Source organism: Rhizobium sp. WYCCWR 11152, from assembly GCF_013087615.1.
GTDB classification, from domain to species: domain Bacteria; phylum Pseudomonadota; class Alphaproteobacteria; order Rhizobiales; family Rhizobiaceae; genus Rhizobium; species Rhizobium indicum.
In genome coordinates this window covers 392,319-615,225 of the sequence record NZ_JABFCP010000011.1, presented here as the reverse complement: position 1 = coordinate 615,225, position 222,907 = coordinate 392,319, and the positions used below count along the sequence as shown (strand labels likewise).

Annotated in this window: 227 protein-coding genes, 1 tRNA gene and 3 pseudogenes (2 of these 231 only partly in view); 93 read left to right on the top strand and 138 right to left on the bottom strand. The window is 62.1% G+C overall.

What is annotated here, in order from left to right:
• The 7 genes from G9X67_RS24635 to G9X67_RS24605 form a co-directional block, all read left to right on the top strand.
• Positions 1-440, top strand: the final stretch of a protein-coding gene (locus tag G9X67_RS24635; protein ID WP_171599908.1) for a type II and III secretion system protein family protein. It extends 1,060 nt beyond the left edge of the window; 440 of the gene's 1,500 nt are visible here — the last part of the coding sequence; its start codon lies beyond the left edge, outside the window; its stop codon occupies positions 438-440.
• Positions 437-1,189, top strand: a complete 753-nt coding sequence (locus G9X67_RS24630; protein ID WP_138388463.1) for a CpaD family pilus assembly protein — start codon at positions 437-439, stop codon at positions 1,187-1,189. Before G9X67_RS24635 ends, G9X67_RS24630 begins: the two co-directional genes overlap by 4 nt.
• A 14-nt stretch (positions 1,190-1,203) precedes the next feature.
• On the top strand, positions 1,204-2,481 hold the full coding sequence (locus tag G9X67_RS24625) for a CpaE family protein (RefSeq protein ID WP_138332151.1): 1,278 nt from the start codon (positions 1,204-1,206) through the stop codon (positions 2,479-2,481).
• 133 nt (positions 2,482-2,614) lie between these two features.
• On the top strand, positions 2,615-4,090 hold the full coding sequence (locus tag G9X67_RS24620) for a CpaF family protein (RefSeq protein WP_012759732.1): 1,476 nt from the start codon (positions 2,615-2,617) through the stop codon (positions 4,088-4,090).
• Between the two features lie 5 nt (positions 4,091-4,095).
• Positions 4,096-5,103 carry a type II secretion system F family protein gene (locus tag G9X67_RS24615; RefSeq protein ID WP_171599907.1) on the top strand — a complete coding sequence of 336 codons (1,008 nt, stop codon included), beginning with the start codon at positions 4,096-4,098 and terminating at the stop codon, positions 5,101-5,103.
• Between the two features lie 15 nt (positions 5,104-5,118).
• Positions 5,119-6,105, top strand: a complete 987-nt coding sequence (locus tag G9X67_RS24610; protein WP_138332153.1) for a type II secretion system F family protein — start codon at positions 5,119-5,121, stop codon at positions 6,103-6,105.
• Between the two features lie 199 nt (positions 6,106-6,304).
• Positions 6,305-6,937, top strand: a complete 633-nt coding sequence (locus tag G9X67_RS24605; RefSeq protein WP_138332154.1) for a LysE family translocator — start codon at positions 6,305-6,307, stop codon at positions 6,935-6,937.
• A 46-nt stretch (positions 6,938-6,983) separates the two neighbouring features.
• Here the strand turns inward: G9X67_RS24605 and G9X67_RS24600 are convergent, their stop codons facing one another.
• Positions 6,984-7,820 (bottom strand): tetratricopeptide repeat protein, encoded by an 837-nt coding sequence (locus G9X67_RS24600; RefSeq protein WP_171599906.1) that lies wholly within the window; start codon positions 7,818-7,820, stop codon positions 6,984-6,986.
• Between the two features lie 144 nt (positions 7,821-7,964).
• Here G9X67_RS24600 and G9X67_RS24595 point away from each other — a divergent pair, with 144 nt between their 5' ends.
• From G9X67_RS24595 to G9X67_RS24585, 3 genes are all read left to right on the top strand, one after another.
• Complete coding sequence (locus tag G9X67_RS24595) at positions 7,965-9,356, top strand: M17 family metallopeptidase (RefSeq protein WP_138332156.1); 1,392 nt, start codon at positions 7,965-7,967, stop codon at positions 9,354-9,356.
• 178 nt (positions 9,357-9,534) lie between these two features.
• A complete protein-coding gene (locus G9X67_RS24590) occupies positions 9,535-9,885 on the top strand; it encodes a MarR family winged helix-turn-helix transcriptional regulator (protein ID WP_064247479.1) in 351 nt (116 codons plus the stop codon).
• 11 nt (positions 9,886-9,896) lie between these two features.
• Positions 9,897-10,754 (top strand): NlpC/P60 family protein, encoded by an 858-nt coding sequence (locus tag G9X67_RS24585; protein WP_171599905.1) that lies wholly within the window; start codon positions 9,897-9,899, stop codon positions 10,752-10,754.
• Here the strand turns inward: G9X67_RS24585 and G9X67_RS24580 are convergent, their stop codons facing one another.
• The 12 genes from G9X67_RS24580 to G9X67_RS24525 all read right to left on the bottom strand — a co-directional run bounded on the left by G9X67_RS24580 (position 10,755) and on the right by G9X67_RS24525 (position 26,516).
• The gene (locus tag G9X67_RS24580) at positions 10,755-12,146 is read right to left on the bottom strand and encodes an amidase (RefSeq protein ID WP_138332158.1); all 1,392 of its coding nucleotides are present in this window, start codon (positions 12,144-12,146) and stop codon (positions 10,755-10,757) included. It lies immediately after the preceding gene.
• Between the two features lie 36 nt (positions 12,147-12,182).
• On the bottom strand, positions 12,183-13,046 hold the full coding sequence (locus G9X67_RS24575; protein ID WP_138388456.1) for an ABC transporter permease: 864 nt from the start codon (positions 13,044-13,046) through the stop codon (positions 12,183-12,185).
• Between the two features lie 3 nt (positions 13,047-13,049).
• Positions 13,050-13,997, bottom strand: a complete 948-nt coding sequence (locus tag G9X67_RS24570) for an ABC transporter permease (RefSeq protein ID WP_138332160.1) — start codon at positions 13,995-13,997, stop codon at positions 13,050-13,052.
• Positions 13,998-14,271: 274 nt separating this feature from the next.
• The gene (locus G9X67_RS24565; RefSeq protein WP_171599904.1) at positions 14,272-15,798 is read right to left on the bottom strand and encodes an ABC transporter substrate-binding protein; all 1,527 of its coding nucleotides are present in this window, start codon (positions 15,796-15,798) and stop codon (positions 14,272-14,274) included.
• A gap of 149 nt (positions 15,799-15,947) precedes the next feature.
• On the bottom strand, positions 15,948-16,868 hold the full coding sequence (locus tag G9X67_RS24560; protein WP_171599903.1) for a LysR substrate-binding domain-containing protein: 921 nt from the start codon (positions 16,866-16,868) through the stop codon (positions 15,948-15,950).
• A gap of 56 nt (positions 16,869-16,924) precedes the next feature.
• The gene (locus G9X67_RS24555) at positions 16,925-17,920 is read right to left on the bottom strand and encodes a P1 family peptidase (protein ID WP_138332163.1); all 996 of its coding nucleotides are present in this window, start codon (positions 17,918-17,920) and stop codon (positions 16,925-16,927) included.
• A 227-nt stretch (positions 17,921-18,147) separates the two neighbouring features.
• A complete protein-coding gene (locus G9X67_RS24550; protein ID WP_003544544.1) occupies positions 18,148-18,342 on the bottom strand; it encodes a hypothetical protein in 195 nt (64 codons plus the stop codon).
• A 521-nt stretch (positions 18,343-18,863) separates the two neighbouring features.
• Entirely contained in the window at positions 18,864-21,785 is a 2,922-nt protein-coding gene (locus G9X67_RS24545) for an aminotransferase (RefSeq protein ID WP_138332165.1), read from the bottom strand.
• A gap of 113 nt (positions 21,786-21,898) precedes the next feature.
• Complete coding sequence (gene purU, locus G9X67_RS24540; RefSeq protein WP_138332166.1) at positions 21,899-22,783, bottom strand: formyltetrahydrofolate deformylase; 885 nt, start codon at positions 22,781-22,783, stop codon at positions 21,899-21,901.
• Positions 22,784-22,999: 216 nt separating this feature from the next.
• Positions 23,000-24,019, bottom strand: a complete 1,020-nt coding sequence (locus G9X67_RS24535) for an acyltransferase (protein WP_171599902.1) — start codon at positions 24,017-24,019, stop codon at positions 23,000-23,002.
• Positions 24,020-24,180: 161 nt separating this feature from the next.
• Positions 24,181-25,464 (bottom strand): hypothetical protein, encoded by a 1,284-nt coding sequence (locus tag G9X67_RS24530; protein ID WP_171599901.1) that lies wholly within the window; start codon positions 25,462-25,464, stop codon positions 24,181-24,183.
• Between the two features lie 2 nt (positions 25,465-25,466).
• A complete protein-coding gene (locus tag G9X67_RS24525; RefSeq protein WP_171599900.1) occupies positions 25,467-26,516 on the bottom strand; it encodes a glycoside hydrolase family 5 protein in 1,050 nt (349 codons plus the stop codon).
• Positions 26,517-26,651: 135 nt separating this feature from the next.
• Here G9X67_RS24525 and G9X67_RS24520 point away from each other — a divergent pair, with 135 nt between their 5' ends.
• Complete coding sequence (locus G9X67_RS24520) at positions 26,652-28,262, top strand: GumC family protein (RefSeq protein ID WP_171599899.1); 1,611 nt, start codon at positions 26,652-26,654, stop codon at positions 28,260-28,262.
• Between the two features lie 60 nt (positions 28,263-28,322).
• A complete protein-coding gene (locus G9X67_RS24515; RefSeq protein WP_171599898.1) occupies positions 28,323-28,655 on the top strand; it encodes a hypothetical protein in 333 nt (110 codons plus the stop codon).
• Positions 28,656-28,661: 6 nt separating this feature from the next.
• On the opposite strand, the gene G9X67_RS24510 is transcribed toward G9X67_RS24515, so the two are convergent.
• The 10 genes from G9X67_RS24510 to G9X67_RS24465 form a co-directional block, all read right to left on the bottom strand.
• Positions 28,662-29,336, bottom strand: a complete 675-nt coding sequence (locus G9X67_RS24510) for a GNAT family N-acetyltransferase (RefSeq protein ID WP_171599897.1) — start codon at positions 29,334-29,336, stop codon at positions 28,662-28,664.
• A gap of 22 nt (positions 29,337-29,358) precedes the next feature.
• Positions 29,359-30,117 carry a CmcI family methyltransferase gene (locus G9X67_RS24505; protein ID WP_171599896.1) on the bottom strand — a complete coding sequence of 253 codons (759 nt, stop codon included), beginning with the start codon at positions 30,115-30,117 and terminating at the stop codon, positions 29,359-29,361.
• 32 nt (positions 30,118-30,149) lie between these two features.
• Positions 30,150-31,298, bottom strand: a complete 1,149-nt coding sequence (locus tag G9X67_RS24500) for a DegT/DnrJ/EryC1/StrS family aminotransferase (RefSeq protein ID WP_171599895.1) — start codon at positions 31,296-31,298, stop codon at positions 30,150-30,152.
• 76 nt (positions 31,299-31,374) lie between these two features.
• Positions 31,375-32,613 carry a glycosyltransferase family A protein gene (locus G9X67_RS24495; RefSeq protein WP_171599894.1) on the bottom strand — a complete coding sequence of 413 codons (1,239 nt, stop codon included), beginning with the start codon at positions 32,611-32,613 and terminating at the stop codon, positions 31,375-31,377.
• Positions 32,610-33,152 carry a dTDP-4-dehydrorhamnose 3,5-epimerase gene (rfbC, locus tag G9X67_RS24490; protein ID WP_138332175.1) on the bottom strand — a complete coding sequence of 181 codons (543 nt, stop codon included), beginning with the start codon at positions 33,150-33,152 and terminating at the stop codon, positions 32,610-32,612. The genes G9X67_RS24495 and rfbC overlap by 4 nt, the downstream gene beginning before the upstream one ends.
• On the bottom strand, positions 33,149-34,384 hold the full coding sequence (locus tag G9X67_RS24485) for a class I SAM-dependent methyltransferase (RefSeq protein ID WP_171599893.1): 1,236 nt from the start codon (positions 34,382-34,384) through the stop codon (positions 33,149-33,151). Before G9X67_RS24485 ends, rfbC begins: the two co-directional genes overlap by 4 nt.
• Positions 34,381-35,445 carry a CDP-glucose 4,6-dehydratase gene (gene rfbG, locus G9X67_RS24480; protein ID WP_171599973.1) on the bottom strand — a complete coding sequence of 355 codons (1,065 nt, stop codon included), beginning with the start codon at positions 35,443-35,445 and terminating at the stop codon, positions 34,381-34,383. Before rfbG ends, G9X67_RS24485 begins: the two co-directional genes overlap by 4 nt.
• The gene (gene rfbF / locus G9X67_RS24475; RefSeq protein WP_171599892.1) at positions 35,436-36,209 is read right to left on the bottom strand and encodes a glucose-1-phosphate cytidylyltransferase; all 774 of its coding nucleotides are present in this window, start codon (positions 36,207-36,209) and stop codon (positions 35,436-35,438) included. The genes rfbG and rfbF overlap by 10 nt, the downstream gene beginning before the upstream one ends.
• A 547-nt stretch (positions 36,210-36,756) precedes the next feature.
• Positions 36,757-37,047, bottom strand: coding sequence for a poly(hydroxyalkanoate) granule-associated protein (locus G9X67_RS24470; RefSeq protein ID WP_171599891.1), 291 nt, complete (start codon positions 37,045-37,047; stop codon positions 36,757-36,759).
• 238 nt (positions 37,048-37,285) lie between these two features.
• A tRNA-Leu gene (locus G9X67_RS24465) sits at positions 37,286-37,372 on the bottom strand.
• A gap of 168 nt (positions 37,373-37,540) precedes the next feature.
• Between G9X67_RS24465 and G9X67_RS24460 the strand changes: the two genes are divergently transcribed.
• On the top strand, positions 37,541-37,960 hold the full coding sequence (locus tag G9X67_RS24460; RefSeq protein ID WP_138332179.1) for a BA14K family protein: 420 nt from the start codon (positions 37,541-37,543) through the stop codon (positions 37,958-37,960).
• 4 nt (positions 37,961-37,964) lie between these two features.
• Here G9X67_RS24460 and G9X67_RS24455 read toward each other — a convergent pair whose 3' ends face one another.
• Complete coding sequence (locus G9X67_RS24455; RefSeq protein ID WP_003544579.1) at positions 37,965-38,258, bottom strand: SelT/SelW/SelH family protein; 294 nt, start codon at positions 38,256-38,258, stop codon at positions 37,965-37,967.
• A 203-nt stretch (positions 38,259-38,461) separates the two neighbouring features.
• Between G9X67_RS24455 and G9X67_RS24450 the strand changes: the two genes are divergently transcribed.
• From G9X67_RS24450 to G9X67_RS24440, 3 genes are all read left to right on the top strand, one after another.
• Positions 38,462-39,238 carry a type 1 glutamine amidotransferase gene (locus G9X67_RS24450; protein WP_171599890.1) on the top strand — a complete coding sequence of 259 codons (777 nt, stop codon included), beginning with the start codon at positions 38,462-38,464 and terminating at the stop codon, positions 39,236-39,238.
• Between the two features lie 11 nt (positions 39,239-39,249).
• The gene (locus G9X67_RS24445) at positions 39,250-39,798 is read left to right on the top strand and encodes a sugar O-acetyltransferase (RefSeq protein WP_138332181.1); all 549 of its coding nucleotides are present in this window, start codon (positions 39,250-39,252) and stop codon (positions 39,796-39,798) included.
• A 192-nt stretch (positions 39,799-39,990) separates the two neighbouring features.
• Positions 39,991-40,443: a GFA family protein gene (locus G9X67_RS24440; RefSeq protein ID WP_138332182.1), complete on the top strand. Its 453-nt coding sequence runs from the start codon at positions 39,991-39,993 to the stop codon at positions 40,441-40,443.
• 1 nt (position 40,444) lies between these two features.
• Here G9X67_RS24440 and G9X67_RS24435 read toward each other — a convergent pair.
• From G9X67_RS24435 to tenA, 3 genes and pseudogenes are all read right to left on the bottom strand, one after another.
• Positions 40,445-40,555 (bottom strand): annotated as a pseudogene (locus G9X67_RS24435) (type II toxin-antitoxin system CcdA family antitoxin); the annotation flags it as partial.
• 329 nt (positions 40,556-40,884) lie between these two features.
• A complete protein-coding gene (gene lepA, locus G9X67_RS24430; RefSeq protein ID WP_138332183.1) occupies positions 40,885-42,717 on the bottom strand; it encodes a translation elongation factor 4 in 1,833 nt (610 codons plus the stop codon).
• Between the two features lie 76 nt (positions 42,718-42,793).
• Positions 42,794-43,492 (bottom strand): thiaminase II, encoded by a 699-nt coding sequence (tenA, locus tag G9X67_RS24425; RefSeq protein WP_138332184.1) that lies wholly within the window; start codon positions 43,490-43,492, stop codon positions 42,794-42,796.
• 138 nt (positions 43,493-43,630) lie between these two features.
• Between tenA and G9X67_RS24420 the strand changes: the two genes are divergently transcribed.
• Both G9X67_RS24420 and G9X67_RS24415 read left to right on the top strand, forming a co-directional pair.
• Entirely contained in the window at positions 43,631-44,197 is a 567-nt protein-coding gene (locus tag G9X67_RS24420) for an XRE family transcriptional regulator (protein WP_138332185.1), read from the top strand.
• Positions 44,198-44,221: 24 nt separating this feature from the next.
• Positions 44,222-44,740 (top strand): GNAT family N-acetyltransferase, encoded by a 519-nt coding sequence (locus G9X67_RS24415; RefSeq protein WP_138332186.1) that lies wholly within the window; start codon positions 44,222-44,224, stop codon positions 44,738-44,740.
• 15 nt (positions 44,741-44,755) lie between these two features.
• Here the strand turns inward: G9X67_RS24415 and G9X67_RS24410 are convergent, their stop codons facing one another.
• The gene (locus G9X67_RS24410) at positions 44,756-45,367 is read right to left on the bottom strand and encodes an HAD-IA family hydrolase (protein ID WP_171599889.1); all 612 of its coding nucleotides are present in this window, start codon (positions 45,365-45,367) and stop codon (positions 44,756-44,758) included.
• 133 nt (positions 45,368-45,500) lie between these two features.
• On the opposite strand from G9X67_RS24410, the gene G9X67_RS24405 reads away from it, so the two are divergent.
• The 3 genes from G9X67_RS24405 to G9X67_RS24395 all read left to right on the top strand — a co-directional run bounded on the left by G9X67_RS24405 (position 45,501) and on the right by G9X67_RS24395 (position 48,095).
• Complete coding sequence (locus G9X67_RS24405; RefSeq protein ID WP_138332188.1) at positions 45,501-46,526, top strand: histone deacetylase family protein; 1,026 nt, start codon at positions 45,501-45,503, stop codon at positions 46,524-46,526.
• A gap of 9 nt (positions 46,527-46,535) precedes the next feature.
• On the top strand, positions 46,536-47,111 hold the full coding sequence (gene recX, locus G9X67_RS24400) for a recombination regulator RecX (RefSeq protein ID WP_138388427.1): 576 nt from the start codon (positions 46,536-46,538) through the stop codon (positions 47,109-47,111).
• Positions 47,112-47,183: 72 nt separating this feature from the next.
• Positions 47,184-48,095 (top strand): EamA family transporter, encoded by a 912-nt coding sequence (locus G9X67_RS24395; protein WP_138388426.1) that lies wholly within the window; start codon positions 47,184-47,186, stop codon positions 48,093-48,095.
• Between the two features lie 45 nt (positions 48,096-48,140).
• On the opposite strand, the gene G9X67_RS24390 is transcribed toward G9X67_RS24395, so the two are convergent.
• A complete protein-coding gene (locus tag G9X67_RS24390; protein WP_138388425.1) occupies positions 48,141-48,608 on the bottom strand; it encodes a truncated hemoglobin in 468 nt (155 codons plus the stop codon).
• A gap of 172 nt (positions 48,609-48,780) precedes the next feature.
• Here G9X67_RS24390 and mbfA point away from each other — a divergent pair, with 172 nt between their 5' ends.
• Positions 48,781-49,764: an iron exporter MbfA gene (mbfA, locus tag G9X67_RS24385; protein WP_138388424.1), complete on the top strand. Its 984-nt coding sequence runs from the start codon at positions 48,781-48,783 to the stop codon at positions 49,762-49,764.
• Positions 49,765-50,235: 471 nt separating this feature from the next.
• Here the strand turns inward: mbfA and G9X67_RS24380 are convergent, their stop codons facing one another.
• Entirely contained in the window at positions 50,236-50,835 is a 600-nt protein-coding gene (locus G9X67_RS24380; protein ID WP_171599888.1) for a transglutaminase-like cysteine peptidase, read from the bottom strand.
• A gap of 138 nt (positions 50,836-50,973) precedes the next feature.
• The gene (locus G9X67_RS24375) at positions 50,974-51,840 is read right to left on the bottom strand and encodes an alpha/beta hydrolase (RefSeq protein WP_171599887.1); all 867 of its coding nucleotides are present in this window, start codon (positions 51,838-51,840) and stop codon (positions 50,974-50,976) included.
• Between the two features lie 177 nt (positions 51,841-52,017).
• Between G9X67_RS24375 and infC the strand changes: the two genes are divergently transcribed.
• The 5 genes from infC to pheT all read left to right on the top strand — a co-directional run bounded on the left by infC (position 52,018) and on the right by pheT (position 57,199).
• Positions 52,018-52,554 (top strand): translation initiation factor IF-3, encoded by a 537-nt coding sequence (infC, locus tag G9X67_RS24370; RefSeq protein WP_072640862.1) that lies wholly within the window; start codon positions 52,018-52,020, stop codon positions 52,552-52,554.
• A 325-nt stretch (positions 52,555-52,879) separates the two neighbouring features.
• A complete protein-coding gene (gene rpmI / locus G9X67_RS24365; RefSeq protein ID WP_012759782.1) occupies positions 52,880-53,083 on the top strand; it encodes a 50S ribosomal protein L35 in 204 nt (67 codons plus the stop codon).
• Positions 53,084-53,121: 38 nt separating this feature from the next.
• Complete coding sequence (rplT, locus tag G9X67_RS24360; RefSeq protein WP_003544622.1) at positions 53,122-53,526, top strand: 50S ribosomal protein L20; 405 nt, start codon at positions 53,122-53,124, stop codon at positions 53,524-53,526.
• 150 nt (positions 53,527-53,676) lie between these two features.
• Positions 53,677-54,759 (top strand): phenylalanine--tRNA ligase subunit alpha, encoded by a 1,083-nt coding sequence (gene pheS, locus G9X67_RS24355; RefSeq protein WP_138332195.1) that lies wholly within the window; start codon positions 53,677-53,679, stop codon positions 54,757-54,759.
• 16 nt (positions 54,760-54,775) lie between these two features.
• The gene (gene pheT / locus G9X67_RS24350; protein ID WP_171599886.1) at positions 54,776-57,199 is read left to right on the top strand and encodes a phenylalanine--tRNA ligase subunit beta; all 2,424 of its coding nucleotides are present in this window, start codon (positions 54,776-54,778) and stop codon (positions 57,197-57,199) included.
• 54 nt (positions 57,200-57,253) lie between these two features.
• Here the strand turns inward: pheT and G9X67_RS24345 are convergent, their stop codons facing one another.
• Entirely contained in the window at positions 57,254-57,613 is a 360-nt protein-coding gene (locus tag G9X67_RS24345) for a nuclear transport factor 2 family protein (protein WP_171599885.1), read from the bottom strand.
• A 107-nt stretch (positions 57,614-57,720) separates the two neighbouring features.
• A complete protein-coding gene (locus G9X67_RS24340) occupies positions 57,721-58,716 on the bottom strand; it encodes an aldo/keto reductase (protein ID WP_138332198.1) in 996 nt (331 codons plus the stop codon).
• 234 nt (positions 58,717-58,950) lie between these two features.
• Between G9X67_RS24340 and G9X67_RS24335 the strand changes: the two genes are divergently transcribed.
• A complete protein-coding gene (locus G9X67_RS24335; protein WP_138332199.1) occupies positions 58,951-59,859 on the top strand; it encodes a LysR family transcriptional regulator in 909 nt (302 codons plus the stop codon).
• Between the two features lie 45 nt (positions 59,860-59,904).
• On the opposite strand, the gene G9X67_RS24330 is transcribed toward G9X67_RS24335, so the two are convergent.
• Positions 59,905-60,402 (bottom strand): ferritin-like domain-containing protein, encoded by a 498-nt coding sequence (locus G9X67_RS24330; RefSeq protein ID WP_072639965.1) that lies wholly within the window; start codon positions 60,400-60,402, stop codon positions 59,905-59,907.
• Between the two features lie 113 nt (positions 60,403-60,515).
• Between G9X67_RS24330 and G9X67_RS24325 the strand changes: the two genes are divergently transcribed.
• Positions 60,516-61,169 carry a hypothetical protein gene (locus G9X67_RS24325; RefSeq protein ID WP_171599884.1) on the top strand — a complete coding sequence of 218 codons (654 nt, stop codon included), beginning with the start codon at positions 60,516-60,518 and terminating at the stop codon, positions 61,167-61,169.
• Positions 61,170-61,177: 8 nt separating this feature from the next.
• On the opposite strand, the gene G9X67_RS24320 is transcribed toward G9X67_RS24325, so the two are convergent.
• A complete protein-coding gene (locus G9X67_RS24320; protein ID WP_171599883.1) occupies positions 61,178-61,621 on the bottom strand; it encodes a GNAT family N-acetyltransferase in 444 nt (147 codons plus the stop codon).
• A 14-nt stretch (positions 61,622-61,635) separates the two neighbouring features.
• Entirely contained in the window at positions 61,636-62,583 is a 948-nt protein-coding gene (locus tag G9X67_RS24315; RefSeq protein WP_138388417.1) for an aldo/keto reductase, read from the bottom strand.
• A gap of 178 nt (positions 62,584-62,761) precedes the next feature.
• Between G9X67_RS24315 and G9X67_RS24310 the strand changes: the two genes are divergently transcribed.
• Positions 62,762-63,748: a Gfo/Idh/MocA family oxidoreductase gene (locus G9X67_RS24310; RefSeq protein ID WP_171599882.1), complete on the top strand. Its 987-nt coding sequence runs from the start codon at positions 62,762-62,764 to the stop codon at positions 63,746-63,748.
• Here the strand turns inward: G9X67_RS24310 and G9X67_RS24305 are convergent, their stop codons facing one another.
• Together G9X67_RS24305 and G9X67_RS24300 are read right to left on the bottom strand one after the other, a co-directional pair.
• The gene (locus tag G9X67_RS24305) at positions 63,749-64,126 is read right to left on the bottom strand and encodes a GtrA family protein (RefSeq protein ID WP_171599881.1); all 378 of its coding nucleotides are present in this window, start codon (positions 64,124-64,126) and stop codon (positions 63,749-63,751) included.
• Positions 64,123-65,130 (bottom strand): glycosyltransferase, encoded by a 1,008-nt coding sequence (locus G9X67_RS24300; RefSeq protein ID WP_171599880.1) that lies wholly within the window; start codon positions 65,128-65,130, stop codon positions 64,123-64,125. The genes G9X67_RS24305 and G9X67_RS24300 overlap by 4 nt, the downstream gene beginning before the upstream one ends.
• A gap of 160 nt (positions 65,131-65,290) precedes the next feature.
• Between G9X67_RS24300 and G9X67_RS24295 the strand changes: the two genes are divergently transcribed.
• The gene (locus tag G9X67_RS24295) at positions 65,291-67,159 is read left to right on the top strand and encodes a hypothetical protein (RefSeq protein WP_171599879.1); all 1,869 of its coding nucleotides are present in this window, start codon (positions 65,291-65,293) and stop codon (positions 67,157-67,159) included.
• 119 nt (positions 67,160-67,278) lie between these two features.
• Here G9X67_RS24295 and G9X67_RS24290 read toward each other — a convergent pair whose 3' ends face one another.
• Positions 67,279-67,524: a hypothetical protein gene (locus tag G9X67_RS24290; protein ID WP_138332207.1), complete on the bottom strand. Its 246-nt coding sequence runs from the start codon at positions 67,522-67,524 to the stop codon at positions 67,279-67,281.
• Between the two features lie 340 nt (positions 67,525-67,864).
• On the opposite strand from G9X67_RS24290, the gene xseA reads away from it, so the two are divergent.
• Together xseA and G9X67_RS24280 are read left to right on the top strand one after the other, a co-directional pair.
• On the top strand, positions 67,865-69,445 hold the full coding sequence (gene xseA, locus G9X67_RS24285) for an exodeoxyribonuclease VII large subunit (RefSeq protein WP_171599878.1): 1,581 nt from the start codon (positions 67,865-67,867) through the stop codon (positions 69,443-69,445).
• A 1-nt stretch (position 69,446) separates the two neighbouring features.
• The gene (locus G9X67_RS24280) at positions 69,447-70,040 is read left to right on the top strand and encodes an NAD(P)H-dependent oxidoreductase (protein ID WP_138332209.1); all 594 of its coding nucleotides are present in this window, start codon (positions 69,447-69,449) and stop codon (positions 70,038-70,040) included.
• Positions 70,041-70,043: 3 nt separating this feature from the next.
• On the opposite strand, the gene G9X67_RS24275 is transcribed toward G9X67_RS24280, so the two are convergent.
• On the bottom strand, positions 70,044-70,544 hold the full coding sequence (locus G9X67_RS24275) for a MarR family transcriptional regulator (protein ID WP_171599877.1): 501 nt from the start codon (positions 70,542-70,544) through the stop codon (positions 70,044-70,046).
• An 81-nt stretch (positions 70,545-70,625) separates the two neighbouring features.
• Here G9X67_RS24275 and G9X67_RS24270 point away from each other — a divergent pair, with 81 nt between their 5' ends.
• Positions 70,626-71,537 (top strand): EamA family transporter, encoded by a 912-nt coding sequence (locus tag G9X67_RS24270; RefSeq protein WP_138388412.1) that lies wholly within the window; start codon positions 70,626-70,628, stop codon positions 71,535-71,537.
• Here G9X67_RS24270 and G9X67_RS24265 read toward each other — a convergent pair.
• Positions 71,485-72,738 (bottom strand): aminopeptidase, encoded by a 1,254-nt coding sequence (locus G9X67_RS24265; protein ID WP_171599876.1) that lies wholly within the window; start codon positions 72,736-72,738, stop codon positions 71,485-71,487. The genes G9X67_RS24270 and G9X67_RS24265 overlap by 53 nt on opposite strands.
• Before the next feature lie 127 nt (positions 72,739-72,865).
• The gene (locus G9X67_RS24260) at positions 72,866-73,549 is read right to left on the bottom strand and encodes a glutathione S-transferase family protein (protein ID WP_171599875.1); all 684 of its coding nucleotides are present in this window, start codon (positions 73,547-73,549) and stop codon (positions 72,866-72,868) included.
• Between the two features lie 83 nt (positions 73,550-73,632).
• On the opposite strand from G9X67_RS24260, the gene G9X67_RS24255 reads away from it, so the two are divergent.
• Positions 73,633-74,076 (top strand): helix-turn-helix domain-containing protein, encoded by a 444-nt coding sequence (locus tag G9X67_RS24255; RefSeq protein WP_138332213.1) that lies wholly within the window; start codon positions 73,633-73,635, stop codon positions 74,074-74,076.
• A 50-nt stretch (positions 74,077-74,126) separates the two neighbouring features.
• Here the strand turns inward: G9X67_RS24255 and ybaK are convergent, their stop codons facing one another.
• The 4 genes and pseudogenes from ybaK to G9X67_RS24235 all read right to left on the bottom strand — a co-directional run bounded on the left by ybaK (position 74,127) and on the right by G9X67_RS24235 (position 76,907).
• Positions 74,127-74,600, bottom strand: a complete 474-nt coding sequence (ybaK, locus tag G9X67_RS24250; RefSeq protein WP_138332214.1) for a Cys-tRNA(Pro) deacylase — start codon at positions 74,598-74,600, stop codon at positions 74,127-74,129.
• Positions 74,601-74,630: 30 nt separating this feature from the next.
• A complete protein-coding gene (locus tag G9X67_RS24245) occupies positions 74,631-74,981 on the bottom strand; it encodes an ArsC family reductase (RefSeq protein WP_138332215.1) in 351 nt (116 codons plus the stop codon).
• 160 nt (positions 74,982-75,141) lie between these two features.
• Positions 75,142-76,203 carry a succinylglutamate desuccinylase/aspartoacylase family protein gene (locus tag G9X67_RS24240; protein ID WP_138332216.1) on the bottom strand — a complete coding sequence of 354 codons (1,062 nt, stop codon included), beginning with the start codon at positions 76,201-76,203 and terminating at the stop codon, positions 75,142-75,144.
• A 103-nt stretch (positions 76,204-76,306) separates the two neighbouring features.
• A pseudogene (locus G9X67_RS24235) lies at positions 76,307-76,907 on the bottom strand (2'-5' RNA ligase family protein).
• 272 nt (positions 76,908-77,179) lie between these two features.
• Here G9X67_RS24235 and G9X67_RS24230 point away from each other — a divergent pair.
• A complete protein-coding gene (locus G9X67_RS24230) occupies positions 77,180-77,743 on the top strand; it encodes a methylated-DNA--[protein]-cysteine S-methyltransferase (RefSeq protein WP_138332217.1) in 564 nt (187 codons plus the stop codon).
• Positions 77,744-77,776: 33 nt separating this feature from the next.
• Here G9X67_RS24230 and G9X67_RS24225 read toward each other — a convergent pair whose 3' ends face one another.
• Together G9X67_RS24225 and G9X67_RS24220 are read right to left on the bottom strand one after the other, a co-directional pair.
• Positions 77,777-78,511, bottom strand: coding sequence for an SDR family oxidoreductase (locus tag G9X67_RS24225; protein ID WP_138388406.1), 735 nt, complete (start codon positions 78,509-78,511; stop codon positions 77,777-77,779).
• A gap of 141 nt (positions 78,512-78,652) precedes the next feature.
• Entirely contained in the window at positions 78,653-79,027 is a 375-nt protein-coding gene (locus G9X67_RS24220; protein ID WP_171599874.1) for an Atu4866 domain-containing protein, read from the bottom strand.
• 105 nt (positions 79,028-79,132) lie between these two features.
• Here G9X67_RS24220 and G9X67_RS24215 point away from each other — a divergent pair, with 105 nt between their 5' ends.
• On the top strand, positions 79,133-80,029 hold the full coding sequence (locus G9X67_RS24215) for a LysR family transcriptional regulator (protein WP_171599873.1): 897 nt from the start codon (positions 79,133-79,135) through the stop codon (positions 80,027-80,029).
• A gap of 46 nt (positions 80,030-80,075) precedes the next feature.
• Here G9X67_RS24215 and G9X67_RS24210 read toward each other — a convergent pair whose 3' ends face one another.
• The gene (locus G9X67_RS24210; RefSeq protein WP_171599872.1) at positions 80,076-80,600 is read right to left on the bottom strand and encodes a hypothetical protein; all 525 of its coding nucleotides are present in this window, start codon (positions 80,598-80,600) and stop codon (positions 80,076-80,078) included.
• A 78-nt stretch (positions 80,601-80,678) separates the two neighbouring features.
• On the opposite strand from G9X67_RS24210, the gene G9X67_RS24205 reads away from it, so the two are divergent.
• The 3 genes from G9X67_RS24205 (at position 80,679) to G9X67_RS24195 (ending at position 83,225) form a co-directional block, all read left to right on the top strand.
• A complete protein-coding gene (locus G9X67_RS24205; protein WP_171599871.1) occupies positions 80,679-81,623 on the top strand; it encodes a LysR family transcriptional regulator in 945 nt (314 codons plus the stop codon).
• Positions 81,624-81,789: 166 nt separating this feature from the next.
• A complete protein-coding gene (locus G9X67_RS24200; protein ID WP_138332221.1) occupies positions 81,790-82,641 on the top strand; it encodes a helix-turn-helix domain-containing protein in 852 nt (283 codons plus the stop codon).
• Between the two features lie 38 nt (positions 82,642-82,679).
• On the top strand, positions 82,680-83,225 hold the full coding sequence (locus G9X67_RS24195; RefSeq protein WP_138332222.1) for a YbhB/YbcL family Raf kinase inhibitor-like protein: 546 nt from the start codon (positions 82,680-82,682) through the stop codon (positions 83,223-83,225).
• Between the two features lie 106 nt (positions 83,226-83,331).
• Here G9X67_RS24195 and G9X67_RS24190 read toward each other — a convergent pair whose 3' ends face one another.
• Positions 83,332-83,802: a GNAT family protein gene (locus G9X67_RS24190; protein WP_210258965.1), complete on the bottom strand. Its 471-nt coding sequence runs from the start codon at positions 83,800-83,802 to the stop codon at positions 83,332-83,334.
• A 309-nt stretch (positions 83,803-84,111) separates the two neighbouring features.
• Between G9X67_RS24190 and G9X67_RS24185 the strand changes: the two genes are divergently transcribed.
• On the top strand, positions 84,112-84,993 hold the full coding sequence (locus G9X67_RS24185; protein WP_171599870.1) for an AraC family transcriptional regulator: 882 nt from the start codon (positions 84,112-84,114) through the stop codon (positions 84,991-84,993).
• A gap of 212 nt (positions 84,994-85,205) precedes the next feature.
• The gene (locus G9X67_RS24180; protein WP_138388401.1) at positions 85,206-85,736 is read left to right on the top strand and encodes a dihydrofolate reductase family protein; all 531 of its coding nucleotides are present in this window, start codon (positions 85,206-85,208) and stop codon (positions 85,734-85,736) included.
• A 207-nt stretch (positions 85,737-85,943) separates the two neighbouring features.
• On the opposite strand, the gene G9X67_RS24175 is transcribed toward G9X67_RS24180, so the two are convergent.
• A complete protein-coding gene (locus tag G9X67_RS24175; RefSeq protein WP_171599869.1) occupies positions 85,944-88,808 on the bottom strand; it encodes a winged helix-turn-helix domain-containing protein in 2,865 nt (954 codons plus the stop codon).
• 280 nt (positions 88,809-89,088) lie between these two features.
• Here G9X67_RS24175 and G9X67_RS24170 point away from each other — a divergent pair, with 280 nt between their 5' ends.
• From G9X67_RS24170 to G9X67_RS24145, 6 genes are all read left to right on the top strand, one after another.
• On the top strand, positions 89,089-89,520 hold the full coding sequence (locus G9X67_RS24170) for a heme-binding protein (protein WP_171599868.1): 432 nt from the start codon (positions 89,089-89,091) through the stop codon (positions 89,518-89,520).
• Positions 89,521-89,531: 11 nt separating this feature from the next.
• Positions 89,532-90,587, top strand: a complete 1,056-nt coding sequence (locus G9X67_RS24165; protein ID WP_171599867.1) for an NAD(P)-dependent alcohol dehydrogenase — start codon at positions 89,532-89,534, stop codon at positions 90,585-90,587.
• A gap of 121 nt (positions 90,588-90,708) precedes the next feature.
• Positions 90,709-91,392, top strand: a complete 684-nt coding sequence (locus G9X67_RS24160; protein ID WP_171599866.1) for a DJ-1/PfpI family protein — start codon at positions 90,709-90,711, stop codon at positions 91,390-91,392.
• Positions 91,393-91,501: 109 nt separating this feature from the next.
• Positions 91,502-91,801 carry a putative quinol monooxygenase gene (locus G9X67_RS24155; protein ID WP_018485256.1) on the top strand — a complete coding sequence of 100 codons (300 nt, stop codon included), beginning with the start codon at positions 91,502-91,504 and terminating at the stop codon, positions 91,799-91,801.
• 25 nt (positions 91,802-91,826) lie between these two features.
• Positions 91,827-93,203 (top strand): aldehyde dehydrogenase family protein, encoded by a 1,377-nt coding sequence (locus tag G9X67_RS24150; protein ID WP_171599865.1) that lies wholly within the window; start codon positions 91,827-91,829, stop codon positions 93,201-93,203.
• Positions 93,204-93,260: 57 nt separating this feature from the next.
• On the top strand, positions 93,261-94,487 hold the full coding sequence (locus tag G9X67_RS24145; protein ID WP_171599864.1) for an MFS transporter: 1,227 nt from the start codon (positions 93,261-93,263) through the stop codon (positions 94,485-94,487).
• A gap of 132 nt (positions 94,488-94,619) precedes the next feature.
• Here G9X67_RS24145 and guaA read toward each other — a convergent pair whose 3' ends face one another.
• From guaA to G9X67_RS24130, 3 genes are all read right to left on the bottom strand, one after another.
• Entirely contained in the window at positions 94,620-96,182 is a 1,563-nt protein-coding gene (guaA, locus tag G9X67_RS24140) for a glutamine-hydrolyzing GMP synthase (RefSeq protein WP_017962899.1), read from the bottom strand.
• Between the two features lie 92 nt (positions 96,183-96,274).
• Positions 96,275-96,913 carry a 5'-methylthioadenosine/S-adenosylhomocysteine nucleosidase gene (locus G9X67_RS24135; protein ID WP_138332231.1) on the bottom strand — a complete coding sequence of 213 codons (639 nt, stop codon included), beginning with the start codon at positions 96,911-96,913 and terminating at the stop codon, positions 96,275-96,277.
• The gene (locus G9X67_RS24130) at positions 96,910-97,359 is read right to left on the bottom strand and encodes a PaaI family thioesterase (RefSeq protein ID WP_003544704.1); all 450 of its coding nucleotides are present in this window, start codon (positions 97,357-97,359) and stop codon (positions 96,910-96,912) included. The genes G9X67_RS24135 and G9X67_RS24130 overlap by 4 nt, the downstream gene beginning before the upstream one ends.
• A gap of 267 nt (positions 97,360-97,626) precedes the next feature.
• Between G9X67_RS24130 and G9X67_RS24125 the strand changes: the two genes are divergently transcribed.
• Positions 97,627-98,703, top strand: coding sequence for a DUF2252 family protein (locus G9X67_RS24125; RefSeq protein WP_171599863.1), 1,077 nt, complete (start codon positions 97,627-97,629; stop codon positions 98,701-98,703).
• Here G9X67_RS24125 and G9X67_RS24120 read toward each other — a convergent pair.
• The 9 genes from G9X67_RS24120 to G9X67_RS24080 form a co-directional block, all read right to left on the bottom strand.
• On the bottom strand, positions 98,700-99,779 hold the full coding sequence (locus G9X67_RS24120; RefSeq protein WP_171599862.1) for a DUF1513 domain-containing protein: 1,080 nt from the start codon (positions 99,777-99,779) through the stop codon (positions 98,700-98,702). The two genes, G9X67_RS24125 and G9X67_RS24120, sit on opposite strands and share 4 nt — an antisense overlap.
• 4 nt (positions 99,780-99,783) lie before the next feature.
• Positions 99,784-100,884: an imelysin family protein gene (locus G9X67_RS24115; protein WP_171599861.1), complete on the bottom strand. Its 1,101-nt coding sequence runs from the start codon at positions 100,882-100,884 to the stop codon at positions 99,784-99,786.
• The gene (locus G9X67_RS24110) at positions 100,884-102,422 is read right to left on the bottom strand and encodes a di-heme oxidoredictase family protein (RefSeq protein ID WP_171599860.1); all 1,539 of its coding nucleotides are present in this window, start codon (positions 102,420-102,422) and stop codon (positions 100,884-100,886) included. The genes G9X67_RS24115 and G9X67_RS24110 overlap by 1 nt, the downstream gene beginning before the upstream one ends.
• 47 nt (positions 102,423-102,469) lie before the next feature.
• Complete coding sequence (locus G9X67_RS24105) at positions 102,470-103,747, bottom strand: imelysin family protein (protein ID WP_138388393.1); 1,278 nt, start codon at positions 103,745-103,747, stop codon at positions 102,470-102,472.
• A 214-nt stretch (positions 103,748-103,961) separates the two neighbouring features.
• Positions 103,962-105,251, bottom strand: a complete 1,290-nt coding sequence (locus G9X67_RS24100) for an RsmB/NOP family class I SAM-dependent RNA methyltransferase (protein ID WP_138388392.1) — start codon at positions 105,249-105,251, stop codon at positions 103,962-103,964.
• Positions 105,252-105,395: 144 nt separating this feature from the next.
• The gene (locus G9X67_RS24095) at positions 105,396-105,758 is read right to left on the bottom strand and encodes a septal ring lytic transglycosylase RlpA family protein (protein WP_003544717.1); all 363 of its coding nucleotides are present in this window, start codon (positions 105,756-105,758) and stop codon (positions 105,396-105,398) included.
• A gap of 406 nt (positions 105,759-106,164) precedes the next feature.
• The gene (locus G9X67_RS24090; protein ID WP_171599859.1) at positions 106,165-107,037 is read right to left on the bottom strand and encodes an SDR family oxidoreductase; all 873 of its coding nucleotides are present in this window, start codon (positions 107,035-107,037) and stop codon (positions 106,165-106,167) included.
• Positions 107,037-108,194, bottom strand: coding sequence for a tRNA epoxyqueuosine(34) reductase QueG (gene queG, locus G9X67_RS24085; protein ID WP_171599858.1), 1,158 nt, complete (start codon positions 108,192-108,194; stop codon positions 107,037-107,039). The genes G9X67_RS24090 and queG overlap by 1 nt, the downstream gene beginning before the upstream one ends.
• A gap of 12 nt (positions 108,195-108,206) precedes the next feature.
• The gene (locus G9X67_RS24080) at positions 108,207-108,899 is read right to left on the bottom strand and encodes a glutathione S-transferase family protein (protein ID WP_003544722.1); all 693 of its coding nucleotides are present in this window, start codon (positions 108,897-108,899) and stop codon (positions 108,207-108,209) included.
• A gap of 232 nt (positions 108,900-109,131) precedes the next feature.
• Here G9X67_RS24080 and G9X67_RS24075 point away from each other — a divergent pair, with 232 nt between their 5' ends.
• Complete coding sequence (locus G9X67_RS24075; protein WP_138388389.1) at positions 109,132-109,929, top strand: undecaprenyl-diphosphate phosphatase; 798 nt, start codon at positions 109,132-109,134, stop codon at positions 109,927-109,929.
• 245 nt (positions 109,930-110,174) lie between these two features.
• Here the strand turns inward: G9X67_RS24075 and G9X67_RS24070 are convergent, their stop codons facing one another.
• From G9X67_RS24070 to dnaN, 8 genes are all read right to left on the bottom strand, one after another.
• Positions 110,175-110,327 (bottom strand): hypothetical protein, encoded by a 153-nt coding sequence (locus G9X67_RS24070; protein WP_003544729.1) that lies wholly within the window; start codon positions 110,325-110,327, stop codon positions 110,175-110,177.
• Between the two features lie 284 nt (positions 110,328-110,611).
• Entirely contained in the window at positions 110,612-111,592 is a 981-nt protein-coding gene (locus G9X67_RS24065) for a complex I NDUFA9 subunit family protein (RefSeq protein ID WP_138388388.1), read from the bottom strand.
• Between the two features lie 218 nt (positions 111,593-111,810).
• Entirely contained in the window at positions 111,811-112,098 is a 288-nt protein-coding gene (locus tag G9X67_RS24060) for a DUF1330 domain-containing protein (RefSeq protein ID WP_012759832.1), read from the bottom strand.
• Between the two features lie 28 nt (positions 112,099-112,126).
• Positions 112,127-112,834, bottom strand: coding sequence for an orotidine-5'-phosphate decarboxylase (gene pyrF, locus G9X67_RS24055; RefSeq protein ID WP_138332241.1), 708 nt, complete (start codon positions 112,832-112,834; stop codon positions 112,127-112,129).
• A gap of 6 nt (positions 112,835-112,840) precedes the next feature.
• Positions 112,841-113,422, bottom strand: coding sequence for a histidine phosphatase family protein (locus G9X67_RS24050; protein ID WP_138388387.1), 582 nt, complete (start codon positions 113,420-113,422; stop codon positions 112,841-112,843).
• A gap of 1 nt (position 113,423) precedes the next feature.
• The gene (pmtA, locus tag G9X67_RS24045; protein ID WP_017990040.1) at positions 113,424-114,023 is read right to left on the bottom strand and encodes a phospholipid N-methyltransferase PmtA; all 600 of its coding nucleotides are present in this window, start codon (positions 114,021-114,023) and stop codon (positions 113,424-113,426) included.
• A 95-nt stretch (positions 114,024-114,118) separates the two neighbouring features.
• Complete coding sequence (locus G9X67_RS24040) at positions 114,119-115,030, bottom strand: DUF72 domain-containing protein (RefSeq protein ID WP_171599857.1); 912 nt, start codon at positions 115,028-115,030, stop codon at positions 114,119-114,121.
• Between the two features lie 54 nt (positions 115,031-115,084).
• Positions 115,085-116,203: a DNA polymerase III subunit beta gene (gene dnaN / locus G9X67_RS24035; RefSeq protein ID WP_003544738.1), complete on the bottom strand. Its 1,119-nt coding sequence runs from the start codon at positions 116,201-116,203 to the stop codon at positions 115,085-115,087.
• 259 nt (positions 116,204-116,462) lie between these two features.
• On the opposite strand from dnaN, the gene rsmI reads away from it, so the two are divergent.
• From rsmI to G9X67_RS24010, 5 genes are all read left to right on the top strand, one after another.
• Positions 116,463-117,380 (top strand): 16S rRNA (cytidine(1402)-2'-O)-methyltransferase, encoded by a 918-nt coding sequence (gene rsmI, locus G9X67_RS24030; RefSeq protein ID WP_138332244.1) that lies wholly within the window; start codon positions 116,463-116,465, stop codon positions 117,378-117,380.
• Positions 117,370-117,738, top strand: a complete 369-nt coding sequence (locus G9X67_RS24025) for a YraN family protein (protein WP_138388384.1) — start codon at positions 117,370-117,372, stop codon at positions 117,736-117,738. The genes rsmI and G9X67_RS24025 overlap by 11 nt, the downstream gene beginning before the upstream one ends.
• A gap of 113 nt (positions 117,739-117,851) precedes the next feature.
• Complete coding sequence (locus tag G9X67_RS24020; protein ID WP_171599856.1) at positions 117,852-118,358, top strand: cupin domain-containing protein; 507 nt, start codon at positions 117,852-117,854, stop codon at positions 118,356-118,358.
• A gap of 90 nt (positions 118,359-118,448) precedes the next feature.
• Positions 118,449-119,396, top strand: a complete 948-nt coding sequence (gene gshB, locus G9X67_RS24015; RefSeq protein ID WP_171599855.1) for a glutathione synthase — start codon at positions 118,449-118,451, stop codon at positions 119,394-119,396.
• A 221-nt stretch (positions 119,397-119,617) separates the two neighbouring features.
• Positions 119,618-121,150 carry a YifB family Mg chelatase-like AAA ATPase gene (locus G9X67_RS24010; RefSeq protein WP_171599854.1) on the top strand — a complete coding sequence of 511 codons (1,533 nt, stop codon included), beginning with the start codon at positions 119,618-119,620 and terminating at the stop codon, positions 121,148-121,150.
• 230 nt (positions 121,151-121,380) lie between these two features.
• On the opposite strand, the gene cysK is transcribed toward G9X67_RS24010, so the two are convergent.
• Together cysK and G9X67_RS24000 are read right to left on the bottom strand one after the other, a co-directional pair.
• On the bottom strand, positions 121,381-122,343 hold the full coding sequence (gene cysK / locus G9X67_RS24005) for a cysteine synthase A (protein ID WP_003544751.1): 963 nt from the start codon (positions 122,341-122,343) through the stop codon (positions 121,381-121,383).
• 145 nt (positions 122,344-122,488) lie between these two features.
• Positions 122,489-123,106, bottom strand: coding sequence for a LysE family translocator (locus G9X67_RS24000; RefSeq protein ID WP_171599853.1), 618 nt, complete (start codon positions 123,104-123,106; stop codon positions 122,489-122,491).
• A 273-nt stretch (positions 123,107-123,379) separates the two neighbouring features.
• On the opposite strand from G9X67_RS24000, the gene G9X67_RS23995 reads away from it, so the two are divergent.
• The gene (locus G9X67_RS23995) at positions 123,380-123,898 is read left to right on the top strand and encodes a DNA starvation/stationary phase protection protein (RefSeq protein WP_171599852.1); all 519 of its coding nucleotides are present in this window, start codon (positions 123,380-123,382) and stop codon (positions 123,896-123,898) included.
• A 62-nt stretch (positions 123,899-123,960) separates the two neighbouring features.
• On the opposite strand, the gene G9X67_RS23990 is transcribed toward G9X67_RS23995, so the two are convergent.
• Positions 123,961-124,875, bottom strand: coding sequence for a DMT family transporter (locus G9X67_RS23990; RefSeq protein WP_171599851.1), 915 nt, complete (start codon positions 124,873-124,875; stop codon positions 123,961-123,963).
• A gap of 99 nt (positions 124,876-124,974) precedes the next feature.
• On the opposite strand from G9X67_RS23990, the gene G9X67_RS23985 reads away from it, so the two are divergent.
• Positions 124,975-125,439: an Lrp/AsnC family transcriptional regulator gene (locus G9X67_RS23985; protein WP_012759850.1), complete on the top strand. Its 465-nt coding sequence runs from the start codon at positions 124,975-124,977 to the stop codon at positions 125,437-125,439.
• Positions 125,440-125,511: 72 nt separating this feature from the next.
• Here the strand turns inward: G9X67_RS23985 and G9X67_RS23980 are convergent, their stop codons facing one another.
• Together G9X67_RS23980 and dut are read right to left on the bottom strand one after the other, a co-directional pair.
• Entirely contained in the window at positions 125,512-126,411 is a 900-nt protein-coding gene (locus G9X67_RS23980) for a GNAT family N-acetyltransferase (protein ID WP_171599850.1), read from the bottom strand.
• Positions 126,411-126,881, bottom strand: coding sequence for a dUTP diphosphatase (gene dut, locus G9X67_RS23975; RefSeq protein ID WP_171599849.1), 471 nt, complete (start codon positions 126,879-126,881; stop codon positions 126,411-126,413). Before dut ends, G9X67_RS23980 begins: the two co-directional genes overlap by 1 nt.
• Before the next feature lie 91 nt (positions 126,882-126,972).
• Between dut and G9X67_RS23970 the strand changes: the two genes are divergently transcribed.
• Positions 126,973-128,556 (top strand): peptide chain release factor 3, encoded by a 1,584-nt coding sequence (locus tag G9X67_RS23970; RefSeq protein WP_072639896.1) that lies wholly within the window; start codon positions 126,973-126,975, stop codon positions 128,554-128,556.
• Between the two features lie 3 nt (positions 128,557-128,559).
• On the opposite strand, the gene G9X67_RS23965 is transcribed toward G9X67_RS23970, so the two are convergent.
• Positions 128,560-129,450, bottom strand: coding sequence for a LysR substrate-binding domain-containing protein (locus tag G9X67_RS23965; RefSeq protein WP_171599848.1), 891 nt, complete (start codon positions 129,448-129,450; stop codon positions 128,560-128,562).
• 114 nt (positions 129,451-129,564) lie between these two features.
• Between G9X67_RS23965 and G9X67_RS23960 the strand changes: the two genes are divergently transcribed.
• The gene (locus tag G9X67_RS23960; RefSeq protein ID WP_171599847.1) at positions 129,565-130,272 is read left to right on the top strand and encodes a glutathione S-transferase family protein; all 708 of its coding nucleotides are present in this window, start codon (positions 129,565-129,567) and stop codon (positions 130,270-130,272) included.
• A gap of 45 nt (positions 130,273-130,317) precedes the next feature.
• Here G9X67_RS23960 and G9X67_RS23955 read toward each other — a convergent pair whose 3' ends face one another.
• Positions 130,318-130,704, bottom strand: a complete 387-nt coding sequence (locus G9X67_RS23955; protein WP_171599846.1) for a RidA family protein — start codon at positions 130,702-130,704, stop codon at positions 130,318-130,320.
• 26 nt (positions 130,705-130,730) lie between these two features.
• Between G9X67_RS23955 and G9X67_RS23950 the strand changes: the two genes are divergently transcribed.
• Positions 130,731-131,312, top strand: coding sequence for an Lrp/AsnC family transcriptional regulator (locus G9X67_RS23950; RefSeq protein WP_171599845.1), 582 nt, complete (start codon positions 130,731-130,733; stop codon positions 131,310-131,312).
• A gap of 26 nt (positions 131,313-131,338) precedes the next feature.
• On the opposite strand, the gene G9X67_RS23945 is transcribed toward G9X67_RS23950, so the two are convergent.
• The 4 genes from G9X67_RS23945 to G9X67_RS23930 all read right to left on the bottom strand — a co-directional run bounded on the left by G9X67_RS23945 (position 131,339) and on the right by G9X67_RS23930 (position 135,408).
• Complete coding sequence (locus tag G9X67_RS23945; RefSeq protein ID WP_138332255.1) at positions 131,339-131,740, bottom strand: GFA family protein; 402 nt, start codon at positions 131,738-131,740, stop codon at positions 131,339-131,341.
• A 67-nt stretch (positions 131,741-131,807) separates the two neighbouring features.
• Entirely contained in the window at positions 131,808-133,340 is a 1,533-nt protein-coding gene (locus G9X67_RS23940) for a carboxypeptidase (protein ID WP_171599844.1), read from the bottom strand.
• Between the two features lie 101 nt (positions 133,341-133,441).
• On the bottom strand, positions 133,442-134,734 hold the full coding sequence (locus G9X67_RS23935) for an MFS transporter (protein WP_138332257.1): 1,293 nt from the start codon (positions 134,732-134,734) through the stop codon (positions 133,442-133,444).
• Positions 134,731-135,408 carry a FadR/GntR family transcriptional regulator gene (locus G9X67_RS23930; protein WP_171599843.1) on the bottom strand — a complete coding sequence of 226 codons (678 nt, stop codon included), beginning with the start codon at positions 135,406-135,408 and terminating at the stop codon, positions 134,731-134,733. Before G9X67_RS23930 ends, G9X67_RS23935 begins: the two co-directional genes overlap by 4 nt.
• Positions 135,409-135,933: 525 nt before the next feature.
• On the opposite strand from G9X67_RS23930, the gene G9X67_RS23925 reads away from it, so the two are divergent.
• Positions 135,934-136,746 (top strand): class II glutamine amidotransferase, encoded by an 813-nt coding sequence (locus tag G9X67_RS23925; RefSeq protein WP_138332259.1) that lies wholly within the window; start codon positions 135,934-135,936, stop codon positions 136,744-136,746.
• A 29-nt stretch (positions 136,747-136,775) separates the two neighbouring features.
• On the opposite strand, the gene coaBC is transcribed toward G9X67_RS23925, so the two are convergent.
• From coaBC to G9X67_RS23910, 3 genes are all read right to left on the bottom strand, one after another.
• Positions 136,776-137,981 (bottom strand): bifunctional phosphopantothenoylcysteine decarboxylase/phosphopantothenate--cysteine ligase CoaBC, encoded by a 1,206-nt coding sequence (gene coaBC / locus G9X67_RS23920; protein ID WP_171599842.1) that lies wholly within the window; start codon positions 137,979-137,981, stop codon positions 136,776-136,778.
• A gap of 177 nt (positions 137,982-138,158) precedes the next feature.
• Positions 138,159-138,908 carry an SDR family oxidoreductase gene (locus G9X67_RS23915; RefSeq protein ID WP_138388363.1) on the bottom strand — a complete coding sequence of 250 codons (750 nt, stop codon included), beginning with the start codon at positions 138,906-138,908 and terminating at the stop codon, positions 138,159-138,161.
• Positions 138,909-139,043: 135 nt separating this feature from the next.
• Entirely contained in the window at positions 139,044-139,808 is a 765-nt protein-coding gene (locus G9X67_RS23910; RefSeq protein ID WP_171599841.1) for an SDR family oxidoreductase, read from the bottom strand.
• 126 nt (positions 139,809-139,934) lie between these two features.
• On the opposite strand from G9X67_RS23910, the gene G9X67_RS23905 reads away from it, so the two are divergent.
• Entirely contained in the window at positions 139,935-140,840 is a 906-nt protein-coding gene (locus tag G9X67_RS23905; RefSeq protein ID WP_171599840.1) for a LysR family transcriptional regulator, read from the top strand.
• Between the two features lies 1 nt (position 140,841).
• On the opposite strand, the pseudogene G9X67_RS23900 reads toward G9X67_RS23905, so the two are convergent.
• Positions 140,842-141,685, bottom strand: a pseudogene (locus G9X67_RS23900) (LysR family transcriptional regulator).
• A 91-nt stretch (positions 141,686-141,776) separates the two neighbouring features.
• Between G9X67_RS23900 and G9X67_RS23895 the strand changes: the two are divergent.
• Positions 141,777-143,027: an MFS transporter gene (locus G9X67_RS23895; RefSeq protein ID WP_138388359.1), complete on the top strand. Its 1,251-nt coding sequence runs from the start codon at positions 141,777-141,779 to the stop codon at positions 143,025-143,027.
• Positions 143,024-143,410 carry a VOC family protein gene (locus G9X67_RS23890; protein WP_171599839.1) on the top strand — a complete coding sequence of 129 codons (387 nt, stop codon included), beginning with the start codon at positions 143,024-143,026 and terminating at the stop codon, positions 143,408-143,410. Before G9X67_RS23895 ends, G9X67_RS23890 begins: the two co-directional genes overlap by 4 nt.
• A gap of 27 nt (positions 143,411-143,437) precedes the next feature.
• Here G9X67_RS23890 and G9X67_RS23885 read toward each other — a convergent pair whose 3' ends face one another.
• From G9X67_RS23885 to ubiE, 10 genes are all read right to left on the bottom strand, one after another.
• Entirely contained in the window at positions 143,438-143,830 is a 393-nt protein-coding gene (locus tag G9X67_RS23885; RefSeq protein WP_171599838.1) for a type II toxin-antitoxin system VapC family toxin, read from the bottom strand.
• The gene (locus G9X67_RS23880; protein ID WP_018495663.1) at positions 143,827-144,069 is read right to left on the bottom strand and encodes an AbrB/MazE/SpoVT family DNA-binding domain-containing protein; all 243 of its coding nucleotides are present in this window, start codon (positions 144,067-144,069) and stop codon (positions 143,827-143,829) included. The genes G9X67_RS23885 and G9X67_RS23880 overlap by 4 nt, the downstream gene beginning before the upstream one ends.
• A gap of 53 nt (positions 144,070-144,122) precedes the next feature.
• Complete coding sequence (locus G9X67_RS23875; protein WP_171599837.1) at positions 144,123-145,784, bottom strand: urocanate hydratase; 1,662 nt, start codon at positions 145,782-145,784, stop codon at positions 144,123-144,125.
• 18 nt (positions 145,785-145,802) lie between these two features.
• Positions 145,803-146,132 carry a TfoX/Sxy family protein gene (locus G9X67_RS23870; protein WP_138388356.1) on the bottom strand — a complete coding sequence of 110 codons (330 nt, stop codon included), beginning with the start codon at positions 146,130-146,132 and terminating at the stop codon, positions 145,803-145,805.
• A gap of 4 nt (positions 146,133-146,136) precedes the next feature.
• Positions 146,137-147,234, bottom strand: coding sequence for a DUF917 domain-containing protein (locus tag G9X67_RS23865; protein WP_138332270.1), 1,098 nt, complete (start codon positions 147,232-147,234; stop codon positions 146,137-146,139).
• Positions 147,215-148,495: a Zn-dependent hydrolase gene (locus tag G9X67_RS23860; protein ID WP_138332271.1), complete on the bottom strand. Its 1,281-nt coding sequence runs from the start codon at positions 148,493-148,495 to the stop codon at positions 147,215-147,217. The genes G9X67_RS23865 and G9X67_RS23860 overlap by 20 nt, the downstream gene beginning before the upstream one ends.
• Entirely contained in the window at positions 148,492-149,871 is a 1,380-nt protein-coding gene (locus G9X67_RS23855; protein WP_138332272.1) for an amidohydrolase family protein, read from the bottom strand. Before G9X67_RS23855 ends, G9X67_RS23860 begins: the two co-directional genes overlap by 4 nt.
• 23 nt (positions 149,872-149,894) lie before the next feature.
• On the bottom strand, positions 149,895-151,481 hold the full coding sequence (locus G9X67_RS23850; protein ID WP_138332273.1) for an aromatic amino acid lyase: 1,587 nt from the start codon (positions 151,479-151,481) through the stop codon (positions 149,895-149,897).
• An 89-nt stretch (positions 151,482-151,570) separates the two neighbouring features.
• Positions 151,571-153,145 carry a 2-polyprenylphenol 6-hydroxylase gene (gene ubiB / locus G9X67_RS23845; RefSeq protein ID WP_138332274.1) on the bottom strand — a complete coding sequence of 525 codons (1,575 nt, stop codon included), beginning with the start codon at positions 153,143-153,145 and terminating at the stop codon, positions 151,571-151,573.
• 218 nt (positions 153,146-153,363) lie between these two features.
• On the bottom strand, positions 153,364-154,140 hold the full coding sequence (ubiE, locus tag G9X67_RS23840) for a bifunctional demethylmenaquinone methyltransferase/2-methoxy-6-polyprenyl-1,4-benzoquinol methylase UbiE (protein WP_138332276.1): 777 nt from the start codon (positions 154,138-154,140) through the stop codon (positions 153,364-153,366).
• A gap of 149 nt (positions 154,141-154,289) precedes the next feature.
• Between ubiE and mutM the strand changes: the two genes are divergently transcribed.
• The 5 genes from mutM to G9X67_RS23815 all read left to right on the top strand — a co-directional run bounded on the left by mutM (position 154,290) and on the right by G9X67_RS23815 (position 160,108).
• Complete coding sequence (gene mutM / locus G9X67_RS23835; protein ID WP_138332277.1) at positions 154,290-155,195, top strand: bifunctional DNA-formamidopyrimidine glycosylase/DNA-(apurinic or apyrimidinic site) lyase; 906 nt, start codon at positions 154,290-154,292, stop codon at positions 155,193-155,195.
• 39 nt (positions 155,196-155,234) lie between these two features.
• Positions 155,235-156,008 carry an enoyl-CoA hydratase gene (locus tag G9X67_RS23830; RefSeq protein ID WP_171599836.1) on the top strand — a complete coding sequence of 258 codons (774 nt, stop codon included), beginning with the start codon at positions 155,235-155,237 and terminating at the stop codon, positions 156,006-156,008.
• 192 nt (positions 156,009-156,200) lie between these two features.
• On the top strand, positions 156,201-156,479 hold the full coding sequence (gene rpsT / locus G9X67_RS23825; protein ID WP_003544819.1) for a 30S ribosomal protein S20: 279 nt from the start codon (positions 156,201-156,203) through the stop codon (positions 156,477-156,479).
• An 858-nt stretch (positions 156,480-157,337) separates the two neighbouring features.
• On the top strand, positions 157,338-158,888 hold the full coding sequence (gene dnaA, locus G9X67_RS23820; protein ID WP_138332279.1) for a chromosomal replication initiator protein DnaA: 1,551 nt from the start codon (positions 157,338-157,340) through the stop codon (positions 158,886-158,888).
• A gap of 137 nt (positions 158,889-159,025) precedes the next feature.
• Positions 159,026-160,108 carry a saccharopine dehydrogenase C-terminal domain-containing protein gene (locus G9X67_RS23815; RefSeq protein WP_138332280.1) on the top strand — a complete coding sequence of 361 codons (1,083 nt, stop codon included), beginning with the start codon at positions 159,026-159,028 and terminating at the stop codon, positions 160,106-160,108.
• Between the two features lie 62 nt (positions 160,109-160,170).
• Here G9X67_RS23815 and hemW read toward each other — a convergent pair whose 3' ends face one another.
• Genes hemW through rph form a run of 4 tightly spaced genes read right to left on the bottom strand, consistent with a single transcriptional unit; the run spans position 160,171 to position 163,169 of the window.
• On the bottom strand, positions 160,171-161,373 hold the full coding sequence (gene hemW, locus G9X67_RS23810) for a radical SAM family heme chaperone HemW (RefSeq protein ID WP_171599835.1): 1,203 nt from the start codon (positions 161,371-161,373) through the stop codon (positions 160,171-160,173).
• Positions 161,374-161,382: 9 nt separating this feature from the next.
• Positions 161,383-162,027 carry an RdgB/HAM1 family non-canonical purine NTP pyrophosphatase gene (gene rdgB / locus G9X67_RS23805; RefSeq protein ID WP_129417677.1) on the bottom strand — a complete coding sequence of 215 codons (645 nt, stop codon included), beginning with the start codon at positions 162,025-162,027 and terminating at the stop codon, positions 161,383-161,385.
• Positions 162,028-162,453 carry a VOC family protein gene (locus tag G9X67_RS23800; protein WP_138332282.1) on the bottom strand — a complete coding sequence of 142 codons (426 nt, stop codon included), beginning with the start codon at positions 162,451-162,453 and terminating at the stop codon, positions 162,028-162,030.
• Positions 162,450-163,169 carry a ribonuclease PH gene (gene rph / locus G9X67_RS23795; RefSeq protein ID WP_011650181.1) on the bottom strand — a complete coding sequence of 240 codons (720 nt, stop codon included), beginning with the start codon at positions 163,167-163,169 and terminating at the stop codon, positions 162,450-162,452. Before rph ends, G9X67_RS23800 begins: the two co-directional genes overlap by 4 nt.
• 128 nt (positions 163,170-163,297) lie before the next feature.
• On the opposite strand from rph, the gene hrcA reads away from it, so the two are divergent.
• Positions 163,298-164,386: a heat-inducible transcriptional repressor HrcA gene (gene hrcA, locus G9X67_RS23790; protein ID WP_003544833.1), complete on the top strand. Its 1,089-nt coding sequence runs from the start codon at positions 163,298-163,300 to the stop codon at positions 164,384-164,386.
• Positions 164,387-164,496: 110 nt separating this feature from the next.
• Positions 164,497-165,129 carry a nucleotide exchange factor GrpE gene (grpE, locus tag G9X67_RS23785; protein WP_065281958.1) on the top strand — a complete coding sequence of 211 codons (633 nt, stop codon included), beginning with the start codon at positions 164,497-164,499 and terminating at the stop codon, positions 165,127-165,129.
• A 42-nt stretch (positions 165,130-165,171) separates the two neighbouring features.
• Here the strand turns inward: grpE and G9X67_RS23780 are convergent, their stop codons facing one another.
• On the bottom strand, positions 165,172-166,116 hold the full coding sequence (locus G9X67_RS23780) for a nucleoside hydrolase (protein ID WP_138332283.1): 945 nt from the start codon (positions 166,114-166,116) through the stop codon (positions 165,172-165,174).
• A gap of 279 nt (positions 166,117-166,395) precedes the next feature.
• Here G9X67_RS23780 and G9X67_RS23775 point away from each other — a divergent pair, with 279 nt between their 5' ends.
• Positions 166,396-166,821, top strand: a complete 426-nt coding sequence (locus G9X67_RS23775; protein WP_138332284.1) for an Hsp20 family protein — start codon at positions 166,396-166,398, stop codon at positions 166,819-166,821.
• 47 nt (positions 166,822-166,868) lie between these two features.
• Entirely contained in the window at positions 166,869-167,126 is a 258-nt protein-coding gene (locus G9X67_RS23770) for a DUF1150 family protein (RefSeq protein ID WP_003544838.1), read from the top strand.
• 214 nt (positions 167,127-167,340) lie between these two features.
• Here the strand turns inward: G9X67_RS23770 and G9X67_RS23765 are convergent, their stop codons facing one another.
• A complete protein-coding gene (locus G9X67_RS23765; protein ID WP_138332285.1) occupies positions 167,341-167,829 on the bottom strand; it encodes a GNAT family N-acetyltransferase in 489 nt (162 codons plus the stop codon).
• A 95-nt stretch (positions 167,830-167,924) separates the two neighbouring features.
• Positions 167,925-168,191: a DUF2277 domain-containing protein gene (locus G9X67_RS23760; RefSeq protein WP_011650185.1), complete on the bottom strand. Its 267-nt coding sequence runs from the start codon at positions 168,189-168,191 to the stop codon at positions 167,925-167,927.
• 282 nt (positions 168,192-168,473) lie between these two features.
• Between G9X67_RS23760 and G9X67_RS23755 the strand changes: the two genes are divergently transcribed.
• The 3 genes from G9X67_RS23755 to G9X67_RS23745 all read left to right on the top strand — a co-directional run bounded on the left by G9X67_RS23755 (position 168,474) and on the right by G9X67_RS23745 (position 170,842).
• On the top strand, positions 168,474-168,875 hold the full coding sequence (locus tag G9X67_RS23755; protein ID WP_171599834.1) for a transposase: 402 nt from the start codon (positions 168,474-168,476) through the stop codon (positions 168,873-168,875).
• A complete protein-coding gene (tnpB, locus tag G9X67_RS23750) occupies positions 168,866-169,225 on the top strand; it encodes an IS66 family insertion sequence element accessory protein TnpB (RefSeq protein WP_138332287.1) in 360 nt (119 codons plus the stop codon). Before G9X67_RS23755 ends, tnpB begins: the two co-directional genes overlap by 10 nt.
• 69 nt (positions 169,226-169,294) lie before the next feature.
• Positions 169,295-170,842: an IS66 family transposase gene (locus G9X67_RS23745; protein WP_138332288.1), complete on the top strand. Its 1,548-nt coding sequence runs from the start codon at positions 169,295-169,297 to the stop codon at positions 170,840-170,842.
• A 34-nt stretch (positions 170,843-170,876) separates the two neighbouring features.
• Here the strand turns inward: G9X67_RS23745 and G9X67_RS23740 are convergent, their stop codons facing one another.
• Positions 170,877-171,155, bottom strand: a complete 279-nt coding sequence (locus G9X67_RS23740) for a contact-dependent growth inhibition system immunity protein (RefSeq protein WP_171599833.1) — start codon at positions 171,153-171,155, stop codon at positions 170,877-170,879.
• 335 nt (positions 171,156-171,490) lie between these two features.
• Between G9X67_RS23740 and G9X67_RS23735 the strand changes: the two genes are divergently transcribed.
• Complete coding sequence (locus G9X67_RS23735) at positions 171,491-171,886, top strand: hypothetical protein (protein WP_246697901.1); 396 nt, start codon at positions 171,491-171,493, stop codon at positions 171,884-171,886.
• A gap of 99 nt (positions 171,887-171,985) precedes the next feature.
• Here G9X67_RS23735 and G9X67_RS23730 read toward each other — a convergent pair whose 3' ends face one another.
• The 16 genes from G9X67_RS23730 to G9X67_RS23655 all read right to left on the bottom strand — a co-directional run bounded on the left by G9X67_RS23730 (position 171,986) and on the right by G9X67_RS23655 (position 186,077).
• Positions 171,986-172,687, bottom strand: a complete 702-nt coding sequence (locus tag G9X67_RS23730; RefSeq protein ID WP_138332290.1) for a tRNA (guanosine(46)-N(7))-methyltransferase TrmB — start codon at positions 172,685-172,687, stop codon at positions 171,986-171,988.
• 8 nt (positions 172,688-172,695) lie between these two features.
• Complete coding sequence (metK, locus tag G9X67_RS23725) at positions 172,696-173,934, bottom strand: methionine adenosyltransferase (protein WP_018485328.1); 1,239 nt, start codon at positions 173,932-173,934, stop codon at positions 172,696-172,698.
• A gap of 178 nt (positions 173,935-174,112) precedes the next feature.
• Positions 174,113-174,529, bottom strand: coding sequence for a helix-turn-helix domain-containing protein (locus G9X67_RS23720; RefSeq protein WP_003544853.1), 417 nt, complete (start codon positions 174,527-174,529; stop codon positions 174,113-174,115).
• Positions 174,530-174,681: 152 nt separating this feature from the next.
• Entirely contained in the window at positions 174,682-176,286 is a 1,605-nt protein-coding gene (lnt, locus tag G9X67_RS23715; protein ID WP_171599832.1) for an apolipoprotein N-acyltransferase, read from the bottom strand.
• An 80-nt stretch (positions 176,287-176,366) separates the two neighbouring features.
• Positions 176,367-177,500: a hemolysin family protein gene (locus G9X67_RS23710; RefSeq protein ID WP_138332292.1), complete on the bottom strand. Its 1,134-nt coding sequence runs from the start codon at positions 177,498-177,500 to the stop codon at positions 176,367-176,369.
• Entirely contained in the window at positions 177,497-178,012 is a 516-nt protein-coding gene (ybeY, locus tag G9X67_RS23705) for an rRNA maturation RNase YbeY (protein WP_029873916.1), read from the bottom strand. Before ybeY ends, G9X67_RS23710 begins: the two co-directional genes overlap by 4 nt.
• On the bottom strand, positions 178,012-179,061 hold the full coding sequence (locus tag G9X67_RS23700) for a PhoH family protein (protein ID WP_003544862.1): 1,050 nt from the start codon (positions 179,059-179,061) through the stop codon (positions 178,012-178,014). Before G9X67_RS23700 ends, ybeY begins: the two co-directional genes overlap by 1 nt.
• 18 nt (positions 179,062-179,079) lie before the next feature.
• Positions 179,080-180,501, bottom strand: coding sequence for a tRNA (N6-isopentenyl adenosine(37)-C2)-methylthiotransferase MiaB (gene miaB / locus G9X67_RS23695; RefSeq protein ID WP_138332294.1), 1,422 nt, complete (start codon positions 180,499-180,501; stop codon positions 179,080-179,082).
• A gap of 49 nt (positions 180,502-180,550) precedes the next feature.
• Positions 180,551-181,348, bottom strand: coding sequence for a 1-acyl-sn-glycerol-3-phosphate acyltransferase (locus tag G9X67_RS23690; RefSeq protein WP_138332295.1), 798 nt, complete (start codon positions 181,346-181,348; stop codon positions 180,551-180,553).
• A gap of 27 nt (positions 181,349-181,375) precedes the next feature.
• Positions 181,376-181,804 carry a Fur family transcriptional regulator gene (locus G9X67_RS23685; RefSeq protein WP_003544875.1) on the bottom strand — a complete coding sequence of 143 codons (429 nt, stop codon included), beginning with the start codon at positions 181,802-181,804 and terminating at the stop codon, positions 181,376-181,378.
• Between the two features lie 82 nt (positions 181,805-181,886).
• Positions 181,887-182,387 carry an N-acetyltransferase gene (locus tag G9X67_RS23680; RefSeq protein ID WP_003556053.1) on the bottom strand — a complete coding sequence of 167 codons (501 nt, stop codon included), beginning with the start codon at positions 182,385-182,387 and terminating at the stop codon, positions 181,887-181,889.
• Complete coding sequence (gene tsaB / locus G9X67_RS23675; RefSeq protein WP_138332296.1) at positions 182,384-183,046, bottom strand: tRNA (adenosine(37)-N6)-threonylcarbamoyltransferase complex dimerization subunit type 1 TsaB; 663 nt, start codon at positions 183,044-183,046, stop codon at positions 182,384-182,386. The genes G9X67_RS23680 and tsaB overlap by 4 nt, the downstream gene beginning before the upstream one ends.
• Positions 183,047-183,134: 88 nt before the next feature.
• Complete coding sequence (locus G9X67_RS23670; protein WP_012755783.1) at positions 183,135-183,701, bottom strand: NifU family protein; 567 nt, start codon at positions 183,699-183,701, stop codon at positions 183,135-183,137.
• A gap of 162 nt (positions 183,702-183,863) precedes the next feature.
• The gene (locus tag G9X67_RS23665) at positions 183,864-184,355 is read right to left on the bottom strand and encodes a universal stress protein (RefSeq protein WP_003544884.1); all 492 of its coding nucleotides are present in this window, start codon (positions 184,353-184,355) and stop codon (positions 183,864-183,866) included.
• A 128-nt stretch (positions 184,356-184,483) separates the two neighbouring features.
• Entirely contained in the window at positions 184,484-185,548 is a 1,065-nt protein-coding gene (gene trpS / locus G9X67_RS23660) for a tryptophan--tRNA ligase (protein ID WP_017995867.1), read from the bottom strand.
• A gap of 130 nt (positions 185,549-185,678) precedes the next feature.
• Complete coding sequence (locus G9X67_RS23655; RefSeq protein WP_171599831.1) at positions 185,679-186,077, bottom strand: VOC family protein; 399 nt, start codon at positions 186,075-186,077, stop codon at positions 185,679-185,681.
• Between the two features lie 187 nt (positions 186,078-186,264).
• Between G9X67_RS23655 and G9X67_RS23650 the strand changes: the two genes are divergently transcribed.
• A complete protein-coding gene (locus G9X67_RS23650) occupies positions 186,265-186,693 on the top strand; it encodes a D-Ala-D-Ala carboxypeptidase family metallohydrolase (RefSeq protein WP_138388346.1) in 429 nt (142 codons plus the stop codon).
• 82 nt (positions 186,694-186,775) lie between these two features.
• Here G9X67_RS23650 and G9X67_RS23645 read toward each other — a convergent pair whose 3' ends face one another.
• A complete protein-coding gene (locus tag G9X67_RS23645; protein WP_246697178.1) occupies positions 186,776-187,369 on the bottom strand; it encodes a TetR/AcrR family transcriptional regulator in 594 nt (197 codons plus the stop codon).
• A gap of 108 nt (positions 187,370-187,477) precedes the next feature.
• Here G9X67_RS23645 and G9X67_RS23640 point away from each other — a divergent pair, with 108 nt between their 5' ends.
• A complete protein-coding gene (locus G9X67_RS23640) occupies positions 187,478-188,530 on the top strand; it encodes an aldehyde reductase (RefSeq protein ID WP_171599829.1) in 1,053 nt (350 codons plus the stop codon).
• Between the two features lie 36 nt (positions 188,531-188,566).
• Complete coding sequence (locus G9X67_RS23635) at positions 188,567-188,971, top strand: nuclear transport factor 2 family protein (protein ID WP_138332300.1); 405 nt, start codon at positions 188,567-188,569, stop codon at positions 188,969-188,971.
• A gap of 27 nt (positions 188,972-188,998) precedes the next feature.
• On the opposite strand, the gene murJ is transcribed toward G9X67_RS23635, so the two are convergent.
• The 4 genes from murJ to mutS all read right to left on the bottom strand — a co-directional run bounded on the left by murJ (position 188,999) and on the right by mutS (position 196,674).
• A complete protein-coding gene (gene murJ, locus G9X67_RS23630; RefSeq protein WP_171599828.1) occupies positions 188,999-190,579 on the bottom strand; it encodes a murein biosynthesis integral membrane protein MurJ in 1,581 nt (526 codons plus the stop codon).
• A gap of 39 nt (positions 190,580-190,618) precedes the next feature.
• The gene (locus tag G9X67_RS23625) at positions 190,619-193,525 is read right to left on the bottom strand and encodes a [protein-PII] uridylyltransferase (RefSeq protein WP_138332302.1); all 2,907 of its coding nucleotides are present in this window, start codon (positions 193,523-193,525) and stop codon (positions 190,619-190,621) included.
• 134 nt (positions 193,526-193,659) lie between these two features.
• On the bottom strand, positions 193,660-193,935 hold the full coding sequence (locus G9X67_RS23620) for a hypothetical protein (RefSeq protein ID WP_003544896.1): 276 nt from the start codon (positions 193,933-193,935) through the stop codon (positions 193,660-193,662).
• A gap of 12 nt (positions 193,936-193,947) precedes the next feature.
• Positions 193,948-196,674: a DNA mismatch repair protein MutS gene (gene mutS, locus G9X67_RS23615; RefSeq protein WP_138332303.1), complete on the bottom strand. Its 2,727-nt coding sequence runs from the start codon at positions 196,672-196,674 to the stop codon at positions 193,948-193,950.
• 113 nt (positions 196,675-196,787) lie between these two features.
• On the opposite strand from mutS, the gene G9X67_RS23610 reads away from it, so the two are divergent.
• The 3 genes from G9X67_RS23610 to G9X67_RS23600 all read left to right on the top strand — a co-directional run bounded on the left by G9X67_RS23610 (position 196,788) and on the right by G9X67_RS23600 (position 199,918).
• Positions 196,788-199,070: an NADP-dependent malic enzyme gene (locus G9X67_RS23610; protein ID WP_138332304.1), complete on the top strand. Its 2,283-nt coding sequence runs from the start codon at positions 196,788-196,790 to the stop codon at positions 199,068-199,070.
• Positions 199,071-199,289: 219 nt separating this feature from the next.
• On the top strand, positions 199,290-199,532 hold the full coding sequence (locus G9X67_RS23605; protein WP_062943825.1) for a type II toxin-antitoxin system prevent-host-death family antitoxin: 243 nt from the start codon (positions 199,290-199,292) through the stop codon (positions 199,530-199,532).
• On the top strand, positions 199,529-199,918 hold the full coding sequence (locus G9X67_RS23600) for a type II toxin-antitoxin system VapC family toxin (RefSeq protein ID WP_138332305.1): 390 nt from the start codon (positions 199,529-199,531) through the stop codon (positions 199,916-199,918). Before G9X67_RS23605 ends, G9X67_RS23600 begins: the two co-directional genes overlap by 4 nt.
• Positions 199,919-199,949: 31 nt before the next feature.
• On the opposite strand, the gene G9X67_RS23595 is transcribed toward G9X67_RS23600, so the two are convergent.
• From G9X67_RS23595 to G9X67_RS23565, 7 genes are all read right to left on the bottom strand, one after another.
• The gene (locus G9X67_RS23595; protein ID WP_171599827.1) at positions 199,950-200,582 is read right to left on the bottom strand and encodes a VOC family protein; all 633 of its coding nucleotides are present in this window, start codon (positions 200,580-200,582) and stop codon (positions 199,950-199,952) included.
• A 183-nt stretch (positions 200,583-200,765) separates the two neighbouring features.
• Entirely contained in the window at positions 200,766-201,644 is an 879-nt protein-coding gene (locus tag G9X67_RS23590) for a GNAT family N-acetyltransferase (RefSeq protein ID WP_017958720.1), read from the bottom strand.
• A gap of 108 nt (positions 201,645-201,752) precedes the next feature.
• Positions 201,753-204,035, bottom strand: a complete 2,283-nt coding sequence (locus G9X67_RS23585; protein WP_171599826.1) for an ATP-binding protein — start codon at positions 204,033-204,035, stop codon at positions 201,753-201,755.
• Positions 204,036-204,090: 55 nt separating this feature from the next.
• Entirely contained in the window at positions 204,091-204,594 is a 504-nt protein-coding gene (gene lspA / locus G9X67_RS23580; protein ID WP_062943821.1) for a signal peptidase II, read from the bottom strand.
• Positions 204,591-205,451 (bottom strand): RNA methyltransferase, encoded by an 861-nt coding sequence (locus tag G9X67_RS23575; RefSeq protein WP_138332309.1) that lies wholly within the window; start codon positions 205,449-205,451, stop codon positions 204,591-204,593. Before G9X67_RS23575 ends, lspA begins: the two co-directional genes overlap by 4 nt.
• Positions 205,448-206,545, bottom strand: a complete 1,098-nt coding sequence (locus tag G9X67_RS23570) for a class I SAM-dependent methyltransferase (RefSeq protein WP_138388337.1) — start codon at positions 206,543-206,545, stop codon at positions 205,448-205,450. The genes G9X67_RS23575 and G9X67_RS23570 overlap by 4 nt, the downstream gene beginning before the upstream one ends.
• Positions 206,546-206,736: 191 nt before the next feature.
• On the bottom strand, positions 206,737-207,327 hold the full coding sequence (locus tag G9X67_RS23565) for an NUDIX hydrolase (RefSeq protein ID WP_171599825.1): 591 nt from the start codon (positions 207,325-207,327) through the stop codon (positions 206,737-206,739).
• Between the two features lie 114 nt (positions 207,328-207,441).
• Here G9X67_RS23565 and G9X67_RS23560 point away from each other — a divergent pair, with 114 nt between their 5' ends.
• Positions 207,442-207,897, top strand: a complete 456-nt coding sequence (locus tag G9X67_RS23560; RefSeq protein WP_171599824.1) for a carbon monoxide dehydrogenase subunit G — start codon at positions 207,442-207,444, stop codon at positions 207,895-207,897.
• A gap of 36 nt (positions 207,898-207,933) precedes the next feature.
• On the top strand, positions 207,934-208,368 hold the full coding sequence (locus G9X67_RS23555) for a GNAT family N-acetyltransferase (RefSeq protein WP_062943816.1): 435 nt from the start codon (positions 207,934-207,936) through the stop codon (positions 208,366-208,368).
• 52 nt (positions 208,369-208,420) lie between these two features.
• Here the strand turns inward: G9X67_RS23555 and G9X67_RS23550 are convergent, their stop codons facing one another.
• The 3 genes from G9X67_RS23550 to sppA form a co-directional block, all read right to left on the bottom strand.
• Positions 208,421-208,753 carry a LapA family protein gene (locus tag G9X67_RS23550; RefSeq protein WP_003544923.1) on the bottom strand — a complete coding sequence of 111 codons (333 nt, stop codon included), beginning with the start codon at positions 208,751-208,753 and terminating at the stop codon, positions 208,421-208,423.
• A 160-nt stretch (positions 208,754-208,913) separates the two neighbouring features.
• Complete coding sequence (locus G9X67_RS23545; protein WP_062943815.1) at positions 208,914-209,213, bottom strand: integration host factor subunit beta; 300 nt, start codon at positions 209,211-209,213, stop codon at positions 208,914-208,916.
• Positions 209,214-209,242: 29 nt separating this feature from the next.
• Entirely contained in the window at positions 209,243-210,193 is a 951-nt protein-coding gene (sppA, locus tag G9X67_RS23540; protein ID WP_138332313.1) for a signal peptide peptidase SppA, read from the bottom strand.
• A 225-nt stretch (positions 210,194-210,418) separates the two neighbouring features.
• Here sppA and lptC point away from each other — a divergent pair, with 225 nt between their 5' ends.
• The 7 genes from lptC (at position 210,419) to ptsN (ending at position 216,745) form a co-directional block, all read left to right on the top strand.
• Complete coding sequence (gene lptC, locus G9X67_RS23535) at positions 210,419-211,084, top strand: LPS export ABC transporter periplasmic protein LptC (protein WP_138332314.1); 666 nt, start codon at positions 210,419-210,421, stop codon at positions 211,082-211,084.
• A gap of 15 nt (positions 211,085-211,099) precedes the next feature.
• Positions 211,100-211,738, top strand: a complete 639-nt coding sequence (locus G9X67_RS23530) for an LptA/OstA family protein (RefSeq protein ID WP_138388335.1) — start codon at positions 211,100-211,102, stop codon at positions 211,736-211,738.
• Between the two features lie 16 nt (positions 211,739-211,754).
• A complete protein-coding gene (gene lptB / locus G9X67_RS23525; RefSeq protein WP_343228801.1) occupies positions 211,755-212,555 on the top strand; it encodes an LPS export ABC transporter ATP-binding protein in 801 nt (266 codons plus the stop codon).
• A gap of 173 nt (positions 212,556-212,728) precedes the next feature.
• Positions 212,729-214,288 (top strand): RNA polymerase factor sigma-54, encoded by a 1,560-nt coding sequence (gene rpoN, locus G9X67_RS23520; protein WP_171599823.1) that lies wholly within the window; start codon positions 212,729-212,731, stop codon positions 214,286-214,288.
• A 130-nt stretch (positions 214,289-214,418) separates the two neighbouring features.
• On the top strand, positions 214,419-215,342 hold the full coding sequence (locus G9X67_RS23515; protein ID WP_171599822.1) for an EamA family transporter: 924 nt from the start codon (positions 214,419-214,421) through the stop codon (positions 215,340-215,342).
• Positions 215,343-215,634: 292 nt separating this feature from the next.
• The gene (gene raiA / locus G9X67_RS23510; RefSeq protein WP_011650214.1) at positions 215,635-216,210 is read left to right on the top strand and encodes a ribosome-associated translation inhibitor RaiA; all 576 of its coding nucleotides are present in this window, start codon (positions 215,635-215,637) and stop codon (positions 216,208-216,210) included.
• Positions 216,211-216,280: 70 nt separating this feature from the next.
• Positions 216,281-216,745: a PTS IIA-like nitrogen regulatory protein PtsN gene (gene ptsN / locus G9X67_RS23505; RefSeq protein ID WP_017995882.1), complete on the top strand. Its 465-nt coding sequence runs from the start codon at positions 216,281-216,283 to the stop codon at positions 216,743-216,745.
• 88 nt (positions 216,746-216,833) lie between these two features.
• On the opposite strand, the gene G9X67_RS23500 is transcribed toward ptsN, so the two are convergent.
• From G9X67_RS23500 to G9X67_RS23490, 3 genes are all read right to left on the bottom strand, one after another.
• Positions 216,834-219,173, bottom strand: coding sequence for a methyl-accepting chemotaxis protein (locus G9X67_RS23500; protein WP_171599821.1), 2,340 nt, complete (start codon positions 219,171-219,173; stop codon positions 216,834-216,836).
• Between the two features lie 243 nt (positions 219,174-219,416).
• A complete protein-coding gene (locus tag G9X67_RS23495; RefSeq protein WP_171599820.1) occupies positions 219,417-220,316 on the bottom strand; it encodes a ribokinase in 900 nt (299 codons plus the stop codon).
• Between the two features lie 104 nt (positions 220,317-220,420).
• On the bottom strand, positions 220,421-221,647 hold the full coding sequence (locus tag G9X67_RS23490) for a DNA recombination protein RmuC (RefSeq protein WP_138332321.1): 1,227 nt from the start codon (positions 221,645-221,647) through the stop codon (positions 220,421-220,423).
• A 206-nt stretch (positions 221,648-221,853) separates the two neighbouring features.
• Between G9X67_RS23490 and G9X67_RS23485 the strand changes: the two genes are divergently transcribed.
• On the top strand, positions 221,854-222,907 hold the 5' portion of the coding sequence (locus tag G9X67_RS23485; RefSeq protein WP_171599819.1) for a globin-coupled sensor protein. The gene runs 431 nt beyond the window's last position; 1,054 of the gene's 1,485 nt are visible here — the first part of the coding sequence; its start codon is at positions 221,854-221,856; its stop codon lies off the right edge, out of view.

The window sequence follows — 222,907 nt, the reverse complement described above, 5'->3', positions numbered from 1 at the left end:
CGGGACGCATCAGCCTGCAGATCAAAACCAATGTCTCCGAACCGGTGGCCGGCAGCGGCAACGCCACCTATCAGCGCCGCTCGGCGGAGACCTCGGTGGAGCTGCCTTCGGGCGGTTCGATCGCGCTCGCCGGCCTTATCCGCGACAATGTTTCCCAGACGATGGGCGGCACGCCCGGCGTTTCGAAGATCCCGCTGCTAGGGACCCTCTTCCGCCAGAAGGGGTTCGAGCGTCAGGAAACCGAACTCGTCATCATCGCAACGCCCTATCTGGTGCGCCCGGTGGCGCGCAACCAGCTCAACCGGCCGGACGACAATTTCAGCCCTGAGAACGACGGTGCAACCTTCTTCCTCAACCGTGTCAACAAGGTCTATGGCCGCCGCGAGGCGCCCGTTGCCGATGCGCAGTTCCACGGCTCGATCGGGTTCATTTACAAATGAGCGGGGCGCGAGCGGCAGCGATGGCAGAAAACAGAGATCAGGCGATGGCCCATATGAATGCGACGACACCCCGCCTCGGAAACTCGAAGGCGCTTTTTGCCACGGTCGCCATGTCGGTGGCGATACTTTCCGGATGCGCCGGCCCGCATGACCAACTGACGACCGGCGGCATTCCGGACGATTACCGTGCCCGCCACCCGATCATCGTGACGGAAGCGGAGCAGACGGTGGATATACCTGTTGCCTCCACCGATCGCCGCCTGACCATCGCCCAGCGCGATCTCATCCGCGGCTTTGCCGCAAACTATATCTCGCGCGCCTCGGGCCCGGTTTACGTGCTGTCGCCACAAGGCTCGCCCAATTCGGCGGCCGCCTATCAGCTGCGCAATCAGGTTCGTGCCGAGCTGACATCGAGGGGGATTGCAAGCTCGAAAATCGTCAACACCTCCTATGCCGCCGTCGGTCCCGGTGATGCGGCGCCCATCCGGCTGAGCTTTACCGGCACCACCGCGGTCACCACGCAATGCGGTCAGTGGCCAAAGGACATATCGAACGATTTGACCAACCAGAACTACTATAATTTCGGCTGCGCCTCGCAGAACAACCTTGCCGCCCAGATCGCCAATCCGGAAGATCTGGTGGCGCCCCGCGGTATGACTCCGATCGATGCGCAGCGGCGCAACAATGCGATCCAGGAATACCGGACAACAACGACGACGATCGAAGATGCTGGCGACAGCGGATTCTGAGGCGGAACGGAACGATGAGCGCGATCGAATACGAAATCAGGAATCCCAGCGAGCTTCGCAACGCCGAGGAGGCGGTGCGCATGGCGGATCTGGAAAGCATGCGGCCGCTGCCGCGCATCTCCGTCCATGCTTTCTGCGAGAGCGAGGCCCTGCAACAAGTCATGGAACGCTGCGCCAATGATCGGCGCGTCGCGAAGGTCAGCATGCGCATCACCAGCGGCGGCATCGCCGCTGCCGCCAATATGTTTTCCGGCGCCCCGACGCCGAACCTCATCATCCTTGAGACCAAGGCGAATGCCGCGAATCTGCTCGGCGAACTCGCGCCGCTCGCCGCCGTCTGCGATCCGACGACCAAGGTCGTCATTATCGGCTATTACAACGATATCGGGCTTTATCGCGAGCTTATCCGCAACGGCATTTCCGAATATATGGTCCAGCCCGTCGCCATGCCCGATATCCTTACGGCGATGGCCTCGATCTTTGTCGATCCGGACGCCGAGCCGCTCGGCCGCAGCATCGCCTTCATCGGCTCGAAGGGCGGCACCGGCGCTTCGACCATCGCGCATAATTGCGCCTTCGGCATTTCCAATCTCTTCTCTACCGAGACGATCCTCGCCGATCTCGACCTGCCTTTTGGCACGGCGAATATCGACTTCGACCAGGATCCGGCCCAGGGCATCGCCGAAGCGGTCTTCGCACCCGATCGTCTCGACGAGGTCTTCCTCGACCGCCTGCTGACGAAATGCTCCGAGCATCTGTCGCTGCTTGCCGCACCCTCGCTGCTCGACCGTGCCTATGATTTCGACGGCCAGGCCTTCCAGCCGGTGCTCGATGTCCTGCAGCGCAGCGCGCCCGTCACCGTGCTCGACGTTCCGCATGCATGGTCGGAATGGACGCGCTCGGTGCTGTCGAGCGTCGACGAGGTGGTTATCGCAGCGGTTCCCGATCTCGCCAATCTGCGCAACGCCAAGAACATGCTGGACGCGCTGCGCAAGATGCGGCCGAACGACAGGCCGCCGCATCTCATCCTCAATCAGGTCGGGATGCCGAAACGGCCGGAGATTTCGCCGTCGGATTTCTGTGAGCCGCTGGAGATCGATCCGATCGCGATCATCCCCTTCGACATCAATCTTTTCGGCAACGCCGCCAACAGCGGCCGGATGATTTCCGAAGTCGACCCGAAGTCGCCGACAGCGGAAACCTTTTCGCAGATATCGCATATCGTCACCGGCCGTGTCGCGATCAAGAAGGCGAAGAAGGGCGGCCTGCTAGGCCTCCTGAAGCGCAAGTAGACGATGAGCAATTCCAGCAAAAGCGGGCAGCGGTTTTGCCTCCGGAATTGCGTGAAAACAAAAAGATAGAGCATTTCCGTGGCTCGGGAGAGATCGGGAAATGCTCTAGAACGAGCAGATTGGATCGAGTGGCATGTTTGGAAAACGCGGAAATGAAGGTTCCGGAAAGGTGGGAGGGGCGATTGCTCCTCCGCCGCCGGCTCCGGCGGCCGCCCCTGCGGCCTCTTCCCCCTCCATTCTGGTCGAACCCTCGCGCGAGTCCGCACGCCAGCAGGTGACGCCACCGCCGATGCAGACGCCGCAGCGCAAGCGCCCGGCCCGCACCGATGAATATTACGACACCAAGGCGCAGGTCTTTTCCGCGCTGATCGACACGATCGATCTCTCGCAACTTTCCAAGCTCGACGGCGAAAGCGCGCGCGAGGAAATCCGCGACATCGTCAACGACATCATCACCATCAAGAACTTTGCGATGTCGATCTCCGAGCAGGAAGAACTGCTCGAGGATATCTGCAACGACGTCCTCGGCTACGGCCCGCTGGAGCCGTTGCTGGCGCGCGACGACATCGCCGACATCATGGTCAACGGCGCCGGCCAGACTTTCATCGAAGTCGGCGGCAAGACGATCGAATCCGAGATTCGCTTCCGCGACAATGCACAGCTTCTCTCGATCTGCCAGCGCATCGTCAGCCAGGTCGGCCGCCGCGTCGACGAATCGAGCCCGATCTGCGACGCCCGTCTGCCGGACGGTTCGCGCGTCAACGTCATCGCGCCGCCGCTGTCGATCGACGGGCCGGCGCTCACCATCCGCAAGTTCAAGAAGGACAAGCTGACGCTCGATCAGCTCGTCCGTTTCGGTGCGATCACGCCGGAAGGCGCAACCGTGCTGCAGATCATCGGGCGCGTGCGCTGCAATGTCGTCATTTCCGGCGGCACCGGCTCGGGCAAGACGACGCTTCTGAACTGCCTCACCAACTATATCGACAGGGACGAACGCGTCATCACCTGCGAGGATACCGCCGAACTGCAGCTGCAGCAGCCGCACGTCGTCCGTCTCGAAACGCGCCCGCCGAATATCGAAGGCGAGGGCGAGATCACCATGCGCGATCTGGTCAAGAATTGCCTGCGTATGCGTCCCGAGCGCATCATCGTCGGCGAAGTGCGCGGACCGGAAGTCTTCGATCTGCTGCAGGCGATGAACACCGGTCACGACGGCTCGATGGGCACCATCCACGCCAATACGCCGCGCGAATGCCTGAGCCGTATCGAATCGATGATCGCCATGGGCGGCTTTACCCTGCCGGCAAAGACGGTGCGCGAGATCATTTCCAGCTCGGTCGATGTCGTCATTCAGGCGGCACGCCTTCGCGATGGTTCACGCCGCATCACCCAGATCACCGAGGTGATCGGCATGGAAGGCGACGTCATCATCACCCAGGATCTGATGCGCTACGAGATCGATGGCGAGGATGCGAATGGCCGCCTGATCGGCCGGCACATGTCGACCGGCGTCGGCAAGCCGCATTTCTGGGATCGCGCCCGCTACTTCAACGAGGAAAAGCGTCTTGCCGCCGCCCTCGACGCGATGGAAGCGAAAACGAAGGAATAGGCGAGATGTTCGGGTTCGATCCGATAGTGCTGGCAATCGTCGTCCTCGCCGCCGTCTCCGCGGCGGCGGTCGCCTATGCCCTGTTGTTTTCGAAGATCGAGGCCGACAAGAAATCGGCAAGCCGCATCAATCGCGTCAAATCGGCCGAAAGCGACCGGGTCAAGGTCAAGGCCGCCCGTGACCGCGTGCAAGAGCTGTCGAAGCGCCGCAAATCCGTGCAGGACAATCTGAAGGATCTGGAAAAGCGCCAGCACGAAAAGACCAAGAAGACCGTGTCGATGAAATCGCGGCTGGTGCAGGCCGGCCTGACGATCACAGCGGCGAAATTCTATCTCATCAGCGCCGTCTTCGCCTCCGTGCTGCTGCTTGTCGCCTTGGTCGTCGGCGCATCGTTGATGGTCATGGTCGGTATCGCTGTCGTTGCCGGTCTCGGTCTGCCGCGTTGGGTCGTCGGCTTCCTGATCAAACGCCGCCAGACCAAATTTTTGAACGAGTTCCCCAATGCGCTTGACGTCATCACGCGCTCGATCAAATCAGGCCTGCCGCTCAACGATGCGATCCGCCTTATCGCGACCGAAGGCACCGAACCTGTCAAGAGCGAGTTCTTGCGGGTGATCGAGGCTCAGCAGGTAGGCCTCAGCATTCCCGACGCCTGCGCCCGCATGACGATCCACATGCCGCTCCAGGAAGTCAACTTCTTCGCCATCGTCATCGCCATCCAGTCGCAGGCCGGCGGCAATCTGTCGGAAGCGATCGGCAACCTCTCCAAGGTGCTGCGCGAGCGCAGGAAGATGAAGGCCAAGGTCCAGGCGCTCTCGATGGAAGCCAAGGCGTCGGCCGTCATCATCGGGGCTCTGCCCTTCATCGTCGCGACCCTCGTCTACATGACGTCGCCGAATTACATGATGATCCTTTTCACCGATCCGCGCGGTCATTTCATTATGGGTGTCTCGGCAATCTGGATGTCGATCGGCATCTTCGTCATGCGCAACATGGTCAATTTTGACATCTAGCAGGAAGGAAGCACCATGTCGCAGGATCTTGCCGCAACGCTGACCAATCCGAGCATGCTGATTGCCCTTCTCGTCGCGATCGCCGTCTTCGCCACTTTTTACACGATTGCCGTTCCCTTCTTCGAGCGCGGCGATCTGAACAAGCGCATGAAGGCTGTTTCCACAGAGCGCGAGCAGATCCGTGCCCGCGAACGCGCCCGCATGAACACGGAAACCGGCGCCGGCAAGGCCTCGCTCAGGAGCCAGAATAACCGCTCGGTCCGTCAGATCGTCGAGCGCTTCAACCTGCGCAAGGCGCTGGTCGACGAAAACACGGTCAACAAGCTGCGTGCCGCCGGTTTCCGTTCGGAGAATGCGCTGAATACCTTCCTGGTGGCGCGTTTCCTGCTGCCTTTCCTTTTCCTGGCGCTAGCTGCCTTCTGGGTCTTCGGCCTCGGCAATCTCGCCGAAAAGGGCACGCCGATCCGCCTCTTCGCCGTCATCGGCGTCGGTTATCTCGGCTTCTACGCACCGAACATCTATATCTCCAACCGCATGGGCAAGCGCCAGCACTCGATCAAGCGTGCCTGGCCGGATGCGCTGGATCTGATGCTGATCTGCGTCGAGTCCGGTATCTCGATCGAGGCCGCGATGCGCCGTGTGTCGGAAGAACTCGGCGAACAGTCGCCGGCGCTCGCCGAGGAGATGGTGCTGACCACGGCCGAACTCTCCTTCCTGCCGGATCGCCGCGCGGCGCTCGAAAATCTTGCCACGCGCACCCAGATCGAGTTGGTGCGTTCGGTAACTCAGGCGCTGATCCAGGCCGATCGCTACGGCACGCCGGTCGCGCAGGCGTTGCGCGTTCTCGCCCAGGAAGGACGCGACGAGCGTATGAACGAGGCGGAAAAGAAGGCGGCCGCGCTGCCGCCGAAACTGACGGTGCCGATGATCCTGTTCTTCCTGCCGGTGCTGATCGCCGTCATTCTCGGTCCGGCCGGCATTCAGGTGGCAGACAAGTTCTGACGGTTGCCCCGGCCCGGAAAGCGGATGCCGCTTTCTGCAGAAGACGATGTTGCCTCAAAGACCATTGATCCGATCTGCAGCCTTCAATCACGCGTGACCGCCGCTGGCATAGCTGGTAAACGGGATCGACAACCATTGGCAAGCGCGCGGATGCAGCCGCAATGCCCCTGGCGCTCGTTCAATCCAAGAGAGGTTTCCGATGTCTTCTGCCGGCATTTTCATCAGCATCATGGCAGCCTTGGCCGTCGGCGCGATGAGCCCCGGCCCGAGCTTCGTCGTCGTCTCCAGGATCGCTATCTCGCGTTCAAGGCTGGATGGCCTTGCGGCCGCACTCGGCATGGGCGCCGGCGGTGTCGTTTTTGCCGTGCTGGCGCTTGCCGGGCTGACGGCGCTGCTGTCTCAGTTCGAATGGCTCTATGTCCTGCTGAAGGTCGCAGGCGGCGCCTATCTCGTCTATATCGCGGTCAATATCTGGAGGAGCGCCGGTCAGCCGCTCGAAGTCTCTGACGCCGTCAACGGCAACCGCGCGCTGAGATTGAGCTTCATGACTGCGCTGCTGACCCAGATCAGCAACCCGAAAACCATCATCGTCTATGCCAGCCTCTTTGCGGCACTCCTGCCGAGGACGGTGCCGCTCGATCTCATCGTCGCGCTGCCGCTCGGCGTCTTTGCCGTGGAGGCCGGGTGGTATTCGATCGTGGCCTTCGCCTTTTCGGCCCGCCATCCGCGGCGTCTCTATCTTGCCGCCAAGGGCTGGATCGACCGGGCCGCCGGTGCCGTCATGGGCGGCCTGGGTTTGCGTCTCATTCTTTCAGGCCTGAGCGCCCGCTAAGATCAGGACCTCTCCGAAAGCGTAGCCTTTCGACGACATGATTCGGTCAGTTGGTGCTGCTGTCGCCTGCTCCTTGCGGCGTCTTGTCCTTGGCGGCGAGTTTCTGCCAGGAATTCTGCTGCGAGAGCATGCCTCTGAGATAGGCGACATTGGCATCGGCCTGCTGCGGCGAAAGTTCGCGCCTAGCGATCTGTTCGGCTTCCGGGAAACGCCCCTGCAGACCGACGACCAGGGCAAGGTTCTGCCTGACGCGGCTGTCGGCGGTCGGCTGGTTGGCGGCGGAGCGCAGGTAGGTTTCGGCCGTGCGCAGATCGCCGGTCAGCACGTAGGACATGCCGAGGTTGGAAAGGATGGAGGGCTCGTTCGGCTGGATGTCGAGCGCGTCGCGGTAGCGCTGCCGGGCATCGCTTGCTCGACCCATCTGGTCGAGGATAGCGCCTTGGGCCGAGATCAGCTTCCAGTCCGGACGGTCCGGCGTCTGGGCGCGGCCGATCGTGTCGAGCGCCTGCTGAAACTGGCCGGCCGCCGCCTGCGCCTTGCCGTAGGCGGCCAGCACGTTGCGGTCGCCGGGATTGGCGATCGCCACCTGCTGCATGACGGCGAGCGCCTGCGTGTCGCGACCGTTCATGCGCAGCAGATTGGCGTAGTTGACGCCGGTGACGGGATCGCGCGGGTTCTTTTCATAGGCCTGGCCGAGCCGGTCCGTCGCCGAGCGCAGCTCGGTCGCGTCCATCTCTTCGACCGGCTTGGTGAGTTTCGGTACCGAGCCCGTTGTCATCCGGTCCTTGGTCGTCGAGCAACCGGCAAGTGCCAGGACCAGCAGCGATGCCGCAGCGCCCTGCAGGATACGATTCGTGAATGTGGTGGTGAGCGAGGCAGGCATGGCGCGTTCCTGGATTCCGAAATCGGCGCCTGACCTCGAAGCGGAACAGGGAAAGGTTTGACGCGTAATCTTCGCTCCAGCAATAGTCTGTTAACCCTAACAGACCGTTAAGGAACGATTCCTTGCGACCGCCGAAGGACAATCATGGCCCCCTATCAGTTTATCGAGAGACCGACTCCTTTCAACACGAAGGGCGGTTCGACGCTGCCGATCTTTGCCGTTACGCCTGCCCATATCGAGACCGGCACGATCGATCCGATCGCGCTCAATTGGGCGCGCAGGGCAGGCTACAAGGCCGAAAGCGGGTCGCTGCTGCTGATTCCGACGGCCGAAGGCCATCTCGGCGGCGCGCTTTACGGCCTCGGCACCAATCCATCGGAGCAGCCTTACATTACCGGCAGGCTCGCCCGTGCGCTGCCGGCCGGCGACTGGCACATTGAGACCGCGCCGCTGACGGCAAATCGCCTGGCCCTCGGCTTTGGGCTCGGCAGCTACCGTTTCGACCGTTACAAATCCGAAAAATCGCCGGCGGCGACGCTGATGATCCCCCGCGATGCCGACGCCGCCGACATCAAGCGCCAGCTTGCCGGCGTCTTTCTCGCCCGCGACCTGATCAATACGCCGACGAATGACATGGGGCCGAACCAGCTCGAGGCCGTTTTCCGTGGCCTGGCCGAACATTACAAGGCGGAGATATCGGTTATATCGGGCGACGATCTGCTCAAGCAGAACTTCCCGCTGGTCCATACCGTCGGCCGCGCCAGCGCCGATGCGCCGCGCCTTCTCGAGTTGCGCTGGGGCAAGAAGGGCCATCGCAAGGTGACGCTCGTCGGCAAGGGCGTCTGCTTCGACACCGGCGGTCTCGACATCAAGCCTGCCGCCTCCATGCTGCTGATGAAGAAGGACATGGGCGGGGCGGCGAATGTCATGGGGCTTGCCCTGATGATCATGGACGCCAAGCTGAAGGTCGACCTGCGCGTCATCGTCCCTGTCGTAGAAAACGCGATCTCGTCCAATGCCTTCCGGCCCGGCGACATCTATCGGAGCCGCAAAGGCCTGACCGTCCAGATCGACAATACCGACGCCGAAGGCCGTTTGATCCTTGCCGATGCGCTTGCCTATGCCGACGAGGAAGAGCCCGATCTGCTGATCGACATGGCGACGCTGACCGGCGCTGCCCGCGTTGCCCTTGGCCCGGATCTCCCGCCCTTCTTCACCGATGACGCCAATCTGGCGCATGACCTGACCGAAGCGAGCCTGGAAACCGACGATCCGATCTGGCGCCTGCCGCTCTATTCCGGCTACGAAAAGGATATCCGCACCAAATTCGCCGACCTTACCAATGCACCCGCCGGCGGCATGGCGGGGGCGATTACCGCAGCCCTCTTCCTTAAGCGTTTCGTCAGCAAGGCGAAGAGCTGGGCGCATTTCGACATTTACGGCTGGGCTCAAGCCGAACGACCACATTCGCCGGGCGGCGGCGAGGCACAGGCGATCCGCGCGCTCTTTCACCATATCCGCGAAAGCTTGCGCTGACGCCCTGTCAGAAATAAGCGTTGAGGCGCATCGCATGATCTCTGTTCACGCACTGCGCCTCGCTGCCGATCGTTAGAATTTTATTCACCCTGCCGGGCGGCAATTTCCAGCGCCTCTTGCATGTGCATGGCAACTACCGGAAAATGAAACGTTAGCGTAACGATCTTCCGGAGGGGCCGTGCCGATCGAACTGACCGCCTCGCAGGCGCTGGGGCTCTGGCATGGCGCGGCGCTCGATCAGGTCCGCCACGACGATCGCGATTTGACGTTGCGCCAGATGGCGATCCTGCTGCATATTTATCTGGTGCCGCCGCCGCACACGGTGCGCGGGCTTGCCGCCACGCTTGAGGTCACCAAGCCGGTCATTACCCGCGCCTTGGACACGATGGGCGAGATGGGCCTGGTCGATCGCGTGCGCGACGATGCCGACCGGCGCAACGTGATCATCAAGCGCACCGTCGGCGGCGCGCTTTACCTGGAAAAGCTCGGCGATCTCATCCGAGATCAGGCCCGCCGGCTGCCGATCTGAAAGGAATGCGAATGACGATGCTCGACCGCCGCCTGCATGCCTACAGACCTGATCTCGCGGAAGCGGGGCTCGAAGGCAAGGTCGAGGCGCCGCGTTTTACGGAAGGCACCCCGGCCCGCGTCGCCGTTCCGGTCCTGGCCGTGCGCCCTGAACCGGACCTTGCCCGCGGCATCGATACGGAACTGCTTCTCGGCGAGGATGTGACGGTTTTCGATCGCGCCGACGGCTGGTGCTGGGTGAAGGCGGCCTCGGACGGTTATGTCGGTTATGTCGCGGCGGACGCGCTCTTAGAAAGCAGCCCGGCGCCGACTCATATCGTCACCGTCCAGCGCACCTTCCTCTATCCCGAACCGGAACTGCGCAAGCCCCACCAGGCGATCCTGTCGATGGGAAGCCGCGTTCATGTCGCCGGCGAGGCGGAAGCGCGCGGCAATCGCTACGTCGTGCTCGAGGACGGAACGGCGATCTTTGCCAAGCACGTCCAGCCGATCGGCGCTCTCGATGGCGCCGATTACGTGGAGATCGTCGCCCGTTTCCTGGAAACGCCCTACCTCTGGGGCGGACGTTCCGGCCTCGGTATCGATTGCTCCGGCCTCGTCCAGCTGGCGATGCTGATGACGGGCAGAGCCGCGCCGCGCGATGCCGACCTGCAGGCGGCAGGTCTCGGCCAGCCGATCGCTCGCTCCGAAGTCCGCCGCGGCGACCTGGTATTCTGGAAGGGTCATGTCGCCGTCTTCGAAGATCAGGAAACCATTCTGCACGCCAACGGCCATAGCATGACGGTAGCGCGCGAGAATTTCGAGGCCGCGGTCGAGCGCATCGGTTGGCTCTACGAGCAACCCACCGGCTATCGCCGCCCGATCAGCTGATCAGCCGATCGGAGGCTGCGGCCACGATCTCACTCCACCCGTCCAATCCTCGAAGGCCTTCGACAGTCTGAGCACCCGCATGTCGTCGAAGCGCGGCCCGACGATCTGCAACCCGATCGGCATGCCCGAGCGGGAGAAACCGCAATTGATCGAGGCGGCCGGCTGCTCCGACATGTTCCACGGCACCGTGAAACCGATATGTTCGAACGGCAGGGCCGGATCATTGGTCGGAGATGCCCATTCGGCCGGATAGGAGATGATCGGATTGGTCGGCGAAAGCAGGGCGTCGACCTCGGTGAACAGCCGTCCGCAGCTCTTGCGCATCTCGATCGTCTGGTTGAAGCCTCTGACCGCATCGATGCCGCGGATGTCGGCGCCGCCCTTCGCCCAATCCCTGATATAAGGCAGGATGCTGTTGCGCCTGTTGTCGTCGAGATCGGCGATATCGCCCCAGAGCCGGGATCGCCAGAAATTGTCGAGCCCATCCAGCATCGCGCGTGTCAGCACTGGCTGGACCGATAGAATCGACGCGCCGGCCGCCTCGAATTGTTTCGCCGCCGTTTCGACCGCGGCCCTGATCTCGTCGTCCACCGCAAGCCCGCAGCCGGCATCGAGCATCAACCCGATCTTCATGCCCGACAGGTCGATGTCGAGATCCATCCAGTTGAAATCGTTCGGCGGCAGGCTGGTGCCGTCGCGCCAGTCCGGCCGTGACAGCGTCGCCATCGAAAAGGCCGCATCCTCGACCGTGCGCGCCATCGGCCCGACGCAGCGCCCGACATAATAGGGATCGGCCGGAATGCGTCCATGGCTCGGTTTGAAGCCGAAGATGCCGGTCCAGCCGGCGGGAAGGCGCACCGAGCCGCCGATATCGGTGCCGATATGCAGCGGCCCGTAGCCGGCCGCCGCCGCCGCGGAAGCCCCAGCACTCGATCCGCCGGGATTCTGTGTGGTGTTCCAGGGATTGCGGCTGAGAGGATGAAAGCTCGAAAGTCCGGAGGAAAGCATGCCGTAATCGGGGCAGGTGGTCTTGGCGAAGATCACCGCGCCGTCTTCCCGCAGCCGCGCGGCGGCCGGTGCGTCGGCCTCTGCCGGCTTCAGTTCCACTGCCCTCGTGCCTGATGGCACCGGCTGGCCCTTCGTGGCGATCAGTTCCTTCAGCGTCACCGGGATGCCGTCCAGGGCGCCGAACGTTTCTCCCTTCGCCCAGCGCTCCGTCGACGCTTTCGCCTGGGCGCGCGCCGATTCCGGATCGTAGAGGTAGAGCGCCGAAATCGACGGCTCCCAGGCGGCGATATGGTCTTCGAGGGCGAGCCAGTAGTCGAGAGGGGAGAGGCTTTTATCGGCGAAGCGCTGCCTGAGTTCGCGGATGGTAAGATCGGTTTCGGTCATGGCATGGTCTTTCGGGCTTTTCGTCTTGGGAGGACATCAGCGGCTCGCCTCGCGCGGGTCGAGCAGATCGCGCAGACCGTCGCCGAGCATGTTGAAGCCGAAGACGGTGAGCGCGATGGCAAGGCCGGGCAGGATCGCCAGCCAGGGGGCGAGCGCCAGATAGGTTTGCGCATCGGCAAGCATCCGGCCCCAGGTCGGCGCCGGCGGCGCCATGCCGAGTCCGAGGAAGCTGAGACCCGCTTCGGTCAGGATCGCCAGCCCCAGCTGAATCGCGCCATGCACGATGATCTGGCTGGCGATATTCGGCAGCACATGGCGCAGCGAAATGGTCAGGCGCGTATTGCCGATCGCGCGCGCCGCCGTCACATAGTCGCGGCTCCAGGCCTGCAGCGAAGTCGCGAGTGTGACGCGGGCAAAGACCGGGATCATGAAGACGGCGATTGCGGTGATCGCGGTGAACCGCCCTGGCCCGAGAAAGGCGCCGAGCACCATGGCCGACAGGATCGGCGGCAGCGCGAAGATGACGTCGCAAATGCGCATCAGCAGCGCTTCGAAGGGACCGCGGATTGCCGCCGCCGAAATGCCTGATATCGAGCCGAGCGTCCCGCCGATCGTAACCGCTGTGATGGCGATCGACAGCGAATTCCAGCAGCCCGCCATCAGCATCGAAAGCACATCGCGGCCGAACTGGTCCGTGCCGAGCAGACCGAAGGCAAGCGGCGGCTGCAATTTGTGGATGATCTGCATTTTAGCCGGCGGCAGCGGCGTCCAGACGAGCGACAGCAGCGCAACGGTGGTGAGCAGGCCGATGATCACAGCTCCTGAAATCAGATTCATTCGCCGGCTAAGTATAAAGACCCGACGGCGGCTGGCAATTGCGGTGGATGCGATCGGTGCCATGCGTCAGGCCGCCTTTCTCATCCTGGGATCGATCGCCAGATAAGAGAGATCGACAATGAAATTCATCACGATGACCAGGCCTGCGAAGAACAGCACGACATCCTGCATCACGATGATGTCGCGCTGGGAGAGCGCCTGAAGCGCGAGCCGTCCGAGGCCGGGCAGGTTGAAGACGTTTTCCACCAGCACCGCGCCGGCGACGAGAAAGGTGAATTGCAACCCGATCATCGTCAGGATCGGGATCAGCGCATTCGGCACGATATGGCGCCAAAGCACCGCACTGCGTGACAGCCCTTTGGCGACCGCGGTGCGGGCAAAATCCTCGTGCATCGTGTCAAGCACAGCCGAGCGCGCCACCCGCGTCAACACGCCCGCCTGCGGCATCGCTAGCGCGACGGCGGGCATAACCAGCGCCTGCAATGCCGGCATCAGACCGGAGCTCCAGCCCGGGAAGCCGCCGGCCGGCATCAGCCCGAGCATCGTCGAAAACAGGATGATCAACAGCAGCGCCACCCAGAAGGCGGGCACGGCGATGCTGATCTGCGAAAACAGCGTCGCGATGACGTCGAAGATACCGCCGCGGCGCGAGGCGGCCAGCACGCCGAGCGGCAGGGCAATCGCCACCGAAAGCACGATCGCCATCAGCGCCAGCGGCAGTGTTACCGCCAGCCGCTCGACGATCAATCCTGCCACCGGCACGCCATAGGTCAGGGAATTGCCGAGATCGCCGGAGAGCACGCCGGCCAACCATTGCCCGTAGCGCAGCAACAGCGGCTGGTCGAGGCCGAGACTGTCACGGAGCGCTGCAAGGGTTTCCGGTGTTGCCGAGGTGCCGAGCATGATCGAGGCGGGATCGCCGGGCAGAAGGTCCATGACGGCGAAGATCAGCAGCGAGACGACGACGAGCGTGACGATGAGACCGGCGAAGCGGCGGGCGAGGAGTGGGATCATGCGTGCCACGCTTTCGATGTGGAACGGCGGCTTCCCCGCACTCCCTCATTCCTGTGCTCGTCACAGGAATCCAGCCACGGCGCGTCTGCGCCGTGAATAACTCTCATGCGATGAGTAGGTGCTTCTCCCGCGCCCAAAGACTTGGGCGCACTGGATTCCTGTGACAAGCACAGGAATGAGGGAGCGAGAGGTTCGCGTGAGTCGACCATATCCGACTGTTCTGCTTCCGGCGCCAAGGCCATCACCTCATCACATCGCGCCTGACCTAACCCTCTCACTCGTCCCAGGAAACACCAGACAGCACGTTGGAAGGGATCGGCTCGTTCTCCCACAGGCCCTTCAGCTTTTTGTCCCAGACGCCGAGTTTCGGCATAACGAAGAGGTAGAGCGCCGGCACGTCCTCGGCGAGGATCTTCTGCGCTTCGCCATAGATCGCATTCTGCGCGGCAGGATCGGCCGTCTCCTGGACCTCCTTCATCAGCGCGTTGAAAGCAGGGTTCTTGTAATTGAAATAATAGGGATCGCGGGCATAGATGTCGATGTCGAGCGGCTCGGCATGGGCGACGATTGTCATGTCGAAGTTGCGGTCCTTCATGATGTCCTGGACCCATTTCGCCGGAAATTCAGTCGGCTCGATATTCATCGTCACGCCGATCTCGGCAAACATTGCCTGTATCACTTGGGCGCTGCGCGGCGCATAGGCCATCTGTGGCGATTTGATCGTGAAGGTGAAGCCGTTGGGGTAGCCGGCTTCGGTGAGCAACGCCTTCGCCTTTTCGACGTCGTAGGGCAGCACGCCAGTCATGTCCTGGTAACCCGGATCGTTCGGCGTGTAGTGGCTGCCGATCGGTGTGCCGAGGCCGGACCACGCGCCGTCGATCACCGTCTTGCGGTCGATCGCCATCATCAGCGCCTGGCGGACACGCTTGTCGTCGAAGGGCTTCTTGGCATTGTTCATGCCGGCAACGACCTTGAGTTCGGTATTGCCGATCTTGGTGACGAGCCTCGCATCGCCGTCGAACGAACTCATCAGCTCGGGTGCTGCAAATTCCGGAAAGGCATCGAGGTCGCCGGATTTCAGCGCTGCCGCCTGCGCCTGCGGATCGGCAATGAAGCGGAAGGTTACCTTGTCGAGCTTGGCGGCCGCATCCTTGTTCCAGTAATCGGCATTCTTTTCCAGTTCGACCTTGTCGCCCTTCGCCCAGCTGGCGAATTTGAAGGGACCGGTACCTACAGGCGTCGTCTTGTCGCCGGCCGCCGTCTTCGGTGCGACCATCACCGAGGCTGGCCAGCCGAGCCAGTAGATCAGGCTGCCGGTCGGGGCCGAGAGATGCAGCACCAGCGTTTCGGCATCGGGCGTATCGATCGAGGCGATCGAGACGAAAAAGCGCTTCTGCGGATTGACCGAATCGGCGCCGCGGGCGCGGTCGAGCGAAAACTTGGCGCTCGCGGCATCGAAGGCCTCGCCGTCATGGAATTTGACGCCGGTCTGCAGCTTGAACGTATAGGTCAGGCCATCGGGAGAGATCTCCCAGCTTTTTGCCAGCTGCGGCTGGATCTTACCGGCCTGGTCGATCGTCACCAAGCCCTCGAACACGTTCTGCCAGGTCACCTGGCCGATTGCGACCGGTGCTGCGATCGTTGGGTCGAGACCGGTCGGCTCGACGCTCATGCCGAGATTGAGCGTGGTCTTCGCCGCCTCGGCCGGCGTCATCGCCGTCATCACCAGGCCGGCCGAAAGTGCGGCACCGAGCGAAAGCCGCCGGACGAAACGCGAAGGCGCAAACGAAAGTTTGATCATCATGTCCCCTGTCTGGCCATGCTCGATGGGCGAAGGCCTTTTGCGAATAACGTGGCATTATGCCAGTGCACACACAACGACGATTTTGTGTGCTCAGTGTAGCCAAAAAAGCTACACCTGAAATTCGTGGGCAATGCAAGCTTGAAGCGTCAGTCTTTCGTCTCGCTCCGGCGGTTCGTGCGCTCACGCATGAACCTCTCGATGAAGTCGAGCAGTTTCGTCGCGGCGAAGGACAGCTGCCGGTCCGGCGCGACGCAGAGATCGACATGGGTGCGGATGCCGGTTTTGCCGGCCAGTGGAATGGCAAGGAGCTGACCCGCCTCGATCTCGCGGCGGACGGTTAGCGCCGGCAGCAGCGTGACCGCAGCCCCGCTGAGCACGAGTTCCTTCAGCATTTCGAGCGAGCTGGTGACGAAGACGGGATCGAGGCTCAACCCTTCCTTCTCGAACAGCGCGTCGAAGGCCTGGCGGAAACCGAAGGATTGATCCGGCAGCGCCAATGCGTAGTCGGCAAGCGTCCTCAGCGGGATCTCGGCATGGGCGGCGGCCGGGTGCTGCGGCGTGGCGATGAGATCATAGGCGATCTCGGAGCGCAGCCGTACCTTGGTGCCGGACATCGGAGGCGCAAACAGCGTCACCGCAATATCCGCCTCGGCGCTGTTGACGGCATCGACCGCCTGCCGCGCGCTGGTGATCGTCACAGCAAAACGCAGCTTCGGATATTTCAGGCTGAATTCGGCAAGCGCCGGCGCCAGCAGATTGGCGACGGTCGCCCCATTGGCATAGATGCTGACGCGGCCGCGCTGCAAGCCCTTGAGGTCTTCGATCAGCTGCTGCACATGATCGAGCTCGCGCAGCGTCCGCCCGGCGCGGGCTGCAAGCAGCTCGCCGGCGGCCGTCAGCTTGACGCCACGGGCGCTGCGTTCGACGAGCGGCGCGCCGAAATGATATTCGAGGTTCTCGATCTGCCGGCTGATCGCCGTCGGCGCGACATTGAGGTTCTCGGCCGCCTGGCGCATCGAATTGGTCCTGACCAGCTCGTCGAAATACATCAGCGCCCGGATCTGCATTCACGTCTCTCCGCCATTCGGCATATTAGATCTTTAGAGAGTCTGACCCTATTCAATCAACCGCTGCTCGGATAGCGGTCGCGCCATGCCTTTTGCGCGCCCTCGACCGGCAGCGCGGTCGCAGCGTAGACGCCACGGGCGATCGCCCGCGCCATGACGATGGTCGCAAGGTGGCACAGCTCCATCAGGCTGGCCATGTCGTCTCTTCGATGCCTGGCCGTCGAAGCGGCAAAGACGGTATCGCCGTCGAGCGGCAGGTGCGCCGGCAGCAGTGCCCTGGCAAGGCCGTCATGGCCGGCGAGCGATAGCCGGTGCGCCTCGGCCTTCGTCAGCTGCGCATCGGTCACCACAGCGCCGATCGTCGTTGCCGGCGTGTTCATGCCCTTGAGCCGCATCCTATGGTCGGCCACCGCAGGCATGCCGAGCCCGCCGAATTCCGCGTCTTTTTCAAAGGGTGCCGCCCAGAAATGCGGCCCGTCGCCGATCGTTGCCGAACCCAGCGCATTGACGGCGACGATCGCCGCGATACGATGCCCGGCGCTGCTGACCGCGCTGGCCGAGCCGAGCCCACCCTTGACGGTGGCCGTCGTCGCCCCCGTCCCGGCACCTGTCGTGCCGAGCGCGAATGTGCCTTTGGCCGCGGCCTGCAGTGCCGTATAACCCATGTCGCGATAGGGCGAGTGAAGGCCCCAATCCTTGTCGCCGCCGTTCAGCAGGTCCATCAGGATCGCCTGCGGCACGATCGGAATGCGCACCGACCCGACGGTAAAGCCGCGGCCGAGTTCGCGCAGGCCCGCCTGCACGCCGCCGGCGGCATCCAGCCCGAAGGCCGAGCCGCCGGAAAGCGCGAAGGCATCAACGGCATTGACGGTCATCGATGGATCGAGCAGGCCGGTGTCGCGCCCGCCGGGCGCACCGCCGAGCACCGTGCCGGATGCGACGGCCGGTTCGTCGAAGACGATGACCGTGACGCCGGAACCGAGCGCAAGGTCGGTTGCATGGCCGACGGAAACGCCTTCGATATCGGTGATGAGGTTGAGAAGATCGGGCAAGGGCGGATCCTTATGCGGAAAGGCGGCCGGTAGGACTGTACTGCATAATTCCTTAAATCGGAATCGATTTAAGGATAAAATTATGCAGCAATTCAAAGTGTTACAGCGCCGCGCGTCTGATATAGACGCGCGGCGCTGTAATGCCCTCAAAAAACAAGACCGGCCCCATTTGGCGGGACCGGTCGGACATCGGGAAAAGCCGTGAATTCTAATCGCGGCCTCATGCCTCAGGCATGAAGCGGCTTCGGATGACGGCGGGTCATCAGGTCATGGATGGCCAGCCGCACCTCGTCCGGCGAGCCGAAACGCTGCTCGTCGAGGTCGTGGACATGAAATTTCACGGCGATGAACTTCAGCCGGTCTTCATCGGGAATAACGATCCCGACGGGAACGCCTGCATATTCGATAACTTGCTTCTTCATAGATAGAACTCCTGCCGCGCGATATGCGCAGCCATGGCGAATTGACTTGTCTGGTACCGTTGAAAGGAGGACGAACGTCACATTCGACAGTTCGGGCGGGAGAGGGCGCCCGGACGGTCATTGCCAAGCACAGATCGCCCAAGGAGATCGGCGAGAATATCGATGTCTATCATGCTCGTTCCTTGTGTTGGCGTTGCACTTGAGGGGTCCCGGTAGAGCCCGGGGCCGGTGAAGGCTGCGTTCGATAATCTACTAACTTGGTAGAGATTACCCGGTAGCCTGTCAGAAACATATTCCGAAACGTGTCAAAATATCGACCATCCGAAAAAATTAATTCCGTCGTAGCCCGAACTTACAGAAAGAAACATATCAGCTCTTCGTTAAATTCGCATGACAGAATCGAAGTTCGATCGATCACCGCGGCAGACATAGGAAGCCTTGCTGTATCAGGCAATGCCCCGTTTCATTAAAAATCGAAATGCCTCGAAATGACCGATTTGGTTAATGCTGGAAGCCCTGGGTCACCAGCCTTCTTCGAGCACCTTCTCCAGCATGTCCGCGAAAAAATCCGCGCTTTCGATGCTGAGGCAGAGCGGTGGTTTGATCTTCAGCACATTTTGGTGATCGCCGGTCGGCTGCATGATGACGCCGAGTTCGAGAAGCCGGTCGCAAATTGCAGCCGTCTCTTCCGTCGCCGGCTCCAGCGTCGTTCTGTCGCGGACGAATTCGAGGCCGAGATAGAGGCCCATGCCGTGCACGGCGCCTGCAATCGGATGGCGGTCGATCAGCGCGGCGAGCCGCGCCTTCAGATGATCACCGACCGTCCGGGCATTTTCCTGCAGCTTTTCCTCGGCCATGATGTCGAGCACCATCATGCCGGCGATGCAACTGACCGGACTGCCGCCGGTGGAAGAAAAGAAATAACCCTCCTTCTCCAGCGATTGCGCGATCTCCCGCGTGGTGATGACGGCGCCGAGCGGATGGCCGTTGCCCATGCCCTTGGCGATGGTGATGATATCGGGCACCACCCCTTGCTGCTCGAAGCCCCAGAAATAATGTCCGAGCCTGGAATAACCGACCTGCACCTCATCGGCGATGCAAAGGCCGCCGCGGGCGCGCACCTGCGCATAGATTTCCCTGAGATAACCGTCCGGCAGTGGAATGCCGCCGGCATTGCCGTAGACCGATTCGCAGATGAAGCCCGCAAGGCCGTTGCCGCCGGCGTCGATCGCCTCCAGCACCGGCGTTACCGTGCTGAGATAGTTTGCCGCGGTATCGGGACCACGGAATGCGCCGCGATAGGTATTCGGTGAAACGACGGCATGCACCCAGTCCGGCCGGGTGGTCGGTGCCTGCGGATTGTCGGCGATCGAGGTGGAGACGGCATCGCTCGCCGCCGACCAGCCATGATAGGCTTCGAGCAGGCAGAGCATGTTGCGCGCGCCGCTATGGGCTTGCGCCAGCCGAAGCGCCAGATCGTTCGCCTCCGAGCCGCTGTTGACCAGGAAGACCGCGTCGAGCCCGTCCGGCGACAGGGCGGCGAGGCGTTCGGAAAATTCCGTGATCGCGGCATAGTGGAAGCGTGAATTCGTGTTGAGCCGCAGCCATTGGGCGTGGATTGCTGCCGCGAACCTGGGATGGCCATGGCCAAGGATGGTGACGTTGTTGACCATGTCGAGATAGGCGCGGCCCTCGACATCGAACAAATGTTCCTTCCAGCCGCGCTCGATCTGAGGCGGCGCGGCATAATAATTCTTCTGCGGCCTTGCGAGATGCACCCGCCGCCTGGCGAAGAGCTCGGCGGTTTCAGCTTGCGGCGCATCTGCTTGCGGGCTGAGAAGCAGCGAGGGCGAAGGGCAGAGCACCGACCAGGCCGCCGCCGCGCGCGGTGAGGCAAAGAGCGGCGGTTCGAGACCGGCGACGCTGCAAAGCTGGACGCGCAGCCCGCCGAGCGACGACGCCTCTCCGAAAACCGTGCCGAGCGAATCGCCGGCGGCGATCTCGGCTCCATCGTCGACCGAGAGGTCGAGCCCATCGAGATGCAGGGTCATGTTGTCGCCGGCGAGCGTCAGATGCTGGTCCTTCCAGCCGATGCGGCCGGCAAAGGGCGCGGCAATCGCGCTGCCTGCGGCAAGGCATATGTCGACATGCAGGGCGCAGGTCGCCTGTCCCTTCGCGGTTCCCGCGAGGGAAAGCCGATATTCGCCGTAGCGCGTCGCCGCCGTACCGTTTTCAGTTGCCATGCGGGCAAGCAACCGCCAGTCCATGTCGGTATTCAGCCAGTTGCCGGCGGAAAAATGCGGGCTCCGCACCCCAAGATCGACATAGGCGATCCCGGCGGGATCGATGTCGGGCAGCAACGGCAGCCATCCCGATGTTTCCGGCGCGGCGACATCTGCGCCGGCTGCCTTGAGGATCGCGGCTTCCATGAGATCGAAGGGAACCGACATCGCCGTATCGAAGATCGCCCGCTCGCGGTCGAGATTGTCGCGGACATAGTCATTGTCGGGATCGACCGAAATCTGCTGCTCGCCGCTGGCGACCAGAATGACCGCGCGTGCGACGATCAACGGCCAGAGCGCCTTCAGTTCCTCGTCGCTCAGCGGATAGATCGCCTGATAGGCGGTGACGGCGGGCAGGATATGAAAAGGGTCGCCATCTGCCTGATGCAGCAGCGAAGCGCAGGTGACGGCGAGGTCGCCGACCAGCCAGCCGCGGATGATGTCGCCGAAATCGATCACCCCGTCGGGGATGATATGGCCACGGGCGTCACGGTGGCCGACGACATTGTCGCCGGTGACGTCGTGATGCACGGCCTGCAGCCGAAGCGACGGCGCCAACGGCTGGATGCGGCGAACGGCCATCACCATGGTCTTGGCGATCCGGTCGCGCGCCGCACCGTCGGTGATGGCCGAAAGCAGCTGCACGGCAACGGGACCTGCCCGTCTGAGATCCCATTGCAGGCTGCGGTCGAGACCGGGATGGTCGAAATCGGCAAGCGCCTGCGCCAGCCTGGCGCAGAGCGCGCCGAGGGCTGCAACGGAAGCCGGCGCCAGATAGGTCAGCTCCGTCAGCCCATGGCCTTCCAGATATTCCAGCAGCCGGACCTGATAGCCCTGCCCGCGCACGGTAAGGACGACGATCTCCCGCCCGTCATTGGTGGCGATCACCTTCGGAACGCGCGGCGCACCTTGCCTGCTTTTGAGGTGACGGATCGCCGCATTCTGTGCTTCGAGCTCGCGGATCTCGTAGGCGGCATGGCAGATCTTCAGGACGTAACGACCCCTGTCGCTATCGACGCGATAGTTTCGATCCTGCTGGCTGCCGAGTTCGGCAAGCGTGCCGGAGAGGCTGTAATGAGCAAGGAGGATCTCTTCCGCGTCGATGGCGGTCACGTCGGGTCGCGGCAGCGCCATGCGATCAACAAGCGCCTCGTCGGTCATGACACCCCTCCCGCAGCATGATTCGATTACCTATTGAACGAGATAATCAAGTACTTGCCGCTAGCAGGCAACGGGGATTGTCGTTTGCCAGCAAAAGAGATGCAGGGCTGCGCTCAGCCCATGCGTTCGGAGGCGTAGCCGCCCGGGCTTGCCGGGAAGACCACGGTGCGGTTGCCGTTCAGGAAGGTGCGGTGATGGATATGGGCGTGGATGGCACGCGCCAGCACCTGGCTTTCGACGTCGCGGCCGATCGAGACATAGTCGTCGGGTGACTGCGCATGGGTGATGCGCGCCGTATCCTGCTCGATGATCGGGCCTTCGTCGAGATCGGCGGTGACGTAATGCGCCGTCGCCCCGATCAGCTTCACGCCGCGGCCGTAGGCCTGCTTGTAAGGATTGGCGCCCTTGAAGCTCGGCAGGAAGGAATGGTGGATGTTGATGATCCGGCCAGACATTTTCTGGCACATCGCATCCGAAAGCACCTGCATGTAACGCGCCAGCACGATCAGTTCGGTGCCCGTCTGTTCGACGATATCCATGATCTGGCCTTCGGCCTGCAGCTTGTTCTCCTTCGTCACCTTGATGTGGTGGAAGGGGATGTCATGGTTGACCACGACCTTCTGGTAATCGAAATGGTTGGAGACGACGCCGACGATATCGATCGGCAGCGCGCCGATCTTCCAGCGGTAAAGCAGGTCGTTCAGACAATGGCCGAAGCGCGACACCATCAAGAGCACCTTCATGCGGGCATTGCCGTCATGGATCTCGGCATTCATGGCGAACCGCTTGCAGATCGGCTCGAAGCCTTCCTTGAGTTCGGCAAGCGGCACGCCTTCCTCGGAGATGAAGCTGACGCGCGTGAAGAACCTGCCGGTATCGAGATCGTCGAACTGCGAACTATCGATGATGTTGCAGCCCTTGTCGGCCAGATAGCTCGAAATCGCCGCCACGATGCCGCGCGTCGACTTGCAGGATACCGTCAATACGTAACTTGTCATGTCTTTCCCTCTTCCCTCTCCAAGGCCGCCGCTGTGCTTAGATCAAAGCCCGGACCGCGAATAGGCCGGCGCACTTTCATTCATGCGACAAATTGCAAGATAAACCATCACGTTTGTGCAAGTTCTGTCATTGCTCAGTCTGAAGCTTAGGAGAAGTTGCGCGAAAAACTGTACCGTCAGCGCCGCTTGGATGCGTATTCTCGCCTTCGACGCGCTTTAGGCCGGCGGCCGGCTCGCCACCGCAACCTTCCGGCGGCGCGGTGAGGTAATCTCATGGATGATCGCACCGCCGATCGACGAGAGCACCAGCGAGAGGATGACGAAGAGCACGGGCTGCTCCAGGATGCCGATCGGCAGGCGATCGGCGACGACCCTGAGAAAAGCCAGGGTGAAGGCGTGGGTGATATAGATGCTGTAGGAGCAGTCGCCGAGATAGTTCAGCCATCCGATCAGCGGTAGCCTGGAAAAATCGATGGAGATCGCGCCGTAGACGATGAAGATCGCCGGGATTCCCCAGGCATAGAACCGGCTTTCCGGTGGCATCAGCGCCTCGTTGATGAAGAGAAACGCAAAGCCCATGGCAAGGGCCGCCCAAGCCCAGCGGTTCGGCAGAAGCACCTTCTGCCCATAGAGCCAGCCGAGCACGACACCGGCGAGGAACTCCAGCATGATCGGTTCGCCGTAGAACCGGGTCACAGTCGTTTCCGGCAGCAGTCGGCAGGCGATCAGGATGACGGCAAAGACGGCAAACATCACCGGGATGCGCCGAGCTTCCTGTAGCGGCAATAGCAGCGCGAAGACGAAATAGAAGAACATTTCGTAATTCAGCGTCCAGCCGGGAACGACCACCGGCGTGATCGTGCTCGGATCGGCAGGATTGCTCCATGGCAGGAAGAATAGCGAGGCAATGAGATGCGGCAGGTCGAACACCGTCGATTTCAGCAATGATGGAGCAACCAGCGCCACCGTCGCCGAAAACAGCGTCGCCAGCCAGTAGAGCGGCACGATCCTCTTGATGCGCCGGCGGGCGAAATCGATCGGGCTCATCGCGCGTCCGCTGGTCGTCAGCCACATCACGAAACCGCTCAAGATGAAGAAGATGTCGACGCCGGTTTCGCCATAGACGAAGGCGGTGGCATCGACTGGGGGATTGACCTTGGCAAGCTGCAATACCGCGTGGAAATAGACGACCATCAGCGCCGCGATGGCGCGCAGATATTGAAGCTGGACAAGCATCGAGCGTCTTGCTCCCCTAGAGCATGATGCCGAAAAGTGTGCAGCGGTTTTCGGACGACATCATGCTCTAACTCTTTAATTGAGAACAGGATTCAGATTTTAGGCCGATCCGGCCTAAAATCATCCTGTTCTAGGGCTCACGCGGCGAGGTGCCGCTGCGGTCAACTCAATACATCTGCCGGACGACCCTGCCGGATGCGCGGGCTGTCGTGGAAGCGCATATATCCGACGACGAACCAGAGGAGACCGGCGATCTTCATCGAGAAGACCGCGGTTCCTCCAATCATCATATTCAGAAAAATGAAAAGAGAAAGTGAATGGGCGCAGCGCCGCTGCGCCGCCGTGCGCCCGGCGGGAAAGAGGCAGACGAACAGCCATAAGGCGATGACGCCGAAGATCGTCGCCGCGTAGATCAGGTAGACATAGCCGCTGTCGGCGAATTCGGCGACCCGGTCGACCGAAAGCCCGAGGACGGCGAGCGGATCGAGCTCCATGATCTTCTTCATCGTCAGGTTGATGCGGCCGGTGAAGTTGTCGCCGGTCGCGTTGGGTTTCAGGACGTAGACGAGGAAGCCCGCGGCGACGATCAGCGGCATCAGCGCCAGATTGAAATTCTTCGGGATCTTCGGAAAGACGAAATAGCCGATGATGCAGGCAAAGCAGAAGATCAGCATCGTGCGCGTGTCGTTCGTCACCAGAATCAGCACGGCCGTGCCGATCATCAGCAGCCGGTCCCAGCGGCCGAGCTTTTCCCACATGGAAATCAGGTAGACGGCGATCACACCGCAGAAATTGGCAAGCGACACCTGCTCGAGGAAGATCGACGAGGAACGGTGGTCGATGATGCCGAAGGAGAAGCGCTCGGGAAAGCCGAGCGCATTCTGGAAGAGACCCGTCGTGTTGTAGCTCAGCGGCAGCAGCCCGCGCGTATTGGCGAAATAATCGGACGGGTGGACGATGCTGACGTAGAACGGCACGCTGACGATCTCGAAGATTAGGAAGATCATGACGGCAAGGCTTGCCCAGCGAAAGGCGAGCTTCATCGTTTTCTCGTTGCTCCAGCCGCCGAGCCCGGTAAAGCAGAAGATGATCAGCACGTTGCGGAAGTGATCGATGAACAGCATGCGGTTGAGCACGCTGACATAGATGGTCACGATGAGCGTGAACAGCAGGAACAGGAAGGCCGGAAGGTCGGTCTCGTAGATCCCCTTATGCAGGATATAGATGATGGCACTCGCCATGATCAGGCCTTCGCTGGCGGCGACATGCGTCATCGAAAGCGGCACGATGTTGTGGTTGATGAAGGCGAGAATGCCGTTGTAGAGCACGGAAAGCAGGCCGAGCCAGAGCACCGTATGATCGGTGCGCGATGATGCCGCGCGGGCGGCATCGAGCCGGTTGCCGGCCACGGTAAATGTTGCTGTCCTCTGATCGACGACCGCCATGCTCATTTCCCCGCAGGCTTGACGGCGGAGCAAGTGCCGGCACCGGCTTTTGCCACCTCGGCAAGAAGCCGCATCTGCGGCCGATCAGGACCCTTGCGCGGCTGGACGTTGAACGGCTCGTTCGCCGGCCACCAATCGCCGGCCGCCCAATAGGACCAGCCGAGCCAGACGTCGCTATTACCAGACATGGTGGCGTAGATTTCGGTCAGCCCGCTCATGCAGTCCTTGTCGGCGGAGGCCCCGAATTCGCCGAGAAAGCCGCGCTTGTGGTTCTGCTTCAGCCAGGCAGTGACGCCGTTGATCGCCGCGACCGCGGCGCCGGCACCTTCGCAGGTCGGATGGGTTCCGGAGGAATCGGCGTCGAGATACTGGTGGACCTCATAGGCGTAGAAGTCGAGCGGATCGCGCACGCCGAGCATTACCGTGCCGTTGGCGCCGCCGATCACGTCCTTTTCCCAGCTGCCCGCGCCGCTCCATGCCGTGCCCGGCACCAGGATGAGGTTGCGGGCGCCGACGGCGCGGATGCTGCGGATCGCGGCATTGGCCGCATCCAGCCAGTCCGTCGCCTTGATGTCGTGCGGTTCGTTCATCAGGCCGAAGAGAACGCCGTCCTGATTGGCGAATTCGACGGCGAGCCTTGCCCAGAAATCCCCGAAGGCGGCATCTGTTGCCGGCGCCGTGCCGACCTGGGTCTTGTCGTAATAGCCGAAATTATGCGGGTCGAGCAGAACCGCCATGCCGTGTTTGCGGATCAGGCCGATCGTATCTTTGATACGCTTGAGCTCGTCGTCGTCGAGCCGCCCGCCGAGTGCGGGCTGCAGCCGCTCCCAGCGGAAGGGCAGCCGGATGATCGTCATGCCTTTTTCGGCGAAATAGCCAATCGTGTCTTCGCTCGGATAGATGTAGTTGGTGCCGTAGGTGCCGCCGCGTTCGCCATATTCGCCGCCGGACAAATTGACGCCGCGGTAGCAGGGGGCCTCAGCCGCAAGGGCCGGCGACGGGATCAGAGCGGCCGCAAGCAGCAGCGCTGTCAGATGTCGTGTCGTCTTCATGGGCATCCTCGCTATCGCGGCAAATCGCAACATTGGCGTCGCTGCGCTTATTTTAACGGTCCGTTAGCTAAGAATTTCTAAAGTATCGGCACCTCGGCTTCAGTCTTTCACGCTGGGCAGGACACGAGTGCGCGTATGAACCAGTATGACAGGAACAGGGTAAGCCGGCTCCCTGGCTGGCGCAGTTTTGAGCCATCTCAGACTGCGCCGGAAGGCGTACGCATGCGCAGTCCTGTCATCCGCCCGGATGATTTCGCCCGGCCTTCACCTGAACCCGCCCCGCCCCCCTTCGTGCCGCCGCCAAGCATTGCGGAAACCCGCCAATATGAGCGTCCGGCGCCTCCTCTGCCTCCGAGACAGCCTGTCGTCGACGCGCCGCCGAATGCAGAGCCCGCGCCTGCCGCACCGCTTCTCGACCTTCGCTCGAGTATCGCCGCGATCTGGAGCTGGCGGCTGATCGTGTTTGGCCTGGCGCTTCTCGGAGCTCTCGCCGGCGGGGCGGTGGCGCCGCTGATTGCCCAGAAGTTCACCGCCGTCAGCAGCCTCTATTTCGATCCGCGCCAGATCGGCCTGGCCGACGCCAGCGCGCAATCGTCGGGTCCCTCGCCGGAAATGATCTCGGCGCTGATCGACAGCCAGGTGCAGATCCTCACCTCGGGCAATGTGCTGCGCCGCGTCGCCGAGGCCATGAAGCTCGACCAGGATCCTGAATTCACCGGCGGCCGGACGGATGGCGCTGCCGTGATCGGCACTCTGCAGAAGGCGCTGGTCATCACCCGTGAGGCCAGTACCTATGTCGTCTCGCTTGCTGCCACGACCAACGATCCCGAAAAATCCGCAAGGCTTGCCAATCAGGTCGTCACTTCCTTCACCGAGGAAGAGAATAGCGCCTCGAACGGCATCTACGAAAACACCTCGTCGACGCTCGATGGACGCCTCAACGACCTGCGCCAGAAGGTGCTGGAGGCCGAGCAGGCCGTCGAAACCTTCCGCGCCGACAACGACATGGCCGCGACCGAAGGCAACCTGATCTCCGATCAGCGGCTCGTCTCGCTGAACACGCTGCTGGTGACGGCGCAGGAAAAGACCATCCAGGCGAAAGCGCGCGCCGATGCCGTCGCCAATCTCCGCGTCGAGGACATCGTCGCCGGCAACCAGACGGAGGGTGGCGTCACCTCGCCGCTCGTCAGCCTGCGTCAGCAATATGCCACCCAGGCCGCCGCCGTCGGCAGCCTCGAAAGCCAGATGGGCACGCGTCATCCGCGCCTGCAGGCGGCCCGCTCCTCGCTGCAGAGCATATCAGGCGAAATCAGGGGCGAATTGCAGCGTCTCGCCACTTCGGCAAGGGGCGAATACGAGCAGGCCAAGTCCGCCGAGGACAGCATCGCCAAGGAGCTTGCCGTGCAGAAGGCGCTGCACGCGAGTTCGTCGGACAAGCAGGTGGAATTGAACGAATTGCAGCGCAAGGCGACTGCGGCGCGCGATATTTACGAGACGGTGCTGAAGCGCTCCAGCCAGACGAGCGAGGAGCAGAACCTCAACCAGAGTAACATTCGCGTCATCTCCCCGGCCGAGCCGCCGGTCAAGGCCGACGGTCCGGGAAAGAAAATCCTGCTGGTCGCCGGCATCATCGGCGGTTTTCTGGCCGGTTTTGTCGTCGGCGCCGGCTTTGCAATCCTTGCCGGCCTCTTCGGCCATCCCGTCATCAGAAGTTATTTCAGGAAGTCGCCTGCTGCGGCAGCTTGATGACGATGCTGAGCTTTCCTACATCGTCAGAGCGGCCACCACGCCGGCAGGAGAGTTGCCATGCGGCTTGTGATGATGCTTCCCATATTGCTCGTTGCCGTGTCCGGCCTTGCGCCCTCGTCCGCCCTTGCCGTCGACTGGACGAAATCCGTCGATTCGGGCGTTCAACCCCTCTATCCCTATAAGGGTCTTCCCGGCGTCAAGGCGCAGCCGGACAAGAAGGAAGAGGAATCCTACAATTGCCGCACCGAAACCGTTCAGATCCGCCGCCGTTATGACGAAATCTTCCGCTCGGGCGGCATGCCGACGCTGATGTATGTCTGCGAACGCGACGGTTTCATCTCGATGGACGACAAGGTTCCCCTGCGCGGCCACTATCAGCCGGTGCGGTGAGGGGCTTCAGGCGGTCAGCAAAGCCGATGGATGCGCCCGCCGGAAACGTTCGATCGGAAGCTTCATCCTCAGATAGTCGAAGCCGGCATTCGCTTCCGTTCGATCGACGATCGAATATTTGATCATGCCCTCTTCTTCCGTGCGCCGCAGCGGCAGGCTTTCGGCCGCCGCAAAGCCCAGCCGCTTGTAAAGGCCGATCGCTTTTTCATTGTGGGAGAAGACGTGCAGCTCGGCGGTTTCGACCCCAAGCCCGGAAAACATCCACTCCAGCAGTGCCATGCCGCAATGGAACATCAGGTTGCGAGTATCGCTCGTCCGGCCGCGGATGACGTTGTCGAATTCGGCCGAGCCGGGCCGGATGTTACAGATGCCGAAATTGCCGAACCGCTTTCCGCCTGGATCGCAAATGACGAATAGGATTCGGTCGGCGACGGGCAGTGAGATGGTTTCGAGCCACCGCCGTGTGCGTTCCTCGGTGGCGCTAAACTGGGTGAGGAAAAACGGCATCGACTGGTTGCGCCACGTCGTCAGGTCGTCGATCAGGCCGGGTTCGGCAAGCATCGACCTGTCGATGCATTGCAGGTCGCCCACGTGCCTGCCGCTATCGTCCCTGATCGGAAGTCGGAGCCGTCTGGCCGGATCCGCATTGTCCTTGAGGCTGACGATATCGACCTGCGCCATGAACGACTATCCCTGATTCCGCTCACGCCTTGCGGCAGATGCAGTAGCCGCCCGGCGAGGAAGACAACACGAGCTTGCCGTTCAGAACCGGATCGACTTCGAAGCGGTCGGTTTCCGCCAGATAATCGGTGACGGCCTTCAGTGGTTCGTTGCCGCGCAGCCAGACCTTGGAGCGCTTTGTGAAGGCCTGTTCCTCCGTCAGGTGGCCGATGAGCGTGTCGGCGACGACGAGGTAGCAGCCTTCCGTCACCAGCGGACCGTAGGCGCGGCATTCCGCCAGAACATGCTCGTAGGAATGGTCGCTGTCGAGCACCACCATCACGCGGGCGCCCGGCGGGATCTCGGCCTTCACGGCGGCAAGCACGTCGTCGTCGACGGAACCGCCCTGGATCATCTTAATCCGGCTCGACATCGGATGGGATTCGATCGACTCGCGATTATGGGCGCGGATGTCGATGTCGACGCCGACAACCTTGGCCTTGTCGTTGCCCATGGCGGCGAGGATCGACGCCATGAAGATCAGCGAGCCGCCGCGCGCAATGCCGGTTTCGATGATGACATCGGGCTTGGTCGCCCAGATGACTTCCTGGGTCGCCAGGATATCGACCGGAAGCTGGATGATCGGCACGCCCATCCATGACCAGAGATAGAAATAGTCGAACTTGTCGAGCCCGATCAGCGTGTTCAGCGATTGTTGGAAACTTGCGTCGTCCTTGCCGAGTGCAAGCGACATTTCCCGCTTGTGGGCTTCGAATTCGAGACGATCGTCCTTCGTGGTCATGACTGTTCTTTGTCCTTCGCTGTAGGGCTGTCTTAGACCGACTGCCGCAATGCCGTGCTGTTGTGGTAGATCCGCCCGGCTGCCACATCGAGCAGCGTTGCCGCGACCCGGTCGATATCGGCTTCGCTCATGTCGTGATAGCTCGGCAGGTTGATCGCGCGGCCCGGAATGCTCCAGGCGTTCACGTTCTCGGGCCGATCTTCGAACATGGAGAGGCTGGAGAGGGGATAGAAGAAGACGCGCGCGTCAATATTGGCGGTCTCGAAGGTCTGCTGCATCATCTCGCGGGTAATGCCCGTCGACGGATGGAAGACGGCGGTCGGCATCCAAGCGCCGTTGATCGTTCCGGTGTATTCCGGGTTCATCGTGATGCCGGGCAGGGCCGAAAGCCGGGTCATGTAGGAGGCCAGAATTTCGCGCTTGCGGTTGACGAGTTCCTCGATGCGCTCGAGTTGGGCGCATCCGATGGCCGCCTGGATGTTGGACATCTTGTATTTGAAGCCGACCGCATCTGGCCAGAACTGCTTTGTCTGTCCGCGAGCCCGGCCGTGATTGCTGAGCGTCAGCACCTTTTCGTAGAGTGCCGCGTCATTGGTGACGAACATGCCGCCTTCGCCTGTCGTCATCGTCTTGGTGCCGTGGAAGGAGAAGGTGCCGAAGGCACCCATCGAGCCGGCGCGGCGACCGTGCCAGACGGAGCCGACCGCTTCGGCCGCGTCTTCGATCACCGGAATGCCCGTCCGCTTGCCGATTTCCAGCAGCGCGTCCATGTCGCAGAGATTGCCGTAGAGATGCGTGGCGATAATGGCCTTGGTCTTCGGCGTGATATGGCGCTCGACCTCCTCGGGATCAATGCACCACGTATCGGCGAGAACATCGACGAAAACGGGTATTGCGCCGAGGTGGACAATAGGGGAAACGGTCGCAACCCAGTTCGTATCGGCGAGGATCACTTCATCGCCGGTGCCGACGCCGAGCGCTGCAAGCCCCATGTGCATGGCGCCGGTGCAACTCGAGGTCGCGATCGCAAAGCCGCTGCCGAGATAGGTTTTGAAGTCGCGTTCGAAGCGGTTGAGGTAGTCGTAGCAGCGCGCGCCCCAGCCTGTGGCGGCGGCATCGGCCGCATAATCCGTTTCGAGCTGGGTGATCGAGGGCTTGGTGTAGAAGATCCTATTTGTCATGCCGCTAATTTCTGTTGAATTGAAATCAAGACGCAGGCGCCTGCGACGATGCTAGTTTTTGAAACTGCCGCGAGGTTCACATGATGATGTGCCGGGCGACATCGTGCTGGTGGAACACGAGATTGGGCAGGTAGCCGAGTGCTACGAAATATTCCCGGTCGCTGTCGGCGCTGACGAAGACGGCGGTGCTTTCCAGCGGGCTGTCGCTGAGTTTCACCGTCACCTTCACCTTTTCGCTGAGGCCGAGTTCGCGCATCAGGCCTTCGAGCGCGGTGATTTCCGGGAAACCGCCGAGAAGCAGCGTATCGATGCCGATTGCCGAATTCACTTCGCTCACCAGCGTCTGGATGGCGATCATCAGGGGCAGCCTTTCACGGAAACTGCGAATTTCCGGGTGGTCGAGCATCCCGCCCCACATGATGCGGGTATAGAGCTCATAGGCCTTGATGAAGTTCTTGCTCTCCGCCCACAAGCGGCAGGCGACCGCCATGCGATTGAGCGTGAAGATCTTGCACATCTCCTCATATTTGAGACGCGTCTCGGGCGTGAGGGACAACGCCCCGCGCCTGACGGCCATATAGAGAAAATATTCAAGCCCGCCGCGATAGCGATCCCAGCTCGTCATGACGTCGTTGGTGCCTTCTTGCGGGCGGTCGCGGGTGATCGCCGAATTGACGATGGAGCGGTAGAACGGCCGCTGCAGGAAGGTGACCGCGCCCTGATCGAGGAAATGCGCAAGGAACGGGAACGGGTAGAAGCAGAATTCTCTCGGAATCCAGGCCGACCGCAGGGCTGACGAGCGATAGATCGCGATTTCCGGAAAGATGTGGCCTTCGCAGACATACTGGAAGACGTCGCCGAAACTTCCGTGCGGAAACTTTCGGTCCTCTTCGACATTGTAGAACTTCCTGATGTCGGTTTTGGCAACTTCGTCGTAGAAGAACCACGGCGCATGGGCGCAGGTCACCTCCTGATTGTTGTCGAGATATCTGATGGTGTCGGCCACCGCATCGGCAATCAGGATGTCATCGTCGGCGAGATAGATGAGGTATTCGCCCTTGCCGAGGCGCAGAGCGCTCGTGACGTTTGCCTGGGCGCCGGCATTGGTTTCGCGCTTGCAGTAGCGGATCGGCAGCCCGCGGGCGATGAATTCCTCGACCACCTGCTGCGTGCCGTCCGTGGAGGCATTGTCGCAGATGACGATCTCGAAGGGAAAGTCGAACTTGTAGTCGTTCTCGCAGTAGGTCAGCGCGTTTCTGAGATGGGCTTCGCGGTTATAGGTCGGGATGCAGATGCTGAGTTTGATACCGCTCAAAGGCTTGTCTCCTGGTCGTAGCTGTCAAGCGCGGCGTCGCGCTCGCTGATGATGCTCGGCGTGAACGGCCAGGCGATGGAAAAGGCGGGATCGTCCCAGCGGACGCCACGGGCAAGCTCCGGTACGTAGGCTTCCGACATCTGGTAAAAGAGTTCGCAATCATCCTCGAGCGTCAGGAAGCCGTGTGCGCATCCGGCAGGTATGTAGAAGGCGTTGTGACTGATGGCATCGAGCTCGACGGAGGCCCATTTGAGATAGCTCGGCGAATCCGGCCTCAGATCGAGCGCCACGTCGAAGACCCTGCCGCGCGTGGCGCGCACCAGCTTCACCTCCGGCCGCGGTTGGGCTTGGTAGTGCATGCCGCGCAGCGTGCCGCGCTTGTGGTTCTGCGAGACATTGCACTGCGGGTAGACGGGCATGAGACCTTGCGCCGCAAAGCTCTGAGCGTCGAAGGTTCGTGCGAACATTCCCCGGTCGTCGGAGCGCGCATCGACTTCCACGACAAAGGCACCCGAAACCGCAGTCGGAAGGAATTTCATCCGAGCACCGTCAGTTCCGGCACGGCAACGGCGAAGCGTCCGCCCCAGGCGCCGATCCTGTTGTTGGCCGCAACGACCTCGTTCTTGATGTTCCAGGGCAGGATGAGCACGTAATCCGGCTGCGTCTCGTCCATCTTCTCCGGCGCGTAGATCGGCAGCTTGCTGCCCGGCAGGAAATGCCCCTGCTTGTGCGGATTGCGGTCGACGACATATTCGATGAGATCGGTGCCGACGCCGCAGAAATTCAGCAGCGTGTTGCCCTTGGCGGCAGCGCCATAGGCGGCGACCTTCTTGCCGTTGCGTTTGGCTTGTTCGAGGAAGGCGAGCAGGCCATCCTTGATCGGCGCCACGCGGTTCTGGAAGGCCTCGTAGATCTCGACCTTGTCGAAGCCGGCGGCCGCCTCATCGGCGCGCACCTTGGCAAGTCCGTGGCCGGTTGCGTGAGCCGTGGACGTTGCACGGCAGGCAAGCACGCGGAGACTCCCGCCATGGGTCGGCAGTTCCTCCACGTCGAACACCTTGAGGCCGTGCGCTGCGAAGACCTTTTCGACGGCCAGCAGCGACAGATAGTAGAAATGCTCGTGGTAGACGGTGTCGAACTGGATGTTTTCCATCAGCCGCAGCAGGTGCGGGAATTCGACGCTGACGACGCCGTCCGGCTTCAGTACGGTCGAAAGCCCGCCGACGAAGTCATTGATGTCAGGCACGTGCGCCAGCACGTTGTTGCCGATGACAATGTCGGCGGCAAGGCCGCGGGAGACGAGATCGGCGGCCGTTTCCCCGCCGAAGAAGCGCGCTTCCGTGGGAACGCCGATCTGCCGTGCCACTTCCGCAACGTTCTCGGCCGGCTCGATGCCGAGCACCGGCACGCCGGCTTCGACGAAATGCTTGAGGAGGTAGCCGTCATTGCTCGCCACCTCGATCACCTGCGATGTCTCGCTGAGGCCGAAGCGCTTGCGCGCCATGATGGTAAACTGGCGGGCATGCTCCACCCAGCCGTCGCTGTAGGAGGAGAAATAGGCATAGTGGCTGAAGATATCCTCCGGCGGAACGAAGGCATCGGCCTGCACCAGCCAGCATTCCGTACAGACGAAGGCGCGCAGCGGATAGGATGGCTCGGGTAGTTTGAGCTGCTCCTCCGTCAGATAGGCATTGGCGAGCGGCATCGAGCCCAGATCGACGAAACGATGTTTCAGCGGAGCATCGCAAAACCGGCAATTATGCGCTGTCATGATACTGTTTCCTCATAAGCCGCGATCTGCCCGAGCGAGAAGGCGCGCATGTCGGCTCCCTCGCGATTGGCCTTGTACCAAGCGGCTGTCCAGTCGATAGTCTGTTGCAGGCTGAGGCGCGGACGCCAGCCGATGGCGGAGAGCGCCAGTGCCGAACTCAAAGTAAGGGCAGGCGCTTCCGGAAGATGGTTTCCCGGCGCCGGCTTCCAGACGTCGTTCACGCCATGAGCAAGGCCGAGCGCCTCGGCAAGTTCGCAGACTGTCGCGAAGTTCTGCGGGTCTGGGCCGAAATTGAGCGCTTCGGGCAGCTCCTGTTCGCCGGCAAGTGTCAAGGCCTCGGCAAAGGCGAGATAGCCGCCGAGCGGCTCCAGCACATGCTGCCAGGGGCGGATCGCTTCGGGATAGCGCAGCAGGATCGGCTGGCGGCTTTCGAAGGCGCGGATGAAGTCCGGGATCAACCGGTCTTTCGACCAGTCGCCGCCGCCAATGACATTGCCGGCACGTACCGTCGCAAGCCTGATGTCGCGCCCCTTGAAGAAGCTGTCGCGGTAGCTCTGGACGACGAGTTCGGTGCAGGCCTTGGAGTTGGAGTAGGGGTCCTTGCCGCCCAGCAAATCCGTCTCTACGAAAGGAAGGCCGCTGCCGTCGTTGGCATAGACCTTGTCGGAGGTGACGACGAGAGCCGTCTTGACCGAGGGCGTTTCCCGCACCGCATCAAGCACGTTTGCTGTTCCCATCACGTTGGTCGCGAAGGTTTCGGTCGGGTTTTCATAGGAGCGCCGCACCAGCGCCTGCGCTGCCATGTGGATGACGATTTCAGGCTCGAAATCGATGAAATGCTGCTTGAACGTCGCCGCTTCGCGGATGTCGGCGATGTGGTGGCCCTGTCCGTTCCAGGGCGCAAGCCGCCCATAGAGCGAGGGATTGGTCTCGGGTTCGAGCGAGACCGCCGTCACTTCCGCACCGAGCTTTTCCAGCCACAACGACAGCCAGGATCCCTTGAACCCCGTATGTCCCGTCAGGAACACGCGCCTGCCATTCCAGAAGTCCGTCAGGCCCATAGCTTCCACGGTGCCTTTCCGGAACTCCAGAGCTCCTCGAGCTGGTTGCGCTCGCGCAACGTGTCCATCGGCTGCCAGAAACCGTCATGCTTGAAGGCGGCGAGTTGGTTGTTGGCGGCCAGCCATTCCAGCGGCCCGGCTTCCCAGATCGTGTCGTCGCTCGGGATGAGATCGACCACCGAAGGGTCGAGCACGAAGAAGCCGCCGTTGATGCGCTGGCCGTCGCCCCTCGGTTTCTCCACGAAGGAGGTGATGAACTGCCCCTCGATATTCGTGGCGCCGTACCGTCCGGGCGGGGTTACCGCGCACATCGTCGCCTTGAGGCCATGGCTGCGATGAAAGGCGACTTCGGCGGCGATATCGATGTCGCCGACGCCGTCGCCATAGGTCATGCAGAACGGTTCGCCGGGTGTCAGATGATCGCGAACGCGCCCGATGCGGCCGCCGGTCATCGAATACATGCCGGTATCGACCACGGTCACGCGCCAGTTCGGTCGTGTGCCGCCGTGATAGTTGATGCTGTTGGAGGCGAGGTCGACGGTGATGTCGTTGTGGTGCAGAACAAGGTTTACGAAATATTCCTTGATCATATAGCCCTTGTAGCCGGCGCAGATGATGAAATCATTGAGTCCGTGATGAGCATAGATGCTCATGATGTGCCAGAGGATCGGCATGCCGCCTATTTCGACCAGAGGCTTGGGTCGGATACTGGTCTCCTCGGCAAGACGAGAGCCAAGGCCACCGGCGAGAATTACGACTTTCATCCCAAGCGAACTCCAGAGTGTCTAGTCAGGTTTCCCGACCACCCTCAGAGTCGCCCGGGGCTCTTTACAGGCGGAACGGCCGTATGTTCATCCTTGCCCCGGTATCCGATTTCGTTCTTGTGTGAGGCTTGCGGGGGTGTCGGAACGGGCCGCCGCGCGTTTCGCAGGCCGTGCGTTGAGCAATGGAACAGCTTGCCGTTCGGGACATCCCGTTTGGCCGAAGCACGTCCTTCCAGTTTTACGAGGGCGTCAAGCGGCGCAATTGATCCGAAGAGAAAGCGGCCGATCCTGATAGGAGAGCGTCGGATACCGCCCGCCGATCGCCGCAGACAAAGGCCCGGCGCGTCGGCCCGAAGAAAAAATCCCACTTCGGAATCCCGAAATTCCCCCACTTCGGGATCCCGAAATTCGCCGCCTTTCGCGGGCTGTCGCCGCCGAGAAACATCCAATGATTTCAGGCCTGCAACCAATTTCGGGATTCCGAAGTGCTATATAGACTATGGTGGGAGTTCTCTACGCGCCGCCATCCTTGGCCGGATCGTTGCGTCTAAGCCTCTAGACTGAGCTGGAGTGCAGCATCGTCTGCCTCGGCGACCTTAGGCTTACGTTTTGTTGCTGCACGGCGTGGTGGTTTGGTGGTCTTCGGCAGAGTGTCGGAGCCGAGCTCATCTGACTCGCCGCTGGGCAGCAGCGGGTAAGCAGCAAGCACCGCGCCGGCAGAAGCTACCTCAACGACCGGCTTGGTGCGAGGCATTTCAATGGTCGTTTCGGCGACTGACACCTCGCGCGCCTTTGGTGGCTGGAGGTTGCTAGCTGCGGACGTGGCGTATCGGATCATCGTAAGACTCCATTATGTTCGCTATATGTTCACATTTTGGAGTGAGGGAGTCAATGGAGGCCAGCTCTCAAGAGCGGTGGGAATAAGCGTCCAGAAATCAGGATTTCGGAGAGTTCTTGGGAGCTATCGAGTGAACAAGCCTCAAGCGCATCGTGGCTGGCCTTTGCTACAAGGCACCAATGCACAACTTAGTTGAAAAGGCTTAACTCCTTGATCTTGGTAGCGATCAAGAATGGAATGGTGCCCAGAAGAGGACTCGAACCTCCACACCCTTTCGGGTACCAGCACCTGAAGCTGGCGCGTCTACCAATTCCGCCATCTGGGCGACGGAGAGCGATGTAAGGGGGTGGCCCCTGACTGTCAACTGGGTTTTTGAAGTTTTTCTGACAGTTGGCGAGAAAGCTGCCGATCACATGGGCGGGAGTGGCCTGAGGCGGGCATAGCGCTTCGGTGGTCACTCCCTATATAAAGGAAATATCGAAAGGAATGCCTCATGCTTGCTCCCCGCACGCTTCTGCTCGCCGGCCTTCTCGCCATTCTCACGCCCGCCATCGCCGGGGCTGATTCGTTGAAGCTCGGCAAGCCGGGGGTCGGGCCGCTCAACACCGGCTCGACGCTCTGCGATTTTCGCGGCTGCTTCGGTTTCGGGCCGCAGCAATGGCATCGCCCCGCCTATGTCCAGCCGAACTACCGTCCGCGCGGCGCGGGGCCAACCTATTACCGGCCGGGCGCTGCCGGGCCGCCGCAGCTGACCTATGATCCGCCGCCGGTGCAAAGGGTGCAGCCGAAGGCGCGTGACATGAACAGCCATGCCACCTGGTGCAGCAACGAATACCGCTCCTACAATCCGCGGACGGATCGTTTCCTCACCTATGAGGGCATCTATAAGACCTGTCGCTCGCCCTATCGCTGAGCTGTCAGCTTTCCAGCGAGGCGCGGTCGACGTGGCCGAGATCGCGGCCGGGCTCGACGATGTCGCGGACCCGCTGCTTCAGCTCCTTCGGCCCGGGAAAGCCGCCGTCGCGCTTGCGCTCCCAGATCAGATCGCCATTGACGCGGATCTCGAAATTGCCGCCGGTGGCGGGGATCAGCGCCACTTCACCGAGACTGTCGGAAAATGTGTGCAGCAGCTCCTGCGCCATCCAGCTGGCGCGCAGCAGCCAGTTGCACTGGGTGCAGTAGAGGATCGTGACGCGGGCTTTTTCGGTCATGGCGATATCCTTTCGTTTGCTGAGATTTAAGCCCTGTGGCGCGTGCGCGCAATCGCCCTCGCAGAGCATGATGCCGAAAAGTGTGAGCGGTTTTCGGGCGACATCATGCTCTAACTATTTAATTAAGAACAGGATTCAGGCTTTGGGCCGAACCGGCCCAAAGCCTGAATCCTGTTCTGGCGTCTTGCGCGCGGCTCTCCGCCATGGTCTCTTCCGATGGTCGGCCATACCAGGAAGAGCCTATGCGCGTCGCAGTCATCGAAAACATGCGGGATACCGGCCTCGGCGCGCTTGCCGCGGCCCTCGACGAGGCAGGAGCAGAGATCGAGTGGTTCCGGGTGTGGCAGGACGGCATACTGCCGCTAGACATATCCGGCCATGACGCGGTGGTCGTTCTCGGCGGTGAGCAAAGCGCGCTGGATGACGCAACCCACGCCTATCTGCCGGAGCTCGTCCGGCTTACACGCCGCTTTGGCGATGCCGGCAAGGCCGTGCTCGGCATCTGCCTCGGCAGCCAGATCCTCGCCCGTGCCTATGGCGCTGACAATCTCTTGGGCACCGCCCGCGAATTCGGCTGGCACGGGATCGGCGTCACCGCCGAGGGCCGGGCCGATCCGCTGCTGTCGGCGCTTGGCGGCGAGTTCACCATCTTCGAATGGCATGCCGATACGTTCTCCCTGCCTGAGGGCGCTGTGCGTCTCGCCTCGAGCGCCGTCGCCGAAAACCAGGCGTTCCGCATTGGCCGCGCCGTCTATGGCACCCAGTTCCATTTCGAGGCCAATTCAGCGGTCGTCGAACAATGGAAGGCCGAATTTCCGGACACGATCGCGCGCATTGCGCCGGGCTGGCTGGAGAACCATGCCGATTTGGCAGCAAGACACGCCGTTGCCGCCGATGCCGCAGGTCTTGCCATCGCGCGCGCCTGGGTCAGCCTGATTGATCGGCAAGAGGTCGAAATGCTGTCGCAGGCCTCGGCGTGAGAGGTGATGCGATGCCGGCCAGCGAACGCGAAAAGATGGCGGCAGGCGAATGGTATTGCTGCCTCGATGACGAGCTCGATCTCTTGCGCCGGCAGGCGCGTGCCGCGGTCCACGCGCATAACACGCTGCCGCCGGACGAGCGTGGCGCCGTCGCGCCGGCCCTGAGGGCGCTCTTTACGCAGGCTGCATCCGATATCTTCATCGAAGCGCCGTTTCACTGCTCCTACGGCATCAATATCATTCTCGGCGAACGCGTCTATTTCAATGCCGGCTGCATGATTCTTGATTCCGGCCGCGTGAGCATCGGCGACCGCAGCATGTTCGGCCCGGGCGTGCAGATCTATTGCGCCGAGCATCACAAGGATGCAGCACTTCGCAGCACAGGCATCGAGATCGCCCGGCCGGTCGTCATCGGCAGTGACGTCTGGATCGGCGGCAGCGCTGTCATCCTCGGCGGCATCACCATCGGCGACGGTGCGATCGTCGGCGCCGGTGCGGTGGTGACGAGGGATGTGCCGGCCGGCGCAACCGTGGTCGGCAATCCAGCCCGCATCCGCTAGAGCAATTCCAGCAAAAGTGCATAGCGATTTTGCGTCTGGAATTGTGTGAAAACAAAGAGATAGAGCATTTCCGTGATTCGGAGAAAAACGGAAATGCTCTAACGCCGGCAAGGCCGCCATTCCGCGATGACCTCGCCACCTCGACAGCAACGAAAAGCTCCGCTAGATCAGAAGGCGAAACGGGGGGAAATCATGAGCGAGCGAACTTTACCCATGGAAGGCGGCTGCCGTTGCGGCCAAGTGCGGTTGAAGATCAGCGCCCCGCCGCTGCTCACCATGGCCTGCCATTGCACGGGGTGCCAGAAGATGACCGCGAGCGCCTATTCGCTGAGCGCCGCCATCCCGAGCGAAGGCTTCGAGGTCACCAAAGGCGAGCCGGTCATCGGCGGCCTGCACGGCCTGACCAAGCATTATTTCTGCCCGCACTGCATGAGCTGGATGTTCACTCGGTCGGAAGACATGGACTGGTTCGTCAATCTCCGCGTGACCATGCTCGACGACCCCAGCTGGTTCACGCCCTTCATCGAGACCTGGACGAGCGAGAAGCTGTCCTTCGCCGAGACTGGCGCGGTGTACAGCTATGAGGCGCTGCCTGAGATGGACGCGTATGAAGGGCTGGTGAAGGAGTATATGGGCAGGGGATAAGTCAAAACTGCCTGTATTTCGCAAATGGCAAGCCATGCTTCGCGACATACTCATTTTGCTCCGCGATCGCCTCGGCGTTTTCAATTCGCCAAAGTCTTTCGCGTTCTTCGCGAGGCAGCGTTTCATCATCGCTTGTTTTTGATCGAAGGTCGGAGCTTTGCAGTCCTTTTCGATCTTGGAATCAGTGTTTGCACCCTTCACCGATCCCGGTTTGCCAGTCGTTCGGCTTTCATCGTTCATCGCAGAATCCCCCTCGGAGATAACTGTTGACGGCCTAACCACTTCTCTTTCTTCATGCTCGGGCCTGTCCCGAGCATCTGCAGCCGTTTGATATGTAGCAGATCCTCGGCACAAGGCCGAGGATGACGGCGAACAAAGAGCGAGGCTCGTCAACATCTAAGGAGACCTACGTCTCCTCGTCAAAAGAAGCTCCGCAAAAACCTATTCGTCGCCCATCTTCAACGCTGCGATAAACGCTTCCTGCGGAATCTCCACCTTGCCGAACTGGCGCATGCGCTTCTTGCCGGCCTTCTGCTTGTCGAGCAGCTTGCGCTTGCGGGTGGCGTCGCCGCCGTAGCATTTCGCGGTCACGTCCTTGCGCAGCGCCGAGATCGTCTCGCGGGCAATGACGTTGCCACCGATCGCCGCCTGGATCGGGATCTTGAACATGTGCTTGGGGATCAGCTCCTTGAGCTTCTCGCACATGTCACGGCCGCGCTTTTCAGCAGCCGTCCGGTGCACCATCATCGACAGCGCGTCGACCGGTTCGCCGTTGACGAGGATCGACATCTTCACGAGGTTGCCCTCGCGGTGGTCAGTCAGCGCATAGTCGAAGGAGGCATAACCCTTCGAGATCGACTTCAGCCGGTCGTAGAAATCGAACACGACTTCGTTGAGCGGCAGGTCGTAGGTCAGCATTGCGCGCGTGCCGACATAGGTGAGCTCGATCTGGATGCCGCGCCGATCCTGGCAGAGCTTCAGGATGCTGCCGAGATAATCGTCGGGCGTCAGGATCGTCGCGCGGATCCACGGCTCGTGGATTTCCGAGATCTTGACGACATCGGGCATGTCGGCCGGATTGTGCAGCTCGCGCTCGGAGCCGTCGGTCATGTACATCTTGTAGACGACCGAGGGTGCGGTGGCGATGAGGTCGAGGTCGAACTCGCGCTCCAGCCGTTCCTGGATGATTTCGAGATGCAGCAGGCCGAGGAAGCCGCAGCGGAAACCGAAGCCGAGGGCCGCCGATGACTCCATTTCGAAGGAGAAGGAGGCGTCGTTGAGGCGAAGCTTGCCCATGGCGGCGCGCAGATCCTCGAAATCGGCGGCATCGACCGGGAAGAGGCCGCAAAACACCACCGGCTGCGCCGGCTTGAAGCCCGGCAGCGCCTGGGCCGTCGGCCGCTTGTCCTCGGTGATCGTATCGCCGACGCGGGTATCGGCCACTTCCTTGATCGAAGCGGTGATGAAGCCGATCTCGCCGGGGCCGAGGCGGTCGATATTGACCATCTTCGGCGTCAGCACGCCGACGCGCTCCACCTGGTATTTCGCATCGGTGCCCATCATCCGCACCGTCTGGCCCTTGGTCAGCACTCCGTCGATGACGCGGACCAGAACCATGACGCCGAGATAGGCGTCGTACCAGCTGTCGACGAGCAGTGCCTTCAGCGGCGCCTTCTCGCCGCCGGGGCTCTTCGGCGCCGGCAGCTTGTGGACGATCGCTTCCAGCACGTCGGGAATGCCGAGGCCGGTCTTTGCCGAAATCAACACCGCCTCCGAAGCGTCGATGCCGATCACTTCCTCGATCTGCTCCTTGATGCGGTCGGGTTCGGCCGCCGGCAGGTCGATCTTGTTGAGGACGGTGACGATCTCGTGATTGTTGTCGATCGCCTGGTAAACGTTGGCGAGCGTCTGCGCTTCGACGCCCTGGCTGGCATCGACGACGAGCAGCGAGCCCTCGCAGGCCGACAGCGACCGCGAGACTTCATAGGCGAAGTCGACGTGGCCGGGCGTGTCGATCAGGTTGAGAATGTATTTTTCGCCGTTGTTCGCCTGGTAGTGCAGGCGCACGGTCTGCGCCTTGATGGTGATGCCGCGCTCGCGCTCGATATCCATATTGTCGAGCACCTGCTCGGACATTTCGCGCTCGGCAAGACCGCCCGTCGTCTGGATCAGGCGGTCGGCCAGCGTCGATTTGCCGTGGTCGATATGGGCCACGATCGAAAAGTTGCGGATATGGGACAGCGGAGTGGTGGAATTGGTGCTCATGCGCGCCATATAGCAGCGCCGCCCCCTGCCGCAAAGCGGTAATTATCCCGCTGTTTACGCTATTTCGTCCTGTGTCGGGCGCCGATCAGACCGGCCACGTCTCCAGCCGCCAGGCCGAATCCCAGAACATCCATTCATATTGCGAGGCGCGCACGAAGACATCGGTCATTTGCGCCCGCTCCACCGGCGATGCGGCGCGGGCGGCGATGTCGGTCAGCGCGATCACCTCGCGGGCACCGGCGGCAAATTGCGGATCGCCATAGGTGTTGATCCAGGCCTGGAAAGCATTGCCCTCGATAACAGGCCGGTTCTTGATCGCTTCGCCGACATGCCAGTAGATCCAGAAGCAGGGAAGGATGGAGGACAGCGCCACCGCGTAGGAGCTGTGATAGGCGGTGGCAAGCAGGAAGTTCGTATAGGCAAAGCCGGCAGGCGAGGGCTCGGCTGATGTGACGTCCGCAGACGTGATGCCGAACTGGGTGAGGAAGCCGGCATGCAGACCCTGCTCGACGGTGATCGCCTTCTGCGCCGAACCGAGGAAGCGCAGGACCTGCGCATTGTCGGGTGCCTTGGCCGCGACGATCGCAAGGCATCGCGCATAATGCTTCAGGTAGAGCGCATCCTGCAGGATGTAGTGCCGGAAAACCTCGGGCGGCAGCGTGCCGTCCGAAAGCCGCTGCAGCAGCGGCAACGCCTCGATTTCAGCCATGATCGGAGCGATCCTGTCCCAGGCGGCAGCCGTGAAGCTTCCCGTCGTGTCCGTGCTCTGTGTGCTGGCGTCCATCACTCTCTCCTCGGATTACGCCGCCATATATGGACGGCGCGGCGGCGAAAGCAAGGCGCGTTTGGCCGCTTTTCGTAGGCCCTTGATTCCATCATCGGATAATGTATTTCTCTTATAGTGGAATCACGGAACTGGAAAATGGAACCGGAACTCGAACAGGCGATCGGCATCCGCATCCGCACGCTGCGGCAGGAAAAAGCTCTGACGCTCGATGAGCTTGCTGCGGCCTCCGGCGTCAGCCGGGCGATGATCTCGCGCATCGAGCGGGCGGAGGCGAGCCCGACCGCGTCGCTGTTGGCAAGGATCTGCGCAGCACTCGGCCTGTCGCTGTCGGCCTTCTTTGCGGAAGAGGGGCAAGCCTCGCCGCTCGCCCGGAGGCAGGAACAACAGGTCTGGCGCGATCCGGAAACCGGTTATCTCAGGCGCTCTGTTTCACCCCCCGGCACAGCTTCCGATGTCGATATCGTCGAGGTCGAATTCCCCCCTGGCGCCCGCGTCAGCTTCCCCCCGCATGCGAGCGCCCATGGCATGACGCAGCATATCTGGCTGTTCGACGGCGAACTGGAGATGACGGCGGGTGAGACCGTCTACCGGCTGCGCCCGGGCGATTGCCTCTTCATGCCGGTCGGCGAGGGCCACGTCTTCCACAATCCCGGCAACGCGCCGTCGCGTTATTGCGTCGTGCTCGATCGCGGCGGCCGATAACAGCTTTCATTTCAGGAGAACAGCATGCCTGCTATTCGTACCCTTTCCGCCGAGGAGGCCCGCGCTGCCATTCCGGCCCTTTCGCAAGTGCTTGTCGATTGCGTCGCGGGCGGCGCCTCCGTCGGCTTCATGCAGCCCTATGGGCCTGAGGATGCCGAGCCCTACTGGCGTGATGTCGCCGATGCGGTCGCCACCGGCGGCAATCTGCTGCTGGTCGCCGAACTCGACGGCAGGATCGTCGGCACGGTGCAGGTGGGTGCGGCGCAGATGCCGAACCAGCCGCATCGCGGCGACCTGAAGAAGCTGCTGGTACATCGCTCCGCCCGCGGCAAGGGCCTTGCCCGGCTGCTGATGGATGCCGCCGAGCGCGAAGCGGTAAAGCGCGGCAAGACCCTGCTCGTGCTCGACACGGCAACCGGCAGCGATGCCGAGGCGATCTATCCGCGCCTGGGCTGGCAGCGCGTCGGCGTCATTCCGGATTATGCCCTGTGGCCGGAAGGCGGCTTCTGCGCCACCACGCTGTTCTACAAAAGGCTCGGCTGATTGCGACGGCTCCGCTCATGCCGGCCTGGCGAATGCTGGGAATGCCAGGCCAAGCGTCGCGCCCGCCGTCCAATGCGCCGCATTCCAGCCGAACTGTCGCGCCGCTTCGATATTCATCTTCATATCGTCGATGAAGGCGATCTCGCCGGGCAGCACGCCGGCGCGCTCGGTCGCCAGCCGGAAGAAATCCGGGGAAGGCTTGCTGTGCCCGACTGCGGCGGAATAGATGATATCGTCGAAATGCGCGCCAAGGCCGGCCTTCTCCATCAGGTAGCGTGCCCGCCTGTGCTCCTGGTTGGTCGCCAGCAAGAGGGTGATGCCACTTTGCCTGACAGCAGCGAGCTCTTCCAGCAGATTGCGATCGAGGCGGGAATCGTTTTCGAACCAGTAATCGATCAGTGTCGCGGCGCTGAGATGCGGCGCGATCTTTTCGAGCACGCTGGCAAGCCGTGGCTCCAGCGGCTCGCGGCCGACGATGATGTCGCCCCAGTGGGTCTGGAAGAACTCCTTCTGCAGCAGGTCGACACGCAGCCCGAGATCGCGTTCCAGATAGGTGAAGTGCGGCAGCCCGTCGGCGGGACGACCATGAATGAGCACGCCGTCGACATCGACCATCAGCACTTTCATGCGGAAAATTTCCTCGTTCTCAAAACACCGGCGAAGGTGGCGTCATTATTCCAGACGATCAAGAGCCCGCGCCGCTTTTTTGTCGGGGCCGAGCCGTGTAAATCTCCATTGTCAATCAAGGGCAGGATCTGAAATGCGCGTCATCTATTCCGAGGATCACAAGCTGCGCGATGCCAGGACCGAGCTGCATGCCGGCCAGCTGGTGACGCCCTTCGAGGCGCCGTTTCGCGCCGAATGGATCCTGGCGGCGGTCAAGGAGGCGGGCTTTGCCGACGTGGTGGCACCGGATGCGCACGGGTTGGAAACGGCTCGAAAAGTGCATGATCCCGCCTATCTGGATTTCCTCGCCACCGTCTGGGACCGCTGGGTGGCGGCCGGTTTCACCGGCGAGGCGATCGCCAATTCCTTCGCCGTTCGCCGCACCAGCCAGCGCGTGCCCGACAATATCGTCGGCGCGATCGGCCATTACGCCAATGCCGCCGACACCTCGATCACCAAGGGTTCCTACGAGGCGGCAATCGCTTCGATGCGCTGCGCGATCACAGGCGCCGACTGGCTGAATGCCGGCAATCGCTTCGCCTTCGCGCTCTGCCGCCCGCCCGGCCACCATGCCGGCATCGATCTCTTCGGCGGCTATTGCTTCATCAACAATTCGGGCGTCGCCGCGCAGCGGCTGCTCGACCGCGGTGCGAGGAAAGTCGCGGTGCTGGATGTCGATTTCCACCATGGCAACGGCACGCAGGATCTGTTCTATCGCCGCGGCGATGTCTTCACCGCATCGCTGCACGGCGATCCCATGCATGCCTTTCCCTATTTCCTCGGCCATGCCGACGAGGAAGGCGAGGGGGAGGGTGCAGGCGCCAACCGCAACTATCCGATGCTGCCAGGCACGCCTTGGGATATCTGGTCTTCGGCCCTTGCCGATGCGCTCACCCGCATCAAGGCCTTCGGCGCCGAGGCGATCGTCGTGGCCCTCGGCGTCGACACTTTCGAGCGCGATCCGATCTCCTTCTTCAGCCTCACCTCCGACGATTTCACCCGCATGGGCGCGATGATATCAGCCGCCGGCCTGCCGGTGCTTGCCTGCATGGAGGGCGGCTACGGTGTGCCGGAGATCGGCCTCAACGTCGCCAACGTCCTCAAAGGTCTGGAAGCCTGATCACTGCCGATGACCGACGAGACCGTTCCATCCGATATCCCGACATCACGCATGCTGAGCTGGGCGCGCAACTCCGCTATCTATCGCCTGGAGCGGCGGATGATGACGGAAAAGCAGCTGTTTGACGCCATCACCCGCAAGGCGAAGGAGAAATTCGAGGAAATCAGCGCGGCGCAACTCAAGGCCATCGCCGATTTCGCGGTCAAATTTGCCTATGACAACAAGGTGCTCGACGACAGCGCCTATGCGGAGATCAGCACGCGCTCTGCCGTGCGCGGCGGTAAATCGAAGCGCGCGATCGCCCAGAAGCTTGCTGCCAAGGGCGTCTCCAGCGACAAGGTAGAGGCGGCGCTTGAGGAGGCAGACGATCTCTATGCGGCAGCTATATTTGCCCGCAAGCGCGCCTTCGGCCCCTTCCGCCGGGTCGAGCTCGACGAAAAGCGAAAGGCGAAAGAGCTTTCGGCTTTCGCCCGCAACGGCTTCAGCTTCGACATCGGCAGGAAGATCTTCGACATGAGCTTCGAAGATGCCGAAGAGATCATCTTCGCGGGCCGATCTGCGGCGCCTCAGCATCAGCGCTCTTGATCCCGGCATGAAAAGTTTGAATTTGGTTCTCACCCGTCTTCGGCCTAGAACCGCACCAGGATCGGGGGCCACATGGACATCAAGAATATCGAGACCGGGACAGACGGCGCAGCCTTGATTGCGCAGCCGGGCATATCGCCGACTTCGGGCGGTTTGGCGGCCGGTGTCGCCATGTGCCTGATGTCGATGTCGTCGATCCAGTTCGGTGCGGCACTGTCTTCGTCAGCCATTGCGACCTATGGCGTTGCCGGCGCTACCTGGCTGCGGCTTGCTTTCGCGGCAATCATCCTTGCCGCCGTCGTCAGGCCTTCGGTGCTGCGTTATAGCGGCGCCCAATGGCGGGCGACGTTGCTGCTCGGCACGACGACGGCTGCCATGACGCTGTGCTTCTTCGCGGCGATCCAGCGGCTGCCGCTCGGCCTGGCGATCGCCATCGATTTCCTCGGGCCGCTCTCGGTCGCCGTCTTCGGCTATGGCCTGAGCTGGCGGCTTACCTGGCCGTTGATCGCTGCGGCCGGTATTCTCTTCCTCGCCCATGACGGCGAAGGCTGGGTCGGCAATTCCTCAGGCGTCCTCTTCGCCCTCGGCTCGGCTGTGGGATGGGCGGTCTATATCCTGCTGACGAAGAAGGTTGGCGCTGCCTTCAAGGGGCTGGAAGGTCTCTCCATGTCGCTGATCGTTGCCGGCCTCGTCGCGACACCTTTCGGTCTGGCCGAGACGGGGGGCGCCTTCACGGTGGAGGGACTGGTGGAGGTTCTCGGCCTTGCCATCCTTGTGCCGCTCTTGCCCTATGCGCTGGAGATGGTGGCTCTGCGGCGCATGCCGTCGGCATCCTTCGGCATCCTGATGAGCCTCGAACCGGCGCTCGGCGCGCTGGCCGGCTTTCTGATCCTGGCCCAGCCGATGACCGCGCTGCAGATGCTGGGTACCGCGCTCGTGGTGGCGGCCAGCGCCGGTGCCACCGCCTCGGCGGCGAAGACCTAGAAAGGTGTCAGCGTTTTTCGGGGAACACCGTCTCTACAAGATGGGTCAGGCGGGTTTCCGCGCGGGATCGTCGAGCGCCGGATTGTAGAACAGCGACAGTGTCAGGCTTTTGGCGATCCGCTCCGCCGTTGCCATGAACCATGCCTTGGCCTCCGGCGTTGGCGCGATATCGTCGAGCGTCGCGGCAAACAGCGACAGCCACTTGGGAAAGAGATCGGGTGTCAGGTTTTGGACACCCGTATGCGCTTGCACCGGCTTGCCGCCATAGGCGCCGCTGCGGAAGGCGACGGCCGACCAGAAGCTCTTCATCTTCGTCATATGCTCCGGCCAGCGGCCGGACAGCTTGGCGTCGAACACCGGGCCAAGATCGGGATGCGTTAGCACGCGCGCGTAAAAGGTCTCGACCAGCCTGTCGATGAAGGCCGCGTCGACGCCCATCTCCCGCATCTCGGCCTCCGCCCTTTCGCGGATCGCCGCGACATGAGCAGGGCGGCCCTGAATGTCATTGTCCATTCCAAAACCCCGGCGCCGCGTGATGCGGCGCCCTCTCATATAGGTGTTTATCGCAGCGCGCCAAAGTCGTGCGTGCCCGCTTGCGGCAATCTATCAGCAGCCTGCCCCGCGCACTTGACCGTTACCGCCTCCTTATTTAGATTTAGAATAATTCTAAAAATTGGAGAAGGTCATGCTGGCGCGGTTTTTCAGATCCTCGAAACGATCGTTTGGATCGCTGACCGAGCAGGAGATTCTCGCCCTGGCGATCGCCTCCGAGGAAGACGATGCCCGCATCTATCTTGCCTATGCCGACAGGCTGCGCCGCGAATTTCCGGCCTCGGCCAAGGTCTTCGAGGATATGGCCGAGGTCGAGGATACGCATCGCAAGTCGTTGATCGAGATTCATCGCCAGCGTTTCGGCGAGCGCATCCCGCTGATCCGGCGCGAGCATGTGCAGGGCTTCTACGAGCGCAAGCCCGACTGGCTCAGGGCAAACCTTTCGCTGGATGCGATGCGGCAGGAAACCGAGGCGATGGAGGAGCAGGCCTATCGTTTCTATGTCGAGGCGGCAAAACGGACCTCGGACGCCTCGACGCGTGAGCTTCTCGGCGATCTCGCCCTCGCCGAACAGGGGCATGAGGATATCGCCCGCATGCTGGGCGACAAACATACGCCCGAAGACGTCAAGCACGACGAGGACGCGACGGTGCATCGGCAATTCGTGCTGACCTATGTGCAGCCGGGTCTTGCCGGACTGATGGACGGCTCGGTCTCGACCCTGGCGCCGATCTTCGCTGCCGCCTTTGCCACGCAGGATACCTGGCAGACCTTTCTTGTCGGTCTTTCGGCCTCTGTCGGCGCCGGCATCTCGATGGGCTTCACCGAGGCCGCCCATGACGACGGCAAGATCTCCGGCAGAGGCTCGCCGGTCAAGCGCGGCCTTGCCTGCGGCATCATGACGGCGCTCGGCGGCCTCGGCCACGCACTGCCTTATCTGATCCCGCACTTCTGGACGGCGACGATCACTGCCGCCGTCGTCGTCTTCTTCGAACTCTGGGCAATCGCCTTCATCCAGAACCGCTACATGGAAACCCCCTTCCTGCGCGCTGCCTTCCAGGTGGTGCTGGGTGGCGGCTTGGTGCTCGGCGCGGGGATTTTGATTGGGAATGGGTGAGGAGCGGTCGGGCGCAGCCCGAGCAATCGATCCAGTGAATCGATTGCAGCGACGAACGCCCTGAGCCCAAAGCGAAGGGCCGGGAGACGGTGCGGCACATTTGGCATCAAGCGGTCCGTGCCCTTCGCTTGCGCTCAGTGCACTCGCGGCTTCGCCGCTCACCCCCTCATCTGCCTGCCGGCATCTTCTCCCCGCTGGGGAGAAGCGGACTCGTGGCAGCGCCTCGCTCCCCTTGAGACCTTTGCTATCGGAACGACGACCGTACGTCTTGCTCCTTCTCCCCAGCGGGGAGAAGATGTCCGAAGGACAGATGAGGGGGGTGAGGAGCGGTAGCGACGAACGCCTTGAGCGCAGCGAGAGGCAAGTAACGGCGGACAACTCGCCTCTAAAACTGACCTGGCGCGAACGGAGAGACGCAAAAACAAAAAGGCCGGCAAACCGCCGGCCTTTCCACATTCTCTATTGCAGCCCTTACCGCAGCGCGCCGACCAGAACGTCGCGGCCGTTCTCGATGGTGACCCAGCGGCCGGCATTGTAGCTCGACTGGCGCTTAACGAAGGAATAGGGGGTTCCGAACCACGGCTTGACGTCGGCGGCGAGGTTGTCGAGCACGAAATCGCCCTCGGCGGTGCGCAGCGTCAGCACGGCATGGCCTTCACCATCAGGCTTGCGCACGACGGTCATCAGCAGGTCGGCAGCCGAAAAGCCGCGCTGGATCAGCATGCGGCGCTTCAGCAGCGCGAAATCTTCGCAGTCGCCGGCGGTGGTCGGATAGGCCCAGACCTCATCCTTGCCGTAGATTTCCTTGTCGGTCATCGGCGTGATCGTACGATTAACCGTGGCGTTGACCGAACGCACGAGCGACCACTTCCCCGGGTTCATGGCGATCGGGCCTGCATTGCGGTTTGCGCCGCATTCACTGCGGTGGATCTGACAGAAATCGTAGTGGCCGATCGGCTGTGAGGTGGCATTGCCCGTTACCATTGAAGCATTTCTGCTTGGGGCCGGTATGGCGGCCGTCGCCATCGCAAACACGGCCATCATGGCCACAAAGATACCCTTGATCCGCACGCCCGCTCTTTCCTTGCATCGCCCCTTATTTATTAACAAAGTGTTAATGGAGAGGGCCCAAAAGAGTCAATCGTTACTTCTTGGGGGGACCTTACGACTCGCCGACATGGTTAAAATGCAACGGGTTGGGGACCTGCATCAGGCGAATTTATCCGCCTCTGCCGTTCTAGTGGGCATCTGCCTATTTGTTGATGAACGGATGATGCCTTTGACGGCACTCAGGAGAAGAGCGATATCGCCGGGGCGCGAAAGGCGATGGTCGCCGTCGCGGACGAAGGTCAGCACCACGTCGTCGGCGGGAAGATGTTCGACCAGTTTCATCGCATGCGCATGCGGCACGTCGGCGTCTTTCATGCCCTGGAGAATGTGCACCGGGCAGCCGGTTTCGATGATGCCGTCGAGCACCCGGTTCTTTCGGCCGTCCTCGATCAGCGCCCGCGTATAGATGTTGGGTTCCGGGCTGTATTGCGAACGCTCTTCGAAATAGCCGCGCTCGGCCAGCGATTTGCGCTCCTTGGCCTTGAGGTTCGGCTCGATCAGCTCCGAGGTGAAGTCGGGGGCGGGCGCGATCAGCACCATGCCTGCGAGTTTTGGGCCTTCGAGCTTCGGACCGCCCCGTCCCGCAAGCTCCTGCGCCAGCCTGAGCGCGATCCAGCCGCCCATCGACGAGCCGACGAGGATCACCCGATCGGGGGCGACATGACGGATGACGGCCAGCGCCTCCTCCAGCCAGCGCGAGATCGTGCCGTCGCCGAAGCTGCCGCCGGAAAGTCCGTGGCCGGAATAGTCGAAGCGGATGCAGGCGAGCCCAAGTTCCGCCGCCAGCCCATCGAGTTCCACCGCCTTGGTGCCGCCCATGTCGGAGCGGTAGCCGGACAGCCAGACAAGCGCCAGCGCGCCATTGCCGGCTTGCGCCGGGCGGACGAGCATGGCGATCTCACGCGCCGCTTCGCCCTCGCCGACCGTCAGGAACTGCGGTGCGGAATCGGGCATCTGATCGGACATCGGCGAAACTCCTGTTGTTTTGGCCTATAAAACAGATTCTTGGCAGGCTGACAGCGGGTGATTTTTCCGCTAAAGGATGATATTGACTCCGTTGCAGCGATGACGCGACACGTTTGTGCCCCTAATCGGGAGCGCGATGCTGCAACGTTCCGAAAACAACGCGAGGAGAATACGACCATTCGCAGACCTTTTAAAACCGATGCGCCCGTGAAGGACGGACCGCGCTCGAACCGTGAAATCCGCATTCCCAAAGTTCAGCTGATCGGAGCTGACGGACAGAATGTCGGCATCGTGCCCACCGACCAGGCTTTGAAAATGGCGGAAGAAGCCGGCCTCGATCTCGTCGAAATTTCCCCCAATGTCGAACCGCCGGTGTGCAAGATCCTCGATCTGGGCAAGCTGAAATATGCTAACCAGAAGAAGGCTGCCGAGGCGCGCAAGAAGCAGAAGATCGTCGAAGTCAAAGAAATCAAGATGCGCCCGAACATCGACACCCATGATTATGAGGTGAAGATGAAGGCGATGGGTCGCTTCTTCGACGAAGGCGACAAGGTCAAGGTGACGCTGAAGTTCCGCGGTCGTGAAATGGCCCACCAGGAACTCGGCATGAAGCTTCTGCAGCAGGTCAAGGCCGATACGATCGAGTTCGCCAAGGTCGAAGCTGAACCCAAGCTCGAAGGCCGCCAGATGATGATGGTGCTGGCGCCGAAATAAGCGCCAGGCAGTTTTTCGCCCAAGGCCGTCCGCAAGGGCGGCTTTTGTGCTTTCTGCCATTCTGCTTTGGGCCGGTGTATTTTGGGATGCGCGAAGATTCCTCCGCCGCCCCGTTGCACTTTCATGACGCCGCGGTTATAAGCGCGCGTCCGAACTGACCGGCAGGGCATGCCGTGGCAGTTTCGAATGCTTGCGGAACGGTTCGTCGCCGATGCCGCAGATCAACAACAAACGCTCCCGCACCTTGTTGCGATGGCCGGAGAACCGGACTTCGCGGGAAGGGCTTTTTGATAAAGCGCGCAGGGAGGACAGAAGGAGTAGCAAAATGCCCAAGATGAAGACGAAGTCCTCGGCCAAGAAGCGGTTCAAGATCACCGCGTCAGGCAAGGTCAAGGCTGCCGCTGCCGGCAAGCGCCATGGCATGATCAAGCGTTCCAACAAGTTCATTCGCGATGCACGTGGCACCATGGTTCTCGCAGAACCGGATGGCCGCAAGGTTATCAAGAATTACCTGCCGAACGGTCTCTGAGACTCGTCCGCGAACGCTAGATTTAAGGAGATCATGATATGGCACGTGTAAAAAGAGGCGTCACCTCTCACGCCAAGCACAAGAAGGTTCTGAAGGCCGCAAAGGGCTTTTACGGCCGCCGCAAGAACACCATCCGTACCGCCAAGGCTGCTGTCGATCGTTCGAAGCAGTACGCCTACCGCGACCGCAAGGTCAACAAGCGCAACTTCCGTGCGCTTTGGATCCAGCGTATCAACGCCGCTGTGCGTGAATTCGGCCTGACCTACGGCCGCTTCATCGACGGCCTGAACAAGGCTGGCATCGAAGTCGACCGCAAGGTTCTCTCCGACATGGCGATCCACGAGCCGGAAGCATTCGGCGCGCTGGTCAGCGCTGCCAAGAAGGCTCTTGAATACCTCAAGGAAGCCGGCACGGCGAACGAGTTTGAAGGCGCGGTCAAGTAACCAGCGCTTCCCAAGCTTTTGAATTTATGATTTTGGGAAACCCGCGCTGGTTTGGGCTAGCGCGGGTTTTTCTTTCTTTATATTCCTGGCGCCGGTCGGCGCCGCCCGCCTCCCGATCGCCCGCCTGATACTGGACGGAAAGAAGTGACAATGTCAGATATCGACCAGCTCAACACATCGCTGCTCGCCGAAATCGCCGCCGCCGATGACGAGACGGCGCTCGAAGCCGTGCGCGTTTCCGCCCTTGGCAAGAAGGGCTCTGTCTCAGAACTGTTGAAGACGCTCGGCGCCATGACGCCGGAAGAGCGCCAGAGCAAGGGCGCGGCGATCAACGTTCTGAAGAACGCGGTGACCGAGGCGCTTACCACCCGCAAGGCGACGCTTAGGCAAGCGGCGATCAATGCGCGGCTGAAGGCCGAGACGGTCGATGTCAGCCTGCCGGTGCGCTCTTCGCCGGCCGAGCGCGGCCGTATCCATCCGATTAGCCAGATCGTCGACGAGATCACCGCGATCTTCGCCGACATGGGCTTCTCGATCGCTGAAGGTCCCGACATCGAGACCGATTATTACAATTTCACCGCGCTGAATTTCCCCGAAGGCCATCCGGCCCGCGAGATGCACGACACCTTCTTCTTCAACCCGGATGAGAATGGTGAGCGCAAGGTGCTGCGCACCCACACCTCGCCGGTGCAGGTGCGCACCATGGAGGCGCAGACACCGCCGATCCGCATCATCATTCCCGGCAAGACCTACCGCCAGGACTCGGACGCCACCCATTCGCCGATGTTCCATCAGGTCGAGGGCCTGGTTGTCGACAAGAAGGCCAATGTCGCCAACCTCCGCTGGGTGCTGGAAGAATTCTGCAAGACCTTCTTCGAGGTCGACAGCGTGACGATGCGTTTCCGCCCGTCCTTCTTCCCCTTCACCGAGCCCTCTTTCGAGGTCGATATCCAGTGCGACCGCTCCGGCCCGATCGTCAAGTTCGGCGAGGGTACCGACTGGATGGAGATCCTCGGCTGCGGCATGGTCCATCCGAACGTGCTGCGTTACGGCGGGCTCGATCCGGACGAATATCAGGGTTTTGCCTGGGGCATGGGCCTCGATCGCATCGCCATGCTGAAATACGGCATGCCCGACCTGCGCGACTTCTTCAACGCCGACGTCCGCTGGATGACGCATTACGGCTTCCGCCCGCTCGACATGCCGACGCTGTTCGGCGGCCTCAGCGCTTGAACGGAGAATTGGGACGATGAAATTCACGCTCTCCTGGCTGAAAGAGCATCTGGAAACGGATGCCGGCCTCGATGAAATCTGCACGCGCCTCACCGAGATCGGGCTGGAGGTCGAGGACGTCGACGACAAGGCGGCCTTCAAGCCCTTCGTCATCGCCAGGGTCCTCTCGGCCGAAAAACATCCGCAGGCCGATCGCCTGAAGGTGCTGATGGTCGATACCGGTTCCGGCGCGCCCGTCCAGGTCGTCTGCGGCGCCCCGAATGCGCGCGCCGGTCTTGTTGGCGCCTTCGCAGCGCCCGGAACCTATGTTCCCGGTATCGACGTGACGCTCGCCGTCGGCAATATCCGCGGTGTCGAAAGCCACGGCATGATGTGCTCCGAAAAGGAGCTTGAGATTTCCGACAGTCACGACGGCATCATCGATCTGCCCGAGGATGCGCCGGTCGGTCAGAGTTATGCCGCCTATGCGCATCTCGATGACCCGGTCATCGAGATCAACCTGACGCCCAACCGGCCGGACTGCACCTCGATCCACGGCATCGCCCGCGATCTCGCCGCCTCCGGTCTCGGCGCGCTGAAGACGCGGCCCGCACCGTCCTTCGTCGTCGAAGGTGAGACGCCGGTGAAGCTGACGCTCGATCTCGATGATCCGAAGCTTTGCCCGGGCTTTGCGCTCCGCCTCGTGCGCGGCGTCAGGAACGGCCCGAGCCCGCGCTGGATGCAGCAGCGGCTGATCGCCATCGGCCTGCGCCCCATCAACGCTCTGGTCGATGTCACCAATTACATGACCTTCGATCAGGGACGGCCGATCCACGTCTTCGATGCCGCCAAGATCAACGGCAACCTGACCGTCCGCCGTGCCGCCGAAGGCGAGACGGTGCTGGCGCTCGACCAGCGCGAATACAAGCTCTCGCCGAGCAACGTCGTCATCTCCGATGAGAATGGCATCGAGTCGATCGGCGGCATCATGGGCGGCGAACATTCCGGCTGCGACGAAAACACCGTCGACGTGCTGATCGAATCCGCTCTCTGGGACCCGATGAACATCGCCAAGTCAGGCCGCGGCCTCGGCATCATCACCGATGCCCGCTACCGCTTCGAACGCGGCGTCGATCCGGACTATATGGCCCCCGGTCTCGAACGCACGACGGAACTGGTGCTGGAACTTTGCGGCGGCAAGGCCGCCAAGGCCGAGATCGTCGGCTACCAGGGTTACGAACCGAAGATCGTCGATTTCCCCTATTCGGAGGTCAAGCGCCTGACGGGCCTCGACGTTTCGAATGAGGAAAGCAATACGATTCTGACACGTCTCGGCTTCACCGTCTCCGGTTCCGGCGAGCGCGTCTCCGTTGCCGTTCCCTCCTGGCGCCCGGATGTCGATGGCAAGGCCGATCTCGTCGAGGAGGTCATGCGCATCCACGGCGTCGACAATATCAAGCCGGCGCCGCTCGAAAGCCATGCGGCCGTCAACGGCAAGATCCTGACGACGCTGCAGATCCGCAGCCGCCTCGCTAAGCGGGCGCTCGCCGCGCGCGGCATGCTCGAAGCCGTCACCTGGTCCTTCATTCCGGAAGACCAGGCAAAGTTGTTCGGCGGCGGTTCGCCGACGCTCAAGCTTGCCAACCCGATCGCCGCCGAAATGTCGGATATGCGCCCGTCGCTTCTGCCGGGCCTGCTGACCGCAGCCCAGCGCAATGCCGACAAGGGTTACGGCGACGTCGCGCTCTTCGAGGTCTCCGGCACTTATGAGAACGACAGGCCTGACGGTCAGCGCCGCGTGGCCGGCGGCATTCGCCGCGGCACGGCCTCGCTTGCCGGCGCCGGTCGCGCCTGGTCGAACACCGCCAAGGGCGGCGGCAAGCCGGTCGACGTCTTCGACGCCAAGGCCGATGCGCTTGCCGTCATCGAAGCCTGCGGCCTGCCGATGGGCAATATCCAGATCGAGCAGGGTGGACCGGAATGGTATCATCCCGGCCGCTCCGGCACGATCAAGATGGGGCCGAAGGTCGTGCTCGGCTATTTCGGCGAATTCCATCCGCTGACGCTGGAGGCGCTTGATGTCTCCGGCGCTCTCTGCGGCTTCGAGGTCTATGTCGACGCCATGCCGGAGGCCAGGCGCAAGGCGACGCGCACCAAGCCGGCGCTCGAGCTGTCACCCTTCCAGGTGGTGCGGCGCGACTTCGCCTTCGTCGTCGACAAGACGGTGGAAGCCGGCACCATCGTCAAGGCCGCCACCGGCGCCGACCGCAAGCTGGTGACGGGCGTCAATGTCTTCGATATCTTCGAGGGCGCATCGGTTGGCGACGGCAAGAAGTCGGTGGCGATCGAGGTGCAGATCCAGCCGGTCGAGCGCACGCTGACGGACGAGGATTTCGAGGCGCTGACGCAGAAGATCGTCGCCAGTGTTGCGAAATTCACCGGCGGTGTCCTCAGAAGCTGAGCTTCATTCAACGTCGTCAAACAATGAACCGGTCGCGAAAAGCGGCCGGTCTTTTCACCGATGCAGATGGAAGAGTTTGCTGACGATCGTCCAGCGGCCGTCGATCTTCAACAGCGAAAGATAATCGGTAAAGCGCATGCCGGCAAAGTCGTCGGTGACCTTGACGCTTGCCGCTTCGCCCTCGACATCGACGCTCTGCATGTCCATGTAGGGCTGCGTGCCGGGCGGCGCCGGCTCCTCCGCCAGGATCGCGGCGATGAACTCGTCCCGCGTCAGCCATTCGACGGCATTTTCGTAATGGCCGATGATCGAGCTTTTTGGGTGAAAGGCCTTTTTCAAGGCTGCCTCATTGGCGAAGGCCATGCCTTCGACATAGAGATGAACCGTCTGTTCGACTGCCTGCCTGTCCGACATATTGTCATCCCGTTCTTCGAGATGGCCTTAGATAGTTTCGCCAGCCCCGAAGGCAAGCCCGGCCGGTTGTGGCCGACCGGGCTTTCGCTCTTTGTTTCGGCAGGGGTTCAGATGTTCGTCATGGCAAGCGAGGCGTCCGAATAACGCTTGCCGGAAACCTGCCCAGCGGGGATGACCTCTTCAAGCCTCGCAAGTTCCGCGGGGCTGAGCACGATATCGGCGGCCGCGGCGTTCTGTTCGAGATGATGAAGCTTGCGGGCGCCCGGTATCGGCACGATGTCGTCGCCCTGGCTCAACACCCAGGCGAGCGCCAGCTGCGCCGCCGTCACGCCCTTCTCGGCGGCAAGCCGCTCGAGCGTTGAGACGAGGGCGGCATTGGCGTCGAAATTTTCCGCCTGGAACCGCGGCACCTGCCGGCGGAAATCGTCCGCGTCGAGATCCTCCACTTTGCGGATCGCTCCGGTCAGGAAGCCGCGGCCGAGCGGGCTGTAGGGCACGAAGCCGATGCCGAGTTCGCGGCATGTGGCAAGCACCTCCTCTTCGGGATCGCGCGTCCAGAGCGAATATTCGCTCTGCAAGGCTGCGATCGGATGGACCGCATGGGCGCGGCGAATGGTGGCGCTGCCGGCTTCCGAAAGCCCGAGCGCCCGGACTTTGCCTTCCTTCACCAGTTCCGCCATGGCGCCGACCGTCTCTTCGATCGGCACGTTGGGATCGACCCGGTGCTGGTAGAAGAGGTCGATGGTGTCGATGCCGAGGCGTTTCAGCGAGGCTTCGGCGACCGCTCGTACATGCTCGGGGCGGCTGTCGACGCCGGCGATGGCGGCAGTACCCGGCTTGCTGGCATCGATCTTGAAGCCGAATTTGGTGGCGATCACCACGCGGTCGCGGAATGGCTTCAGCGCTTTGCCAAGAAGAACCTCGTTGGTAAAGGGACCATAGACTTCGGCGGTATCGAAGAAAGTGACGCCGAGATCGATGGCGCGGTGCAGTGTCTTGATCGATTCCGCATCGTCGCTGGCGCCATAGGCAAAGCTCATGCCCATGCAGCCGAGACCGACGGCAGAGACGGTCAGATCGTTTCCGAGTTTCCGGGTTTTCATGATGTGCTCCTCTGAGCTGATTTTGAGCCGCCAGAGCATGATGCCGAAAAGTGTGAGCGGTTTTCGGACGACATCATGCTCTAACTATTTAATTCAGAACAGGATTCAGATTTTAGGCCGCCCGGCCTGAAATCATCCTGTTCTGGATGGTTGCGGTACCGCCAGACCATATCGCTGCGCTATCAATCAGAAAATACATGCAGTTTCTAACAGGTTGTTCTATCATTTCGATCAATGAACAGAACACAGCTCTCGCAACTCGCCGTTCTCGCCGCCGTCTCGGAGCATCGCAGCTTCCGGGCGGCGGCGAAGGAACTCCTCGTTGCGCCCTCGGCCATCAGCCATGCGATATCGAGCCTTGAGGAAAGTCTGGGGGTGCGGCTTCTGGCGCGGACCACTCGCAGCGTCGCGCCGACGGAAGAGGGGCGCCTGCTGCTTGAAAGACTTCGTCCCGCACTCGAGGAGATCGATATTGCCTTGGAGGCCGTCCGCGATACGCGCGCCAAGCCGGCCGGAAACCTGCGTATCACCGCGCCGCGCTTCGCCTCCGATCTGCTGCTCGCTCCGCGGCTCGGCGACTTTCTCAACCTCTATCCCGATATCACCCTGGAGATCGCCAATGAGGACGGCTTCACCGATATCGTCAAGGAGGGTTTCGATGCCGGCATCCGGCTGGAAGAGAGCCTGGAAGCCGATATGATCGCGGTCAGGATCTCGCCCAATCTGACGACGGTGATCGCCGCTTCGCCCGAATATTTCGAGCGTCATCCAAAGCCCGAGCATCCGCGCGATCTCGTCCATCACCGCTGTATCAAGCGGCGCTTCACCAACGGCTCGATCTATCGCTGGGAATTCGAAAAGAACGGGCAGGAACTCGTCGTTTCGGTCGATGGGCCGCTGATCGTCAGCGAGGATCGGCTGGCCCTGCTTGCGGCGCTGAACGGCGCCGGCCTTGCCTATCTGTTCGACATGCGGGTCTATGACGAACTGGCGGGCGGCACACTTGTGCGGGTGCTGGAAGATTGGTGCGCGCCCTATGCCGGGCCGTTTCTCTATTATCCCACCCGGCGACAGATGCGCCCGGCGTTGCGCGCCTTCATCGATTTCTTCAGATACAGCGAGCAGGATACGGGCGGCCGGTAAGGAATGGGAACCGGGCCGCCCGTTCTTACTAGGGCGCCGTGTGCATCAGGCAGCCTTTGCCTTCTGGTTTGCCGCCGTGGTGGCGAGCTGGGAGAGGGTCTTGTCGGTGGCCGTTTCCTCCTGCAGCGTCTGATCGAGCAGGCGGACGGCATCCTTGAGGCCGAGCGTCGCGGCCCAGGTCTTCAGCGTGCCGTAGCGGGCGATTTCATAATGCTCGACGGCCTGGGCGGCCGAAATCAGGCCGGCATCGAGAGCCACCGTGCCCTTGAATTCCTCCATGATTTCCTCGCCCTCGGCGATGATGCCCTGGATCGCCTCGCAAGTCTTGCCCTGGGCGCGTTTGCCGATCAGCTCGAAAACCTGCTGCAGGCGCTCGACCTGAGCTTCGGTTTCCTCGCGGTGTTTTTCGAAGCCCTTCTTCAATTCCGGGGATTGAGCGGCGCGCGCCATCTTCGGCAGGGCGCGCAATATTTGCCGTTCGGCGAAGTAGATGTCTTTCAGCGTGTCGTGGAATAGATCTTCCAACGTCTTTTCCTTGGCCATTTTCTCTATCCTTGTTCTGGGGAAAACCGCGAATGCGGCGACACATTAAGAAGCGAAGATCGCGCTAATTGTTCCCGATCGATTTCGGGTGGACTGGAAATCGGTGCCGGACGATGATTCCTGCCGTCGATGCGCAGGAGAATGACGTCATGCGAAAGCCGAATTCGATGAAGGGTCTGGAGGATCTCGGCCGCGTGCGGCTCTCGCAAAACTTCTTCCTTCGCGATTTCCTGCATTCCGAAATCGCCGATTTCTATCGCATCCCCAATATCCCCGAGGATCCGGATCTGGCGATCGAAGCGGGCAAGAGGCTTTGCGAGGAATTGCTCGAGCCGCTAGAGGCGACGTTCGGGCGCCTGCATATCCGTTCCGGCTATCGTTCGCCCGCGGTCAACAGGTTCGGCAATGAGAACAAGCTGAACTGCTCGACCAATGCCGCCACCGCCGCGCATCACATCTGGGATATGAGGGATTTTGACGGCTGCATGGGTGCAGCCGTCTGCATTGCCGTGCCGTGGATGGTCGACCACTACCACGATGAAAGCGACTGGCAGCGGCTTGCCTGGTGGATTCACGACCACCTGCCTTATGCCTCGCTCTGCTTTTTCCCGAAGCTCTGGGCCTTCAATATCCAGTGGCACGAACGGCCAAAACGAGTGATCCAGAGCTATATCAGTCCGCGCGGTATCCTGACCAAGGCGGGTATGGCTAATTGGGAAGGCGATCACGCCGCCTTTTACGAAGGGTTTCCCCCGCTCAGAAACTGATGCGGTGCTCAGAAGGTGATGCGATAGCGGATATGGCCGTCGCTTTCGACATAGCTGTCGTAGAGTGCTCGCGCGGTTCTGTTCTGCTCGCTCGTATGCCAGTAGAGCCGCGACCAGCCCTTGGCTCTGCAGGTTGCGATGAGATCGTCGATCAGCGCCCGCCCGAGGCCTTTGCCGCGCGCATCGGCATCGACGAACAGGTCTTCGAGATAGCAGTCCCTGCCGCGGATCCACGTGCCCTCATGCGTGAGATAAAGCGCAAAGCCCATCATCCGGCCACCGATTTCGGCGACGCGCATCGCGATTGCCGACGCCGGATCGAAGATCCGCCTCCATGTGGAATCGGTGATATCGGCATCGACCGTGACGTCGTAAAAGGTGAGGTAAGCCGCCCAAAGTTCGCGCCAGCAGGCTTCGTCCTCGGGGCGGGCATCACGTATCGTTACGGTCATGGTGTCTCTTTCTTTCAGGCACCGGCTTGGTCGAGCAGCGCCATCGCATCGTCGGACAGCGCAAGTGTCGCCGATTTCGCCAGGCTTTCAAGCTGCGAAAGGCTGGTCGCGCTGGCGATCGGCGCCGTCACGCCCTTCTTGCGCAGCAGCCAGGCGAGTGAAATTTCCGCCGGCTTGGCACCGGTCTCGGCCGAAACTCTGTCGAGCGCGGCCAGGATGCGCAGGCCTTTGTCGTCGAGATATTTCGAAACCCGGCCCTCGCGTGCGCGGCCTTGCGTATCGGCCTTGCTGCGGTATTTGCCGGTGAGGAAGCCGGCGGCGAGGCTGAAATAGGTGATGACGCCGATGTCTTCTTTGACGCAGAGATCGGCAAGCGGCCCCTCGAAGCTCGCGCGCTCATAAAGATTATATTCCGGCTGCAACACATCATAACGCGGCAGGCCGGCCTTTTCGGCAGCGTCGAAGGAAGCCCGGAGCAGTTTCGCATCATAGTTCGAGCAGCCGATGGCGCGGATCTTGCCTTGCTGCTTCAGCTTGGCATAGGCGCCGAGCGTTTCCTCGTGCGGCGTATCGGCATCCGGCCAGTGCGAGAGATAGACGTCGATATAGTCGGTCTGCAACCGGCGCAGCGAATCCTCGACCGCCTTCAGGATATAGGTCTCCTTCAGCGTCTTTCCCTGTCCCATGTCGGAGCCGACCTTGGTGACGATGACCGCCTTGTCGCGGGAAACCTTGGCGTGGCTTAGCCAGCGCCCGATGATCTCCTCGGAATCGCCGCCCTTGTTGCCGGGAACCCACGAGGAATAGACATCGGCCGTATCGATCGTGTTCAGGCCCGCGTCGAAGAAGGCGTCGAGAATGGCGAAGGATGTTTTTTCGTCGGCCGTCCAGCCGAAGACATTGCCGCCGATGACGATCGGCGCGACCGATAGACCTGTTTTTCCAAGCCGGCGCATTTCCATGACGCTCTCCAGAAGTGTGAAGGAATTGAAATCGCGGATACGGCAGAACGCCGCCCTGACCAACTTAGTGCGATCCGCACATTCGGGAAGGCAAACTTCCGTGATTTCAAGCCGCGCCATTGCGCCGCAGCTAAGGCCTGAATATGGTTCGCCGAAATCAATTCGGGAGACTTGGATCATGCTGCGTTTCGGTATCATTTCAACGGCGAAGATCGGCCGCGACAATGTCGTTCCGGCGATCCAGGATGCGGAGAATTGTGTCGTCACGGCGATTGCCAGCCGTGATCTGACACGCGCAAGGGAGATGGCCGACCGCTTCTCGGTGCCGCATGCCTTCGGCTCCTACGAGGAGATGCTGGCCTCCGACCTCATCGACGCCGTCTACATCCCGCTGCCGACCTCGCAGCATATCGAATGGTCGATCAAGGCGGCGGATGCCGGCAAGCACGTGCTCTGCGAAAAGCCGTTGGCGCTGAAGGCAGACGATATCGACGACGTGATCGCCGCCCGCGACCGCAACCGGGTGGTGATCAGCGAAGCCTATATGATCACCTATTCGCCGGTCTGGCAGAAGGTGCGCTCGTTGATCGACGAGGGCGCCATCGGTTCGCTCCGGCATGTGCAGGGCGCCTTCACCTATTTCAACCGCGACCCCGCCAACATGCGCAACGTTCCCGAGCTCGGTGGCGGCGGCCTTCCCGATATCGGCGTCTATCCCGTCATGGGCACGCGTTTTTCCACCGGCAAGGAGCCGCTCTGGATCCAGGCGATCACCGAGCGCGATGCGGATTTCGGCACGGATATCTATTCGAGCGTCAAGGCCGATTTCGGCGATTTCGAGCTGAGCTTCTATATCTCGACGCAGATGGCCAACCGCCAGGTCATGGTCTTCCACGGCACCGAAGGGTACATCGAGGTCAAGTCGCCGTTCAACGCCAATCGCTGGGGGCCGGAAGAGATCGAGCTTGCCGACCGCAGCCACACTGAATCGCGCATCTTCCGCTTCCAGGACAGCCGCCAGTACAGGCGGCAGGTCGAGGCCTTCGCCCGGGCGGTGACAAACGGCAAGGAAGAGATCGTCACGCTCGAAAATTCGAAGCTGAACCAGAAGGTGATCGACGCGATCTACCGGGCCAGCGAGAAGGACGGCTGGGAAGCAGTTTGATCACTCGGCGCGGAAGACGAAGCGCGAATAGCCGAAGAAGCTGAAGATCATCGAGGCGACGCTGGCGATCACCATGGCCGCCAGCGGTTGAAGCGCCGGCAGCGACAGCAGAAGCGCGGAATAGAGCCCGTAATTGACGAGCGCTGCCGTCACCCCGACCGAGCCGTAGCGGAAACCTTCGGCGGCAAGCGAACGGCCGGAACGATTGAAGGTGAAGCTCCGGTTGAAAGCCCAGGTCGCGGCCATGGCGAAGGCGATCGCCACGAGCCGCGCCAGAAACGGCCCGAGCGGCGTCAGAGCAAGCAGCGCCGACAGGATGCCGGCATCGACGAGGAAGCCGATGCCGCCGGCGATGGAGAAGCGGATGAGCTTTCTCATGCTGCATCCGCCTTGCCGGGACGCATGCGCGATACCGGCCCTGCGTCGCCGAGCGGCGCCTTCAGCGCGCTCGGCCTTTCCAGGCCCATATAATGGATACGAAGCTGTTCGGCGCGGGCGCGCGCAACGGAATCTAGGATGACGCCGGCGGTGAACAGCATGAAGGAGATCATCATCAGCGCCGTCGACAGCACCCAGGTCGGCATGCGGCTGACGAGACCCGTCTCGAAATATTCCGCCAGCACCGGCGCCATGAAGCCGAGGCTCGCCAGCATGAAGGTGGCGCTGATCGCGCTGAAAAAGGCGAAGGGCCGGGTTTCCTTCATCAGCATCGCAAACATCCAGAGGATCTTGGCGCCGTCGCGGAATGTCGAAAGCTTGGAATGCGAGCCTTCCGGCCGGCGGCCATAGTCGAGCTCCAGCTCGCTGACCGGCAGCTTCAGTCGCGAGGCATGCACGGACATCTCGGTTTCGATCTCGAAGCCGCCTGATACCGCCGGGAAGCTCTTGACGAAGCGGCGCGAAAACGCGCGGTAGCCGGAAAAGATATCGGTGAAGTCGGGGCCGAAGATCATCCGGTAGAGCAGGTTGAAAAGCCGGTTGCCGATCGCATGGCCCTGACGGCCGGCATCGGCGTGCACACCGCGCCTGGTGCCGACCACCATGTCGGCGCGCTCGGTGAGCAGCGTGCGCACCAGTTCCTCGGCATCCTCAGGCGCATAGGTGCCGTCGCCGTCGGCGATGATGTAGATGTCGGCGTCGATATCGGCAAACATGCGGCGCACGACATGGCCCTTGCCCTGACGCCGCTCGCGCACGACATGCGCGCCGGCAAGCATCGCCTGCAGCGCGGTGCCGTCGGTGGAATTGTTGTCGTAGACGTGGATCGCAGCATCGGGCAGCGTCGCCCGGAAACCCTGCACGACAGCGCCGATCGTCGCCGCTTCATTGTAGCAGGGGAGCAGGACGGCAATATTCAGATTATCGGTACGCGATCGGGCCATGACTCTACTCGTTACACTTGAAAGCCGCGCTCAGCCTAAATCATGCGCCGTTAATAAGACCCTATGACGCAGGCAAAATCGGCGGCTGCCACATACGGCTTTACACTTTCTTGATCGGCGGCGGCTAAAGTTCGGATATCGAAACGAAGCGCTAACCACAATGAACGCTGTGCAGCCGACCCCCCATGCATCCTCCGCGATCGACGCTCCCAGGGGCGGGCTGCCCGCTCCCAGGGGCGGGGTGCGCGACCTGCTGACGCGTCTCTGGCCAACCGTCATCGCCTATTGCGTCATCCTTGCCGCCGCCATCCTCATCACCAAGCTTTCCAGCGCCACCGATTACGTCGGCCCCGACAATGATGACGGAATGCGTCTCATCGAGGTTCGCGATTTTCTGGCCGGGCAGGGCTGGTTCGATCTGATGCAATACCGTCTTGGCCTCGACGGCGGTACGCTGATGCATTGGTCGCGGCTGATCGATCTGCCGATCGCCTCGCTGATCTGGTTCTTCGGCCTGTTTGCGCCCCGCGAGACGGCCGAAGCGCTGGCGCTCGCCGTTTGGCCGGTATCGCTCATCCTGCCCGCCATGCTCGCCATGGCGGTTGTCGGCCGGCGCATCGGCGGGGTTGCCGCCATGCATATCAGTCTCGGCTTGACCGGTCTTGCGATCTACACCGGAAACCGTTTCGCGCCGGGCGCCATCGATCATCACAATGCGCAGCTGGCGCTGGTCGCGACGATGATCGCGATGCTGCTGGATCCAGAGCGTCGCGCCTGGAGCTATGCGGTTGCCGGCATCGCGGCAGCCGTTGCTATCGCCATCGGCGCCGAGACGACCCCCTTCGTCGCCGCCGTCTGTCTGACCATTGCCCTGCTCTGGGCATGGGAAGGCGAAGATTTCGCCGCCGCCGCCAAGGCCTTCGGGCTGGCGCTGGCGATTGCGATCAGCATCCTCTTCTTTGCAACGGTGCCGCCCCGGCTTTATTCGACGGTCACCTGTGACAATCTCTCGCTCGGCTACTACAGCCTGGCGGCGATCGGCGGCGGGTTGCTGTTGTTTTCGGCGGTTTTTGCCAGCCACCTGCGCCGGCCCTTGCGCTTTGCCGCACTCGCCGTCGTCGGCGCCGGCGTTCTCGGTTCGGCGATCGTGATCGCACCGCAATGCCTGAGCGATCCGCTGGCCGGTCTCGACCCGATGCTGGTCGAACTCTGGCTGAGAAATGTTTCGGAAGCGCAGTCGATTTTCGCTCTCGGACGCACCGATCTCTTCTCGATCGGTGGCTTCTATGCGGCCGGCCTGTTCGGCATCGCCGTCTGCATCTTCCGCGTCGTTCAGCGTGACCGCATGCAAATCCACTTGGTCCTGCTCTTCCTGCTGATGACGAGCTGGGCAATCGCGCTGGTCCAGGTGCGCGGTTCAACGTTCTCGAACCTGATCTCCATCCTGCCGCTTGCCCTGTTGATTATCGATGTCCGCCGCATCTCCAACGGCGACAGCGAGAATGTCGCAGCCGCCTTCGTCTACATCGTCACCGTGCTCGCCAGTGCTCCGGCCGCCTGGGCGGTCGGCGGCGGATTTGTCTCGCTGCAGATGGAGAATGCTGCGCAGAAGAAAGCGGCAGAGCCGGCAAAGAAGATTTCCTGCGCATCGCGAGCGGCGCTGGCGCCGCTCGCCGGGCTACCGGTCGGACTGGTCTCGGCGCCGTCGGAAATGGGCGTGCCCATCCTCCGCTTCACCGCGAACCGGGTTCTCTCCGCACCTTATCATCGCAATCAGGGCGGCATGCTGACGGAGCTGCATATCGGCATGGCCGAGCCGCAGGAGGCGGAAGCCTTCCTGAAGGGGACCGGCGTGACGGTGCTTGCCTTCTGCCCCGGCGACCTGCAGACCCGCGAGATCACCAAACTGAAGCCGGATGGGCTCTATGCTGAGCTCGGCAAGGGCAATATCCCGCCCTATCTGGAACCGCTTCCGAAGACGGCGGACGTGGGCGTTCAGTTCTTTCGCTATCGGCCGGCGACGAACTGACGACGGCATCTTCAGGATGGAATAAAGCATGTCGGTATAACGACATGCGTAAAAACAAAGCAAGCACGGGAAGCCGATCTAAAAGATCGCGACGCGCTTATCAGTGTGAAAACGCGCTGTCAGTGCGAAACACGCATGGCGCGGCGAAGGCGCTGATTGGCATAGAGCCCGAGCACGAAGAGCATGAGGCCACCATTATAGCCGAGCACGGCATAGATGAATGCGAGAATAGACACCGGCCCGGGCGAGGTTATCGCCGCCAACGCGAATGTGATTCCGATCAGCGCGGCGACCAGCGCGATCACGCCAGCCGAACGCGTCTGCCCGGCGCTGACGCCCAATGCTGCTGCTGTGAGAATAATCATTTCAGCACCTTCCCAGAGATAACGAGGGGAAGCATAGGAAGCGCCAACTAACAAAGATTTACCGGCGATCTTCGCCGAAAAGCCTTTGTATTGCGGTGGTTAGCAATCCCTTTCGGCTAAAACGCATATTCTAACTATCCGTTCCGCAACAAAACAGATTTACACGATTTTGTTGTTTGTCCACCTGGCTGCAACGAGTGCATGTGCAGGCTGCGTTGAGACGAGTGCGCTCGACGCACCGGTGATGAACCCTCCCGCCAACGATTTTGACGGCGGGGAAAACCGGTTCCTGCACCAATGCCGACCTTCCTGTTTATCGATGATCGACATACAAAGAGGGATGAGCAACGTCTTCGACGGCGATTCGCCGACCAACCTTGCCGAATATTCGGTTTCGGAGCTTTCCGGCTCGATCAAGCGCACCGTCGAAACCGCCTTCGACCAGGTTCGCGTGCGTGGCGAGATTTCCGGCTATCGTGGGCCACACTCCTCGGGCCATGCCTATTTCGCGCTGAAGGACGACCGCGCCCGCATCGACGCCGTCATCTGGAAGGGCACCTTCTCACGGCTGAAGTTCCGCCCGGAAGAGGGCATGGAGGTCATCGCCACCGGCAAGGTCACCACCTTTCCGGGCTCTTCGAAATATCAGATCGTCATCGAGACGCTGGAGCCGGCCGGCGCCGGCGCGCTGATGGCACTGATCGAGGAGCGCAAGCGCAAGCTCGGCGCCGAGGGCCTGTTCGATGCCGCCCGCAAGAAGCGGCTGCCCTTCATGCCCGGCGTAATCGGCGTCGTCACCTCGCCGACGGGCGCCGTGATCCGCGATATCCTTCACCGCATCTCCGATCGTTTTCCGGTGCACGTCCTCGTCTGGCCGGTGAAGGTCCAGGGCGAGGGATCCGGTGAGGAGGTGGCGAACGCTATCCGCGGCTTCAACGCGCTGGAACCTTCAGGCGCCATCCCGCGCCCGGATGTGCTGATCGTCGCGCGCGGCGGCGGCAGTCTGGAAGATCTCTGGAGCTTCAACGACGAAATCGTAGTGCGTGCTGCGGCTGAAAGCCGGATACCGCTGATCTCGGCCGTCGGCCATGAGACGGACTGGACGCTGATCGACTATGCTGCCGATATCCGCGCTCCGACGCCGACGGGGGCTGCCGAAATGGCGGTGCCGGTCAAGGCGGAGCTTGAGGCGCAGGCCGCCGCTCTTGCCGCGCGCCTGCAGGGCTGCATGAATCGGCAGATGGATCAGCGGCGCCAGTCGGTGCGCGTGCTGATGCGGGCATTGCCGTCGCTCGATCAGCTTCTCGCCTTGCCGCGCCGCCGTTTCGACGAGGCGGCGACCGGTCTCGGCCGCGGGCTGGAGCTCAACACCATCAACAAGCGCCGCGGCTTCGAGCGCGTCGGCGCGCATCTACGCCCCGATCTGCTGTCCGGCCGCATCGCCGAGCGCCGCCAGACGCTGAACGAGCGCATGACCCGGGCCGAGCGCATGGTCGAGCGGCTGATCGACCGCTCGAAGTCGCGCGTCGACCGCGCCGAAGCCATCCTCGCATCGCTGCCTGCCCGGCTGAAGACCCAGACCGACCGCGGCCGCGAACGCCTCGGCAATCTTTCGCGCCATGCCGACACGGCGATCCGCCACCAGCTGACCCGTGCGCGCGCCGAGCTTTCTTCGCAGGACCGCGTGCTGCAGTCGCTCTCCTATAAGAATGTGCTGAAGCGCGGCTACGCCGTCATTCGCGACGAGGATAACAGGCCGGTCTCGCAGGCTGCTCACCTCTCCGCCGGCATGGGCATCGCCATCGAATTCGCCGACGGCCGAGTCGGCGCCATGACCACGGAAGGCGGTACACCGCCGGCCAGTGCCAAGAAGCGCAGCACAAGACCCGCAGATCCGCCGAAGCAGGGAAGCCTGTTCTGACATGCGGATCCTGCTGGTGCTTGCCCATCCGTTGGAGGACAGTTTCGCCGCTGCCGTGGCAAGGACGGCGCGTGAGGCGCTGGAAGCGGCAGGCCACGTGGTCGACCTGCTTGATCTCTACCGCGAAGATTTCGATCCACGCCTTTCGAAGGCCGAGCGCGGCGGTTATTTCGACGTGCCTTATGACACCTCAGCCGTTGCCGATATCGTTGCCCGCCTGAAGGCTGCCGACGGCCTGATCTTCGTCTTTCCGCAATGGTGGTTCAATTTCCCCGCAATCCTCAAGGGTTTCTTTGACCGCGTCTTCGCCCCGGGCGTCGCCTTCAGCCATGATGCTGCCGGCGGCCGTATCGTGCCGCAGCTGACCCATATCAGGCTGCTCTATGCGCTGACGACGACAGGCTCGCCCTGGTGGCTGGTACGTCTCTATATGGGCGATCCGGTGCGCCGGCTCTTGAAACGCGGGATCGCCGCCTTCTGCTCGAAGGGATTGAATTTCCGCATGCTCAGCCTGCACGACATGGACCGCGCCACCGATGCAAAGCGCAGGGCGCATCTCGATCGCATGCGCAAGCTGCTATCGGCAATCCGCTAGGCGCTATTCGAAGTCCGCAAGAAACTTGCGCAGCAGCCTGTCGAGTTCCGCCTTGTCGGCCGCGCTCAGATTTTTCGACAGCCGGTGCTGATTGACGACATGCGCATCGACGGCGGTCTCCACCGTCGCAAGCCCTTTTTCCGTCAGCGCGATGAGCACGCTCCTGCGATCCTCCGGATTGAGGATACGTTCGACGTAGCCCGCCTTCTCCAACTGGTCGATGCGGTTCGTCATCGTGCCGGAGCTGACCATGGTCATCTCCAGAAGCTCCCCAGGCGAAAGCCGATGGGGGGCGCCGGAGCGGCGCAGCGTCGCCAACACGTCGAAGGCGGAGGACGAAAGGCCCTGCTTCATGAGCACGGCCTCCACTTCGCGGCCGAGATGGGTACTCAGGCGTTTCAGACGCCCGAGGATGCCCATCGGTTCGACGTCGAGGTCCGGCCGCTCCCGTCGCCATTGCGCCAGGATCTTGTCGACATGGTCCATCTTGCCGTCTTCGCTCATGCTCCATCGATATCATTCATTATCTTGACGTCAAGATAAGAGGGTGTAGAATGAATTTATCTTGAAATAGAGATTCTCTATATGAAGACAAATTCACGTTACGTCGCCGATCTTGCGACAACCGCGCTCGCACCCGCCATCTGGGGCAGCACCTATATCGTCACCACCACTTTCCTGCCGGCCGGATATCCGCTGACGGTGGCGATGCTGCGCGCCTTGCCGGCCGGTTTGCTGCTTCTCTTCCTGGTCAGAAAGCTGCCTTTCGGCATCTGGTGGGGAAGGGCTTTCGTTCTCGGCGCGCTTAACTTCTCGTTCTTCTGGGCGATGCTCTTCGTCTCGGCCTACAGGCTGCCAGGCGGCGTTGCCGCAACGGTCGGCGCCGTGCAGCCGTTGATCGTCATCGCTTTGTCGCAGCTTTTTCTCGGCAAGCCGGTCCGGCCGCTTGCCGTACTGGCCGGTCTCGCCGGCATGGCCGGCGTCGGACTGCTGGTACTGACGCCGAAGGCGGGGCTCGATCCGATAGGTGTCGCTGCCGGTCTGGCCGGCGCGGTCTCGATGGCCTTCGGCACGGTGCTGACGCGCCGCTGGGCGCCGCCGGTCTCAAACCTCATCTTCACCGCCTGGCAATTGACGGCGGGCGGCATGCTGCTGATGCCTTTTGCCTTTTTCCTGGAACCGGCGCTGCCGATGCCGACCGCCGCAAACATTGCCGGCATTGCCTATCTCGGGCTGATCGGCGCAGCCTTCACCTATCTGCTCTGGTTCCGTGGCCTGTCGCGCATCGAGCCCTCGGCGGTTGCCTCGCTTGGCTTCCTTAGCCCGCTGGTCGCGACCCTGCTCGGCTGGCTGGCGCTCGGCCAGAGCCTGACGCCGGTGCAGATCGGCGGTTTCGCTATGGTGCTTGCAAGCGTGTGGCTCAGTCAGCGCACGATGATGCCGGTCAGGCCCATTCGCCCTGCCGCATTACCGGAACCCGCGAACCATCCGGCTTGATGCCGTCGATATCGACCTTGTCGGAGCCGATCATCCAGTCGATATGGATCAGGCTGGAATTGCCGCCCTGTGCCTTGATCTGCTCCTGGCTCAGTGTCGCGCCATCGAGGAAGCATTTGGAATAGCACTGGCCGAGCGCGATGTGGCACGAGGCGTTTTCGTCGAACAGCGTGTTGTAGAACAGGATGCCGCTGGCCGAGATCGGCGAGGAATGCGGCACCAGCGCCACTTCGCCAAGCCGGCGCGCGCCCTCGTCGGTATCGAGCACCTTGTTCAAGACCTCTTCGCCGCGCGAGGCCTTGGCCTCGACGATGCGCCCGCCCTCGAAACGCACCTGGATATTGTCGATCAGCGTGCCCTGGTGCGACAGCGGCTTGGTGCTCGACACATGGCCTTCGACGCGCAGCGCATGCGGCGTGGTGAAGACCTCCTCGGTCGGGATGTTCGGATTGCAGGTAATGCCGTTCTTGGCGGTGGAAGCGCCGCCATGCCATTCATGCCCGTCGGCAAGGCCGATCGTCAGGTCGGTGCCCGGTCCCTGGAAATGCAGCGAGGCGAAGCGCTCGCCGTTCAGCCAGGCGGAGCGTTTGGCGAGATTGGCATTGTGTTCGGTCCAGGCGGCGACGGGATCGCTGACATCGACGCGCGAGGCGGCAAAGATCGCCTTGGCGAGCTTGGCGATCGCGATCGGCTCCGGATCGTCGGGGAAGACCACCTTGGCCCAGGACGGGTTCGGGTAGGAGACGATGTTCCAGTTGATGTCGAAATTCGAGATCTTTTCCAGCGCCGGCTTGTAGGCGGTGGAGTTGGCGCGATTGGCGCGGCCGACCTTGCCGGCATCCTGCTCGGACAGCAGCATCGGATTGTCGCCGGCAACCGCAAGACGGGCCGCCCCATTGGCATAGGCCTTGGCCATGCCCTCGTAGAGCCAGCCGGAGGCGCAGTCGAAGCTCTCGTCGCTGCCATACTGATAGCGCGCCAGCGTCGTTTCCTCATCGGAATAGAAGGCGGAGACCAGCCCGGCGCCGGCCTGATAGGCGTGCTTGGTGATCAGGCGGACGAGCGGCAGCGCCACGACAGGCGCGGTGATCACCAGATCCTGACCTCTCTGCAGTTGCAGCCCGACCTTGATGGCGACTTCCGCAAGCTTTTCCAGCTTGACGGGATCAACGGTGTTCTGGCTCTGGGGCATGAAAGTCATGGTGCAACCTGCCTTCTGTCATCGACGGTGGGAGGCTGGAAGACTTAGACCCGTTTGCGGCGAAAATGAAGCGCGCCGCTGCCGAATTGCAGCGGCCGGATTGTGTCTGGTCGGTTGAGTGGGGGACTTAGGCGGCCGCAGGCAGCCTGAGCAGGATCGAGTCGTGTTTTTCGAGGAATCCCATCAGCCGCTGCGGGTAGTCTTCGCCAACGGCGGCCTTGACGCTTGACCGTTCGGACAACGTCTTGCGCCAGCGCTTCACCCGCTCAAGCCCTTCGAAGATGCCGCTGTCGCCGAGCGTATCGAAGAGATCGAAATACCGAAAGACCGGCGCGAAGACGGCGTCGACGAGGCTGAAGTCGTTGCCTGCGAAATAGGGGCCATCCGTCAACACCTTCTCGAGCGTTGCGAATTTGGAGATGAGCGTAGTGCGCTTGGCCTCCAACTGCGGGACATCCTGCGCCGTCTCGTAACCCCAGAGATCGGAAAGCACGGAGGAACCGAATTCCATCCAGCCGCGATGGCGGGCACGCGTCAGCGCGTCTCTCGGATGTAGCGCCACACCTGGCTGCGTTTCCTCCAGATATTCGCAGATGACGCTGCTTTCGAACAGTACGGCCTGGCTGCCGTCCTCCTCTTTGATCCGCAGCAGTGGCACCTTGCCGAGCGGCGAGATCTTCAGGAACCAGTCCGGCTTGTCGGCAAGATCGATGTTGATGCGCTCGAAGGGTACACCCTTTTCGAGCAGCGCGATCGCGGCGCGCTGCACATAGGGGCACAGATGATGGCTGACGAGGGTAAGCTTGCTCATGGGGGTCTCCTTGGCAATGATGATAGATGTAGATGCATCTAATATCGCTTGCAGCGGAATTCAAGATAGATGTAATTGCATTTATGTCCGAAAAAACGTCGAATCCGAGCGAAGCGGTCACCTCTGCCTGGACGAGCATCATGCGCGCCCGCGAGCGCTTGCTCGGCGCCATCGAAGCCGACCTGAAAGCGGCCGGCCTCCCGCCGCTTGCCTGGTACGATGTGCTGTGGGAATTGGCGCGCTCGCAAGACGGCAGGCTGCGCCCCTACGAGATTGAGGAGCGGACCTTGCTGGCCCAGTATAATCTTTCCCGGCTGCTCGACCGGTTGGAAAAAGAGGGCCTGGTCCGGCGCGAGGCCTTCGCCGAGGATGGACGCGGCCGCTGGGTGGTGATGTCAGATGCCGGCCGAAAGCTTCGCGAGCGCATGTGGACTGTCTATGCCAGATCGATCGAGACCCATATCGGCTGCAAGCTTGCCGAAAGCGAGGCGAAGACGATCGCCGGCCTGCTCGACCGCTTCTTATAGCAGGAGCATGATGCCGAAAACCGCTTGCAGTTTTCGGCATCATGCTCCGATCAGGCAATCAGCGGCGCGGCGACAGCCTTCAGCGCCTTCAACGCAGCCTTCGGATCGAGCCGCACCTGCAGCCCGCGCTGCCCGCCATTGATATAGACCAGCGGTTCGCCAAGCGCGGCTTCCTCGATCGCGGTCGGCACCGTCTTCTTCTGGCCGAACGGGCTAATGCCGCCGACATGGTAGCCCGTCAGCCGCTCGGCATCGGCGGGCTTCATCATGTTGGCCGATTTGCCGTGAAAGGCGCTGGCAAGCTTCTTCATGCTGACTTCGCGGTCCGATGGCACGACGACGCAGACCGGCTTGCCGTCCACCTCCGCCATCAGCGTCTTCAGCACCCGGTGCGGCGCCTCGCCGAGCGCTTCGGCCGCCTGCAGCCCGACGCGCTCGGCATTGGGGTCGTAGTCATAGGCATGAACGGTGAAGGCGACGCCTGCCTGCGAAAGAACCTGTGTCGCGCGCGTGGTCTTGGACATCTCTTCCCCTCGTGAGTTCAGCGGCGCCTGTCAGTTTCCGAACGCACCGGCGTAAATCTCCGGCTTGAAGCCGATCAGCAGCTTCCCCTTCGCCTCCAGCACCGGCCGCTTGATCATCGACGGCTGGTCGAGCATCAGGGCGATCGCCTTCTCCCGGGTGAGGTTCTCGCGCTCCGCATCGGGCAGTTTGCGGAAGGTGGTGCCGGCGCGGTTGAGGACGGTATCGAGGCCGGCCTGGTCGATCCAGGCTTCGAGATGGGCGCGGTCGATACCGAGCGCCTTGTAGTCGTGAAACTCATAGGCGACGCTATGTTCGTCCAGCCAGCTGCGGGCCTTCTTCATCGTGTCGCAATTCTTGATGCCATAGATGGTGACAGCCATACCCGATCGATCTCCCTGTGATAGCAGCGAGATAACATGCACGAAGGCCGGCGCAAACGCCGTGCGACGTTTTATCCCCGAGCGCGTTGGCGAGCATGGTAACAGCTCCGGATTGATTGGCATCTCAGGCAGCGATCAACGCCGGCAGAGCCGTCGCGGCTCAATTCTCCAGCGTGCCGGCCTTGCGGGAAGCCTTGCTGGGTTCGTCGCAGGCGATCTTCATCAGGTCGCCGCGCCGCCGCACCAGCCGGTCGGAGGTCCGGGTCAGGATCAGCCCGTCCTGCGGCGCGGTGAGCTCGATGCTGCCGCCCGGCTGCCCCGGCCGGGTGACGATCGTCACTAGGCGGTCACCTTCCGCAATCCTCTCGCCGATATCGCGGTGGAAGAGCACGGCGCCGCCTTCTGGCGTGCGGATGATCTCGACATTGTCGAGCGGCACGGCCGGACCGGAAAATGCCGTTGCCGCCGGCTTTTCGTCGCCAACGATCCCCCGTGTTGCGAGGAAGTGCCAGAGGCCGTCCGCATCCTTTTTCGCCAGCATCGGATCGACATCGCGCTTGCCGCGCAGCTCGACGGTGACGGAGAGTTTGCCGGGCAGCCGGGGCCGGCGTTCGCCTGGAACTTCATATTTCCACGCAAAGCCGACGGCCTCCTCGAAGGCCGAGCTTTCGCCATCCGAAAGCAGCACGGCCTCCATGTCTAGCGCGGCGGCGAGATCGGCCGCCTCCGGCCAAAAGGCCTCGTCGATATAGGCATATTGTAGGGATTCGTCGTCGCAATGAAGGTCGAGCACGAGATCAGCCCCAAGCGCCATATGCAGCAGCTGCCGCTTCAATCTGTCGGTAGCCGGGTAATCATCAAGATCCTCGATCAGCGTCGCGCGATCGACAATGGAGATCAGCGGAAAATCCCGGTTGAAATTGGTGCGTGAGCCCAAATCGAAACGACCCTGCAGCTCGCCAAAATGCGATTGCGCCGCACCGATCGGATTGGCCTGCGGCACGATGGTGATGTCGCCGGCGATCCCGCCTTGGCTTTCCGCCTGCCGCAGCCGCTCGCAGAGGAAATGCAGCAGCACCGTTCCAGGCAGCTCGCCGGCATGCAGAGCCGCCTGGATATAGGTCTTCGGCGCCTTCGGATCGCGGCCCTTAAAGCGCAGCACCGGCAACCGCCACTCCGTTCCCGGCGTATCTCCAGGGATGATGATCTCTGAAACGTCCATGCTGATTTCGCTCCCCGTTTGCACCAATGCCGGAACAGGCTTTCGGAGCTTTATGCGCGGAAATCAGGCAAGCGCAAGCCGAGATCCGCGGATCTCGCTTTCCTCAGCCGAGCAACGGCCAGCGATCGATGATCCGATGTTCGGTTTTTCCGAGAACACTGTGGATGAGCAGGAATTCGGACGCCGTCCATGAAACGGGTGTGTTGAGGGGTCGCCGGTGGCACGGCTTTGCGGTCGTAGAGCAGTGTCATGTGCGGCTTGAAATTGCCGCCAATATTGTGGGGAAATCCGGCATTGTGCATGCTGACGCCAAGTTGGACACGCAGTCGGGTGAGCGGTTTCCGTCCGCCTTCGCCGCAAAGCACAAGCGCTCGGGCCTGCGGGAATCGCATGATCCGATCGAAGCTCATTGCGATCGGGGCACTCTCGACTGCGGCGCCGGCCTGTAGCGCTGCGAAGACCACATCCTCCGGCAGCCTCGCATAGTCGCCGACCCAGATGATCGTTACATGCAATGTCGTCAGCCGCGGCTTGCCGGAAAGGGAGAAGGCTCGACAATAGTCATGGGCGATCGACGCCGCCTGCTCCTCGATGGCGTCAGGAGGATAGAGGGCGAAGAAAAGTCGGTGTTTAGCATCGTGAGTCTTGCCCGGCCGTCCGCGCCTTTTTTTGTCGTCTCCGAAGTCGAGGAGCATCTGATTCATAGAATTTCAGGTCGTCATGACCCTCCTCGTCGTCTCCAAAAAGCAAGCAGGATATTCCCGAAAGAAAGAAAAACAAGAACTAAAAGAGAACATAATCTCCCAATATGCTGGCCGTCGAACTAATCAGATCATCACCCCCGGGGCCGGATGGAATGTACGTTTCCTGGGGGGATCGCGATCTTTCCCGAAAGCCCGGCGCGCGCAAGAAACGGGTTGAAACAGCGGCCGTCCCATACGATTTTGAGGGTCATCGAAAACGCGGAGGCTGTGTCATGGCTGAGACAACGCACCACTATCTCATCTTCGAAACCGCGGGCGGTTTCTGCGGCATTGCCTGGGGCGATGCCGGCATCACCCGCTTCCAACTGCCGACCAAAGCAGCAGAAGCGACCGAACGGCTCTTGCTGCGCCGCCTGCCGGATGCCGAAGCCGGCATGCCGACGCCTGCTGTGCTGGAGACGGTCGCGGCGGTGAAACGCTATTTCCAGGGTGAGGAGACGGATTTTTCCGGCGTCGAACTCGATCTTGCCGGCCAGGATGCCTTCTTCCGGGATATTTATGCGGCGGCAAGGCGCGTCGGCTGGGGCCGCACCACCACTTACGGCGCGCTGGCGAAGGAGCTCGGCGTCGGGCCGGAAGCCGCCCGCGACGTCGGCCAGGCAATGGCGAAGAACCCTGTCGCTCTGATCATCCCCTGCCACCGCGTACTCGCGGCCGGCGGCAAGATCGGCGGCTTCTCGGCGCCCGGCGGGTCGTCATCGAAGGCCCGCATGCTGGAGCTCGAAGGCGTCAACCTTGCACCGCCGCCGCCCGCCCAGCAGTCGCTGGGTTTTTAGGCGGCGGCGATCTCTAACAGCAGCGTTCGCCGCTCAATGCGGGCTGGCTGTCGGCCGGATGATGATCTCGCTGACATCGACATCATCAGGCTGGCTGACGGCGTAGAGGATCGAATTGGCGATGGCCTCGGGGCTGATGGTGATCGCCCTGAAAGCCTTCATCGCGTCCCGCGCCGTCGGATCGGTGATGGTGTCGGCCAGTTCCGATGTCGTCGTGCCGGGCGAGATGACGGTCACGCGGATACGATCGGTCTCCTGCCGCAATCCGTCCGAGATCGCCCGCACCGCGAATTTCGTCGCGCAATAGACAGCCGCCGTCGGCGAGACGCTGTGGCCGCCGATCGAAGACAGGTTGATGATCTGCCCTGATCCCTGCGCCTTCATGATCGGAAGCGCCGCCGCGATGCCGTAGAGAACGCCCTTGATGTTGACGTCGACCATCCGGTTCCACTCATCGACCTTGAGAGCCTCGAGCGGCGAGAGCGGCATGACGCCGGCATTGTTGATGATGACGTCCAGCCGGCCGAATTCGGAGCGGGCAAAGCCTGCAAAGGCCTCCACCTGGGACCGGTCGGTGACATCAAGCTGTCGCAGGCGCACCGTCCCGCCGTTTGCGGCGATTTCGCCGGCGAGTTCCTCCAGGCGCTCGGTGCGGCGGGCGCCGATCACGATATGGGCGCCTGCGGCAGCCAGCATCTTTGCCGCGGCCTCTCCGATACCGCTGCTGGCGCCGGTGATGGCAATTACTTTTCCTTTGATATCAGACATTTCAAGCTCCATTATACGCCGCTCGCCTGGCGATGCGGCTGAGGGTTTTTGGTGGTCAGGTGGGAAAATCGGCGCTGAGCGTCGTCTCCACCCAGGCATCGAAATTTGCGCGTAGCGCATCGTTGCCTTTCAGGCGGCACATCATTTGCGCCGAAGCACCATGCCGCCATGATGGAGGGTGTTGCCGTCGACGAAATCGCCGTCGGCCGTGAAACCCGTGTCATCCCAATATTCGATGTGGCTTCCGGTGACTTCGTAGCGTCCCCGGTAGGCGCTTTCCCGGCTGCCACGGGCTTCGTCGTAGCGGCCATTGGTCAGAAGTTCGTGGCGGACGCGGCCATCATCCGTAACCCACATGCCGACATAGGGATGTTGCTGCATTCTGTTCTCGCTTGCTTGTTGTTGCTGAGTTTCTCGGTCGTTCACGGTGTCGGCGGCGGACGAACTAGTCGCCGCGCCACCCAGGGTGACCACCGAGAGAAACTGCAGGAGGGGGCTTTTGAAAATCCTTCGCATTGCCTTGCCTTTCGAAGCCTTCGTTGACCTCGACTGAAAGATAGTACGGAGAACATGAGTGATTAAGTTGCCAATCCAGGATGACTTGGTTAGAAGTGCTAACCAATGGTCGACGATCTCGAAGGTATTTCAGTTTTTCTTGCGGTAGCGGAGGCGCGCAACTTCCGGCTCGCCGGCGAGCGGCTTGGCGTCACCCGCTCCGCCGTCAGCCAGGCCCTGCAGCGCCTCGAGGATCGGGTCGGCGTCGCCCTGGTCCAGCGCACGACGCGCAGCGTCAGCCTGACCGAAGCCGGCGAAGTGTTCTTCGACGCGGTTCGCCCATCGGTCCGCCAGGTCAAGGATGCGATGCAGACGGTGCGGGAAATGCAGGCGCGCCCGAGCGGCCTGCTGAGGATCACCGTTTCCTCGATCGCCGAGAACTTCCTCTCCGGCACCTTGCTGGCCGGCTTCATGGAAGCCTGCCCTGACATCAAACTCGATATCACCATCACCGATGACGAATTCGATATCGTCGAGGCCGGCTTCGACGCCGGTGTCCGCCTGGGCGAAGTGATCGAGCAGGACATGATCGCGATTTCAGTCTCCGAAGAGCAGCGACAATGCGCCGCCGCATCCCGCAGCTATCTCGAGCGCCGCGGCCATCCCCGCCATCCCCGCGAACTGCAGGATCATGCCTGCATCGGATGGCGGCCACGCCCGGATACGGCGCCCTATCGCTGGGAATTCACCGAAAACGACCGCGACTTCGACGTCTCGGTCGATCCCGCCGTCACCACCAACGACATGGGAATGATGATCCGCATGGCCTGCGCGGGAGCCGGCATCACCTTCGGCATGGTGGAAACCTTCCAACCCTATATCGACCGCGGAGAACTCGTGCCGCTGCTGGAGGATTTCTGTCCGCCCTTCCTGGGTTTCTATCTCTACTACCCCAGGCGCCAGCGGCAGCCGCTGAAGCTGCGCGCATTGGTCGATTATGTCCGCAGATTTGACGGGCGCTAGAGTTGCGATCTTCGATCGGAAGGTGCGACGCCTGAGATGGCGGAGGTTAAGGTACTGCCGCCTCGCCAGTGACGGCCTGGGTTGCCTTGGGCTGAGGACGCAGCAGCAGATAGAATGCGAAGACGTGGCTGATCATCAGCAGGGGCACGTAAATGATCGGGATCGCGTATGCGGCGCCCAATTCCCCCGCCTGCGCCGGCAGGCCGGCCTGGATCGCGTGATAGTAGTCGAGGACTAGGTCGCCCATTCCCACCAGATTGAAGGCGACGACGAATAGCCAGAAGACTGGGCGTATCCTGATCGTGATGAGCGCTAGCATGGCAAGCAGCCCGGCCGCGAGGTCGCCATAGGCGGCGAAGGTTGCGAAGCTGGCGGGCAGGTTGGGGCCGACGACGCCTGGGAGAAGGAAGACGAGCCCGAAGAAGCGGAAGCCGTGCAGAGTGGCGATGGCGCGGTGCGCCTTGACCCTGTCCATCGATTTGAGCCGGGGCAGAATATACGCACCGAAGCAAAGCAGCCACGCGACATAGCCTAGCACGAGATGGGTCTGAAAGATCGATTCCGTCGACATCGGGGCACTCCTGATTTGTGGGGTCTAGATGTACGGCCGCTTCCCGCGATCGACTATTGGCGATAATATCGATGCGGTATGAAGCAGAACTTCACAGTCAGGCAAGGCGCGCTCGACGGCGTTGAGGCGTTTCTGAGCGTTGCCCATCACCGTAGTTTTCGCAGAGCGGCCGCGGAACTCGGGGTAACTCCATCGGCAATCAGCCAGGCTGTCCGCGCTCTTGAGGAGCGTGTCGGCGCAGTACTCTTCATCCGCACCACGCGCAGCGTCGGCCTGACTGAAGCCGGCGAGCGGTTCCTTCTGCGTGCAAAGCCCGCCTTCGAGGAACTGGTCGCCGCAAGCGAGGTTGCGCGTGAGCTCGGCCAGAGACCGGCCGGGCTATTGCGTCTCACGGTGCCGCCAGCAGTGGTGCCGATCCTGCTGGAGCCACTGATCGCATCCTTCTGCCAGTCCTTTCCCGAGATCGAGGTGGAGGTCGCCGTAAATGAGGGACTGGTCGATATCGCTGCCGAGGGATTTGACGCCGGTATCCGGCTCGGCCAGTTCATCGCAGCCGATATGGTCGCGGTCCGGCTGACGCCGTCCTTCCCGCTGGTGGTCGTTGGCAGTCACGAATATTTGCAGCGGAGAGGGCGGCCCGAGCGTATCGACGATTTGCGTCAACATGCTTGCATCCGCATGCGCCGCTCGAACGGCTCAATCGCGCCGTGGTCGTTTGTCAGCGGCAAAAAGCCGATCGAGGCGGTTGTCTCCGGGCCGCTGATCGCCCATGATTTTCTCACGATGCTGGGGGCGGCCATCGAAGATATGGGACTTGCGCAAGTGCCGGAGCCAATCGCCGGCGGACCCGTGAAGGCGGGAAAACTCGTCCGCGTCCTGGAGGCTTTCGCACCGATGGCGCCGGGTGTGTTCCTCTATTATCCCAGCCGTCATCAAGTGATGCCGAAGCTGCGGGCCTTTATCGATCACGTGAAAGGCCGGGCGGACGCTGGCGACAAGACCCGAATTCACATCGATGACTAAATGACGCTCAAGATTGCCCATCACACGCGGTTTTGCTATTCCCGATCTTCAAGGGATCGGTGGTGGCGAGGCGGGCGTCTTCATGCCGGTTCTACCGGTCATAGCTCCATTATCACGGCCTGGCGGCCGGAGCCCCACGATCATCCATCCTGTTGCCGGAGAACATATGCTCGACGACGTCTTTCCCGTTCCGGCCAGTTTGATCCGTCAGGGTGGGCGGGCCTGTTTTTTTCGTCTCGTCAATACCAGCCCCCTGTTGATACAGGTGCAATCGGGAACGAAGATTGTCATGGCAGATGACAAGGCTTTGCGCCTCGAGGCGGGCGCCTATGGCTTGCTGCCCGACTACAGACCGTTGACGATGGAGAACATTCCCAAGGCGCCGCAGAAGTATCAGACCCTGGCGCTCCCTGTTCCGCGACAGCTCTTCGAGGAAGCCTATACCAGGATGGGATCGATCGCCGTTCCATCGAGGCCTGTCCCGGCAGGCACCTCGAACCTGCCGGAGGAAGCCGCGGCATTGTTTGACTATTGCTGTCAGCCCGGCAATCTGACGAGGCTTCCCGGCGTCATTGCCAAGGCTCGTTTGATGGAGCTGATCACCTGGTTTGCGCTCGGCGGAGCGGTGCTGGGCCAATGCCAAAGTCCTCGGCTCGAGGACCGACTGCGGCAGATGATCGAAAGTGATACGGCCTTTGACTGGACGCTGGGGCACGCGGCGCGCTCGTTCAACATGAGCGAAGCGACACTCAGGCGCAAGCTCGCCGCCGAAAGTACCGGCTTCAGTGAGATCTTGAGCGATACAAGAATGAATCGCGCCTTGGGGCTCATCCAGACGACAACCCTGCCGATGGCGCAGATTGCGCTTGAGGTCGGTTACGACTCCCCTTCTCAATTCGCAGCGCGGTTCAAAGAGCGGTTCGGCGTCAATCCACGCCATGTGCGGGGCGGGGCCGAGCGTTTTGAGCGGATCGGGGTAGAAGTTGAGCATCGCGGGGCAGATGCACTTGCTCGGTGACGATAGTTTTCCGGCATTATCAACCGCAGGAAAACAGCATGCGTTTCATCACAGCAGTACTTCTCGCTACCTCCGTCTTCGGCGCGACGGCCGCACAGGCCGAAATGAAGCTCACCTCGAAGGATCTGGCTGCCGGCAAGGCGATGGCCGATGCGCAGGTCTTCAACAGCTTCGGCTGCTCGGGCAAGAACATCTCGCCGGAACTGACCTGGTCGGGTGCGCCTGAGGCGACCAAGAGCTTCGCCATCATGGCCTACGATCCGGATGCTCCCACCGGCTCGGGCTGGTGGCATTGGTCGGTGTTCAACATTCCCGCAGATACCGCGGAGATTGCCACCGGCGCCAGCGGTGACAAGACGCTTCCGGCAGGCGCCGTCGAAGGTCACACGGATTTTGGCATGTCCGGATATGGCGGGGCATGCCCGCCGGCCGGCGATCAGCCGCACCACTACCAGTTTACCGTCTACGCGCTCTCGGTGGACAAGCTGCCGCTTCCCGAGACTGCGCCGGCCGCCATGGTTGGCTTCTATGTCAGGGCCAATACGCTCGCCAAGGCCTCCGTCGAGGTCACTTACGGCCGCTGAAGCCGGCTTCGGATCCGCAGTCGTCATTTCCCTCATGACAACGGCCGGCCGAGGTGATTGAACCTCGGTCGGCCGGTTCCTGTTTGGGGTTCCCTGGCCTGCAAACCTAAACGGTCATTGCTTCCCAGCAGATCAACGGACCGTCTTCGGCATCGATACGCTCGCCGATACGGATAAAGCCATTGCGCTCAAGAACGCGCTGGGACGCGATGTTGTCGACCCCGGTCTCCGCAGAGACCAGGGCTACGCGAGGGTCGTTCCGCGCCCACCGAAGCAACTGCCCTATGGCCCGCGTGGTGCATCCCCGACCTTGGCGGGTAGGCGCAACGCCATAGCCGATATGGATCTTTCCATCCTGGGGAACCTTGATGACAGAGCAAAGGCCGACGATCTCGTCATCCTCCACGATCATCCAGGCCGACGGCGAAAATTCCGCGCCGATGTCAGCCGCGAGGCGGCTCAACATCGCCAGTACTTCAGGAGGCGCAATGGCGCTGTCTTGGACAAGGCGCAGATGACGTGGCGCGATGCCCTTCAGCAGCGCGTCAAAATCATGAGACGTTAGTTCGATAATCATAGTCTTCTCGACATTCGATATGCGCCAGCATTGGCGCCCTAAAGGCCGAGCGATAGAGCGAGGATCAGCTCTCGGTCACGATGCCGAGCGCCTTTATCCCTACCGCCGCAGCCGGTGAGTTCTGGATCGTTGCGACGGCAAACAAAGGCATTCTCCTATAAGAAGGAAATGCGAATAACAGTGCCGGGCGAGGATCGCAAGATGCTCCGATCGGGCGGCTCGCCGGCTGATCCATGCCAAACCGCAAGATCGGTCGAGCGCTGCGTTGCCTGAGGGATCTAGTTTGAGCTGCCACGGAGACCAGAACGAATGACCGCAGCGCTTCGGAACTATCACGAGCGGATGCAGCGAGTGCTGGATTATATCGACCAGCACCTCGATGACGATCTCGATCTTGACGTTTTGAGCAGTGTCGCAGCCTTCTCGAAGTTTCATTTCCACCGGCAGTTTACGGCGACCTTCGGATTGTCAGTGCATCGCTATATCCAGCTTGCCCGCATGAAGCGCGCTTCATACCGGCTGGTCTACAGGGACGAAGAACGCGTCACTGATATAGCGATGGATGCCGGTTACGACGCACCGGATGCCTTCGCCCGCGCCTTTCGGCAACGGTTCGGGCAATCGCCTTCGTCGTTCCGGAAGTCTCCCGACTGGGAGCCGTGGCTTGCCGCCTTCGGGCCTCTCGACAATGCAAGGAGCAAGCTCATGCAGAAGACTTTTACCACTGACGACGTGAAGATTCGCAATGTGCCCACCACGCCGGTGGCGATCATGGAGCATCGGGGCGACCCGGCCACGCTCGGCGCCACCATCCAGCGGTTCATCGCCTGGCGCAAGGCCGCTGGCCTGCACCCCAGGACAAGTCCGACCTTCAATGTCTGGCGTTCAGAGCGGCGTCCTCAGTCGCCTGCCGATTATAGCGTGGACCTTTGTGTCGGGACCGATCAAGCGATCGAGGCGAATGGCGAGGAGATCAAAGCCGGCGAGATCCCTGGCGGACGCTGCGCGGTGCTGCGTGTCGTCGGCAACACCGACAATCTGGAGCCCGCCGCGCTCTACCTTTATCGCGACTGGCTTCCGGCCAGCGGCGAGGAAGTGCGCGACTTCCCGATCTATTGCCAGCGGCTGAGCTTCTTCCCGGAGGTGGCGGAGCATGAGGCGGTGGCGGAGCTGTTTCTGCCGCTGAAATAGCGTCCTCTGACGGCGGCTTGTCCATGCTGATCGCTGGTAGCGGACAGGTCGTTGTCCACCTCAGGCCGGCCGGTTGGCGACCATCAGCTCGCGGATCTATGTGCGCTTCAAAAACCAATTGTGATATAAAACCAGTTGAGCTAACTTCCAACCGATTGCATAATGCAAGCAGGTCTGCGCGCGGATATGCCGTTTTAGGAAAGGAAGTGAAGATGGCTAAGCTTGTGTTCGGAATGAACCAGTCGCTGGACGGCTACGTCGATCATATGGCGTTTGCACCAAGCCCGACACTCTTCCGCCACTTCATCGAAGAGGCTCAGCGGCAGGCGGGCAGTGTGTACGGTCGCCAGATGTATGAGGTCATGCGTTACTGGGACGACGAACATCCTGAATGGGATGCAGAGCGACAGGCCTTCGCGGCGGCGTGGCGGAACCAGCCGAAATGGGTCGTCTCGCGCTCGTTGAAGTCGGTCGGTCCCAACGCCATGCTTGTTGGGGAAGATCTTGCGGCCGCGATCCGCGCGCTGAAGGCAGAACGCGACGGGGAGATCGAAGTTGCCGGCCCCAATTTGGCGCAAAGCCTCACCGAACTTGGCCTGATTGATGAGTATCGAATCTACCTGCACCCCGTCGTGCTCGGTCACGGCAAGCCATATTTCGCCGGACCCCGGCCGCCGCTCCGCCTGATGGCTCATGACCGGATTGGCGAGGATGTGATCAGGTTGACCTACGTTCCGGCTTGATCTCGGGATTCGCCAGATGAAAATCGCCGCGGAAGTCTGGTCTTGGTGCGGCCATCCCCCATGACGCCGACGGTCTGGACGGGAAGCCCTTTCGCGCCGCCGGCAGACGCGATCAGCGTCGTTTTCGACACCCGACATGTCACCCTCCTCTTCATCCTCCAAAGAAGCATTGGGCGGCGGCCCCAATCACGATTTGAGGTGGGCAGATTAAGAGCTGCCCCGTGAGATCATCTGACCAACCTCCAGCTGGTCGCGCGCCGCGACCACATCGGCGGTATGCAAGCCGCTTTCGAAGCGTTGGTACACGGAGGCCAAGTGACTTAGCGTGATATCACCATGTCCAGTTTGCAGCGCGAGTTTGGCCTGTTGGGTCGCAGCGCGCAATTCGAGGGTTAGAGCGCCGCTTCGCTGCGCCACCCGCACCGCCGTGGCCAAATTTTCCGCGGCGGAAAGGACATCACCTTCGCGCCACCGCGTCAGGCCAATGACGCGGAACAACTCTGAGCGACACCAAACCTCGTCCCGCTCCAGACAATCGCTGGCTTCTGCCGCGACGGCGCGCGCGACATCGAGACGATTATGGGACAGAGCGGCGTCCGCGAGCATTGCGAGGTTCATTGCGAAATGAATCCGCAGATTGCGGCTCCTGAGTCCGCCGATAGCGTCACGCATTCTGTCTACCGCCTGCGCGTCACGGCCAGCGGTGTCGATGGCAGCCCGATAGAATCGAATAAGGGGGGGCCAAATGTCCAGCTGACAGATTTGGTACTGCGCTTCCAGCCGCGTCAACTGGTCCTGCGCCACATCAAGAAGGCCACACCAAAGCGATACAGAAAGTCCCCCCACCGCCAACGCATGCATGTGCGAGACGGGATGGCCGATCGTCGTTGCGGCCGAAATGCATTCCTGCGCCACATCGAAGGCCTCCCGATGCTCGCCGACTACCCACAGCATCGGCGCGAGATAGGACCGTATTCCGACGAAGCGATCGAGTTGAAACCTCGACGTCTGCGAGCGATAGGCGACCGTGGAATGACTGTGTGCCAACGCCTTGAGGCCCGCGACCGAAGTCTCGATATCGCCGCAGTAGAAACGGTTGACCAATTCCAGTCTCGTGACATCGGGCACCGCCGAGTGACCTCCTTCCTGGTTGAGGAGGCCGCGGAGTTCGGACAGGGCGGACAGGACTTGGCGATGATTTCCGGCGAATGTCTTCGCGCCGGCCCAGCCCATCGTCGTTCGCAACCGGTACTCGACATTCCCGGTTTCGTCGGCAAGGGTCCTCGCTTCACGCCACGCCGCTTCAATCTCCGGTCCACGATCATCGCCGAAATTGAGATTGAGGGCGTGCGCCGACACGAGTTTCAATCTGAGCACAACATCGTCCATAGCCAGACCATTGAGCCCCTCCACCACTTCAGCCACGCGCGTTCGGGTCTCTGAGAGGGAGGACAACTCGTTCCACAGTGGAATGGCGGCTGCGGTCAGCCGGATGCCGAGTTCCCTGTTGTGTCCATCACGCCACGCCCAATCGATGGCTCGGTGGAGATCATTTCCCCAACGGCCGTAACGTGCGGTCCAGTCTTCGCGCGCTCGCCAGTTCCACTCGACTTCGCCTTGTTCGAACACAGCCAGCAGGTAGTGCGTGTAGCTCGCCATCGCCGCCTGCTCTTCGCCGCTCGCGCGAAGGCGTTCGCTGGCGAAGCTGCGCGTGCTGTCAAGGAGGCGATAGTATCGGTGTCCGCTATGATAGCTGACAGACGACAACGATCTGGCGGCAAGGCTCTCCAGCCATGCCCCGACATCCTCTGCCGACCCGAGATGGCCGCAGACGCCGACAACATCGTTCAGCGTGAAAGTTCCACTAAATAGTGACAGATGATGCAGCAGACATGCTTCGCGCACGGGAAGTAACCTATAGCTCCAGTCCAGCATCGCCGTCAGCGTCATATGCCGAGGCGCCGCCGCGTTCCCCTGCAACACAAACGCATCGAAGGCATTCTCCAACAGGTCGGCCAGCTTGGCGGGCCCATCGGTGGACAGCCGCGGCGCCGCCAATTCTATCGCCAGCGCGATACCATCGAGGCGACGGCTGATGGCCGCGAGCGAAGAGGCGTCCGCATCGTCGAGCCGATATCCCTGCGTCACCGCGCGCTGTACCAGCAATTCTACGGCCGAAAAGCCTAACGCCGCCGCCGCGTCCAGCTCGCTCCCCGCGGGCGGAAAGCGAAGCGGCGCGAGACGATAGACCGACTCCCGCCTGCACCGGAGTGGCTCCCGACTCGTCGTGACGACGAGAAGCCTCGGAAGCGCGTGATTGAGGTGGTCTGCAACCGTCGCCGCGGCGTTCAACACATGTTCGCAATTGTCGAGCACCAGCAACAATTCACGGTCGCGCAACATTTCGACAAGACCTGCCAGGATATTGACGAGATTGCTGTTCAGGCCACACGCAAAGGCAATTGCCGGCGCTACCAGCTGCGGAGAATCGATCGCCGCAAGATCGACGAAGCAGACGCCGTCCTTCAAGCTCTCACCGACCCGCCATGCGGTGGCGACTGCTACGCTCGTCTTGCCGACGCCGGGCGGGCCGACAATTGTAAGCAGCCTGGTCTCGGCAAGCGCGCCGGCGAGGTCGGCCATAGCCTCGTCGCGCCCGATCAGCGCCGGTGGGGCCGGCAATTCCCCTGTAATGCCTCTGACCGCGTCGGAAAGAGCTGCCTCGTCAGCACCACCGAGGACGCGCAGTGGCGCGACGAACCGATAGCCGCGGCCCGGCACGGTTGCGATGCAAGTTAGGTCGGGCTCAACCTGCGCCAGAGCGCGCCGCAACACTGCGATGTTGACCTTGAGGTTGCTCTCATCGACGAAAACGTTCGGCCAGGCTGCGCGAAAGAGCTTGTCCTTACTGACAACGATACCAGACCGGCGCACGAGCGCATGAAGTAGATCGATCGCACGGGATCCGACACGGATTGGAACATCGCGATGAAGCAACAACTGGCGAGCGGGAATGAAGCGGCAGTCGCCGAAACAATAGGTTGTTACGTTGGCCTCTTCCAATTCTTCCATTGTAGCTCCCTTTGCTGCGACGACACGGACTCAAGCTCGGGCATGGCCGAGGTAATCTCCACGGCTGCATTAAATTTACCTTTTTTAACCGGCGCCGTCAGCGCCTCGATGCTATTTACGTTCCCAAGCCAACTTGAGAAAAGGCTGAACCGGTTGGTCCGGGCGCAAGTCGGTCGGCAGGAAAACATTCAGGCATTTGCGCGCTCTACCTCCGGTGGCCATTCCCGGTAGCGCTCGTGTCGGACTGACAGAGCGGAAACCGGATCGAAGGAACGGCCGCATGCCTCGCACGCTCAACACACTGACGCTGTCGGATGCGAAGCAGATGCTGCAGGCCGGCGAGGCCAAGGCAGCCAACCTCGGCATCCCCTATAATATCGCGGTGGTCGATGCCGGAGGCGCGCTGATCGCATTCACCCGCCAGGACGGTGCGCTCGCCGGGAGCATCGATCTTGCGATCAGTAAGGCGAAGACAGCGCGCATGTTCGACAAGACGACGGAATATCTTGCCGAGCTCGCTCAGCCGGGCGCACCGCTGTTCGGGATCGAACAGAGCAATGGTGGCAATGTCGTGATCTTCGGCGGTGGTCTGCCGGTAAAGTACGACGACCAGATCATCGGCGCGGTCGGCACGAGCGCCGGTTCGGTCGAGCAAGACATCGCGGTCGCCATGGCGGCAGCAGAAGCAATTTCACCAAACGCGAAACCGTAGGGAGACTTGCGATGAAAGCAGCGCGCATCTTGGAGTATAAAAAGGCCCTGGTTCTCGAGGATATACCGGTCCCCGATATTCAGCCCGACGAGGTGCTGGTGAAGGTTGCCGCCTGCGGTATGTGCCGGTCGGATGTGTTGCTGATCGACGGCTTCTTCCAGGGCTATGGCAATATCCCCCCACCGGTCATTCCCGGCCATGAAATTACGGGCACGATCGAGAAAATCGGCAGCGTCGTGCCAAAGGTTGCTGGTATCGAGGAAGGCGATCACGTGGTGGTCGCACCCGGTTGGGGCGACGGTGTCTGCCGCCATTGCATGGTCGGCGATACGCACATCTGTCCCAATGTCCGCTGGCCCGGCTTCGGCCGCGATGGTGGCTTCGCGGAATATATCCCGGTACCGGCACGCTATGTGATTAAGGTGCCGAAACACCTGAAGTTCGAGCAGCTTGCGCCGCTGACCGACGCCGGGCTGACGCCCTACCGCGGCCTCAAGAAAATCCGTAACGCCGGTGGCCTCGGCCCGGATCGGGTGATCGGTGTGTTCGGCATCGGTGGGCTCGGAGCATACGCCGTCCAATATGCCAAATTGCTTGGCGCCGGCGGTCCGGTGGTCGCGGTCGCCCGCAATGAAGAAAAGTTGCAGGTGGCCAAGAAATATGGCGCGGATCATATCATCGCCATAGAAGGCAAGTCCTCCGAGGACGTTGGCAAGGAGCTCAAGAAAGCCACTGGCCAGGACAAGTTCGATGCGATCATCGATTGCGCCGGCGCGACCGAGATGATGCAGCTCGCCTTCTCGCGGTTGGCGATCAGCGGCCACTATGCCGATGTCGGGTTCATCGGCGATCGCATCGATATCCCGTTGTTCCCCCGCGTGTCGGGTGAGCAGACTTTTCACGGATCGTTCTGGGGCAACAACGCGGATCTCACCGAGGTAATGGCGCTCGCGGCCGAAGGCAAAATCCAGCACACGATCAAGACGATCTCCTTCGACGACATCAACGAATATATCGACCTGATGCGCGACAATAAAATCGTTGGGCGTGCCGTCGTGACGTTCTGACAGCGTGAGGGCGCAACGAGACCGGATTACTGCCGCGCCAAGTATCCCGCGCCCGAAGTGACTTCATGTCCGAATGAAACCCAATATTTGAACGCATCATAATTTATTCAAGGAGAAGATTGTGACTCAACATGTCCTGTTCATCGTCACCAACGCAGCCGTGATCGGTCCGCACAATCGCAAGACCGGCTTCTTTTTCGCCGAGGTCGCTCATCCTTTCGACGTGCTCGACAAGGCGGGGATCGCCGTAGAGTTCGCGTCTCCCGCTGGCGGATGGACGCCCTACGACGCGTACGACGAGAAAGACCCCGCCCAAAAAGAGTTTCTCGAAAGCAAGGCCTTTCGTCGCCTGAATCATAGCCGAAAGTTGTCCGAAGTGGACGCTGCGGACTACGACGCCATCCTGGTGCCCGGTGGCCTCGGCCCCATGGTCGACATCCAGCGTAACGCGGATGTCCAGAGGGCCATCGTGCGCGCCTGGACCACCGGAAAGCTCGTAACCGCTGTTTGTCACGGTCCGTGCGCGTTGCTCAGCGTCGACCTCGGTGATGGCACGCCGTTCGTGCGCGGCAAGAAGCTTACGTCGTTCTCGAAGAAGGAAGAATACGACTACGCCCGCGATGACGTGCCTTACGAACTTGAGGATGCGTTAAGGGCGGAGGGTGCCGAGTACTCCTCTGCATCCAACTGGGAACCTCACGTCGTCGTTGATGGCCGCCTTATCACCGGCCAGAACCCCGCCTCGGCGGGAGCGCTGGGAAAAGAACTGGTCGCCGCCCTCAAACGGGCTGCCGTTCCGGCGTGAATTGATGAGATGCAGGCTGAAACATTCGGGCGTGCCCCCCATACCGCGACCGCGCTCGCCCCGCCCGCTCAAACGAGTGCACTTGCGCATTTTATCGGGAGCCTATCGCATGACTCAATCGCCGGCCAAGATCACTGCCGTCCTTACTGCTCACCCCGGCAAAGCCGCCGACCTGCGATCACTGCTTGTTGGCATGGCACCGCTTTGCAGAGCCGAACCCGGCAATCTGCGCTGGGATGTCTGGCGCGACCAGGCCGTTCCCGAGCGCTACGTTCTGGATGAGCTCTATCGCGACGGTGAGGCGGTGGAGGCGCATCGCCGGACGCCGCACTACCAGGATTATCTGGCGCGCATTCCTTCGCTGGCAGAGCGGTCGGCGCTGGTACTCGAGGCGGTAGCCGTGTCGTAGTTCTGTCGAGGATCGGAGAACATCCATGCTTGAAGTGGTGCAAGCCTTTGATCGGAAACACATCGCCGATCTGTCGACGGACGATGCCGCGGCCTTGGAATCGAAGCTCGAGACTGCGCGCGCACGCTTTCTGAATCGCAACGACTGGCTTGCGCCGCATGAACGGATGGCAGTGCTGCGGAGACTAGCAGACCTTGTCGCGCTGCAGCGCGAGGTCTTCGCCAAGCGCATTGCATGCGAAGGCGGCAAGCCCTACACCGACGCGCTCGTCGAGACCGACCGCGCGATCGACGGCATTCGGAATGCTGCCGACGTGCTGCGGACCCGCGGTGGCGTCGAGATCCCGATGGGCCTTACGCAGGCAAGTGACAATCGACGTGCCTGGACCATTCAGGAGCCGATCGGTGTCGTGGCCGCCATTTCCGCCTTCAATCACCCGCTCAATCTCATCGTCCATCAGGTGGCACCGGCGATTGCAACCGGCTGCCCCGTCATCATCAAGCCGGCAGCAGCTACGCCGCTTTGTTGTCTCGAACTGGTCAAGCTGGTTCATCAGGCCGGGATGCCGGAGGGCTGGGTGCAGGCCTTTCTTCCCGAAAGTCGCATTCTGTCAAGCGCGTTTGCGAGCGATGCGCGCATCGCGTTCCTGAGCTTCATCGGGTCAGCGGAAGTGGGCTGGCGCCTGCGCGCAAACCTGGCTCCCGGCACCCGTTGCGCCCTTGAGCATGGCGGCGTCGCACCCGTCATTGTCGACCGGAGTGCCAAACTCGACGAGATCATCGAACCCCTTGCCAAAGGCGGCTATTATCATGCTGGCCAGGTATGCGTGTCCGTCCAGCGCATTTATGTACACGCCGAACTCAAGGAGGCTTTCATCGAGCGGTTCGCCGCGCGGGTCGACCAACTCCGTGTCGGCGATCCCACCCGCGCCGAAACAGAGGTCGGCCCCCTGATCACGCCTGACGAAGCCACGCGGGTCGAGACGTGGATCGATGAAGCCTCAACGGCAGGAGCCCGTCGGATCGGCGGCGGACGCCTGAGCGATACCACGCTCAGGCCGGCCATACTCGTCGATCCACCGCGCGACACCAAGGTCTCGACGCATGAGATTTTCGGGCCTGTCACCTGCGTTTACGGATATGACGAGGTCGAGGATGCGATTGCTGCCGCAAATTCCCTGCCGGTAGCATTTCAAGCCAGCATTTTCACACGCGATCTGGATGTCGCGTTCAACGCGGCCGAAAAGCTCGACGCTTCGGCGGTGATGGTGAACGATCACAGCGCGTTCCGCACCGACTGGATGCCTTTTGCCGGCCGGCGCGAATCCGGTTACGGCGTTGGCGGCATTCCCTTTACGGCGCGCGAAATGACCGCGGAGAAGATGATCGTCTTCAAGCGCTAGCGCCGGCGCATCTTCTAAAATTATGCCTCGTGCACCCACCGGATTGGAGATCGGTCGATGTTTGGAAAGGCCTACGAAGCACAATGCCAGGCAACGAAGTTTGCCCCGTCCAGTGCTCACCATGAGAGCCAGGCGCTGGCTCTTTTCTCGCTTGCACTGGGCAGTTTCTGTATCGGAACGTCAGAATTCGCCAGCATGGGCATCATACAATTATATGCCGAAGACTTCGGCATCGATATTCCAACGGCGACGAATGCGATTACCGGATATGCTTTCGGCGTCGTCCTTGGCGCGCCGCTCGCCACGCTTGTCGCGGCCAGACTCAATCGTCGGACTTTGCTGCTGTGTCTGATGGCGCTATGGGTAATTGGAAACGTCCTCTCATCGATGGCGAGCAATATCGGCCTGTTTGCGGCCGCCCGGTTCATAAGCGGCGTGCCGCAAGGCGCCTATTTTGGAGCGGGAGCGGTTGTCGCGGCCTATTTCTTCGGCGCAGACCGCGCCGGAAAGGCTTTCGCGCTGGTCATGACCGGACTGACGATCGCAACGATCTTCGGTTCGCCCTTGGCAACCTTCCTTGGTCAGACGCTCGGGTGGCGGAACACCTATCTCGCCATGGCCGCGCTCGGCGCAGTCGCGTTTCTTGCGCTGTTCCTGTTCGTGCCGCGCACGGAAGCCCTTAACGGAGGCTCGGTCCTCCATGAGTTATCCGGGCTTCGTCGATGGAATGTTTGGGCAATGATCTTCGTTGCGGCGCTCGGAATATCAAGCATTTTTGCGGTCTATGCCTTTATCGGACCATTGGTGACCGATGTGGTGCAGCTCGATCAATCCGCGATCCCCCTTGCGCTTGGTGTCTTTGGCGTTGGCATGACGGTCGGCAACGCAGTCGGTGGTCAGCTCGCAGACACTTTTGCGTTTCGCGGCCTCATCCTTGGATACGGGATAACGCTGATCCTCCTTGTTATCTTGTCGAGCTTTGGGACGAACGCATGGGTTTTCATGCCCTGCCTCTTCGGCGTGGGTGCTGCTATGATGGCGGCGATTCCAACCATTCAGGTGCGGATGACGCATTTTGCACCGGAAGCCCCGACACTGATGGGGGCGATGAACCTGGCCGCTCTCAATGTGGCGAATGCTCTTGGGGCTTGGGGCGGTGGACTGGTCATCGCTGCGGGATACAGCGTCCTCTTTTCACCGCTTGCCGGATTTGTGCTGACCGCTGCAGGGCTGCTCGTCTATTTCATCGCGCTTCCGCGAAGCGCTTCGGTCGTGCAGGCTTAGACGCGCAAAAAACCAGGCACTGGCCGAAGCTGCGAGATCCAACATCACCAAGCGAGAGCGAGGAACAATGGGAATGGCAGCCGATGGGCAGCGCAAACTGCCGTCGAAACTAAGCCACGATTGCCGTTTCGCTCACTCCCACTCGATCGTGCCGGGCGGCTTGCTCGTCACATCATAAACGACGCGGTTGATGCCGCGCACCTCGTTGATGATGCGGGTGGCGGCGCGGCCGAGGAATTCCATGTCGTAGTGGTAGAAGTCCGCCGTCATGCCGTCGACGGAGGTGACGGCGCGCAGCGCGCAGACGAATTCATAGGTGCGCCCGTCGCCCATGACGCCGACGGTCTGGACGGGGAGCAGCACGGCGAAGGCCTGCCATATGGCGTCGTAGAGGCCGGCTTTGCGGATTTCGTCGAGATAGATCGCATCGGCTTCGCGCAGGATCTCCAGCTTTTCGCGGGTGATGCCGCCGGGGCAGCGGATCGCCAGGCCGGGGCCTGGGAAGGGGTGGCGGCCGATGAAGCTGTCGGGCAGGCCGAGTTCGCGGCCGAGCGCGCGCACCTCGTCCTTGAAGAGCTCGCGCAGCGGCTCGACAAGCTGCATCTTCATGCGCTCCGGCAGGCCGCCGACATTGTGGTGCGACTTGATCGTCACCGACGGGCCGCCGGTGAAGGAAACGCTCTCGATCACGTCGGGATAGAGCGTGCCCTGGCCGAGGAAATCGGCGCCGCCGAGCTTCTTTGCCTCTTCCTCGAAGGTCTCGATGAACAGCCGGCCGATGATCTTGCGCTTGGTTTCCGGGTCGCTGACGCCTTCGAGTTCGCCGATGAAGCGGTCGGCGGCATCGACATGCAAGAGATGCAGATTGTAGTGCTCGCGGAACATGGCGACGACGCCGGCCGCCTCGTCCTTGCGCATCAGCCCGTGGTCAACGAGGATGCAGGTCAGCTGGTCGCCGACGGCCTCGTGGATCAGGAGAGCCGCGACGGAACTGTCGACGCCGCCCGAAAGCGCGCAGATGACGCGCTTGTCGCCCACCTGCGCGCGGATCTGCTCGACCGCCTTCTGGCGATAGGCCGACATCGACCAGTCACCCTTGATGCCGGCAATGTTGTGAATGAAATTGCCGATCAGCTTGGCGCCGTCCGGCGTATGCACGACTTCCGGGTGGAACTGCACGCCGTAATATTTACGCTTCTCGTCGGCGATGAAGGCGTAAGGCGCGTTGGAGGAGGTGGCGACCACTTCGAAACCATCCGGCAGCGCGGTGACGCGGTCGCCATGGCTCATCCAGACCTGATGGCGCGAGCCGGAGGACCAGAGGCCCTCGAACAGCTGGCAGTCCCTGTCGACCTCGAGGAAGGCGCGGCCGAATTCGCGGTGATGGCCGCTCTCGACCTTGCCGCCGAGCTGCATGCACATCGTCTGCTGGCCATAGCAGATGCCGAACACCGGCAGACCGCTGTCGAAGATGATCTGGGGCGCTCGCGGCGATCCCTCGTCCACCGTGGAAGCCGGGCTGCCGGACAGGATCACGGCCTTCGGCTGCAGGCGGTGGAAGCCCTCTTCGGCCGATTGGAAGGGAACGATCTCGCAATAGACGCCGGCCTCGCGCACGCGTCGTGCGATGAGCTGGGTCACCTGGCTGCCGAAATCGACGATGAGAACGGAGTCGGGATGTGCTGTCTGGGTCATGGCGAGGCTTTAATGAAAAGCGCCTCGCCTTGCAATCCGGGAAATCGGCGGCATCAGGTTTTTATTGTTCCAATTGTCCCGCATTCAGGGGCTCAGAACCAGAAAACCCCGTCCTCCAGCGCCGTGAACAGGCTGTCGACGCCGTAAGAGAGCTTGCGGTCGACGATGTGCAGATATTCGGTCCAGCCCGAAATATGCTGTAGCTCGACGGCGCCGTCGGAAATGCCGCGAAGGCCGATCAGCGGCAGCTTGTAACCCTGGCAGGCGCGCAGCACCGCATAGGTCTCCATATCGACCATGTCGGCGTCGATATTGGTATAGGCGGCGCCCGAAATGATGTTGCCGCCGGTGGAAAGGCTTGCTTCGGCAATGCCGGGAATGCGCAGCGGCAGATCGAGCGTTGCCGGCAGGTCTAGAAAGGGTGTCTTGCCCTTTTCGAAGCCGAGCGGCGAGGCGTCCATGTCGCGGTAGGAAACCGAGGTCACCTGATAGATTTCGGTCTGCTCCAGTTTCGCGGAGCCGGCCGAGCCGAGGGACACGACGAGATCGGGCAGGTCGTCGACGGCATCCAGCCGCGCCAATGTTTTGCTCAGCGCGATGGCCGCCTCGACCGGGCCGACGCCGGTCATCAAAGGTTCGATGCGCGAACGCAGGAAGGGACCGTATTCGGCCTCCGCCGCCATGACGAAAAGGATGGATTTCCCCGCGACCGATTTCAGTTCGAACTTCATCCCGTAATGCCCTCTCTACCGCGGATCACCATCATCGTTCCGGTCATGGAGGCAATGAGTTTCGCCGGCCCGTCGCTGATCGCGTAGCCTCGTCCGTCGGCGACGATGATGGTGGAGCCGGGTTTGGTGATTTCCCCGCGAAACAGGAAACGATCGCCCCGCCCCGGCGACATGAGATTGACCTTGAACTCGATAGTCAGGATCGAGGCTTCCGGGTCGATAACGCTATAGGCGGCAAAGCCGCAGGCCGAATCGAGCGCCGCGGAAATGATGCCCGCATGCAGGATGCCGTGCTGCTGTGTCAGTTTGACGTCGAAGGGAAGCTCGATCTCGACGACGCCGTGCTCGACGCGCGTCAGCTCTGCGCCGATCGTTTCCATCGCCGCCTGGCGCGCAAAATTGCGGCGGATTCGCGCGCGGAAATCGCCCCTGTCAGTCTCGCTCATGTCTGCCCCTCTTGCAGCCGCGAAAGTGGCATGGCGCGCCGCATTCGACAAGCTGGACATTGTTGAAATCGGTCCGGGCGGCGATGGAAACCCGGGACCGTGTCGCCGGGGCAACCCTTCACCTTTCCGCCGCCGTGCAAGCCGGCACAGCTGGCCGGTACCGCTGGCCACTACCGCTCGATTGTGGCGATCCGATGCGAAGACGATTGCAGCTTCGCGCGGTGCGCGTATTCTCCGCATCGCGTCGCGAAATGATGGAGTGCCGGCATGATAACGATATCGCAATCGGTCCGGAATTTCGAGACCTGGCTGGCCGGCGAACTCGGCGACGATCTCGTCAAGGACGATCTCCGGGAGAAGCACGAGAAGATGCGAAGCGGCGATTTCGTCTTCCTGCGCGCTACCTATTGGCGCTGGTGCGAGATCATCCTCGATATCTGCCCGGAACTGTCAGGCGCGCCTGAGGTGCTGGCGATCGGCGATACGCATCTGGAGAATTTCGGTACTTGGCGCGATATCGAGGGCCGGCTCGTCTGGGGTGTCAATGATTTCGACGACGCGGCGGTGATGCCCTATGCACTTGATCTCGTTCGCCTTGCGGCAAGCGCCATCCTGGCCCGCGGCGACGACGGTCCCTCGGTTCGCATGATCGGCGAATTGATCTTGAGCGGCTATCGCCGGGGCCTTGAAAATCCGTTGCCAGTCATCCTCGAGCGCGACCACAAATGGCTGCGCAAGGCTCTGCTGCTGCCGAATTCCGAACGCCGGGAATTCTGGGAGAAATACGAGATGTTGCTTCCCGGCAGCAAGCCGCCACCATCAGCCTACACCAAGGCGCTCGCAGACGCGCTGCCGTCCGGGGCAGGACCCTTCGTGCCGAAGCCGCGCAGCGGCGGCACCGGCAGTCTCGGTCGGCCGCGGTTCGTCGCCTATGCCGAATGGCAGGGTGGGCCGGTGCTGCGCGAGGCGAAGGCGCTGCTGCCGTCCGCCTGGTCGCTTCGCCACAGGCCGCAGGATGTGGCGATCCATGCAAGCGAGATCGCCAATGGGCGGGCGCGCTCAGCTGATCCTCACTACCGGGTCTCCGGCCGCATCCTCATGCGCCGGCTCTCGCCGAACAGCTGCAAGATCGAAATCGACCGGCATCCCGAGATCCTGCTTTCGCCGACGATGCTGGAACTGATGGGCTTTGAAATCGCCAATTGCCATTCTGACGATGCGGCGGCGGTTGCGGCGATCCTGAAGGATTTGGCGGCGCGGGGAAACGACTGGTTGCACGAGGCGGCAAGGGCCGCGGCATCGAGCGTTAGCGCCGAGCAGAAAGCCTATTCCCGCGCCGATTAGATCCGGACAATGTGCTGGTCCCAGGCGACATCGCTGCGGGTCGACAGGAAATCGCCGTCATAGGAGGAAACGGCAAAGCCGCTTCTTGCCGGCGCGATGCCTGCTGCATCCGGAACGGAAGTCTCGGCCAGCACCTTGCCCGACTTTGCGTCAAGTGTCACCGAGGCGCCGCCCTTCGGCGAGGTGATGCCGACGAGACCTTCGCTGCGATTGACGGCGATCGCCCCGACGTAATTGGCAAGCCTGCGCGTCGTCTCCTCCGGCAGGTCGATGAAGGTAAGATTCTCCCCCTTGGCGAAATGGCCGACGAGCGGCGGTAAATCCTTGCGGTGGCCTTCATACTGGCAGGCGAACCAGATGCGGCCCTCGCCGTCGAGATCGACATGGCGGGTGGAGAGTTCTGCCCATTCCGCCGGCAGCACATGTTTTTCGACCAGCGCACCGGTTGCCGCATCGATCAGAACAAGCGACGGCTGCATCTCTCCGAGATTGAGCTTGGTGCGGCCGAAATCCGGATGCGTCTCGATGCCGCCATTGGCGACGATGAGCAGGCGTCCGTCGTCGGACACGGTCATGTCGTGCGGACCGATGCCGTAGGTCTCGAATTCGCCGATGCGAGTGAAGCGGTCGGTGGCGTCGTAGAGGCCGATCATGCCGCGATTGCCGTCGAAGTCGTTCTCGCTGGCGTAGAGCAAACGGCCGTCAGGAGAGAAGGCGCCGTGGCCGTAGAAATGCCGGTCCTCCCTGGAGCTGATGACGATCGGCTCGCTTTTGTTCCAGGGATCGAAGATCATCGCATAGGTGCCGGGCCGGCGTGCAAAGGCGACAGTCTTGCCGGTGCTGGCGCTGAACGCCATGCCATGGGCGCGGGCGGGAAGGCCCACCTGATCGACGATCTCGCCGCGCTCGGTCACGGTCGCAATGGCAAAGGAGCCGTCGGCTGCCCGAATGCCCGAGGCATAGACCGCATCGGCCCGCTCCAGTGCCATCAGCGACCTCGGCGCCAAAGAAGCAAGGAAGCCAAGGCCGGCCGCCTTGACGAAGCTGCGTCGGTCGATCGCGGCACTTTGCATCATCGTCTCAGTCTCCGTCCGAAAAAGAAAAGCCGGCCGAAAGGCCGATCGCCGCGCCATATTCGTCGCTGATCCGGGTGATCAGGTCGCGGCTCTCGGCAAGCAGCGTATCGAGCTTGGCCTTCTCCTCATCGCTTGTGGCGACGTCGATGTCGGGATTGAGCTTCGGTACGCTGTCGAGCAGCGATTTGAAGTCCTCATCGATCGAGGCGGCGATCGGCTGCTTGTCCGGCGGCAGAAGTTCGGCCATGCCGGCCTTCTGCCAGAGCGTGCGCAGGCCCTCCAGATTGGCGGCCATCGATTTCCAGGTATTCTTGGAGCGCCAGTAGATCGCCATGCGCGGCCGTGGCGTGGTGTCCTTGCCCTTGTAGAACTGCTCCAGCCGCTGGTCGCGGACATTCTCCGCGCCATGGACGAGGATGCCGAGCAGCGCCGTCACCGCTTCCTTGTTGTCCATGAAATCGTTGCTCTGCGGGCCTGGATGTTTCCAGCTCGCCTGCACGCCGTCGGGCTTTTCCCAGGCGGCGACGACTTCGCCGGCCTCACGCTGGATATTGCCGGCGACTGCCTCGCCGTAAAGGCAGCGGAAACTGCCCTTCTGCCCGACGAGATCGTCGGAGCCATTGCCGTAAAGCACGTATTCCAGCGCCGTCAGGCCTTGCAACGCAACACTCTTGCCGGCGATCGCATCAACGGTCGCATCCTTCGGGTCGGCCTTGGCGATCAGCGCCTGCACCTGCTTGAGGCCGACGCCCTTACGGTCGGGATAAAACAGGATGTGCTCGAAGAGATTGTCCTGGATGACAGGTCCGGTCTGGACGATCTCGATGATCGACCAATAGCGGATCGTGTCGTCGAAGGTGGACTTCGCCTTGTCGAGCGTCTGCTGCGTGCCGTCGGCGCAAAGATCCTTCATTGCCGTCGTCAGCCGGGCGGCTGATTGCTGCATGTTACGATAGCCGGGACGGATCACCTCGTCGACGGCGCGCTGCATGACGGCGGGAACGGCATCCTCGTTCAGCCCTGCCGGGGGAGTGGCCGTCTGGGCGGCCGCTGATGTCGCGAGGCCGATCAGAGTAAGGCAGAGCAGGGGGTGCCAAAGGCGCATCAAAGTGACTCCAGGAATGTAATCAGGGCCGCCCTGTCGTCTGTCGACAGGGAGGAGAAAGCGTTGCGGGCCTTTTCAGCTTCGCCGCCATGCCAGAGGATCGCTTCGGTGAGGCTCCGCGCACGGCCGTCATGCAGGAAAAAGCTGTGTCCGCTGACAGTCCGGGTCAGTCCTATACCCCATAGCGGCGGCGTGCGCCATTCACGTCCGCTTGCAAGGCCGACCTGCTGCCCGTCGGCAAGCCCGTCGCCCATGTCGTGCAGAAGAAAGTCGGAATAGGGCCAGATCAGTTGGAAGGACTGCGCTTTGTCGGGCGTATCCCGCCGGGTGACGAATTTCGGCATGTGGCAGGAAATGCAGCCGCTTTCGTAAAAAATCCGCTTGCCCTGCAGCGTCTCGGCGAAACTCGCCTTGCGCCGTGCCGGAACGGCAAGATTTCCGGAATAGAAGGTGACGAGGTCGAGAATGGCACCCGGCGCTTCTTCCGCGCCCAGCCGTTTCTGCACGCCGGTCGGCATATCACGGCATTTCTCTTCCGCCTTGGTGCAGTCGCCCTGCGCATCCGGGTGATCGGGCGTCGAGATGCCGATATCATTGGCGAAGGCATCGGCACTCTGGTCGCGCACCGTGGCGTTCTGCGCCTTCCAGCCGAACCGGCCGAGCGCGATCCCACCGCTGCGGTGGTCGCGCACGATCGCCGCCTTCCCCGAAATGCCGTCGCCGTCGGCATCATCAGGATCGGCATGGGCAAGGATGTCGGCCTCGGGAATGGCCTCGATCAGTCCGAGGCCGATCATCGCCGAGGCGACCCGCGGCGAAATCGTCGTCGCCGGGTCGAGCGGCCCATAACCAAGGTTCGTCACCGCATAACTCGGCCGGCGCAGCGACACGGTCTCGCCGTCGCCGAGCGTCACCCTCTCTTCGCGGTAGCTGATCACCATCTTCCCTTCGGCAGCAAGGCCAGGAACGGCGAGATCCTGCAGCTGATGGCCGTAGACCGGATCGGGAAAATTGACGACATCAGCCTGTGCGATGGCCTTTTCGTCCTCCGGCGTCGTGGCGGCGCGGGAAAGCCGCAGGAACATCGAGGTGGCGCTCGGGCCTCCCTCCGGCGGTTTGCCGCGGCCGTCATTGACATGGCAGCTCATGCAGGAGCGGGCGTTGAACAGCGGCCCGAGACCATCGGAAGCCTGCGTCGAGGAGGGAGCGGACACCCAGAGCTTTCGGAAGAGCGCATTGCCGAGCTTGAAATTCTGCTCTTCCTCGAAGGGAATGTTGGCCGAAATATGCGAGAAACTGTCCTCGGTGACAGGGTCGATCGAGGTCGTAGCCCCTGCCTGCATCGCTTCGTATTGTTCGGCTTTGGAAAAATCCGCTGTCGGCCGGGTGACGTCGGCGACGCGTTGCAGATCGGATTCGGAGAGGTCGGTGCGTTTCGTCGGCAGGTCGAAACCGGCTGCGATGCTGACGGAAAAACCGGCAAGCGTGGCGCAGAGCGTTGCGCTGGCGAAAAATCGGCGGGCCGGGGCATGCGACATTTCAGGGTCCGGGCCGCTCCGGCTTTCGAAGCGGCCCGCCTTTTTGCTTATTTGAAGACGGCGTTAGGATTATCCAAGCTGTCGGAACCTTCAAGCTGAACCGTGCCGAGATCGAGTGCGGCAATAACGCGCTGCACCGATTTCGTCTGGTCGATCAGCCCGTCGATAGCGGCCTGAACGACGGCGTTGCCTTCCTTGTTGCCTTCGCCGATCATCTGGTCGTACTTCTCGACGGTCTCGCCGCGCTTTGCCATGGCATTCATCGCTTCGAGCGTCTTGTTGAGCTTGCCTTCCACTTCGGCATCGAGCGCCTTGTCCTTGGCGGCCACCAGATCATGCAGCGACGGGCCACTGAGCTTGGTGCCGTCGACGCGGGTATAGTTGCCGGTATAGGCGGCAGCGATGCCGATCGCGTCGTTGAGATGCGAATTGTAGGTGTTGTCGGAGAAGCAATCATGCTCTTCCTCGGGATCGTGCAGCAGCAGGCCGAGCTTCATCCGCTCGCCGGCAAGCTCGCCGTAGGAAAGCGAACCCATGCCCGTCAGAATCGCGACGAGGCCGGCCTTCGGATCGGTTTCGACGTTCTTCGTCGCTGCACCGTCCGGCTTCCAGTTGTCGGTCATTTCCTGCAGGTCGGAAACGAGCAGGGTGGAGGCGGACTTCAGATATTCGGCGCGGCGGTCGCAATTGCCGTGCGTGCAGTTCTTGAGGTCGTAGTCGGTTGCCGGACGGTCGCCGGCGCCGGGTCCCGTGCCGTTCAGATCCTGACCCCAAAGCAGGAATTCGATGGCATGATAGCCGGTCGCGACATTGGCTTCGATGCCGCCGGCCTCGGCCAGCGTGCCGGAGAGGAATTCCGGCGTCAGCTTGGAAGCGTCGACATCCTTGCCGTCGATCTTGATCGTCTTGTTGGCGATGACATTTGCCACGTAGAGAGAATTCTCGTCGCTCTCGGTGCCGTAGGAAGCGTCGACATAGTCGATCAGGCCTTCATCGAGCGGCCACGCATTGACCTTGCCTTCCCAGTCGTCGACGATCGGATTGCCGAAGCGATAGACTTCCGTCTGCTGGTAGGGGACGCGCGCCTTGATCCAGGCGTCTCTGGCGGCCTTGAGCGTCGCATCGGTCGGCGCCTTCAGGAAGGCGTCGATCGCGGCGTCGAGCGCCTTGGCCGTCGTCAGCGAGTCCTCGTATTTCGCATGTGCCACACCGGCATAGTGTTTCACCACGGCGGCAGCATCAGTCTCGGCATGCGCGGGAAGGGCGAGCAGGGCGGCGGGGGCGATCGCCAGCACGGCTGCGCGGAATTTGCGGTTGAGCTTCATGATCCTCTCCTGTGACGGGATTTTCCGTCTAATCGGGCTCCGTCTCTTCGCGCAAAAGCAAACTTGTGTCAAACGCTCTAGTTTGGAATGGTTTTAAGAACGGACAGACGTTGCCAACCTGGCTTTTTTGAACGGCATCCGCTTGAAAAATTGGCAGCAACCGCGCCATTCCGCCGCGGCATCACGATCCGTAGCGGGCCTTCGCTAAACCGCGTCAGCCCTTCCGCTGCATACGACAGAAAAAGAAGCCGTCGGTATCGGTGGAGGCGGGCGTCAGCGTCACCGTCAGGCCGTCGGACGAATGCGGACGCGGGGCGTCCTTGCCGAACAGGGCTTCCCAGGCGGGCAGGGCGCTGACGAGCTGAAAATCAGGATTGTCGGCCGTGAAGCGGCGCGCCTGCTCCTCGTTTTCCTGGGGCAGGACCGAGCAGGTGACATAGATCAGATCGCCGCCGGGTTTGACGAAGCCGCTCGCCTGCGCCAGCGCGTCCTGCTGCTGGGCGATGCGCTCGTCGAGGTTCTTCGCCGTCAGCCGCCACTTCGTATCGGGGCGGCGGCGCCACGTGCCGGTGCCGGTGCAGGGCGCGTCGACCAGCACCTTGTCGCAGCGTCCGGCAAGGGCGGAGAGCGCCCTGGCGTCGTCATGCACCTGGACATTGCGCGTGCCCGCCCGCTTCAGCCGTTCGATGATCGGCGCCAGCCGTTTGCGGTCGGCATCATAGGCGTGAACCTGTCCCTTGTTCTGCATGGCCGCCGCCATGGCGAGCGTCTTGCCGCCACCGCCGGCGCAATAGTCGAGAACCTGTTCGCCATCATGGGCGAGCACCAGGTCGGCGACGATCTGCGATCCCTCATCCTGAACTTCGAACCAACCTTTTTGGAACGAAAGCTCGGCAGTCACGTTGGGAAGACGCGAGGCGCCTTCGCCAGCGGCAATCCGGATGCCGTAGCGGGCGATCTTCGCTGCATGCGCGTTGGCTCTTTCGAGCGCCTTGACGACCTTGTCGCGAGAGGCTTTGAGCAGGTTGGCGCGCAGATCGAGCGTCGGGCGGGCGGCGAGCGCCTGTGCCTCGGCAAGCCAGGCGGCGCCGAAGGCCTGTTCGAAGGAGGGTTGGACCCATTCGGGAATATCGCCGCGGATATGCGGCGGCGCATCGTCGAGCGAGCGGCTTTGAAAGGCCGCAACAGCGTCGGTTGAAAGTGGCGCCGGCGCAAACTTGTCGTCCGCCAGCTCAGTGGCAAGACTGTCAGGTGAAAAACCCCATTGGCGGAACATGACGCCATGGGCAATGGCAGCAGGACTGTCGTCATCCATCAGCCAGGCATGGGAAAGCCGCATGCGCAGTGCGTCATAGACAATGTTGCCGATCGCTGCACGATCGCCGGAGCCGGCGAAGCGGTGCGCGAGGCCCCAGTCCTTCAGCGCGTCGGCGACGGGCCGCTTGCGGGCATCGATGTCCGCGAGCACAGAAATCGCCCCTTCGAGGCGGCCGCCCAGACGCATTCACATGTCTCCTGTTGCCGTGGCGTGTGAACGATCAGCGCAAACGCGAGTGTCACGCAGTCAATTGTTCACAAGTCTCAACCGGGTGGTAACCGCGATTGACGGCAAGAGCAAGCGCCGCTTCCGGCACAGTCAGTGGCGGCCTCAGCTGACGACCTGGTAGCAGACCTTCGCAGTGCCGGAGCTCACCATGCCGATATTCTGGGCGGCGGCGCGCGACAGGTCGATCACACGACCACGGATGAACGGACCACGATCGTTGATGCGAACGACGACTGTGCGGCCATTGTTGCGGTTGGTGACCTTCACCTTGGTGCCGAAAGCAAGCGAACGATGTGCAGCAGTCAAGATGGCAGGATTCATACGTTCCCCGGAAGCAGTTTTGGAGCGAAGTGCGTACCATGAAGCACCGCCACAGCCATTGCCAGCAAAACCCTCTGCCGGAAGCATGGAAGAACAGGCTACAATAGTTACAGCGGCGATAATAGAACGACGTATGTTCTTCAAAACAGAGTATCCCTCAACTATTGAACTCACGCCCTTGCAGGCGGCGGGGCTTAAATCTGTGAAAAAGTGGCGAAAAAGTGCCGCGCCAGTTCACGGATTATTACAATCCGTAACATTCGTGAGGGTAATATCGGGATTCCAGGAATGAGCGCCGCGCCAAAAGGTAGAAAAAACCTAATAAAATCAGCTAAAATCCGAACGAATTTTCCGAAGGGATAGTTAACGCCTCGGCGTTCACGAAAATCGCGAAAATATTTTTCCGATTTCGCCATATTTACTGCCACATTTGGGCAAATTCAAAGGCCGTTAACCATAATATGCGGCGAAAATTATCCGGCCAAAGCGGGAAAGTAGGAATTTCCTACTCATTTTGGGTGATCGCATCCGTCGCAAACAGGACTGAGTTCTACTCCCCCCACCAGCATCCATCCCGCCACAATTGCGCAAGCGACATAGGATAGTTCGGGAAGGAAAATGCGAAGCCGGCGGCCTTGAGTTTTGCATTCGAAACCCGTTTGTTCTCGCCGTAGAAAGTGCGCGCCATCGGCGTCAATTCGGCGGTCTCGAACGCCTGCTCCGGCGGCGGTTCGACGCCCATCAGGCGGGCTGCCTCGACGATCACATCCTGCGGCGGGCCGGGCCGGTCGTCGGTGACATTATAGATGCCGCCGAGGCCGCGCTCCGACAGAAAGCGTGTCGCTGCGCCAATATCTTCGACGCGGATGCGGTTGAACACCTGGTCCTTCTTGATCAGCCGTCGCGCCGTGCCCTTGTCCAGATTGCAGAAGGCGTTGCGGCCCGGCCCATAGATGCCGGAAAGGCGCAGCACCGCCGCCGGCACGCCGCGCTCCCGGCCCATCGCCAGCCAGCCCTCTTCCGCCTCGAGCCGCTCGGTCGACCGTCCGGAAACGGGCAGGCACGGCGTTTCCTCACTCACCCAGGCGCCCTGGTGATCGCCATAGACGCCGACGGTGGAGAGGTAACCGATCCATTCAAGCTTCGGCAGCAGGCGTGCGCCGTCTTTATCAAGCAGCCGCAGCAGCGGGTCGGCCTTTCCAGGGGCGATCGATTGAACCAGGTGGGTGACGCCGTCCAAAGCCTGGCGCAACCCCTCTTCCATGCTCTCGCCGTCGAAAAGGAATGCTTCGATGCTGTTCTGGCGGAGCGCTTCCACTTTGTCAGGCGAGCGCGTGGTGCCGGAAACCCGCACGCCGTCGCCGGCAAAGGCCTTGGCGATTGCCGTGCCGGAATAACCGCAGCCAAAGATCATCACATGCATCAGCCCACTCCCGCCAATCGCCATTCGTTCAGGACGTCGTCATCTCTCTCGTCCGCCCTTTGTGCGGCAAAGGCCGCAAATTCGCCAGCCTCCATCAGCCGCCAAAGCGCCCAGACCGTCATGCCGCGCACCACGGGCGAGGGATCCTCCGAAAGCCCGCGACACGGCCCGATGAGCGCCTTGTCGCCGGAATTGCCGGCGGCGATCAGCACATTGCGGACGAAACGGTCGCGGCCGATCCGCTTCACCGGCGAGCCGCTGAAGAAGGCACGGAAGGCGGCATCGTCAAGCGTCAGCAGAAAGGCGATCGACGGCTCCTTCAGATCCTCCCGCGCCTTGAGCTTCATCTCGGAGGCGGAGCTTGCGAACTTGTTCCAGGGACAGGCGGCAAGACAGTCGTCGCAGCCGTAGATGCGATTGCCGATCAATACGCGCAAATCGGCGTCGATCGGTCCCCTGTGCTCGATGGTGAGATAGGAGATGCAGCGCCGCGCGTCGATCTGGTAAGGCGCCGGGAAGGCAGCCGTCGGACAGATGTCGAGACAGGCGCGGCAGGAGCCGCAATGATCGATCTCCGGCGCGTCGACGGCAAGATCGGCGGTGGTGAACATCGTGCCGAGGAACAGCCAGGAACCGTGAACGCGGCTGACGAGATTGGTATGTTTGCCCTGCCAGCCGAGCCCGGCCGCCGCCGCCAACGGTTTCTCCATGACCGGCGCCGTATCGACGAACACTTTCACGTCGGCGCCTGCCCGCGCTGCAAAGCGCGTGGCGATCTCCTTCAGCCGGCCCTTGATGACGTCGTGATAATCGCGGTTGCGGGCATAGACGGAAATCGCTGCCTTGTCCGGCTTGTCGAGGATAGCGCGGGGATCTTCTTCCGGAGCGTAATTGAGGCCGAAGACGACGACGGAGCGCACCTCGCTCCAGAGTGTCAGGGGATCGCCGCGCCGGTCGCGCGTCTCCGCCATCCAATCCATCGTCCCGTGGCGCCCGGCATCGATGAACTGGCCGAGGCGCTCTTTCGCTTGCGGGATCGCATCCGGGCGCGTGATGCGGCAGAGATCGAAGCCCTTGGCGGCAGATTCTGCCCGGACGAACTCGGTCAAATTGTCGCGGCGGCGGCGCTCTTTGTCGTCATTGTCAGGTTCGGGCATGAAGAGCCCTCGTCAGAAATCCAGATCGGCATAGTGTGAAACCGGTGTCAGGCCGCGCACGCGCTCGGTCAGCATCGGCCGGAAGGACGGACGCGACTTCAGCCGCTGGTACCAGTCCTTGACGACTGGCGAATCCGCCCACTCGATCTCGCCGAGATAATCGAGGATCGAGATCGAGGCCGCGGCGGCAAGGTCGGCATAGCTCATCCGCTCGCCCGCCAGCCACTGACGCGAGCCGGCAAGCCAGGTGAGATAGCGCATATGCTGGCGGATATTCGCGCGGGCCGTGCGCAGAACCTTCGAATCCGGCGCTCCGCCGCCCTGATCGGCGGTCATCTGCAACTTATAGACACGCTCGCGGGCGAGCGGCTTGGTCACATCGTTTTCCATCTTCTGCATGAACCATTCGGTCAGCCGGCGGATTTCCGCCCGCTGGAAAGGGTCTTCGGCGAGCAGCCGCCGGTCGCGTTTCAAGACGCCGTGCGTCTCGTCCAGATATTCGGAAATGACGCTCGCGCCGCAGAGCGCGCGCATGCTGTCGTCGACATAGACCGGCAGCGTGCCGGCCGGATTGAGCGCCAGGAAATCCCGGCGCTTCTCCCATGTCTGCTCCTCGATCAGATCCGCCTGATAGCCGTATTCCGCCAGGATCAGCCGGACGAAGCGAGATGCGGATGACATGGGATGATGATAAAGCGTGGGCATAGATACTCGGGCTTTGTGATTGCTGTTACAGGACTGTGTGGCAGCTCGATTATAGCGCCCTAGTCATGACTCATTGGTTGAAGCTATAGGAGCTTGGCCCCGCCAATACAAGCGAATCGGATTTTTCAGGCCATCTGATAATGGCGAAACACGGTCTAACGAATGATTGGAAACGGCGGCCTGATCGACCCAAGCGCTCAGACCCGGCCGAACTTTAAACCGGAGACAATGTATGGATTATATAAATGCTGCAATTCTCGGCGTCATAGAAGGGATCACCGAGTTCCTGCCGATCTCGAGCACCGGCCACCTGATCATTGCCGAGCAATGGCTCGGACATCGGTCGGATATGTTCAACATCGTTATTCAGGCGGGCGCCATCCTCGCCGTCACCATCATTTACTGGCGTCGCTTGGTGGATCTGGTGCTTGGCTGGCGCGACCCCGCCAACCGCGATTATGCCGCCAAGCTGATCGTCGCCTTTCTCATCACCGCCATTCTCGGACTGGTCGTCAAGAAGCTCGGCTTTGAACTGCCGGAGACTGCGACACCGATCGCCTGGGCGCTCATCATCGGCGGCATCTGGATGATCTTTGCCGAATGGGCGGCCGCCCGCAGGCCGCCGCATAAAGAGATTACCTGGCTTGTCGCCATCCTGGTCGGCATCGCCCAGATCGTTGCCGGCGTCTTCCCGGGAACCTCGCGCTCCGGCGCCACGATCTTCGTCGCCATGCTGGCAGGCACGGGCAACCGGGCCGCGGCGACCGAGTTTGCCTTTCTCGTCGGCATTCCCACAATGTACGCGGCCAGCGCCTATGAATTGCTGAAGACCTTCAGGGATGGCGGAGCGGCAGGCGAAGACTGGACGGCGCTCGGCATCGCCTTCGTTGTCTCCACCGTCGTCGCTTTCATCGCGGTCAAATGGCTGCTTGCCTATATCAGGAGCAACCGGTTTACCCTGTTTGCCATCTACCGCATCATTCTCGGTGTTTTGCTGCTCGGCATGGCCGCGACCGGCTTGATTGCCTGAGACACCCGCCCTGCATTGCATTCGCGCAACTCCCGGCGCGAATGCAAATGCCCCGTCGGACCGCACAAACAGGCACCCGATTACCGGCAAGGCGCCGAATTTTTCAGTTGGTCATTGAGGGGAAACGCTCCCACCGCCGCTTTGAAGCAGGCGAAACTGAGCGATGATCTAGAAGCGCCCTGTATCAGGCGTTTCGATCGACTGCTTGCTTGGAGCAGGATGCCGGCGCAGGGCCGGGCTTTTCGTCAATGGATGATCGAAGCCGTCGAGCAAGGATCGACGCCGTAGGCCGGCGAGCAATCGCCCTTTACCGCCGCGACCGAACCGGGCGCAACGAAAGAGCCTGCAAGGATAACCAGCGCCGCACACGCAAACAGGAGCGCGATTGACTTGCCCATTGAGAATTGCCTTTCACAGTGATTGCCGCGCGCGACCGCAGGCGTTGAGTCCGTTGGGGGACGCGCGGGTTTGGTAGTCAGTGGAATGACAAATAGCAATAAACGTTCCTGCTAAATTTGGTGTTAATCCCACAAAATTTCCGATGCGTCTTTTATGCAACGCCGCTGAATATGCCGAGCACCAAAACACTTCAAACTTGCGCCGGGCTTTGCAGGACACGGCAACGCCAAAAGGCCGCTCGCGGGATCCGCAGACGGCCAATCTCATCGGTTGGAAAAGATGGTCAGGCGGCCTTGCCGGTGCCGGTGTACTGGCCGTGCGGACGATAGTGCACCAGATAGGAGCCGAGCACCGATGCCACCATGGTGGGCGCAATGCCGAGGCCCTTCAACGTGCGGCCTTCCGCCTCGGCTTCCGGGGAGACGATATTGTCGCGCTTCAGCATGCGCACCTGATCCGGCGTGATCGGCGGCGTTATGAAGGGGACCAGCGAAGCGATGCTGCCGATCATCGAAGCGATGCCGAAGGGCAGGGATACCAGCGGGTTCTTGCGGCACGTTACCTTCAGCATCGTCTCGAGACATTCGCGGAAGCTGAGCACCTCAGGCCCGCCAAGCTCATAGACCTTGCCGCCGGCAACCTTGCCGTCGACGGCGCGGGCGACGGCCTCGGCGATATCTTCGACATAGACAGGCTGGAATTTCGTCTTGCCGCCGCCGATGAGCGGCAGGATCGGCGACATGCGCGCCATCTGGGCGAACTTGTTGAAGAAGCTGTCCTCCGGTCCGAAGACGATCGACGGACGAAAGATCACCGCATCGGGCTTGACCGAGAGGATGGCCGTTTCGGCGCGACCCTTGGTGCGGCCATAGTCCGAATCGGATTTCGCGTCGGCGCCGATCGCCGAAATATGCGTCAGCGTCGCACCCGCGCTGCGCGCCGCCTCAGCAATCGCACGACCGCCGAATTCCTGCACGGCGTCGAAAGTGTTGCGGCCGGTCTCCTGCAGAATGCCGACGCAGTTGACGACGTGGCTCGCACCGTCGACGGCGCGATCGATCGAGCCGCGGTAGCGCAGGTTCGCCTGCACGAAGGAAATCTGGCCGACATTGCCGAGCGGCTGCAGGAAGCCGGCGAGATCGGGACGGCGCACGGCGACGCGGATGTTATAGCCGCGCTTGGCCAGCGCCCGAACCACGTGCCTGCCCACGAAGCCCGACCCTCCGAACACGGTGACGAGCGGCGGCAGGTTGGCAAGGGTCATGGCAGGCTCCTCGAAAGGCTTTGCGGAATGCTTGATTGGCTCCGTCTTAGCCGAATCCCTGCGCGACGGGAAGGCCCATCACGCCGTCAGTTTTTTGCGAATGCGAGGGCGCCTAACGCATCGTGCCTTCCAAAAATCGGAATCGATTTTCGGAAGGCACGATGAGTAGATTTAAAGTGCTAGAGCGTCCTTTGTGCGTCCGAAAGACGCACGGCGCTCTAGACGCCTTCGACGACGACCATTTCCGCATCCGCGGCTTCCTGGCGGATTTTCGCGGCGATCTGGTATTCCGGCGAATTATAGCAGTCGACCGCATGCTGCATCGACGGGAATTCGATCACCACGTTGCGGACGCGCGCCTTGCCCTCGAGTTCGGTAAAGGCGCCGCCGCGCGCCAGGAAATTCGCGCCATATTTTTCGAAGGCCGGCTTGGCCGCCGCCACGTAATCCTTGTAGCGCTCGGCATCGCGAACATCGACGCGGGCGATCCAATATCCCTTGGCCATGATCTTCTCCCTTTTGTCGTTGAAACTATTAGCGGTTTGCCGGCCAGAGTGCCGTCACCATCTCGCTGAGGATCGCGCGGGCGGCATCCCGGGGATCCGGCGCCTTGACGACAGGCCGGCCGACGACGAGATGCGTCGCTCCTGCCTTCAGCGCGTCGAAAGGCGTCATCACCCGCTTCTGGTCGCCCTTGTCGCTACCATCAGGGCGAATGCCGGGGGTGACGATCGCCATGTCGGGTCCGACGATTTCGCGCACCGCAGCCGCTTCCTCCGCCGAGCAGACGATACCGCCCATACCGGCTGTGCGCGCCTGTTCGGCGCGGCGCAGCACCAGGCTGTGCGGATCCTGGCTGTAGCCGGCCTCGGCGAGGTCGTCGGCATCCATCGAGGTCAGCACGGTCACGCCCAGCAGGCAGAGGCCGGAGCCGGCCGCGGCCTCGACCGCCGCCTTCATGGCTTTCGGATAGGCATGCAGCGTCAGCATCGACATGCCCATCTTGGCGATGTTCTCGACGCCGGAGGCAACGGTGTTGTCGATGTCGAGCAGCTTCATGTCGAGAAAGATCTTCTTGCCGCTGGCGGCAAGATCACGGGCGAATTCCAGGCCGCCGGCAAAGACCAGCTGATAGCCGATCTTGTAGAAGAGAATGTCGTCGCCGAGCGTGGAAACCAGTCTTTCCGCCTCGCCGATCGTTGGAACATCCAGGCCGACGATCAACCGCTCGCGTGCGTCCATCTGAAGTCACCCCTGCCAGTCTTCGATGGGCGTCCAGTCGCATGTTAGGCGCCGATCCGCAAGACCGAAAGCATAGAGATTGCCGCCGCCGCCGGGCTGGTCGCGGTCGCGCGCGATCGGGCTGCCCGCCAGATGGCATTTGAGCAGCGTGCCGACGCCGCCATGGCCGACAAAGGCGATCGGCGCTGTCGCATCATGCGTGGCGAGAACGGCATTAACGGCCTCGACGATGCGGGCCTGCGCGTCGACGGCGCGCTCCCAGCCTTTGAAGCTTTGTTCCGGATGGGCGAAGAACCAGTCGGCCGCCTCTTCGAATTGCGGCGGCGGCAGGAAGCCGGTGGCCGTGCGGTCGTTTTCGTGGGTCGCGTGGACGATCTCCACGGTCACACCGGAAGCTTTCGCCAGAATTTCGGCCGTCTCGATCGCCTTCGTCTCGTCGCTGGAGACGATGCGCCGCAATTGCTTGGCCCAGCCGCTCTCTGCCGCTTTGCGGGCGCGCGCCGCGCCGACATCGGAAAGTCCCCATTTCGGCACTGGCACGTTGGCGTCGATCCTGACCTGCGGATGAGTGATGTAGATCCCGAACATCTTAGCCGCGCTTATAGATCCAGAGCTGCGCCGGCGGAATATTGCGCATGACGAAGTCGAAATGCTGGATATGGTAGCGGTCGGGATTGGCGGCGATCGGCGAGATCGCGCCATAGGAAATCTGCACCATCGGCCGGCCGGCCGGCAGTCGATCGAGCAGGCTTTCGAGCAGCGAGATGCGCTTCGCCATCGGGAAATTCAGCAGCGGAATGCCCGAGACGACGGAATCGAAGGTGAGACCGCTGAAATTGCCAAGGGTGGCCTGAAGATCGAAGGCATCGCCGTTGATGAAGTGCACGCCGGGATAGGTCCGCTGCAGATGTTTATGAAAATCCGTCGAATATTCGATTGCGACGAGATTTTCCGGACGGACGCCGCGGCCGAGAATGGCCTTGGTGATGGCGCCCGTGCCCGGTCCGAGTTCAAGCACCGGCAGCCCGGAATGGATGTCGACGACGCTTGCCATGCGCTTGGCCGTGATCGAGGAGGTCGGCACGATCGAGCCCACCGTCTTCGGCCCCTGCATCATGCCCCGGAAGAAGCGGATCTCGTCGTCGAACCTCTTCCCGAACCGTTCCTTCACCTTGACCCGTAAGCTCATTCTCCACCCATCCGCATGTTGATCGAATGCCTTAATATGCCGCTTGTCGCTTAAGGGACAAGGATTTTCGCAACAAGGACATCGGCATCAACAGTTCATGCGGCTTTCGGCGCTGAACCGGGCATGAGATCGGCGAGCCTTTCGCTCAAATGATCGGCATCGATAGGCGCGCGCATCTTCACATCGGTATTGTCGAAATAGAGATAGACGTCGCGACCTTTGCTGCGCGCCGCTACGGGCGCCAGCACCCGCGTCGCATTCTCCGGTTCTCCGCCCGTGGCCCAGGCGCGGATGCGTTGCGCCCATATGTCGAGCGCTTCGTCCTCGTAGCCGCTGACATAGAGCTTTTCCGAGCCATGCAGGCGGCAGTAGCTGAAATCGGCGGTGACATCCATCAGCAGCGGCCATTTCACCGTATCGGCGCAGACGAGAGCGACTCTGTGACGCCTGAGCATCTCGATGAAGGCGGGTGAGCGGAAGCTCTCGTGGCGAATCTCCAGCGCATGCCGGATCGGCTGGTGCCCGTCGCATTTAAGCCAGGCCGGTCCCTTGATATGCCAGTCGTGCCGCTTCGCAAGCGTTATCGCCGCGTCGCGGTCGTGCGGCAGCAGCGACAAAAAGCTCTCGAAAAGGGATGGGTCGAAGGCCATGTTCGGCGGGAATTGCCAGAGGATCGGCCCGAGCTTGGGGCCGAGCCGCAAAACGCCGGAGGCGAGAAAATTGGCGAGCGCCGTCTGGATATCCTGCAGCCGCAGCATATGGGTGATGAAGCGCGGTCCCTTGACCGCGAAGACGAAATCCTCCGGCGTTTCCTCGCGCCAGCGGCCGAAGCTTTCGGGCCGCTGCAATCCGTAGAAGGTGCCGTTGATCTCGATCGACCGGAAGTGCCGGGCGGCATAGGAAAGTTCCTGCTTCTGCGGCAGGTCCTTCGGGTAGAATTGGCCGCGCCAGGGCGCATAGGTCCAGCCGGATATGCCGATACGCACCGTTCCCGTCTTTTTGGTCATGGGATCCTCCGTTTTGACAGGAGGAAAAACGGCAATGAGCGGCCTTCGTTCCGGTCAGACGCGCATCGGCATCAGCACGTAGAGCGCATCGTCGCCCGCCGTGTCGCGGATCAGCGTCGGCGAGCCGGCATCGGCAAGCAGGAAGATCGCTTCCTCGCCGGAAAGCTGGGCGGTGATGTCGAGCAAGTACTTGGCGTTGAAGCCGATTTCCATCGCATCCGTGTCGTAGCCGACGGCAACTTCTTCCGTCGCGCTGCCGGAATCGGGATTGTTGACGGTCAGCATCAGCTGCCCCTCGGAAAGCGCCAGCTTTACGGCGCGGCCGCGCTCGGAGGAGATCGTCGAGACGCGGTCGACGGCCTGTGCGAAACTCGTGCAGTCGACCCGCATTTCCTTGTCGTTGCCGGTGGGGATGACGCGCTGATAATCCGGGAAGGTGCCGTCGATCAGTTTCGAGGTCATGACGATCGAGCCGATGGTCAGCCGGATCTTGGCGTCGGAGACCTCGACGGTCACCATCACCTCGGGATTGTCGACCAGCTTCTGCAACTCGCCGACCGTCTTGCGCGGAATGATGATGCCGGGCATGCCCTCGGAGCCGGAGGGCGCATCGACATCGGCGCGCGCCAGCCGGTGGCCGTCGGTCGCAACCGCCCTCAGCTTCAGTTGGCCGTTGCTCTCGATCGTGTGGAAGAAGATGCCGTTCAGATAATAACGCGTCTCTTCCGTCGAGATCGCGAACTGCGTGCGGTCGATCAGCATCTTCAGATCGGCCGCCTTCAGCTTGAAGGAATGGGTGAAGGTGCCGGCTGTGAGATCCGGGAAGTCCGATTCCGGCAGGCACTGAAGCGAGAATTTCGAGCGGCCGGACTGCACGGTCATCGCGCCGCCATCCGGGCTGGTGGCAAGCAGCACTTCCGAGCCGTCGGAAAGCTTGCGCACGATATCGTAGAGGAGATGCGCGGGAACGGTGGTGGCGCCGGGCTGCTCGACGCTAGCAGGGGTCGCCTCGGTGATTTCGAGGTCGAGGTCGGTCGCCTTCATGTCGAGCTTTTGGCCGTCGGCCTTGAGCAATACGTTGGACAGGATCGGGATCGTGTTGCGACGTTCGACCACGCGGTGGACGTGGTTCAGCGATTTCAACAGGTTTGACCGCTCAATAGTAATACGCATGGGATGCTACCGCTTTCGACCGTGACTGTCCGGGCGCATCGAGCACCCGAAGAATGCTGTCCCGGCTTGAGGCCGGGGGAGTGGACGGGCAAAATGGCAGACTTCAGCATTGCTTTGCAAGAGGCATGGACGTCGGCACCCCTGCATTTGCGGTTTTCCAGAGCAATGCTCACAGAAATCCGAACCCTTGCCGAAGCGGTGCGGCTCGCCCATAAGGGTTCGATGCCGGCGACGAGCCGGCGGGACGAAAGCAAATGGCATGAATGAGGAAACGACAGCGGACGCCGCCACCCGGCGAAGCTTCCGCCTGCACAATGCAACGGTCCCGGCGCGGCCGCTGGAGCCGGCGCTCTATCTGGTCGCCACTCCCATCGGCAATCTCGGCGACATCACCCTGCGGGCGCTCGAAACGCTGGCCGGCGCCGATGTGCTTGCCTGCGAGGATACGCGCGTCACCCGCGTGCTGCTCGACCGCTACGGCATCCAGAACCGCCCCTTTGCCTATCATGAGCACAATGCCGACGAAGCTGGCCCAAGGCTGCTGCAGGCGCTCGAAGCCGGGCGATCGGTGGCGCTGGTTTCCGATGCCGGCACGCCGCTGGTCTCCGATCCCGGCTATCGGCTGGCGCAACAGGCGATAGCGGCAGGTTACCGTGTCATTCCCATTCCCGGCGCCTCCGCGCCGCTCGCAGCCCTTGTCGGCTCCGGCCTGCCGAACGATGCTTTCCTTTTCGCCGGTTTCCTGCCGGCCAAGGACAAGGCCCGCCGCGACCGCCTCGGTGAACTTGCAGCAGCGCCCGCGACGCTGATCTTCTTTGAATCGCCGCATCGCATCGGCGCAACGCTTCTGGCCGCCGCCGATGTGCTGGGCGGCACTCGGCCCGCCTCCGTCTGCCGCGAGCTGACCAAGACCTATGAGGAGTTCCGCCGCGGCACGCTTGCCGACCTTGCGGCGCATTATCAGCAGGTGGAAAACGTCAAGGGCGAGATCGTCCTGGTGATCGGTCCGCCGGAGCCGGTCGAGACGTCTGAGGCCGATGTCGAAGCCGTGCTGGCCGACCTGTCGAAGTCAATGCCGACGGCAGGCGCCGCCACCGAAGCCGCCCGCCTCACCGGCCTGCCGCGCAAGGTGCTCTACCAGCGCCTGCTGGAGATCAAGAACGCCGATGGGCGATAATGATCTCACCGCGATCAGAAGGAAGGCGCTGCGCCGGGGCCGCATGTCGGAATATGTCGCGGCCGTCTTCCTGATGCTGAAGGGCTACCGCATCCTGGCGCTGCGCCACCGCACCCGGCTCGGCGAGATCGATATCATCGCCCGCAAGGGCGATCTCGCCGTCTTCGTCGAGGTCAAGGCCCGCCATGGCGAGGCGGCGGCGGTCGACGCCGTCTCTGTCGCCGCACAAAAGCGGATACGGGCGGCAAGCGATCTCTGGCTTGCCCGCCAGGCGGATCAGGCCCGCCTTTCCCAGCGTTATGATATCGTGGCGATCATGCCGGGCCGGCTGCCGCGGCATTTTATTGATGCCTTCTGACCTCCTTTCGCCCCATCCGATTTCCGGATCGTTAAAATTTTAGTCCCCGCTTGAACCAGGTCCTTACGACTCTCTGCTATCGACTCGGTAGGGTAGCAATTGGGGGTTGTTTCATGGCCTGGAAGCTGATGCTTGCAAGTGCGGTCGCCATGGCCGCGCGCTCGGTACCGTATGCTGCCGTGGCGAAGCCGGCCGGAAAATCCTTCGTCGCGCATGCGAGCGATCTGCTGCCGCTGAAATCCACACCGATCAATCCGGACTGGATTATCAACGGCAATCCGCAGGCCCGCACCGCCGAACATTCGCGCGGCCATGACGAGGCCTCGCTGACGGCGATCTGGGACTGCACGGCGGGTGAATTTCGCTGGCGCTTCGGCTGGGACGAGACGGTGATGATCCTCGAAGGCGAGGTCCATATCACCGCCGAGGACGGCACCGAACGAACCTTGCGCGCCGGCGACGTCGCCTTTTTCGCCGGCGGAACCTGGGCGAGCTGGCGGGTCGACAATTACGTCCGCAAGGTCGCCTTCCTGCGCAAGCCCTTCCCGAAGCCCTTGGCGATCGCCTACCGTCTCCGCAACATGCTGCGCAACAACGGCAACCAGGGCATCGCCGCCTGAAGATCGTCGGAGCCGCCGAAGCCCTTGATTGACCGTTGCGTTTGATATCTGGCCGACCTACATCTGTCCGGCATTCAGCGAGGGATGGAAATGGCCAAGATCACCAATGTAGCGGTCCAGATGGATCATGTCGCAGGCATCAATATCGCAGGTGATTCCACCTTCGCCATGAGCCTGGAAGCCCAGGCGCGCGGCTACAGGCTCTTCCATTATACCCCCGATCGCCTGAGCTTCCGCGACGGCAAGCTTTATGCCAGCGTCGAGCCGATGGTGCTGCGCGACGTCAAGGGCGATCACTACGAGCTTGGCGCGCCCGAGCGCGTCGATCTCGCGACCATGGATGTCGTGCTGCTGCGCCAGGACCCGCCCTTCGACATGGCCTATATCACCTCGACGCATCTGCTCGAGCGCATCCATCCGAAGACGCTCGTCGTCAACGATCCGGCCTGGGTGCGCAATTCGCCGGAAAAAATCTTCGTCACCGAATTCTCCGACCTGATGCCGAAGACGCTGATCACCAAGGATGCCACCGAGATCCGCCGCTTCCGCGACGAGATGGGCGATATCATCCTGAAACCGCTTTACGGCAATGGCGGCGCCGGCGTCTTCCATTCGACCCGCGACGACCGCAATCTCTCCTCGCTGCTGGAAATGTTCGGCCAGCTTTTCCGCGAGCCCTTCATCGCCCAGCAATATCTGCCCGACGTGCGCAAGGGCGACAAACGCATCATCCTGATCGACGGCGAATTCGCCGGCGCCATCAACCGCGTGCCGGCCGAACACGACAGCCGCTCCAACATGCATGTCGGCGGCCGCGCTGAGGCGACCGAACTGACGCCGCGCGAACAGGAAATCTGCGCCCGCATCGGCCCGGCGCTGAGGGAGCGCGGCTTCCTGCTCGTCGGCATCGATGTGATCGGCGATTACATGACCGAGATCAACGTCACGTCGCCCACCGGCATCCGCGAGGTCAAGAAGTTCGGCGGCGCCGATATAGCAGCTCTGCTTTGGGATGCGATCGAGCGCAAGCGCGGCTGAGCCAGGCGCCCATGACCGTTCTGGTCCCGCGACCGAGCACAACCAAGGTCACAGCGGATGCCTGACTATGTTCTTTGATTGTTCTTGTTTTATTCCTGCGTCCATGCCAGATTGCAACCGCTGGCCTTAATGCATGTCGCCCAAAACTGTGCAACAGTTTTGGGTGCATCGATAAAGGCTGCGGGGCGGTATATAAAAGTTTGCGGCAAGGGGATGGGCTTATGGTCGCGCGTGTCAGTACGGTTGCATTTCAGGGCATCGAAGGTGTACCGGTCGAGGTCCAGGTCATGGTTGCACCCGGCAAGGTCGGGATGCAGATCGTCGGCCTGCCTGACAAGGCGGTTGCCGAAAGCCGCGAGCGCGTGCAGGCCGCCCTCCACGCCTCCGGCCTGGCGCTGCCGGCCAAGCGCGTGACGGTCAATCTGGCGCCTGCCGACCTGCCGAAAGAGGGCTCGCATTTCGACCTGCCGATCGCCCTTGCCCTGATGGCCGCGCTCGGCGCCATTCCTGCCGATGCCTTGTCGGATTTTGTCGTCGTCGGCGAACTCAACCTCGATGGGACGATCGCCGCCATATCAGGCGCGCTGCCGGCTGCGATCGGTGCCAATGCGCTCGGCAAGGGGCTGATCTGCCCGGCCGAAAGCGGCGCCGAAGCCGCCTGGGCGGGCTCGGACGTCGATATCCTCGCACCGCGCAGCTTGATCGCCCTTGCCAATCATTTCCGCGGCACGCAGGTCCTATCCAGGCCGGAAGCGTCGATCCGCGCCAATGCCGCAAACCTGCCGGACCTTGCCGAAATCAAGGGCCAGGAAAGCGCCAAGCGGGCGCTCGAGGTGGCGGCCGCCGGTGGCCATAATCTGCTGATGGTCGGTCCTCCGGGCTCCGGCAAGTCGATGCTGGCGGCAAGACTGCCGTCGATCCTGCCGCCGCTTTCGGCCGCCGAGCTGCTGGAGGTGTCGATGGTGCATTCGATCGCCGGCCAGCTCTCCGGCGGCAAGCTTTCCGATCGCCGGCCCTTCCGCACCCCGCATCATTCCGCCACCATGGCGGCCCTTGTCGGCGGCGGCCTGCGCGCCCGTCCGGGCGAAGCCTCCCTTGCCCATCACGGCGTGCTCTTTCTTGACGAGTTTCCCGAGTTCACGCCGCAGGCGCTCGATGCGCTGCGCCAGCCGCTCGAAGGCGGCGAATGCGTCATTGCGCGTGCCAATCACCGCGTCTCCTATCCGGCGAAATTCCAGCTGATCGCGGCAATGAACCCCTGCCGCTGCGGCATGGCCGGCGAGCCGGGCCATACCTGCGCCCGCGGCCCGCGCTGCATGAGCGATTATCAGGCCCGCATCTCCGGCCCGCTGATGGATCGCATCGATATCCGCATCGATGTGCCGGCCGTCTCCGCCGCCGACCTCATCCGGCCGATGGCCGCCGAAACCAGCGCCGACGTCGCCCGTCGTGTCGCTCGCGCCCGCGAAATCCAGCAGGAGCGCTTCGAAAGCACAGGCGCAAAAGGCATCGGCACCAATGCCCGCTGCTCCACCTCGATGATCGAGAAACTGGCCGAGCCCGACGCTAGCGGCCTGCAGCTGCTCCGCGACGCCGCCGAGAAGATGAAATTCTCCGCCCGCGGTTACCACCGCGTGCTCAAGGTCGCCCGCACGCTGGCCGATCTCGACGGCAAGCCGACCGTCGGCCGCATCCATCTCGCCGAAGCCATCTCCTACCGCATCGCCGGCGAAAGGCTGACGGCGGCTGCGTGAGAGGCGCGAAGCGCGCCCGACAGTTTGTTGGCAGCTCATCCTTTACTCGGCGTCATCCTCGGCCTTGTGCCGAGGATCTGCTGCATATCAACTGGCTGCAGATGCTCGGGACAAGCCCGAGCATGACGAAAGAGGAGTGGGTCGGCTTTATCAGCAGCTCACAGAGCGCCGAAGCAGGCCCGATATCCTGCGAAGACGAGTGACCGGAAAAGCCCGGCCAAAGCTCTGCCTCAGCTCCCCAGCCCCTCGAACAGCGCCGTCGAGAGATAACGCTCGGCGAAGGAGGGGATGATGATGACGATGTTCTTGCCGGCGTTCTCGGGACGGATGCCGACCTTGATTGCGGCGGTCAGTGCCGCACCCGAGGAGATGCCAACCGGCACGCCTTCGAGCCGGGCAACCAGGCGCGCCTGTTCGAAGGCTTCGTCATTGGTCACGGTGACGACCTCGTCATAGATGCCGGTATCGAGGATCTTCGGGGCGAAACCGGCGCCGATGCCCTGGATTTTGTGCGGGCCGGGATTGCCGCCGGAGAGGATCGGCGAATCTGCGGGCTCGACGGCGATGATCTTGATCTCGGGTTTGCGGCTCTTCAGCACCTGTCCGACGCCGGTGATCGTGCCGCCGGTGCCGATGCCGGAGACGACGATGTCGACCGTGCCGTCGGTATCGTTCCAGATTTCCTCGGCCGTCGTCTTGCGGTGGATCTCGGGATTATCAGGGTTTTCGAACTGCTGCGGAATGACGGCATCGGGAAGGGAGGACGCCAGTTCCTCGGCCTTGGCGATGGCGCCCTTCATGCCCTTTGGTCCCTCGGTCAGCACCAGCTCGGCGCCGAGCAGCGCCAGCATCTTGCGGCGCTCGACCGACATTGTCTCCGGCATGGTGAGGATCAGCCGATAACCCTTGGCGGCGGCGGCAAAGGCGAGCGCGATACCGGTATTGCCGGAGGTCGGCTCGATCAGCACCGTCTTGCCGGGGGTGATCTTGCCCTGGGCTTCGAGGCCCTCGATCATCGCGACGCCGATACGGTCCTTCACGGAGGCGATCGGGTTGAAGAATTCAAGCTTGCCGATCAGGTTCGCCACGACGCCCTTTTCCCGCGCCAGCTTGTCGAAGCGCACGAGCGGCGTGTCGCCGATGGTCTCGGTGATCGAGGAATAGATGCGGCCGCGGCCGGGCTTGTGCGACATGGGTGCTCTCCCTTTGAAATCCTGCTCCTGAAATCGAGGGGGAGAATAGGGTCAAAGGCCCGTCTAGGCCAGAGCGCGTTCGACCTGGAGGAGCGGTCAGGAGAGAAAAAAACCTTTGAAAACCGTTTCTTGCCGAATGTTTATTTCAGGCCGCTCGCGTGGCGATGAAGGCTGCCGTGCCGGCGAGGATGCCGGCGGCAACCCGGTTCAGCGCCTGCAAGGCCCGAGGCTGCTTCAGCATCGTGCGGGCCCGCGAGGCAAGCAGCATATAGGGCACCAGCACGACGATCAGCACCATGAAGGTGGTGGTGAGCAGGAGCGCATAGTCTCGCAGGCCGATATTGCCGATATCGATCAGCGTCGGCACGAGGGCGACATAGAAGAGCATCGTCTTCGGATTGCCGAGCGTCACCAGCAGGCCGGAGAGGAAGGATAGACCGATATTGGTGGATTTCCGCGCCGCGATATCCTGCGGCAACAGCCCCGCCGTCCAGAGTTTCCAGGCGATGTAGCCGAGATAAAGGACGCCGGCGATCTTGATTGTTATGAACACCTCGGTGAAGGTTTGCGCCACGAAGGCAAGGCCGAGAATGACCGCCGTGAGATAGGTCATGTCGCCGAGCACCAGGCCGAGACCCATGAAGAAGGTCTCGCGGAAATTCGAGCCGAGCGCACGCGCGACGATTGCGGTAATCCCGGGTCCTGGAATGGCCGCGGCGATGAACAGCGCTCCGGCATAGGTCAGCAAGGCGGCAAGGCTCATGATGCGCTCCCTTCTTTTCCCCGCTGTTTTATATCCGGTGCCTGCAACCATCAATCCGCCGGCATTGATGGATGCATCACCGGCAGGAATACTTGGCCCTACCGGAAAGAATGCCCGGCCGCCGCCTGCCATGACCTTGAAGAACCGCGAGCCTCCCGTATCTCTTGCGGGGAAGATCTCAGACAGGCACCCATCGTCACCTCGTCTTCATCAGAATGTCATCGCCGCCCTATCAGGTCCCCAACATCGCTTCGTCACCCAAGGAGAAAACGGATGTCCCGCACACAGGCCGAGAAGACCAGACTTGCGCCCCTGAAGACGCCTTCGAATCTGCCGACCAATGCCATCACCGATATTTCGGCAGCACTCACCGCGCTGCTCGCCGATGTCTTCGCGCTCTATCTCAAGACCAAGAATTTCCACTGGCACATGTCCGGCCCGCATTTTCGCGATTATCATCTGCTGCTCGACGAACAGGCAGAGCAGATCTTCGCCATGACCGACGACATTGCCGAGCGTGCCCGTAAGATCGGCGGCACGACACTGCGCTCCGTTGGCCAGATCGCTCGCCAGCAGCGCATTTCTGACAATGACGCGGATTTCGTCACGCCCGAGGACATGTTGTCGGAACTGCGCGAAGACAACGCTCAGCTCGTTTCGCTGCTGCGCGAGGTGCATGGCCTTTGCGACGAGCACAATGATGTCGCAACCGCCAGCCTGATCGAGAACTGGATCGACGAGGGCGAGCGCCGCACCTGGTTCCTGTTCGAAACGACACGCGGGCAGAAATAATATCAGCATGTCCCGGGCATGCTTTCCATGCCCGGGGGATGCCGGCTCTCAGCTCTCAGCTCTCAGCTCTCCAGCGCCCGCGGCCGCAGCCATCGCGGCGTCCAGCCGAGATTCATGCCGGCGGCGGCAAGGAGAATGATCGCCGCGCCTGCGATCTGCATCGGCTGCAGTGCGTGGCCGAAGGCCAGCCGGTCGACGAGAATCGCCGCGATCGGATAGATGAAGGACAGGGCGCCTGTGAGATGCGTCGGCAGCCTCTGGATTGCGCCATAGAGCAGCACATACATCAGCCCGGTATGGACGACGCCGACGGTAACCAGGATCGCCCAGGACCCAGCATCGCCCGGCGGATGAGAAAAGTCCGTCATCGGCGCCAGCATCAGCATGCCGGTTGCGACCTGGATGAGCGCGATCAGATGCGGCGGCGTGCCTTTCAGCCATTTCGCGGCAAGGGCGGCGAGCGCGTAGAAGAAGGCCGCACCGAGCGCCATCAGGATGCCGAGGCCGTAGCCGTCGAACGCCGCACCGCCCGCACCGGGTTTCGCCTGGACGATTGCCACCATGCCGGCGAAGGCGAGCGCCAGCCAGAACAGCTTGGTCGCGGTGATTTTCTCGCCGAGAAAGAGCGTGCCGAGCACCAGCAGCATGAAGGGCTGGGTGTTGTAAACCGTCGTCGCGATCGAGATCGTCGCATGCGAATAGGAGGCAAAGAGCAGCAGCCAGTTCAAGACGATGGCGATGCCGCCGAAAATCGCGATGCCGAAGGCGCGTAGCGTGATGATGCCGGGCCGTAGCAGCCCGAGAGCGCCGCAGATGACAAGCAAAGTCAGCGCGCCGAACAGGCAGCGCCAGAAGACCACGCCGCTGACCGGCTGGCCCGACATGACGACGAACCAGCCGATCGTCCCCGAGATCAGCATCGCCGCCGTCATTTCCGCGGTGCCTCTTTTGATGTCGCTGCCCATGATTGCCTCCATTTCGATGGCATAAGAATATTGCGGCGAGGGACGATTTTATATATTAATAAAAAGGCAAGTGATCGAAACTGCCTAATCATAAGAAGAAAATTGATCGCCGTGGCTAATGATGTGCAATCGCTCGACGAAATCGATCAGGCCATTCTGGAGGCGCTGGCCGGCAATGCGCGGATCTCGCTGAAAGAGCTGGCCCAGCAGGTCGGCCTCTCTTCGCCGAGTGCAGCCGAGCGCCTGCGCCGGCTGGAGGAGCGCGGCGTCATTAAGGCCTTCACCATCGACCTCGATCCCGCCGCGGTCGGTTATCCCCTGCAGGCGATCGTGCGCGTGCGTCCGCTGCCGGGACAGCTGCACATCGTCGAGCGGATCATCCAGGAAATTCCCGAAATCATCGAATGCGACAAGGTGACGGGTGATGATTGCTTTATCGCCCGCCTGGTTATTCGCTCGATGGCCGACCTCGACGGCATCCTCGACCGGGTCGCCGAAAGAGCGGAGACCAACACGGCGATGATCAAAGCCTCGCCCGTCAAGCGCCGCCTGCCGCCGCTGTCACGCCGGAAATAGGGGGCGGCGAACGCCTTTTCGTCTTTGCGCATTCCGGCCGCAAAACCGCTGCGCACTTTTGCTGGAACTGCTCTAGAATTCCGCCATCGGCGACAGCATCGCCGGAAAATCCGGGGTGGCATCGCCGAGCCCGCGCAGCATCAGCCTCGTGCCGCTTTCCAACGATTGTGGAACACCCTCCCAGCCGAGCTTGTCGGGACGGAAAAGCACCTCGACGGAGGCGGGCGCGATCTTAAGCCCGCTAAGGATCGCTGTAAGCGGCGGCATATCGGCCGCCACGACGTCGAGAAGGCTGAAGCGGCCCGCCTCATCGACCTTCCAAGCGATCACCGCCTGTTTGTCTTCGAGGAAGCTGACACGGATATCGGGATCGAGCTGGGTGTTGATGAGAAACATCGCCGCATTGACGGTGACACCAAGCGAGGTTGAAACCGGGCTGCGGCCTTTCAGCAGCGATTGCAGCAGCGCAAGATCCTCGGCATTCGTCGGCAAAAGCGGCCGGGCAGGTGCGGCTGGTGTCGAAGGGTCGGGTGCCGCTCCCTCGTATCGGTGCAGCGGTACAGAGCGGAAACCATAGGGCTCGTAGAGCGATGGCTTGTCGGTATAGAGGATGACGGCTTCAAAACCCTGCTTCTCGCACCAGTCGAGCGCTTTCACCGTGACGTCGCGATAGAGCCCGCGGCCGCGCCATGGCGGCCGTACGGCGCCGGATTGCAGCCCGGCGGCATGGACAATCCTGCCATTGAGGACGAAGGGCAGCGCAAAGGCTGAAATATTGGCCGTAAGTTCGCCTTCGGCATCAAACCAGCCGAAGGGCATGCTGGTGGGATCAGGTCCGCCAAGCTGCTGCAGCGGCCCGATATCGATGCCGAAAATATCCTTGAGCAGGCAGACAAGCGCCGCCCAGCCGGCAGGGTCGCCGAAATAGTCCTGCCGGAAGGTCAGGCCAGCACTATCGAGGCGCTCTGCCATCAGACGCCGGTGGAGCCGAAGCCGCCTGCGCCGCGCATCGTTTCGCTGGCCTCGGTGATCTCCGCCACCCGTGTCTGGGTGATGGAAGCGATCACCATCTGAGCGATGCGCATGCCACGCTCGATGACGAAGGGCTCTTCGCCGAGATTGATAAGCAGCACCTTCACTTCGCCGCGATAGTCGCTGTCGACGGTGCCCGGCGAATTCAGGCAGGTGATGCCGTTCTTGAAGGCCAGGCCGGAGCGCGGCCGCACCTGTCCCTCGAAACCTTCGGGGATCTCGAAGATGAAGCCGGTCGGCACCAGCGCCCGTTTGCCGGGCAGAAGCGTCAGTGGTGCTGCCTCGTCGACGGCGGCACGCAGGTCCATGCCGGCCGCTCCCTTGCTTTCATAGGCGGGCAGGTCGAGGCCTTCGCCATTGGCCAAGCGGATGAGGTTCAGCGTCGGTCTTATATCGTGATGAATGGTCATGGCCCATTACTTTGCGCCTGCGCGGGCAAGGTCAATTGCAAAGCCGGGCTTTAGTCGCTAGTTAAGCGGCAATTCCACAGGATTCACAAGCATGGCCGAAAGTCTCGCCGAGGCGGTCTCCCGCCGCCGCACATTCGCTATTATCGCCCACCCGGACGCGGGCAAGACGACGCTCACCGAAAAGCTGCTGCTGTTCGGCGGCGCCATTCAGCTTGCCGGTGAAGTCAAGGCGAAGAAGGATCGCATGCAGACGCGCTCCGACTGGATGAAGATCGAGCGCGAACGCGGCATCTCCGTCGTCACCTCGGTGATGACCTTCGAATATAACGACAATGTCTTCAACATCCTCGACACGCCGGGTCACGAGGACTTCGCCGACGACACCTATCGTACGCTGACGGCCGTCGACGCCGCTGTCATGGTCATCGATGCCGCCAAGGGTATCGAGCCGCGCACGCTGAAGCTTTTTGAAGTCTGTCGCATGCGCGATATCCCGATCATCACCTTCATCAACAAGATGGACCGCGAAAGCCGCGATCCCTTCGAGATCCTCGACGAGGTGGAAGAGAAGCTGGCGCTGGATACGGCGCCGATCACCTGGCCGATCGGCCGCTCCAAGACCTTTTGCGGCTCCTACAATATCGCCGCCAACACGGTGCGCGGTTCGGATACCGAAATCGAGGGAACGCCGGTCAATGGCCCGCAAAGCGTGGCCGGCAGACTGCCGGAAAACGAGCGCCAGGTCTTCATCGAGGAGACGGAGCTGGCGATCGAGGCCTGCCGTCCCTTCGACCGCGAAGCCTTCCTGGAAGGCCATATGACGCCGGTCTTTTTCGGCTCGGCGCTGCGCAATTACGGCGTTCGCGATCTCATCAACGCGCTCGGCGATTTCGCGCCGCCGCCGCGTGACCAGGTCGCCGATACCAGGACCGTGCATGCGACCGACGACAAGATGACGGCCTTCGTGTTCAAGATCCAGGCCAACATGGACCCCAATCACCGCGACCGCATCGCCTTTGCCCGTATCTGCTCCGGCAAGCTCGAACGCGGCATGAAGGCAAGGCTCGCCCGCACCGGCAAACAGCTCGGCCTGACGGCGCCGCAATTCTTCTTCGCCTCGCAGCGCCAGCTGGCCGACACCGCCTATGCCGGCGACGTCGTCGGCATTCCCAACCACGGGACGCTCCGGATCGGCGATACGCTGACCGAAGGTGAATCCCTGGTCTTCCAGGGCGTGCCGAACTTCTCGCCGGAAATCCTGCGCCGCGTGCGCCTGGAAGACGCGATGAAGGCGAAGAAGCTGAAGGAAGCCCTGCAGCAGATGGCCGAAGAAGGCGTCGTCCAGCTGTTTTCGCCGGAAGACGGCTCGCCGGCGATCGTCGGCGTCGTCGGCGCCCTGCAGCTCGACGTCTTGAAGGAGCGGCTGATGGCCGAATACGGCCTGCCGGTCTCCTTCGAAATGTCGCGTTTCTCGGTCTGCCGCTGGATCTCGGCCGATCAGCCGGCCGATCTCGAAAAATTCCTCACCGTCAAACGCGGCGATATCGCCCGCGATCTCGACGGCGACCCGGTCTTCCTCGCCCAGGACGGTTTCTCGCTGCGTTACGAGTCCGAGCGCCATCCGGCGATCAAGATGGTCGCCATCAAGGAATATCACGCCGCCAAGGCGGCGTGATCGCTAACCGCTAAGCCGCTCGGTCAGGAAATCGACGACGGCGCGCACTGCCGGCAGCTGGCCACGCCTATGCGGCATCAGGATCGTCGTTTCGATGCTGCCGGCCGTCCATTCCGGCAGCACCCGCACCAGCCGCCCGTCGGCCAGTGCCTTGCGGCAGACCGATGTCGGCAGGCAGGTAATGCCGAGCCCCGACATGGCCATTTCCATCAGGACGTAAGGTTCATCCGCGGCCATGACGGAATGCAGTGTGACGACAACCTCGTCGCCGCCCGAATAAAGCCGCCACTGGTCCTCCGTCAGGCTGGTCATGATCGTCGCATGCTGTGCCAACTCCTCCGGCCGGCGCGGTTCGCCATGGGCATTCACATAATCCGGCGAGGCGAGGATGAAGAAAGGATGGCTGGCGAGCTTCCGCTGGACCAGCGCCGAATCCGGCAGCGGTGTCCTGTGGCTGCGCAGCGCGATATCGAAACCCTCCTGGACGATATCGACGAAACGGTCCGTCACATGCACGGAGAGCCTGAGCTTCGGATAGCGCACAGCCAGCGCTGGCAGATGCTCCGTCAAGGTAAACTGCGCCGTCGGCACCGAGGCGGTGAGGCGAACGCTGCCGGCGGGTTCGGCCAGATGCCGCCGCACGATGCCCTCGGCCATCTCCGCCTCGATGATCGAGGCCTGGGCATGCTGAAAGAATTCCCGGCCGAGCTCGGTCAGCGCGAAGCTTCGCGACGTGCGCTGGATCAGCCGGACGCCAAGCCGTGCCTCCAGCTCCGCAACCCGCTTGCTCACCGTCGACTTTGGAACGCCGAGATGCCTTGCGGCGGCGGTAAAGCTGCCGCTGTCGACGGCCTGCACGAAAAGATGGAGATCGTTGAGGTTGAAAAGCACCATCGTCAGCTTCCAGATATGTGGACATTGCGATGCATTTATAGCCTCTACTGCAAGATCGTCCACATCCTCATATTCATCGCGTCCAAACGGGTTTAATTCTGAAAGGAACGATTGATGTCACCCATATTATTTTACGGCGTTCCGGAGGGCTGCTCCTTCGGCTCGATCGTCGCGTTGGAATGGTCCGGCCTGCCTTATCGGCTCTGCCGCGTCGAGATGCCGGAAATAGTCTCGAGCGAAGAATACAAGCGGATCAACATGGTCGGCGAAACGCCATCGCTGCTGCTCGAAGATGGCAGGACGATCAGCGAAAGCATGGCGATCTTGCACCATATCGGCGCCCGGGCGATCGGCAGCGGTCTGGGCTTTGCGCAGGGCTCGGCGGATTTCGATCGGCTGAACCAGATGCTGGCCTTTCTCAACACCACCTTCTTCCAGGCCTTCGGCCCGCTCTGGTATGCGATCGAGCATCCGCTGGAGCCGCAGCAGAAGCAGGCCCTCACCGCCTATGGCATCGCCGCGGTCGAAAAGGCGCATCATACGCTGGAGCGTCTGCTCGACGGCCGCGAATGGCTTCTCGGCAACGGCCCGAGCCTGGCGGATGCCTATTTCGTCGGCATCGCCCGCTGGAACGATTTTCACAAGGTCGTCGACCGCCGGCAGTTTCCCGGCCTGCATCGCCTCTATGAGCGCATGCAGCAGGAGCCCGCCGGGCGCTTTGCCCATGCGATCGAGCATCGGCAGGAAGCGAAAAGCAGCGGCGGTTTCCGCGGGGAGGTCGATCTGGCTGAGGCGCTCGGCCTGTTGAAACAGGCGGCTTGATCGCCGCGGCCGTCGCACCTTTGCGGTGCGGCGGCCGATCTGCCGTCAGCCGGCGGCGATGATCTCGATCTCGACGAGCCAGTCGTCGCGCAGCGTTTCGACGATGATCGCCGTGGTCGGCACGGCGCGGCCGCCAAGCGCCCGAAGACGGGCATTCTGGTTCGCTTCCATAAAGGCGCCGTCGCTGAGATAGCTCGTCAGCCGCACGATATTGTCCACCGTCATATCAGCGGAGGTGAGGATGGCGCGCAGATTGGACCACATGAGCTCCAATTGCCCTTCCAGATCGGCCGCCGCCATTCCCTGTTGATCGAGACCCATGGTGCCGCTGACGAACAGCAGCCGGGATGGATACCTGACCTCCAGCGCATGGATGTAATCAGGGCTGGCCGGATAGATCCCGTTTGCCGGATTGTGCGCGATCATCTCCATGAGTTCTTTCTCCTCCGAATATCCTATTGAAGAATGCCAGTATCGACGATTATCCTTCGGCAGAAAGGGGAGTTTGCGGAATGGCGAAAAATACAGACGATCTTCGGCAGGGACGCAGGCAGCAGGCTGTCATCGATGCATTCGACCGAAGAATATTAGCCACGCTCGCTGCCGACAGCAGCCAGAGCTATGCCAGGCTTGGCGAGGCGGTCGGCCTCTCGGCGCCGGCCGTGCATGAGCGTGTGCGCCGCCTGAAACAATCCGGCGCCATCAAGGGCGTGCATGCCGCGCTGGACGGCGCAGCCCTCGGCAAACCGTTGCTTGCCTTCGTGCATGTGGAGGCTGCGGGCTGGGGCAAGAGCGAGCGGCTGATGCAGGTCCTGCAGTTTCCCGAGGTCGAGGAGATGCATTCGGTTGCGGGCGACGCCAGCGTTCTCTTCAAGGTCCGCACCGCCAGCCCGCAGGCCTTGGAAGCTTTTCTCGCCCAGATTCACGCCGTTCCCGGTGTCACCGGCACCCGCAGCTATATCGCGCTTTCCACCTATCTGGAGCGTCCGGTACAGGCCGGCGTCACCGATAGCTGGCCGGACATGCCTCTGCCGGAATAAAGGCAGGATGTTAAGCCGAGGCCAGCCTAATCCTCGCCCTCGAAGCGCGGAAGCGTTTCGATGTTCTCCACCCCTGAGAGGGCTGAGCGGCACCATATCTGTTTCTTCGGCACCAGTTCCTGCCGCTGGTCGATGCTGCCGACGCGGATGCCGAACGCGCCGCCGTCGCCGTCCGTGCGGTAGAGGGGCGATCCGCAATTCGGGCAGAAGAATTGCCGGCTGAGACCACCGCTGTCGCCATATTTCGCGTAGCCTCTTGGCTCGCCTGAAGTAAGCGTGAAACTTCCCGGCCGCGCGGGCGCCGTGATGCGATAGGCCGAGCCCGTCAACCGCTGGCAATCGGTGCAATGGCAGATCGAGACCCGCTCCGGGTCGATCTCCGCCTGATAGCGGATCGCGCCGCAGTGGCATCCTCCGGTAATATGCATCGGCAAGTCCCCAAAGCAAGTCGCGCAAAACTGCAGAGCGGTTAAACGACAAAGACATCGCCACGCTTTAGTCGGCCGGCTGAGCGGCCAAATGTGTGGCGTAGAAGGCCTTTGCATCCGCCGTGAAGGCGGCCCGCTGATCAGCTCTTGTATAGAACATATGGCCGCCGCGATAAAGCTTCAGCCCGACGCGGCCGCCGGCGAGCGAGGGCGGCAGATGGTCGACCACGTAGCGGCTGACGCCATAAGGCGTCACCACATCGCTGTAGCCATGTGCGATCAGCAGATGGAAGGCCGGGTTCGCGGCGAGCAGCTGCCTTATGTCGTCGGTGGCGCTTGCCTGGAAGCGCGATCCGCCGCCGCGCCCACCACCCCATTCCCAGCGCCGGCTGATATCGCGGTCGAGCAGCGAATAGGTCATCTCGGTCCTGAAACCGAGTTCGTTGCGGGCATAGTCGGCGAAAGCCCCGCCATAAGCGCGGGTGAACCCGTCGAGGATGGCGTCGTCGCCGCGATCGTAATCCGATTCCGGATAGGGATCGGGTGCTGCAAAGGAGGCGTCGTAAGAGCTCATTACCTCGCCGCTGCCCTCATCTGAATGTTTGACGAAGGAACTGCCGAGGAAGCCGCGGTTGCGGGTGACGATATCCTCGGGAATGCCCGTCAGGCGAGCGATCCTGCCATAGAAGGCGGCGGCGTCGGCACCCGTCGGCGGCGGTCCGGCGAGCGTCGTCAGATAGTCCCCGAGCGCGAAGGTCTCGGCTGCCTTCTGCTTCTCTTCGTCAAAGGCCTTGTGCCGGTCGAGTTCGGCGGCGGCGAGCGACGGCAGCTCCAGAGCGGCGCCGAGCGGGAACTGATCGGCATTGAACATCAGCTGGCCCTCGAGCAAGGGGGAAAGCATCACCGCACCGGCGACGATAATGCCCTGGCTTTCCTGCAGCGCCGAGGCGACCTTGGCGGCGCGAAAGCCGCCATAACTTTCGCCGAGAAGATATTTCGGCGAGTTGGAACGATTGTTGTGCGCGATATAGAGCGCGATCGCCTTGGCGATGCTTTCAGCGTCGGCACTGACGTTGTAATAATTGGAGGCGTCGTCTGCCTTTGCCGTTCGGCTCCAGCCGGTGCCGATCGGATCGATCAGCACGAGATCGGTGAAATCGAGCCAGCTTTGCGGGTTGTCGACGAGTTTCGCATTGGCGCCGTCGCGTCCGTCCGGCCCGAAATCGAGCACCTTCGGCCCGACCAGCCCGAGATGCAGGAAGGCGGAAGCAGCACCCGGCCCGCCGTTGAAGGCAAAGGTCAGAGGCCGGTTCGGCCCGCCATCCTTTGCGACATAGGCGGTGTAGAAGATCGCGCCGGTCTGCGCGCCGTCCGGGCCGAAGAGATCCAGCGTGCCGGCGGTTGCAGTATAGGCGAGCTTCCGATCGCCGATCGTCAGCGCGTGCTCTGTGACGGAATCGGCCGGCAGCAGCTTCAATAAACCGCCGCGCGCGCCGCTTTGGACATTCGCCCTCGGTGGATCGCTTTCCTGCGCATCGGAAAGGGCAGGGGCCAGCGATGCTACAAGCGCGGCGAGCAGAAACAGGGTTCGTATGCGCAAGATGTCTCCTCCGGCGATCGGGAATGAGAGGCTGAGATAGCGTAACATCCGCTGCCGACGACCGGCATCAAGAGATGGTGATGGATAGGTGAGCGAAGGGCTCAGCCGTCTTTTTCGACCACATGGACATTGATCTCCACCGCCCGGCCGGCCTTCCAGCCATTGATCGCCGCGCCCAGTCCGAGTGCGACGAACAGGGCTGCGCACCAGGAAAAACTGCCGGTCCAACCTCGGATGAGGCCGACGATGAGCGGGCCGATGGCGGCGAGCAGGTAACCGACGCATTGCGCCATGCCGGAAAGATGGGCGGCGACATCGGGATCGCGCGAGCGCAGCACGATCGTCGTCATGGCCGCCGCGATCAGTCCACCCTGGCCGATGCCTTGCAGCACCGCCCACAGCCAGACCGTCGAGAGCGGCGCGAAGAGCAGGCCGAGCAGGGCGGTGACGGCGACGCCGCAGAGGCTCGCATTGATCAGCCGCTGGTCGCGGCCACGCACGGCGATGTGCGGCACGATCAGGCAGGATGCCGCTTGCACCATCACCGACAGGGAAACGATCGCCCCTGATGTAACGCCGTCGAGCCCGCGTTCGCGCAAGATCGGAACTAGCCAGCCGAAGACGCAATAGGCAAGTGCCGATTGCAGTCCCATGAACAGCGTCACCTGCCAGGCGAGCCGGTCGCGCCAGAGGCCTTCGACGCGAAAGCCGTTTCGCCTTGCCTGTCTGCCGCTGCGCAGAACCTCAGGCAGCCAGAGCAGGCTGACGGCGAGCGCCGGCAGCGCCCAGACGGCGAGGGCGCCCTCGAGAGAGCCGCCGAGTGCGTGCTCGATCGGCAGCGTCAGCCCGGCGGCACTTGCCGCCCCGGCGCAGAGCGCCATCGTATAGAAGCCGGTCATCAGCGCGGCGCGCCCGGCAAAATCGCGCTTCACCAGCCCCGGCAGCAGCACGTTGCCGACGGCGATGCAGGCGCCGGCAAGGGCCGTGCCGATGAAGAGCAGCGGCACGGAGGAAAGCCCGCGCAGTGCGGTGCCGAGCGCCAGAAGCAGGAGAACGCCAAGTAGCGTGCGTTCGGTACCGAGGCGTTGGGCAAGACGAGGCGCAAGCGGCGAGAAGGCGCCGAGGCAGACGACCGGAAGCGTCGTCAGCAGGCTGGCGCCGAGCGCGCTCAGGCCGAGCTCCGAGCGGATTTCCGGCAGTAGCGCCGAGGCGCTGGAGAAGACCGGGCGCAGGTTGAAGGCGATCAGCACCAGGCTCGCGCCCAGCAGGAAACGACCCGCAGCTCCCCGCACCGGCGTTGCCTGCGACGGCGGAAGGTTGCCGGCCTCGGCGTCTACAAGCAATTCGTCGGCCGCCTCAAGCGTGCTTATGGCATGGTTGGCAGGCGTGTTCATGACAGGATCATCCGCTCGAGTGCGGCAAGAACCGGTGCCATGAAGCGCCGCACCGCCGCATCCGCCTTGTCGGGATCGCCGGTTTCGATGGCGTCGATGATATCGGCATGCGCCCGCATATCCGGCTCGGGAATGTCCTTGCCGAGCGTCGCCGCGATGGTGTCGGCGATCGAGGCCGAGAAGAAGTCGTAGATCTCGATCATCGCCCGGTTGCCCGAAGCGGCGATGACAGCCTTGTGGAAGGCGATGTCGCATTCGATGAAGGCGGCCTGGTTGCCGCCGTCGTAATTGCCGCGTTCGGCAAGCAGCCGGCGGAGCCCGGCAACCGTCTCCGGCGTCTTGCGGATCGCCGTCAGCCGGGCGGCCTCGACGTCGAGCGCCAGGCGCGCCTCGAACTGGTCGCGCAGGCTGGCGCGCCGCGCCATCGTCAGCGGCCGGCCGGCGTCGCTGGTGGCACGGACATAGGTGCCCGACCCCTGCCTTGTTTCGAGATAACCCTGGGAAACCAGAACGCGCACCGCCTCGCGCACCGTGCCACGGCTGACGGAAAGCATGGCCGACAGCGAGGCTTCATTCGGCAATTTTTCGCCGACCACCCAGCGTTTGCCGAGAATGTCGCCGCGGATCGCCTCGATCGCCTCATCGGCGAGATTGGTCTTGATGAGTGCTCGCATCCCACTACTCATAAAGTCATCTGATGACCTTATGAGTAGTGGGATTTCAATCTTTCGTCAACGCCCGGCATCGAGACAATAAGGACATCAAGACAATAAAAAAGGGCCGCCTCAGCGACCCTTTCCATGAGTTTGGCCTCAAACTGGCCTGGACTGTCTATGCAGCCCCAGGAAGGCGGGGATTAGAGCGAGGGCTGCCTCGCCTTCGTCACCTCTTCCATGCCCGTTACGAGGTCCGAAATCTCATTAGACATTGGATCACCTTCCTTTCGTTCTGTTGCTGATGGCTTAAAGTTAGGCTGATTCTTCTGAGATGCAAGCAGAAATGCACGTATGCGCTGTCTTGGGAAAATTGGGTGTTCACGAGAGAACACAGCTGTTCGCCGAATTTGAAGATGTTTTGCGCCACGAAACCGTCATGTTGCCCTTGCAAACCGGCCGCGCGTTAAGCTGTTATTAGCCGCGACATCAGACAATTTAGAGCATTCCCGCCGATGCGGCGGCGGGGTTCCGGAGCAAAGAGCCATGTGTCGCTGGGCAGCCTATCGTGGAGACCCTCTCTATCTCGAGGAACTGGTATCCTCGCCCGCCCACTCCCTGATCGAGCAGTCGCATTGCGCCACCCGCGCCAAGACGGCGACGAATGGCGATGGCTTCGGCATCGCCTGGTATGGCGACAGGCCCGAGCCCGGCCGCTACCGCGATATCCTGCCCGCATGGTCAGATTGCAATCTGAAGAGCCTGGCGCGGCAGATCCGTTCGCCGCTCTTCCTCGCCCATGTCCGCGCTGCCACAGGCGGCGGCACGCGCCGCGACAACTGCCACCCCTTCACCCATGACACCTGGTCCTTCATGCACAACGGCCAGATCGCCGGCTTCGAGCGCCTGCGCCGGCCGATGGAGGCGATGCTCGACGACGAGCTGTTCAATGCCCGCGGCGGCACGACCGATTCCGAGCTGATGTTCCTGCTGGCGCTGCAGTTCGGCCTGCGCGAGGCGCCGGTCGCCGCGATGGCTGATATGATCGGTGTCGTCGAGGATCTGGCCGACAGCGTCATCGGCTCGATCCTGCTGCGCTTTACCGCCGCCTTCTCTGACGGCAACACGCTCTATGCGATCCGTTATGCAACAGATCGCAAGGCGCCGACGCTTTATGCCTCACCCGTCAACGCCGGTTATTGCCTCGTCTCCGAGCCGTTGAACGATGATGTCGATGCCTGGGCCGAAATTCCGGATGGCAGCGCGGTCACTATCGGCAAAGATGGCATTGACGTCGCCGACTTCCGGCCGGAGAAGCGCAGTGCCTCCAAGCCGCAGCGCGTGGCCATTCCTGCCTGAACGCTTGGCGTCAGCTGAGCCGCTGGCGATCAGCGGAGCTGCTTGGCGATCAGCGCCGCCAGCCTTTCGGCGACCTCTTCCTTCGTCAGGTCAGGCCATTGCTCGACGCCGTCGCGGCGAATGAGTTTAACCCTGTTGCGGCTGCCGCCCATGATCCCGGTCGCAGGGGAAACGTCATTGGCGACGATCAGGTCGGCGCCTTTCCTTTCGAGTTTTGCCTTTGCATTGCTTTCGACGTCCTGCGTCTCGGCGGCAAAGCCGATCACCAGCTTCGGCCGCATCGTATGATGGCCGACGGTTTTCAGGATGTCCGGGTTCTCGGTCAGCGCCAGCGTCGGAATGGATTCGCCGGGATGTTTCTTCAGCTTCTGGTCGGCCGCCGAGGCGACGCGCCAGTCCGCCACCGCTGCGACCATCACCGCGATGTCGGCCGGCAGCGCCGCAAGCACAGCATCACGCATTTCTTCGGCCCGCTCGACATGCACGACGCTGACGCCGACGGGATCGGCGATCGTCACCGGCCCGGATACCAGCGTCACCTCCGCCCCGAGCTTTGCCAGGGCTGCGGCGATCGCATGCCCCTGCCGGCCGGAGGAGCGGTTGGCGATATAGCGCACCGGATCGATCGGCTCGTGCGTCGGTCCTGACGTGACGATTGCCTTGCGTCCCTTGAGCGGCTTTTCTCCGTCGTCGAGCATGGTTTCGGCGGCAGCGACGATCTCCAGCGGTTCCGCCATCCGGCCAAGCCCGGCCTCCCGGCTTTCCGCCATCTCGCCGGCCATCGGCCCGACGAAGCGGATGCCGTCGGCTCTGAGCATCGCGGCATTCCGCCGCGTAGCCGGATGTGCCCACATGGCGGGGTTCATCGCCGGTGCCGCAAGCACCGGCCTGTTGGTCGCCAGAAGCACGGTCGAGGCGAGATCGTCGGCAAGCCCGTTCGCCATCTTCGCCATCAGATCGGCGGTGGCGGGGGCGATCAGCACAAGGTCGCAGTCACGCGCCAGCCGGATATGACCGACATCCTGTTCGTCCTGCCGAGAAAACAGATCGAGGAACACATGGTCCGCCGTCAGCGCACCGACGGCAAGCGGCTTGACGAATTCCTGCGCGCCCTTGGTCATCACAGGGCGCACGCTCGCGCCGCGTTCGCGCAGCCGGCGGATCAGATCCAGGCTCTTATAGGCCGCGATGCCGCCGGAGATGATGAGGAGGATGCGTTTGCCGCTGAGAGCCATGGCCTTCTTCCCGTTGCCTTTTCTGACCGCTCTCGACCCTAAGCCTTTGGCGGAGAACATGCAATCGCGCGGGCGACACGCATAGGATCTGCTCGGGCAGCCGCCGCATGACGATCGCGATCGCCATGCTGAAGGCGGCAAGCAGCGCGGCAGCTGGTCTCCGCCGCGCTCGTGGGGTCAGAGGTTGCTCATCCCGCCGTCGATGATGAGTTCGCTGCCGACGATATAGGCCGCCTCATCGGAGGCGAGAAAGACGATCGTCTTCGCGACTTCGCTGGGGTTCCCGAAGCGACCGACAGGGATCTGGGATTGGATCTGCGCGGTCATCGCCTTGGAATCGGCTTCCGATGCCCCGAGCTTGCTGTAAAGCGGCGTGGCGATCGGACCGGGGCTGACGGCGTTGACGCGGATGCCGCGGCCGATGAGTTCGCCCGACAGCGTCTTGGCAAGCGTCAGCAGTGCGCCCTTCGTCAGCGAATAGACGCTCGAGTTGGGCATGCCGATATGGGCGTTGATCGAGGTGTTGAGCACGATCGCAGCCTGCTTCGAAAAAATCGGCAGCAGCGCCTGAATCAGGAAGAACGGGCCCTTGACGTTGATATCAACCGACTTGTCGAAGGCGGCTTCGCTCCACTGTTCCAGCGGCCCAAATTCGGCGACGCCGGCGTTGACGAAGAGGATGTCGAGCGTGCCGAAAGCCTCTTTCACTGTGTCGGCGACGGCCTTCTGGCCGGCCGCATTGCCGGCATCGGCCTGGATGACGGTGGCTTTGCCGCCAAGTTCGGCGCGGGCCGCCTCGACGCTTGCCACGCTGCTGCCGGTAACGACGACGCGGGCGCCCTCAGCGATGAACTGGCGGGCGGTCTCGAGACCGATGCCGCTGGTGCCGCCGGTGATGAGGGCTGTCTTGTTTTGCAGACGTGACATGATGACGTTCCTTTGATCGAATTTTGGGCCGCGGCCCGTTGTTGTTGGATGGGAGAATGCTCTGAAAAAAGCGGCGCGATAAGCCGGCGTATTGAAGGATCGTCAACCCGCAGCGGATAATCGCGCCGCGCCGCCTCAGGTGCGGGTGATCGAAGCGCCACCGTCGACCAGCGAGGCCGTGCCGGTGACGAAGCTCGCATCGTCGGAGGCGAGATAGAGAACCGAGCGGGCGAGTTCTTCGGGTGTCGCGACACGCTTCAGCGCATGCAGATTGGTAACGAAGGCCTGCTTCTCAGGCGTATCGTTCATGCCCCGATACATGTCGGTATCAACAGCACCCGGCAGGATGGCATTGACGCGCACGCCCTGCTGGCCGAATTCGGCGGCGAGCGCCTGCGTCAGGCCGATCAGGCCGGATTTGCTGGCGGCATAGGCGGCAACGCCCGGAAAAGCGAAGCTGTAGCCGACGAAGGTCGAGGTGAAGATCACCGAGCCGCCACCATTTTCCACCATCGCGCCGATCTGGTGCTTGGCGGCGAGGAAGGAGGCCGTCAGATTGATCGCCAGCGCCTCGCTGAAGCCTGCTTCCGAAACGGCGGTGCTCGCACCGGCTTCGCCGAGCGTGCCGGCATTGTTGAAGGCGATATCGAGCTTGCCGTAATACGTCACGGCGGCGGCGACCAGCGCCTTGTGATAGTCTTCCGAGCGCACGTCGCCGGCAATGGCGATGGCGTCGCCGCCCTCTGCCTTGATCTCGGCGACGAGACTGTCGAGTTCGCCCTGGCGGCGGGCGCCGACGACGACCTTGGCGCCTTCGGCGGCAAAGAGCTTTGCCGTGGAGCGGCCGATGCCGGAGCTTGCGCCGGTGACGATCGCGACCCTGTTGTTCAAGCGGTTCATGGTTCCATCTCCTGCGTTTAAGGTGAGGCGGCCCCTGCCGTCCCTTTCGATGAGTGGAAGATGGCATTTTCCATTCGTTCGGATTAGTCTCCAGATCGGGGAACTCGAATTCGGAAAAGCCGAACGATGATCAGGATCGAAGGTATTGCGGCTTTCGTCGCCGTGGTCGAGGCAGGCTCGGTCAGCGAGGCGGCCCGACGCCTGCGGCTGTCCAAATCCGTCGTCAGCGAAAGGCTGGCGGAACTGGAGAAGTCGCTCGGCGGCATGCTGCTGCACCGAACGACGCGCAAGCTCACTTTGACGGAGGATGGCACGGTCTTCCTCGGGCGCGCCGCGCGCATCGTGCGCGAGATCGAGGAAGCCGCAGCCGATATGGCCGAGCGGCGCGGAACACTATCGGGACCGATCCGTATCGCTGCCCCCGTCACCTTCGGCCGCATGCATCTCGGCCCGGCGCTCTATCCCTTTCTTGCCGAACATCCCGAGATCGAACTGACCCTCGATATCGATGACCGACGCGTCGATGCCGCCTCGGACGGTTACGATGCCATCATCCGCAACGGTCTGATCGCCGATAACAGGCTGGTCGCCTGGAAGCTCGCGCATAGCCGCCGCCTTCTCTGCGCCTCGCCGGATTATCTCGCCCGCCAGGGAATTCCCTCGTCGCTCTCTGATCTCGACAGCCATCGCGGCATCTTCTACACCAATCGCGGCGTTGCCGACTGGCGCTTCCAGACGCCAGAGGGTGCGATCGTCGTCCGCGCGAAACTGGCGCTCGGCATCAACAATGGCGACATGCTCCGCGACGCCGCGATTGCCGGGCTCGGCATCGCGCTGCTGCCCGCCTTCATCGCCGGCCCCGCCATCCGCGAGGGCCGGCTTGCCGAAATCGATGTCGGCCACAGGCCGGAGGCCGAATTCATCTACATGGCCCATCCCGAAGGCCGCAATCCCTCCGCCAAGCTTCGCGCCATCGCCGATCATCTGAAGAAGAGCTTCGGCGATCCGCCCTATTGGGATCCGGCGGGTTAATTCATGTACTCAGCAGGCTGATCAGGTTCTCGGTGACCGGCGAGCGATGTGTTTTCAGCATTGCCAGCGCCAGGCGCGCCACGGCCGGCGGTCCCTCGATCGGCCGGTAGGCCACACCTTCGAGCTTGATCTGCGAAATCGAGGCCGGCACGATCGAGACGCCGAGATCGGCCGCCACCAGATTGACGACCGAGGAAATCTGCGGCGCCTCCTGCGCCACGGTCAGCTCGAATCCCGCCTTGCGGCAGGCAAGCACGACATCGTCGTAAAGGCTCAAGCCCACGAGCCGGGGAAAGAGGATGAAGGGTTCGTCCGCCAGCGCCGCAAGCGGCAGGCTGGGGTGCCGCGTCAAGGGATGGCTGGCGGGCAGGGCGATCACCATCGGCTCATCCGGCAGTCGCCGCAGCCGGATGCCGGCGGGATCGTCCAGGCTGGGACGCATGAAGGTGGCGTCGAGCTCGCCGCGTTCCAGCTTCTGCATCAGCGCCAGCGTATTCATTTCCGTCAGCGACAGCTGCACCTCCGGCCAGCGCGCGCGAAACCGGCGGATCGTCGTGCTGACCACGGGATTGAAGGCGGAGGAAGCGGTGAAACCGAGCGACAGCCGGCCGGTCTCGCCGCGATTGGCGCTTTGCGCCGCAAGCTTCGCCTTTTCCGCAGCCGCCAGCGAAGCCTTTGCTTCGCCGAGGAAGGCCGCGATGAAACAGCGCCGCGCCCACTTCCCTTTCCAGGTCGCGGATCTGCTGGCTGAGCGGTGGCTGCCCGATGCCGAGCTTGCCGGCGGCACGGGTGAAATTGCCTTCTTCTGCCACCGCGAGAAAATATCTCAAATGCCGCAGCTCCATCGCCATCTCCAAAACCTATCGAAATCGCCAGTCCCATATATTGGACAAATGGAGCGGCGTTGACTAGATCGGAGGTCGGAAGGATGAAGATATGCCGACGTCAGCGCATGCCGCGAAGACCGCCGAGACAACCGCGATCCTAGGGCAGAAGCACTACCTGACCCGTGGCACCGGCGCCTATCGCCGCGCCAGCCTGGCACTCTTCCTGTCCGGATTCTCCACCTTCTCGCTACTCTATTGCGTCCAGCCGCTGCTGCCGATCTTCTCGCAGCAATTCTCCGTCAGTCCGGCCGAAAGCTCGCTGTCCCTCTCGCTCTCCACCGGTTTCCTCGCGGTCGCCATCGTCTGTGCGGCTGCCGTCTCGGAAGGCCTTGGCCGCCGCAGCCTGATGTCGATATCGCTGGTCGGCGCGGCATTGCTGACCATCGCCACGGCCTTTGCCCCGAACTGGCACCTTCTGCTCGTCATCCGCGCCCTGCAGGGCCTCGTTCTCGGCGGCGTGCCGGCCGTCGCCATGGCCTATCTCGCCGAGGAAATCGATCCGCGCGGCCTTGGCGCTACCATGGGCCTCTATGTCGGCGGCACGGCCTTCGGCGGCATGTCCGGCCGTGTGTTGACCGGCATCTTCGCCGAATATCTCACCTGGCGTCCGGCGCTCTTCATCATCGGCGCCATCGGCCTTGCCGCCGCGATCGGCTTCATCACCCTCCTGCCGCCATCACGCAATTTCGTCCGCCGGCCGGGCTTCGATCCGCGCTTTCATGCAAAAGCCTGGCTCGGCCATCTCACCAATCCAGCGCTGCCTTTCATCTTCGCCATCGCCTTCCTGGCGATGGGCTCCTTCGTGACGATCTACAATTATGCTGGTTTTCGCCTGGTGGCGTCGCCTTACGACCTCAACCAGACCGAACTCGGGCTGATCTTCACCGTCTATCTCTTCGGCATCGGCGCCTCTTCGATCGGCGGTCTGCTCGGAGACCGGATCGGGCACTTTTCCGTGCTTCTCTTCGGTCTGGTACTCACCGCCGCCGGCAGCGCGCTGACGCTCGCGGCCTCGCTCCCGGTCATCATCCTCGGTATAACAGTGCTCACGACCGGCTTCTTCATGAGCCATTCCATCGCCAGCGGCCTTGTCGGCAAGCTGGCGCATGGCACCAAGGGGCACGCCTCATCGCTCTATATGCTCGCCTATTATGTCGGCTCCAGCCTCATGGGTTCGGCGGGCGGCTGGTTCTTCGCGGTTGAAGGCTGGGCCGCGGTCGTTATCTTCACGCTTGCCATGCTGGCGCTGGCCTTTGTCTCCGCCTGTTTTGCCCAGCAATTCGCGGGGAGAAAAGCATGATCCGCATAGACCGCCTCGACCATCTCGTGCTGACCGTCGACGATATCGCTATCAGCTGCGATTTTTATTCCCGCATCCTCGGCATGTCGGTCGAAACCTTTGCAGAAACCCGAAAGGCGCTGAAATTCGGCGGGCAGAAGATCAACCTGCATCAGGCCGGCCACGAATTCGATCCCAAGGCGAGACATCCAACACCCGGCTCCGGCGACCTCTGCTTCATCGCCGAGACACCGCTTGCCGATGTCATTGCTGATCTACAGGCCGCGGACGTTGCGATCGAAGAGGGTCCGGTCGAACGCACTGGTGCGACAGGACGTCTGCGCTCGGTCTATTTCAGAGATCCTGACGGCAACCTCATCGAAGTCTCCAATCTGATTGCCTGACACGCTACCCAGACGACTTGATCGAAGCTAATCTTCCCAATTCTCGGTTTGTAAATCAGCCACGCGCTCGAACTCACGCAGATTGCGGGTGATCAGGATGAGGCCGCGTGCGGCGGCCTGTCCGGCAATCAGGACGTCATAGGGTCCGATCGGCGTTCCCAATGCCTGCAGCGCCGCGCGGATTTCCCCCGCCTTGCGCGCGTCGTTCCGGTCGAATTCCAGGATATTGAATTGCAACGCATCGATCCGCGCCAGATTCTCGTCGGTACGGAGGCTTTTGTAAGCACCATAGAAGAGTTCATGCGCAACGATTGCCGGTAAGGCGAAATCTTGCGGTCTGTGTTTGCGCAGTTCGGCGATGAGGCGCTCATTGACCTTCATCAGGGCAATGACGGCATTCGCATCGAGCAGGTATTTCATTTGAAGAAGTCGAGTTCGGGTCGCTCCTGCCCGGCAGGTTTCTCTTCCGCCGCTGTCGCAAAGTCCTGATCAACCGGACCAGCTACGTCGGCAAGCCAGTCCCAATCATCGGAAATCGGCTCGAGAATGATTGCACGCCCCTGCCGTCGAATGGTGACGCTATCGCCATCGAATCGGAATTCCTTGGGCAGTCGGACGGCCTGGGAACGCCCCGACCAGAAGATCTTTGCTGTTTCCATGTCATCGTCCTCGACAGGATATGACAATGATATATAGCAGATCGTGGTCCATTTCAACCAAGCCGGATATAGGGCACGTCCTTCTTCGCCACCTCGTCCAGCGCCTCCTCATAACCGGCATCGGCGTAACGCATGACGCCAAGCGCCGTATCGTTGGTCAACGCATGGTCGAGCCGTTCGTCGGCGGCATCCGTGCCGTCGGCGATGACGGTGACGCCGCAGCTCGTCATATAGCCCGCATAACCGCCGCCGCCGGAATGGATGACGACCAGATCGGCCATCGACGAGCAGAGCATCATCGCATCGATCAGCGGCCAGTCGGCGATCGCATCTGAGCCGTCCTTCATCCCCTCAGTCATGATATTCGGATGCGCCATGGCGCCGGCGTCGAGATGGTCGCGGGAGAAGGCCACCGGGCCTTTGAGTTCGCCGCTCGCAACCAGCGCGTTGACGCGCCTTGCGAGTGCCGTGCGTTCGCCGTGGCCGAGCCAGGCGATGCGGGCCGGCAGCCCTTCGAAGGGCACATGCTCGCGCGCCAGCCGGATCCAGTTGGTTATGATCTTGTTGTCGGGGAACATCTCGAGCAGCAGGTCGTCAATCCGGGCGATATCGCTCTCCTCGCCCGATAGCGCCATCCAGCGGAATGGGCCGATCGCCCGGGCAAACAGCGGCCTGAGATAGGTTTCGGTGAAGATCGGAATGTCGAAGGCATTGGCAACGCCGCCCTCCTTGGCCTGCGTGCGGATCAGGTTGCCATTGTCGAAGACTTCCGAGCCACGTTTCTGGAATTCCAGCATCGCCGTCACATGTTCGACGATCGAGGCGCGGCTTGCCGCCATCAATTGCCCCTGGCCATCGTCGCGCAGGCCCTTGACCTGAGCGAGGTTCATGCCTTTCGGCACGTAGCCATAGACGAGGTCATGCGCCGAGGTCTGGTCGGTGACGATATCGGGCACGATGCCGCGCCGGGCGATCTCGGGATAGACTTCCGCCGCATTGCCGACGAGCCCGACGGAAAGCGCCCGCTTATCCTTCACCGCCGCATCGATCATCTGAAGGGCGGTGTCGAGATCGGGCGCGATTTCCTGGAGATAACCGATCTGCTGGCGCTTGCGGGCCCGCTCCGGATCGATGTCGACACAGAGGATCGCAGCCCCCGCCATGCGGCCGGCGAGCGGCTGCGCTCCGCCCATGCCGCCAAGACCGGCCGTTAGCACGAACCGGCCGAGGAGATCGCCGCCGAAGCGCCGCTCGGCAATGCGCATGAAGATCTCGTACGTGCCCTGGATGACGCCTTGGCTGCCGATATATTGCCAGGCGCCGGCCGTCAGCCCGCCCCAGCAGATCAGTCCCTTGCGCTGCAGCTCGTAGAACACTTCGGCCTTTGCCCATTGCCCGACGATATTGCAGTTCGCCATGATGACGAGCGGCGCCTTGGTATGCGTTCGAACGAGCCCGATCGGCTTGCCGGACTGGATGAGCAGCGTCTGGTTCTCTTCCATCTCGGTCAGCGCCTTGACGATGCCTCTGTGCGCCGCCCAGTTGCGGGCCGCCTTGCCGAGCGCGGCATAGACGATCAGATTGTCGGGATCCTCACCGACGGAGAGCACGTTTTCGAGCAGCCGCAGCAGCGCCTCCTGCCGCCAGCCTTTGGCCCGCAGTTCCGGCCCGCCGGGAATCGGAAATTTCGGATGACGTGGATTGGCCTTCGGCATCGTGGGTTCCTCGTTTTTCTATTTGCTCGGCAGCGATTCCACATAGGCAAGTGCTGCATCGAGCAGACGCCGTCTCAGAGCATCGTCGCCGTAAACTTCGGCATTGCCGCGCACCCAGCCATGCATCACCCGCTCGCCCGACAGCATCTGGATCACGCCCGGCAGAGCCAGCGCCCAGCCGTCATCGCCCTTGCCGAGGCGGATCAGCATGCCGTCATGGCGCGCGCAGCAGAGAAGATTGCCATTCAGCATGAAGGCCCAGCCGCCGAACATGGATTTTTCGGCAAGGCCCGGCCGATCGCCGAGTTCCTCACGCATCAGTTCTTCGAGGCCGGGATCGCGCGCCACGGGCTCAGGCCTTCGTCGCCAGTGCATAACGTGCGATCTCGATCCCCATCGCCTTTTCGACGACGGGATAGACGGTCGGATCGAGCACGCTTGCCGACAGCGGAATGATCTCCATCGGCACATGCAGGATGAAGACATGCATGCCCTCCTGTAGCTGGCCGACGCTAAGCGGCTCGCCCTCCGGTGAAAGCGTGGTGATGACGGCGGGGAAAGTCGCTAGCCGCCCGCCACCCGCGTCGTCCACCGCCATATATTCGTTCATCACATGCAGCGTCACCGATGTTCCGCCCGAGCCGACGATGATCGTGCCGATGTCGAAGGCTTCCTTGGTGTAGACGACGTCCTTGCGGGTGATGACGCCTTCGGCAAGGATATGGCCACCCGTCGTCTTGCAGATCGCGTCGATGACGGCAGATCCGCCGCGCTTCTCCGCCGCGATGATCGCTTCGCCGAGCGCAAGCGCCATCGAGATGCCGCCGAGCGCCGCATGGGTGCGGACATAGGAGGCTCGGAGCGGATTGCGGCAGCTGGCGATGAAGCCGCCGGATTGGTCGGCCGCAGCCCGCAGCACCGGCGAGATCTTCGCCGTCGCACCCTTCACCACCAGTTCGATATAACGGTTTTCGGCCCGATTGCCGCCGACAGCGGTCTGGATCATCGGCTCGGGCGATCCGGCCATGCCGATCGAGCCCATGTCGCCCGTCGGATGTGCGCGGATATCGCCGACGGCGTCGACCACCTTGGTGCCGAGGATCGCCGATGGCAGCCAGCCGTTCAGCGTCGAGGACTTGCCGTTCTGGCCGATGATCAGCCCGGACAGCCTTTCGCCCAGCGTCTCCTGCAGCAATTGCACCGCCTTCACATAGTCGATGCCCTGCATTTCCCAGGGGGTGGTGGAGGCCGGTGCGCCGATCGCGGCCGCGGTTGCGATCCACTCCTCGTCCTTCAGCTCGTCGATCGAGACCAGCTCCGGCTTGCCGACATTGACAGCGGCAAGCCCAAGCATCCGCCCGTGATCGGCCCAGCCGCCGCCGCCGGCGGCATAGACGGAGCCGCCTTTGACGGCGGCTTCCACGTCCTTCTCAACGAGTATGCGTCCCATCGGTCCTCTCCTGATTCAAGCTCGCATCCATCTCGCGCACCGCCTCGAACAGCACGGCGGCGCCAAGCGCGATATCGTCATTCTCCGCCCACTCGTCGGCCGAATGGCTGCGGCCTTCGCGGCAGGGCACGAAGATCATCGCTGCCGGCGCCACCTTGGCGATCCAGGCCGTATCGTGTCCTGCGCCGGAGGCCATGCGCCGATGTTTTGCGCCGACCCGTTCGCAGGCGGTCTCCAAGGTCGACAGCAGCCCGGCATCGCCAGGCGTCGGCTGATTGTCGGAAACCCGGTTCGGCGTCTTGATCGTCACGCTGTAGGCGCCCGCCAGCTTTTCGACATGGCCGTCGAGCCAGCGACAGAATGCCTCCATGTCGGCGCGGATTTCGGCACGGCCATCGATCAGCAGCACCACCTTCGACGGCACGACATTGGCGGCATTCGGCTCGATCCTGAATTCTCCGACCGTCGCCGCGAAATGCCCCGGCGATTTGGCAAGCTCGGCAGCGGCATTGCGGATGTCGAGCACCAACTGCGACGCCGCCACCAGCGCATCCGCCCGCCGGTCCATCGGCGTCGTGCCAGCATGGTCGGCCCGCCCTTCGACGGTGATCTCGATCCGGGTGATGCCCGAGATCGCGGTGACGATGCCGATATCCTGCTTTTCGGCTTCGAGCACCGGGCCTTGTTCGATATGAAGCTCCAGAAAGCCTGCTATATCGGGCCTGTTCTGCTGCATCAGTACATCGGGTCTGCCGCCGACCTGGGCGATGCCTTCGGCCAGGTCGCGCCCGTCGCTGACGCGCGAAAGCCAGGCCTCCGGCAGTTGGCCGGTCATGCCGCGGCTGCCGATGCAGGACACGCCGAAGATGCTGACCTCTTCGGCAAGAAAATCGACGATTTCGAGATCGTGATCGAGTTCGATATTCTGGTCAACAAGCGCGCGCGCCACCTCCAGTGCCGAGATGACCCCGGCAATGCCGTCGAAGCGGCCGCCGTCCGGCACCGTATCGGAATGCGAACCGACCATGATTGTGCCGAGCCATGGTTTTCGGCCCGTCCGCCGGCCGATCAGATTGCCGCCGGCATCGACCCGCGTTTCCAGTCCCGCCGCCTTCATCCGCGCGTCGATATAGGCCCGGCCTTCGAGAAAGAGTGGCGAGAAGGCCCGCCGCGTCCAGGGATGCCCCGGCTCGGTGATCCCGGCCAGTGCCTCGATATCTTCAGCGATCCGGCCGGCATTGACGGGTAGATTGCGACTCATGCTTCAGCTCCCGCAATGACCTGGCGCGGCAGCGGCCGCACGAACCGGCCGGTGCCGGGCTTGGCCAGCACCTTCGCGCCCTCGGCGATCTTTTCGCCGCGCAGATAGGTGGCGGAAACGGTCCAGGGCAGGCGGATGCCGTTATAGGGGCTCCAGCCGACAACGTTGTTGCCGCTGGCTGCGGCATCATAGACACTGTCGCGCGGCTCGAGCACGACGATATCGGCATCCTTGCCCGGGGTCAGCGCGCCCTTGATATGGTCGAGCCGGAAATGCTTCGCCGGGTTCTCCGCCATCAGCCTGGCGGCCCATGTCAAAGGAATGCCGCGTTCTGTAGCACCTTTGACGAAAAGCGGCACCATCACTTCGAGGCCGGGAACGCCGGAGGCATTGGCGAGCATGTCGGGATTGGTCTTGCGGTTTTCCGACCAGCTGACGTGATCGGTCGAGACCAGCCAGACATCACCCTCGGCCACCTTCCGCCAGAGCCTCTCCACCTCGGCGCGCGGCCGCACCGGCGGATTGATCTTCGCCTTGCCGCCGAGGCGCTTCACGTCGTTTTCCTCGTCGAGCGTCAGGTAGTGGATGCAGCATTCGACCGTCGCCGCAAAGCCATCGCGGCGATAGGAACGGGCGATATCGTAGCCGCGCCCGAGCGAGCAGTGCACCACATGCGCCGGGCAGCCGGTATTGGCGCCGGTCTCGAAGATCGTATGCATCGCCAGCAGCTCGGTGATCGGCGGCCGCGACAGGCCGTGCGCCCGCCAATCGGTGATGCCGCTCGCCTTCACCTGTTCCATATAGGTGCGCACCGCCTCATCGTCTTCATTGTGCACGCCCGCCGTCAGCCCCGTCGGCGCGATTGCCGCAAAGCAGGCGTCGAGCAGGGCCGGCGGAATGCGCGGAAAGCGCTTGGGATCGGTGCCGAAGGTCGAAAACTTGAAGGCTGCGACGCCTGCCTCCACCATTTCACGGATGCGCGCCGGGCCTTCTTCCGGATCGATGGTGCCATAAAGCGCAAAGTCGACCCGCGCCTGCGGACCGGCATGATCGATCTTCCGCTTCACCGCCGCTGCCGAGCAGACGAGATTGCCTTCGTCATAGGGCATGTCGACGATGACAGTCACCCCGCCGGCCGCTGCCGATCGTGTCGACCAGAGGAAATCCTCCTGGTCTTTCTGGGAAAGCGAATGCACCTGCGCGTCGATCGCACCGGGCAGGATCAGCGCTTTTCCGAGCAGATGCCGTTCGCGGCCCGCCGGCGGTACTCCGAGGCCGACCTCGGCGATTTTGCCGTCGCGCACGGCGACATAGCCCTCTTCGACAATGCGGTCCGGCAGCACCACTGTGCCCTGCAGAACGAGATCGAAGTCCATGCTGCTTCCTCCGTAACTGGAAATCAGACTGCTGCCGGCTCGTGATGGGTTAGCCGTTCCTCGATGCGCTCCAGCGAGCCGAGGGCGAAGAAATCGTCGAAGGAGGCGATCGGAACCTGCTCGGTCAGCTTCGTAACGAATTCGTCCGAACCAAGTTCCTCCTCGATCGCCTCCACTTCCGCCGAAAGCGGCCGGTCGACCGTATAGAAATCCGCATGTTTGCGCACGACCGCGTAGAGCATGGCGGCGACACCCTTCGGTTCATCGCCGAGAATGTCGATCGCTTGGGCAGACAGCAGCGCCTCGAGGGCTGCAAGGCGCTTCAGCGCCCGCATCTGCCGGTCGAAGCGTTCGATGACGAGCGGCAGGAAGGCCGCCTCATCCTCCAGCCCGGCTGCGACGACCAGCGACTGGGCCGACACAGGATTGGACATCGACAGCACGCGCGAGAAGATCTCGCCGGCAAGTTTGATGATCGGCCCGAAACCGGTGGCAATCCGCCCCGGCGGCACGAGATTGACCGGCAGGTCGCGCCGCTGGCCATTGCCGAGAATGACGCAGCGGTTGAAGGCGTTGCGCGCCGCATGCGCCATGCAGAGTGCTGCCGATTCGAGCAGGATCGTCACATCGAGCGGCAGCGAGCCGCCCGACGTCATCACCCGGCCTTCGACCACGACAGGATTGTCGTCCGAGCGCCCGGTGGCGGCAAGAATCTTGTGGCCGGTCGATAAGAGGTTTTCGATCACCGCGCCGAACACCTGCGCGATCATGCGCAGGCTGAGCGGGTCCTGCACATGCGTTGCCACAGGCCAGTTCCATTCGTCGGAGGCATTGCAGAGCCAGGCGCCGATCAGCGCTTCGCGCGCCGTACCGACATGCCGAACGGCTTTCCAGGGATCGCGGGAGGCGCCAAGCGCGCCGGCTGCCATCATCGCCGTCGCCAGCAGGACGCGGATCGAGGCCGCGGCGTTGCGCGTCGTTTCCGCTGCCGAGGCAAAGCTCACCGCATTGATGCTGAGCGAAGCGAGGCTGTCGCGCGGCGCCATCCGCATCGGTTCCAGCCCGGCCGCCTGGAAAGCCTCGGCCGCCTGCATCCTGTTGCCGCGATAGATTGCTTCGCCGACGCCGGTCAGCACCGCGCCGATCTGTCCCATCAAGCCGATATCCGCACAGCCGATCGAGCCGGTACGACGCACGACCGGGATGAGATCGGCCTCGAGCATCCTGATATAGGCCTGGATCAGCTCCGGCGTGCAACCGACCTGGCCGGTCAGCGCCGTGTTGATGCGGATCGCCATGGCATTGCGGACGATATTGCAGGAAAAGGGGGTGCCGGTGCCGAAATGATGGGCGCGCACCAGGCCGAGATTGAAGGTGTCGAGTTCGTCGGCCGACCACTCCACATCCTTCATGGCGCCGACGCCTGTCGTCGAGCCGTAGACCGGCATGCCGGAGGCAATCGCATCCTCGACGACCTCGCGGGCGATCGCGATGCGGGCCATGCCTGTCGCCGAAGCCGAGATCGCAGCCTTGCCCGCCCCAATCGTCACCATCTCGGCAAAGCCGAGCGGTTGTCCGGAAAGTTCGATGCCAAGGCGTTCGTGCTTCATGTGCCTATCTCCTTAAAAGTGAGATTAAGCGAGCCCTCCGTCACATGGGATATCCCAAATGCCGAACACCGCATGTTTTTGGCACGCGGTCAGCTCAGCATCCAGGCAATATAGAGAAGCGTCAATGCGATGACCCACAGCGCAATCTTGGCCGAACGGTTGTGCCGCGCTTCCGCCTTGCCGATCGCCTCCGCCGTCTCAGCATCGAAACGTAAGCCGTGCTCGCTCATATGCAGCAGCTGATGGTGGAATTTTTCGGTCTTTGCCGCGATTTCCGGCACGGCTTCGGCGAGCTTGACCGCCGCCTTCAGCCCGTCCTTGAGATCGGTGGCGATCCGTTTCGGTCCGAGATTGGTGCGGATCCAGTCGCCGACGACAGGCTCGGAGGCCTTCCACATGTTGAAGCGCGGATTGAGCATGCGCGATACGCCTTCGACCACGACCATGGTCTTCTGCAGCATCACCAGCTCCGGCCGCGTCTCCATGTCGAAGAGCTCGGTCACCTCGAACAGCAGCGTCAGCAGCTTGCCCATCGAGATCGTCTCGGCCGGCTGGCCATGGATCGGCTCACCGATTGCCCGGATCGCCTGGGCGAAGCTTTCGACATTGTGGTGGCCGGGCACATAGCCGGCTTCGAAATGCACCTCTGCAACGCGGATATAGTCGCGGGTGATGAAGCCATAGAGGATTTCGGCGAGGAACCGCCGCTCCTTCTTGCCCAGCCGCCCGACAATGCCCATGTCGACGGCGACGATCATGCCGCCCGCATCGACGAAGAGATTGCCCGGATGCATGTCGGCATGGAAGAAGCCGTCGCGCAGCGTGTGGCGCAGGAACGACTGGATCAGCGTATCGGCAAGCAGGTTGAGGTCGTGGCCCGCCGCGCGCAGGCCCTCGACATCGGACATCCTCGTGCCGTCGATCCACTCCATGGTGATGACGTCGCGCCCGGTCCGTTCCCAGTCGACCTTCGGCACGCGGAAGCCGGGATCCTTTTCGGTATTTTCGGCGATCTCGGAAAGAGCGGCCGCCTCCAGGCGGAGATCCATCTCCACCTTCGTCGTCTGCTCCAGTGTCTTCGTCACCTCGACCGGCCGCAGCCGCCGGCTGGACGGCAGGAAACGCTCCTGCATATGGGCAACGAGATACATCGCCTCGATGTCATGGGCAAAGCGCTGGCGCACGCCGGGCCGCACGATCTTGACGGCAACCTTCTTCCGGCCCTCGGCACTATCGACCTCGGCCGGATGCACCTGCGCGATCGAGGCGGCAGCGATCGGATCGCCGAAGCTTGCATAGAGCTCGCTGATCGGACGTCCGAGCGAGCCTTCGATATTGGCCTTGGCGGCGGCCGAGGGAAAGAAGGCCATCCGGTCCTGAAGCTGCGACAGGTCGTTGGCGAATTCGACGCCGACGACATCCGGCCGCGTCGCCAGGAACTGCCCGATCTTCACATAGGAGGGACCGAGCCGCTCGACCGCCTGTGCCAACCGGTCGCTGCGCTTCTGATGCCGCGCCTTGCTTCGCTCGAAAATCGTGACGAAGGATTTGGCGAGCGCCACCGGAGGCGGCAGCCCTTCGGAAGGAAGGGCGGACACGACACCCTCACGCACGAGCACCCAGCCGACGCGCCAAAGGCGGAAATATGCGCCGAAAGTACTCATGCAGGCTGGCCTGCTTGCAAATACGCGGCCAATCTCTCCACCCTCATTCCCTTCCTCGGGCTTTGCCCGAGGGATGTCACAGGAATCCAGCCACCGCGCGTCTGCGCGGTGATTGACTCAATAAGGTGTGAAGTGTCTTTCGCGCCCAAGGACTTGGACGCGCTGGATTCCTGTGACGAGCACAGGAATGAGGGAAAGCGCGTGGCCTGCGTCATGCGTCAGAGCTTCCAGCCGGAATGGAGTGCGGCGATGCCGCCGGTATAATTGGTGAAGGTGACGCGCGAAAAGCCGGCCTGGCGGATCATTGCCGCGAAATTCTCCTGGTTCGGGAACTTGCGGATCGATTCCACCAGATACTGGTAGGGTTCGGCATCGCCGGTGATCGCCTTGCCGAACTGCGGAATGGCGTTGAACGACCAGGCGTCGTAGATCTTGTCGAGAAGCGGCATATCGACTTCGGAAAATTCCAGCACCAGCAACCGTCCGCCGCGCTTCAGGACGCGATAGGCCTCAGACAGCGCCGCATCGATCCTCGGCACGTTGCGAATGCCGAAGGCGATCGTATAGGCGTCGAAGCTGCCTGCCTCGAAAGGCAGTTCCTCGGCATTCGCCTCGACGAAGGTAAGATTGCCGGAAAGCTTCTTCTTTTCCGCCCGCTCGGCGCCGACGCCGAGCATCGAACCGTTGATGTCGAGCACCGTGGCATGCGCCTGTCTGCCCGAGGCCTCGACGATGCGGAAGGCGATATCACCAGTGCCGCCGGCAACGTCGAGTATCTTGTAGCCAGGCTCCTTGCGCGGGTTCAGCGCCGAGATCATCGCATCCTTCCAGGCGCGGTGCATGCCCATCGACATGACGTCGTTCATGATGTCGTAGCGCTTGGCGACCTTATGGAACACCTGGTTGACCAGGCCCTGCTTCTGGCCATCAGGCACTTCGCGGAAGCCGTAGGAGGTCTCCATACCGCCGTCGGCGGAAGTGCGGCTTTCTGACATCAGACTGCTCCGTTCCTGAAGATTCGGGCGCGGCGGCCATAGCGAAAGACCGCGCGCGACGTTATCTATGGGCCGCATTCTCCGCGGCACAATGGCGCTATAGCGCACATCGTCGCCGGTTGAAACACGTTAGAGATAGATGGGTTAAGATGCCGGAATTGCCAGAAGTCGAAACGGTGAAACGCGGCCTGACGCCGGCGATGGAGGGCACCCGCGTCACCAGGCTGGAGCTGCGCCGCGGCGACCTGCGCTTCCCCTTTCCCGACGCTTTCGCGGACAGGGTTTCCGGCCGCACCATCGTCGGCCTTGGCCGCCGCGCCAAATATCTGCTGGTCGATCTCGACGACGGCAACACGCTGATTTCGCATCTCGGCATGTCCGGTTCTTTTCGCATTGAGGAGGGCCATATCGACGAGGGGGCTGCCTCCGGCGTGCCGGGCGAATTCCACCATGCCCGCTCGAAGGACGAGAAGCACGATCACGTCGTCTTCCATCTGCAAGCGGCCAGCGGCCCCCGCCGCGTCGTCTACAACGATCCGCGCCGTTTCGGCTTCATGGATATGGTGGGACGCGCCGATCTCGCCGCCCATCCCTTCTTCCGCGATCTCGGCCCAGAGCCGACGGGGAACGAGCTCAGCGCCGCCTATCTGGCCGAACGCTTTCGGGACAAGGCGCAGCCGCTGAAGAGCGCGCTGCTTGACCAGAAGAACATTGCCGGTCTCGGCAATATATATGTCTGCGAAGCATTGTGGCGCGCGCATCTTTCGCCGATTCGCGCCGCCGGCACGCTGGTGACGGCGACTGGCCGGCCGAAGACGCAGCTCGACCTGCTCGTCGCTTCGATCCGCGACGTCATCGCCGACGCGATCGCCGCCGGCGGATCATCGCTGCGCGATCATATCCAGACCGACGGATCGCTCGGCTATTTCCAGCATTCCTTCTCCGTCTATGATCGCGAAAGTCAGGCTTGCCGCACGCCCGGCTGCGGCGGTACGGTCGCCCGCATCGTCCAGGCGGGTCGCTCTACCTTCTATTGCGCCACCTGCCAGAAATGAGCCTGCCAGAAGTTAAGAGTGAGAAACCGGGAGAACAGCATGGCCTATGAAACCCTGATCGTCGAAACCCGAGGCAATGTCGGCCTCGTCACGCTGAACCGCCCGCAGGTACTGAACGCGTTGAACTCCGCTGTCCTGAAGGAACTGAAAGAGGCCTATGCCGCCTTCCACGCCGACGAGACGGTCGGAGCGATCGTGCTGACCGGTTCCGAGCGCGCCTTTGCTGCCGGCGCCGATATCAAGGAGATGCAGCCGCTTGAGTTCGCCGATATCTATAAGAGTGATTTCATCAGCGGCTGGGATGAGGTCGCCAAGGCGCGCAAGCCGGTGATCGCTGCCGTCAGCGGTTTTGCGCTCGGCGGCGGCTGTGAGCTCGCCATGATGTGCGATTTCATCATCGCCTCGGAGACGGCGAAGTTCGGCCAGCCGGAAATCACCCTCGGCGTCATTCCCGGCATGGGCGGCTCGCAGCGGCTGACGCGCGCCGTCGGCAAGGCGAAGGCAATGGATCTCATCCTGACCGGCCGCATGATGGATGCGGCGGAAGCTGAACGATCGGGACTCGTTTCGCGTGTGGTGGCGCCCGATCGCCTGCTCGAAGAGGCTTTTGCCGCAGCCGAAAAGATCGCTGCGCTGTCGCGCCCCTCGGTGATGATGGCCAAGGAGGCGGTCAACCGTGCATTCGAGACGACGCTGGAGGAGGGCTTGCGTTTCGAGCGCCGCCTGTTTCACAGTCTCTTTGCCACGGACGACCAGAAAGAAGGCATGGCCGCCTTCGTCGAGAAGCGCAAACCTGCTTTTACGCACCGTTGAATGCTTTTCGGTGCTTGCCGGTGGTAAAGCTTGAAAATCCGCGTTGACGTGGGCCGGCTTTAGAGTTATATGCCCGCCCACGGTTCGGAAAGCCGGTTTGGTTTTCCGCGATTGCTCCCGCATTGCTGGATTTTGTGGCCGCAAGGCCCGCGGTAATGGCGGAGTTTGTTCGAATTCTTGAGAGAGGCATCCATGGCCAATACAACTTCGGCGAAAAAAGCGACCCGCAAGATCGCCCGCCGTACCGACGTCAATAAGGCTCGTCGCTCGCGCGTTCGTACTTTCGTTCGCCAGGTCGAAGAGGCCATCGCATCCGGTGACGCCGCCAAGGCGAAGGAAGCTTTCCTGGCGGCTCAGCCCGAGCTTGCCCGCGCCGCCAGCAAGGGCGTGCTGCATTCCAACACGGCATCGCGCAAGGTCTCGCGTCTGGCTGCTCGTGTGAAGGCTCTTTCGGTCACCACGACCGCGTAATCTTCCGTTAAGGACTTCTTCTTTATGATTAGCCCGGTAATTTTACCGGGCTTTTTCGATTCCGCCGATCAGCCCCTGCATGGTTAATCTCACGACTGTTTCGTGTCAGCGCCATGACAGGAAAAGGCGTTTAAAAACAATGACTTGCGCAAGGATGCTTTTGCACTGCGCGACTCTGCCCCAAGCTTCCGGGACCACAGGCGAGTCAAGAGGATTTTATTTTTTTTCTTTCAATGCGTGTCAAAATAGCCCGAACGGGGGAATCTCTTTGATTCAACTGCGATTCTTTTTTGACGCTGGTGTGACGCCCGAAAACGGCAGGCGGAGTCAATGGCCGCTTGTTAATTTTGCGTAAAATTCATCGTTGATATTGCCGTTTGATCCTGCCTAAATGGCTTTCAACAAAGGGCGCGGACATCACCTGCAGAGGCTCAGTTTTGACTGCCACGTCGGCAGGGCGATGAGTTTGTGCCTTTTGTTACGGAGCCCTGCGCTTCCGTTTTTTCAAGCACTCGACGGATTTGAGCCGTAACGTGGCTGTTACGGAGCGGGGATGTTTTGTGCCTTCAGTGGCCGCACGTTTAAGGCGAGGCCGCCGGAGAAGGTAAAGTAATATTGCGTTCGGGCTGGTCGGCCGAAAACGAGGTTCGACCGCCAGCCTGACATGGAAAGCCGATGAAGGTTGCCGCATGAATGCGGCCCCTGCAACGGAGTTCTGCGTCGGTCCCATTGAGGGGCCAGTGTTTTGAGTGAACCGGCAGGCGAGCGGCTCATGAGGATCCGTCAGCCCGCCAAAGCGGGGAATGATCGGGCGGCCGTTTTAGCGGATGCCGCCCGGTGGAATTGAAAGGCGGCATTATGCAGATGAATACGATGACGACGGGCGGGCTCGACAATGGGGATGCGGCACCGCAGACGTTCGGCTCCATTCGCCTCGAAGTGGGCGAAGCAAAGGCGGAAATGAAGCAGAACGTATTGTTTGAGCGCGTCAGCGCGCGCTTGAAGGCCCAGGTCGGCCCTGACGTCTATGCCAGCTGGTTTGCCAGGCTGAAGCTGCATTCGGTCTCGAAGAGCGTGGTTCGCCTTTCGGTTCCCACGACCTTCCTGAAGTCATGGATCAACAATCGTTATCTCGATCTCATCACCGGTCTGTTCCAGGCCGAGGATCCGGAAATTCTGAAAATCGAAGTCCTGGTACGCACGGCAACGCGCCACGGCACGAAGGCGCTCGATGAGGCGGTCGCGCCGGAACCAGCCGCCCCCACGCAGATGCGCCGCCCGACAAGCGCGCAGCCGGCCGGTCAGGCCGTCCAGCAGGCGGTTTCGGCTGTTGCCGCCGCAAGGCCAGCAAGCTTTGGCTCGCCGCTCTTCGGTTCGCCGCTCGATAGCCGCTTCACCTTCGACACCTTCGTGGAAGGCAGCTCGAACCGGGTCGCACTTGCGGCTGCAAAGACCATCGCAGAAGCTGGTCAAGGCGCCGTGCGCTTCAACCCGCTCTTCATCCATTCGACCGTCGGCCTCGGCAAGACCCATTTGCTGCAGGCGGTCGCCAATGCCGCGGTGCAGAACCCGCGGGCTCTGCGTGTCGTCTATCTGACGGCCGAATATTTCATGTGGCGCTTTGCCACCGCGATCCGCGACAATGATGCGCTGACGCTGAAGGATTCGCTGCGCAACATCGATCTCCTGATCATCGACGACATGCAGTTCCTGCAGGGCAAGATGATCCAGCATGAATTCTGCCATCTCCTGAACATGCTGCTCGACAGCGCCAAGCAGGTCGTCGTTGCTGCCGACCGTGCGCCCTGGGAGCTGGAGTCGCTCGACCCCCGCGTTCGCTCGCGCCTGCAGGGCGGTGTCGCGATCGAATTCGACGCGCCGGATTACGAGATGCGTCTCGAAATCCTCAAGCGTCGCCTTGCTGTCGCCCGGCTCGAAGATCCGTCGCTCGAAATTCCGGCCGAACTGCTCCAGCATGTCGCCCGCAACGTCACGGCCAGCGGCCGCGAACTCGAAGGCGCCTTCAACCAGTTGGTCTTCCGCCGCTCCTTCGAGCCGAACCTGTCGATCGAACGCGTCGACGAACTGCTCGCCCATCTGGTCGGCTCCGGCGAGCCGCGCCGTGTGCGCATCGAGGATATCCAGCGCATCGTCGCAAGGCACTACAATGTCTCGCGCCAGGAACTGGTGTCGAACCGCCGCACCCGCGTCATCGTCAAGCCGCGCCAGATCGCCATGTATCTGTCGAAGACGCTGACGCCGCGCTCCTTCCCGGAGATCGGCCGCCGGTTCGGCGGGCGCGATCACACGACCGTGCTGCATGCGGTGCGCAAGATTGAGGAGCTGATTTCGGGAGACACCAAGCTTTCGCACGAAGTCGAGCTTCTGAAGCGCCTGATCAACGAATAATCGACTAGTTTTTCCGAAAAATCGACGGCCGGAAGCGATTCCGGCCGTTTTCCTTTATAAGTTTTTTATTCTATACCTCCCGCGCATCCAGTGCATGTCAAAGACTGAAGCGCCAAAACGGCGCGTGGGAGGAATGAATGAGTTTCGAAAAGATCGCCGTTCTCGGCCTGGGCAAGGTCGGACGGCTGGCGGCGACGCTGTTGCATGAAGGCGGCTTCGATGTCATCGGCGTCGACGCGCAATTGCCGCTGAGCGACGTCCCCTTCAAGTGCCGCACCGGCGATATCTCCGACCCCCAGGTGATCGGCGAACTGCTCGCGAATGTCGAGGCGGTGCTCTCCTGCCTGCCCTATCATTTGAACATCGAGCTGGCGCGTGCCGCCCATCTTGCCGGTATCCATTATTTCGATCTGACCGAAGACGTTCCGACCACCAATTTCATCATCGAGCTGTCGAAGACCGCCCGCGGGCTGATGGCGCCGCAATGCGGCTTGGCGCCGGGTTTCGTCGGCATCGTCGGCGCAAGCCTGGCCGACGGCTTCGATCGCTGCCGGTCGATCCGCATGCGCGTCGGCGCCCTGCCGCAGCATCCGACCGGGCTGCTCGGCTACGCCTTCAACTGGTCGCCCGAGGGCGTCGTCAACGAATATCTGAACGACTGCGAGGTCATCGAGGGCGGTGTGCGCAAGCTCGTCTCGCCGATGGAATGGCACGAGACCGTCTATGTCGGCGGCGTCAAGCTCGAAGCCTTCACGACGTCGGGCGGCCTTGGCACCATGTGCGATACGATGCTCGGCAAGATCGACAATCTCGACTACAAGACCATGCGTTATCCCGGCCATATGGAGCTGATGAACTTCTTCTTCCACGAGCTGTTGATGCGCGACAAGCGCAAGCTCGCCGGCGAGATCCTGACCAATGCCAAGCCGCCGGTTGAAGACGATGTCGTCTATGTCCATGTCGCCGCCGAGGGCACCGAGAATGGCAGCCTGCGCCGCAAGGAGTTCGTGCGCGCCTATTACCCGATCGAGATTGCCGGGGCGCGCCGCACGGCGATCGCCTGGACGACGTCAGCCTCCGTCGTCGCCGTCATCGAGATGGTCCGCGACGGTCTGCTGCCGGCGACCGGCTTCCTGCACCAGGAGCATATTCCGCTGGAGATGTTTTTGAAGACACCGACCGGCAGCCTCTTCAAGGCCGGTGCCACCAGCCACGGCTGAGAAATGCCCTCAGGTGCGGCGGCAATATCGATGCCGCCGTGCCGCAAATCCAGCCCGACGCGTCAGCAGGCGAGATCGGCGACGACGGAATCGAGGATCAGCATGCCTGATGGCGTGCAGCGCAGGCGTGAATTGCCGATCCGCTCGATGAATTTGTGTTCGAGCAGGAATTCCTCGCGTTTCGGGTCGAGGTCGCGGCCCGAAAGCTGCTGCCAGCGGGCAAGATCGACGCCTTCCCTCAGCCGCAGCCCCATCAGCAGCAGCTCGTCGGACTGCTCCTCGAAGCCGAGCCGCTCCTCGTCGAGAATGCCGTGCCCATCACGCTCGACCATGTCGAGCCAGGTTTCCGGCTTGCGCTCGGTCGCCGTCGCGAGCTTCTCCGGGCCACGCGTCAGCCGGCCATGGGCGCCCGGGCCGATGCCGGCATAGTCGCCATAGCGCCAGTAGGTCAGGTTATGCCGGCTTTCGGCCCCCGGCCGGGCATGATTGGAAACCTCATAGGCCGGCATTCCCTCACGCGCGGTGATCTCCTGCGTCGCCTCGTAGAGCAATGCCGATTGCTCGCCATCCGGCACGATCAGCTTGCCGGCCTTGTGCAGGCCGTAGAAGGGCGTGCCTTCCTCGATGGTCAGCTGATAGAGCGAAAGATGATCGACCGCGTAGGAGATCGCCTCCTTCAGTTCCGTTTCCCATTCCTCGACCGTCTGATTGGGTCGGCCATAGATCAGGTCGAAGGACATGCGCGGGAAGATGTCGCGCGCCAGCCTTATCGCCTTCAGCGCGTCGGCGACATCATGCAGCCGGCCGAGGAATTTCAGATCCCGGTCGTTCAGCGCCTGCACGCCGAGCGAGACGCGATTGACGCCGGCCGCCCGATAGCCGCGGAACCGTTCGGCCTCGACGCTCGAAGGATTGGCCTCCATGGTGATCTCGATGCCATCTGGCACATGCCAGTGCCGCGCAATGCCGTCGAGAATGGCCGAGACCGTTTCCGGCTTCATCAGCGAGGGCGTGCCGCCGCCGAGAAAGACGCTCGTCACCGTCTTCGGCCCGCTGATCGCCCGGACCGCCGCCATCTCCGTCAGGAAGGCTGATGTAAAGCGCTCCTGATCCACGGGCTGATGGCGCACATGGCTGTTGAAGTCGCAATAGGGACACTTCGCCGCGCAGAAGGGCCAATGCACATAGACGCCGAAGCCCGGCTCGCCGGTATCAGGCAGCAGAGCCGCGTCGCGCGAGGTGCTTGGCGTGTCGAAATTGTCCACGGACCGACTCTATGCCTCCAGGCAGGTTTCGACAAAGAGTTTGAAGGCGCGGGCACGGTGCGACAGCGCTTGCGGCTTGCCGACGTTCCAGCCGTGTTTTTCCTCGCCGCTCATTTCGCCGAAGGTGATGTCGTAGCCCTCGGGCTGGAAGACCGGATCGTAGCCGAAGCCCTGCGTGCCGCGCGGCGGCCAGACGACGCTGCCTTCCACCTCGCCGCGAAACAGCTCCGTATGCCCATCCGGCCAGGCAAGGCAGAGCACGCTGATGAAACGCGCCGTGCGCTGTTCCGGCTTTGTCGCGCCCGCGTCCTGCAGCGCCTTTTCCACCTTGGCCATCGCCATGTCGAAATCGCGCGTGCCGTCTGCCCTCTCCGCCCAATTGGCGGTGTAGACACCGGGATCGCCGCCGAGTGCATCGACCACCAGCCCGGAATCGTCCGACAGCGCCGGCATGCCGGCGGCATTGGCCGAGGCGACCGCCTTGATCGTCGCATTCTCCTCGAAGCTCGTGCCCGTCTCATCCGGTTCGACGAAATTCAGCTCGGCGGCCGATTTGGCGGTGAAGCCGAGCGGCCCGATCAATTCCTGGATCTCGCGGATCTTGCCGGCATTGTGGCTGGCGACGACGATGGTCTTCGTTTCAAGCTTGCGCATTCAGATATCCTGTTCGATGCCCCAGATTTTAGCCTCCGCGCATTCCAGGCTGTTGCCATCAGGATCGCGGAAATAGATCGAACGGCCGCCGTTCGGCCAGTGCACTTCGGATTCGATCGCAACGCCCGCCGCGGTCAGCCGCTCGGCCATGGCATCGATATTGCGGCCGGACACCCGGAAACAGGCATGGCCCTGGCCGCTCGTGCCGTGCGGCGGCACCTGCAGTGCTTCAGACGCTGGCGGCTTTACCGTTTCCTCGGGATTGAAGATCAGGAGAACGCCCGGACCGCAGCGGAAGAAGACATGCCGGTTGGCGGCGCGGGCGATCTTTTCAAGCCCGAGAACGTCTTCGTAGAACGTCTCGGCCTTATCGAGATCCCGCGCATAGAGCGCTGTTTCCAACATGCCTTCCAGCATGGGGTTCATCCTTCGACGGCTTGCTTCTGCAGCGCCACGAGTTCGCCGATGCCGTTCCTGGCAAGCTGCATCAGCGAGGTGAATTCGCCCTCGCTGAACGGCGTGCCTTCGGCCGTGCCCTGGATCTCGACGATCCCGCCGGTGCCCGTCATGACGAAATTCGCATCGGTCTCGGCCGAGGAATCCTCGAGGTAATCGAGATCGATCACCGGCTGGCTGGCGAAGATACCGCAGGAGATGGCGGCGACGTGATCCTTGAGGACCCGGTCGACCTTGATCATGTTGCGGCTTTCCATCCATTTCAGGCAGTCGTAAAGCGCGATCCAGCCACCGGTGATCGAGGCGGTCCGCGTGCCGCCATCGGCCTGGATGACGTCGCAATCGAGCGTGATCTGCCGCTCGCCGAGCGCCTGCAGGTCGACGACGGCGCGCAGCGACCGACCGATCAGCCGCTGGATTTCCTGGGTGCGGCCGCCCTGCTTGCCGGCGGCGGCTTCGCGCTTCATGCGTTCGCCGGTCGCCCGCGGCAGCATGCCGTATTCGGCCGTGACCCAGCCCTTGCCGGTATTGCGCAGCCATGGCGGCGTCTTTTCTTCGAGGCTCGCCGTGCAGAGCACATGCGTGTCGCCGAACTTCACCAGGCAGGAGCCTTCCGCATGCTTGGAAAAATTGCGCTCGAACGAGACCTTGCGCATCTGGTCGATTTTTCTGCCTGAAGGCCGCATTCTTATCTCCTGGGGTTTATTTGACCGCTTCTACGATTGGCGGCGCTCATTTGCAAATTCCCTTTTGCCACGGGTGTGAGTTTGACTTACTTTTCGGGAAGTATCATCAGCACGGGTTCGAAAGCTTCATGGGCATCAGGTCGACGTCGGTTTCGGATGCCGTAGCTGCGCTGGACGAGCGCTCCAGGGAAATTTTTCGTCGCATCGTCGAAGGTTATCTGGAAAGCGGCGAGCCGCTCGGTTCACGCAACCTGTCCCGTATCCTGCCGATGTCGCTGTCGCCGGCCTCGGTGCGCAATGTCATGAGCGATCTCGAAGAGCTCGGCCTGATCTATTCGCCGCATGTCAGCGCCGGCCGGTTGCCGACCCAGATCGGCCTGCGCTTCTTCGTCGACGCCTTCATGCAGGTCGGCGATCTCTCGGCCGAGGAGCGCGCCAACATCGACCGCCAGGTGCGGGTCGAAAGTGGCGGCAATCCCGTCGAATCGATGATGAACGAGGCAAGCCGCATGTTATCCGGCATTTCGCGCGGCGCCGGCCTCGTCATCACCTCGAAAAGCGATCCGGTGCTGAAACATGTCGAGTTCATCCGGCTCGAACCGACAAAGGCGCTGGCCGTGCTCGTCGGCGACCATGATCAGGTGGAAAATCGCATCATCGAGCTGCCGGCGGGCGTCACCTCCTCGCAGCTGACGGAAGCTGCGAATTTTCTCAATGCCCATATGTCCGGCCAGACCCTGCCGGAGCTTCGCAAACAGTTAAGCCGGTTGAAGGACGACGTCCGTCACGAGCTCGATGCCCTGTCACGCGATCTGGTCGAGCGCGGCATTGCTGTCTGGGCCGGCAGCCCGGACGAGGGAAAGCCCACGCAGCTGATCATCCGCGGCCGCGCCAACCTGCTCGAAGGCCTCGCCGGCGCCGAGGATCTCGACCGGCTGCGCCTGCTGTTCGACGATCTCGAGAAGAAGGACAGCCTGATCGAGATCCTCAATCTCGCCGAAAGCGGTTCGGGCGTGCGCATCTTCATCGGTTCGGAAAACAAGCTCTTCTCGCTGTCCGGCTCGTCGCTCATCGTCGCGCCCTATCGTGACGACGACGATCGCATCGTCGGTGCCGTCGGCGTCATCGGCCCGACGCGGCTCAATTATTCGCGCATCGTGCCGATGGTGGACTACACAGCCCAGCTCGTCTCCCGCCTTTCGCGCAATCAGCTTTGACGCGCAGCTATCAGTCACGCGGAATTTTCGCTTCTTTGTCACGCAGACTTGATTTTTTTCGGTCAAACCTCGATATCGGGCGCATCTGAAGACACCAACCGGAGACCGTCATGACCGATGACACGACGAAAAACGGACCTGACGCAACTGCGGCCGATGCCGCAGCCGACGCTGCCGCCTACGTCGAGAACGAAACTGCGCAGCAAGAGCCCGCCCAGCCGGACCCGATCGAGCTTCTGAAAGCCGAAAACGGCGAACTGCGTGACCGCTATCTGCGCCTTGCTGCCGAGATGGACAATCTGCGCCGCCGCACCGAGCGCGAAGTGAAGGATGCCAAGTCCTATTCCGTCGCCGGCTTTGCGCGCGACATGCTCGCCGTGTCCGACAATCTGCGTCGCGCGCTCGATGCCATCCCTCCGGAGACCAGGGCTGCGGCCGATGCCGGCCTGAGCACGCTGATCGAGGGTGTCGAGATGACCGAGCGCGCCATGCTGTCGGCTCTCGAGCGCCATGGCGTTCGCAAGCTGGAGCCGGTCGGCCAGAAGTTCGATCCGAATTTCCATCAGGCGATGTTCGAGGTGCCGAACCCGGACGTGCCGAATAACACGGTCGTCCAGGTCGTGCAGGCCGGCTTCACCATTGGCGAGCGCGTGCTGCGCCCGGCCATGGTCGGTGTCGCCAAGGGCGGTCCGAAGCCGGCCGAAGCCGAAACCAACTCTGTCTTCGACGAAAAAGACGCCTGAGATCGTTTCCTTTCCTCCTCGCGAGGAAGGGAAATCGAAGTTTTAGATGCGGGCGAAGCGTTCGATCAGCAGATCGAAGAAGCCGTCCGCATCGACATGGCGCATGACCCTGGCATTGCGCTTGCGCTCGGTCACGTGCCACCAGTCGACGACCGTCATGCCGACGGTAAGTTCGGACTGGACCTCGATCTCGACATTGCAGTCCCGGCCCTGGAAAAGCTCCTGCTTCAGCAGGTAGGCGACAACGGTCGGGTCGTGCAGCGGTCCGCCGTCGGAACCGTATTTCTCGATGTCGAACCGCTCGAAGAATTCCAGCATCTCGACCATGGCCTTTGCCGGCGCCGTGCCGATTTCGGCCATGCGCTTCACCCGGTCCTTGCGGGTCAGCAATTGATGCGTCACGTCAAGCGGCATCATCACGATCGGAACGCCTGAGCGGAAGACAATATCGGCGGCCTCGGGATCGACATAGATGTTGAATTCGGCTGCCGGCGTGATGTTGCCGCCCTCGAAGAAGCCGCCGCCCATCATCACCAGCTCGCGGATGCGGGGGACGATGTCGGGCGCCTTCTGGAAGGCCATGCCGATATTGGTGAGCGGCCCGAGCGTACACAGCGTCACCGTGCCTTCCGGCTCGCGGCGCAGCGTCTCGATAATGAAGTCGACGGCATGGCCGGGCTGCAGCGCCATCGTCGGTTCGCTGAGATCAGGACCGTCGAGGCCGGTCTTGCCGTGCACATGTTCGGCCGTCACCAGCTTGCGGGCGATCGGTGCGTCGGCGCCGGCGAAAACCTTGGTCTCCGTCCGGCCGCAGAGCTCGCAGACGATCCGCGCATTGCGGCTGGTGAGCGAAAGCGGCACGTTGCCGGCGACCGTGGTGATCCCCAGAACCTCCAGCTCATCGGGACTGCCGAAGGCAAGCATGATGGCGGCCGCGTCGTCCTGGCCGGGATCCGTGTCGATGATGATCTTTCTTGCGCTTGCCATTCCGATCGTTCCATCCTCGCACTGCGTGTTATCGGGCATGCACCGATTTCTTCACGTCCCGTCACAAATCAGCACATTCCGCGCGGGCATGTTTTGATGCGAGGCAGCAGACGCTTTGTCAAGGAAAGAGCCTGACGCCACCGCCTTAAATTGAGAGGCCGACGCCGGCACGTCGCGCCCCATGCCTTGCAGCGTCGGGCTCCTCTCCCCATATTAGCGGCATCCGGATGCTGCCCTTAAGGTCCGGGATGGTCGCTTGCATCAAGGACTTGAAAAGAGATGAGCCGCATTACCCCTTTCGCCAGCCCGCTGCTTCTGGGTTTCGATGCCATGGAAAAGACGCTGGAGCGCATTTCCAAGGCGAGTGACGGATATCCGCCCTATAATATCGAACGCATCGCCGCCGACACCGGCGCGCCGGAACGTCTGCGCATTACCCTTGCCGTGGCCGGCTTCAGCGAGGAGGAACTCGATGTCTCCATTGAGGAGAACCAGCTTGTGATCCGCGGCCGCCAGGTCGAACACGGCGAGCGGGACTATCTTTATCGCGGCATCGCCGCCCGTCAGTTCCAGCGCACCTTCGTTCTTGCCGACGGCATGCAGGTGCTGGGTGCGGCCCTGAAGAACGGTCTGCTCTCCGTCGATCTAATTCGTCCGGAACCCGCGCGCATGGTCAAGAAAATTAACATTTCGGTCTCACAGTAGCACAACGGTTTGTCGAACCGTTGGTCCCTTCTCCCGGAGGAACAGGAATGTTGATGAAAGAAGCCACGTCTCACTTGACCAAATCCGAGCTTGCCCACATCGGCAACGGCGAGGTCGCCTATATCAGAAAAATGCGCACCGATGAGGTCGCCAAGTGCTTTCCCGAGGCGCCGGATATCGATCCGAATGTCGATCTCTGGGCACTCTTCGGCGCCGACGGCACGCCGATCCTTTTGACGGACAACCGCTCCAGCACCTTCTTCAAGGCTGCCGAGGACGAATTGAAGACGGTCAGCCTGCACTGACCGTCAAGGCCGTCTGCTACGTTTCACTGCTTGCGGTGCGCGGTCGCTCTATTCGATTTCGCTGCGGTCGGGACGGATGTCGCGACATATGTGCGTAGCTCTTTCGACGCCTTGTGTGCGATGACTTTGAAAATCCAGGATTCGGTAGCAACTGCACCAGCCTTATAGAGCTATGGCAACTATGCAGACTTTGCTGCTGTTGCATCCATTCTGCTTACCGCGTCGCCAGCATTGGTAAGATCAAACCCCATCCGGTCTCTTGGGGTGGTCCAGACGGTTCGAACCCCAACTTCTTATAGACGGCTATCGCCCGTTCATTGTCTGGATGCGGATCGGTCGCGATCACAGGTGCGCCCTCATCGAAAAGAGCCTGCATCCTCATTCCGATAAACGCTGAACCATGTCCAACGCCGACCATTTGGGGGTCTCCGATATATTGATCAATTCCCCGCGACCCTTTGGGAAGGCTGGCAAAATGGTGATCTTCCCATCCGTGGACCGTGTAGTCCTGCAAGAACGCAAATGGTCGTTCGTTAATTGAAATGATCCAGCGAGCCACCCGAGGGTCAATCAGTTCTGCTTCACCATACGGCTCACCAGAACCCCACCATTCCAGGACATGCGGGTTCGACCGCCACGCCTTCATTAAAGCGAGATCATCCAGGGTTGCTCTGCGAAACTCGTACGGATTGGTCGCCAACATTAGATCGCTCTAGCAGATTGTGCGACGGTGAGTATGGGCCGAAAGCCGTCAGGTAGGCCACTCGAGGCTTGATTGAGATCTCCTGACGGGCTCTCTTACGCGAACCGGACCGCCGTTCTCGCGCGCGCCTTTGCCGCTACCTCTTCGCGATCACGAGGAGGTTGAGACGTTTCCAGCGAATCGAGCAGCTCGCGGGCGCATGCCGCGATCGAACTGACCGCGTGCTCGAATGCGACCTCATTGCGCTTCGATGGTTTGGTCGTTCCGCTCACCTTGCGGACGAACTGGAGCGCGGCATCGTGGATCTCGTCGTCCGTCGCTGGCGGATCGAAATTGAACAGGGGTTTTATATTTCGGCACATGACTTGCTCCCGGTCATTTTCTCTCTTCCATTGAGAGGAGGCTGGCCAGCACAGAAAATAGTCGCGTGAGCGCTATTGGCAACCGGTCCAACGGCGGAACTCTACGCGTCGCAAGTGAGGGCGCAGCGCCTTCAGTTCGGTTTGTTGTCGTTGTCGACCTTGGAGCCGGATCATTTCGGATCGAATCGACCTCAAATCGTAACCGGTGTTCTGCCTCCACATTGCCCGCTGTCGCCTGATCTGTGATCGAGGTTCCATGGACGAGCGACAAGGAGTTTCTCCATGGACACTACGCTGGAGGTTCTCACGACGCGGCGGAGCCGACGTGAGGCTCATCGCCAATGGCCGGACGAGTTAAAGGGACGGATCGTTTCGGAGAGCTTGCGACCGGGCGTGACGGTGAACGAAGTAGCGGTACGCCACGGGCTGAAGGCCAACCACCTGTCCTCCTGGCGAACACTTGCGCGGCAGGGCAAGCTGGTTTTGCCTGAGCCGGAGGATGCGGTCGAATTCGCGGCGATGGTTGTCGAGACGCCCTCACAGATTGGCACTCTGGAACCGCCAGCCGCCAAGCAGACCTCCTGCGCCGAGATTGTCGTCGGGCCTGTCACCATCCGCCTTGAGGAAGGGGCTTCGGCAGCCCGGATCGTGGCCATTGCGCGTGGGTTGGCGGCATCGTCATGATCTTTCCAACGAGCCGCGTGCGGATCATGGTGGCGACCAAGCCAGTCGACTTCCGCAAGGGGCATGACGGATTGGCGGCGCTGGTGAAGAACGAACTGCACAAGGACCCGTTCACCGGAGCAGTCTTCGTGTTCCGGTCGCGCAAGGCAGATCGGCTGAAACTGATCTACTGGGATGGCAGCGGGATTGTGCTGGCCTACAAGAGGCTGGAGGAAAACACCTTTACCTGGCCCAGCATCAAGGATGGACTGATGACGCTGCCCCACGCCCAATTCGAAGCGCTGTTTGCGGGCCTCGATTGGCGGCGGGTTCATGCCGTCAAGACGAGAACGCCGGAGGCCATCGAATAGCTGCGGCACGATGACTCAGCACGACAGATTCCGAAGGCGAAACGGGTTGGGTTTTGGTATATTCCGGCCATGTTTGACGCCACCGATCTTCCCGATGATCTTGCTGCCCTGAAGGCGATGCTGATCGCGGCGCAGGCACGCGAGGCAGGCAAAGACGCCCAGATTGCCCGCAAGGATGAGCGGATCGAGAAGCTGGTCGCGGCCTTCAAGCGGCAGCCTTCGGGCGCAAGTCCGAGAAGAGCGATCCCGACCAGTTTTGATCTGGCGCAGGAAGACCTGGAAACGGCCATGGCTGTGATCCATGCCGAGGATGAGGCTGACGGTCCTGCTGGAAACAGGATTAGCAAGCCCCGCGCGACCAATCGCGGCTCTCTTCCAAAACATCTTTCCCGCGTGGAGGAGGTGATCGAGCCGGAAAGCCTGGTCTGCGCCTGCGGTGGTTGCCTGCATCGCATCGGCGAGGATGTGGCCGAGCGGCTCGATGTGATCCCGGCGCAGTTCCGCGTCATCGTTACTCGTCGCCCCAAGTATGCGTGCCGTTCCTGCACCGACGGTGTCGTTCAGGCCCCGGCTCCGGCACGCCTGATCCAGGCAGGACTACCGACCGAAGCGACCGTCGCCCATGTGCTGGTCTCCAAATATGCCGATCACCTTCCGCTTTATCGGCAGACCCAGATCATGAGTCGTCAAGGCATCGATCTCGACCGCTCAACGCTCGCCGACTGGGTCGGCCGGGCAGCATATGAATTGCGTCCCGTCTTCGATGCGCTGATTGCCGACCTGAAGCGCTCATCCAAGCTCTTCATGGACGAGACCCGTGCTCCGGTGCTTGATCCCGGCTCCCGTAAAACCAAGACCGGCTACTTCTGGGCCTTGGCGCGTGATGATCGGCCATGGAATGGCAGTGCTCCGCCGGGCGTGGCCTTCACCTATGCGCCTGGTCGCGGGGGACTTCATGCCGAACGGATATTGCAGGGCTTCTCCGGCGTTCTGCAGGTCGACGGTTATGCCGGATATAATCGCTTGATCGCACCACAGCGCGTCGGTCCAGATATCCAGCTTGCCTATTGTTGGGCACATGCCCGGCGCAAGCTGGTGGAGATCACCAGCACCGGCTCAGCGCCGATTGCTGAGGAAGGCGTGAGGCGGATCGGTGAGCTATATCGCATCGAAGCCGAGTTGCGCGGTCTATCCTCCGAAGCTCGCCTAGTTGTTAGGCAGGAACGATCAGCGCCATTGGTCGTCGACATGCGAACTTGGTTCACTCAGCATCGTGCCCGCGTCGCTGGCAAGTCGCCGCTCGGAGAAGCTCTCGCCTATATCGCCAAATATTGGGATGGCCTTTGCATATTCCTGACTGACGGCCGTGTCGAGATCGACAACAACAGCGTCGAGCGAACCATTAGGCCGATAGCGCTTAATCGGAAGAATGCTCTATTTGCGGGGCATGACGCTGGAGCAGAGAATTGGGCGATCATCGCCTCGCTCATCGAGACCTGCAAGCTGAACGCCGTCGATCCGCTGGCCTATCTGACTGCCACGCTCACGGCCATCGTTAACGGCCACAAGCAGAGCCAGATTGAGGGTCTCCTGCCGTGGAATTACCCGGCAGGGTAATATGTGCCCAAAAGCTTCTGTCTGCCCAAACCGGTCATTCGGAACGATTTAGCTCCGCAATGGCATGCTCAATCCACTCCCTAGAAGTACAGCCCCGTGACGCGGGATCGAAATATACTCCAATCTGGCTGAAAAGAAGTTCGCCAAGTTGCTGTTCATCAATCCGGCTCTCAAGAAGACCCTTCAGTTCTTCGGTCACGATAGGCAACGATACGCATTCATGGTCGCGGATTGCGGAAAATGCGGCCTGCTCACTCCCAAATTCGTCCAAAAAGTCTTGGTGGAAATACGATCCGAGTAATTGCTTGCTCATATCGAGGCGAAATCCCATAGCTGAAACACCCACCTTCCAGTTTGTTGAAGCGACTAAATTCCTGCAGAATGAGTGTAATAAGCCCGTTGACGCGAAGGTGTCCTCACGACAAGGCGACCCTATTCGAAACGGCATAAAGCATCGTAGTCAAGGTGCGAACCTAACAGCGCTTACCTCAAATCTGAATTCGTCTCTTCATCAGAAAGCTGCCGTGGGCGACGTCTTCTTGCGCCGCCAATAGCGGCCATCTGTTCGAGACGGGTGCCTTTCATGCTACGACGAGTGCATGTATTCCGCGTTGGCTTGTTCTTGGTCGGCGACGAAAGGAGCTTGCATTGAACCAATCGCAGCCAAATCGATTTCCATTTCACACGCAATGCCCGAGAGACGATGGATGCGGGGTCTTTGTTCTGCAGATGCTCACCGGCATGTGCTACGACGATGTGGCCGCCATGATCGATTGGGGCGATAAATCGGCGCATTATACAACCTGGAACGATCTTTGCGGCGTGTTGGCGGAGATCGGATTGTCTAACGAAGCCCCGATCAAAACCAGTCGATGGAGCGATATCCAGGGGGTTGCCATCGTCCACGTTCAGGGGGATCACTTCATGCTTTACGACGCGGAAAACGGTCTATTTTATGACCCAGCAGAGATGGAAGGCCCAGGGGTTGCCAGCGATCGCGTTCCAACCAGCTATCTGACTGTATACGGCCCCAACCACCGCTAAACTTAGATCCTTCAGCACGGAAATCCGTCAGGCCAGCGTTCCACGCGATTGTTCGCGCCGAATAACATCACGTGCGCGTTCGCCGACTTGCCGGCAGCCTCAGACCTTCCTGAAGGTCAGATAGGCCGAAGACCGGCCCTCGCGCCGCGCCTTGGCCTCGTAACGTGTGCTCGGCCAGCCCTCATAGGGCGTCAGCCAATCGGCAGCATTGTCGGCGATCCAGTCGAAACCGCCATGGTCGCGGCATTTGATCAGCGTCCAGTTTACATAGGTGTCGATGTCGGAGGCGAAGCAGAACAGGCCGCCGGGCTTCAGCGCGCGATGAAAGCGGTCGAGATTGGTTTTCGAGACGAAACGCCGCTTCCAGTGCTTCCGCTTCGGCCAGGGATCGGGATAGAGCAGATCGATCTGATCGAGTGAGCCGTCCGGCAGCCAGTCGAGCAGCTGCGTCGCGTCGTCATTATAGACGCGGATATTGGAGGCACCCGTCTCGCCGATGCGCGACAACAGCTTCTGCATGGAATTGACGAAGGGTTCGACACCGATGAAGCCGGTCGAAGACGTCTCCAGCGCGCGGTGGATCAGGTGCTCGCCGCCGCCGAAACCAATTTCCAGCCGCAATCTTTCGACCGGAACCGGGAAGAGGGAAGTCAGCGGCTCCGGGGGAGCCGCCGAGAGATCGATCAGGAATGCCGGCAACAGACTGTTCAGCGTCTCGGCCTGCTGTTCGCGCAGGGCCTTGCCCTTGCGGCGACCGAAGAAGGCTTCGGTCGCCCGGCCGCGGCGTTCCATATCCGTCATGCTTTATCTCAGGCCTTCACGCTTTCCTTGAGCGCCTTCACGAGGTCGGTACGCTCCCAGGAGAACGAGCCGTCGCGGCCGGCCTTGCGGCCGAAATGGCCATAAGCAGAGGTCTTGGCATAGATCGGCTTGTTGAGGTCGAGATGGCGGCGGATACCGGTCGGCGAAAGGTCCATGTTCTTGCGGATAGCCGCTTCGATCTGATCCTCGGTAACCTTGCCGGTGCCATGCAGATCGACATAGATCGACAGCGGCTGGGCGACGCCGATCGCGTAGGAGATCTGGATCGTGCAGCGGTCGGCAAGACCGGCGGCGACGACGTTCTTGGCAAGATAGCGGGCGGCATAGGCGGCCGAACGGTCGACCTTCGTCGTGTCCTTGCCGGAGAATGCGCCGCCGCCATGCGGAGCGGCACCGCCGTAGGTATCGACGATGATCTTGCGGCCGGTCAGGCCCGCATCGCCGTCCGGTCCGCCGATGACGAACTTACCGGTCGGGTTGATGTACCACTTGCAATCGTCGGCGATCTTCAGCTCGCCGAGCGCTTCGCGGATATAGGGCTCGACGACGGCGCGGACCTTGTTCGAATCCCAGCTCTCGTCGAGATGCTGGGTCGAAAGCACGATCGAGGTTGCTTCCGACGGCTTGCCGTCGACGTAACGCACGGTCACCTGGCTCTTGGCGTCGGGGCCGAGCTTGGCGACTTCGCCGTCGCCCTTCTTGCGGGCAACTGCGAGCAGTTGCAGGATCTTATGGGAATAATAGATCGGGGCCGGCATCAGGTCCGGCGTTTCGCGGCAGGCATAACCGAACATGATGCCCTGGTCGCCGGCGCCCTCGTCGCCCTGCTGGTCGGCGGCGCTGTCGACGCCCTGCGCGATGTCGGCCGACTGCGAGTGCAAGAGCACGTCGATCTTTGCCTTCTTCCAATGGAAGCCGTCCTGCTCATAGCCGATATCCTTGATGGCGCGGCGGGCGGCGGCCTTGAACTTCGAAGGATTGATGACGTCCTTGCCATCCTTGTCCTTCTTCATCAGGCTCGGCGGCAGGCGGACCTCACCGGCGATGACGACGCGGTTGGTCGTTGCCAGCGTTTCGCAGGCAATGCGCACGCCCCATGGATTGACGCCGGTCTTGGCCGCTTCGCGGTAGACCAGATCGACGATCTCGTCGGAGATGCGGTCACAGACCTTGTCCGGATGACCTTCGGCAACGGACTCGCTGGTAAAGAGATAATTCGCGCGCATTTCGGGATTCCCCTCAAAGAATAAAAGCCACCTAGTAGGTACTCAGTTCGAGGGCCGATGACAAGCGCAGAAGGACATAAATATATCTTTATATCTGCGGCAAAGTGACAAATTTTGCCCCAAAAACGCAAAAAAGGCGGCCTTTCGACCGCCTTTCGAATTCTGCATTGGTCGTGGTTCAGTCGGCGTCGGCTTCAGCGGCCAAGGCTTTCACCAGCTCCACGACCTTGCGGCGAACCTTGGGATCGGAAATCTTGACGAAGGCGCGATTGAGCTGCAGTCCTTCCGAGGACGACAGGAAATCGACGACGTAATTCGAGCTGGAGGCTTCCATGCCGCCGCCGGCACTGGAATGTTCGCCGGGCGCGTCCTCGAAGAAAAACGACACCGGAACATTGAGGATGTTCGAGATATTCTGCAGGCGGCTTGCGCCAACGCGGTTGGTGCCCTTTTCGTATTTCTGGATCTGCTGGAAGGTGATGCCAAGGCTTTCGCCAAGCTTTTCCTGGCTCATGCCCAGCATTGTACGGCGGAGGCGAATACGGCTGCCAACATGGATGTCGATCGGATTTGGCTTCTTCTTGTTTTCAATCATGGTCGTGCCCTAGCTAAGAATTTCAACCTGTTTCTAACCGGCATGCCCCTGATCCATCCCAAAACGCCACGTTGCAAGCGGTGAGGAACCCACCTTCAAACATACGTTAAGAACGCCGATTGACATCACTATGCAATTTTAGGGGTTTTTGGTCAATTCAACCCGGAAATAAAACCTCTGCGAGAAATTAGCGCAATCAAAATCAGCAGCGCCTCGGTCAACCAGAAGTATGTTTGCCGGGGAAATGTCGTTCCGACTCCATCGCTGATGCTATCGAGCGTTGCATCGACGAAGCCGGTTTCTCCAAGATCGAGGCCCGCAATAATTTCCCCATGCGCATTCACCAGCGCTGAAATGCCGCTATTGGCGTCGCGAATCAGCGGCAGGCCGGTTTCAACAGCCCGTACCCGCGCCTGCTGGAAATGCTGGTAGGGGCCGGGCGTCGTGCCGAACCAGGCATCATTGGTGATATTGAGGATCGCGTTGGCGTCTTTTATGTCACCGGTCATTTCGCCGGGAAAAATGATCTCGTAGCAGATCAGCGGATAGAGATTGAGCCCGCCGGGCAGCGTCAGCAAGTGCCGGCTTGCCGCGGCCGAAAAGCCGCCCGGAATCTCGACGACGTTCTGGATGCCGAATTCGGTGAGCACGTCCTCGAAGGGCAGATATTCGCCGAAGGGCACCAGATGCACCTTGTCGGAGGCGGCGATGATCTGGCCGCGGCCATCGATCACGTAGATGGAATTATAGTAGCGCGGCGGCGTGCCTGGTCCCATCTCCTCGGCGCGAACGGCGCCGGCGATCAGGATCTGATTGTCGTCGAGCGTATCGGCAATCCGCGTCAGCGCATCCTGATTGTCGGTCAGGATGAAGGGGATTGCAGTTTCCGGCCAGACGATGATATCGGGCTTGCGCCCGCCATTCTTCGGCGCTTCGGCCGACAGCTTCAGATGCGTCTCGAAGATCGCGGCGCGGTCGACGTCGTTATCCATTTTCTCTGTCTGGTCGATCGCCGGCTGCACCAGCCGCACCATCTGCCGCTTGTCCTCAGGCAATGCGTCCGGCCGCGGCGCGAGATGGAGAGCATAAGCGCCATAACCGAGATGGGCAGCAAAGAGCAGGACGGCGAGCGCGATACCCGTCCGTGCCCCTTGCCGCGTCCCGGCAAGGGCAGGCGCAGAAAAGACGAAGACGGCAAGGGCCGTCACGCCCATCGCCCCGATCACATGCGCCGACTGCATCATCAGCGGAACCGGCATGAAGCCGTAGCCGATGGCGTTCCAGGGAAAGCCGGTGAGGATCACGCTTCGAAGCCATTCCATCAGCCCGAAGCCTGCCGCAAGCGCGGCGATCCGCCCCATGCCATCAGACCAGACGATGCGGGCAAGAGCGGCCGCCAGGCCGTAGAAGATCGCAAGACAGGCCGGCAGCCCGAGGATTGCCAGCGGCAGCGCCCAGGCAAATTCTTCCTGATCGACCAGCAGCGCATGGCCGAGCCACCAGAGGCCGGCGACGAAATAGCCGAAGCCGAACAGCCAGCCGGTGGCAAACGCCGGCCACAGCCTGCCGATCAGGCCGCTTTCAGGCGAAGCCGCCGCCCCGTCGATCAGCCAGATGAGCAGGGTGAAGGAAACGAACATCGCCGCGAAAAAGCCGATGGGCGGCAGCGCCAGAACCGCGAATGCCCCGGCGGCGATGGCCAGCAGCGACCGTTTGAAACCCCAGACGAGGATAACCCTGTCCGCAAGCCGCTCCATGCGCACTCCCATCAAACCGCGAATCAACCCATCCGCAGTCTTTCAAAAAAGCGGCTCTTTGTCCCGTCAGTTGGGTCCTGTCAGTTGGCGGTCGATTTCGCCGGCCGATCGTCGCCGGTCTCGGAGCCGCCATCCGCCTTGGCGCGGCGGCGGATCGCGTGGCGCTTGCGGGTGATGCGCAGCCGCTTGATGCGGCGCGGGTCGGCGTCGAGGATGTGGAATTCGAAGCCCGGCAACGCCTGGACGACCTCGCCGCGCACCGGAATGCGGCCGAGTGCGGAGAAGATCAGGCCGCCCAGCGTATCGACCTCGTCGACCTGCTCGCTGATGTCGAAATCCGGCCCGATCGCTTGGGCGATCTCTTCCAACTCGACGCGGGCGTCGGCGATGAACATGTCCTCGGCGACGCGCTTGAACATCACCTCTTCATCGTCATGTTCGTCGTCGATGTCGCCGACCACCATTTCGACGATGTCTTCATGCGAGGCAAGCCCGTCGGTGCCGCCATATTCGTCGATGACGAGCGCCATCTGCGTGCGGTTCACCTGCATCCGGCGCAACAGGTCGGACGCCAGCATTGACGGCGGCACGAACAGGATCTTGCGGATGATACCGGCCTCGGCCAGCGTCTTTTGCAGGTCGACGCGGGCGAGATCGAAATTCTGCTTGGCCGAACGCGTGGTCTTCTGGATGTTTTCGGGCGCAACCTCGATCGCCGGCACGACAGCGGCCGGTTTCGTCGGGCCGCGGCGCTTGTTGCGCGCCTGCTTGGCGACATAGGAGAGCAGGTCGCGGATATGGACCATGCCGCGCGGATCGTCGAGCGTATCGGCATAGACAGGCATGCGCGAGCGGCCGGATTCCTCGAAGAGGATCATCAGTTCGCCGATGGTGATGTTCTGATCAACCGCCTCGATATCGGCGCGCGGCACCATCACGTCGGCGACGCGAACCTCGCGAAAGCGCAGGATGTTGTTGAGCATCGCCCGTTCGTCGGGCGAAAAGGCGTCGTCGCCGGCCGCATCGGTCATCAGCGCGTCGGCGAGATCCTCGCGCAGTCGCGAGCCCTGCTGCGGGCGAAGGATGCGCGCGGCGCGCGACCAGAAGGATTGCGATCGGCCGGATGGCCGACTACTACTGCCTGCCTCGTCCGAAGAGGAGGATGGCTCGGAGTCCTTGGCGTCTGCCGCCGGCTTCGTCGTAAAGTCGCTCATGGTTCCATTTTAAGGTCTTGACCCTCGTAGGGATCAGATAGGCCGAGCTGGGCCAAAATGCGAGTCTCCAGCCCCTCCATAATTTCGGCTTCGGCACTATTCATATGGTCGTAGCCGAGAAGATGCAAGAAACCGTGCACCAGAAGATGGGTCAGGTGGTCGTCGAAACTCTTTTCGAGCTCGGCCGCTTCCCGCTCCAGCGTCTCCCGGGCGATGATGATGTCGCCGAGCATCGGGCCGGGCATCTTGCCGGGCTGAACCGGAAAGGCCGGAAAGGAGAGCACGTTGGTCGCCTTGTCCTTGCCGCGCCATTCCGCATTGATGTCCTGGATCGAGGCATCGTCGGTGAAAACAAGCGAAACCTCGGGCGGCATCGTCGGGAAGGGCTGCTTCTCGCTGTCGCGGAGATAGACCACTGCTGCGCCGAGCACGCGTTCGCAAAACGACAGCAGCGTCTCTTCACCGGGCCAGCCGATGTCCTCGACGCTGATCTGGATGTCGAGTTCGGCCATTAGCCCTGCCGGCTGACGTCTTCGGCGACGGCATACGTGGAATCATAGGCCCTGACGATGCGCCCGACCAGCGGGTGGCGGACGACGTCGGTATCCGTGAAGCGCACGATCGAGATGCCTTCGACGCCGTTCAGAAGCTGCAAGGCCTCGACGAGGCCGGATTTGACGCCGCGCGGCAGATCGATCTGGCTCGGGTCGCCGGTGACGATCATCCGCGCATTTTCGCCGAGACGCGTCAGGAACATCTTCATCTGCATCGACGTCGTGTTCTGCGCTTCGTCGAGGATGATGGCGGCATTGGCGAGCGTGCGGCCGCGCATGAAGGCGAGCGGCGCGATTTCGATGACGCCGGCAGTGATCGCCCGATCGACCTTGTCGGCAGGGATCATGTCGTAGAGCGCATCATAAAGCGGGCGAAGATAGGGATCGACCTTTTCCTTCATGTCCCCGGGCAGGAAGCCGAGGCGCTCGCCGGCCTCGACGGCCGGGCGCGACAGGATGATCTTTTCGACCGCGCCGCGCTCCAACAGCTGGGCGGCATGGGCGACGGCGAGATAGGTCTTGCCGGTGCCGGCCGGGCCGACGCCGAAGACAAGCTCGGCGCGTTCCAGCGCCCTGATATAGGCGTCCTGGGTTGGCGTGCGTGCGATGATCGTCTTCTTGCGGGTGGAAACCTGCGCCATCGTCAGCTTGGCCTTGCGCTCCATGGTCGGCAGGCTGAGCTGATCGTCGGCGGCGACCGCCATGCGGATTGCACCCTCGACGTCGGATCGTTCCACGCTGCCGCCTTTCTGAAGTTTTTCATAGAGATAGTCGAGCGTGCGCCGCGCCTGATTGGTGGTCACGATATCGCCGGTGATGACGACCGAATTGCCGCGTGCCCGCGCATCGATATTCAGCCGTTGCTCGAGCAGCTTGAGGTTTTGGTCGAATTGACCAAAGAGCTCGCTGGCGAACCGGTTGTTCTCGAACGTCAGGACGAAGTGATTGGTATCGCTCGGCGTGCGGGGGTGGCGCGGTGAAGAAGAAACCAATTCTTGTCCGTTCAAGCGGTCGGGCTCCTTGGGTTAGACCGCAGCCTCTGCGCGTTCGGCAAACAGGCTGTTTGTTCCGGTCCCTGTGATTCGCACTTTAATAATGTCACCGATTTGCGATGCTTTTGCATCAACATTCACTGATTGAAGCCAGGGAGAACGTCCGATTAGTTGTTCCGGCATGCGACCGGGCTTTTCGAGCAACAGGTCGATCTCTTTGCCGATGCAGGATTCGGCAAATTCCTGCTGCTGCTTCAGAAGAAGCATTTGCAGGCGTTCCAGCCGTTCTGCCTTGATCTCTTCCGGCACCTGGTCCTTCAGCTCCGCGCCGGGCGTGCCCGGCCGTGTCGAGTATTTGAACGAGAAGGCCTGTGCATAACGGACCTCCTCCACAAGTCTCAATGTATCCTTAAAATCCTCATCTGTCTCCCCCGGAAAGCCGGTGATGAAATCGCCCGACAGCGCAATGTCGGGCCGCACCGTGCGGATGCGCTCGATCAGCGCCAGATATTCGGCCGCCGTGTGGCGCCGGTTCATCGCTTTCAGGATGCGGTCCGAGCCCGATTGTACCGGCAGGTGCAGATAGGGCATCAGTGCGCTGAGGTCGCGATGGGCATTGATCAGCCGGTCGTCCATGTCGCGCGGATGGCTTGTGGTATAGCGCAGCCGCGCAAGGCCGGGGATCTCGGCCAGCCGGTAGAGCAGGTCGCCGAGGCTCCATGCCTCGCCATGGCTCCCGGCGCCGTGCCAGGCGTTGACGTTCTGCCCGAGCAGGGTGATCTCGCGCACCCCGCTGTCGGCGAGCTTTTCGGCTTCCTCGACGATCTGGGAAACCGGCCGCGACACTTCCGAGCCGCGTGTATAGGGCACGACGCAGAAGGTGCAGAATTTGTCGCAGCCTTCCTGCACCGTCAGGAAAGCGGTGACGCCGCGGGCGCGGATCCTCCGGCTCTCGGCGATCGGCAGATGCTCGAACTTGTCCTCGATCGCATATTCGGTGTCGACGACGCGCTGGCCTTGTTTGGCCAGGCGTAGCGCCTCCGGCAGGCGATGATAGGTCTGCGGGCCGATGACGACGTCGACGGCGGGTGCGCGGCGCAGGATCTCCTCGCCTTCGGCCTGGGCGACGCAGCCGGCAACGCCGATCATCATCTCCCGTCCGTCCGCCGCCTTCTTCTTTTTCATCTCGCGCAGCCGCCCGAGCGCCGAATAGACCTTCTCGGCCGCCTTCTCGCGGATATGGCAGGTGTTGAGGAGAACGAGGTCCGCCTCTTCCATATCTTCCGTCGGCTCGTAGCCATCGCGGGCGAGCGCATCGCTCATGCGCGTCGAATCGTAGACGTTCATCTGACAGCCATAGGTCTTGATGAAGACCTTGCGGCTGTTGCTGCCGTCGCGGAGGCTCTCGCTGGGAATTGCCGCCGGGGCCTGGAGAAGGGCGCTGTCCTGTGTCATGGCGCGCTATTTAGTGGTTTTTGCCGCCGGAGAAAATCGAAATCTTGTTTCAGGAGATTTCTCGCCCGCGCAAGCGGCTGTTCAGGAGGTTGCGGATGCGCAAGGCGATCGTCGCGCTCACCTCCTTGCGGCTGGTCTTGGCGCGATAATCGACCGCCTCGCCGAAGGAAACCTCGGCGTCGATGGCGCCGCAGCGCACGATGTCGAGGAGGTGCGGCAGCAGCTCGATATCACCCGGCCAGGCGGCGAGCGGCCGGTGATAGCGCCCCATGGCGATGCCGTGCACCCTGGTATAGGCGACCGCCACCGGCTGCACCACGACGGTTCCCGTCGGCGAATAAGGCACCGCCATCGCGGCGGCGCCGAACAGCGAGGACTTGACCTCGAGCAACCGGTTGCCGTCCGAGGTCGTGCCTTCGGGGAAGAGCACGACGATCTCGCCGTCTGCCATGCGCCCGGCGATCTCGTTTGCCTGGTGACCGGTCTTGCGCCGCTCCTCGCGCACGACGAAGACGCTCTTCTGCAGCTTGGCAAGCGTGCCGAAGATCGGCCAGTCGCTGACCTCGATCTTGGCGATGAAGGCGACGTCGGCAACGGCCGACAGCACCATGATGTCAAGCCAGGAGGAATGGTTGGAGCAGAGCATCAGCGGCCGGCGGTCTTCGAGCTTGCCCATGACGCGGACGCGGATGCCGAGACAATAGCAGACGATCCGGTGCCAGACGCGCGGAAGCCGGCGCCGCAGCCGCCAGTCGAAACGCAACGCCAGCACCTGCAGCGGCATGAATACGATGCTGACGGCAAGGATGACGACCGCGGCGAAGGCGATGCGCAACCAGGCGATCAAATGCTGGTCTCCCGGGCTGCCATTGCGTCAGAGATCTTCTTTCTTCAGCGGAACGCCATAGAGCTCCAGCCGGTGGTCGACCAGTCGGAAGCCGTGCTCGCGGGCGATGCGCTCCTGCAGCGCCTCGATCTCCGGCGAGCGGAATTCGATGACCGTGCCGGTCTTCAGGTCGATGAGATGGTCGTGATGTTCTTCCGGCACCGTTTCGTAGCGCGAGCGCCCGTCGCGGAAGTCGTGGCGGGCGATAATGCCGGCATCCTCGAACAGTTTCACGGTGCGATATACGGTCGAGATCGAGATCTTCGCATCGACTTTCACCGAGCGGCGGTAGAGTTCTTCGACGTCGGGATGGTCTTCCGAGTCTTCCAGGATGCGCGCGATCACGCGGCGCTGCTCGGTCATGCGCATGCCGCGTTCGGTGCAAAGCTCCTCAAGGGTCTTGGCTACATCAGTCATCGCCGGCCTATAGAGATATTCGTGTTTCGACAACGCCGCACGGCATTTGCGCCGGCCTGCATGTTATCTCGCTGCCAGGGAACTACCGAAGAACGCGCTTCATGACAAGCGCCGTGGAGAGGGCGCCGTTTTCTTGTTTGTAGTAACCCTGACGTTCGCCGACCTTTTCGAAGCCGAGCTTGCGGTAGAGGCCAAGCGCTGCCGTATTGCCGTTGTCGACCTCGAGAAACATGCTCTCGCCGCCGCGCGACCGCGCTTCCCGCATCGCCGCCTGCATCAGCCGCCAGCCAAGCCCGGCACGGGCGACCTTCGCCTGCACGGCAATGGTCAGGATCTCCGCCTCGCCGGCGACATGGCGGGCGAGGATGAACCCCGGAAGCGGCTTTTTCAGGATGGCATTGGTCTGGCGCGCGACGAAGCCGAAGACGGTATCCTGCATCAGCAGGCCGTGAAATTCACCGTCGCCCCAGGGCCGGGCGAAGCGCTCGCCGTGCAGGACGGCGACATCGCGGCAATCCTCGCGCTCCATGGCGATGATCTCGAATTCCGGTTTCAGCGTCAGATAGGCTTCCAGCATCGTCATACTCGTCGCGCAATCGCGTACCCGGCCTGCGGCTTGGCATCGGGTCCGCGCAGATAAAGGGGCTTCGGCTTTCCGGCATCGGGGGAGGCGGCAGCGCCCAGGCGCGCCACGACGGAGATCGGGAATCTGTTGGTGTGATCGTCGCCGGCGTCGGCCTTGAGGAGGGGCGTCGCCGAACCGATAATCTCGCCGTCGAAGCCGGCAGCATATGCCTGCGCTTCCGCAACGCCGACTGCCCGTGGCGCGTCGAGGGGCGAACCGTCGGCCGCGAAGGATTGGAGGTAGATTTCGTCCCGCTTGGCATCCATCGCCGCCAACACGGCGCGATGAGGCGTCTTGTCGCGCTGGGCTGATGCCATGACTTCGAGCGTGGTGACGCCGACGGCCGGCACATTGAGGGAAAGCGCGAAACCGCGGGCTGCGGCAACGCCGACGCGGATACCGGTAAAGGAGCCGGGACCGATGGTGACGGCAAGGCGGTCGATATCCGAAAGGGCCACTCCCGCCTGATCGAGCGCGCGATCGACGATACCAATCAGATGTTCAGCATGCCCCTTGCCGATCATGTCCGATGCCTCCCCCAGCACCGTATCCCTGCCGCTGTCATAGACAGCGGCAGCGCAGTCCACACCCGCCGTGTCGAGCGCCAGAATGATCATGCCATCAATTTCCGAATAAACCAGTGTCGCCTATCGATAAATCCGTTCGGCCGAACCTGAGATGAACGGCGGGACGAATTCAGGATTTTTAAGCGGCAATCACTTCCTGCACTTCCGGAACGAAATGGCGCAGCAGGTTCTGGACGCCGTGCTTCAGCGTTGCCGTCGAAGACGGGCAGCCGGCGCAGGAACCCTTCATGTTCAGATAGACCTTGCCATCCTTGAAGCCGCGGAAGGTGATGTCGCCGCCATCCTGGGCAACGGCCGGGCGCACGCGCGTCTCCAGAAGCTCCTTGATGGTCAGCACGATCGATTCATCGCCTTCGTCGAAGAATTCGTCGCCGGCATCGGCGTCTTCGGAAAGGATGGAGGCATCGCCCATGACCGGCTTGCCGGACATGAAATGCTCCATGATCGAGCCTAATATAGCCGGCTTAAGATGCTGCCAGTCGGCATTATCCTTGGAGACGGAAATGAAATCATAGCCGAAATAGACGCCGGTAACGCCTGATATTTCGAACAGGCGGGCAGCGAGCGGCGAGGCTTGAGCCTCCTCAGTGCTGCGGAACTCGGCCGTGCCGTTTTCCATCACCACCTTGCCCGGCAGGAACTTCTGCGTGGCGGGGTTCGGCGTGGCTTCGGTCTGAATGAACATCTGGTTCTCCATGCGGCCGGCCCATGGTCTCGACCGTCTTTAGAATTCTTCAAAAGAAGATAAGCCGATTGACGGCTCTAATCAAGAGACTTGTACTCAAGAAATGCTACAGTTAGAGCATGATGTCGTCCGAAAACCGCTCACAGTTTTCGGCATCATGCTCTAGCAGAGAGCATCGATTTCCTCGTTGGTCAACGTATCCGGCAGCACGGTGACCGGTATCGGAAACGCCGCCGCGCGACCGGCGACCGAGGAGACCAGCGGCCCTGGACCTTCCTTTGCCGAACCGGCGGCCAGAACCAGGATCGCCACATCGCGGTCTTCCTCGATCACGGCGTTGATCTGTTCGGCAGCACCGCCCTCGCGGATGACGACCTCAGGCTCGATGCCGATGGTCTCGCGCACGATCTGGGCGATCTTGGCAACCACCGCCTCGGCCTCCTCACGCGCTTCGGCCCGCATGATTTCTTCGACGCCGAGCCATTGCTGGAAATCCCCATCCGGGATCACGTAGAGCAGCACCAGCCCGCCATTGGAATTCTTCGCGCGCCGGCCGGCATAATGAACGGCGCGTTGGCATTCGGGTGTACCGTCGATTACCGCCATGAATTTGCGGCGGTGACCTTCGAGCCGTGAGAGTCGCTTCGATACCATGGCGCGGACTCTGACACCCGAAGCGGAAAATTTGCAAGCCCAGTTTTTGCCCTGATGCCCGAGAAGAAATCCCCTTCTCCCCAGGGGAAGTCCCCTTCTCCCCTGGCGGGAAAAAGGGGAGATCTATCTCAATAGAGGAAGCCGATGACGTCGCGCACTTGTTGCATCGTCACCTCGGCGCGGGCCCTTGCGCGTTCGCCGCCCTTGCGCAGGATAGCGTCGATATGGCTGGTATCGTCCATCAGCCGGCGCATTTCGCCGGTGATCGGCGCCAGCACGTTGATTGCCAGGTCGACCAGCGCCGGCTTGAAGACGGAGAATTGCTGGCCGCCGAATTCGGCAAGCACGTCCGCCTTCGATTTGTCGGCGAGTGCGGCATAGATCGCCACCAGATTGTCGGCTTCCGGACGGCCCTGCAACCCGTCGATCTCGCTCGGCAAGCCGTCCGGATCGGTCTTGGCCTTGCGGATCTTCTTCGAGATCGCGTCCTCATCGTCCATCAGGTTGATGCGCGAGAGATCGGAGGGGTCCGACTTCGACATTTTCTTGGTGCCGTCGCGCAGCGACATGACGCGCGGCGCCGGCCCGCCGATCAGCGGCTCGACCATCGGGAAATAGGCATGCACCGGCTCGTTGCCGACGGTGATGTCGACGCCGTAACCGGTCCTGCTGATATGCTCGGCATAGTCGAGGTTGAACTTCATCGCGATGTCGCGGGCAAGCTCCAGATGCTGCTTCTGGTCCTCACCAACAGGCACATGGGTCGCGCGATAGACGAGAATGTCGGCGGCCATCAGGCTCGGATAGGCATAGAGCCCGAGCGAGGCCTGCTCGCGGTCCTTGCCGGCCTTGTCCTTGAACTGGGTCATCCGGTTCATCCAGCCGATGCGGGCGACGCAGTTGAAGATCCAGGCGAGTTCGGCATGCTGCGGCACGGCCGACTGATTGAAGACGATATGCTTTTCCGGATCGATGCCGGCGGCGATGAAGGCGGCGGCGATCGAGCGCGTCTGGCTCGGCATGTCCTCATGCACGAGTTGGGCGGTGAGCGCGTGCATGTCGACGACGCAGTAGATGCAGTCATTGCCTTCCTGCAGCGCCACAAACCGGCGGATCGCGCCGAGATAATTGCCGAGATGCAGATTGCCGGTCGGCTGCACACCGGAGAATACGAGTTTCTTGAATTCGCTCATGTCGTCCTCAATAGGCTGGTGGAGGGCCCACGCTGTCACAGTTTAAATTGCTGCAGAATGCAGCAGGGCTTTTCGCCCATGTTGTTAACGCCGCGGCTTATGCACGGGCAACCGGTCGCAATCAAGGGGTTCAGGCGGCCGTGTGCTGGATCAGATCGAAAGTGTTGCCGTAGGGATCCGCAAACACCGCCACCGTGCCGTAAACCTCGTGACGCGGCTCTTCCTGAAAACGCACGCCGGCTGCCAGCATCGCGCCATGGTCGCGGGCGAAATCGTCGGTCTTCAGAAAGAAGCCGACACGCCCGCCGGTCTGATTGCCGACGGCCGCGCGCTGCGTCTCGTCTGCCGCCTGCGCCAGCAAAAAGGCGGCTCCATCCCCACCCCTCGGCTTCACCACCACCCAGCGCTTGCCCTCCGGCTGCAGCTCGTCCTGAAGGCAATCGAAACCGAGACTATCGCAATAAAAAGCCTTGGCGCGGTCGTAGTCGTCGACCACGAGGGTGACGAGGAAAAGAGACTGGATCACCATGTGTTGCCTCGCGTTTGAGATGTTTATTCCAGTTTGGGGCGGCAATTCCCGGATTTTAAGCCGAATTGATCAATCGACTTACTCATAATTGAGTATAAAATTTCACAAAAAAGCTTTTTTTGAACCGAAAATCCTGCGCATGGTGCCGGCGCCGTTGGGGTCGCTGGGATAGCCGATCGGAGCGACCATGCAGAACGCAATTTTGCTCGCCATGGCAGGCCTTTTCGCCTTTCAATCAGCAACGGGTGCCGTCGGTCAAGACATGAAAAGGCATGCCGTTCATCTTGCAAAACATCAGGCACGTCTCGCCTACACGGTCCAGACCGTCAGCGTTCGTGCCAGCTGCTTTCCGGGGCGCCTGCGAGCGATCCTGTCGCATATTGCTGCGAAGACCGGCCGACGCCCTGTGATAACCTCGGGCCACAGGCCGCATCCCCGCCGCCATGGGTCCCTGCATGGGAAATGTCTGGCGGCCGATATCAGGATGCCCGGCCTGTCGGAGCGCACGATCATTGCTGCCGCAAGAAGCGCGCCGGGCATCGGCGGCATCGGCAGCTATTGCAACGGCATCATCCATGTCGACGTCGGACCGCAGCGACGATGGGTGGATTGCTGAGGAATCATCCGGTCCGCCTTTTCCCATTCCGGTTTAAGGATCGCCGATTCAGTGGCGGCGAAAAGACCTACCGCGACCACCTCTATTGGCCGCTCCGCGGCGTCACCGCCACCCGCAGGAGACGCATGAATAGTTTTGTATCGTCATCGAGGCTGGAACCATTCCATTGCGCGTGTTTGATCCCATCCATTGCAGCCATCATGATACTGGCCAGTTGAACAGGCGATGCCTGCAGCGGTTCGAGATCAATTTCCCTGGTTGCCGCGGCGGCATTCAGCGTCTGTGTCAGCATCGTCGATAGCCGTGTCCGCGCGTCGAGCGTGATATCCGCAGCCAAGGCCATATTGGCGGCAAACAGTTCTTCTGCATCGGAACTGCCGCCAAAAGGGGCGATTAACTCCCGCTGAAACACCGCTATGGCCTTTTCCATGCGGTCAAAGGTGTTCCCCTGTCCTGCCAGGGCCGCTCCCACCTCATCCAGCGCGCGAATATGCGCTCGCATGGAACCGGCTCGGAAAAGCTCTTCCTTGCTGTTGAAGCTCAGATAGAGCGATGCTCGCGAAATTCCTGCGGCGCGCGCAATGTCGGCCATGGAAGTTTTTCGAAAGCCGAAACGCACGAACACCGGCAGGGCAGCATCCAGGATTTGGGTGATTTTCCGATCATTCTGCATCATTTGGACAGACTGGCATTTCATGACCATTCTGTCAAAAGACGAGTAGACAAATAATGTATAGATGTCTAAGTCGATGAAGGCGCATCGGTGCGCAGTCAGGAGATACCCATGAGTATCACGTCAGATAATTCTAATGGCGCCATCGTATTGGTGACCGGCATTGGCGGATTTCTCGCAGGCCACATTGCCTTGCAGTTGCTCAAGCAGGGGTATCGGGTCAGAGGAAGCCTGCGCAGCATCGGTACAAGCGCTGCGACGGTCGGTCTGCTTGGAGCGCACACTGACGGGCAACTGCAAAACCTCAGTCTGGTGCAGGCCGATCTTGATAGCGATGGCGGTTGGGCTGCGGCTGTCGAAGGATGCGACTATGTCATTCACACCGCATCGCCTTTCCCTCCGGGATATCCTGAAAATGAGAATGCACTGATCCAGACAGCCCGCGATGGTGCGTTGCGCGTGCTTCGCGAGGCGCATCGGGCACGGGTCAAACGTGTGGTTCTGACATCCTCTATAGCTGCCACCAACCATGGCGACGGGCAGGCGCCCTTTACCGAAGAGAATTGGACCGACCCGGAAAGCCCGCGGGCGACGCCCTATTACAAATCCAAGACGCTGACTGAGCGGGCCGCCTGGGCCTTTGCTCATGAAGTCGGGCTCGATCTGGCCGTGATCAATCCAAGCACGATCCTCGGGCCGTTGCTCGGGCCGAATTTCGGGACGTCTGTTGGATTGATCCACCATTTGATGACGGGACGATTCAACGGTATCCCGCGCTTTGGCTTCTCCGTCGTGGATGTGCGCGATACCGCCGATGCCCACATTCGAGCGATGACCAATCCTGCTGCCGGCGGCCAACGGTTCATCATCGGTGGACGGTTTTTCTGGCTCAAGGACCTTGTGGCCATTCTTGCCCATTCCTTTCCCGACCATGCCTCCCGCCTGCCGTCCGGGGAAGTCCCTGATGAGATCGTTAGGGTCATGGCGCAATCCGACCCCAATGCGCGAACCATTGTTCATGAGCTCAATCGCGATCTCAGCGTCAGTGCGGCAAAAGCCCACTGCGTCCTCGGATGGAGCTCACGCCCAGAAGAGGAATGCATCCGTGCCAGCGCCCAAAGCCTCATCGACTTGGGATTGGTGCCGGCCTACCACGATGCGTAGATTCAAATAGCTTTTGCTTTCAATTGGAGAACGGACATGACAATCCCGACCGTCGACGCATCCTCGCCGGCCAGTAAGGCCAACCTTCTTCGCGAAACGGAGCGCGCGAGGCTGCGTGCCCTGGTCAACGCCGATATTGTTCGGGCACAACAGCTTCACGCTCCGGACTTCCAGCTGATAACGCCAATCGGTGCTACGCTTTCAAAGGAAGAATATCTCGGTGCGATCGCCTCCGGGCAGATCAAATACCTGATCTGGCGGCCCGCTGACATTGCCGTGCGCCTTTATGACGGGGTCGCCGTTCTTCGGTATCGTGCTCAGCTGGAGGTTGTCTTCGGTGGCCACAAAGTCGCTCTCAACGATTACTGGCACACTGACACGTATGAGCGGCATGACGAACGATGGATGGTTGTCTGGTCGCAAGCCACAGCCATAAAGTAGCCAGCGTCACGGTGGTTACGACCGGCCTCACCCGTCGTTAGCCGGCGCCTGCTTGCGGTTCAGATTGCGTCGGATCATGCCGAGATTTGCCCCGCCGACCAGGAAGGCGGTGGCGAAATAGATCAGCATGGCGATTGCAATCAGCAACCCGAGGGTGCCGATCTTGGTGAGAAGCGGCGCGCCGGAAGCAAGCCAGGGCGCCCAATATTGCTTGAGGAAGACGATGGCCGCACCCATGACGGCCGCAGCGACGATCAGCAGGGCGGTGCGCTTTGCCAGCGCCCATTCCCATGTCAGGTGGCCACGGCGCAAAAGCGTGGCAAACAGCAGCACGGTGCTGATCCAGCCGGCGGTGGCTTCGGCAACCGCGATGCCTGGCGCGCCCATATAGGGGAAGAGCGTCAGCGCCGTGGCGCAGTTGGTCGCAACCGCAATGGCCGAAAAACGCATCGGCGTCTTGGTGTCCTCGCGGGCATAGAAACCGGGCTGCAGCGCCTTGATCAGCACAAAGGCCGGCAGGCCGATGCCGTAAATCGCCAGGATCGAGCCGACGACGGCGGTGTTTTCCTGATGGAAGGCGCCGCGCTCGTAGAGCACGCGGATGATCTCGTCAGAGAGGATCCAGAGCGCGAAGGCGGCGGGGATCGTCAGGAACAGCACGAATTCGATCGAGCGGTTCTGCAGGTTTCCGGCCTCGCGCAGGTTGCCGCCCTTCAGCGCCCGGGCAAGTTCCGGCAGAAGCACCACGCCGACGGCGACGCCGACGACGCCGAGCGGCAGCTGATAGATGCGGTCGGCATATTGCAGTGCTGCGATCGCCCCGTCGCGCGACGACGCAATCGCCTGGCCGATCAGCTGGTTGATCTGGGTGATGCCGCCGGTCACCGCAGCCGGCACCGCCAGGATCAGCAGCCGCTTGACGTTCGGCGTCATCTTCGGGAAACGGAAGCCGATGCTCATGCCGGCCGCAAGCACGCCGACATAGACGACGGCGAGTTGCAGGACGCCGGCGGCAAGAACGCCCCAGGAGAGATACCAGGCCGTCGCCAGCGGATCGGCGCCGGTATAGAGCGCATAAAACAGCGCCCCGATCATCACCACGTTGAGGAAGACGGGCGCGATGGCGGCGGCGAAGAAATGATGCAGCGAATTCAGCATGCCGCTCATCATCGCCGTCAGCGACATGCACATCAGATAGGGAAACATCACGGCCGCCATGCGGATCGTGATTGAGAACTTTTCGGGATCGTCGGCAAAGCCCGGCGCGATGACGAAGCGCACCAAGAGCGGCATGGCAAGCTCCATCACGATGGTGATGAGCAGCAGCACCGAAAACAGCACGCCGAAGACTTCTTCCGAAAAGCGCTTGGCGCCGTCCGTACCGTTCGCCTCGATCTCCTTGGCAAAGAGCGGCACGAAGGCGGCGTTGAAGGCCCCCTCGGCGAATAGCCGGCGGAAGAGATTCGGAAAGCGGAAGGCGGCGTAGAAGACGTCGGCCATCGGTCCGGTGCCGAGGGCCGCAGCCATCAGCGTTTCGCGGGCGAAGCCGAAGATGCGGCTGCCGAGGGTGGCGCCGCCGACGGTCGCGAATTTCTTGACGAGGCTCATGCGTTTGGGCTCATGCGTGGGGGGCTCATGCGTTCAAGCTCATATGGGGGAACCGGCCTTCTTTTCGCTGGCGGGCGGGGTCCGGGCGGTGGCGGCGGGTGCGATGATGCCGGAGGGCATGCGCTCGCGCAGCTCGTCTTCTTCCTCGGCCATGACGGCCTTCATCCGGGCGGTGATGTTGGCGCGCTTGCTGTCGCCTGATATTTTCTGGCCGACCAGATCGGTAACGTAGAAGGTGTCGATCACCTTCTCGCCGAAAGTGGTGATCCGGGCCGACTGGATGTCGAGCGACAGATCGGAAAGGACGGCGGTGATCTCCGACAGCAGCCCCGGCCGGTCGAGGCATTCGACTTCGATGACCGTGAACTTGTTCGACAGGCTGTTGGTGATGTTGACCGACGGCGGAATGACGAAGGCCTTGCTCTTCTTGCGGTTGCGCGCGCGCGTGGCGATGACCTCGGGCAGCCGCTTGCGGCCGGACAGCACGTCCTCGATCATCCGGCCGATCGTCGCGGCCCGGCGCAGTTCGTCGGCATCGTCGGTGAATTCGCGGCTGACATGGATGGTGTCGAGTGCCCGCCCGTCCGATGTCGTGAAGATCTGCGCGTCGACGATGTTGGCCCCGGCCGCGGCACAGGCACCGGCAATGACGGCAAGCAGCCGCGGATGGTCGGGCGACAACACGGTGATCTCGGTGATTGCGTGGAAACTGTCGGTGCGCACCGTGGTGGCGAGCGCCTGGCCCGCCTTATCCGCCTGGCGGATGAAATCAGCGTGGCGGATCTGGTCTTCCAGCGGCACGGAGAGCAGGTAGGGCTGGTAGTGCAGCTTGGTATAGGTATTGCGGTCCTTCTGGCTCCAGTCGGCGAGTGCTGAATGCAGCGCCTCGGCGGCGGCATTGGCGCGCTCCTTGCGGGAGACCTCCGAAAAGCCGCCGGCAAGCAGCAGCTCGGTTTCGTAATAGAGCGTGCGCAGCAGCTGGCCCTTCCAGCCGTTCCACACACCCGGACCGACGGCGCGGATATCGCAGATCGTCAGGATCAACAGCATCTTCAGCCGGTCCAGCGACTGCACGCGGTCGGCGAAATCGGTGATGGTCTTGCGGTCGGTGAGGTCGCGGGTCTGCGCCACCATCGACATGGTCAGATGTTCTTCGATCAGCCAGACGACGATTTCCGTCTGCTTCTGCGACAGGCCGAAGCGGGAGCAGAGCTTACGGGCGACGCGGGCGCCGGCGATCGAATGATCCTCCTGGCGGCCCTTGGCGATGTCGTGGAGGAGCACGGCGACATAAAGCGCCTCGCGGTCCTCGATGCCGGGCATCAGCTTGTTGGCGAGCGGATGCAGATCCTCGGCGCGGCCCTTGTCGATCTCGGAGAGAATGTCGACGGTGCGGATCAAATGTTCGTCGACCGTATAGTGGTGATACATGTTGAACTGCATCATCGCGACGATCTTGCCGAATTCGGGGATGAAGCGGCCGAGCACGCCGGCTTCGTTCATCCGGCGCAGGATGAGCGCCGGATCCCGCTTCGACGTCAGGATCGACATGAACAGCCGGTTGGCCTCGTCGTTTTCCCGCAAGGCATTGTCGATTAGGGCGAGGGAACGGGTAACGCGTTTCAGCGCGTCCGGATGGAATTCCAGCCCGTTGATGTCGGCGACGTGGAAGAGCCGGATGATGTTGACAGGATCGCGCTTGAAGACTTCGGGGTCGGCCAGCGCAATGCGGCCGCGGTCTTCGACGAATTCGACGCTGCCGGCGATCTTGCGGTTGCGATGGGTGAAGCGGCTGATGACGCCGGTGAGGCCGGGGATCGACTTCGCCTGCTGGTCTTCAAGTGCGGCACAGAGGATGCGCGTGAGATCGCCGACATCCTTCGCGACAAGGAAATAGTGCTTCATGAAGCGCTCGACGGCCGAAAGGCCCGGGCGGGTGTGATAGCCGAAGGCTTCGGCGATCTCGCGCTGGATATCGAAGGACAGGCGCTCCTCGGCCTTGCCGGTCAGGAAGTGCATATGGCAGCGCACTGCCCAGAGAAAATCGTCGGCTTTCTCGAGCAGGCGGTACTCGTGCTTGGAGAGCACGCCGAGCTTGACCAGCTCCGCCTGGTCGCGCACGTGATAATAATATTTCGAGATCCAGAACAGCGTGTGCAGGTCGCGAAGCCCGCCCTTGCCTTCCTTGACGTTCGGTTCGACGAGATAACGCGTGTCGCCCGCCTTGCGGTGGCGCTCGTCGCGCTCGGCAAGCTTGGCGGCGATGAATTCGGGACCGGTGCCGGTGACGATCTCCTTGTCGAAGCGGGTCTCGAGCTCGGTTTCCAGCCGCTGCAGGCCGCAGATGTAGCGCATCTCCAGGATGGCGGTGCGGATCGTCATGTCGGATTTGGACAGCGCAATGCATTCCTCCACCGTGCGGGTGGCGTGACCGACCTTGAAGCCCATGTCCCAAAGCACGTAGAGCATGAATTCGACCGCCTTGTGCGTCTCTTCCGCCGGCCTCGGCAGAAAGAGGAACAGCAGGTCGATATCCGAGCCCGGCGCCAGCGTGTCGCGGCCGTAGCCGCCGACGGCGGTGACCGCGAACTTGTCCTTCTGCTGCGGAAAGATATGGGCGGTGGCGAAATTGTAGAGGACGGTGGTGATCTGGTCCTGCAGCCAGGAAATCCGGTAGGCGCAATTGAGCCCGCCGCCGTCGGCCATCAGTGCCTCGCGCGCCTTCTGCCGGCCTTCGGTGCTCGCCTTCTTCAGCACCGCCAGAAGATCGGCGCGCAGGACGTCGGGCCGGTTCCGGTTGGCCTCGGCAACGGCGTCACACTGCTTCTGCAAGAGCTCGACGTCGAGGATATTGGAGAAATCGAGGTCGCGCATCGCTGTCGCCGGGGCGGTTTCCTGTTCATGCCGGACTGCCGGTTCACGGCCTGCCGCTTGTTTCGTCTGCATGCGCTATAGCCCCTTTGCCCGGCGATTGACACGGGCTTTCATACTGCAAGAACCTTTAAATTTGGCGAAATGGTGTTGGCTCGCCGCAAGAGACGAGAGCGCTTTGACGCAAGGCGCCGGCTTTCCCGGAATCCTCAGCCGGCGGCCCGCGCATTCAGCAAATGCAGCACCTGCCGTGTCTCGCGCATGATCTCCTCGAGCGCCTGCCTGTCGCATTCGCGATAGCCGGCCTTGGCAATCGAGGTTCCGAGCTCTGAGATCACGGCGCAGCAGCGGGTGATTTTCAGCATGCCGATCGGCGAAGTCCAGCCGCGGGCATTGCGGTCCTTATCGGCGCGCCGCATCGTATCGAGCATGGAGCAGATGAGCGAGAGGCGCTCGGTTTCGCGAACCAGTTTCTCCATGAACATGGCGCGCTACTCCTATTTCAGCTTTTTCTTGAGGTCGTAAAGCGCATCCATTGCCTCGCGCGGCGTCATGTCGTCAAGGCTCATCGCCTTTAGCGCCTCCTCGACCTTGGAGGCCCCGCGGGCGGTTTCCTCGCGGCGCACCGCCACCTGGAAAAGCGGCAGGTCGTCGATCAGCTGGCTCGCCGGGTTCTTGCGGTCGGCATCTTCCAGACGGGTAAGCACGTCGCGGGCGCGTGCCACGACCGAGGCCGGAAGTCCGGCAAGGCGCGCGACCTGGATGCCATAAGAGCGGTCCGCCGCGCCCGGCCCGACCTCATGCAGGAAGATGACGTCGCCGTCCCATTCCTTGACGCGCATCGTGGCGTTCGATAGCCGGCCAAGCTTTTCCGAAAGAACCGTCAGCTCGTGGAAATGCGTTGCAAACAGCCCGCGGCAGCGATTGGCTTCATGCAGGTGCTCGACGGCGGCCCAGGCGATCGACAGGCCGTCGAACGTAGCGGTGCCGCGGCCGATCTCATCGAGGATGACGAGCGAACGGTCGCTCGCCTGGTTGAGGATCGCCGCCGTTTCCACCATCTCGACCATGAAGGTGGAGCGCCCGCGCGCCAGATCGTCGGACGCGCCAACGCGCGAGAAAAGCCGGTCGACGATGCCGATATGGGCCGATGTCGCCGGCACGAAGGAGCCCATCTGCGCCAGGATTGATATCAGCGCGTTCTGGCGCAGGAAGGTCGACTTGCCGCCCATGTTCGGGCCGGTCAGCAGCCAGATCGCGCCGTCCCGGTCGCCGGTCCTCGGCGAGAGATCACAATGATTGGCGACGAAGGGGCCGCCCGCCTGCCGCCGCAGCGCCTGCTCGACGACCGGATGGCGCCCGCCCTCGATGGCAAACATCTTCGAGCCGTCGACCTGCGGGCGGCAATAGGCCTGCTCCTCGGCGAGAAGTGCCAGGCCGGCGGCGACGTCGATGACCGCAAGCGCCCGGGCGCCGGATTTGATCGCCTCGGCTTGCGCAACGACGGCCGCCGTCATCCTGTCGAAGGCTTCGAGTTCGATCGTCAGCGCCTGGTCGGCGGCATTGGCGATGCGGCTTTCGAGGTCGGCAAGTTCGGTCGTGGTGAAGCGCATCGCGTTCGCCATCGTCTGGCGGTGGATGAAGCGGGCCTTCGCGTCCGCCGTCTCCGTCATCGGCGAGGCATTGCCGGCGGTGACTTCGATAAAATAACCGAGGACATTGTTGTGCTTGATCTTCAGCGACCGGATGCCGGTCTCCTCGGCATATTGCAATTGCAGGCCAGCGATGACGCGACGCGACTGGTCGCGCAGTGCCCGGACCTCGTCGAGCTCGGCGTTGGCGCCGTCGCGCAGGAAGCCGCCATCGCGTTTCAACAGCGGCAATTCTTCGGCAAGCATCTCGGCAAGCAGCTTCTCCAGGGCCGCGGGAAGGGCCTGCAGCCCGGATAGCGCCTGGCCGAGCTCTTCGGGCAGCATCGCCTTGCCGAGCATGGCCGCAACTCCGCCGGCCGCTTCAAGGCCCTGGCGGATCGCCCAGAGATCGCGCGGGCCGCCGCGGTCGAGCGCCAGGCGCGACAGGGCGCGCGGCATGTCGGGCACATGTTTCAGCGTGTCGCGCAGATTGCCGCAGAGCAAGGGTTCGTCGATCAGGAAGCCGATCGAATCGAGCCGCGCATTGATGCGGGCGGGGTCGGTCAGCGGCGACATCAGCCGTTCGGCGAGAAGCCTGGCGCCGCCGCCGGTGACGGTGCGGTCGATCGCCTTTAACAGCGAGCCGTTGCGATCGCCCGAAAGCGTGCGGGCAAGTTCGAGATTGGCGCGGGTGGCGGGATCGATGAACAGCGTCGAAGCGGCACTTTCCCGTTCCGGCTTTCCAAGCGGCGGCCGCTCGGCAATCTGCGTTTTCTCGACATAGGCGACGGCGGCCGCCGCCGCCGCCAGCTCGGCGCGTGAGAAGGTGCCGAAGCCATCGAGCGTCGCGACGCCGAAATACCGCGCGATCCGGCCTTCGGCGCTGGCGCTGTCGAAGAGCACGGAAGGCTGCGGCACGGCTGTGCGGCCGAGTACGTCGAAGACCGGCTTGAGTTCGGGATCGTGGAAGATCGTATCGGGCAGGATAAGCTCGCGCGGATCGATGCGCAGGATATCGGCAAGCAGCCGCGAGGCTTCGGTCTCGGCAAGCCGGAAGACGCCTGTGGAAATATCGATCCAGGCAAGCGCCAGCAAGGCCTCGCCGCTGGCGCGAATGCGGGTCAGCGCCATCAGATAGTTGGATTCCGAGGGCGAAAGCAGCTTTTCCTCGGTGATCGTGCCGGGAGTGACGAGGCGGACGACGTCACGCTTGACGACGGATTTCGCGCCGCGTTTTTTTGCTTCGGCCGGATCTTCGATCTGCTCGCAGACGGCAACGCGGAAGCCGAGTGAAATCAGCTTCTGCAGATAATCGTCGGCCGCATGCACCGGAACGCCGCACATCGGGATATCCTGGCCCATATGCTGGCCGCGCTTGGTCAGCGTGATGCCGAGCGCGCGTGAGGCTTCCAGCGCATCCTCGAAGAACAGCTCGTAGAAATCGCCCATGCGATAGAACAGAAGCGAACCCGGATTGTTCGCCTTGATCTCGATAAATTGCTCCATCATCGGCGTCGCCGAGGCACGGCTTTCCGCCGTGGCGAGCTCGGCAGCCGAAAAGGCTTCATTCCCTGTGTCTATTCGTGCGTTCACGGAGGTGGAGTTTTTCCCAAAAAAACAGGTGCCAACCCTATCCGCGCGCCGCTATAGATGACAACAGCATTTGAGGAAGAGCAAAGCGTCGCCCACAGGACGTTGGAGGATTTATGCCCGATATCGATAAGAAGGACCGGCCGGTGACCTCGGTTACCGACCAGGAGGCGCTCGATTTTCACGCAATGGGCCGGCCCGGCAAGCTGGAAATCAACCCGACCAAGCCGATGGCGACGCAACGCGACCTCTCGCTTGCCTATTCGCCGGGTGTTGCCGTGCCCGTGAAGGCGATCGCCGCCGATCCGCAGACCGCCTACGATTATACGGCGCGCGGCAATATGGTTGCGGTCATTTCCAACGGCACGGCGATCCTCGGCCTCGGCAATCTCGGCGCGCTAGCGTCCAAGCCCGTCATGGAAGGCAAGGCGGTGCTGTTCAAACGCTTTGCCGATGTCGATTCCATCGACCTCGAGATCGATACGGAAAATGTCGACGAGTTCATCAACTGCGTGCGCTTCCTCGGTCCTTCCTTCGGCGGCATCAACCTCGAGGATATCAAGGCGCCGGATTGTTTCGTCATCGAAAGCCGGCTGCGCGAGCTGATGGACATTCCGGTGTTCCATGACGACCAGCATGGAACGGCGATCATCGCCGCCGCCGGCCTGATCAACGCGCTGGAGCTGACCGGCCGCGACCTGAAGACGACGAAGCTCGTCTGCAATGGCGCGGGTGCTGCGGCGATCGCCTGCGTCGAACTCATCAAGGCGATGGGTTTTGCGCCTGAGAACGTCATCCTCTGCGATACCAAGGGCGTCATCTACCAGGGCCGCACCGAGGGCATGAACCAGTGGAAGTCGGCGCATGCGGCAAAGACCGACACGCGCACGCTGGAAGAGGCGATGAAAGGCGCGGACGTCGTTTTCGGCCTGTCGCAGCAGGGCGCGTTTTCGGCCAAGATGATCCGCTCGATGGCGGAGCGGCCGATCATCTTCGCCATGGCCAATCCCGATCCCGAGATCACGCCGGAAGAGGTGGCCCGCATCCGCGACGACGCCATCATGGCGACCGGCCGTTCGGACTATCCGAACCAGGTCAACAACGTCCTCGGCTTTCCTTATATCTTCCGCGGCGCCCTCGATGTCCGTGCCTCCACAATCAACGACGCGATGAAAATCGCCGCCGTCAACGCGCTGGCAAACCTGGCCCGCGAGGACGTGCCGGATGACGTGGTCGCCGCCTATCAGGGCAACCGGCCGCGTTTCGGATCGCAATACATCATCCCCGTTCCCTTCGATCCCAGGCTGATCTCGGCGATCCCGGTCGCGGTCGCGCAGGCTGCGATCGAAAGCGGCGTCGCCCGCAAGGTCATCACCGACATGCCCGGTTATGCCCGCGAGCTTTCGGCGCGCCGCGATCCGATCGCCTCGACGCTCGCCAGGCTCTACGAGCGTGTCCGCCGGCATCCGAAGCGGATCGTCTTTGCCGAGGCCGAGGAAGAACAGGTCCTGCGCGCCGCACTGTCCTACGCCAACCAGCAGCTCGGCACGGCCATCCTGCTCGGCCGTGAGGACCTGATCCGGGCGACGGCCGAACGCGCCGGCATCGATCTCAACCGGCCCGGCCTCGAAATCGTCAATGCCCGTATTTCGACGCGGGTCGAGGCCTATATCGACTATCTCTATGCCCGGCTGCAGCGGCACGGTTATCTCCACCGCGACGCCCAGCGGCTGATCCACAACGACCGCAACCACTTCGCCGCCACCATGGTGGCGCTCGGCGACGCCGACGGCATGGTGACGGGCATCACCCGAAACTATTCGACGGCGCTCGACGATGTGCGCCGCTGCATCGACGAGAAGCCGGGCCACCGCGTCATCGGCGTGTCCCTGGCGCTCTGCCGCGGCCGCACCGTCTTCGTTGCCGATACGGCGGTTCACGACATGCCGACGGCCGAGCAGCTTGCCGACATCGCCGAGGAGGCCGCCGGTCTCGCAAGGCGCATGGGCTATCCGCCGCGTGTCGCCATGCTTGCCTATTCCACCTTCGGCCATCCCTCGGGCGAACGCTCCGAGCGGGTGCGCGAGGCGGTAAAGATCCTCGACAAGCGCCGCGTCGATTTCGAATATGACGGCGAGATGGCGGCCGATGTCGCTCTGAACCGCAAGGTGATGGAGCAATATCCCTTCTGCCGCCTCTCCGGCCCGGCCAACGTCCTCGTCATGCCGGCTTTCCACTCGGCCTCGATCTCGACCAAGATGCTGCAGGAGCTCGGCGGCTCCACGGTGATCGGCCCGATCCTCGTCGGCCTCGACAAGCCGGTGCAGATCACTTCGATGGGCGCCAAGGACAGCGACATCGTCAACATGGCGGCGATCGCCGCCTACGGCGGTTCGTAAACTCCTCCGGGGCGACATTGTGAAACGGCATTTTGTGCCCGGCCGACCGTGCGTCGGCCGGGCACCGGTTTTTGTGGATTATCCTTACCCGGCTTCTCATAAGCGGCGGTTTAGGCTAAACTGCTGATAATGAAGTGATTCAGCGTCCTTATTGTTTCTTGCGAAATCGACATCCATAAACTAAGTTGATTGAACTAAGTTTATGGATGCCGAAGCGAGATGCGAATCATCAACATCCATGAGGCAAAGACTCATCTGTCGCGGCTCGTCGAAAACGCGGCGAACGGTGAGGTCTTCGTGATCGCCAAGGCCGGCAAGCCGCTGGTCAAGGTGGTGCCGCTCGATGCCGGCGGTGCGCAGCAGATCCGGCGTGTCGGTTTCCTGAAGGGGCGGATCTCCGTGCCGGATGATTTCGACAGCATGGATCTGCAGGACGTCGCAAGGTTTTCAGAGCCGCGATGAAGCTCCTTCTCGACACGCTGCTGCTGATCTGGCTTGCGGAGGATTCGCCGAAACTGCCGGCCGTGGCAAGGGAGCTGGTCGCCGATCCGCTCAACCAGCTGTTCTTCAGTCCCGCAAGCTTTGGCGAACTCAGCGCCAAGCACGCCGTCGGCCGCGACGATTTCAATCTCGATCCGCCGCTCTTCTACCGTGCCCTCATCGACAACGATTATAGCGAATTGCCGATCACCGTCATGCATACGCTGGCGGTGGATCGGTTGCCGGCGATCCACGCCGACCCCTTCGATCGGATCCTCGTCGCACAGTCGATCGTCGAAGGCATCCAACTGCTGACGACGGATGAGACCGTCGCGCTCTATCCCGGTTCGATCCGGCTCTTCCGTTAGCGCCCGTCCAGTCCGGCCGGACGGCGCGGCGCTAGCTGGCGAAGGCGATCAGGTTGCCGTCGAGGTCGCGAACAATGAAGGTCTGGGCACCCCATGGCTCGATTCTCAAGCCCTGATGGAGCGGAACTTCAGCTCTCGCATATTCCAGGAACAGTGCTTTGGCGTCGTCAAGCGTGATGGTCGCCGAAAGCGCGTCTTCCTCATGAAGCCGGAAATCCGGATGGAGAAAAGGCATGTCGACTGAGCGAAGATTGAGCCGCGCCGCACCCCGGAAGACCTGAGCATAGAAGGCGGGCTCGCCATAGGTGAAGGCAAGCTCAAAGCCGAGCTTGCCGATATAGAAATCGCAGGAGCTGCCGATATCCCGGACGAAGAGTTGCGGTTGCGCGTCGATGAATGTCGGTGTCGAAGCTTTCGATTGTTGAGGCGTGTTCATCAAGGTCAGTCCCTGTTTCAGCGCCGTCCAGCTTTCGAAACCTTCCTTTGCCGCAACGAGCTCCTGCGCATCGGCGAGCTTGAACGCGCAGTCGAGAATCTGCCGATCGTTCAGGCCGCTGTAACGGGGGAGCCACCGCCGGATTTCGGCGGCGACAGGATGATACCTGTTCTGATGCCAACGTTTATAGAGCTTGGCTCTCTTGCGGAGGTTTTCGAAATTCGACATGGCGCATGGTTGAGATGTGTGGGCGGGCATAGCCCAGCCGGCACAATGCCGATGCGCCCCACGGAAAACGCGATGTCAGGATGAAGGGATGGCGGGGGATCGTCAAGCCTTACAGCGCCGTGCGTTTTTTCAGACGCGCAAAAGGACGCTGCAACACTTTGAATTGCCGACGATCCTCGGCGTTTAGCTCGCGAAGCGGCCGGCGTCGGCGCCGTAATAATTCAGATAACGGTCCGAAATGCTGGAGATCGGCAGCACGATCAGCACGTCGGTCGTGTTGAAGGCATGATCGACGACCGCGTGGGAGCCGACCATCGCACCGAGGCGCAGATAGCCCTTGATCAGCGGCGGCAGGGCCATCAGCGCCCGCTTCGGGTTGATGGCTTCGACCGGCATCAGGTCCATGTTGCGGGCCAGATGCGGCAGGGCGCCGACGGCCCATTCGTTCTTCGCCAGCACATTGTGGTAGAGGAAGGACAGCGCCAGCGCGTGGCTTTCGAGGTAGACGCCGGGGAAAGAGGCGCAGCCGAACATGGCGCTGACGCCGTGCTTCAGCGCGTAGGCCCAGTTGCCCTGCCACAAGAGCTCGACGGTGCGCTTGGTGCGGTATTCCGGCAGCACGCAGGAGCGGCCGAGCTCCATGAAACGCTTGTCCGGATGTTTGGCGATGAGGCCCTCGATTTCGAATTCGGAAGCCGAGTAAAAACCGCCATTGGCGATAGCGACATCCTGACGCAGCAGACGATAGGTGCCGACGATCTGGTCTTCCGGGTCGCCCTCGATCGAGCGGTCGAGAACGAGAAGATGATCGCAGACGGCGTCATAGGCGTCGACATCGCGCTGCCGGCGCATGGCGTCCAGCGGCAGCTGCGCCTTCATTTCGTCGACGAAGACGCGGTAGCGCACGGCCTGGGCGGCATCGATCTCGCGTGCCGTGCGGGCAAGGCGGGTCTCCAGATTGCCGATGCGGCCGAGGATATCGCCGTCCTTCTGCACGGCAGCCGTCGAGGGCCGTGCAGCCTCCGCCGTGGTGTCACGATTCAGGATGTCGATGGCGGACATGACGATTCTCCCGTTGCCGGCTTATCGACGCCATAAAACACTTCTCTACGACAGGAAAGTGACATTTTGAATTTCCAGGCGCAAGAAGCGTGCCGGTTTCTGAGGCGCTCACCGTGCCTCTGCCCGCCGGGCCGAGAGGGCGGCGACCGCCTGAACTTCGGTCAGCAGCCGCACCGGATCGACCGGCTTTATCATGACGCGGTTGGCGCCGTTGAGCAAGACTTGGCGGCGCGATTCGTCGCTCTTGTCGGCAGTCAGCACGATCACCGGCACCGAGGCGAGATCGAGCCGCCGCTCGTGGCCGCGCAGGCGTCCCAGCATGTCGATGCCGTTGCCGCCGGGCATCGAGAGGTCGCTGATGATGATATCGGGCCGATCATTCGCCTCGCAGAGCGCGTAGTCGAGCAGGGTCTCGAAATCCTCGACATGGCGCACCTTATGTCCGCCCTTTTCCAGAACGACACGCACCAGCATGGCATTGATCGGATCGTCTTCGCCGAGCAGGATGCTGAGCCCGCTGGCGGCAACCAGCGTCTCAGCCACCGAAAGGCCGAAGCCCGGCTGGTTGTCGTTCAGCGCGTCGCGTTTCTCCATGCCGCGCATGCGCCCGCGCAGCACGTCGATCAGCGACTGTTCGCGCAGCGGCCGGATCAGCCAGGCATCGAAGAGGTCGAGCGGATGGGCGCTGCGCTCTTCCGGATTGACGAGCAGCACCTTGCGCAGGCCAAGTGCGGCGATTTCGGTGCGATCGGCAAGATGGGCAGAAAATTCCGCCGACATGCGATGGTCGATGATGATGTCGGTCGGCCGCCGTCCGCCCTTTGCCAGCTCGAGCAGTGTTGCCCGCGCCGTCTCGCCGTCGCCGACGAGATGGCAGAGGCCGCCGAGCGCAGTGATCGTTTCGGCGATGGCAGTGCGCGCCGCACCTGCCGGCGCCAGCAACACGACGCTGTTGCCGGCAAGCAGCGTGTTTCGCCGGTCGGGGCGCTCGCTGGCGATATCGACAGGGAAGCGGATGGTGAATTCGCTGCCTCTGCCCTTTTCGCTGGCAACCGTCAGCGCGCCGTTGAATTCGCGCATGATGCGGGCGGAGATGGCAAGGCCGAGCCCGGTCCCGCTGCTCTTGTCGGCAACGCTCCCGCCCTGCTCGAACTCGCCGAAGACGCGCGCCTGCTCCTCCGCCGTCATGCCGGGACCGCTGTCGGTCACGGTGATCGAGAGGTCGTCGCCGTCGAGCGACACGCGGATGAAGACGCCGCCGACCTGGGTGAACTTCACGGCGTTGCCGATAACGTTGAACAGAACCTGGCGCAGCCGCGCCGGGTCGAAGCTCATATTTTCGGGCACGTCGGATGACACGGTGGCGCCGATCTCGATACCCTTTTCATGCGCCCGGTGGGCGAGCATCTCGACGACGCTTTCGAGAAGCTTGCGCAGCGATTCCGAGCGCGGGTGCAGCGCGAAGCGGCCGACCTCGATGGTGGAGAAATCGAGCAGATCCTCGACGAGCTGCGTCAATGCATGACCGGACTGGCGGATGCTCGCAAGATAGTTCTGCTGTTCCTGCGTCAGCCGTGTCTCGGCGATCAGATGCGTCATGCCGAGGATGCCGGAAAGCGGCGTGCGCACCTCGTGGCTGACGGTGGCAAGCAACCTCGATTTGGCGGCGCTGTTATATTCGGCCTTCTGGCGGGCCTCCTCGCGGCCCTGCGCGATCAGCCGCTCATCGGTCACGTCGCGGGCAACGCTCTGCAGCAGCAGACGGCCGTTCGCCGGGTCGCGGGTGACGACATCGCGCCAGAGGAAGATGCGCTGGCCCTCCGGTGTCGAGATCTCGACATCGTAGCAATGCGGTATCGGACCGGGGCGGAAAGCAAGCCCGATCTCCTCGCAGCTGCGTCCTTCCGGACGCAACCGTCCGGTCAGGCGGCGAAAAGTGTCGTTGGCGGAGATGATGCGCCGGTCCATGGTGCGGCTGACCGTGATGTCGCCGAGCACGTCGTGCACGTCGGCGAACAGCTTTGCGCCGGCGTTCCAATCCGGCATGGGTTGACCGGGGCGCTGCCCGGCCCTGCGCGAGCGAACCATCAGCAGGGCATAACTGGCGATGACGGCAAGGCCAAGAACGACGAGACCGCCAGAAAGCAGCAGCGGATCGCCGGCATGGGCTAGCAGCATCAGGATTGTTGCGGCCAGAAGGCCGGCGCCGCCCAGCCAGTAGAACAGCAGGCGCCGTGTCGGTGCAGGCCCGCCCTGGCGGTCATCGGCGCCTCGGGGTGCCGCTGCGTTCGGCCGTGAGGAAAAGACCTCCATCCGCTTCTCAAGCGGCTTGGCGGCGGGTCCACCGAAGGCGGCGGACAATCTTTCCTGCAACTGTCCCAGGTTCTGCATGCTATCTAGCTAACATGAGGCCCGTTCCGAATGCCTTCAGGATTTCGATAAGATTTTAGCGGCCGGCCTTTTTCGGCAACAGCAGCTCGTCGAGAATGACGCAGCCGGCCCCGATGGTGATGAAACTGTCGGCGAGATTGAAGACGGCGAAGGACCAGCTCTCGGTGTAGAAAAGAATGTAGTCGATCACATGCCCATAGGCGAAGCGGTCGACGAGATTGCCGATCGCGCCGGCGATGATCAGCGCATAACCGAGATGGGCGATCCAGCGATCCTTCGCCGTGCGGTACCACAGCCAGATGACGAAGGCGACGATGACGAGCCGCATGCCGACGATGAACCAGCCGTCCATGCCGGACAGCATCGAAAAGGCGACGCCGAGATTGTAGGTGCGGTAGAGCGCCAGCATCGGAATGACCGGCACCGCCTCCTGCAGCGGCAGGTAATGATCGACGGTGATCTTGACGGCCTGGTCGATGAGAACGGCGACGACGATGAAGAAGAGGATCGGTGCCGGCCGCGAAAACAGCGCCGGGCGTGCATGCGTCTGTTCGGTCATTTGCCCTCGGCAAGTGAGAGGAGATGGCGGCGTGCCTCGAAAAGCATGACGGCGGTGGCGACGGCGAGGTTCAGTGAATCGGCGCGGCCCTGCTGCGGAATACGGGCAAGCGCGTCGGCCTCCCTGGCGAGCTGCTCCGGCAGGCCGGATTGTTCGTTGCCCATCAACAGCACGACGGGCTTTTTCCGGTAGTCGATCGTCCGGTAATCGACCGCCCCGGCAAGATGTGTCGCGACGACGGAAACGCCGGCCGATTTCCGCCAGGCGATGAATTCCTCAGGCGTCGCGCGCGCGACCGGAACGGCAAAGACCGAGCCCATGGTGGCCCGCACCGTTTCGAGCGAGAAGGGATCGGTCGTTTCTCCGAGAAGGATGATGCCGGAAGCCCCGGCCGCATCGGCCGTGCGGATGATGGTGCCGAGATTGCCGGGGTCGCGCACCCGGTCGAGCGCCACCCATGTCTCGCCCTCGCTCAGTCGGATACTCTTGAGCGGCGTCCAGCGCTGCTCGAAGATGCCGACGACCATCTGCGGATTGTCGCGGCGGGTGATCGAGGCGATCACCTTTTCGCTGACCTCGAGCACCAGCCCACCCGAGGCGACGGTCCTTGCCGCCATTTGCTCGACCAGCGGCTTGCCCTTGGCAGCCTTGGCATAGACCAGCGTGCGGATTGCCCAGCCGAGTTCGATCGCGTCGATGACGAGCTTCAGTCCTTCGGCCAGGAAAGTACCGCTTTCCTCGCGCGACTTCTTGTTCGTCAGCGCCTTGATGTCTTTGATGATCGGATTGGCGAGCGAGGTGACTTCCTTCACCTGTCCGACCCTGCGCGGTCCCTGATCGTGGAAGTCCTTGCTCATTTCGGCACCCAGCGGGAAAAGAGGGAGGTGGAAAGCGCGCGGCCCTGCGTCTTGCCGTCGGTGCCGGCTTCGCGAATCACCAGCTCGCCGGATTCGACCACACCGCCGGCGCCCCGCATCGTCTCGCGCATCAGCTCGTGGATCGAATAGAAGCTGGCGCGGATCGAATAGGCCGTCAGCACCAGGCCCACTGCCTTCGGCGACAGGATCTCGCGGCAGACATCGAGCATCAACGGCAGATGCTCGAAAAGATGCCAGACTTCGCCATTGGGGCCGCGGCCGAATTTCGGCGGATCTGTAAGGATGATATCGTACTGGCTGCCGCGGCGTTCCTCGCGCAGGATGAATTTCATCGCATCCTCGCAGATCCAGCGGATCGGCAGCTTCTCCATGCGCCCGAGCGCCTGGTTTTCCCGCGCCCAGCCAATCGCCTTCTTCGAGGCGTCGACATGGGTGACCTCGGCGCCGGCTGCGGCGGCAACCAGCGAGGCGACGCCGGTATAACCGAAGAGGTTCAGCACCTTCAGCGGCCGGCCGGCCTTTTCGACCTGATCCTTCATCCAGCTCCAGTGGACGATCTGTTCGGGGAAGACGCCGACATGGCGGAAGGAGGTGAAGCGGCCGAGGAAATCGACGCCGAGCAGGTTGAGCGGCCAAGTCTCGCCGAGCGCCTCCTTCGGGAAACGCCAGCGGCCGGTGCCTTCCTCGTCGGTGTCGCCGGTGAAGGCAGCATCGACCTTTTCCCAGATATGGGCGGGCAGAGAAGGCCGCCACAGCGCCTGGGCTTCCGGGCGGATGATGCGATAAGGGCCGTATTGCTCGAGCTTTTCGCCGTTGCCGCTGTCGATCAGATGGAAGTCACCGGCCCCGAGCGATTCGAGGATGACGGGCACGCGCTCGGTCGGACGCTCGCCGCTGCGTGTCATCAGAGGACGCACGACGGCGGCAGGCACGGCAGCCTCGCGCACTGCCTCACGGGTTGCCGCGGGCCGCGCGACCGGCTTCGGCGGCCGGCCTGCCCGATCGTCCCTGCGGCTTTCACCGGAAGGACCTGATGTTTTCTTCTGGCCCGGCCGGCCTTCTCTCTGTTTCAACGTGCTCTTCCGCGTCTCTGTCGGGGTGTCTTATCGGCTTTGCGTCGGCTGCAGCGCCACGCGTCTTTTGAAACGCGCAAAGCACACTGCGGCACTTTGAATTTGAATATGCAGTAGCGCAGAAAAGCGGGGCGGATCAACTGCGCTGCCGGCCAAGCCCGGGCAAGGGGAGGGTTTTCCCGGCGTGGCGCCTATTTCAAGCCCTCGGAGGCCTGTGTGCGAAGCCAGCTTTCCGCCGCATAGAGGGCTGCCACATGCATAGACTGCATGATGACGGCGCCGGACTGCAGCTCGCCGAGGATGGCAGCAAGATCCGCAAACAGCAGCTCGACCTTCTCGCCGGGGTCGAAAGACGGTTCGCCGGCCCGGCTGAGACCAAGCGCCAGCCAGCTCGTCACCATATTGCTCTGACTGGCGGCATTCGGATAGGAGGTGAGCAGCTTGACGAAGCTCGAGGCTTCATAGCCGGTCTCTTCCCGGAGTTCGCGCTGGGCCGCCGCCATCGCCGCATCGCCGGTCTTGCTGTCGCCGGGTTCGAGGCTGCCGGCGACCAGACCGAGCACGATCTCGCCGCGGCCGTGCCGATATTCCCGTGTCAGCAGCACGCGCCCGTCAGGCATCACGGGGATGACGTTGATCCAGTCGGGATAGTCGAGCACATGGAAGGGCGCGACGACGGTTCCATCGGCGGTGATGCAATCGTCGCTCCGCACCCGGATCCAGCGATCCTCATAGGTGATGCGGCTTGCCGTCACGCTCCAGGGCTTCAGTTCGTCGTTCATCGGCCCATCCCCTATGTGTGTCAGATCGGAACCCGGCAGATAACATTCCGTGCCGCCTTGGCAAAGCGCTTTCCCGCTGGGATAAGATGAGCGAATCGAAGATGGGGCCATCGAATGGATTTCACCGGCGAAGAACGCATCGCCGCGCCGCGGGATATCGTCTGGGCAGCACTCAACGATCCCGAGATCATGCGCGGCTGCATTCCGGGCTGCCAGAGCATCGAGCGGCTGTCGCCTGATGTCTTCGAGGCGACGATCAAGGTCAAGTTCAGCCTGCTGTCTGCCACCTTCCATGGGCTGCTGACGCTTTCCAATGTCGACGCACCGGAGAGCTATACGCTGTCGGCCGAAGGCAAGGGCGGTCTTGCCGGCTTCGCCAGGGGTAGCGCCGACATCGTGCTTGAGGCAAGGGGCGCCGAGACGATCCTGCACTACCGGTCGAAGGCTGAACTCGGCGGCAGGTTCGCCCAGCTCGGCGCCCGCCTGCTCGATTCGACCTCGCAAAAGCTCGCCGAAGGGTTCTTTTCGGATTTCAATGCCGCGGTCGTCGCGAGGATGGCGGCCGGTTAGGCTTGGCGCGGGCCGGGGGGTGTTTAAATCGACGTCATGACGTGGACCATCAGGCCGCCGCGGGCGGAAGATCAGGAAGTGCTTGCGGAGATTTATCTTTCCGTGCGCCGCGAAACATTCGTCTGGGTCGATCCGGGCAAATTCCATCGTGAGGATTTCGCCGCCCATACCAATGGCGAGACGGTCTTCGTCTGCGCGCATGAAAGCGGCAGCGTCGCCGGTTTCCTGTCGCTTTGGCCGGAGGACGACTTCATCCACATGCTCTACCTAAAACCGGAATTCCAGGGTCAGGGTGCAGGCACGGCGCTGCTGCACGCCCTGCCGGAATGGCCGCAACACCGATATCGCCTGAAATGCCTGGTGAAGAACCGGCGGGCAAAGGCGTTCTACCTCGCCCACGGTTTCCAGGTGACCGGCAACGGCACCTCCCCGGAGGGCGACTATGAGGAACTGAGCTTTTTTCCGGTTTGACGATCGCCGAAAGCCGGCCGCCGAACCCGAGCCAATCGAATATTGACCCGTTTTACCGCGCCGGCAACTGCCCGGCGATTTCCTCGGCGCGGTTCTTGTGGCGGTCGGCCTCGCTTTGCCAGCGGATGGCTTCCTTCGCCTCGGTGCGCGCGCGCTTGCGGTGTTTGCCCTGGCTGAACCAGGTGGCAGCCGCCCCGATCAGCATGCCCGCGATCAGCGCGACGACCAGGAAGACGAAGAAGGGCGCGGAAACCGCAAGCACCTGGTCCTCTGGCCGGAACGGATTGAAGGCGAGCGTGACGCTCTGCCGGTTGGCGACGCAGAAGACGATGAGGATGACGCCGAGCGGCAGCAAAATCAACAGGTTGACGATCTTCTTGGCCATTTGAGGTCTCCACGCGGCAGATTGCGCCGGTCTTTTTGAAGGGCGCGTTTCATGCTTGCAGCGCCGCGCGTCTTTGTAAGACGCGGAAAGCACGATGCGTTACCAGAATAGGAAAACGGCCCTCGAGTTCAAGTGCGGTTTCGCCGCAGGCTGCGGCGGCTCAATCCTCTTCGTCGGACTGGCCGGGATTAAGCCGCTCGCGCAGCTCCTTGCCGGTCTTGAAGAAGGGAACCCACTTCTCCTCGACGAAGACGGTATCGCCGGTCCGCGGGTTGCGGCCGGAGCGCGAAGGGCGGTTCTTGACCGAAAAGGCGCCAAAGCCGCGCAATTCGACTCGGTTACCCGCAGCCAGTGCATCCGTGATCTCGTCGAGAACCGCGTTGACGATATTTTCGACGTCGCGATGATAGAGATGCGGGTTGCGTGCGGCAACAATCTGCACCAATTCGGACTTGATCACTTTCGCCCCCTTAAATTATTGATTTCTTATCAATCGTGGCCAACCTGCCAAACTGAAAGCAGCCCGTCAAGAAGCAACTTTGGGGGCAGGATTCCATTGATATCCTGGGTTTTCATGAGATCATCATAACCGAAGATCGTAATCAACCGGGAAACAGCCCCAGCGAGCAGAAAGGGCGTATTGCTCTTCTTGTCCCAGTCCACCATCGGGAGATCGGCGTTAACGCCGCGTGACGTCAGATAGGCACGGATCTCAGCCTCGCCGCCGATCGCATCGACGAGTTTCACCTTCAGCGCCTGGCGGCCGGTATAGATCGTGCCGTCGGCGAGTTTCAGCACCTCGTCGCGCGGCAGCTTGCGCCGGTCGGCGACCAGATCGACGAACCAGTTATAGCTGTCGACCACCATGTTGCGGATCATCGCCTTGGCTTCCTCGCTCGCCTCGTGGAAGGGCGAGGGCTCGGCCTTCAGCGGCGAGGACTTGATTTCCTGCAGCGAGACGCCGATTTTGTCGAGCAGCGGCTGGATCTGCGGATACTGGAAGATGACGCCGATCGAACCGGTGATCGAGCTGTCGCCGGCAATGATCGTATCGCCGGCGGTGGCGATCATGTAGCCGGCGGAGGCGGCAAGCGTGCGCACGTCGGAGACGACAGGCTTCTTGGCAGATATCGCTCGGATCGCCTTGAAGACTTTTTCGCCGCCATAGGTCGTGCCGCCGGGCGAGGAGATCGAAATCACCGCTGCCTTCACCTGGTCGCTGGTTTCGACCTTCTTCAACCGCTCGAGAAGCTCGTCGTCATCGACGATCAGCCCGGATATCGTCACATGGGCGATATGCGGGCGCTGCGTCCCGGCATCGCCGAGGGCGAAGCGGTAGAAGGCGAAACCAAGTGCCACGATGAGGGCCACCGCGATGAGGCGCCAGAAGCCCAGTTTGCGGCGCAGCCGCCGGCGATCCGCGATGATCGAACTGTCCATAGAAACCTCCAGCGCTGGCACCGGCTTCGGCATGCCGCCGATCGATCCGGTGAAATAGGGTGGCAGCGGCCCGTACGAATGCCACTTTTCAATGTTTTTCCGTTTTGTTGCTTGTTGCAGAAAAAATTCCATATTGGCAAGCCAATGTAATAATGCGAAACGAACTGTGATTGGCGGCCGGCTTTGTTATCGAGGCGCGGCGATCACCGCACATGGACGAGGCTTATGCTCGATACCCTGAAGAACAACGGACATGCCGCCTATTCAGGGTCGGGCAAGAATGCCTATGGCGATGCGTTGTTCCATTCCGCCCGCGTGCGGCGGCTGAAGATAGTGCTGCCGGTGGCAGCCCTTGTCGTTTCATTCGCTTTCATCACGGTGTCGTTGATCCGCACCTATCTGCCCGAGAATATCAAGATGGAAGGCGCCAAGATCGAGAACGGCAAGGTCGTGATGGAAAAGCCGGCGATATCAGGTCGCAATTCCGACGGCATCAATTATTCGATGCTGGCCGAAAGGGCGCTGCAGGATATCCGCAATCCCGATCTCATCACCCTCGAGACCATCAAGGCCGCCGTGCCGATGAATGACGGCCTGATCGCCCGTGTCGTCGCCTCGACCGCCGATTACAACCGCGCCACCGACAACCTGCATATGACGGCCCCCTTCACCCTGGTGCTGAGCAGCGGCCTCAATGCGAATTTCCAGTCCGCGCAGCTCGACATCAAGGGCGGAAACATGCGCAGCGACGACCCTGTCACCATCACCAAGGACAATGCCTCCATTGTTGCGAAGACGCTTCAGATAACCGATAAGGGACGGGTGATCACATTCGAGGGGAATGTTCGCATGAATGTCGATCCATCCACCATCCATAAACAGGGCACTTAACCAGCCGGGTCATCCATGACAAAAGATTGTCGCATTTCCACTTGCAAGACAGGCATGGCATTCATTGCCGGCGCATTTGCCCTTATTCTGACGGCCACGGGCGCCGGCGCGCAGGCGACGGCCACGATGCCGGGCATGAAGCTGTCCAACGACCAGCCGATCCAGATCGAAAGCGACAAGCTGGAGATCCACGACCAGGAACACACCGCGCTCTTCACCGGCAACGTCAAGGTCGTCCAGGGGACGACGACGATGCAGTCCGGCAAGATGACCGTCTATTACAAGGACAAGGCGGCAAAGCCGGCCGCTGACGGCGCGCAGCCCGCAGCACAGCCGGAGCAGTCGGCCTCGCTTGCATCGGGAAGTGCCGATATCGACAAGATCCTGGTGACGGACAAGGTCTTTTTGACCTCGGGTACGCAGACGGCGACTGCCGATGATGGCAATTTCGACATGGCCTCGCAGACATTCATCCTCACGGCGGATGAAGGGAATAAGGTTATTCTGTCGGACGGGCCGAACGTCTTTACCGGCTGCAAACTGACGGTTCACATGCAGACTGGCCAGGCGCAGCTTGAAAGCTGCGGCGGGCGTGTCCAGATTCAGCTCGATCCGAAATCGCAGCCGAATGCGCAGCAGCAGAAGCAGAACTGAGAAGCCGGCCTCCCACGTGAAATTAACATCGCTATCCACCATGTTCGGCAAGCCCGGGCCACAAGCTGCGGGCGGCGCCGACAAGAGCCGCTATCAGGGAACGCTGATCGCACGGGGTCTGACGAAGACCTATGCGACGCGGCGCGTCGTCAACGGCGTCTCGCTGGTGGTGCGCCGTGGCGAGGCCGTCGGCCTGCTCGGCCCGAACGGCGCCGGCAAGACCACCTGTTTTTACATGATCACCGGCCTCGTGCCGGTCGATGAAGGCACGATCGAGATCGACGGCAACGATGTCACGACTATGCCGATGTACCGCCGCTCGCGCCTCGGCGTCGGTTACCTGCCGCAGGAAGCCTCGATCTTCCGTGGGCTGACGGTGGAAGAGAATATCCGCGCCGTCCTCGAAGTGCATGTGAAGGACAAGGCCGAGCGCGAGCAGAAGCTGAACGAGCTGCTGGAAGAATTCCATATCCAGAAGCTGCGCAAAAGTGCCGCCGTCGCCCTGTCCGGCGGGGAGCGCCGCCGCCTCGAAATCGCGCGTGCGCTTGCGACCGACCCGACCTTCATGCTGCTCGACGAGCCCTTTGCCGGCGTCGACCCGATCTCGGTCGCCGACATCCAGAATCTCGTACACCATCTGACGGCACGCGGCATCGGCGTTCTTATCACCGACCACAATGTGCGCGAGACGCTGGGCCTTATCGACCGCGCCTACATCATCCATGCCGGTGAGGTGCTGACCCATGGCCGGGCGAACGACATCGTCAACAATCCGGAAGTGCGCCGGCTCTACCTCGGCGACAATTTCAGCCTCTGACCCCGGATCCAGATGATTTTAGGCCGGATCGGCAGAAATTCACCGTGCCGTCATAGTTCCGCTTGACCAAATACAATAAAAAAGCAATTTTTGGGCCAACTTGGATTTCCGTGGCCTGAAGCCTTGATCGGACGCGGTTTCCCGGAGGAATCGAGGGGAGTTTCGCGTCCGTCATGGCACTGTCCGCCAATCTTTTCCTGCGCCAGACCCAGTCCCTGGTGATGACACCGCAACTGATGCAATCCATCCAGTTGCTGCAGATGACTCATTTCGAACTCAACCAGTTCATCGCCCTGGAGGTGGAGAAGAACCCGCTGCTCGAATTTCCGTCGAATGACGGTGAGGCGGGCGGCGAACGCGGCGATGCCGAAGATGGAGAGTATGCTCATCAGCCCGAGGATGCCGGGTCGGACGACGGCTACGATAACCGCGCCGAGGCGCTCTCCAGCGACTGGTATGACAATGGCGGCAGCGCCAGCACCAGCCGGCTGAACGACGAACTCGACGCCAATTACACCAATGTCTTTCCCGACGATGGCGCCCCGCAGCGCCTCGATGCGCCGGAACTCGTCAGCCAGTGGAAGTCGATGCCGGGCAGCGGCGAGGGCGCCGACTACGATCTCGACGATTTCGTCGCCGGCCAGGTGTCGCTGCGCGATCATCTCGCCCAGCAGATCCCCTTCGTCCTACCTGACATGGCCGACCGGCTGATCGCGCAGAATTTCGTCGACCAGCTCGACGATTGCGGTTATCTGCAGGCCGATATCGTCGAGGCCGGCGAGAGGCTGGGCACGAGCCTCGCACAGGCCGAGCGCGTGCTCGCCACCCTCCAGAGCCTTGATCCGCCAGGTGTTTTCGCCCGCAGCCTCTCCGAATGCCTGGCGATCCAGCTCAGGCAGAAGGACCGATACGACCCCGCCATGCAGGCTCTGGTCGAAAACCTCGAACTGCTGGCCCGGCGTGATTTTGCCACGCTGAAGCGGCTCTGCGGCGTCGATGAGGAAGATCTTCTCGACATGCTCGGCGAGATCCGTCAGCTCAATCCCAAGCCCGGCAGCGGCTTCGAAGCGGGTGCTTCCGAAGCGATCACGCCGGATGTAGTCGTCAGGCCCGCCTCGGACGGCGGCTGGCTGGTCGAGCTCAATCCGGATACGCTGCCGCGCGTGCTGGTCAACCAGTCCTATTTTTCCCGTGTGACGAAGAACGGCGAGGACCACGCCTTCCTCTCCGATTGCCTGCAGAGCGCCAACTGGCTGACGCGCAGCCTCGACCAGCGGGCAAAAACCATCATGAAGGTGGCAAGCGAAATCGTCCGCCAGCAGGACGCCTTCCTGCTGCACGGCGTCGATCACCTGCGCCCGCTGAACCTGAAAACGGTCGCCGAGGCGATCAAGATGCATGAATCCACCGTCAGCCGCGTCACGTCGAACAAATATATGCTGACGCCGCGCGGCCTCTTCGAACTCAAATATTTCTTCACCGTCTCGATCAGCGCCGTCGCCGGCGGCGACAGTCATTCGGCCGAGGCCGTGCGGCACAAGATCCGTGCACTGATCCTGCAGGAGAGCCCGGAGGCGGTGCTTTCCGATGACGATATCGTCGACATGCTGAAGAAGGGCGGCGTCGATCTCGCCCGCCGCACCGTTGCGAAATACAGGGAGGCAATGAACATCGCCTCTTCGGTCCAACGCCGCCGCGAGAAGCGGGCGCTCGCCAAGGTCGCGGGCTTCTGACGCAGCAATGCTTCGACCTCAATCGAAGCATCCGGCCCGCAAATCCCGCTATTCCTCTCCAGCGCCCAAGCGTCTTTTCAGACGCGCAACGGCGCAGCAACCCTTTGAATTGTCTTCAACGAAGATCGAAATGCCGACCATGACGCCGCAAAATCCGAACCTTGCCAGGGAGCTTTTCCTGCTGCTGGTGCTGGCGACCCTTTGGGGCTCCTCCTATAGCTTTATCAAGATCGGCGTCGAGACGATCCCGCCGATAACGTTGATCGCCGCCCGCACGCTGATTGCAGGCGGCATTCTGCTGGCCGTCCTGCACCACCGGCGTGTCCGTCTGCCGCGCGATCGTGCCACCTGGCGGCGGTTTTTCGTTCAGGCCTGCCTGAACAGCGTCGTCCCCTTCACGCTGATCGCCTGGGCGGAACAGTCCGTCGACGCCGGATTGGCGGTGATCCTGAATTCGGCAACGCCGATCTTCACCTTCCTGCTGGCCGTGCTGATCACCCGCCATGAGCAGGTGACGCTGCGAAGGCTTTTCGGCGTCATGGCCGGGCTTGCCGGCATCTGCCTCGTTATCGGCGTCGAAGCGCTCGGCGGTCTCGGTGAAAATCTGATGGCGCAGCTTGCCATCATCCTGGCGACCATCTGTTATGCAGGTGCCGCGATTTTCAGCAAGAACTTCAAGGGGCTCGATCCCGCAGTGCCGGCGGCCGGCTCGTTGATCTCAGGCGCGATCATTCTCTTGCCGGTGAGCCTCGTCGTCGATCGGCCGTGGGAACTCGATCCTTCGGCGGCATCGATGCTGGCGCTGCTGGCCCTCGCTGCCTTTTCGACGGCGCTTGCCTTTGTGATCTATTTCCGTCTCGTCCAGACGCTGGGTTCGGTCGGAACCACCGCGCAAGCCTATCTCAGAGTGCCGATCGGTGTTGCGATCGGCATCGTCTTCCTCGGCGAAAGGCTGAGCCCGACGGCCTGGATCGGATTCATCTGCGTCATATCAGGTGTCGCCGCCATGACGATCCCTGCAAGAAGGCGCGCAACGCAAGCGCGAAACGCGTAAAGTGGATGGGGTGGCGATCGGCGACATGCCTTGCCCGACAAGGTATCCGCCACACGTTGCCCGCGTGCCGCCGAGGGTGATTCGGCGCCCTATTGACTTTTCGACACGCTCTGGCTAGAAGCCCGCCGCAATCGATGCCGCGAACGGCGTCTGGAGTTATCCCCAGCATCAGAAGGGCACCAAGGACCCGCAGGCCTAAGCCGATCTTGCTTGAGATTGTGCGAAGTGCTTGGATGAACCTGAGGCTTGGCGTAAACTGATACCCGCAAACGACCATAAGAAGGGAAACTCCATGAGTGTGCGTGTATCCGGGAAACATATGGAAATTGGTGAATCGTTCCGTCAAAAGATCGAGGACCAAATTGGTATGGCCATCACGAAATACTTCGACGGGGGATATTCCGGCCAGGTGACCGTGGAAAAGGCGAGTTCTCGTTACTCGGCGGATTGCAAGCTGCATCTCGACAGCGGGGTGGTGCTGCATGCAGCCGGCGAGGCGACCGACCCGCAATTGGCTTTCGACGCGGCTTCCCAGCGGATCGAAAAGCGGCTGCGGCGATACAAGCGCAAGCTGAAGGACCATCACGCCGGAAGCCATCTGAATGGTTTTGCAGAGGTCTCCTACACGGTCATGGATTCCGTTCCTGATCACGATGATGAAATCGCCGACGATTTCGCTCCCGCGATCGTCGCTGAAAGCACGAAGCAGCTGAAGACCATGTCGGTCGCCACCGCAGTGATGGCGCTCGACATGACCGACGAGCCGCTTCTCCTGTTCCGCAGCCCCGGCAAGGAACATCTGAACATCGTTTACCGTCGGCACGACGGAAATATTGGCTGGATCGATTCAGCCAGTATCAAAGGCTGAGATCAGGGTGGTGAGCGGCGGTATTGCCGCCGCTCGTTGCATTTGATCCCGGCGACAGAAGGAAAAAGAAATGGCATTGGCAGATTTGCTCCATCAGGATGCGATCATTCCCGCCCTCAGAGTAAATTCCAAGAAACAGTTGCTTCAGGAATTGGCTGCAAGAGCCTCCAGGATCACCGGGCTTTCCGAACGGGAGATTTTCGACGTCATCCTGCAGCGCGAACGCCTGGGCTCGACCGGCGTCGGCAACGGCATCGCCATTCCCCACGGCAAGCTGGGAAACATCCATTCGATCGTCGGCATCTTCGCCCGGCTGGAGCAGCCGGTCGATTTCGAGGCGCTGGACGACCAGCCTGTCGATCTCGTGTTCCTGCTGCTTGCGCCGGAGGGCGCGGGCGCTGATCATCTCAAGGCTCTGTCGCGTATCGCCCGCGTGCTGCGCGATCACGATCTGGTCGCCAAGCTGCGCGCCACCGATTCCGCCTCTGCGATCTACGCCTTCCTCAACGAAGAGCAGACGTCGAACGCTGCCTGACGCGCGTCGCGCGATAACGCATTAATTCTCGAATGCAAAAAGGCGCCTGATCTCCCAGGCGCCTTTTGCGTTACGAGGGGCTGAACGATCAGAACTCTTCCCAGCTGTCCTTCGCCACGGCAGCGGATCCGCGCGACGGGGCAGCCGCGCGGCGGACCGCTGGTGCGCTCGCGCGAGGCGAAAGGGCTGAAGTCGCCGGTGTCCGCATCCTTTGCGCGACGGAGGCGAGGGCCGCGGCGTTGCCCGAACCCGAGACGTTGAAGCGCGTGGCGAGCGCCTTCAGCGTCTGTGCCTCGTCGTTGAGCGCGACGCTGGCAGCGGTCGCTTCCTCTACCATGGCTGCATTCTGCTGCGTCACCTGGTCCATCTGGTTCATGGCCTGGTTGATTTCCTTCAGGCCGACAGCCTGTTCGCTGGCCGATGCCGAGATCTGCCGGATGAGGTCGTTGATGCCCATCACCTGTTCGGCGATCTTGTGCAGCGTGCCGCCGGCGCGCCCGACGAGATCGACGCCTTCCTTGACCTGGACGGCCGAACTGTTGATCAGCGTCTTGATCTCCTTGGCGGCATTGGCCGAACGCTGTGCGAGTTCACGCACCTCCTGGGCGACGACGGCAAAACCCTTGCCGGCTTCCCCGGCACGGGCCGCCTCGACGCCGGCGTTCAGGGCGAGCAGGTTGGTCTGGAAGGCGATCTCGTCGATGACGCCGATGATCCGCGAAACCTCCGTCGAGGACTGTTCGATCCCTTGCATCGAGGCGATCGCCTTCTGCACCACTTCGCCGGACTTTTCGGCGTCCTGGCAGGCGAGGTTGACGTTGTCGGCCGCCGTGCGCGCATTCTCGGCGCTGGAATCGACCTGCGCGGTGAGTTCGTTGAGCGCGGCCGCCGTCTCTTCCAGGCTGGCAGCCTGCTGCTCGGTGCGCTTGGCGAGGTCGGAAGCGCTGTTGCTGATTTCACCGGTGCCTGAGCCGATATTGGCGACGCTGAGGTTCATCGTGTTGATGGTCTCTTCGAGGCTCGCGAGCGCGGCGTTGAAATCCTGCTTCAGCTTGCCGTATTCGCCGGGGAACTCGTCGGTGATGCGGTGGGTGAGATTGCCCTGCGACAGTTCGGAAAGGCCGGCGCCGACGATCGAGACGATATGGCGCTGCAGCGACACCGATTCCTGGCGCTCCGATTCCGAGCGGCTGCGCTCGGTCTCGGCCGCCTTCCGCTGGTCTGCGGCCTCGTCTTCGAGGCGGCGGCTGTCGGCGAGGGTGAAGCGGAAGCCTTCGAGCGCCTTGGCGACAGAACCGACTTCGTCGCTGCGGTCCTGGGCGGCGACCGGTTCGCCATACTGGCCGTCGCTCAGCGCCTTGACGCTGGCGACCAGCCCGCCGAGCGGCCGCTGCACGAAAGAGCGGATGGCGAAATAGAGCGCCAGCATGACGGCGCCAAGCACGATCAGCCCGTTGATAATCATCATATAGGTCTGGTCTCGCACCGGCGCGTTGATTGCCGTGTGCGGCACGTCGACGAGCACGACCCAGGTGGCGTTGACGCCGGGGACCGCGAACGGATAGACGACGCGATCGAAGGGATCGAGGCCATCATAAGTGAGGTTCCTGACGAGGCCGGGCTGTTTGCTCGACAGCGCCGACTTGACGATATCGGCGCCCTCGCCGTCATATTCCTTGGTCATCAGCTCGGGGATCGGCGCGACGATCCAGTTGCCGGCCTGCGACAGCAGCGTGACGCGGCCCGAACCGAAAGGATGCAGTGCCTGCAGCTTATCGGTCAACGACTTCAGCGAAATATCGACGCCACCGACGCCGATCATCTTACCACCAGACATGACCGGATAGGCAATCGAGGTCAGCAGCGTCGGCACGTCGGTTCCTTCGGCCATATAGGGCGTGGTGATCGCGCCCTTGCCGCTGTCGGCGGCGAGCTTCCACCATGCGGCGCTGTAATCATTGTCGAAGGTCGAATATTGGATGCCGCCGTCCTTGGTCTTCGACCAGTAAGGCGTGAAGGCGCCGTTCTTGTTGGTGCCTTCGTCATTGTTGTTGGCGATCTCGGTGCTCTTGCCGTCAAGCGCGCCGAGCTGCTCGCAGAACCAGCTGCCGAAGGCGAAGGCATTCTGCTCGAGATTCGCCTTCAGCACGTTGATCATGCCCTTGCGATCGAGCGACTTGCCTTCATGGCCGCGGCCGATGACGCCCGACATGGTGCGTGCGGCGCTGGCGAGTTCGCCGACATTGGCGGCGATTTCATTGGCGATCGACTTTGCCTCGAGGTTGGCCTGATCCATCGTCAGCGTCTGGACGCGATCCCGGGTCTGGCCGATGAGGAAAAAGTTCGAAACGATGAGAACAAGCGCGATGGCGATGCCGGTGATGACGATGAGTTTCGCGGCAAGCGATTTCATGCGAAAAATGAACATGGGGTCCTCGGGCAAGGATGCGCCGAACGGGCATTCTCCGGCGCAGGAGCAAAGGCTTCGCCCCGTCATGGAGCAGCCGCGTGGACAGCTGGATTCCAAAAGCGCAAGGAACCAGCGACCACGGGCAACATCGCCGGAGATCTCTTAAATTTGAATGAAATTCGATCGATCGAGCCGAGGAAAATCGCCGGAACGCCCTGAATTACCGGGAGTTTTGCCGGCGGCTTCGCTAAGAGACGCGGACTATATCCTGTCTGCGACTTCCTCGCTCAAAGGGATCGAAGGTTGCGCCCCGGCCTTGAGGCAGGCGAGCGAACCGGCAACCGCCGCACGGCGCAGCGCCGAGACAAAATCGAGGCCGTCGTCGAGGCTGGCAGCGAAATAGCCGCAGAAAGTGTCTCCGGCGCCGACCGTATCGACAGGTTCGATCTTGAGGCCCTGCGCCCTTGAAATCGCCCCGTCACGAATGGCGATGACCCCGTCGGCGCCGAGCGTCACGATCAGCGTCTGGCCCGTCTCCGCATGCAGATGCACAAGGGCTGCCTCCCGTGCTTGCGCGTCCATGCCCTCCTGCCCGGCGAGCCGCTCGAACTCGGTCTCGTTGGCAATGACGATATCGGCGAGCCGGCCGAGACGCGGCGCATCGGGGATCAGCGGCGCGAGGTTGAGGATGCTGGTGACGCCCTTGGCGCGGGCCGCCGACAGCGCGCCTTCGACGGCCGCAGCCGGCACTTCGAGCTGCAGCATCAGGATATCGCCTTCGTTCATGCGGCCGATTGCCGTCTCGGCATCGGCAGGTGTGACCTGGCCATTGGCGCCGGGAACGACGGCAATCATGTTTTCTCCGTCGCCGCCGACAAGGATCAGCGCCGTTCCGGTGGGACCGTCGACATGTTTGATCAGAGAAAGGTCGGTACCTGCATCATCGAGCAGGGCCAGCGCCTCCTCAGCGAAAGCATCCTTGCCGACGGCGCCGGCCATATGCACGTAGCGGCCGGCGCGCCGGGCCGCCAGCGCCTGGTTGGCGCCCTTGCCGCCGGCGGCCGTGGCAAAGCCGTTGCCGGCTACCGTCTCGCCGGGCTTCGGCAGGCGCTCGGTCGTGGCGATGAGATCCATGTTGATGGACCCGAAAACTGTGATCATGAATGTGTCCCGTCTTCTGGAGCATGATTCCGAAAAGTGTGATCGGTTTTCGGACGACATCATGCTCCTACTGCTTCACGCGGACGAGACACTGCCCGAAGCGGTCAGTCCTCGTCAACCACCCGGAGCTTCAGAAGACCGGTGCGGCTCTCCACCGATTTGGCCGCGGCTTCGTTGTCGCGGGCGGGTTTAGTGTCGCCGCCGCCTGCCTCGAATTCCAGCGCTTCGATCTTGGCGCCGCGCTTAGCGAGCTTGTCGGCTGACGTGACCACCATGTCGATATCCTTCTGCGCCATGGCGAAATGACCCTGCAGTTTGCGCACCCGCTCGTCGAGGCGGCTGAGATCATCCATCAGGATCGCCACTTCGCCCTGGATCAGATGCGCCTGCGCCCGCATGCGCTGGTCCTTGAGCACGGCCTGGATGACCTGGATCGACAGCATCAGCAGCGACGGCGAGACGATGACGATGCGCGCGCGGTGCGCCTTCTGCACCACCGGCTCGAAGTGCTCGTGGATCTCGGCGAAGATCGATTCGGACGGCACGAAGAGAAAGGCCGTATCCTGGGTTTCCCCCTGGATCAGATATTTCTCGGAAATGTCCCTTATATGGACCTCCATGTCGCGGCGGAACTGCTGGCCGGCGATCTTGCCGGCCTCGGGGCTGCCGGCGTCGCGGATCGCGTTCCAGGCTTCGAGCGGAAATTTTGCGTCGATCACCAGCGGCGGCGCGCCGTTCGGCATGCGGATCGTGCAGTCCGGCCGCGAACCGTTGGACAGCGTCTGCTGGAAGGCGTAGGCGCCCATCGGCAGACCGTCGGCGACGATCGTTTCCATCCTGGACTGGCCGAAGGCGCCGCGCGTCTGCTTGTTGGACAGAATAGCCTGCAGCCCGACGACATCCTTGGCAAGCGTCTGGATATTGTTCTGCGCGGCATCGATGACCGCCAGCCGCTCCTGCAGCCGTTGCAGGTTCTCATGCGTCGATTTGGTCTGCTCGGTGATCGTCGAGCTGACGCGCTGCGACATGCCGTCGAGGCGTTGGCTGATCGTCTGGTTGAGTTCGCTCTGCCGCGCGCCGAAGACCTCGGTCATCGCCGCGATGCGGCCCTGCATCTCCGCCTGGATCTTCAAAAGCTCGGCCATGCGCGCTTCGTTTTCCTCAGCGCGAAAGCTCGCTTCCTCCGCCTGCTCGCGGCGAAGGCTGGCGCCGCGCAGGAGAAGCACGATCACCAGCAGGGCGAGGGCGGCGAGAACGCCGCCGACAAGCGCCAGCATGGCCGGGCTGATCGAGGCAAGGGCAAGGGCGAGCGATTCGGAATGGATGGTCATGGCGCAAGCATAACAGAAGAAGTGGCGATATATAGATCAAAACGTGAACGGAATGAGCCGCCCTCAATATCCTTTCAAGCGATCGCTCTTCCTCGCTCGGGGAGAAGAAATCACCGTCCGATTTAACGATTGCTCAACCATATTGGCCAAAACCTGCGGCGCAGAAATTCCTTCCCGCGCGCGTCGCGCCAAGTACAGAGATCTCCATGACCGCCCAGCAGACCGACAGTGCCCTCAGGCAGCGCCTCGATTTCATCGAACTGGATGAAGCGGCGCGCAAGTCGATGCGGGATCTGCGCCCGGTCATATCGGAGCTGATCGGCGGCGCCCTCGACAAATTCTACGCCAAGATCGCCAAGACCCCCGCTGTCGCCGACAAGTCCCAACTGGGCCATGCCAAGAAGCGTCAGCAGGATCATTGGACCAATCTTACTGGTGGCACGTTCGACGAGCGCTATGTCGACGACGTGACCGCGGTCGGCCGCATGCATGAGCGCATGGGGCTAGAACCGCGCTGGTCTATCGGCGGTTACGCCATCGTCATGTCCGAACTCGTCAAGGGCATCATGGAAAAGCAGTGGCCTTCGATCTTCGCGCGCCGAGAGGGCAAGCTGCTGGCCGAGAAGCTGTCGGCGATCGTCAAATCAGGCATGCTCGACATGGATTATTCCATCTCGGTCTATCTCGAGACGCTCGAAGCAAAGCGCCGCGCCTTGGAAGAGCAGCGCGCTGAGGCCGAATCCGATCAGGCGATTGCGCTGGAGCAACTGCGCCGTGGTCTGGAAGCGCTGTCGAACGGCGATCTCGAAGCCACCCTGCCGTCCGACCTGCCGGGCAATTTCCGGCAGATGGCGGAGGACTACAACCGCGCCGTCAGGGCGCTAAGCCAGTCCTTCGCATCCGTGCGCGAGACCTCCGGCCATATCAAGACCGGAGCCGACGTCATTTCCAACGCGACCAACGATCTGGCGCTGCGCACCGCCCAGCAGGCGGCAGGCGTCGAGGAGAGCTCGGCCGCGCTGCAGCAGCTGTCCGTCAGCGTCGGCCAGACGGCCGCCAACGCCGAGAAGGCGTCGGATGCCGTGCGCGAGACGCAAGAGAAGGCGAAGAACTCCGGCGAACTCGTCACCAGCGCCGTCTCGGCGATGGCCGGCATCGAGAAATCCTCGACCGGGATCTCCAAGATCATCGGCGTCATCGATGAGATCGCCTTCCAGACCAACCTGCTGGCGCTGAACGCCGGTGTCGAGGCGGCCCGTG

Coding starts and splice junctions, on each gene's coding strand:
- G9X67_RS24630 (WP_138388463.1), top strand. CDS start 437: ATGAGCGGGGCGCGAGCGGCAGCGATGGCAGAAAACAGAGATCAGGCG.
- G9X67_RS24625 (WP_138332151.1), top strand. CDS start 1,204: ATGAGCGCGATCGAATACGAAATCAGGAATCCCAGCGAGCTTCGCAAC.
- G9X67_RS24620 (WP_012759732.1), top strand. CDS start 2,615: ATGTTTGGAAAACGCGGAAATGAAGGTTCCGGAAAGGTGGGAGGGGCG.
- G9X67_RS24615 (WP_171599907.1), top strand. CDS start 4,096: ATGTTCGGGTTCGATCCGATAGTGCTGGCAATCGTCGTCCTCGCCGCC.
- G9X67_RS24610 (WP_138332153.1), top strand. CDS start 5,119: ATGTCGCAGGATCTTGCCGCAACGCTGACCAATCCGAGCATGCTGATT.
- G9X67_RS24605 (WP_138332154.1), top strand. CDS start 6,305: ATGTCTTCTGCCGGCATTTTCATCAGCATCATGGCAGCCTTGGCCGTC.
- G9X67_RS24600 (WP_171599906.1), bottom strand. CDS start 7,820: ATGCCTGCCTCGCTCACCACCACATTCACGAATCGTATCCTGCAGGGC.
- G9X67_RS24595 (WP_138332156.1), top strand. CDS start 7,965: ATGGCCCCCTATCAGTTTATCGAGAGACCGACTCCTTTCAACACGAAG.
- G9X67_RS24585 (WP_171599905.1), top strand. CDS start 9,897: ATGACGATGCTCGACCGCCGCCTGCATGCCTACAGACCTGATCTCGCG.
- G9X67_RS24580 (WP_138332158.1), bottom strand. CDS start 12,146: ATGACCGAAACCGATCTTACCATCCGCGAACTCAGGCAGCGCTTCGCC.
- G9X67_RS24575 (WP_138388456.1), bottom strand. CDS start 13,046: ATGGCACCGATCGCATCCACCGCAATTGCCAGCCGCCGTCGGGTCTTT.
- G9X67_RS24570 (WP_138332160.1), bottom strand. CDS start 13,997: ATGATCCCACTCCTCGCCCGCCGCTTCGCCGGTCTCATCGTCACGCTC.
- G9X67_RS24565 (WP_171599904.1), bottom strand. CDS start 15,798: ATGATCAAACTTTCGTTTGCGCCTTCGCGTTTCGTCCGGCGGCTTTCG.
- G9X67_RS24560 (WP_171599903.1), bottom strand. CDS start 16,868: ATGCAGATCCGGGCGCTGATGTATTTCGACGAGCTGGTCAGGACCAAT.
- G9X67_RS24550 (WP_003544544.1), bottom strand. CDS start 18,342: ATGAAGAAGCAAGTTATCGAATATGCAGGCGTTCCCGTCGGGATCGTT.
- G9X67_RS24545 (WP_138332165.1), bottom strand. CDS start 21,785: ATGACCGACGAGGCGCTTGTTGATCGCATGGCGCTGCCGCGACCCGAC.
- purU (WP_138332166.1), bottom strand. CDS start 22,783: ATGACAAGTTACGTATTGACGGTATCCTGCAAGTCGACGCGCGGCATC.
- G9X67_RS24535 (WP_171599902.1), bottom strand. CDS start 24,019: ATGCTTGTCCAGCTTCAATATCTGCGCGCCATCGCGGCGCTGATGGTC.
- G9X67_RS24530 (WP_171599901.1), bottom strand. CDS start 25,464: ATGGCGGTCGTCGATCAGAGGACAGCAACATTTACCGTGGCCGGCAAC.
- G9X67_RS24525 (WP_171599900.1), bottom strand. CDS start 26,516: ATGAAGACGACACGACATCTGACAGCGCTGCTGCTTGCGGCCGCTCTG.
- G9X67_RS24520 (WP_171599899.1), top strand. CDS start 26,652: ATGAACCAGTATGACAGGAACAGGGTAAGCCGGCTCCCTGGCTGGCGC.
- G9X67_RS24515 (WP_171599898.1), top strand. CDS start 28,323: ATGCGGCTTGTGATGATGCTTCCCATATTGCTCGTTGCCGTGTCCGGC.
- G9X67_RS24510 (WP_171599897.1), bottom strand. CDS start 29,336: ATGGCGCAGGTCGATATCGTCAGCCTCAAGGACAATGCGGATCCGGCC.
- G9X67_RS24505 (WP_171599896.1), bottom strand. CDS start 30,117: ATGACCACGAAGGACGATCGTCTCGAATTCGAAGCCCACAAGCGGGAA.
- G9X67_RS24500 (WP_171599895.1), bottom strand. CDS start 31,298: ATGACAAATAGGATCTTCTACACCAAGCCCTCGATCACCCAGCTCGAA.
- rfbC (WP_138332175.1), bottom strand. CDS start 33,152: ATGAAATTCCTTCCGACTGCGGTTTCGGGTGCCTTTGTCGTGGAAGTC.
- G9X67_RS24485 (WP_171599893.1), bottom strand. CDS start 34,384: ATGACAGCGCATAATTGCCGGTTTTGCGATGCTCCGCTGAAACATCGT.
- rfbG (WP_171599973.1), bottom strand. CDS start 35,445: ATGGGCCTGACGGACTTCTGGAATGGCAGGCGCGTGTTCCTGACGGGA.
- rfbF (WP_171599892.1), bottom strand. CDS start 36,209: ATGAAAGTCGTAATTCTCGCCGGTGGCCTTGGCTCTCGTCTTGCCGAG.
- G9X67_RS24470 (WP_171599891.1), bottom strand. CDS start 37,047: ATGATCCGATACGCCACGTCCGCAGCTAGCAACCTCCAGCCACCAAAG.
- G9X67_RS24460 (WP_138332179.1), top strand. CDS start 37,541: ATGCTTGCTCCCCGCACGCTTCTGCTCGCCGGCCTTCTCGCCATTCTC.
- G9X67_RS24455 (WP_003544579.1), bottom strand. CDS start 38,258: ATGACCGAAAAAGCCCGCGTCACGATCCTCTACTGCACCCAGTGCAAC.
- G9X67_RS24450 (WP_171599890.1), top strand. CDS start 38,462: ATGGTCTCTTCCGATGGTCGGCCATACCAGGAAGAGCCTATGCGCGTC.
- G9X67_RS24445 (WP_138332181.1), top strand. CDS start 39,250: ATGCCGGCCAGCGAACGCGAAAAGATGGCGGCAGGCGAATGGTATTGC.
- G9X67_RS24440 (WP_138332182.1), top strand. CDS start 39,991: ATGAGCGAGCGAACTTTACCCATGGAAGGCGGCTGCCGTTGCGGCCAA.
- lepA (WP_138332183.1), bottom strand. CDS start 42,717: ATGGCGCGCATGAGCACCAATTCCACCACTCCGCTGTCCCATATCCGC.
- tenA (WP_138332184.1), bottom strand. CDS start 43,492: ATGGACGCCAGCACACAGAGCACGGACACGACGGGAAGCTTCACGGCT.
- G9X67_RS24420 (WP_138332185.1), top strand. CDS start 43,631: ATGGAACCGGAACTCGAACAGGCGATCGGCATCCGCATCCGCACGCTG.
- G9X67_RS24415 (WP_138332186.1), top strand. CDS start 44,222: ATGCCTGCTATTCGTACCCTTTCCGCCGAGGAGGCCCGCGCTGCCATT.
- G9X67_RS24410 (WP_171599889.1), bottom strand. CDS start 45,367: ATGAAAGTGCTGATGGTCGATGTCGACGGCGTGCTCATTCATGGTCGT.
- G9X67_RS24405 (WP_138332188.1), top strand. CDS start 45,501: ATGCGCGTCATCTATTCCGAGGATCACAAGCTGCGCGATGCCAGGACC.
- recX (WP_138388427.1), top strand. CDS start 46,536: ATGACCGACGAGACCGTTCCATCCGATATCCCGACATCACGCATGCTG.
- G9X67_RS24395 (WP_138388426.1), top strand. CDS start 47,184: ATGGACATCAAGAATATCGAGACCGGGACAGACGGCGCAGCCTTGATT.
- G9X67_RS24390 (WP_138388425.1), bottom strand. CDS start 48,608: ATGGACAATGACATTCAGGGCCGCCCTGCTCATGTCGCGGCGATCCGC.
- mbfA (WP_138388424.1), top strand. CDS start 48,781: ATGCTGGCGCGGTTTTTCAGATCCTCGAAACGATCGTTTGGATCGCTG.
- G9X67_RS24375 (WP_171599887.1), bottom strand. CDS start 51,840: ATGTCCGATCAGATGCCCGATTCCGCACCGCAGTTCCTGACGGTCGGC.
- rpmI (WP_012759782.1), top strand. CDS start 52,880: ATGCCCAAGATGAAGACGAAGTCCTCGGCCAAGAAGCGGTTCAAGATC.
- rplT (WP_003544622.1), top strand. CDS start 53,122: ATGGCACGTGTAAAAAGAGGCGTCACCTCTCACGCCAAGCACAAGAAG.
- pheS (WP_138332195.1), top strand. CDS start 53,677: ATGTCAGATATCGACCAGCTCAACACATCGCTGCTCGCCGAAATCGCC.
- pheT (WP_171599886.1), top strand. CDS start 54,776: ATGAAATTCACGCTCTCCTGGCTGAAAGAGCATCTGGAAACGGATGCC.
- G9X67_RS24345 (WP_171599885.1), bottom strand. CDS start 57,613: ATGTCGGACAGGCAGGCAGTCGAACAGACGGTTCATCTCTATGTCGAA.
- G9X67_RS24340 (WP_138332198.1), bottom strand. CDS start 58,716: ATGAAAACCCGGAAACTCGGAAACGATCTGACCGTCTCTGCCGTCGGT.
- G9X67_RS24335 (WP_138332199.1), top strand. CDS start 58,951: ATGAACAGAACACAGCTCTCGCAACTCGCCGTTCTCGCCGCCGTCTCG.
- G9X67_RS24330 (WP_072639965.1), bottom strand. CDS start 60,402: ATGGCCAAGGAAAAGACGTTGGAAGATCTATTCCACGACACGCTGAAA.
- G9X67_RS24325 (WP_171599884.1), top strand. CDS start 60,516: ATGATTCCTGCCGTCGATGCGCAGGAGAATGACGTCATGCGAAAGCCG.
- G9X67_RS24320 (WP_171599883.1), bottom strand. CDS start 61,621: ATGACCGTAACGATACGTGATGCCCGCCCCGAGGACGAAGCCTGCTGG.
- G9X67_RS24315 (WP_138388417.1), bottom strand. CDS start 62,583: ATGGAAATGCGCCGGCTTGGAAAAACAGGTCTATCGGTCGCGCCGATC.
- G9X67_RS24310 (WP_171599882.1), top strand. CDS start 62,762: ATGCTGCGTTTCGGTATCATTTCAACGGCGAAGATCGGCCGCGACAAT.
- G9X67_RS24305 (WP_171599881.1), bottom strand. CDS start 64,126: ATGAGAAAGCTCATCCGCTTCTCCATCGCCGGCGGCATCGGCTTCCTC.
- G9X67_RS24300 (WP_171599880.1), bottom strand. CDS start 65,130: ATGGCCCGATCGCGTACCGATAATCTGAATATTGCCGTCCTGCTCCCC.
- G9X67_RS24295 (WP_171599879.1), top strand. CDS start 65,291: ATGAACGCTGTGCAGCCGACCCCCCATGCATCCTCCGCGATCGACGCT.
- G9X67_RS24290 (WP_138332207.1), bottom strand. CDS start 67,524: ATGATTATTCTCACAGCAGCAGCATTGGGCGTCAGCGCCGGGCAGACG.
- xseA (WP_171599878.1), top strand. CDS start 67,865: ATGAGCAACGTCTTCGACGGCGATTCGCCGACCAACCTTGCCGAATAT.
- G9X67_RS24280 (WP_138332209.1), top strand. CDS start 69,447: ATGCGGATCCTGCTGGTGCTTGCCCATCCGTTGGAGGACAGTTTCGCC.
- G9X67_RS24275 (WP_171599877.1), bottom strand. CDS start 70,544: ATGAGCGAAGACGGCAAGATGGACCATGTCGACAAGATCCTGGCGCAA.
- G9X67_RS24270 (WP_138388412.1), top strand. CDS start 70,626: ATGAAGACAAATTCACGTTACGTCGCCGATCTTGCGACAACCGCGCTC.
- G9X67_RS24265 (WP_171599876.1), bottom strand. CDS start 72,738: ATGACTTTCATGCCCCAGAGCCAGAACACCGTTGATCCCGTCAAGCTG.
- G9X67_RS24260 (WP_171599875.1), bottom strand. CDS start 73,549: ATGAGCAAGCTTACCCTCGTCAGCCATCATCTGTGCCCCTATGTGCAG.
- G9X67_RS24255 (WP_138332213.1), top strand. CDS start 73,633: ATGTCCGAAAAAACGTCGAATCCGAGCGAAGCGGTCACCTCTGCCTGG.
- ybaK (WP_138332214.1), bottom strand. CDS start 74,600: ATGTCCAAGACCACGCGCGCGACACAGGTTCTTTCGCAGGCAGGCGTC.
- G9X67_RS24245 (WP_138332215.1), bottom strand. CDS start 74,981: ATGGCTGTCACCATCTATGGCATCAAGAATTGCGACACGATGAAGAAG.
- G9X67_RS24240 (WP_138332216.1), bottom strand. CDS start 76,203: ATGGACGTTTCAGAGATCATCATCCCTGGAGATACGCCGGGAACGGAG.
- G9X67_RS24230 (WP_138332217.1), top strand. CDS start 77,180: ATGGCTGAGACAACGCACCACTATCTCATCTTCGAAACCGCGGGCGGT.
- G9X67_RS24225 (WP_138388406.1), bottom strand. CDS start 78,511: ATGTCTGATATCAAAGGAAAAGTAATTGCCATCACCGGCGCCAGCAGC.
- G9X67_RS24220 (WP_171599874.1), bottom strand. CDS start 79,027: ATGCGAAGGATTTTCAAAAGCCCCCTCCTGCAGTTTCTCTCGGTGGTC.
- G9X67_RS24215 (WP_171599873.1), top strand. CDS start 79,133: ATGGTCGACGATCTCGAAGGTATTTCAGTTTTTCTTGCGGTAGCGGAG.
- G9X67_RS24210 (WP_171599872.1), bottom strand. CDS start 80,600: ATGTCGACGGAATCGATCTTTCAGACCCATCTCGTGCTAGGCTATGTC.
- G9X67_RS24205 (WP_171599871.1), top strand. CDS start 80,679: ATGAAGCAGAACTTCACAGTCAGGCAAGGCGCGCTCGACGGCGTTGAG.
- G9X67_RS24200 (WP_138332221.1), top strand. CDS start 81,790: ATGCTCGACGACGTCTTTCCCGTTCCGGCCAGTTTGATCCGTCAGGGT.
- G9X67_RS24195 (WP_138332222.1), top strand. CDS start 82,680: ATGCGTTTCATCACAGCAGTACTTCTCGCTACCTCCGTCTTCGGCGCG.
- G9X67_RS24190 (WP_210258965.1), bottom strand. CDS start 83,802: ATGATTATCGAACTAACGTCTCATGATTTTGACGCGCTGCTGAAGGGC.
- G9X67_RS24185 (WP_171599870.1), top strand. CDS start 84,112: ATGACCGCAGCGCTTCGGAACTATCACGAGCGGATGCAGCGAGTGCTG.
- G9X67_RS24180 (WP_138388401.1), top strand. CDS start 85,206: ATGGCTAAGCTTGTGTTCGGAATGAACCAGTCGCTGGACGGCTACGTC.
- G9X67_RS24175 (WP_171599869.1), bottom strand. CDS start 88,808: ATGGAAGAATTGGAAGAGGCCAACGTAACAACCTATTGTTTCGGCGAC.
- G9X67_RS24170 (WP_171599868.1), top strand. CDS start 89,089: ATGCCTCGCACGCTCAACACACTGACGCTGTCGGATGCGAAGCAGATG.
- G9X67_RS24165 (WP_171599867.1), top strand. CDS start 89,532: ATGAAAGCAGCGCGCATCTTGGAGTATAAAAAGGCCCTGGTTCTCGAG.
- G9X67_RS24155 (WP_018485256.1), top strand. CDS start 91,502: ATGACTCAATCGCCGGCCAAGATCACTGCCGTCCTTACTGCTCACCCC.
- G9X67_RS24150 (WP_171599865.1), top strand. CDS start 91,827: ATGCTTGAAGTGGTGCAAGCCTTTGATCGGAAACACATCGCCGATCTG.
- G9X67_RS24145 (WP_171599864.1), top strand. CDS start 93,261: ATGTTTGGAAAGGCCTACGAAGCACAATGCCAGGCAACGAAGTTTGCC.
- guaA (WP_017962899.1), bottom strand. CDS start 96,182: ATGACCCAGACAGCACATCCCGACTCCGTTCTCATCGTCGATTTCGGC.
- G9X67_RS24135 (WP_138332231.1), bottom strand. CDS start 96,913: ATGAAGTTCGAACTGAAATCGGTCGCGGGGAAATCCATCCTTTTCGTC.
- G9X67_RS24130 (WP_003544704.1), bottom strand. CDS start 97,359: ATGAGCGAGACTGACAGGGGCGATTTCCGCGCGCGAATCCGCCGCAAT.
- G9X67_RS24125 (WP_171599863.1), top strand. CDS start 97,627: ATGATAACGATATCGCAATCGGTCCGGAATTTCGAGACCTGGCTGGCC.
- G9X67_RS24120 (WP_171599862.1), bottom strand. CDS start 99,779: ATGATGCAAAGTGCCGCGATCGACCGACGCAGCTTCGTCAAGGCGGCC.
- G9X67_RS24115 (WP_171599861.1), bottom strand. CDS start 100,884: ATGCGCCTTTGGCACCCCCTGCTCTGCCTTACTCTGATCGGCCTCGCG.
- G9X67_RS24110 (WP_171599860.1), bottom strand. CDS start 102,422: ATGTCGCATGCCCCGGCCCGCCGATTTTTCGCCAGCGCAACGCTCTGC.
- G9X67_RS24105 (WP_138388393.1), bottom strand. CDS start 103,747: ATGAAGCTCAACCGCAAATTCCGCGCAGCCGTGCTGGCGATCGCCCCC.
- G9X67_RS24100 (WP_138388392.1), bottom strand. CDS start 105,251: ATGCGTCTGGGCGGCCGCCTCGAAGGGGCGATTTCTGTGCTCGCGGAC.
- G9X67_RS24090 (WP_171599859.1), bottom strand. CDS start 107,037: ATGCATGTGATGATCTTTGGCTGCGGTTATTCCGGCACGGCAATCGCC.
- queG (WP_171599858.1), bottom strand. CDS start 108,194: ATGCCCGAACCTGACAATGACGACAAAGAGCGCCGCCGCCGCGACAAT.
- G9X67_RS24080 (WP_003544722.1), bottom strand. CDS start 108,899: ATGCCCACGCTTTATCATCATCCCATGTCATCCGCATCTCGCTTCGTC.
- G9X67_RS24075 (WP_138388389.1), top strand. CDS start 109,132: ATGGATTATATAAATGCTGCAATTCTCGGCGTCATAGAAGGGATCACC.
- G9X67_RS24070 (WP_003544729.1), bottom strand. CDS start 110,327: ATGGGCAAGTCAATCGCGCTCCTGTTTGCGTGTGCGGCGCTGGTTATC.
- G9X67_RS24065 (WP_138388388.1), bottom strand. CDS start 111,592: ATGACCCTTGCCAACCTGCCGCCGCTCGTCACCGTGTTCGGAGGGTCG.
- G9X67_RS24060 (WP_012759832.1), bottom strand. CDS start 112,098: ATGGCCAAGGGATATTGGATCGCCCGCGTCGATGTTCGCGATGCCGAG.
- pyrF (WP_138332241.1), bottom strand. CDS start 112,834: ATGGACGCACGCGAGCGGTTGATCGTCGGCCTGGATGTTCCAACGATC.
- G9X67_RS24050 (WP_138388387.1), bottom strand. CDS start 113,422: ATGTTCGGGATCTACATCACTCATCCGCAGGTCAGGATCGACGCCAAC.
- pmtA (WP_017990040.1), bottom strand. CDS start 114,023: ATGAGCTTACGGGTCAAGGTGAAGGAACGGTTCGGGAAGAGGTTCGAC.
- G9X67_RS24040 (WP_171599857.1), bottom strand. CDS start 115,030: ATGACCAAAAAGACGGGAACGGTGCGTATCGGCATATCCGGCTGGACC.
- dnaN (WP_003544738.1), bottom strand. CDS start 116,203: ATGCGTATTACTATTGAGCGGTCAAACCTGTTGAAATCGCTGAACCAC.
- rsmI (WP_138332244.1), top strand. CDS start 116,463: ATGAATGAGGAAACGACAGCGGACGCCGCCACCCGGCGAAGCTTCCGC.
- G9X67_RS24025 (WP_138388384.1), top strand. CDS start 117,370: ATGGGCGATAATGATCTCACCGCGATCAGAAGGAAGGCGCTGCGCCGG.
- G9X67_RS24020 (WP_171599856.1), top strand. CDS start 117,852: ATGGCCTGGAAGCTGATGCTTGCAAGTGCGGTCGCCATGGCCGCGCGC.
- gshB (WP_171599855.1), top strand. CDS start 118,449: ATGGCCAAGATCACCAATGTAGCGGTCCAGATGGATCATGTCGCAGGC.
- G9X67_RS24010 (WP_171599854.1), top strand. CDS start 119,618: ATGGTCGCGCGTGTCAGTACGGTTGCATTTCAGGGCATCGAAGGTGTA.
- cysK (WP_003544751.1), bottom strand. CDS start 122,343: ATGTCGCACAAGCCCGGCCGCGGCCGCATCTATTCCTCGATCACCGAG.
- G9X67_RS24000 (WP_171599853.1), bottom strand. CDS start 123,106: ATGAGCCTTGCCGCCTTGCTGACCTATGCCGGAGCGCTGTTCATCGCC.
- G9X67_RS23995 (WP_171599852.1), top strand. CDS start 123,380: ATGTCCCGCACACAGGCCGAGAAGACCAGACTTGCGCCCCTGAAGACG.
- G9X67_RS23990 (WP_171599851.1), bottom strand. CDS start 124,875: ATGGAGGCAATCATGGGCAGCGACATCAAAAGAGGCACCGCGGAAATG.
- G9X67_RS23980 (WP_171599850.1), bottom strand. CDS start 126,411: ATGGCAGAGCGCCTCGATAGTGCTGGCCTGACCTTCCGGCAGGACTAT.
- dut (WP_171599849.1), bottom strand. CDS start 126,881: ATGACCATTCATCACGATATAAGACCGACGCTGAACCTCATCCGCTTG.
- G9X67_RS23970 (WP_072639896.1), top strand. CDS start 126,973: ATGGCCGAAAGTCTCGCCGAGGCGGTCTCCCGCCGCCGCACATTCGCT.
- G9X67_RS23965 (WP_171599848.1), bottom strand. CDS start 129,450: ATGGTGCTTTTCAACCTCAACGATCTCCATCTTTTCGTGCAGGCCGTC.
- G9X67_RS23960 (WP_171599847.1), top strand. CDS start 129,565: ATGTCACCCATATTATTTTACGGCGTTCCGGAGGGCTGCTCCTTCGGC.
- G9X67_RS23955 (WP_171599846.1), bottom strand. CDS start 130,704: ATGGAGATGATCGCGCACAATCCGGCAAACGGGATCTATCCGGCCAGC.
- G9X67_RS23945 (WP_138332255.1), bottom strand. CDS start 131,740: ATGCATATTACCGGAGGATGCCACTGCGGCGCGATCCGCTATCAGGCG.
- G9X67_RS23935 (WP_138332257.1), bottom strand. CDS start 134,734: ATGAACACGCCTGCCAACCATGCCATAAGCACGCTTGAGGCGGCCGAC.
- G9X67_RS23930 (WP_171599843.1), bottom strand. CDS start 135,408: ATGCGAGCACTCATCAAGACCAATCTCGCCGATGAGGCGATCGAGGCG.
- G9X67_RS23925 (WP_138332259.1), top strand. CDS start 135,934: ATGTGTCGCTGGGCAGCCTATCGTGGAGACCCTCTCTATCTCGAGGAA.
- coaBC (WP_171599842.1), bottom strand. CDS start 137,981: ATGGCTCTCAGCGGCAAACGCATCCTCCTCATCATCTCCGGCGGCATC.
- G9X67_RS23915 (WP_138388363.1), bottom strand. CDS start 138,908: ATGTCACGTCTGCAAAACAAGACAGCCCTCATCACCGGCGGCACCAGC.
- G9X67_RS23910 (WP_171599841.1), bottom strand. CDS start 139,808: ATGAACCGCTTGAACAACAGGGTCGCGATCGTCACCGGCGCAAGCTCC.
- G9X67_RS23905 (WP_171599840.1), top strand. CDS start 139,935: ATGATCAGGATCGAAGGTATTGCGGCTTTCGTCGCCGTGGTCGAGGCA.
- G9X67_RS23895 (WP_138388359.1), top strand. CDS start 141,777: ATGCCGACGTCAGCGCATGCCGCGAAGACCGCCGAGACAACCGCGATC.
- G9X67_RS23890 (WP_171599839.1), top strand. CDS start 143,024: ATGATCCGCATAGACCGCCTCGACCATCTCGTGCTGACCGTCGACGAT.
- G9X67_RS23885 (WP_171599838.1), bottom strand. CDS start 143,830: ATGAAATACCTGCTCGATGCGAATGCCGTCATTGCCCTGATGAAGGTC.
- G9X67_RS23880 (WP_018495663.1), bottom strand. CDS start 144,069: ATGGAAACAGCAAAGATCTTCTGGTCGGGGCGTTCCCAGGCCGTCCGA.
- G9X67_RS23875 (WP_171599837.1), bottom strand. CDS start 145,784: ATGCCGAAGGCCAATCCACGTCATCCGAAATTTCCGATTCCCGGCGGG.
- G9X67_RS23865 (WP_138332270.1), bottom strand. CDS start 147,234: ATGGGACGCATACTCGTTGAGAAGGACGTGGAAGCCGCCGTCAAAGGC.
- G9X67_RS23860 (WP_138332271.1), bottom strand. CDS start 148,495: ATGAGTCGCAATCTACCCGTCAATGCCGGCCGGATCGCTGAAGATATC.
- G9X67_RS23855 (WP_138332272.1), bottom strand. CDS start 149,871: ATGGACTTCGATCTCGTTCTGCAGGGCACAGTGGTGCTGCCGGACCGC.
- G9X67_RS23850 (WP_138332273.1), bottom strand. CDS start 151,481: ATGAAGCACGAACGCCTTGGCATCGAACTTTCCGGACAACCGCTCGGC.
- ubiB (WP_138332274.1), bottom strand. CDS start 153,145: ATGAGTACTTTCGGCGCATATTTCCGCCTTTGGCGCGTCGGCTGGGTG.
- ubiE (WP_138332276.1), bottom strand. CDS start 154,140: ATGTCAGAAAGCCGCACTTCCGCCGACGGCGGTATGGAGACCTCCTAC.
- mutM (WP_138332277.1), top strand. CDS start 154,290: ATGCCGGAATTGCCAGAAGTCGAAACGGTGAAACGCGGCCTGACGCCG.
- G9X67_RS23830 (WP_171599836.1), top strand. CDS start 155,235: ATGGCCTATGAAACCCTGATCGTCGAAACCCGAGGCAATGTCGGCCTC.
- rpsT (WP_003544819.1), top strand. CDS start 156,201: ATGGCCAATACAACTTCGGCGAAAAAAGCGACCCGCAAGATCGCCCGC.
- dnaA (WP_138332279.1), top strand. CDS start 157,338: ATGCAGATGAATACGATGACGACGGGCGGGCTCGACAATGGGGATGCG.
- G9X67_RS23815 (WP_138332280.1), top strand. CDS start 159,026: ATGAGTTTCGAAAAGATCGCCGTTCTCGGCCTGGGCAAGGTCGGACGG.
- rdgB (WP_129417677.1), bottom strand. CDS start 162,027: ATGCGCAAGCTTGAAACGAAGACCATCGTCGTCGCCAGCCACAATGCC.
- G9X67_RS23800 (WP_138332282.1), bottom strand. CDS start 162,453: ATGAACCCCATGCTGGAAGGCATGTTGGAAACAGCGCTCTATGCGCGG.
- rph (WP_011650181.1), bottom strand. CDS start 163,169: ATGCGGCCTTCAGGCAGAAAAATCGACCAGATGCGCAAGGTCTCGTTC.
- hrcA (WP_003544833.1), top strand. CDS start 163,298: ATGGGCATCAGGTCGACGTCGGTTTCGGATGCCGTAGCTGCGCTGGAC.
- grpE (WP_065281958.1), top strand. CDS start 164,497: ATGACCGATGACACGACGAAAAACGGACCTGACGCAACTGCGGCCGAT.
- G9X67_RS23780 (WP_138332283.1), bottom strand. CDS start 166,116: ATGGCAAGCGCAAGAAAGATCATCATCGACACGGATCCCGGCCAGGAC.
- G9X67_RS23775 (WP_138332284.1), top strand. CDS start 166,396: ATGAGCCGCATTACCCCTTTCGCCAGCCCGCTGCTTCTGGGTTTCGAT.
- G9X67_RS23770 (WP_003544838.1), top strand. CDS start 166,869: ATGTTGATGAAAGAAGCCACGTCTCACTTGACCAAATCCGAGCTTGCC.
- G9X67_RS23765 (WP_138332285.1), bottom strand. CDS start 167,829: ATGTTGGCGACCAATCCGTACGAGTTTCGCAGAGCAACCCTGGATGAT.
- G9X67_RS23760 (WP_011650185.1), bottom strand. CDS start 168,191: ATGTGCCGAAATATAAAACCCCTGTTCAATTTCGATCCGCCAGCGACG.
- G9X67_RS23755 (WP_171599834.1), top strand. CDS start 168,474: ATGGACACTACGCTGGAGGTTCTCACGACGCGGCGGAGCCGACGTGAG.
- G9X67_RS23745 (WP_138332288.1), top strand. CDS start 169,295: ATGTTTGACGCCACCGATCTTCCCGATGATCTTGCTGCCCTGAAGGCG.
- G9X67_RS23740 (WP_171599833.1), bottom strand. CDS start 171,155: ATGAGCAAGCAATTACTCGGATCGTATTTCCACCAAGACTTTTTGGAC.
- G9X67_RS23730 (WP_138332290.1), bottom strand. CDS start 172,687: ATGACGGATATGGAACGCCGCGGCCGGGCGACCGAAGCCTTCTTCGGT.
- metK (WP_018485328.1), bottom strand. CDS start 173,934: ATGCGCGCGAATTATCTCTTTACCAGCGAGTCCGTTGCCGAAGGTCAT.
- G9X67_RS23720 (WP_003544853.1), bottom strand. CDS start 174,529: ATGATTGAAAACAAGAAGAAGCCAAATCCGATCGACATCCATGTTGGC.
- lnt (WP_171599832.1), bottom strand. CDS start 176,286: ATGGAGCGGCTTGCGGACAGGGTTATCCTCGTCTGGGGTTTCAAACGG.
- G9X67_RS23710 (WP_138332292.1), bottom strand. CDS start 177,500: ATGAGCGACTTTACGACGAAGCCGGCGGCAGACGCCAAGGACTCCGAG.
- ybeY (WP_029873916.1), bottom strand. CDS start 178,012: ATGGCCGAACTCGACATCCAGATCAGCGTCGAGGACATCGGCTGGCCC.
- miaB (WP_138332294.1), bottom strand. CDS start 180,501: ATGACACAGGACAGCGCCCTTCTCCAGGCCCCGGCGGCAATTCCCAGC.
- G9X67_RS23685 (WP_003544875.1), bottom strand. CDS start 181,804: ATGACTGATGTAGCCAAGACCCTTGAGGAGCTTTGCACCGAACGCGGC.
- G9X67_RS23680 (WP_003556053.1), bottom strand. CDS start 182,387: ATGACGATGCTGGAAGCCTATCTGACGCTGAAACCGGAATTCGAGATC.
- tsaB (WP_138332296.1), bottom strand. CDS start 183,046: ATGATCATTCTGGCGCTCGACACGGCGGGTGTGGACTGCGCTGCCGCT.
- G9X67_RS23670 (WP_012755783.1), bottom strand. CDS start 183,701: ATGTTCATTCAGACCGAAGCCACGCCGAACCCCGCCACGCAGAAGTTC.
- G9X67_RS23665 (WP_003544884.1), bottom strand. CDS start 184,355: ATGGTATCGAAGCGACTCTCACGGCTCGAAGGTCACCGCCGCAAATTC.
- trpS (WP_017995867.1), bottom strand. CDS start 185,548: ATGAGCGAATTCAAGAAACTCGTATTCTCCGGTGTGCAGCCGACCGGC.
- G9X67_RS23655 (WP_171599831.1), bottom strand. CDS start 186,077: ATGGTGATCCAGTCTCTTTTCCTCGTCACCCTCGTGGTCGACGACTAC.
- G9X67_RS23650 (WP_138388346.1), top strand. CDS start 186,265: ATGCAGAACGCAATTTTGCTCGCCATGGCAGGCCTTTTCGCCTTTCAA.
- G9X67_RS23645 (WP_246697178.1), bottom strand. CDS start 187,369: ATGATGCAGAATGATCGGAAAATCACCCAAATCCTGGATGCTGCCCTG.
- G9X67_RS23640 (WP_171599829.1), top strand. CDS start 187,478: ATGAGTATCACGTCAGATAATTCTAATGGCGCCATCGTATTGGTGACC.
- G9X67_RS23635 (WP_138332300.1), top strand. CDS start 188,567: ATGACAATCCCGACCGTCGACGCATCCTCGCCGGCCAGTAAGGCCAAC.
- murJ (WP_171599828.1), bottom strand. CDS start 190,579: ATGAGCCTCGTCAAGAAATTCGCGACCGTCGGCGGCGCCACCCTCGGC.
- G9X67_RS23625 (WP_138332302.1), bottom strand. CDS start 193,525: ATGCAGACGAAACAAGCGGCAGGCCGTGAACCGGCAGTCCGGCATGAA.
- G9X67_RS23620 (WP_003544896.1), bottom strand. CDS start 193,935: ATGTTCATGGAGAAACTGGTTCGCGAAACCGAGCGCCTCTCGCTCATC.
- G9X67_RS23610 (WP_138332304.1), top strand. CDS start 196,788: ATGCCCGATATCGATAAGAAGGACCGGCCGGTGACCTCGGTTACCGAC.
- G9X67_RS23605 (WP_062943825.1), top strand. CDS start 199,290: ATGCGAATCATCAACATCCATGAGGCAAAGACTCATCTGTCGCGGCTC.
- G9X67_RS23600 (WP_138332305.1), top strand. CDS start 199,529: ATGAAGCTCCTTCTCGACACGCTGCTGCTGATCTGGCTTGCGGAGGAT.
- G9X67_RS23595 (WP_171599827.1), bottom strand. CDS start 200,582: ATGTCGAATTTCGAAAACCTCCGCAAGAGAGCCAAGCTCTATAAACGT.
- G9X67_RS23590 (WP_017958720.1), bottom strand. CDS start 201,644: ATGTCCGCCATCGACATCCTGAATCGTGACACCACGGCGGAGGCTGCA.
- G9X67_RS23585 (WP_171599826.1), bottom strand. CDS start 204,035: ATGCAGAACCTGGGACAGTTGCAGGAAAGATTGTCCGCCGCCTTCGGT.
- lspA (WP_062943821.1), bottom strand. CDS start 204,594: ATGACCGAACAGACGCATGCACGCCCGGCGCTGTTTTCGCGGCCGGCA.
- G9X67_RS23575 (WP_138332309.1), bottom strand. CDS start 205,451: ATGAGCAAGGACTTCCACGATCAGGGACCGCGCAGGGTCGGACAGGTG.
- G9X67_RS23565 (WP_171599825.1), bottom strand. CDS start 207,327: ATGAACGACGAACTGAAGCCCTGGAGCGTGACGGCAAGCCGCATCACC.
- G9X67_RS23560 (WP_171599824.1), top strand. CDS start 207,442: ATGGATTTCACCGGCGAAGAACGCATCGCCGCGCCGCGGGATATCGTC.
- G9X67_RS23555 (WP_062943816.1), top strand. CDS start 207,934: ATGACGTGGACCATCAGGCCGCCGCGGGCGGAAGATCAGGAAGTGCTT.
- G9X67_RS23550 (WP_003544923.1), bottom strand. CDS start 208,753: ATGGCCAAGAAGATCGTCAACCTGTTGATTTTGCTGCCGCTCGGCGTC.
- sppA (WP_138332313.1), bottom strand. CDS start 210,193: ATGGACAGTTCGATCATCGCGGATCGCCGGCGGCTGCGCCGCAAACTG.
- lptC (WP_138332314.1), top strand. CDS start 210,419: ATGCTCGATACCCTGAAGAACAACGGACATGCCGCCTATTCAGGGTCG.
- G9X67_RS23530 (WP_138388335.1), top strand. CDS start 211,100: ATGACAAAAGATTGTCGCATTTCCACTTGCAAGACAGGCATGGCATTC.
- rpoN (WP_171599823.1), top strand. CDS start 212,729: ATGGCACTGTCCGCCAATCTTTTCCTGCGCCAGACCCAGTCCCTGGTG.
- G9X67_RS23515 (WP_171599822.1), top strand. CDS start 214,419: ATGCCGACCATGACGCCGCAAAATCCGAACCTTGCCAGGGAGCTTTTC.
- raiA (WP_011650214.1), top strand. CDS start 215,635: ATGAGTGTGCGTGTATCCGGGAAACATATGGAAATTGGTGAATCGTTC.
- ptsN (WP_017995882.1), top strand. CDS start 216,281: ATGGCATTGGCAGATTTGCTCCATCAGGATGCGATCATTCCCGCCCTC.
- G9X67_RS23500 (WP_171599821.1), bottom strand. CDS start 219,173: ATGTTCATTTTTCGCATGAAATCGCTTGCCGCGAAACTCATCGTCATC.
- G9X67_RS23495 (WP_171599820.1), bottom strand. CDS start 220,316: ATGATCACAGTTTTCGGGTCCATCAACATGGATCTCATCGCCACGACC.
- G9X67_RS23490 (WP_138332321.1), bottom strand. CDS start 221,647: ATGACCATCCATTCCGAATCGCTCGCCCTTGCCCTTGCCTCGATCAGC.